This is a genomic window from Hahella sp. CCB-MM4, assembly GCF_002260525.1.
Classification (GTDB): Bacteria; Pseudomonadota; Gammaproteobacteria; order Pseudomonadales; family Oleiphilaceae; genus Hahella.
In genome coordinates this window covers 1-230,686 of sequence record NZ_MRYI01000002.1, presented here as the reverse complement: position 1 = coordinate 230,686, position 230,686 = coordinate 1, and the positions used below count along the sequence as shown (strand labels likewise).

General features: G+C 49.9%; 211 protein-coding genes and 1 pseudogene (1 of these 212 cut by a window edge). 108 read left to right on the top strand and 104 right to left on the bottom strand.

Annotated features, from left to right (window positions below; genetic code table 11):
- Positions 1-1,121: the 3' portion of a phosphomannomutase gene (locus BTA51_RS04620; RefSeq protein ID WP_094706248.1), read on the top strand. Its footprint begins 226 nt before the window's first position; only the last 1,121 of its 1,347 coding nucleotides appear in the window; its start codon lies off the left edge, out of view; the stop codon is at positions 1,119-1,121.
- 124 nt (positions 1,122-1,245) lie between these two features.
- Here the strand turns inward: BTA51_RS04620 and BTA51_RS04615 are convergent, their stop codons facing one another.
- Complete coding sequence (locus BTA51_RS04615) at positions 1,246-1,551, bottom strand: DUF2845 domain-containing protein (protein WP_246840925.1); 306 nt, start codon at positions 1,549-1,551, stop codon at positions 1,246-1,248.
- Positions 1,515-1,853: a hypothetical protein gene (locus tag BTA51_RS04610; protein ID WP_094706246.1), complete on the bottom strand. Its 339-nt coding sequence runs from the start codon at positions 1,851-1,853 to the stop codon at positions 1,515-1,517. Before BTA51_RS04610 ends, BTA51_RS04615 begins: the two co-directional genes overlap by 37 nt.
- Positions 1,854-2,217: 364 nt before the next feature.
- On the opposite strand from BTA51_RS04610, the gene BTA51_RS04600 reads away from it, so the two are divergent.
- Entirely contained in the window at positions 2,218-2,646 is a 429-nt protein-coding gene (locus BTA51_RS04600; protein WP_246840924.1) for a hypothetical protein, read from the top strand.
- Positions 2,647-2,757: 111 nt separating this feature from the next.
- On the top strand, positions 2,758-3,186 hold the full coding sequence (locus BTA51_RS04595; RefSeq protein ID WP_305794048.1) for a cytochrome c5 family protein: 429 nt from the start codon (positions 2,758-2,760) through the stop codon (positions 3,184-3,186).
- 113 nt (positions 3,187-3,299) lie between these two features.
- Here the strand turns inward: BTA51_RS04595 and rep are convergent, their stop codons facing one another.
- On the bottom strand, positions 3,300-5,327 hold the full coding sequence (gene rep, locus BTA51_RS04590) for a DNA helicase Rep (protein ID WP_094706243.1): 2,028 nt from the start codon (positions 5,325-5,327) through the stop codon (positions 3,300-3,302).
- Positions 5,328-5,590: 263 nt separating this feature from the next.
- On the opposite strand from rep, the gene BTA51_RS04585 reads away from it, so the two are divergent.
- The 4 genes from BTA51_RS04585 to rmf all read left to right on the top strand — a co-directional run bounded on the left by BTA51_RS04585 (position 5,591) and on the right by rmf (position 12,201).
- Positions 5,591-7,357, top strand: a complete 1,767-nt coding sequence (locus BTA51_RS04585; protein WP_094706242.1) for a bifunctional diguanylate cyclase/phosphodiesterase — start codon at positions 5,591-5,593, stop codon at positions 7,355-7,357.
- Positions 7,358-7,605: 248 nt separating this feature from the next.
- Positions 7,606-9,936, top strand: a complete 2,331-nt coding sequence (locus tag BTA51_RS04580; RefSeq protein WP_094706241.1) for a Tex family protein — start codon at positions 7,606-7,608, stop codon at positions 9,934-9,936.
- Positions 9,937-10,106: 170 nt separating this feature from the next.
- Positions 10,107-11,699 (top strand): glutamate--cysteine ligase, encoded by a 1,593-nt coding sequence (gene gshA, locus BTA51_RS04575; protein WP_094706240.1) that lies wholly within the window; start codon positions 10,107-10,109, stop codon positions 11,697-11,699.
- Positions 11,700-12,000: 301 nt separating this feature from the next.
- Positions 12,001-12,201: a ribosome modulation factor gene (gene rmf / locus BTA51_RS04570; protein WP_094706239.1), complete on the top strand. Its 201-nt coding sequence runs from the start codon at positions 12,001-12,003 to the stop codon at positions 12,199-12,201.
- An 81-nt stretch (positions 12,202-12,282) separates the two neighbouring features.
- On the opposite strand, the gene BTA51_RS04565 is transcribed toward rmf, so the two are convergent.
- A complete protein-coding gene (locus BTA51_RS04565; protein ID WP_246840923.1) occupies positions 12,283-12,732 on the bottom strand; it encodes a flagellar basal body-associated protein FliL in 450 nt (149 codons plus the stop codon).
- Positions 12,733-12,861: 129 nt separating this feature from the next.
- On the opposite strand from BTA51_RS04565, the gene BTA51_RS04560 reads away from it, so the two are divergent.
- From BTA51_RS04560 to BTA51_RS04550, 3 genes are all read left to right on the top strand, one after another.
- Positions 12,862-13,365, top strand: coding sequence for a disulfide bond formation protein B (locus BTA51_RS04560; RefSeq protein ID WP_168188055.1), 504 nt, complete (start codon positions 12,862-12,864; stop codon positions 13,363-13,365).
- 369 nt (positions 13,366-13,734) lie between these two features.
- On the top strand, positions 13,735-14,208 hold the full coding sequence (rsd, locus tag BTA51_RS04555; protein WP_094706237.1) for a sigma D regulator: 474 nt from the start codon (positions 13,735-13,737) through the stop codon (positions 14,206-14,208).
- A 351-nt stretch (positions 14,209-14,559) separates the two neighbouring features.
- Complete coding sequence (locus tag BTA51_RS04550) at positions 14,560-15,510, top strand: WD40 repeat domain-containing protein (RefSeq protein ID WP_246840922.1); 951 nt, start codon at positions 14,560-14,562, stop codon at positions 15,508-15,510.
- 26 nt (positions 15,511-15,536) lie between these two features.
- Here the strand turns inward: BTA51_RS04550 and BTA51_RS04545 are convergent, their stop codons facing one another.
- Both BTA51_RS04545 and BTA51_RS04540 read right to left on the bottom strand, forming a co-directional pair.
- Positions 15,537-16,196, bottom strand: a complete 660-nt coding sequence (locus BTA51_RS04545) for a glutathione S-transferase family protein (protein ID WP_094706235.1) — start codon at positions 16,194-16,196, stop codon at positions 15,537-15,539.
- A gap of 39 nt (positions 16,197-16,235) precedes the next feature.
- Entirely contained in the window at positions 16,236-16,844 is a 609-nt protein-coding gene (locus tag BTA51_RS04540; protein WP_094706234.1) for a glutathione S-transferase family protein, read from the bottom strand.
- 150 nt (positions 16,845-16,994) lie between these two features.
- On the opposite strand from BTA51_RS04540, the gene BTA51_RS04535 reads away from it, so the two are divergent.
- From BTA51_RS04535 to BTA51_RS04505, 7 genes are all read left to right on the top strand, one after another.
- Positions 16,995-17,594: a TetR/AcrR family transcriptional regulator gene (locus tag BTA51_RS04535; RefSeq protein ID WP_094706233.1), complete on the top strand. Its 600-nt coding sequence runs from the start codon at positions 16,995-16,997 to the stop codon at positions 17,592-17,594.
- Between the two features lie 188 nt (positions 17,595-17,782).
- Positions 17,783-18,295, top strand: a complete 513-nt coding sequence (locus BTA51_RS04530) for a glycine zipper 2TM domain-containing protein (protein WP_246840921.1) — start codon at positions 17,783-17,785, stop codon at positions 18,293-18,295.
- A 23-nt stretch (positions 18,296-18,318) separates the two neighbouring features.
- On the top strand, positions 18,319-18,651 hold the full coding sequence (locus BTA51_RS04525) for a PepSY domain-containing protein (RefSeq protein WP_094706231.1): 333 nt from the start codon (positions 18,319-18,321) through the stop codon (positions 18,649-18,651).
- 102 nt (positions 18,652-18,753) lie between these two features.
- Complete coding sequence (locus BTA51_RS04520; RefSeq protein WP_094706715.1) at positions 18,754-19,443, top strand: response regulator transcription factor; 690 nt, start codon at positions 18,754-18,756, stop codon at positions 19,441-19,443.
- 3 nt (positions 19,444-19,446) lie between these two features.
- The gene (locus tag BTA51_RS04515) at positions 19,447-20,814 is read left to right on the top strand and encodes an ATP-binding protein (RefSeq protein ID WP_094706230.1); all 1,368 of its coding nucleotides are present in this window, start codon (positions 19,447-19,449) and stop codon (positions 20,812-20,814) included.
- A gap of 173 nt (positions 20,815-20,987) precedes the next feature.
- Positions 20,988-21,458 (top strand): Dps family protein, encoded by a 471-nt coding sequence (locus tag BTA51_RS04510; protein WP_094706229.1) that lies wholly within the window; start codon positions 20,988-20,990, stop codon positions 21,456-21,458.
- A 226-nt stretch (positions 21,459-21,684) separates the two neighbouring features.
- Positions 21,685-23,319 (top strand): alpha-amylase family protein, encoded by a 1,635-nt coding sequence (locus BTA51_RS04505; RefSeq protein WP_094706228.1) that lies wholly within the window; start codon positions 21,685-21,687, stop codon positions 23,317-23,319.
- A gap of 48 nt (positions 23,320-23,367) precedes the next feature.
- Here BTA51_RS04505 and speA read toward each other — a convergent pair whose 3' ends face one another.
- Positions 23,368-25,284, bottom strand: coding sequence for a biosynthetic arginine decarboxylase (gene speA, locus BTA51_RS04500; protein ID WP_094706227.1), 1,917 nt, complete (start codon positions 25,282-25,284; stop codon positions 23,368-23,370).
- Positions 25,285-25,630: 346 nt separating this feature from the next.
- Here speA and speE point away from each other — a divergent pair, with 346 nt between their 5' ends.
- From speE to BTA51_RS04475, 5 genes are all read left to right on the top strand, one after another.
- Positions 25,631-26,494 carry a polyamine aminopropyltransferase gene (gene speE, locus BTA51_RS04495; RefSeq protein WP_094706226.1) on the top strand — a complete coding sequence of 288 codons (864 nt, stop codon included), beginning with the start codon at positions 25,631-25,633 and terminating at the stop codon, positions 26,492-26,494.
- 228 nt (positions 26,495-26,722) lie between these two features.
- Positions 26,723-27,283, top strand: a complete 561-nt coding sequence (fabA, locus tag BTA51_RS04490; protein ID WP_210404768.1) for a 3-hydroxyacyl-[acyl-carrier-protein] dehydratase FabA — start codon at positions 26,723-26,725, stop codon at positions 27,281-27,283.
- A gap of 30 nt (positions 27,284-27,313) precedes the next feature.
- Complete coding sequence (gene fabB / locus BTA51_RS04485; RefSeq protein ID WP_094706225.1) at positions 27,314-28,531, top strand: beta-ketoacyl-ACP synthase I; 1,218 nt, start codon at positions 27,314-27,316, stop codon at positions 28,529-28,531.
- A gap of 273 nt (positions 28,532-28,804) precedes the next feature.
- Entirely contained in the window at positions 28,805-29,743 is a 939-nt protein-coding gene (locus BTA51_RS04480) for a hypothetical protein (RefSeq protein WP_094706224.1), read from the top strand.
- Between the two features lie 25 nt (positions 29,744-29,768).
- Entirely contained in the window at positions 29,769-30,365 is a 597-nt protein-coding gene (locus BTA51_RS04475; protein ID WP_246840920.1) for a murein L,D-transpeptidase family protein, read from the top strand.
- Positions 30,366-30,399: 34 nt separating this feature from the next.
- Here the strand turns inward: BTA51_RS04475 and BTA51_RS04470 are convergent, their stop codons facing one another.
- From BTA51_RS04470 to glnK, 3 genes are all read right to left on the bottom strand, one after another.
- Positions 30,400-30,651 (bottom strand): SemiSWEET transporter, encoded by a 252-nt coding sequence (locus BTA51_RS04470; RefSeq protein WP_210404767.1) that lies wholly within the window; start codon positions 30,649-30,651, stop codon positions 30,400-30,402.
- 244 nt (positions 30,652-30,895) lie between these two features.
- A complete protein-coding gene (locus BTA51_RS04465; RefSeq protein WP_094706221.1) occupies positions 30,896-32,182 on the bottom strand; it encodes an ammonium transporter in 1,287 nt (428 codons plus the stop codon).
- 51 nt (positions 32,183-32,233) lie between these two features.
- Positions 32,234-32,572, bottom strand: a complete 339-nt coding sequence (gene glnK, locus BTA51_RS04460) for a P-II family nitrogen regulator (protein ID WP_020405902.1) — start codon at positions 32,570-32,572, stop codon at positions 32,234-32,236.
- Between the two features lie 368 nt (positions 32,573-32,940).
- On the opposite strand from glnK, the gene BTA51_RS04455 reads away from it, so the two are divergent.
- Positions 32,941-33,213: an accessory factor UbiK family protein gene (locus BTA51_RS04455; RefSeq protein ID WP_094706220.1), complete on the top strand. Its 273-nt coding sequence runs from the start codon at positions 32,941-32,943 to the stop codon at positions 33,211-33,213.
- Positions 33,214-33,290: 77 nt separating this feature from the next.
- Positions 33,291-34,841: a YifB family Mg chelatase-like AAA ATPase gene (locus tag BTA51_RS04450; protein WP_094706219.1), complete on the top strand. Its 1,551-nt coding sequence runs from the start codon at positions 33,291-33,293 to the stop codon at positions 34,839-34,841.
- 247 nt (positions 34,842-35,088) lie between these two features.
- Here the strand turns inward: BTA51_RS04450 and BTA51_RS04445 are convergent, their stop codons facing one another.
- Positions 35,089-35,934: a hypothetical protein gene (locus tag BTA51_RS04445; RefSeq protein WP_094706218.1), complete on the bottom strand. Its 846-nt coding sequence runs from the start codon at positions 35,932-35,934 to the stop codon at positions 35,089-35,091.
- A 433-nt stretch (positions 35,935-36,367) separates the two neighbouring features.
- Here BTA51_RS04445 and trmB point away from each other — a divergent pair, with 433 nt between their 5' ends.
- Both trmB and BTA51_RS04435 read left to right on the top strand, forming a co-directional pair.
- A complete protein-coding gene (gene trmB / locus BTA51_RS04440) occupies positions 36,368-37,057 on the top strand; it encodes a tRNA (guanosine(46)-N7)-methyltransferase TrmB (RefSeq protein ID WP_094706217.1) in 690 nt (229 codons plus the stop codon).
- A gap of 114 nt (positions 37,058-37,171) precedes the next feature.
- The gene (locus BTA51_RS04435) at positions 37,172-38,038 is read left to right on the top strand and encodes an N-acyl homoserine lactonase family protein (protein ID WP_094706216.1); all 867 of its coding nucleotides are present in this window, start codon (positions 37,172-37,174) and stop codon (positions 38,036-38,038) included.
- Between the two features lie 22 nt (positions 38,039-38,060).
- On the opposite strand, the gene BTA51_RS04430 is transcribed toward BTA51_RS04435, so the two are convergent.
- From BTA51_RS04430 to BTA51_RS04390, 9 genes are all read right to left on the bottom strand, one after another.
- The gene (locus BTA51_RS04430) at positions 38,061-39,320 is read right to left on the bottom strand and encodes a glycine betaine/L-proline ABC transporter ATP-binding protein (protein ID WP_210404766.1); all 1,260 of its coding nucleotides are present in this window, start codon (positions 39,318-39,320) and stop codon (positions 38,061-38,063) included.
- A 53-nt stretch (positions 39,321-39,373) separates the two neighbouring features.
- Positions 39,374-40,267, bottom strand: coding sequence for a proline/glycine betaine ABC transporter permease (locus BTA51_RS04425; protein WP_094706214.1), 894 nt, complete (start codon positions 40,265-40,267; stop codon positions 39,374-39,376).
- Positions 40,268-40,322: 55 nt separating this feature from the next.
- Positions 40,323-41,390, bottom strand: coding sequence for an ABC transporter substrate-binding protein (locus BTA51_RS04420; RefSeq protein ID WP_246840919.1), 1,068 nt, complete (start codon positions 41,388-41,390; stop codon positions 40,323-40,325).
- 319 nt (positions 41,391-41,709) lie between these two features.
- Positions 41,710-42,246, bottom strand: a complete 537-nt coding sequence (locus tag BTA51_RS04415; protein ID WP_094706213.1) for a hypothetical protein — start codon at positions 42,244-42,246, stop codon at positions 41,710-41,712.
- A gap of 143 nt (positions 42,247-42,389) precedes the next feature.
- On the bottom strand, positions 42,390-43,535 hold the full coding sequence (gene hemW / locus BTA51_RS04410; protein ID WP_094706212.1) for a radical SAM family heme chaperone HemW: 1,146 nt from the start codon (positions 43,533-43,535) through the stop codon (positions 42,390-42,392).
- A gap of 12 nt (positions 43,536-43,547) precedes the next feature.
- Complete coding sequence (locus BTA51_RS04405; RefSeq protein WP_094706211.1) at positions 43,548-44,147, bottom strand: XTP/dITP diphosphatase; 600 nt, start codon at positions 44,145-44,147, stop codon at positions 43,548-43,550.
- Positions 44,148-44,194: 47 nt separating this feature from the next.
- Positions 44,195-44,683, bottom strand: a complete 489-nt coding sequence (locus BTA51_RS04400; RefSeq protein WP_246840918.1) for a DUF4426 domain-containing protein — start codon at positions 44,681-44,683, stop codon at positions 44,195-44,197.
- A complete protein-coding gene (gene metW, locus BTA51_RS04395; RefSeq protein WP_094706210.1) occupies positions 44,670-45,263 on the bottom strand; it encodes a methionine biosynthesis protein MetW in 594 nt (197 codons plus the stop codon). The genes BTA51_RS04400 and metW overlap by 14 nt, the downstream gene beginning before the upstream one ends.
- Complete coding sequence (locus BTA51_RS04390; RefSeq protein ID WP_094706209.1) at positions 45,253-46,410, bottom strand: homoserine O-acetyltransferase; 1,158 nt, start codon at positions 46,408-46,410, stop codon at positions 45,253-45,255. Before BTA51_RS04390 ends, metW begins: the two co-directional genes overlap by 11 nt.
- 367 nt (positions 46,411-46,777) lie before the next feature.
- Between BTA51_RS04390 and BTA51_RS04385 the strand changes: the two genes are divergently transcribed.
- Complete coding sequence (locus BTA51_RS04385) at positions 46,778-47,770, top strand: carbohydrate porin (RefSeq protein WP_094706208.1); 993 nt, start codon at positions 46,778-46,780, stop codon at positions 47,768-47,770.
- A 148-nt stretch (positions 47,771-47,918) separates the two neighbouring features.
- On the opposite strand, the gene BTA51_RS04380 is transcribed toward BTA51_RS04385, so the two are convergent.
- The 5 genes from BTA51_RS04380 to BTA51_RS04360 all read right to left on the bottom strand — a co-directional run bounded on the left by BTA51_RS04380 (position 47,919) and on the right by BTA51_RS04360 (position 54,319).
- Complete coding sequence (locus BTA51_RS04380; RefSeq protein ID WP_094706207.1) at positions 47,919-48,788, bottom strand: helix-turn-helix domain-containing protein; 870 nt, start codon at positions 48,786-48,788, stop codon at positions 47,919-47,921.
- Positions 48,789-49,761: 973 nt separating this feature from the next.
- Entirely contained in the window at positions 49,762-51,723 is a 1,962-nt protein-coding gene (locus BTA51_RS04375; protein WP_094706206.1) for a dynamin family protein, read from the bottom strand.
- A 303-nt stretch (positions 51,724-52,026) separates the two neighbouring features.
- Positions 52,027-52,581 (bottom strand): YggT family protein, encoded by a 555-nt coding sequence (locus BTA51_RS04370; protein ID WP_094706205.1) that lies wholly within the window; start codon positions 52,579-52,581, stop codon positions 52,027-52,029.
- A 144-nt stretch (positions 52,582-52,725) separates the two neighbouring features.
- Positions 52,726-53,553 carry a pyrroline-5-carboxylate reductase gene (gene proC, locus BTA51_RS04365; RefSeq protein ID WP_094706204.1) on the bottom strand — a complete coding sequence of 276 codons (828 nt, stop codon included), beginning with the start codon at positions 53,551-53,553 and terminating at the stop codon, positions 52,726-52,728.
- A 70-nt stretch (positions 53,554-53,623) separates the two neighbouring features.
- Positions 53,624-54,319, bottom strand: coding sequence for a YggS family pyridoxal phosphate-dependent enzyme (locus tag BTA51_RS04360; RefSeq protein ID WP_094706203.1), 696 nt, complete (start codon positions 54,317-54,319; stop codon positions 53,624-53,626).
- Positions 54,320-54,666: 347 nt separating this feature from the next.
- Here BTA51_RS04360 and BTA51_RS04355 point away from each other — a divergent pair, with 347 nt between their 5' ends.
- Entirely contained in the window at positions 54,667-55,701 is a 1,035-nt protein-coding gene (locus BTA51_RS04355; protein WP_094706202.1) for a type IV pilus twitching motility protein PilT, read from the top strand.
- 187 nt (positions 55,702-55,888) lie between these two features.
- Positions 55,889-57,016, top strand: coding sequence for a PilT/PilU family type 4a pilus ATPase (locus tag BTA51_RS04350; protein ID WP_094706201.1), 1,128 nt, complete (start codon positions 55,889-55,891; stop codon positions 57,014-57,016).
- 77 nt (positions 57,017-57,093) lie between these two features.
- On the opposite strand, the gene polA is transcribed toward BTA51_RS04350, so the two are convergent.
- Positions 57,094-59,826, bottom strand: coding sequence for a DNA polymerase I (gene polA / locus BTA51_RS04345; protein ID WP_094706200.1), 2,733 nt, complete (start codon positions 59,824-59,826; stop codon positions 57,094-57,096).
- A gap of 124 nt (positions 59,827-59,950) precedes the next feature.
- On the opposite strand from polA, the gene BTA51_RS04340 reads away from it, so the two are divergent.
- Entirely contained in the window at positions 59,951-60,223 is a 273-nt protein-coding gene (locus BTA51_RS04340) for a DUF2782 domain-containing protein (RefSeq protein WP_094706199.1), read from the top strand.
- Positions 60,224-60,274: 51 nt separating this feature from the next.
- Positions 60,275-61,255 carry a homoserine kinase gene (locus BTA51_RS04335; RefSeq protein ID WP_094706198.1) on the top strand — a complete coding sequence of 327 codons (981 nt, stop codon included), beginning with the start codon at positions 60,275-60,277 and terminating at the stop codon, positions 61,253-61,255.
- 55 nt (positions 61,256-61,310) lie between these two features.
- On the opposite strand, the gene BTA51_RS04330 is transcribed toward BTA51_RS04335, so the two are convergent.
- Positions 61,311-62,582 carry an MgtC/SapB family protein gene (locus BTA51_RS04330; protein ID WP_094706197.1) on the bottom strand — a complete coding sequence of 424 codons (1,272 nt, stop codon included), beginning with the start codon at positions 62,580-62,582 and terminating at the stop codon, positions 61,311-61,313.
- A gap of 212 nt (positions 62,583-62,794) precedes the next feature.
- Here BTA51_RS04330 and BTA51_RS04325 point away from each other — a divergent pair, with 212 nt between their 5' ends.
- A complete protein-coding gene (locus tag BTA51_RS04325; RefSeq protein ID WP_094706196.1) occupies positions 62,795-63,145 on the top strand; it encodes a hypothetical protein in 351 nt (116 codons plus the stop codon).
- 94 nt (positions 63,146-63,239) lie between these two features.
- On the opposite strand, the gene BTA51_RS04320 is transcribed toward BTA51_RS04325, so the two are convergent.
- Entirely contained in the window at positions 63,240-63,761 is a 522-nt protein-coding gene (locus tag BTA51_RS04320) for an ABC transporter ATPase (protein WP_246840917.1), read from the bottom strand.
- A gap of 205 nt (positions 63,762-63,966) precedes the next feature.
- On the opposite strand from BTA51_RS04320, the gene BTA51_RS04315 reads away from it, so the two are divergent.
- Positions 63,967-64,728, top strand: coding sequence for a sulfite exporter TauE/SafE family protein (locus tag BTA51_RS04315; RefSeq protein WP_246840916.1), 762 nt, complete (start codon positions 63,967-63,969; stop codon positions 64,726-64,728).
- Positions 64,729-64,735: 7 nt separating this feature from the next.
- Here the strand turns inward: BTA51_RS04315 and pyrE are convergent, their stop codons facing one another.
- Complete coding sequence (pyrE, locus tag BTA51_RS04310; RefSeq protein WP_094706194.1) at positions 64,736-65,383, bottom strand: orotate phosphoribosyltransferase; 648 nt, start codon at positions 65,381-65,383, stop codon at positions 64,736-64,738.
- An 81-nt stretch (positions 65,384-65,464) separates the two neighbouring features.
- Between pyrE and BTA51_RS04305 the strand changes: the two genes are divergently transcribed.
- Entirely contained in the window at positions 65,465-66,238 is a 774-nt protein-coding gene (locus tag BTA51_RS04305) for an exodeoxyribonuclease III (RefSeq protein ID WP_094706193.1), read from the top strand.
- A 110-nt stretch (positions 66,239-66,348) separates the two neighbouring features.
- Here BTA51_RS04305 and rph read toward each other — a convergent pair whose 3' ends face one another.
- Positions 66,349-67,068 (bottom strand): ribonuclease PH, encoded by a 720-nt coding sequence (gene rph, locus BTA51_RS04300; RefSeq protein ID WP_094706192.1) that lies wholly within the window; start codon positions 67,066-67,068, stop codon positions 66,349-66,351.
- Between the two features lie 251 nt (positions 67,069-67,319).
- Between rph and BTA51_RS04295 the strand changes: the two genes are divergently transcribed.
- The 6 genes from BTA51_RS04295 to BTA51_RS04270 all read left to right on the top strand — a co-directional run bounded on the left by BTA51_RS04295 (position 67,320) and on the right by BTA51_RS04270 (position 72,761).
- The gene (locus BTA51_RS04295) at positions 67,320-67,733 is read left to right on the top strand and encodes a hypothetical protein (protein ID WP_094706191.1); all 414 of its coding nucleotides are present in this window, start codon (positions 67,320-67,322) and stop codon (positions 67,731-67,733) included.
- Between the two features lie 219 nt (positions 67,734-67,952).
- Positions 67,953-68,819 carry a YicC/YloC family endoribonuclease gene (locus BTA51_RS04290; RefSeq protein WP_094706190.1) on the top strand — a complete coding sequence of 289 codons (867 nt, stop codon included), beginning with the start codon at positions 67,953-67,955 and terminating at the stop codon, positions 68,817-68,819.
- Positions 68,820-68,963: 144 nt separating this feature from the next.
- Positions 68,964-69,590: a guanylate kinase gene (gene gmk / locus BTA51_RS04285; protein ID WP_094706189.1), complete on the top strand. Its 627-nt coding sequence runs from the start codon at positions 68,964-68,966 to the stop codon at positions 69,588-69,590.
- A 70-nt stretch (positions 69,591-69,660) separates the two neighbouring features.
- Entirely contained in the window at positions 69,661-69,870 is a 210-nt protein-coding gene (gene rpoZ, locus BTA51_RS04280; RefSeq protein ID WP_094706188.1) for a DNA-directed RNA polymerase subunit omega, read from the top strand.
- Positions 69,871-70,100: 230 nt separating this feature from the next.
- Complete coding sequence (locus BTA51_RS04275) at positions 70,101-72,233, top strand: bifunctional (p)ppGpp synthetase/guanosine-3',5'-bis(diphosphate) 3'-pyrophosphohydrolase (protein ID WP_094706187.1); 2,133 nt, start codon at positions 70,101-70,103, stop codon at positions 72,231-72,233.
- Between the two features lie 141 nt (positions 72,234-72,374).
- A complete protein-coding gene (locus BTA51_RS04270) occupies positions 72,375-72,761 on the top strand; it encodes a RidA family protein (RefSeq protein WP_094706186.1) in 387 nt (128 codons plus the stop codon).
- A gap of 84 nt (positions 72,762-72,845) precedes the next feature.
- Here BTA51_RS04270 and BTA51_RS04265 read toward each other — a convergent pair whose 3' ends face one another.
- Positions 72,846-73,697: an NAD-dependent epimerase/dehydratase family protein gene (locus tag BTA51_RS04265; RefSeq protein ID WP_094706185.1), complete on the bottom strand. Its 852-nt coding sequence runs from the start codon at positions 73,695-73,697 to the stop codon at positions 72,846-72,848.
- Positions 73,698-73,920: 223 nt separating this feature from the next.
- Here BTA51_RS04265 and BTA51_RS04260 point away from each other — a divergent pair, with 223 nt between their 5' ends.
- The 4 genes from BTA51_RS04260 to BTA51_RS04245 all read left to right on the top strand — a co-directional run bounded on the left by BTA51_RS04260 (position 73,921) and on the right by BTA51_RS04245 (position 79,048).
- Complete coding sequence (locus BTA51_RS04260) at positions 73,921-74,853, top strand: hydrogen peroxide-inducible genes activator (RefSeq protein WP_094706184.1); 933 nt, start codon at positions 73,921-73,923, stop codon at positions 74,851-74,853.
- A gap of 40 nt (positions 74,854-74,893) precedes the next feature.
- Positions 74,894-76,963 carry an ATP-dependent DNA helicase RecG gene (gene recG / locus BTA51_RS04255; protein WP_094706183.1) on the top strand — a complete coding sequence of 690 codons (2,070 nt, stop codon included), beginning with the start codon at positions 74,894-74,896 and terminating at the stop codon, positions 76,961-76,963.
- 236 nt (positions 76,964-77,199) lie between these two features.
- On the top strand, positions 77,200-78,600 hold the full coding sequence (locus BTA51_RS04250) for an HDOD domain-containing protein (RefSeq protein WP_094706182.1): 1,401 nt from the start codon (positions 77,200-77,202) through the stop codon (positions 78,598-78,600).
- A 196-nt stretch (positions 78,601-78,796) separates the two neighbouring features.
- Positions 78,797-79,048: a hypothetical protein gene (locus BTA51_RS04245; RefSeq protein WP_094706181.1), complete on the top strand. Its 252-nt coding sequence runs from the start codon at positions 78,797-78,799 to the stop codon at positions 79,046-79,048.
- A gap of 113 nt (positions 79,049-79,161) precedes the next feature.
- On the opposite strand, the gene BTA51_RS04240 is transcribed toward BTA51_RS04245, so the two are convergent.
- Positions 79,162-79,620 (bottom strand): DUF2489 domain-containing protein, encoded by a 459-nt coding sequence (locus tag BTA51_RS04240; protein WP_094706180.1) that lies wholly within the window; start codon positions 79,618-79,620, stop codon positions 79,162-79,164.
- 564 nt (positions 79,621-80,184) lie between these two features.
- Between BTA51_RS04240 and egtB the strand changes: the two genes are divergently transcribed.
- The 3 genes from egtB to BTA51_RS04225 all read left to right on the top strand — a co-directional run bounded on the left by egtB (position 80,185) and on the right by BTA51_RS04225 (position 83,451).
- The gene (gene egtB, locus BTA51_RS04235; protein ID WP_094706179.1) at positions 80,185-81,456 is read left to right on the top strand and encodes an ergothioneine biosynthesis protein EgtB; all 1,272 of its coding nucleotides are present in this window, start codon (positions 80,185-80,187) and stop codon (positions 81,454-81,456) included.
- On the top strand, positions 81,449-82,405 hold the full coding sequence (egtD, locus tag BTA51_RS04230) for an L-histidine N(alpha)-methyltransferase (protein ID WP_094706178.1): 957 nt from the start codon (positions 81,449-81,451) through the stop codon (positions 82,403-82,405). The genes egtB and egtD overlap by 8 nt, the downstream gene beginning before the upstream one ends.
- 89 nt (positions 82,406-82,494) lie before the next feature.
- Complete coding sequence (locus BTA51_RS04225) at positions 82,495-83,451, top strand: peptidoglycan DD-metalloendopeptidase family protein (protein WP_168188054.1); 957 nt, start codon at positions 82,495-82,497, stop codon at positions 83,449-83,451.
- Between the two features lie 11 nt (positions 83,452-83,462).
- On the opposite strand, the gene BTA51_RS04220 is transcribed toward BTA51_RS04225, so the two are convergent.
- The 10 genes from BTA51_RS04220 to BTA51_RS04175 form a co-directional block, all read right to left on the bottom strand.
- The gene (locus BTA51_RS04220; RefSeq protein ID WP_094706176.1) at positions 83,463-84,272 is read right to left on the bottom strand and encodes an ABC transporter substrate-binding protein; all 810 of its coding nucleotides are present in this window, start codon (positions 84,270-84,272) and stop codon (positions 83,463-83,465) included.
- 676 nt (positions 84,273-84,948) lie between these two features.
- Positions 84,949-86,571: a methyl-accepting chemotaxis protein gene (locus tag BTA51_RS04215; protein ID WP_094706175.1), complete on the bottom strand. Its 1,623-nt coding sequence runs from the start codon at positions 86,569-86,571 to the stop codon at positions 84,949-84,951.
- 244 nt (positions 86,572-86,815) lie between these two features.
- Positions 86,816-87,505: a crotonase/enoyl-CoA hydratase family protein gene (locus tag BTA51_RS04210; RefSeq protein ID WP_094706174.1), complete on the bottom strand. Its 690-nt coding sequence runs from the start codon at positions 87,503-87,505 to the stop codon at positions 86,816-86,818.
- Between the two features lie 118 nt (positions 87,506-87,623).
- On the bottom strand, positions 87,624-88,673 hold the full coding sequence (locus tag BTA51_RS04205) for a LacI family DNA-binding transcriptional regulator (RefSeq protein WP_094706173.1): 1,050 nt from the start codon (positions 88,671-88,673) through the stop codon (positions 87,624-87,626).
- Between the two features lie 61 nt (positions 88,674-88,734).
- On the bottom strand, positions 88,735-89,874 hold the full coding sequence (locus BTA51_RS04200) for an ABC transporter ATP-binding protein (protein ID WP_094706172.1): 1,140 nt from the start codon (positions 89,872-89,874) through the stop codon (positions 88,735-88,737).
- A gap of 121 nt (positions 89,875-89,995) precedes the next feature.
- A complete protein-coding gene (locus BTA51_RS04195) occupies positions 89,996-91,609 on the bottom strand; it encodes an alpha-glucosidase (protein WP_094706171.1) in 1,614 nt (537 codons plus the stop codon).
- A 53-nt stretch (positions 91,610-91,662) separates the two neighbouring features.
- On the bottom strand, positions 91,663-92,529 hold the full coding sequence (locus BTA51_RS04190; protein WP_094706170.1) for a carbohydrate ABC transporter permease: 867 nt from the start codon (positions 92,527-92,529) through the stop codon (positions 91,663-91,665).
- On the bottom strand, positions 92,529-93,461 hold the full coding sequence (locus BTA51_RS04185; RefSeq protein WP_094706710.1) for a carbohydrate ABC transporter permease: 933 nt from the start codon (positions 93,459-93,461) through the stop codon (positions 92,529-92,531). The genes BTA51_RS04190 and BTA51_RS04185 overlap by 1 nt, the downstream gene beginning before the upstream one ends.
- Positions 93,462-93,580: 119 nt before the next feature.
- Positions 93,581-94,840, bottom strand: coding sequence for an ABC transporter substrate-binding protein (locus tag BTA51_RS04180; RefSeq protein ID WP_094706169.1), 1,260 nt, complete (start codon positions 94,838-94,840; stop codon positions 93,581-93,583).
- Between the two features lie 264 nt (positions 94,841-95,104).
- Positions 95,105-96,082, bottom strand: coding sequence for a hypothetical protein (locus BTA51_RS04175; RefSeq protein WP_094706168.1), 978 nt, complete (start codon positions 96,080-96,082; stop codon positions 95,105-95,107).
- Between the two features lie 239 nt (positions 96,083-96,321).
- Here BTA51_RS04175 and BTA51_RS04170 point away from each other — a divergent pair, with 239 nt between their 5' ends.
- On the top strand, positions 96,322-97,080 hold the full coding sequence (locus BTA51_RS04170) for a sterol desaturase family protein (protein ID WP_246840915.1): 759 nt from the start codon (positions 96,322-96,324) through the stop codon (positions 97,078-97,080).
- Here BTA51_RS04170 and BTA51_RS04165 read toward each other — a convergent pair.
- From BTA51_RS04165 to BTA51_RS04155, 3 genes are all read right to left on the bottom strand, one after another.
- A complete protein-coding gene (locus BTA51_RS04165) occupies positions 97,055-97,753 on the bottom strand; it encodes an SDR family NAD(P)-dependent oxidoreductase (protein WP_094706166.1) in 699 nt (232 codons plus the stop codon). The genes BTA51_RS04170 and BTA51_RS04165 overlap by 26 nt on opposite strands.
- A 34-nt stretch (positions 97,754-97,787) precedes the next feature.
- A complete protein-coding gene (locus tag BTA51_RS04160) occupies positions 97,788-98,069 on the bottom strand; it encodes a 4a-hydroxytetrahydrobiopterin dehydratase (RefSeq protein ID WP_094706165.1) in 282 nt (93 codons plus the stop codon).
- A 183-nt stretch (positions 98,070-98,252) separates the two neighbouring features.
- Entirely contained in the window at positions 98,253-99,149 is an 897-nt protein-coding gene (locus BTA51_RS04155) for a LysR family transcriptional regulator (protein WP_094706164.1), read from the bottom strand.
- Positions 99,150-99,287: 138 nt separating this feature from the next.
- Here BTA51_RS04155 and BTA51_RS04150 point away from each other — a divergent pair, with 138 nt between their 5' ends.
- The 4 genes from BTA51_RS04150 to maiA are packed head-to-tail and all read left to right on the top strand — an operon-like array spanning position 99,288 to position 103,269.
- Positions 99,288-100,490, top strand: a complete 1,203-nt coding sequence (locus tag BTA51_RS04150) for a homogentisate 1,2-dioxygenase (protein ID WP_094706163.1) — start codon at positions 99,288-99,290, stop codon at positions 100,488-100,490.
- A 26-nt stretch (positions 100,491-100,516) separates the two neighbouring features.
- On the top strand, positions 100,517-101,593 hold the full coding sequence (gene hppD / locus BTA51_RS04145) for a 4-hydroxyphenylpyruvate dioxygenase (protein ID WP_094706162.1): 1,077 nt from the start codon (positions 100,517-100,519) through the stop codon (positions 101,591-101,593).
- A gap of 28 nt (positions 101,594-101,621) precedes the next feature.
- The gene (locus tag BTA51_RS04140; protein ID WP_094706161.1) at positions 101,622-102,668 is read left to right on the top strand and encodes a fumarylacetoacetate hydrolase family protein; all 1,047 of its coding nucleotides are present in this window, start codon (positions 101,622-101,624) and stop codon (positions 102,666-102,668) included.
- Entirely contained in the window at positions 102,652-103,269 is a 618-nt protein-coding gene (gene maiA, locus BTA51_RS04135; RefSeq protein WP_094706160.1) for a maleylacetoacetate isomerase, read from the top strand. The genes BTA51_RS04140 and maiA overlap by 17 nt, the downstream gene beginning before the upstream one ends.
- Positions 103,270-103,384: 115 nt before the next feature.
- Here maiA and BTA51_RS04130 read toward each other — a convergent pair whose 3' ends face one another.
- Positions 103,385-104,458, bottom strand: a complete 1,074-nt coding sequence (locus tag BTA51_RS04130) for a glycosyltransferase family 1 protein (protein ID WP_141215535.1) — start codon at positions 104,456-104,458, stop codon at positions 103,385-103,387.
- A 90-nt stretch (positions 104,459-104,548) separates the two neighbouring features.
- Positions 104,549-105,877: an MFS transporter gene (locus BTA51_RS04125; RefSeq protein WP_094706158.1), complete on the bottom strand. Its 1,329-nt coding sequence runs from the start codon at positions 105,875-105,877 to the stop codon at positions 104,549-104,551.
- Positions 105,878-106,295: 418 nt separating this feature from the next.
- On the opposite strand from BTA51_RS04125, the gene BTA51_RS04120 reads away from it, so the two are divergent.
- Positions 106,296-107,099 carry an ABC transporter substrate-binding protein gene (locus BTA51_RS04120; protein ID WP_094706157.1) on the top strand — a complete coding sequence of 268 codons (804 nt, stop codon included), beginning with the start codon at positions 106,296-106,298 and terminating at the stop codon, positions 107,097-107,099.
- A 134-nt stretch (positions 107,100-107,233) separates the two neighbouring features.
- Here BTA51_RS04120 and BTA51_RS04115 read toward each other — a convergent pair whose 3' ends face one another.
- The 6 genes from BTA51_RS04115 to BTA51_RS04090 form a co-directional block, all read right to left on the bottom strand.
- Complete coding sequence (locus tag BTA51_RS04115) at positions 107,234-108,355, bottom strand: matrixin family metalloprotease (RefSeq protein WP_094706156.1); 1,122 nt, start codon at positions 108,353-108,355, stop codon at positions 107,234-107,236.
- Between the two features lie 36 nt (positions 108,356-108,391).
- Positions 108,392-109,249 carry a hypothetical protein gene (locus BTA51_RS04110; protein ID WP_094706155.1) on the bottom strand — a complete coding sequence of 286 codons (858 nt, stop codon included), beginning with the start codon at positions 109,247-109,249 and terminating at the stop codon, positions 108,392-108,394.
- 195 nt (positions 109,250-109,444) lie between these two features.
- Positions 109,445-111,727, bottom strand: coding sequence for a pyridoxal-dependent decarboxylase (locus BTA51_RS04105; protein ID WP_094706154.1), 2,283 nt, complete (start codon positions 111,725-111,727; stop codon positions 109,445-109,447).
- A 280-nt stretch (positions 111,728-112,007) separates the two neighbouring features.
- Positions 112,008-112,595 (bottom strand): NAD(P)H-dependent oxidoreductase, encoded by a 588-nt coding sequence (locus BTA51_RS04100; protein ID WP_094706153.1) that lies wholly within the window; start codon positions 112,593-112,595, stop codon positions 112,008-112,010.
- A gap of 129 nt (positions 112,596-112,724) precedes the next feature.
- Entirely contained in the window at positions 112,725-113,306 is a 582-nt protein-coding gene (locus BTA51_RS04095) for a pyridoxamine 5'-phosphate oxidase family protein (RefSeq protein WP_094706152.1), read from the bottom strand.
- A gap of 319 nt (positions 113,307-113,625) precedes the next feature.
- Positions 113,626-114,060 carry a VOC family protein gene (locus tag BTA51_RS04090; protein ID WP_094706151.1) on the bottom strand — a complete coding sequence of 145 codons (435 nt, stop codon included), beginning with the start codon at positions 114,058-114,060 and terminating at the stop codon, positions 113,626-113,628.
- A gap of 344 nt (positions 114,061-114,404) precedes the next feature.
- Here BTA51_RS04090 and BTA51_RS04085 point away from each other — a divergent pair, with 344 nt between their 5' ends.
- From BTA51_RS04085 to BTA51_RS04075, 3 genes are all read left to right on the top strand, one after another.
- Positions 114,405-115,271 carry a hypothetical protein gene (locus BTA51_RS04085; protein ID WP_094706150.1) on the top strand — a complete coding sequence of 289 codons (867 nt, stop codon included), beginning with the start codon at positions 114,405-114,407 and terminating at the stop codon, positions 115,269-115,271.
- Between the two features lie 97 nt (positions 115,272-115,368).
- Positions 115,369-116,181 (top strand): effector binding domain-containing protein, encoded by an 813-nt coding sequence (locus tag BTA51_RS04080; RefSeq protein ID WP_094706149.1) that lies wholly within the window; start codon positions 115,369-115,371, stop codon positions 116,179-116,181.
- Positions 116,182-116,397: 216 nt separating this feature from the next.
- Positions 116,398-117,192 carry an ABC transporter substrate-binding protein gene (locus BTA51_RS04075; protein WP_168188053.1) on the top strand — a complete coding sequence of 265 codons (795 nt, stop codon included), beginning with the start codon at positions 116,398-116,400 and terminating at the stop codon, positions 117,190-117,192.
- A 28-nt stretch (positions 117,193-117,220) separates the two neighbouring features.
- Here the strand turns inward: BTA51_RS04075 and BTA51_RS04070 are convergent, their stop codons facing one another.
- Entirely contained in the window at positions 117,221-117,916 is a 696-nt protein-coding gene (locus tag BTA51_RS04070; protein WP_094706147.1) for a hypothetical protein, read from the bottom strand.
- Complete coding sequence (locus BTA51_RS30120; RefSeq protein ID WP_168188052.1) at positions 117,913-118,167, bottom strand: YdaS family helix-turn-helix protein; 255 nt, start codon at positions 118,165-118,167, stop codon at positions 117,913-117,915. Before BTA51_RS30120 ends, BTA51_RS04070 begins: the two co-directional genes overlap by 4 nt.
- Positions 118,168-118,243: 76 nt before the next feature.
- Here BTA51_RS30120 and BTA51_RS04060 point away from each other — a divergent pair, with 76 nt between their 5' ends.
- Positions 118,244-118,894 carry a helix-turn-helix domain-containing protein gene (locus BTA51_RS04060; protein ID WP_094706146.1) on the top strand — a complete coding sequence of 217 codons (651 nt, stop codon included), beginning with the start codon at positions 118,244-118,246 and terminating at the stop codon, positions 118,892-118,894.
- Between the two features lie 71 nt (positions 118,895-118,965).
- Here the strand turns inward: BTA51_RS04060 and BTA51_RS04055 are convergent, their stop codons facing one another.
- The 5 genes from BTA51_RS04055 to BTA51_RS04035 form a co-directional block, all read right to left on the bottom strand.
- Positions 118,966-120,102, bottom strand: coding sequence for an ABC transporter permease (locus BTA51_RS04055; protein ID WP_094706145.1), 1,137 nt, complete (start codon positions 120,100-120,102; stop codon positions 118,966-118,968).
- A complete protein-coding gene (locus tag BTA51_RS04050) occupies positions 120,096-121,025 on the bottom strand; it encodes an ABC transporter ATP-binding protein (RefSeq protein WP_094706144.1) in 930 nt (309 codons plus the stop codon). Before BTA51_RS04050 ends, BTA51_RS04055 begins: the two co-directional genes overlap by 7 nt.
- Before the next feature lies 1 nt (position 121,026).
- Positions 121,027-122,016, bottom strand: a complete 990-nt coding sequence (locus BTA51_RS04045; RefSeq protein WP_094706143.1) for an HlyD family secretion protein — start codon at positions 122,014-122,016, stop codon at positions 121,027-121,029.
- A gap of 1 nt (position 122,017) precedes the next feature.
- Positions 122,018-122,671, bottom strand: coding sequence for a CerR family C-terminal domain-containing protein (locus BTA51_RS04040; RefSeq protein WP_094706142.1), 654 nt, complete (start codon positions 122,669-122,671; stop codon positions 122,018-122,020).
- Between the two features lie 244 nt (positions 122,672-122,915).
- Positions 122,916-123,821, bottom strand: coding sequence for a LysR substrate-binding domain-containing protein (locus BTA51_RS04035; RefSeq protein ID WP_094706141.1), 906 nt, complete (start codon positions 123,819-123,821; stop codon positions 122,916-122,918).
- A 120-nt stretch (positions 123,822-123,941) separates the two neighbouring features.
- Between BTA51_RS04035 and BTA51_RS04030 the strand changes: the two genes are divergently transcribed.
- The gene (locus tag BTA51_RS04030; RefSeq protein ID WP_094706140.1) at positions 123,942-124,838 is read left to right on the top strand and encodes an EamA family transporter; all 897 of its coding nucleotides are present in this window, start codon (positions 123,942-123,944) and stop codon (positions 124,836-124,838) included.
- 9 nt (positions 124,839-124,847) lie between these two features.
- Here the strand turns inward: BTA51_RS04030 and BTA51_RS04025 are convergent, their stop codons facing one another.
- From BTA51_RS04025 to BTA51_RS04015, 3 genes are all read right to left on the bottom strand, one after another.
- Positions 124,848-125,750 (bottom strand): Fpg/Nei family DNA glycosylase, encoded by a 903-nt coding sequence (locus BTA51_RS04025; RefSeq protein ID WP_094706139.1) that lies wholly within the window; start codon positions 125,748-125,750, stop codon positions 124,848-124,850.
- A 252-nt stretch (positions 125,751-126,002) separates the two neighbouring features.
- On the bottom strand, positions 126,003-126,890 hold the full coding sequence (locus BTA51_RS04020; RefSeq protein WP_141215533.1) for a sel1 repeat family protein: 888 nt from the start codon (positions 126,888-126,890) through the stop codon (positions 126,003-126,005).
- A gap of 112 nt (positions 126,891-127,002) precedes the next feature.
- A complete protein-coding gene (locus BTA51_RS04015; protein WP_094706137.1) occupies positions 127,003-127,935 on the bottom strand; it encodes an ion channel in 933 nt (310 codons plus the stop codon).
- Between the two features lie 274 nt (positions 127,936-128,209).
- Between BTA51_RS04015 and BTA51_RS04010 the strand changes: the two genes are divergently transcribed.
- The gene (locus BTA51_RS04010) at positions 128,210-129,001 is read left to right on the top strand and encodes an ABC transporter substrate-binding protein (protein ID WP_094706136.1); all 792 of its coding nucleotides are present in this window, start codon (positions 128,210-128,212) and stop codon (positions 128,999-129,001) included.
- 54 nt (positions 129,002-129,055) lie between these two features.
- Here the strand turns inward: BTA51_RS04010 and BTA51_RS04005 are convergent, their stop codons facing one another.
- The 3 genes from BTA51_RS04005 to BTA51_RS03995 all read right to left on the bottom strand — a co-directional run bounded on the left by BTA51_RS04005 (position 129,056) and on the right by BTA51_RS03995 (position 132,781).
- A complete protein-coding gene (locus BTA51_RS04005) occupies positions 129,056-129,373 on the bottom strand; it encodes a hypothetical protein (RefSeq protein WP_094706135.1) in 318 nt (105 codons plus the stop codon).
- Positions 129,374-129,507: 134 nt separating this feature from the next.
- On the bottom strand, positions 129,508-131,148 hold the full coding sequence (locus BTA51_RS04000) for a carboxypeptidase regulatory-like domain-containing protein (RefSeq protein ID WP_141215532.1): 1,641 nt from the start codon (positions 131,146-131,148) through the stop codon (positions 129,508-129,510).
- A 220-nt stretch (positions 131,149-131,368) separates the two neighbouring features.
- Positions 131,369-132,781 carry a PLP-dependent aminotransferase family protein gene (locus BTA51_RS03995; protein WP_094706133.1) on the bottom strand — a complete coding sequence of 471 codons (1,413 nt, stop codon included), beginning with the start codon at positions 132,779-132,781 and terminating at the stop codon, positions 131,369-131,371.
- 226 nt (positions 132,782-133,007) lie between these two features.
- Here BTA51_RS03995 and BTA51_RS03990 point away from each other — a divergent pair, with 226 nt between their 5' ends.
- From BTA51_RS03990 to BTA51_RS03970, 5 genes are all read left to right on the top strand, one after another.
- Complete coding sequence (locus BTA51_RS03990; protein WP_371333172.1) at positions 133,008-133,895, top strand: NAD(P)-dependent oxidoreductase; 888 nt, start codon at positions 133,008-133,010, stop codon at positions 133,893-133,895.
- 140 nt (positions 133,896-134,035) lie between these two features.
- Entirely contained in the window at positions 134,036-134,659 is a 624-nt protein-coding gene (gene pnuC / locus BTA51_RS03985; RefSeq protein WP_094706131.1) for a nicotinamide riboside transporter PnuC, read from the top strand.
- The gene (locus BTA51_RS03980; protein ID WP_094706130.1) at positions 134,646-135,674 is read left to right on the top strand and encodes an AAA family ATPase; all 1,029 of its coding nucleotides are present in this window, start codon (positions 134,646-134,648) and stop codon (positions 135,672-135,674) included. Before pnuC ends, BTA51_RS03980 begins: the two co-directional genes overlap by 14 nt.
- Positions 135,655-136,278 (top strand): Crp/Fnr family transcriptional regulator, encoded by a 624-nt coding sequence (locus BTA51_RS03975; RefSeq protein WP_094706129.1) that lies wholly within the window; start codon positions 135,655-135,657, stop codon positions 136,276-136,278. The genes BTA51_RS03980 and BTA51_RS03975 overlap by 20 nt, the downstream gene beginning before the upstream one ends.
- Positions 136,279-136,369: 91 nt before the next feature.
- Positions 136,370-137,095 (top strand): SDR family oxidoreductase, encoded by a 726-nt coding sequence (locus BTA51_RS03970; protein WP_094706128.1) that lies wholly within the window; start codon positions 136,370-136,372, stop codon positions 137,093-137,095.
- A gap of 10 nt (positions 137,096-137,105) precedes the next feature.
- On the opposite strand, the gene BTA51_RS29880 is transcribed toward BTA51_RS03970, so the two are convergent.
- The gene (locus BTA51_RS29880; RefSeq protein WP_141215531.1) at positions 137,106-137,288 is read right to left on the bottom strand and encodes a hypothetical protein; all 183 of its coding nucleotides are present in this window, start codon (positions 137,286-137,288) and stop codon (positions 137,106-137,108) included.
- 150 nt (positions 137,289-137,438) lie between these two features.
- Between BTA51_RS29880 and BTA51_RS03965 the strand changes: the two genes are divergently transcribed.
- Both BTA51_RS03965 and BTA51_RS03960 read left to right on the top strand, forming a co-directional pair.
- Positions 137,439-138,176, top strand: coding sequence for a hypothetical protein (locus tag BTA51_RS03965; protein ID WP_094706127.1), 738 nt, complete (start codon positions 137,439-137,441; stop codon positions 138,174-138,176).
- Between the two features lie 6 nt (positions 138,177-138,182).
- Positions 138,183-138,626 (top strand): hypothetical protein, encoded by a 444-nt coding sequence (locus BTA51_RS03960; RefSeq protein ID WP_094706126.1) that lies wholly within the window; start codon positions 138,183-138,185, stop codon positions 138,624-138,626.
- Positions 138,627-138,804: 178 nt separating this feature from the next.
- Here BTA51_RS03960 and BTA51_RS03955 read toward each other — a convergent pair whose 3' ends face one another.
- The 4 genes from BTA51_RS03955 to BTA51_RS03940 all read right to left on the bottom strand — a co-directional run bounded on the left by BTA51_RS03955 (position 138,805) and on the right by BTA51_RS03940 (position 142,730).
- Positions 138,805-139,470 carry a phytanoyl-CoA dioxygenase family protein gene (locus BTA51_RS03955; protein WP_094706125.1) on the bottom strand — a complete coding sequence of 222 codons (666 nt, stop codon included), beginning with the start codon at positions 139,468-139,470 and terminating at the stop codon, positions 138,805-138,807.
- Between the two features lie 40 nt (positions 139,471-139,510).
- Positions 139,511-140,020 (bottom strand): O-acetyl-ADP-ribose deacetylase, encoded by a 510-nt coding sequence (locus BTA51_RS03950; RefSeq protein WP_094706124.1) that lies wholly within the window; start codon positions 140,018-140,020, stop codon positions 139,511-139,513.
- Positions 140,021-140,125: 105 nt separating this feature from the next.
- Positions 140,126-141,559 (bottom strand): nicotinate phosphoribosyltransferase, encoded by a 1,434-nt coding sequence (locus BTA51_RS03945; protein WP_094706123.1) that lies wholly within the window; start codon positions 141,557-141,559, stop codon positions 140,126-140,128.
- A 130-nt stretch (positions 141,560-141,689) separates the two neighbouring features.
- The gene (locus BTA51_RS03940; RefSeq protein WP_094706122.1) at positions 141,690-142,730 is read right to left on the bottom strand and encodes a bifunctional nicotinamide-nucleotide adenylyltransferase/Nudix hydroxylase; all 1,041 of its coding nucleotides are present in this window, start codon (positions 142,728-142,730) and stop codon (positions 141,690-141,692) included.
- A 233-nt stretch (positions 142,731-142,963) separates the two neighbouring features.
- On the opposite strand from BTA51_RS03940, the gene BTA51_RS03935 reads away from it, so the two are divergent.
- From BTA51_RS03935 to BTA51_RS03910, 5 genes are all read left to right on the top strand, one after another.
- Positions 142,964-143,698 carry an NUDIX domain-containing protein gene (locus tag BTA51_RS03935; protein ID WP_094706121.1) on the top strand — a complete coding sequence of 245 codons (735 nt, stop codon included), beginning with the start codon at positions 142,964-142,966 and terminating at the stop codon, positions 143,696-143,698.
- A 429-nt stretch (positions 143,699-144,127) separates the two neighbouring features.
- The gene (locus tag BTA51_RS03925) at positions 144,128-146,548 is read left to right on the top strand and encodes a hypothetical protein (protein WP_168188051.1); all 2,421 of its coding nucleotides are present in this window, start codon (positions 144,128-144,130) and stop codon (positions 146,546-146,548) included.
- A 207-nt stretch (positions 146,549-146,755) separates the two neighbouring features.
- Positions 146,756-147,727 (top strand): omptin family outer membrane protease, encoded by a 972-nt coding sequence (locus BTA51_RS03920; RefSeq protein ID WP_094706118.1) that lies wholly within the window; start codon positions 146,756-146,758, stop codon positions 147,725-147,727.
- A 165-nt stretch (positions 147,728-147,892) separates the two neighbouring features.
- Positions 147,893-148,675 carry an SGNH/GDSL hydrolase family protein gene (locus BTA51_RS03915; protein WP_094706117.1) on the top strand — a complete coding sequence of 261 codons (783 nt, stop codon included), beginning with the start codon at positions 147,893-147,895 and terminating at the stop codon, positions 148,673-148,675.
- A gap of 120 nt (positions 148,676-148,795) precedes the next feature.
- A complete protein-coding gene (locus BTA51_RS03910) occupies positions 148,796-149,860 on the top strand; it encodes a hypothetical protein (protein WP_094706116.1) in 1,065 nt (354 codons plus the stop codon).
- Between the two features lie 8 nt (positions 149,861-149,868).
- On the opposite strand, the gene BTA51_RS03905 is transcribed toward BTA51_RS03910, so the two are convergent.
- Both BTA51_RS03905 and BTA51_RS30115 read right to left on the bottom strand, forming a co-directional pair.
- Positions 149,869-151,086 carry a sensor histidine kinase KdpD gene (locus BTA51_RS03905; RefSeq protein ID WP_094706115.1) on the bottom strand — a complete coding sequence of 406 codons (1,218 nt, stop codon included), beginning with the start codon at positions 151,084-151,086 and terminating at the stop codon, positions 149,869-149,871.
- A gap of 9 nt (positions 151,087-151,095) precedes the next feature.
- Positions 151,096-151,344 carry a response regulator transcription factor gene (locus BTA51_RS30115; protein ID WP_210404764.1) on the bottom strand — a complete coding sequence of 83 codons (249 nt, stop codon included), beginning with the start codon at positions 151,342-151,344 and terminating at the stop codon, positions 151,096-151,098.
- Between the two features lie 66 nt (positions 151,345-151,410).
- On the opposite strand from BTA51_RS30115, the gene BTA51_RS03895 reads away from it, so the two are divergent.
- Positions 151,411-153,363 carry a hypothetical protein gene (locus BTA51_RS03895; RefSeq protein WP_210404763.1) on the top strand — a complete coding sequence of 651 codons (1,953 nt, stop codon included), beginning with the start codon at positions 151,411-151,413 and terminating at the stop codon, positions 153,361-153,363.
- Between the two features lie 54 nt (positions 153,364-153,417).
- Here BTA51_RS03895 and BTA51_RS03890 read toward each other — a convergent pair whose 3' ends face one another.
- Positions 153,418-154,428, bottom strand: coding sequence for a LacI family DNA-binding transcriptional regulator (locus tag BTA51_RS03890; RefSeq protein WP_094706112.1), 1,011 nt, complete (start codon positions 154,426-154,428; stop codon positions 153,418-153,420).
- Positions 154,429-154,998: 570 nt separating this feature from the next.
- On the opposite strand from BTA51_RS03890, the gene BTA51_RS03885 reads away from it, so the two are divergent.
- From BTA51_RS03885 to BTA51_RS03855, 7 genes are all read left to right on the top strand, one after another.
- Complete coding sequence (locus tag BTA51_RS03885; RefSeq protein ID WP_094706111.1) at positions 154,999-155,919, top strand: ABC transporter substrate-binding protein; 921 nt, start codon at positions 154,999-155,001, stop codon at positions 155,917-155,919.
- A gap of 100 nt (positions 155,920-156,019) precedes the next feature.
- Positions 156,020-157,534: a sugar ABC transporter ATP-binding protein gene (locus BTA51_RS03880; protein WP_094706110.1), complete on the top strand. Its 1,515-nt coding sequence runs from the start codon at positions 156,020-156,022 to the stop codon at positions 157,532-157,534.
- Positions 157,518-158,504 carry an ABC transporter permease gene (locus BTA51_RS03875; RefSeq protein WP_094706109.1) on the top strand — a complete coding sequence of 329 codons (987 nt, stop codon included), beginning with the start codon at positions 157,518-157,520 and terminating at the stop codon, positions 158,502-158,504. Before BTA51_RS03880 ends, BTA51_RS03875 begins: the two co-directional genes overlap by 17 nt.
- A gap of 137 nt (positions 158,505-158,641) precedes the next feature.
- Positions 158,642-159,721 (top strand): zinc-binding dehydrogenase, encoded by a 1,080-nt coding sequence (locus tag BTA51_RS03870; protein WP_246840914.1) that lies wholly within the window; start codon positions 158,642-158,644, stop codon positions 159,719-159,721.
- Between the two features lie 11 nt (positions 159,722-159,732).
- A complete protein-coding gene (locus BTA51_RS03865; protein WP_094706108.1) occupies positions 159,733-161,268 on the top strand; it encodes an FGGY-family carbohydrate kinase in 1,536 nt (511 codons plus the stop codon).
- Between the two features lie 37 nt (positions 161,269-161,305).
- Positions 161,306-162,289, top strand: a complete 984-nt coding sequence (gene tal / locus BTA51_RS03860) for a transaldolase (protein ID WP_094706107.1) — start codon at positions 161,306-161,308, stop codon at positions 162,287-162,289.
- A gap of 73 nt (positions 162,290-162,362) precedes the next feature.
- The gene (locus BTA51_RS03855) at positions 162,363-163,094 is read left to right on the top strand and encodes an SDR family oxidoreductase (RefSeq protein ID WP_094706106.1); all 732 of its coding nucleotides are present in this window, start codon (positions 162,363-162,365) and stop codon (positions 163,092-163,094) included.
- A 67-nt stretch (positions 163,095-163,161) separates the two neighbouring features.
- On the opposite strand, the gene gntR is transcribed toward BTA51_RS03855, so the two are convergent.
- The 7 genes from gntR to BTA51_RS03820 form a co-directional block, all read right to left on the bottom strand.
- Positions 163,162-164,157, bottom strand: a complete 996-nt coding sequence (gntR, locus tag BTA51_RS03850; RefSeq protein WP_094706105.1) for a gluconate operon transcriptional repressor GntR — start codon at positions 164,155-164,157, stop codon at positions 163,162-163,164.
- Positions 164,158-164,172: 15 nt separating this feature from the next.
- The gene (locus BTA51_RS03845) at positions 164,173-164,757 is read right to left on the bottom strand and encodes a gluconokinase (protein ID WP_246840913.1); all 585 of its coding nucleotides are present in this window, start codon (positions 164,755-164,757) and stop codon (positions 164,173-164,175) included.
- A gap of 87 nt (positions 164,758-164,844) precedes the next feature.
- The gene (locus tag BTA51_RS03840; protein WP_094706104.1) at positions 164,845-166,197 is read right to left on the bottom strand and encodes a TRAP transporter large permease subunit; all 1,353 of its coding nucleotides are present in this window, start codon (positions 166,195-166,197) and stop codon (positions 164,845-164,847) included.
- Between the two features lie 11 nt (positions 166,198-166,208).
- Positions 166,209-166,757, bottom strand: a complete 549-nt coding sequence (locus BTA51_RS03835) for a TRAP transporter small permease subunit (protein WP_094706103.1) — start codon at positions 166,755-166,757, stop codon at positions 166,209-166,211.
- A gap of 119 nt (positions 166,758-166,876) precedes the next feature.
- Positions 166,877-167,890, bottom strand: a complete 1,014-nt coding sequence (locus BTA51_RS03830; RefSeq protein WP_094706102.1) for a TRAP transporter substrate-binding protein — start codon at positions 167,888-167,890, stop codon at positions 166,877-166,879.
- 242 nt (positions 167,891-168,132) lie between these two features.
- Positions 168,133-169,599, bottom strand: coding sequence for a methyl-accepting chemotaxis protein (locus BTA51_RS03825; RefSeq protein WP_094706101.1), 1,467 nt, complete (start codon positions 169,597-169,599; stop codon positions 168,133-168,135).
- Between the two features lie 449 nt (positions 169,600-170,048).
- A complete protein-coding gene (locus BTA51_RS03820) occupies positions 170,049-171,863 on the bottom strand; it encodes an amidohydrolase (RefSeq protein ID WP_246840912.1) in 1,815 nt (604 codons plus the stop codon).
- Positions 171,864-171,959: 96 nt separating this feature from the next.
- On the opposite strand from BTA51_RS03820, the gene BTA51_RS03815 reads away from it, so the two are divergent.
- The 4 genes from BTA51_RS03815 to BTA51_RS03800 all read left to right on the top strand — a co-directional run bounded on the left by BTA51_RS03815 (position 171,960) and on the right by BTA51_RS03800 (position 176,158).
- Positions 171,960-172,649, top strand: a complete 690-nt coding sequence (locus BTA51_RS03815) for a response regulator transcription factor (RefSeq protein WP_094706100.1) — start codon at positions 171,960-171,962, stop codon at positions 172,647-172,649.
- Complete coding sequence (locus BTA51_RS03810) at positions 172,639-174,003, top strand: HAMP domain-containing sensor histidine kinase (protein WP_094706099.1); 1,365 nt, start codon at positions 172,639-172,641, stop codon at positions 174,001-174,003. The genes BTA51_RS03815 and BTA51_RS03810 overlap by 11 nt, the downstream gene beginning before the upstream one ends.
- Positions 174,004-174,321: 318 nt before the next feature.
- Positions 174,322-174,831 (top strand): hypothetical protein, encoded by a 510-nt coding sequence (locus BTA51_RS03805; RefSeq protein WP_094706098.1) that lies wholly within the window; start codon positions 174,322-174,324, stop codon positions 174,829-174,831.
- A gap of 46 nt (positions 174,832-174,877) precedes the next feature.
- Positions 174,878-176,158, top strand: coding sequence for a hypothetical protein (locus BTA51_RS03800; RefSeq protein ID WP_094706097.1), 1,281 nt, complete (start codon positions 174,878-174,880; stop codon positions 176,156-176,158).
- Between the two features lie 49 nt (positions 176,159-176,207).
- Here the strand turns inward: BTA51_RS03800 and BTA51_RS03795 are convergent, their stop codons facing one another.
- The 3 genes from BTA51_RS03795 to BTA51_RS03785 all read right to left on the bottom strand — a co-directional run bounded on the left by BTA51_RS03795 (position 176,208) and on the right by BTA51_RS03785 (position 179,974).
- A complete protein-coding gene (locus BTA51_RS03795) occupies positions 176,208-177,254 on the bottom strand; it encodes a hypothetical protein (RefSeq protein WP_246840911.1) in 1,047 nt (348 codons plus the stop codon).
- Positions 177,255-177,462: 208 nt separating this feature from the next.
- Positions 177,463-178,182, bottom strand: coding sequence for a hypothetical protein (locus BTA51_RS03790; protein ID WP_141215528.1), 720 nt, complete (start codon positions 178,180-178,182; stop codon positions 177,463-177,465).
- 10 nt (positions 178,183-178,192) lie between these two features.
- Positions 178,193-179,974, bottom strand: a complete 1,782-nt coding sequence (locus tag BTA51_RS03785; protein ID WP_094706095.1) for a GMC family oxidoreductase N-terminal domain-containing protein — start codon at positions 179,972-179,974, stop codon at positions 178,193-178,195.
- 200 nt (positions 179,975-180,174) lie between these two features.
- On the opposite strand from BTA51_RS03785, the gene BTA51_RS03780 reads away from it, so the two are divergent.
- The 3 genes from BTA51_RS03780 (at position 180,175) to BTA51_RS03770 (ending at position 183,149) form a co-directional block, all read left to right on the top strand.
- Positions 180,175-181,281, top strand: coding sequence for an AraC family transcriptional regulator ligand-binding domain-containing protein (locus tag BTA51_RS03780; RefSeq protein WP_094706094.1), 1,107 nt, complete (start codon positions 180,175-180,177; stop codon positions 181,279-181,281).
- Positions 181,282-181,369: 88 nt separating this feature from the next.
- A complete protein-coding gene (locus BTA51_RS03775) occupies positions 181,370-182,419 on the top strand; it encodes a hypothetical protein (protein ID WP_094706093.1) in 1,050 nt (349 codons plus the stop codon).
- 136 nt (positions 182,420-182,555) lie between these two features.
- On the top strand, positions 182,556-183,149 hold the full coding sequence (locus tag BTA51_RS03770) for an SH3 domain-containing protein (RefSeq protein WP_168188048.1): 594 nt from the start codon (positions 182,556-182,558) through the stop codon (positions 183,147-183,149).
- Between the two features lie 70 nt (positions 183,150-183,219).
- On the opposite strand, the gene BTA51_RS03765 is transcribed toward BTA51_RS03770, so the two are convergent.
- Entirely contained in the window at positions 183,220-184,269 is a 1,050-nt protein-coding gene (locus BTA51_RS03765) for a class I fructose-bisphosphate aldolase (RefSeq protein ID WP_094706091.1), read from the bottom strand.
- A gap of 393 nt (positions 184,270-184,662) precedes the next feature.
- Between BTA51_RS03765 and BTA51_RS03760 the strand changes: the two genes are divergently transcribed.
- The 7 genes from BTA51_RS03760 to BTA51_RS03730 all read left to right on the top strand — a co-directional run bounded on the left by BTA51_RS03760 (position 184,663) and on the right by BTA51_RS03730 (position 193,167).
- Positions 184,663-186,243 carry an AAA family ATPase gene (locus tag BTA51_RS03760; RefSeq protein ID WP_094706090.1) on the top strand — a complete coding sequence of 527 codons (1,581 nt, stop codon included), beginning with the start codon at positions 184,663-184,665 and terminating at the stop codon, positions 186,241-186,243.
- 9 nt (positions 186,244-186,252) lie between these two features.
- Positions 186,253-187,272, top strand: coding sequence for a hypothetical protein (locus tag BTA51_RS03755; RefSeq protein ID WP_094706089.1), 1,020 nt, complete (start codon positions 186,253-186,255; stop codon positions 187,270-187,272).
- 2 nt (positions 187,273-187,274) lie between these two features.
- Entirely contained in the window at positions 187,275-189,047 is a 1,773-nt protein-coding gene (locus BTA51_RS03750) for a hypothetical protein (RefSeq protein WP_210404762.1), read from the top strand.
- Positions 189,044-189,634: a hypothetical protein gene (locus BTA51_RS03745; RefSeq protein WP_094706088.1), complete on the top strand. Its 591-nt coding sequence runs from the start codon at positions 189,044-189,046 to the stop codon at positions 189,632-189,634. Before BTA51_RS03750 ends, BTA51_RS03745 begins: the two co-directional genes overlap by 4 nt.
- Before the next feature lie 2 nt (positions 189,635-189,636).
- Positions 189,637-190,983 carry a hypothetical protein gene (locus BTA51_RS03740; protein ID WP_094706087.1) on the top strand — a complete coding sequence of 449 codons (1,347 nt, stop codon included), beginning with the start codon at positions 189,637-189,639 and terminating at the stop codon, positions 190,981-190,983.
- A gap of 502 nt (positions 190,984-191,485) precedes the next feature.
- Complete coding sequence (locus tag BTA51_RS03735; protein ID WP_094706086.1) at positions 191,486-192,121, top strand: hypothetical protein; 636 nt, start codon at positions 191,486-191,488, stop codon at positions 192,119-192,121.
- A gap of 437 nt (positions 192,122-192,558) precedes the next feature.
- The gene (locus BTA51_RS03730; protein WP_094706085.1) at positions 192,559-193,167 is read left to right on the top strand and encodes a hypothetical protein; all 609 of its coding nucleotides are present in this window, start codon (positions 192,559-192,561) and stop codon (positions 193,165-193,167) included.
- A gap of 131 nt (positions 193,168-193,298) precedes the next feature.
- Here BTA51_RS03730 and BTA51_RS03725 read toward each other — a convergent pair whose 3' ends face one another.
- Positions 193,299-193,607: a hypothetical protein gene (locus BTA51_RS03725; RefSeq protein WP_094706084.1), complete on the bottom strand. Its 309-nt coding sequence runs from the start codon at positions 193,605-193,607 to the stop codon at positions 193,299-193,301.
- Between the two features lie 366 nt (positions 193,608-193,973).
- Between BTA51_RS03725 and BTA51_RS30110 the strand changes: the two genes are divergently transcribed.
- Positions 193,974-194,111, top strand: coding sequence for a hypothetical protein (locus BTA51_RS30110; protein WP_168188047.1), 138 nt, complete (start codon positions 193,974-193,976; stop codon positions 194,109-194,111).
- 238 nt (positions 194,112-194,349) lie between these two features.
- On the opposite strand, the gene BTA51_RS03715 is transcribed toward BTA51_RS30110, so the two are convergent.
- Positions 194,350-194,748: a hypothetical protein gene (locus BTA51_RS03715; RefSeq protein WP_141215527.1), complete on the bottom strand. Its 399-nt coding sequence runs from the start codon at positions 194,746-194,748 to the stop codon at positions 194,350-194,352.
- 155 nt (positions 194,749-194,903) lie between these two features.
- The gene (locus BTA51_RS03710; RefSeq protein ID WP_094706081.1) at positions 194,904-195,527 is read right to left on the bottom strand and encodes a hypothetical protein; all 624 of its coding nucleotides are present in this window, start codon (positions 195,525-195,527) and stop codon (positions 194,904-194,906) included.
- A gap of 371 nt (positions 195,528-195,898) precedes the next feature.
- On the opposite strand from BTA51_RS03710, the gene BTA51_RS03705 reads away from it, so the two are divergent.
- The 3 genes from BTA51_RS03705 (at position 195,899) to BTA51_RS03695 (ending at position 200,645) form a co-directional block, all read left to right on the top strand.
- Positions 195,899-198,187, top strand: a complete 2,289-nt coding sequence (locus BTA51_RS03705; RefSeq protein ID WP_094706080.1) for a PEP/pyruvate-binding domain-containing protein — start codon at positions 195,899-195,901, stop codon at positions 198,185-198,187.
- Positions 198,144-199,547 carry a PQQ-binding-like beta-propeller repeat protein gene (locus tag BTA51_RS03700; RefSeq protein ID WP_094706079.1) on the top strand — a complete coding sequence of 468 codons (1,404 nt, stop codon included), beginning with the start codon at positions 198,144-198,146 and terminating at the stop codon, positions 199,545-199,547. The genes BTA51_RS03705 and BTA51_RS03700 overlap by 44 nt, the downstream gene beginning before the upstream one ends.
- Positions 199,548-199,757: 210 nt before the next feature.
- The gene (locus tag BTA51_RS03695; RefSeq protein WP_094706078.1) at positions 199,758-200,645 is read left to right on the top strand and encodes a MaoC/PaaZ C-terminal domain-containing protein; all 888 of its coding nucleotides are present in this window, start codon (positions 199,758-199,760) and stop codon (positions 200,643-200,645) included.
- On the opposite strand, the gene BTA51_RS03690 is transcribed toward BTA51_RS03695, so the two are convergent.
- The 5 genes from BTA51_RS03690 to BTA51_RS03670 all read right to left on the bottom strand — a co-directional run bounded on the left by BTA51_RS03690 (position 200,633) and on the right by BTA51_RS03670 (position 204,785).
- Entirely contained in the window at positions 200,633-200,983 is a 351-nt protein-coding gene (locus BTA51_RS03690; RefSeq protein ID WP_141215526.1) for a hypothetical protein, read from the bottom strand. The two genes, BTA51_RS03695 and BTA51_RS03690, sit on opposite strands and share 13 nt — an antisense overlap.
- Before the next feature lie 302 nt (positions 200,984-201,285).
- Positions 201,286-202,392, bottom strand: a complete 1,107-nt coding sequence (locus BTA51_RS03685) for a DUF2860 family protein (RefSeq protein WP_094706076.1) — start codon at positions 202,390-202,392, stop codon at positions 201,286-201,288.
- Between the two features lie 338 nt (positions 202,393-202,730).
- Positions 202,731-203,342 carry a hypothetical protein gene (locus BTA51_RS03680; protein WP_094706075.1) on the bottom strand — a complete coding sequence of 204 codons (612 nt, stop codon included), beginning with the start codon at positions 203,340-203,342 and terminating at the stop codon, positions 202,731-202,733.
- A 206-nt stretch (positions 203,343-203,548) separates the two neighbouring features.
- Positions 203,549-204,280, bottom strand: a complete 732-nt coding sequence (locus tag BTA51_RS03675; RefSeq protein ID WP_094706074.1) for a siderophore-interacting protein — start codon at positions 204,278-204,280, stop codon at positions 203,549-203,551.
- 55 nt (positions 204,281-204,335) lie between these two features.
- The gene (locus tag BTA51_RS03670) at positions 204,336-204,785 is read right to left on the bottom strand and encodes a MarR family winged helix-turn-helix transcriptional regulator (RefSeq protein ID WP_094706073.1); all 450 of its coding nucleotides are present in this window, start codon (positions 204,783-204,785) and stop codon (positions 204,336-204,338) included.
- Between the two features lie 207 nt (positions 204,786-204,992).
- Between BTA51_RS03670 and BTA51_RS03665 the strand changes: the two genes are divergently transcribed.
- The 4 genes from BTA51_RS03665 to BTA51_RS03655 all read left to right on the top strand — a co-directional run bounded on the left by BTA51_RS03665 (position 204,993) and on the right by BTA51_RS03655 (position 207,501).
- Entirely contained in the window at positions 204,993-205,703 is a 711-nt protein-coding gene (locus BTA51_RS03665; protein WP_094706072.1) for an SGNH/GDSL hydrolase family protein, read from the top strand.
- Positions 205,704-205,876: 173 nt separating this feature from the next.
- Positions 205,877-206,158, top strand: coding sequence for a hypothetical protein (locus BTA51_RS03660; RefSeq protein WP_094706071.1), 282 nt, complete (start codon positions 205,877-205,879; stop codon positions 206,156-206,158).
- Between the two features lie 152 nt (positions 206,159-206,310).
- Positions 206,311-206,442 carry a hypothetical protein gene (locus BTA51_RS30760; RefSeq protein WP_256385698.1) on the top strand — a complete coding sequence of 44 codons (132 nt, stop codon included), beginning with the start codon at positions 206,311-206,313 and terminating at the stop codon, positions 206,440-206,442.
- Positions 206,443-206,751: 309 nt separating this feature from the next.
- Positions 206,752-207,501 carry an ABC transporter substrate-binding protein gene (locus tag BTA51_RS03655; protein WP_094706070.1) on the top strand — a complete coding sequence of 250 codons (750 nt, stop codon included), beginning with the start codon at positions 206,752-206,754 and terminating at the stop codon, positions 207,499-207,501.
- 9 nt (positions 207,502-207,510) lie between these two features.
- Here BTA51_RS03655 and BTA51_RS03650 read toward each other — a convergent pair whose 3' ends face one another.
- Positions 207,511-208,302, bottom strand: a complete 792-nt coding sequence (locus BTA51_RS03650; protein WP_094706703.1) for a zinc-dependent peptidase — start codon at positions 208,300-208,302, stop codon at positions 207,511-207,513.
- A 438-nt stretch (positions 208,303-208,740) separates the two neighbouring features.
- Between BTA51_RS03650 and BTA51_RS03645 the strand changes: the two genes are divergently transcribed.
- Positions 208,741-210,132: a hypothetical protein gene (locus tag BTA51_RS03645; RefSeq protein ID WP_094706069.1), complete on the top strand. Its 1,392-nt coding sequence runs from the start codon at positions 208,741-208,743 to the stop codon at positions 210,130-210,132.
- A 54-nt stretch (positions 210,133-210,186) separates the two neighbouring features.
- Here the strand turns inward: BTA51_RS03645 and BTA51_RS03640 are convergent, their stop codons facing one another.
- The gene (locus BTA51_RS03640; RefSeq protein WP_094706068.1) at positions 210,187-211,536 is read right to left on the bottom strand and encodes an IS4 family transposase; all 1,350 of its coding nucleotides are present in this window, start codon (positions 211,534-211,536) and stop codon (positions 210,187-210,189) included.
- A gap of 234 nt (positions 211,537-211,770) precedes the next feature.
- Positions 211,771-212,619 (bottom strand): DNA ligase, encoded by an 849-nt coding sequence (locus BTA51_RS03635; protein WP_246840910.1) that lies wholly within the window; start codon positions 212,617-212,619, stop codon positions 211,771-211,773.
- 298 nt (positions 212,620-212,917) lie between these two features.
- On the opposite strand from BTA51_RS03635, the gene BTA51_RS03630 reads away from it, so the two are divergent.
- The 3 genes from BTA51_RS03630 to BTA51_RS03620 all read left to right on the top strand — a co-directional run bounded on the left by BTA51_RS03630 (position 212,918) and on the right by BTA51_RS03620 (position 216,107).
- Positions 212,918-213,910, top strand: coding sequence for an AraC family transcriptional regulator (locus BTA51_RS03630; RefSeq protein ID WP_094706067.1), 993 nt, complete (start codon positions 212,918-212,920; stop codon positions 213,908-213,910).
- A gap of 163 nt (positions 213,911-214,073) precedes the next feature.
- The gene (locus BTA51_RS03625; RefSeq protein ID WP_246840909.1) at positions 214,074-215,147 is read left to right on the top strand and encodes an NAD-dependent epimerase/dehydratase family protein; all 1,074 of its coding nucleotides are present in this window, start codon (positions 214,074-214,076) and stop codon (positions 215,145-215,147) included.
- 12 nt (positions 215,148-215,159) lie between these two features.
- Positions 215,160-216,107 carry a patatin-like phospholipase family protein gene (locus BTA51_RS03620; RefSeq protein ID WP_246840908.1) on the top strand — a complete coding sequence of 316 codons (948 nt, stop codon included), beginning with the start codon at positions 215,160-215,162 and terminating at the stop codon, positions 216,105-216,107.
- A 53-nt stretch (positions 216,108-216,160) separates the two neighbouring features.
- Here BTA51_RS03620 and BTA51_RS03615 read toward each other — a convergent pair whose 3' ends face one another.
- The 3 genes from BTA51_RS03615 to BTA51_RS03605 form a co-directional block, all read right to left on the bottom strand.
- On the bottom strand, positions 216,161-218,053 hold the full coding sequence (locus BTA51_RS03615) for a hypothetical protein (protein WP_094706065.1): 1,893 nt from the start codon (positions 218,051-218,053) through the stop codon (positions 216,161-216,163).
- Positions 218,054-218,094: 41 nt separating this feature from the next.
- Entirely contained in the window at positions 218,095-218,364 is a 270-nt protein-coding gene (locus BTA51_RS03610; protein ID WP_094706064.1) for a hypothetical protein, read from the bottom strand.
- Between the two features lie 69 nt (positions 218,365-218,433).
- Positions 218,434-219,045 (bottom strand): TetR/AcrR family transcriptional regulator, encoded by a 612-nt coding sequence (locus tag BTA51_RS03605; RefSeq protein WP_094706063.1) that lies wholly within the window; start codon positions 219,043-219,045, stop codon positions 218,434-218,436.
- A 187-nt stretch (positions 219,046-219,232) separates the two neighbouring features.
- On the opposite strand from BTA51_RS03605, the gene BTA51_RS03600 reads away from it, so the two are divergent.
- Complete coding sequence (locus tag BTA51_RS03600; protein WP_094706062.1) at positions 219,233-220,315, top strand: MBL fold metallo-hydrolase; 1,083 nt, start codon at positions 219,233-219,235, stop codon at positions 220,313-220,315.
- Between the two features lie 223 nt (positions 220,316-220,538).
- Positions 220,539-221,408 carry an N-acetylmuramoyl-L-alanine amidase gene (locus tag BTA51_RS03595; RefSeq protein ID WP_168188046.1) on the top strand — a complete coding sequence of 290 codons (870 nt, stop codon included), beginning with the start codon at positions 220,539-220,541 and terminating at the stop codon, positions 221,406-221,408.
- Between the two features lie 171 nt (positions 221,409-221,579).
- Here BTA51_RS03595 and BTA51_RS03590 read toward each other — a convergent pair whose 3' ends face one another.
- From BTA51_RS03590 to BTA51_RS03580, 3 genes are all read right to left on the bottom strand, one after another.
- On the bottom strand, positions 221,580-222,371 hold the full coding sequence (locus tag BTA51_RS03590) for a S1/P1 nuclease (RefSeq protein ID WP_094706060.1): 792 nt from the start codon (positions 222,369-222,371) through the stop codon (positions 221,580-221,582).
- Between the two features lie 65 nt (positions 222,372-222,436).
- The gene (locus BTA51_RS03585) at positions 222,437-226,336 is read right to left on the bottom strand and encodes a Dyp-type peroxidase (RefSeq protein ID WP_094706059.1); all 3,900 of its coding nucleotides are present in this window, start codon (positions 226,334-226,336) and stop codon (positions 222,437-222,439) included.
- A 51-nt stretch (positions 226,337-226,387) separates the two neighbouring features.
- On the bottom strand, positions 226,388-227,905 hold the full coding sequence (locus tag BTA51_RS03580) for a bifunctional UDP-sugar hydrolase/5'-nucleotidase (protein ID WP_094706058.1): 1,518 nt from the start codon (positions 227,903-227,905) through the stop codon (positions 226,388-226,390).
- A 299-nt stretch (positions 227,906-228,204) separates the two neighbouring features.
- Here BTA51_RS03580 and BTA51_RS30875 point away from each other — a divergent pair.
- A pseudogene (locus tag BTA51_RS30875) lies at positions 228,205-228,473 on the top strand (cyclophilin-like fold protein).
- A 64-nt stretch (positions 228,474-228,537) separates the two neighbouring features.
- On the opposite strand, the gene BTA51_RS29870 reads toward BTA51_RS30875, so the two are convergent.
- Positions 228,538-229,131: a hypothetical protein gene (locus BTA51_RS29870; RefSeq protein WP_141215525.1), complete on the bottom strand. Its 594-nt coding sequence runs from the start codon at positions 229,129-229,131 to the stop codon at positions 228,538-228,540.
- A gap of 26 nt (positions 229,132-229,157) precedes the next feature.
- Positions 229,158-230,576, bottom strand: a complete 1,419-nt coding sequence (gene dgt / locus BTA51_RS03570) for a dGTPase (protein ID WP_256385706.1) — start codon at positions 230,574-230,576, stop codon at positions 229,158-229,160.
- Between the last annotated feature and the right edge of the window lie 110 nt (positions 230,577-230,686).

Sequence of the window (230,686 nt, the reverse complement as noted above, 5' to 3'; positions counted from 1 at the left end):
CTGAACTGGTTTATTTCGCTACTTTCCATTTCGAAATGGATGGCGGAATCATGGTCACTGCCAGCCATAATCCTCAGGATTACAACGGCATGAAACTGGTCTCCAAGGGATCCCGTCCGGTAAGTTCAGATACTGGATTGAATGAAATCAAGGATCTGGTTCCAGGAGACTTTACGGATGCGGAAGTACCAGGAAAACTTCATCAGCTAGATGCTCAGCCTGACTATATCCAGCATTTGATGGGATACATCAATGTTGAAGAATTGAAGCCGCTGAAAATTGTAGTTAACGCCGGTAATGGTGGTGCTGGTCTGATTGTTGATCAGCTCGAAGGTAAATTGCCGTTTGAATTCATCAAAGTTCACCATGAACCAGACGGTTCATTCCCTCATGGGGTCCCCAACCCTCTGCTGGTCGAAAACCGTGAGAGTACCCGACAGGCACTGCTGGAGCACGGCGCGGATTTGGGGGTGGCATGGGACGGTGATTACGACCGTTGTTTCCTGTTTGACGAAACCGGCCGCTTCATTGAAGGCTATTATATTGTCGGACTGCTGGCGGAATTGTTCCTTAAGCGGGAGGCCGGTGCCAAGATCATCCATGATCCCCGATTGACATGGAACACCATCGATATGGTGAATGATGGTGGCGGTACACCAGTGCAGAGCAAGACCGGACATGCCTTTATCAAGCAAATCATGCGTGAGCAGGACGCCATATATGGCGGAGAAATGAGTGCGCACCACTATTTCCGGGATTTCGCGTACTGTGATTCCGGCATGATTCCCTGGTTGATGGTATCTAACCTGATGTCAGTTACCGGAAAAACTCTCTCCAGCCTGATCGATGAACGGATGGCGAAATATCCTGCCAGTGGTGAAATCAATCGCAAACTCGAAGATGCAGGTAAGGTACTGAAAACCATCGAAGCCGAGTATACCCCTGGCGCGGTGTCCGTAAACTTTGTCGATGGCTTGAGTGTTGAGTATGCCGATTGGCGTTTTAACCTGAGGATGTCCAACACCGAACCACTGGTTCGATTGAATGTTGAGTCCAAAGGCGATCAAGCGCTGATGGAAGCCAAGACCAAAGAATTACTGGAGCGGATAGACAGTATCTAATCCAGCTGAAAAGTAAAAAAGGGCGATCCATGGGTCGCCCTTTTTTATTGGTATTCTTTTTTGTACTGTCTTTTTTGTACTGTATAAGCCACCGCCGCTGGTGGTCTTCATGGGTTGATCCTGGCTATTTGGGAGAGCGCTTCCAGTCGATGCGAGTCACTTTTCCTCCAACAAACTCAAGGATATAGATCACGTCCCCGGATTGTTCGTAGATCCATCGCTCGATCTTATGCTCCCGCTGACGGTCTCCAACCAGTGTATAGCCGACGATACTGGTGTAGTCCGGTTTCCCGCACTTGTGATAAACCTCATACTCAAGGTCCTGGGGTTTAATAATATCCGTGCCGCATCTCATGCCCCATGACAATGACGGGAGTAACCCCAGCGTCAATATCAGGAGGCTGCGCTTACCAATTGATGTGATAGCCATGCCTGTCCTATTGCAAAAAACCAAATCAGATACAGAGAGGCTATCAATAGGTAGATGAACAGACGCTGAATTGTATTGGCTTGCCGGGTATCCGCACTCTCGATCCAACGGATGTAAAGATTGGCAGAGAAGCCGGAGATCACCAGAAAGCTTGCGGTGATGGGAATCAGCCACAGAATAGGGGCCGGGGGCTCTCCATTTTCCGTGAATTGACCAAATATCACCATTGAGCCAATCAGGACTACCAGGGCGATAAACTCCACGGTCAAAATAAGTTTTCGATAAGGCGTTAACTGCATCATTTCAGTTTCCGGGTGATAAAAAGATCAGATGTTCATACTTATTCTGGTCGTCAGTCTAACTGACAAACTCAGCGGATTATATGCGGAAAACCGGTGACGCTGAACGAAGGGAATTATCCGGGGGAGAAATCTGCCCCTCTGCTTTTGGCGTCGGGGAATGTTCGGGCCTTGTGAGCCTGAACTCAGATGCTGCGGTAACAGCGGCGCGCATTATACCCATTGGTTTGCGAATGTTCCACCCGCCTGCCTTTGATGACGGAGGTTGGTCCCTGGGATATTGATAAATAAGATAAATTCCGATTGGAAATATCAGACCTTACCACTTAAAGTGCTCTTCACATTCATAGCTTGGTTCAGACCTATCATGATTACCTATTTTTATTGGGCGGTGATTTTTCTTGTTGCCATCTCTCTGCTGTTCCTCTTCGGTAAAGCAGATAAATGGAAGTTCGGATTTATCGGAACGATTATTGTCTTATTGATCGGTTGGGGGGCCTACTACTTTCACTTTGAACAGATTTTCGTCAAGCGATATGGTGGTGTGATGTCCATTTCTGTGCCTAAAGGTCAGCATCATATTGCCGCCACGTGGAAAGACGACAACCTTTGGGTGGAAAATTATGATCCCGCCACCAACACCTGTCACTTCAATGAGTATTCCAAAGGCGCTCTGTTACAGGGCAAAGTCTCGATCAAAAACTGTAACCCTTTGATGCCCCCATCGCCTGAATCAGTGACGCCGGCGCCGGTAGAGCAGCAGGTTGATACCTCGCCCGAGGTTTCCGGCCAGTAATGACACGGCGGGGATGACCTCCGTCAAATGTCGGTGTGGCCTGCTTTTTATTTCCGCGGCAATGCCGTTATAATGCGCCACTACAAAATTTATAGCTGGTGATGAGGTAGTGTGGTGAAGACGACTCTGAAAGTGTTGTTAAGCGTTGCGGCGCTATTTGTTGCAGGGACTGTATGGTCCTTGACCCCGGCCGAGCAAAAGATTGCAGATCGTATTAAGCCGGTAGGTCAGGTCTGTGTTGACGGACAGGAATGTGAAGGTGCCCAGGCGGTAGCCTCTGCTGCAGTTTCCAGCGGTCCACGCTCTGGCGAGGAAGTATATAAAGGCAAGTGCTTTGCCTGTCATGATACCGGTGCAGCCGGTGCTCCAACGGTGGGTAATGCCGAATTGTGGGCGCCACGCATCGAACAGGGTGTGGATACTCTGATCAGTCATGCAATCAGTGGTATTCGTGGTATGCCCGCTCGTGGAACCTGTGCTGATTGTAGCGATGAGGAAATCGCAGCGACCGTTGAGTATATGGTAGGTCGTAGTCAGTAGTATTGGCTCTCATATAGGTAATATTGACGCCCTATATATCTATATATAAAGAAAAGCCGCGATTATTCGCGGCTTTTTTGTTGGTGTCGTCCCGTCCTAAATAACGCTGTTAGTTACATGGACCCATCTTCGGCAAGGTCCCTGAACAGGGCGTCCAGTGTGGCCCTTCCCTTTGCTTTATTGCGCTCTGGGCTCTGGTGGCCTACTCCCTCCCAGATCACATCTTCCTGGGGCAGTTCATCCAGAAAGCGGCTGGTGGTGGTCTCGATTTTTTCTCCAAACTGTTTTCGCTCTGCGCAGAACGTCATACATAAAGTACTTCTCGCACGGGTGATGCCGACATACATCAGTCGGCGCTCTTCTTCGATCTGGTTGGTTTCAATGCTGTTTCGGTGGGGAAGAATATCCTCTTCCAATCCCATAATGAAAACATGGGGGAACTCAAGTCCTTTGGAAGCATGCAGTGTCAGAAGGTGGACTTTGTCCTCGTCCTCTTCCTCTGCCTGTTGTTCCATCATATCCCGCAGAAGCAGTTTGGCTATAACGTCTTTCAGCGTGAGCTGTTCTTCATCCAGAGGATCGTACTCCAGCATCCGGGCTACCTGATCAATCAGTAACCACACATTCCCCATACGCCGCTCAGCCTGCTGGGGAGAAGTGCTGTTCTGTAGCAACCACTCTTCATAGTCGACCTGGGTAAACAGTTGCTTGAGTGCCGGGATCGGATCTTCGTCCTCACAGCGGCTCGTCGTGTGCAGAATGATATTGGCAAATTCCCGCAGATGCTGGAGTGCCCGGTCACGCATGACCTCTTCCAGACCCACCTCATTGATGGCACTGAACAGACTGATCTTGCGCTGATGTGCGTAATTGGAAAGCGTCTCCAGCGTTGCCGGACCAATTTCCCGTCGGGGGACATTCACGACCCGCAGGAAAGCGCTGTCGTCGTCGGGATTGGCGATCAAGCGCAGGTAAGATAGCGCATCCTTGACTTCGTTACGGGAAAAGAATGACGTGCCGCCACTGATCCGGTAAGGGATCTGGTTGGCCTGCAGCTTGATTTCCAGCAACCTGGACTGGTGATTGCCACGGTACAAAATTGCGCAGTCTTTAAAATCAACCCGCTTTTGCAGACGTAGCGCCAGGATTTCTGAGGCGATCCGCTCGGACTCTGCTTCCTCGTTGCGTACCTGAATCAGGCGAATTTCTTCGCCCATGCCAAAGTCACTCCATAGGGATTTTTCAAAGACGTGAGGGTTGTTGGCGATCAGGGTGTTCGCAGCTTTCAGAATACGGGCCGTAGACCGGTAGTTCTGTTCAAGCTTGACCAACTTCAGTGACGGAAAATCCTGCTGCAACCGGGCTAGGTTCTCAGGACGGGCTCCCCTCCAGGCATAAATGGATTGGTCGTCATCTCCTACGACAGTTAAAGCTTGTCTTTCAATCACTAACTGCCGGACGAGTTCATATTGGCTCAGGTTGGTGTCTTGATATTCATCCACCAATAGATAGCGAATTCTCTGTCGCCACTTCTGCAGAATTTGCGGTTGGTCCCTGAACAGGAGAACCGGCAACAGAATCAGGTCATCAAAATCAACGGCGTTATAGGCCTTCAGATACTGGTTATAGTGCTGGTAGACCCTGGCGGCGGTAAGCTCGTCCTGTGTAATTGCCTGGCGAATAGCCGCTTCAGGAGTCAGCATGTCGTTTTTCCAGGCGGAGAACTGAGCCTGCAATTGGTCAACATCCTCGATAGCGTCGGCAAACTCCTTGAAAATCAGATCCCGAATAATGGTTCGGGCATCTTGCTCGTCAAAAATGGAAAAGCCGGGTCGGTAGCCTAAAGCTTCATGTTCAATGCGGATGATGTTCATTCCCAGGTTATGGAATGTGGAAACGGTCAGTCCCCTGGCAGCTGGGCCGGAGACCAACTGGGTAACCCGTTCCTTCATCTCCCGTGCGGCTTTGTTGGTAAAAGTCACCGCTGCAATATGTTTGGCCTTCAGGCCGCATTCCTTAATGAGATAGGCGATTTTTCGGGTGATAACACTGGTCTTACCGCTGCCGGCACCTGCCAGTACGAGTAGTGGACCATCAATGTAATGCACGGCTTCGCGTTGCCTGGGATTCAGCTGAGCCAAAGTACAACCTGTCAGATATCAGAACGGGAAAAGAAAGAAAAACCTGTTTGGCCAGGAGTGTAGTATGATGACTCCTGAGGAAAGCGGCATTTTATCAGAGAAATTGACGAGAGTTTCATTGGGATTATTTATCGTTAGTTCATAATGATTATCCCAATGTAATAGAATCACCCCGTTTCAACGTGACCATCTATACTGTATAGCATCCACGTGTTTATTTAGATTACGGTTAACATCTCCCCGCCACCGGGATGGAGTCTGTTATGTTACGGAAGTCTAAGGCTTCTGCATTTTCCGGTTCACGACCAGGGCAGCCCTCAGGACGCCTGTCTGTGTTGTTACTGGTCAGGCAACATACGGACCTGTTGTGGATACGTAACCTGCTGGCCGGGCAGGAAGAAATGCGCCTGTATTGGTGCAACAGTGTGCCCATGATGATGGATGTCATGCGTCGTAGACAATATGACATGGTCTTATGGGAAGAACATTTGTTTGAGTCGGATCAGGCAAGCTTTCTCCGAATGATTGCTGAGTACGCTCAAGCACCGGTCATTGCTCTGGGGTCTTCCAGAGATGAATCCCATGTCCGCAAAATCATCATGAAGGGCGCTTCAGATTATCTCTGCAAGAATGAACTTACCCCAGGATTGCTTATCCGGACGATTCGCCGGGCCCGGTATCGGGAACTGGCTCGGTCCGGCAGTCAGTTGCGCGAGCAGATGGACTCTCTGACCGGCATTCTTGATCGAAATTTATTTTATGATCGCCTGCACCAGGCGATGCTGCGTGCACAGAGAGGGAATAAACAGGTCGGTCTGTTGTTTCTTAACATCGATCATTTCCGCACAGTGAATCAGGCTCTCGGGTATAAGAGCGGAGATCTGCTGATCAAAATGGTTGCCGCCCGTGTTCGGCAGGTGTTGAGACAGTGTGATGGACTGGCTCGCGTTGGCGGCGACGAATTTGCGGTGATCCTGGAGGATGTGGAGGAAGAGTTCAGTCTATCTGCGGTAGCGGATAAGCTGATTGAGGTTTTTTCCAAGCCGTTCCAGGTTTCCCATCGGGACGTTGAGCTCAATATATCAATGGGCCTGGCGAGCTACCCGGAAGAGGGGAGAAGTGTCGATGTGTTGCTGCAACATGCTAATCAGGCGATGTTTGATGCCAAGAAAGAACCTGGCAGCACCTACCGGTTTTTTGATGAAGCCCGCAATCGGGATCTGAAGCGTCGCCTGGAACTGGAAGCGGATCTTCGTCAGGCAATTCGTGGAAATCAATTAGAGGTCTACTACCAGCCTAAGATTGAAGTGAGCAGCGGTCGGATTATCGGAATGGAAGCATTGGTTCGATGGCCGCACCCGAAGTTCGGTATGCTAGCGCCGCAGACTTTTATTCCCATGGCTGAGCAGAGCAGCCTGATTATCCCGATGGGATATTGGGTGTTGCAACAGACCTGTCGGGATCTCGCAGAATTGCAGCAGCGCGGATTTGATCAACTGCAGTGTTCGGTCAATCTATCCTTCCGCCAGTTTCATGACCGCAAATTGTCAGAAACGGTTTTCCGAATTATTTATAACGCAGAAATTGATACCACCGGATTTGAATTCGAGTTGACAGAATCGGCGGTGATGTATGACCGGGAGTACACAGTGAAGTGCCTGAAGGAGCTGGCCCATATGGGGGTTAGTTTTGCCCTGGATGATTTTGGTACAGGCTATTCCTCGTTCAGCAATTTGCGATCATTACCCATTTCCAGTGTGAAAATAGATAAATCTTTCATCGAACGATTGCCAGCCAGCTCCCAGGACCAGACGCTTGTGGCGGGGATGATATCCCTGGCGCACAATCTTTCCATGCAGGTGGTGGCCGAAGGTGTGGAAACGCCTGAACAATTGGAGTTTCTGCGTCGGCATCATTGTGACTTCGCGCAAGGATATTTGATTGCCAGGCCAATGACCTTTACAGAATTTAGTGATTTTCTGGTGCATGGACGTGTGGTTACCTCTGAAGCCCGGCCCAGTGCCGGCTGATATTCTCCTGCCTGGATCAGTGTTTTCCCTCAATTGTCGCTTTCAAGTCTTCTGCTTTATGTCTGCATCGATATAATGGCTGCCTTCGGCGCAATTTAATCCCTGTCGCCACTATGGTCTCGGCGGCTATTTTTCGCCCTGGCCACTGAATTTAGCCATACAGGCTATTGAAAAAAGCAGACAGTGGATCAATTGATATAACAGCCCCTGGCGCACCATTCTGCCGGGAAGTACTCAAAAGGTTTTGAATGGATAAAATATTTAACACCATTGCCAATGAACTGAATGCAGCCTCTTCTCAAGTGAAGGCCGCAGTGGAATTGCTTGATGAAGGCGCTACGGTCCCCTTTATTTCCCGTTACCGTAAAGAGGTAACCGGCGGGCTGGATGACACTCAACTTCGTCATCTGGAAGAGCGTCTTCGCTACCTGCGTGAACTTGAGGAGCGCCGACAGTCTATCCTGGGCAGTATTGATGAGCAGGGGAAACTGACGGCAGAACTGAAGAAATCAATTCTGGAAGCCGATACCAAAAACCGGTTGGAAGATTTGTATCTTCCCTACAAACCCAAGCGTCGAACCAAAGCACAGATTGCCCGTGAAGCGGGGATTGAGCCACTGGCAGACGCCCTCTATGAAAATCCCTCCCTTGATCCAGAAGCATCTGCACAGGATTACCTCAACGCAGACGCCGGCTTCGCTGATACAAAAGCTGTATTGGAAGGGGCTCGTCACATCCTGATGGAGCGTTTTGCGGAAGATGCGGAATTGATCGGTCGCCTGCGGGAACATCTGTGGGGCCAGGGGTTGCTGAAGGTTTCGGTTGTCGAAGGTAAGGAACAGGAAGGTGCCAAGTTCAAGGACTATTTCGACTATCAGGAGCCGGTGAAGGATGTGCCTTCTCACCGTGCGCTTGCGGTATTTCGTGGCCGTACCGCTGGAATTCTCAACGTGGCACTGGGAGTTCCCGATGAACCCGAATCACGTCTTGAGCCTCACCCATGCGAAAACATGATCGCGGCACATTGTCATATCAAGGATCAGGGTCGAGCGGCTGATACATGGCTGAAAGAAGTGGTTCGCTGGACCTGGCGAGTAAAACTGCTCACCCAGATTGAAACGGATTTATTTGGCAAGCTGCGGGAAGCTGCGGAAGAAGAAGCGATTCAGGTGTTCGCCCGCAATCTCAAGGATTTGTTATTGGCTGCCCCGGCCGGGCCTCGTGCCACTATGGGACTGGACCCCGGTTTGCGAACGGGTGTGAAAGTCGCTGTCGTGGACAGCACCGGTAAAATGCTCGATCACGCTACCATTTATCCGCATGCTCCACAAAATCAATGGCAGCAGGCGATCGCTGTGCTGGGGGCTCTGTGCCAGAAACACCAGGTGCAGTTAATCAGTATCGGAAACGGTACGGCGTCCAGGGAAACAGACAAGCTGGTAGGCGATCTGATGAAGGCGGCTCCGGCATTGAAGCTGACCAAGATCATGGTGAATGAGGCGGGAGCGTCGGTATATTCCGCGTCAGAATTTGCGGCTCGTGAATTCCCTGATCTGGATGTCACCATCCGGGGAGCGGTTTCCATAGCCCGTCGATTACAGGATCCGTTGGCCGAGCTGGTTAAGATTGAGCCGAAGTCTATCGGTGTTGGTCAGTATCAGCATGATGTCAGCCAGACCCGATTGGCCAGAGCACTCGACGCTGTAGTCGAGGATTGTGTAAACGCGGTGGGAGTGGATGTTAATACGGCGTCATCCGCACTGTTGGCACGTGTTGCCGGTCTGAACTCCACTTTGGCCAGTAATATTGTCAGCTACCGGGATAGCAATGGCGCCTTCAAAACCCGGAAAGAGCTTACCAAAGTTGCCCGTCTGGGAGACAAAACCTTTGAACAGGCTGCAGGATTTCTGCGTGTCATGCAGGGTAGCAACCCGTTGGATGCTTCCGCGGTTCACCCTGAGGCCTATGGGGTGGTCGCACGTATTGCGGATAAGCAATCCCGCGATATTGGCTCCATCATAGGAGACTCAGCATTTTTGAAAGCCCTCAAAGCTGAAGAGTACGTTGACGATCACTTCGGTGTTCCGACGGTCCGGGATATTATACGGGAGCTGGATAAGCCAGGGCGCGATCCCCGGCCGGAGTTCACCTTTGCCCAATATCAGGAAGGGGTTGAGGATATTAAGGATCTGAAGCCCGGCATGGTGCTGGAAGGTGCCGTGACCAACGTGGCGAACTTTGGTGCTTTTGTTGATATCGGAGTTCACCAGGATGGGTTGGTGCATATCTCTGCGCTGTCCAACAAGTTTGTGAAAGATCCCAGGGAAGTGGTGAAGACTGGCGACATCGTCAAAGTCAAAGTCATGGAAGTGGATATCCCTCGCAAGCGGATTGGTCTGAGCATGAGACTGGACGACGAATTGCCTGCGGCTTCAGACAATGGTGCGGCAAAAGCTTCCAGACCTCAGAAGACGCAATCGGGAGGCAAGGGAAGAGGCCGATCCGATGCTGACGGCATGGGGTCCTTTGGTGCATTATTAATGCAGGCGCAAAAAAACAAGACGTCCAAGACGTCGTAAAACGAAGTTTTATCAGTAGGATTCTTTGGAGTCCGGATGAAACTTTTAATGCAGGAGCATAGTCTCAGTCTGACCGGGTGAAATTCCCGGTTTCAGGGACATGGTTTTGCTACTGGCCACGCGGGAGATCCAGGTTCACCGGGTGGCCACACTATATTCAGAGGTAACATATGAGCCAACGCCTCAGCCAGAGATTGGATAACCTGCTACAACGTCAGCCGGATGCATTGCGGGATATTCACAGGGGGGTCGAGAAGGAAGGACTGCGAGCAGACTCTGAAGGTCGAATATCGCAGACAGATCATCCACAGGCATTGGGGTCCACGTTGACCCATCCGAGTATTACCACGGATTACTCTGAAGCGTTGCTGGAGCTGATTACACCTGTTGAAAACAGCATCGACAACATGCTGACAGACCTGCGGGATACACATAAATTCGTGCAGGCAAACCTGCCGGATGGTGAAGTATTCTGGGCTGGGAGCATGCCGTGTCGGCTGGAGGGAGACCCCAGTATACGTATAGCGGAATACGGCAGCTCCAACGTTGGGACGATCAAGCATGTGTACCGAAAAGGATTGTCATATCGGTATGGCCGCATTATGCAGAGTATCGCCGGCGTACACTTCAATTTTTCGATGGGGGATACCTTCTGGGAGGCCCTTCACCAGCTTGAGGATGGGGACCAATCCCTGCAGGACTTCAAGTCTGATACCTATTTCAGTCTGATCAGGAATTTCAGGCGTTGGTCGTGGCTGCTGATGTATCTGTTCGGTGCCTCTCCGGTATTGGATAAAAGTTTTCTCAATGGACGCCAACACCAGTTGGAGGAGATGGGGCCGGATACCCTGGGACTTCCCTATGCCACTTCTCTGCGAATGAGCGGTCTTGGATATCAGAACAATGCTCAGTCGTCGCTGAAAATCTGCTTTAATCACCTTAATACTTATCTCAGTACTTTATTTGAAGCCACCCACGTTCCTTATCCGGATTATGAAAAAATCGGAATCAGGGTCGATGGAGAATACCGACAGCTGAATACCAATCTCCTGCAGATTGAGAATGAATACTATAACTCTATTCGTCCCAAGCGTGTGGCAGCGAGTGGAGAGAAGCCAATCCAGGCACTTCAGCGCCGGGGAGTGGAATATATTGAGGTCCGTTGTCTGGACTTGAATCCGTTTTCACCTATTGGTATCGAAACCGAAAAAGCCCACTTTCTTGATGTGTTTCTTCTGACTTGCTTACTTGATGAAAGCCCCATGATCACTGATGAAGAATGTGGTTTGATCGAGCAGAACTTTGCCGCAACCGTTGAACGCGGACGTGACCCTCAGTGCTATCTGACCCGGATTGAAAATAAGGACAGCCGATCCGACTATCGGCAAGTCTTGTTGCGCGACTGGGGATACGAATTGCTGGAAAAGATGGAAAAAGTCGCCGAACTCATGGTTGAGAGCCATGGCGATGAGCGTTACAAGGAAGCGCTGAAGCATGCCCATGCCACGCTGACGGATAGTCACTTAACGCCATCTGCGAAACTCCTGACGGCGATGGGGCGTGGAAGAAAAGGATATGCAGACTGGATTCTGGATATGTCACAACGCCACCATCAGCAACTTCTGGATGAGGCGCTAACACCGGAGCAAATGCAACAGGCTCAGCGCTTGTCCGAGCAATCCTGGCTTGATGAACGGGCTTTAAGGGAGGCTGATTCACAATCGTTTGAAGACTATTTGCGCCAGTACCTGACTTATTCGTAAACCAGCTCACAATTCACACTATTTCACAGCTTTGAGATTGTGAGCGGTTGAAGGAACATGATAGGTTGTTTTTTGTTGATAAAAAAAATTACAAACCGATAAACGAATTTACAGTTTTGTGAACTGTAAGACCGGAATAGGTATTTTTACGAATCCTCGTTCTGAGCGATATCGGCCTAAGTTTAAGCAGTGAAGTTGTTGCAGTGACGCCTACCTGGTGTACCTGATCTCTTTGTTGCTGCGCTTATTAAACGACTACAACCACATGGAAAAAACAGGGTAAATCCCGGGGACTGTCGCCATGGCGAACGATCTTTCCTTGAACTGGAATCTGGAGACTCTCAACAAGGCCTATCAGCAGGGATACATGGCCGGAGTGTTGGGAATGGACAGGGTAAAATGTCCTTATCGCGGTGATGTGGCGATTGCTGCCTGGGAAGCGGGCTGGGAGGACGGTCAGCAGATCGGCGGAACGGTACAGTCCATCCCAAGAACTGCCTAGATATCTACTTTTCCTGCCATGGGCCGCTAATAGGTTAAGCGGCCTTGATGTCTTTCTGAGAGAAGAGGAAGACCCTCGCTTTTACCTCTGCACCACAAAGTTGGTGAACAGAAGGTCTTCGACCATTGGGTTACCTTCTTCTTCCTGCAAAATATTTTTCAGTGTCTCTAAAGCCTCCAGGCGAAGCTTCTCCCGCCCTTGATTATTACCCATGATTTCTTCGGTCTGCTTACTGAACAGCAGGACAATGGCATTACGCAGTGCCGGCATGTGATGTTCCACGCCTTCTGCAGCAGCCCGGGAGTTTACCCTTAATGAGATATCCACTTTGGCATAGCTGAGCTTGGGGGAGGGGGGACCATAATTCAATACGAAGGAAGGTGTCATCTCGATATATTGAATCAGCTCCGGCTCACCTTCCTCTGCTGCGGAGTGCAGGGTAAACAACAGCATGATTACCAGCATCATGGTCGATGGAAGGTAGGTTCTGAATTGCATAAGGCAGGAGTCCCAGTACAGATTAAATTTCATTAATTCGAGCCTAGACAAGCACTTGCGCTACGTCAAATGGATTGTTTGCGTTCATATGATGGCCTATCCTGTTCGTCCTTACGGGGATTGTGGGTCAGCCCTGAATCATTATAGCGAGCAGGAGATATTATGCCCGGGTGGTTAACTAATCGAATGATATACGGTCTGGCGTTTGCCGTCATTGCCGGTCTGATGGGGTTTGCATTTTACCTCCAGTATGTTGAAGGGCTGGAGCCGTGCCCTCTATGTATGGCGCAGAGAATAGCCTTTGTTACTCTGGGTCTGGTGTTTCTGATCGCGTTTCTCCATGGCCCCGAAAAGGTGGGTACCATCATTTATACCTCATTGGGTGGACTGGTGGCATTGGCTGGTCTGTCACTCGCTATCCGGCAGTTATGGTTACAGAGCCTTCCTGAAGACCAGGTCCCTGCATGTGGTCCCGGGTTGGAATATATGTTGGAAGTGTTCCCCATGAGTGAAGTGATCACCATGATGCTCAAGGGAACAGGTGAATGTGCAGAAGTGCAATGGACCTTCCTTGGTGTGAGTATTCCAGGATGGACGGCACTGGCGTTTGTTGGATTTATTGCAGTTTTGCTTTTTACCTTTATGCGCAAACAAGGCAATGCCTGACAAACGTGTCAGTTTGAGGTAAGCGCTGTACTGGTATGAGGTAAACATTGCCGAAACTAAAAATTCTGCAAAAGCTTGGCCGGTTTTAGTGCCAATATGTGTTGCGGCCTTGTTTCAGGAACGCGTGTTCGCGTATAGTGGAATCCACTGATTCGTCAGTAATATTGTTGTAAGCCCACTAGGTTTAGAGTGAAGCCAGGGTCGGCAGTTTACCAGGCGGCCACCCCAGGTTTCTGGTGCTGGATAACCTGGTTTCATACTTAAAATGTTTTTGTGGGCTGGTGTCAAAGTAGTGGCTGTTTGTTTTCGTATTGCCACGTTCACACAAAAAAATAACGTCAGTAGAGCTAGGTCTGGAAAGGTGAGGTCATGCTAGATAACTGCCAGAGCGCAAAAGAAAAATGGGGTGGAGTCAGCGAGATTATCGATCGTTGGCTGCGCGAACGTCAGGATTTGATAGTTCGCTATTGTGATTTGATTGGCAGAGGGGATTTTGATGACTGCGAAGTTGCCGTCACCACTTTTCGTCAGTTTTGTCAGGTGCTTTTGGACTATGTGTCCGCTGGCCACTTCGAAGTATACGAACAACTGATTGAGGAAGCGCACGAATTCAACGACGGTGGCATTGAGCTGGCTCACAAGTTGTACCCAGAAATTCAACGCACCACCGAAGCGTCACTCGATTTTAATGATAAGTTTGATAAAACTCCGGAAGAGCTTGAAGAAATCAACGCCATGCTGCCTGAGTTGTCCAAATTGGGTGAGAAGCTGGAAGAACGGTTTGAGTTGGAAGATATGTTGATCGCCAAACTACATACCGCCCACGCCGATCAGGTTGCCTGAATCAAAGTCTTCTGAATCAGTAATGCCGCTTGAATTAATAATCTTGCTTGAATCAATATAGCAAGATCCCATGTTTCCCACGATGGCCTGCGAGATATCTGTTTCGCTGGTCTCGATGGGATTAGTGGCCCTCCCGCCTTTTGTTGCCTGCTTGGCATTGTTATGATCAGTCTTAACATAACTTATTCTTTTTTATCCTGATATTTGGTCTTATAAGGTCTGTTGGCTAAACTACACTAAGTGCTCAAGTCCAGTTTCCTGAGCTGAACCCTGTAACCTCACCGCTATGGATAAATTGTAAAAGTGACTCTCCTATTGTCTACGGCTCGTATTTTCAGAACGCGAACTGCTGTGGCCTTGTCTATTATCCTGTCGTTATTTTCTCTTACCGGTTGCGAAGCTCCCGGACCTGATAAAACGTTTGAGGTTGCTGTCCAGGGAGTGTTGAGTGCAGGAATAGCGGGTGACGCTTCTTATACAGTGATTGGTTCCATTCAGCATGGCGGCAGTCTCTGGGACGTTAATCGCTCGGAGCGTCTATATAACTGGAATCGCAAGGCAGGAGAATATACCTCTTTTCGTGCGGCAGATATTTCGGCTTCCGGTCGTGTGGCTATTACTGCTGAGGATACCAATCTGCTGGTATGGGATGTGAGTAGCGGCAGGTCGCTGAATTTCTGGCGTGCTCCGTCAAAAGTGATCTCAGTGGCCATCGGGCCGGATGGTCGTTATGCCTTGTTGGGAATGCAGAATAATCAGGCGGCCTATTTTGATATTGAGCGCGGGACAGTGTTATACGAATTTCAGCATGAAGCGGAAGTTCACGGAGTTTCGTTGAGTGAAAATGGATTGCTGGCCCTGACCGGCTCGGATGATCAAACTGCCAGACTGTGGCGGGTTGAAGATGGCGCTCCCCTGCATACCTTTACTCATGCAAACCAGGTAAGAACCGTTGCCCTGGCGGTGGATGGCAGTATGGCATTTACTTCGGCGCAGAGAGAAGATGCTGTAGTTTGGGATACAACCAGCGGAGATGCGCTGACCAAGCTGGATTACCGCTACGAAAACTTCACCAGCGCCCGCTTTTCGCCAGACAACAAGCAGTTGGTTCTGGGAACTTTCCGCGGTGATATTTATCTTGTCAGCACGTCTGATGGGACAGAGTTAGCACACTGGAAGGCAAAGTCTCGCAGCCAATGGGGTCCTGGCAGCAGTGGGGCAATCCTTGCCGTTGCTTTTACAGGGGATAAGAAAATTGTGGCAGTATCCTCCGATGGATTACTGCAAACCTTCAGCCGCTGATTTATCCCCATAATAACTCCCTTAGCCTAGCGGATGACGATGTTCTGGGCTCCTTTGACTATTGCGTCCGGGTCGGGTCTGGCAGGTATGCTGATACCTTTTTGAGCTGCTGACCTGTCCCCAATGGCCTCCAGCCAGCGTGTAAGGTTGGGGAGATCGTCGACACTGACGCCGGACCATTTGTGGGTTCTGACCCATGCCCAGTTCGCCATATCAGCAATGCTGTAGTCGTCTGCCAGATACTCGTGTTTGGCTAGGTGATTGTCGAGGACAGTGAACAGACGCTTGACCTCATGGTGATAGCGATCAATGGCCGGTTGAATCTTCTCCGGAAAATACCGATAGAACACATTGGCCTGTCCCATCATTGGGCCAATGCCTCCCATTTGAAACATCAGCCATTGGATCACCCGGGAGCGACGTTTGGCGTCCTGGGGATAAAATTTCCCAGTCTTCTCGCCCAGATAAATCAGAATAGCGCCGGACTCGAAGACCACAAAGTCATCGTTGTCCCGATCCACAATCGAGGGGATTCGGCCATTGGGATTGAGCTCCAGATACTCTGGCGTTTTTTGTTCCCCCTTGCTGAGATTGACGGGTATCACCCGATAGGGCAGTGCCATTTCCTCAAGGGCAATGCTGATTTTGTGTCCGTTGGGGGTGGGGGATGTGTATAGGTCGATCATGTATTTTCCCTTGGATTGATTTTCTTGAAGGCACAGTGCTTATGCTGAGTAGCTCGGACGGCTTCTCATTTGCTCCAGCCATCGCTGTAAATTCTTTTGCTCGGGTTGAACTCTCAGGTTGTTCACTTTGGAAAACTCCAATGCACAGAGTGTGGTGATATCAGCAATACTGTAATAATCACCGGTCATAAATTCGTTGTTCTCGAAGTGGCGTTCAAGGACGCTGAAAAACTTCTCAGCACGACTGCGGCACAGTTGTCCCCACTCAGGAATCTGTTGTTTCAGGCCTTTAAAATAGTCAGTGGTATGCTGGAAGCACATTCCGGTAGGAAGGAAAAAATAGAATTCACTGCGGCGGTTCCACATCTCGACCAGGGCTTTCTCTTCAGGAGTGCGACCGAATAACGCCGGTTCAGGTTGGATTTCTTCGAAGTAACGACAGATAGCGACGGTTTCGGAAAGATGGTGGCCATTGTCAAACTCAAGAACGGGGACAAGGCTGAAGGGATTTTTTTCTTTGAATTCCGGGGTATGGTGCTCAGCCTTCAGCAGATTGATTTCCACGTATTCCATGTCAATGCCTTTTTCTGCCAGGAAGATCCTGACCCGGCGAGGATTTGGGGCAACTCGGGTTTCATATATTTTCATTATTTTGTATCCCACTTTTTTGACTGATTGGTTAGAAATATGGAATTTATATAATTTATATAAACGATCAGTCAAGAAAAGGTTATAATCTGACCACCAAAAATGATGTGCTCGTTTATTGATCAGAAGCGATTCAATTGAGGAGTTTGAATGGGGCGTTCCATTTCATTCGATCCACAGGAAAAACTGTATCTCGCCATGAAGCTATTTTGGGAGAACGGTTATGAAGCAACTTCCATGCAGCAGCTGGTGGAGACATTGGGTATAAACAGGTTTTCGCTGTACAACTGCTACGGGGATAAGGAAGCACTGTTTCACCTGGCTCTGGATCACTATTCCAATACTGTGATCCGTCGCTTGATTGACCCCCTGCTGCAGGAAAATGCCGATATCACAGGATTAATCGGCTATCTTCAGTTGCTGCAAGGGGCCATGGCAGGTAAAGGTGGTCGTTGGGGATGTTTTGTTCAGAATGCGGGAATTGAAAGAGGTTTGCATGATGAGCGAACTCAAAAGCGGGTAGATGAATGGTACCAGCAGCTGGAAGCCCTGATCCGCAATGCATTGCAGAGAACCGGAGAAGCCGGTCAGCTGCGTGGCGGAATTCAGCCTGACCATGCGGCCCGCTATATTGTGACTGTTCTGCAGGGAATTATCGCCATGCGTCGGTCCAGTTCCGATCCCCAACGCTACGATAGTACGTTGGATTTTCTGATATCAGAGATACAGGATTGGATGGTGAGGTGGTAGAGATTTTCAGTGAATATTGAGTAGGGTTACCCTACAGAATCAAGCCTGTGTGAAGACGGCTGTTAGATTCAGCCAATATTCAGTTTACAATGGTTAAAGTTTCTCCAACCGATGCAAAAGGAGAATCGTCAATGAAAGCAATTAAACTTACCGCACTTGCTGTTTCGCTTTGTCTTTCTGTGCCAGCAATGGCGCATCATAAGCCAGGCCACACTCAAGGCCCCAAGGGTCCTCATAAAGCCGTTACTTATGCGAACGTTGTGGACGTAGAGCCAATTACCAGGACTCGTGAACAGCGTACACCCATTGAGAACTGCTGGACTGAGCAGGTTCGTCATGAAGAACATGTTCCCGGTAATGACCAAAACTATACCGGTACTATCCTTGGTGGAGTTATTGGTGGGGCTGTCGGTAACGCCGTTGGCCATAAAAAACGGAACAAGCAAGTTGGAACTGCTGTTGGTGCATTGCTTGGGGCCGCTATTGGTCATGATGTAAGCCAGCGTAATAGCAGCAATGGTTACACGAACGTTTACTACACAAACGAGCGCCAGTGCGACACCACCTACGATGTTTCATACTATGATGAGACAGTGGGATATTGGGTAACTTACCAGTATGATGGGCAAGAGTTCCGGACACGTATGGATCATGCGCCTGGTGATCGGATCCGTATTCGGGTCACGGTTGAACCTTACTAATTCAATAAACGATATCCAGATTTATGGTTAACAGACACCTTGTGATTGCCGGAATACTGATCGCTGCAATTTTCAGCACTTCAGTATTCTCTGCTCCCCGAGGGAGTGATTCCGGCAGGTTTAAACTGTGGGGAGATGCTGCGCATCAACCTATCCACACGAGAGAGCGACACCTGTTGGCAGATAACGGGGAAGGAATCTCAGCCGGTGAAGCCGCCAGAATGGTTCAGCGTCGTACCGGAGGAAAAGTTTTGCGTGTTGAGACACAGGGTGAGTTCTATAAGGTCCGGGTATTGCTGCCAAATGGTGTTGTAAAAACCTTTACGGTCAACAAAACAACTGGTGGGATGGGCTGATCTGCCAGTAACGTCCATGGGGGCGTTTCCCGGTGATCTATCTCAGAAAAATGAGATATTGGGGCACCCGATGGAATCCAATGTTGAATGGGAAAAGAATGCATGAGAATCCTGTTGGTTGAAGATGAAGCTCTGTTACGAGGCCAGTTATTGGAAGAGCTTAATCGAAAAGGATATGCCGTCGATACGGCAGAGGACGGCGAAGAGGCAACGTATTTAGGCATGGAGACCGCATACGACCTCGCAATTGTGGATATTGGATTGCCAAAGAAAGATGGTTTGGCTGTAGTGAAAGACTGGCGCGAAAAAGGACGCTCTTTTCCTATTTTGATTCTTACGGCACGGGGACATTGGCAGGATAAAGTCAACGGCCTGGAAGTAGGCGCTGATGATTACCTGGTCAAGCCGTTTCATCTGGCGGAGTTGCTGGCAAGAATGAGTGCGTTGCTGCGAAGAGCTTCCGGATTTACCAGTGCTGTGATTGAAGCAGGCCCCATTGTTCTGGATACCGCCGCAAAATCAGTTCAAGTGAATGGCAGTCCTCTTGAACTGACTGCCTATGAATATAATACGTTGGAATATTTGATACATAGAGCAGGGCAGGCCGTCTCCAAAACAGACCTGACCGAACATTTATATGCCCAGGACTATGACCGGGACAGCAATGTGATAGAAGTTTTTATCGGGCGCTTGCGTAAAAAACTCGACCCAGAAGGTGTTTTGCGCCCCATTTCCACTCTAAGGGGGCAGGGATACCGGTTTGAATTGCCGGTTAACAAATCCGGTAGCTAGTTCATGCCTCTGTCGTTGAGAGCCAGGGTCGGCCTGTTTGCCGTTGCGATTCCCTTATTCATGGTGGCCGCGGGGCTGGTGCTATATCTGGCCTATCAACAGAGTCTGGACCGCGCCAACATCGAACGCCTCACCGCTCAACTCTATAGCCTTCTTGCGGTGGCTGAACCCTCTGATGGTGCCGTCTGGCTGCCTGAATCCCTTCAGGATGAACGGTTTAATCAGGTTCAGTCCGGTCTGTTTGGTCAAGTGCGTTCCACCCAGGGCGATCTGCTTTGGCAGTCCCACTCGGCGCTAGGCATCACAGTTGAACAGCCTGGATATCCCTCCGATATCGCGCCTGGAAAAATCCGGGTTCAGGAACGGTCTGGAGTTGATGATTATCTCGTACTCTCGTTGCCCGTGAGATTTGGCGAATCCGCCAATAATCCTCTTATGGTTTTTGAAGTATGGCAGGACCAGCGCCTGGTGCGTCAGGAATCCAGAACCTTTACCACCACGCTCGCTATTGGACTTGGAGGATTGTCTCTTCTATTAATGCTGCTGATTGGTGTTCTGATCGGCTGGGTGCAAAAGCCCTTGAATCAGGTTGTGAGAGAGCTCGGAGCTGTCGAAAAAGCTGAGAGGGAGACCATTGATGAAAACTATCCCAGAGAGATTGCTGCGCTGACCAAGGCCTTGAATACTGTCCTTCATGTAGAGCGTAAGCAGCGTGAAAGATACCGCAACAGCCTTGGAGATTTGGCTCATAGTCTGAAAACACCTCTTGCAGTGATTCGGGGTGAGCTGAATAAGGGAGGCAGGCTTGAAGCAGGCTCAGTTCAACTGCTCCAAGAGCAGGTTGGGCGCATGGATGATGTCATCACATATCAACTGAAAAGGGCGAGTAGCGGCAGTACCGGCGTCTGGGCCAAGCCGGTGAAAGTGCAGCCTGTCGTAGAAAGAATTACCAGTGTTCTCGGAAAAGTCTATCAAGACCGTGGGATGTCATTGAGTCTTGATGTTGATCCACTGGCAGGCTTCCTGGGCGACGAATCTGATTTAATGGAGATTATCGGTAATCTGACAGAGAACGCCTTCAAATACGGTGACCACAGAGTATCCGTCACAGTATTTTTGAACCAGGAAGATCCTCGTCTTACATTGATTGTCAGTGACGATGGCGTCGGTATTCCCGAGCAGCGTTGGGAAGCTGTGTTGCAAAGGGGAGTGCGGCTGGACAGCCGCCCCATAGGTCAGGGGATAGGACTCTCTGTTGTGGCAGACCTTGTTGCCGGATATGACGGAAAAATCCAGCTATTGCGGGGAGAAAAGGAGTATTCCGGTGCTCGGATATGTATCCGGTTGCCTGGAGCGGCTCTGTCATCCTGACTCTCGGCCATCATGATGACTCTTCTATAGTTATTGACTATCAAAACATTTGAATTAATAAAATTCATTTTTACCTCCTGCTTTCCTACACTGGAATCAATTCAGAAGGGTGCCTTAGAAATCTAGCCAGGTACCTCATAATTCACACTCATAAGGGGAACTGGGAGGTTCATATGACTACTTCAATTAATATTGGTATCGATGAAAGCTCAAGACAGAGAATTGTTGAAGACCTGTCCGCGTTATTGGCCGATACCTACACGCTTTACCTGAAAACTCAGAACTTCCATTGGAACGTGACCGGTCCCAGGTTTCAGGAAGTACATGCTCTGACAGAGCTGCAATACACTGATTTGGCGGCCGCTATTGACCTGATTGCTGAACGAATTCGTGCTCTTGGGGAATATGCACCGGCAAGCTACTCGAAATACCGGGAATTAACTTCCATTCAGGAAGAAGAGAGCGTTCCAGCGGCAAACGAAATGCTGGCGATTCTGGCTAAGGACCAGGAAACCGTTGTCAGAACAATCCGGAAAGCATTACCCCATGCCCAGGAAGTTGCTGACGAAAGCACCGCATCGTTGCTGTCTGATCGTTTGAGTATTCATGAAAAAGCAGCCTGGATGCTGCGGAGCATGATATAGAACCTTCCTAGATGCTCTGTAAACAATATGCTGTGAGCAACTGTTTGTGAAATAGCATGCTCTCAATTATAAGTAGATGGATATCCAGCCAGTCTCATCGGGGTGAGGACTTCTCCCTCCCCCGCCTCATCCCCTGATTTTCGCTGCCCGGCCGTTGCGCTCATTTATATGTCTCCTTGATGATGGGAGCCTGAAGTACTACAAAAAATAAATTACAGAGGTTGTGATGAGGTATTTAGGTGCACTGGGTACCGCCATGGTTTGTTCTGTGTTGACGGCTTGTGGTGGAGGTGGTTCTTCCGGGAGTGGTGTTTCTGGTCAGGGTTATAGCCCCTATGCATGCAACTCTGCGTTATATGAAAAGGCTAAAGAACTTAGAATCTATCAGGTAATGACAGAAGCCTACATTGATACCGATGGCGCTGGATATGGAGTGGGATACGGAACAAGCCACCACCGGGGAGATATTCAGGGAGTAATCAATTCACTTGAGTATATTCAGAGCCTGGGGATGAATGCGATTTGGCTGACACCCGTATTCGAATCAGTTTCTTTGAGTGGCCAGGATCTGGCCGCTGACCGTCTTGATGCTACCGGTTACTTTGCAACGAATTATTTCAGTATCGATCCAAACTTCGGTTCCCTGGATGATGCCAGGGAGTTGGTAAACAAAGCCCATGACTTGGGAATGTATGTGTTCTTCGATGGCGTTTTCGGCCATTTCAAGGAAAACGCCCACAATTATGTTTCACCCAAAGGGATAAGCGTTTCCCGTAGCGGAAAGGGGCAGGCATCTACTGGGCGGGAAGCTGTCTATCCAGATGATTTGGACTTCTTTAAGGAAGTCGCTACATACTGGGTTAGCGAATTAAAGATTGATGGCTGGCGCCTGGATCAGGCCTATCAGGTTCCAACCGGGGCTTGGGGGGAGATTCGTCAGGCTGTTGAAAATACATCTGCGTCGGTGTCATATCAATTGGCCGGTGAGACGGTCAATCCTCTTGGCTACATGGTGGCGGAAATATGGGACGGCGAGTCTGGAATTGCCTCTAATGGATATGGTGAAACCTCAGCTCCCGGACTTTGTAGCGCCTTTGACTTCCCCATGCGTTACCGGATAGTCCAGGCCTTTGCCGGGGAAGAAGGTGGCTATGATATTCGCAATGCTTCAACGCTGAATGATGGATTCGCTACGCACAACGTTTATCCATCTCATGCGGTGCCCAACGGCTTTATCACTAACCATGACCTGGTAAGGTTTGGTGATCTGCTGCAAAGAGAGGGTCTGGCCGATCCGTCAGATTCCACATATTGGTCCCGGTACCAGGCAGTCTATGCATTTCTCTCGGCTTACACTGGTCCAATTACCCTTTACTATGGCGAGGAAATTGGAGACCAGGTGGACGGTTTTGACGACAAAGTGACCGGGGATTGTGTCAGTAGCGGCCTATGTGATGATCATGTTGCCAGGAGCACGGCAAAAATAGAAAGCCTTGCCAGTGAACCGGGGGCCTCTGTGTTTTCAGCCAATGCCAACCAGAAGGCATTACGGGACAGAATTTCAGGCCTGATGGCTATCCGTAAAGATCATCCAGCTCTATATCTTGGCAGTCGCAAGCACATTGTTTCCAATGAAGGGGAAGCGTTATACGTTGATTACAAAGTGGCCGGGGCAGATAAAGTACTATTTGTTGTGAATGTCACTGAAAGTAGCCGCACTCTTCTGCTTAATGTTAATAACATTGATGGAAATACATCTTTGACGGATCTGGAATCAGCAGAAGAACTCAACGCAGTAGGCAATACTCTGACCGTAGAGCTGCTGCCTCTTCAGGCGAGATTTTTGGAGGTCTCACCCTAACCGATACGGTGCAGGGTGGTTATACCACCCTGACAATGTCGGCTTTGGTCACTCTTCCAGATAAGTGTAGCCGTCCAGTCCTGCCTGGTATTCGGCGAGATAGCGGGCCTTGTTATCATCATCCAGTCCCGTTGCATTGATTTTGGCTTCAAAAGCGGTGACCAACTGCTCTGGTACAAAGTTTACGTAGCGCAGAACCTTTTCCACCGTATCACCGCTTATCTTATGTTTCAGTTCCACGTCTCCCTGTCCGTCGAAGTAGGCATCAATGGAATCCGTATCACCAAACAGGTTGTGCAGGTCTCCCAGAATTTCCTGGTATGCGCCGGTTAGGAAAAAACCTATCAGGTTGCTTTCACCGGCGCGATATTCTGGTAAGGGGAGTGTGGTTTCCACACCATAACTGTCCACGTATTGATCAATTCGGCCGTCTGAATCGCACGTGATGTCCTGAATAACGCCTCGACGACTAGGGGATTTATCCAGACCGGACAGAGGTAGAATAGGGAAGATTTGATCAATTCCCCAGATGTCAGGCAGCGACTGGAACAGTGAGAAGTTGACGAAAACCTTGTCGGCAAGCTTCTCGTTCAACTCGTCCAGAATTTCGCGATGTGCTCGGCTATCCGGTGTCAGAAGCGTTCTCAAATGCAGGCAGAGAGCTTGATACAGCTTCTCAGCCAAAGACCTTTGCTCCAGTGTCAGCACACCATGAATGAACATACCCTGAGCTTCGTGCAGGGCATGGACGCCATCATGATAAATCTCCACCAGGGAACGCTGGTTATTGCGATCCTGCACAGCCTGTAGATCTTCCAGCAGATCACGGAGCACGGCCGGTGAGTGCTCGTCCAGATCCTTGAAGTCTTCCATCGGGCTGGTGGTGATGCGTTCCTGATCAATGATATCGGTAATGAGCACAGCATGATGCGCCGTCAGCGCACGGCCGGATTCGGTAATGACATTTGGATGGGGAATGCCGGTACGATCACATTCCTCTTTCAGGGTTCTGAGAACGTTATAGGCGTATTCATTGAGGCTGTAATTCATCGAACAGGCGCCGCGTGAGCGTGTTCCGTCATAGTCGATTCCCAAGCCTCCGCCGACATCAACGATTTGAATGTCAGCACCCATGCGGCGCAATTCACCATAGAATCGGGCACACTCACGTAGGCCGGTCTGGATATCACGAATATTGGCGATTTGAGAACCGAGGTGGAAATGGAGTAGTTGCAGGCAGTCCTGCATCTTCCTGGCCTCCAGTACCTGCATGACTTCAATCACCTGGGAGGATGACAGGCCGAATTTGGATTTCTCACCCCCGGTATTTTGCCAGTTACCTTTTCCTATCGACGAAAGACGTGCTCTTATCCCAATTGTCGGTGTAATTCCTAAAGCCTTGCTTTCCTCCAGTATCAGATGCAGTTCATTGAGTTTCTCCACCACAATGAATACCCGATGCCCCATCATTTGCCCGAGTAAGGCCAAGCGAATGAACTCCCTGTCTTTGTAGCCATTGCAAACGATAGTGCCGTTTTTGGGGCTCAGTGCCAGCACTGCAATCAGTTCGGGTTTACTACCGGCTTCCAGGCCGATCTGCTGTTCGCTGCGTGCCGGTTCAGCCGCAACGATTTCTTCGACCACGCGACGTTGCTGATTGACTTTGATTGGGTAAACCGCAGTATAACGTCCGCCGTATTGCAATTGATCAGCGGCATTGTTAAATGCCTGACACAAACGGTTGACGCGGTGATGAAGAATATCCGGAAAACGGACCAACACCGGAAGGCTCAATCCACTGGCGCGAATATTGTCAGCCAGTTTTACCAGACTGACCTGAAGAGGGGAGTCGTTCCCTCTGGGCTGAATGGCGACCTCTCCTGCATCATTGACAGTAATGTAATTGTCACCCCAATGCTTGATATTGTAGGTCTTCAGTGCGTCTTTGGCATTCCATTCAGTCATTGGCAAATACCCTCTAGGGTCAGGATGTCAGATTTGCGCGTATTCTATGCGCCTATGTCTGAATTTTCTAACATTTCATGTGGCGTCAGATGCTTTTAAGTATCGGCCTAATAGTGAAATAAAAGCGTGGGGAATTCATCCGGGCCACAGATTAATTTTAGTGGACTGCAACGTGTTCAAATCAGAAAAATCAGCAATTTTTCCTAATCTGTTTAAAAACTACTTTGATCCTGTACACGTACGCTTACAATAGGCCTCCATTATCGAGAGTTGGAAAATATAGCCGCAGGCGATGACTGGGCATAATTTCGCCCAACTGTTCACCCTATTGTCCACGGAGAATACCATGAGCGAGCAGATTCCAGGTTGGTTTACCGAGATCTTTCAGGATCAGGGAACCGGGTTTTCTTTGCAGGTGAAATCCAAACTGCATGAAGAGCAGAGTGAATTTCAGAAGATTGAGATATTCGAGACGGCCACTTTCGGGCGTCTGATGGTGTTGGATGGCTGCGTTATGCTCACCGACAGAGACAATTTTCTGTACCACGAAATGATGATTCACCCTGCGCTGTTCACCCATGCCGATCCCAAGAAGGTGGTCATCGTAGGTGGGGGCGACTGCGGTGCATTGAAAGAAGTTTTGAAACATCCTGGAGTGGAAGAAGCCTGGCAGGTGGAAATCGATGAGCGTGTAACGCGGGTGTCTGAGGAATATTTCCCCAACTTGTGCACTGCCAATAATGATCCGCGGGCGAACTTTTTCTTTGGTGACGGGATTAAGTGGATTGCCGATGCTGAGCCGGAGTCCATTGATGTGATTATTGTGGACTCAACGGATCCGGTAGGACCTGCGGAAGGTCTGTTCGCCGTCGATTTCTACCGTAACTGCTTTATTGCCCTGAGAGAAGGCGGAGTGCTGGTGCAGCAAACCGAGTCTCCTTTGCTGCATACCTCCACCATTATTAAAAATGTGCATAAGGATATGCGGGAAGCTGGGTTTAACGATACTCATACTCTCCCGTTTCCTCAACCGGTATATCCAACGGGCTGGTGGAGCTGCACAATGGCCGGTAAGGGTAAGAAGCTGGATTACTTCCGTGAAGAGGATGTCAATGACAAACCTTTCGTGACTGAATATTACAACAGCGCGATTCATCATGGAGCGTTGGCTCAACCTGAATTCATGAAAAGAGAGCTTGGGCTGGACTGAAAGAGTTCTGAAGCGGGGCTGTAATGCCCCGTTTTGCTATGGAAAAGTGGCTCCTGACATAGAATAATTCTGAGTCTGTGATTTGAACCTACCTTTGTCCAATAGACCTTAAGCCTTGAATTCAATAGGATGGCAGGTAAGGTCTTTGTAAAAAAACTGTCATTAATCGCCACTAAAGTGGCGCCAGAATAATATGGAGTCAATGCCACTCCAATTGAGGTGAAACTAGTGAACACGGCCCCTGGATCTTCCGGCCCTAACATTGTGAAAAGTTCGTACACCGAGGACGAACTTAAACGTTGCGGATATGGTGAATTGTTTGGTCTCGATACGGCCAAGCTCCCCATTGATCAAATGCTGATGGTCGATCGTATCCAGCATATAGTCAGTGATGGAGGTGCTTACAACCATGGCATCATCCGGGCAGAGCTGGATATCAATCCCGACCTGTGGTTCTTCAAATGTCACTTTGTTGGTGATCCCGTAATGCCAGGATGCCTGGGATTGGATGCCATGTGGCAGTTGGTTGGTTTCTACCTGGCATGGTCCGGTCATCGTGGACTGGGGCGTGCTCTTGGTGTAGGCGAAGTGAAGTTCACCGGTCAGGTACTGCCTGAAGCGAAGCTGGTGGAATATGTTCTGGATATTAAACGTGTTATCGCCCGCAGATTGATCATGGGGATTGCTGATGCAACCATGCTGGTTGACGGCAATCCGATATACAGTGCTAAAGATTTACGAGTTGGTTTGTTTGATCCTGCCTCGATGAAAGGCGCAGAGATCAAATAAGACAGGATGGAAAACGAAAGAGGTTTCTAAATGAAACGTGCAGTGATCACCGGAATGGGCATTATCTCTTGCCTCGGTAACTCCAAAGAAGAGGTTGCGGCAGCCCTTAAGGCGGGGCGGTCCGGTATTCGTTATAACGAAAGCTATAAGGAAGCGGGTCTGCGCAGCCACGTCAGTGGTACTCCGGACATCAACCTGGAAGAAGAAATTGATCGGAAACTCCTGCGTTTCATGGGTGATGCAGCGGGTTATGCCTATTTATCCATGAAGCAGGCGATTGAAGATGCCAAGATTGACGAAGAGCTTTTAACCAGTTCCCGTACAGGAATTGTCATGGGATCTGGTGGTGCTTCCACCAGCAACGTCGTTGAGTCTGTAGACATCCTCCGTGAAAAAGGCGTCAAGCGTGTAGGGCCTTACCGAGTTACCCGCACCATGAACAGCTCTGTCAATGCCTGTCTGGCGACTTCCTTTAAAATCCGTGGTGTGAATTACTCCATTACTTCCGCCTGTGCGACTGCCGCACACTGTATTGGTCATGCCTGGGAACAAATCCAGCTTGGCAAGCAGGATGTTGTGTTTGCCGGCGGGGGCGAAGAGGAACACTGGAGTTTGGCTGTTCTGTTTGACGCCATGGGGGCGCTGTCCACCAAATATAACGACGACGCAGCTCATGCATCACGTCCATACTGCAGCACTCGCGATGGCTTTGTTATCGCCGGTGGCGGCGGTGTTGTGGTCGTCGAAGAACTTGAGCACGCTCTCAAGCGTGGCGCTCCGATTTATGCTGAGCTGGTTGGTTATGGTGCCACTTCAGACGGTGCTGACATGGTGGCTCCATCAGGTGAAGGTGCTGTGCGCTGCATGCAACAGGCATTGGCGACAGTCGATACACCGATTGATTACCTCAATACTCATGGCACAAGTACCCCTGCTGGAGACATTGTTGAGCTGAAGGCTGTGAAATCCGCATTTGGCGATAGCATCCCCAGAATCAGTTCTACCAAGGCTCTGACCGGCCACTCGCTGGGTGCTGCAGGCGTGCAGGAGGCAATCTACTGTCTGCTGATGCAACAGGGTAATTTCATTACTCCTTCCATGCATATTGAGTCTATGGACGAGGGCGCTGCTGATGCTCCTATCGTCACTGAAGCCATTACTGATGTTGATCTTAACACCGTTATGAGTAACAGCTTCGGTTTTGGTGGAACCAACGCAACCTTAGTCTTCCGTAAGTATAAAGACTAGCATCCATAGCCTCCCTGGCGCCGTATCACCAGGGAGGCTTTTCGTCTTTATTGGCGGGTCAAATAGGCCCGAATCTTGTTTCCCTTCATGTCTGTCCTGTACGCTCACAGCCTCTCGCGTGGCTACTCATCTATTGTTACTAGGTCACATTTGATAATACTTGCAATGGATAGGTCCCTCTTCGGTTGTCTATACTTAAAAAACGAGTGGCGCCAGGGAGGTTTTCGGGGCTCGAAGCCATGTTGATGATTGATATGTAGAGCGATCCTGTCTATGGCATTTGTCCTGCGTATTATTTTAGTCATGTTGGCGCTGATGCTGACCGGCGAAGCGATTGCCGGAAGAGTGATCATAAACCGGCCGTTGTCTGATAACGATGTTCGCTACCAGTATCCTGAGTTGCTGCTGCAGATGGTTCTGGATGCGACTGAATCAGAATACGGTGCCGACAGGGTGGTGCAGGCTGATCAAGTCATGCCCCGGGACACTGCATTCCTGGAGTTGGTCAAAGGTGAAGTCATTCAGGTAATGGCTGAAGCACCAAAGCCAGATTGGGAAGAGCACTTGATCCCTATTCGTATCCCCATACGTAAGGGCGTACAGGGATTTAGGGTGTTCCTTATAATGAAGGAGAATCAACACCTTCTGCGCCAGATCGGGACACTTCAGGAGTTCATTCAGCTTCCAACCGGTTCCGGGGCGCAATGGTCTACTGCCCGGGTTATGCGTGATGCCGGATTCGATGTGATTTCCAGCGACAACTACGAAGAACTCTTCGAGATGCTTGCAAATGGTCGATTCCATACATTTGGCAGGGGGGTAAACGAAGTCTATAGTGAGTTCTATCGCAATGTAACGAAGTTTCCTGAATTGAGGGTAGATGATGCTCTCATGTTATATATACCATTGCCGACATACTTTTTTGTCACGCCTAAGCGGCCGGATTTGGCGAAACGAATAGAAGCAGGGCTTATGGCCATGATAGCGGACGGTCGGTTCGATGATTTTTTCTGCCGCTATCACAGTCAGGACATAGAGGCAGCAAATATCGGGAAAAGAAAAGTTTTCTGTATCCCGAATGCTAATTTGTCTTCACAAACTCCTTTTGAGAGAAGGGAGTTCTGGACCAGTGAACGCTGTGGTCTGAATATTTCACCCATTGATTACTCCAGGGCTGGAGCTCCGAAAATCGGACAATGCACTTTTCAATAAAGAGAAAATGACGCGGTAAGTTGTAATGATAAGGATGACAAAAAGACTGACGTTGGCAACAGGGTTTTCATTAATTTTCTCAACCTTCCTTCATGCTGATTCCGGCGTAGGAGCTGATCCACAGGAATTTAGGTTGGCGTTAAATCAATCGTTCTCTGTTCCGGTTACCAAACCACTTCCGGTGAGTGAGATTCCTGTGGTGGATATGGTTTTGGTAAAGAAAAGGGATCGAACGCTTAGTCTGATCAGCAACGGAGTGCCTTTCAGAGTCTACAATATTGCTCTGGGAGATGACCCGATTGGCCACAAGCAGTTTGAAGGGGATGAGAGAACCCCGGAAGGGGCATACACTCTGGACTGGCGTAATCCTAACAGCCATTACTACAAATCGATCCATGTTTCATATCCGAACCCTGATGATATTGCTTATGCGGAATCCAGAGGGAAGGATCCTGGCGGGATGATTATGATTCATGGTTGGCCGAATGCCATGAAGGCCGGGATGTCTAAGAAACTTCTGAATGAAGACTGGACGGACGGGTGTATCGCGTTAACCAATACCGCTATGGATGAAGTGTGGCGTCTAGTGAGTGACGGGACGCCCATTGTCATAAAGCCATGACCAAGGCGTCATTCGCATCCTGAAATCGTCAGTCTCAGCCGTACCTGATTTTTAAGGTAAGTACCGTCATTGCTAACGCCAGAGTGATTACGTTGGCAATAATGATTGGCCACTCCACCAATATGACGCCATAGACCAGCCACATAGATACACCGAAGCTGAACACACTGTACATCACCAGGGATACACCCGTTGTGTCCCGGGTTTTCAGTGTCAGCAACACCTGCGGCAAAAAGGCCAGAGTGGTGCATATCGCGGCGATAGAACCTATCAACGTCGACAACATAGTCATCCTGTAAATCAAAAAGAGAAATAAATAGTCAGGGGGAGTGGTGCTAGAGGAATTCTAGTACCGGCCTATTTTAATCTAAATGCGAATGAATACTATAAGGATTTGTTGCTACTTTAAGTAACAGATTATGACATCTTTAAGTAAAAGAGTATGACACCCTGCGAATGCCGAGAGTGTGCTTTTTGGACATAAAAAAACCGCCCCGAAGGGCGGTTTTTCAAGGTATCAGGCGAAGTGATTATTCGCGAGTGAATTCTGGATAAGCTTCCATACCACACTCTGCCAGATCCACGCCTTCGTACTCTTCTTCTTCGCTGACACGGATTCCCATGACTGCTTTCAGAATGCTCCAGACGATAAGGCTGGCTACGAATACCCAGATGAAGATGGTTAATGCGCCAACCAACTGGCCAACAAAGGTGGCATCTGCGTCAGTCACAGGCACTACCATTACGCCGTAGAATCCGACTACACCGTGAACTGAAATCGCACCGACAGGATCGTCGATTTTCAGTTTATCCAGGGCAACGATAGCGAATACAACAATCACACCACCTACCAGACCGATCAGAGTGGCTGCCAGTGGTGTAGGATCTGCCGGCTCAGCCGTGATCGCTACCAGGCCAGCCAGGGCGCCGTTCAGAGCCATTGTCAGGTCTGCTTTACCAAACATGATGCGAGCAACAATTAATGCGCCGATCAGGCCACCGGCTGCAGCGGCGTTAGTGTTAACGAAAACACTGGCTACTTCGTTGGCTACGCCAATGCCAGACAGCTGCAGAGTAGAGCCACCATTGAAACCGAACCAGCCCAGCCACAGAATGAAGGTACCCAGAGTTGCCAGAGGCAGGTTCGCACCAGGGATAGCGTTTACTTGGCCGTTAGCACCGTATTTGCCTTTACGGGCACCCAGCAGGAGAACGCCTGCAAGGGCTGCAGCGGCACCGGCCATGTGTACGATACCGGAGCCGGCATAGTCGCTATAGTTCAGGGAGAACATACCGAATACTTTGTTGCCGCCCCAAGTCCAGCTACCTTCCATTGGGTAGATGAAACCGGTCATGACCACAGCGAAAGCCAGAAATGCCCAAAGCTTCATACGCTCTGCCACGGCACCGGAAACAATCGACATGGCGGTTGCTACGAATACAACCTGGAAGAAGAAGTCTGATGCACCAGAGTATTGCAGACCGGAATCTTCAGCTCCTGCGTTAAAGGCTTTGGATCCTTCAATCACACCAGCAATAGCGTCTTCAGTCATGCTTCCTACATTATCAGTGGAAGATAGGAAGTAGCCGCCGCCGTACATCAGTTCATAACCGCATACCAGGTACATGGTACAGGCAACGGCGTACAGGGCGATGTTTTTGGTCAGGATCTCTGTCGTGTTCTTGGCACGTACGAGACCTGCTTCAAGCATGGCGAAACCGGCGGCCATCCACATGACCAGGGCACCCATGACAAGGAAATAGAATGTGTCGATTGCATATTGCAATTCGAAAATAAGATTTGGATTAGTGTCCATGAAAAGCCCTCCGCACTAGGCTTAACTGTTACCCGTTGATGAAAAGTTTTTTTAGATGGCGTCGGTGCCAGTTTCGCCGGTCCGGATACGGATGGCTTGCTGAAGATCCACGACGAAAATTTTGCCGTCACCGATCTTGCCTGTGTTGGCCGCTTTAGTAATGGCTTCAACCACTTGGTCGAGCATGTCATCACCGATGGCGACTTCGATTTTTACTTTAGGAAGAAAGTCCACAACATACTCTGCACCGCGGTACAGTTCAGTGTGGCCTTTCTGGCGACCGAAACCTTTGACTTCGGTTACGGTGACGCCTTGTACGCCAATCTCGGAAAGTGCTTCACGCACGTCATCCAGCTTGAATGGCTTGATTACGGCAGTTACCAGTTTCATTTTTTTCTCCTTATACCCGCCTATTTAAATAAGACAGTTAGACGCTCAATCACGCACAGGGAAATGTGCGGAATTTGTGCATGATTAAGCATCTGTTATGCCAAAGATAAAAATTATATATAAAACAGTCTGTTATATCCTATAAATTGTACAGACATGAAGCTGAGGGCACAATTATAGCGCATGGGGGTTATTATTGATCGATTATTGTGCTTCATTGTGGAGCAAAAAAAATCACCTGCACATTTGTGGTGCATGCGAGGTCCGAGCTCACAGTTTTCCTGTTATTGAAACCATATTTTTCCCCTCTCGTTCACGCCGTGATAGACTAGCCAGCCAATACTATTTCTGTGTGGATGAGGACAGCCATGGCGGTTTCGCCCTTCGATATTCTTAATACGATTAACCAACAGGTTGGACAGTTTATTCCTGACGTAGCTAAGTCAGCCCAGGAAGATATTCATCAGCAGGCGAAAGCTGCATTAGCCAGTGTTATCAGTAAACTGGATCTGGTGACCCGGGAGGAATTTGACGTTCAGACGGAAGTGCTTCGCAGAACCCGGGAAAAACTGGAAGCTCTCGAAAAGCGCGTGACTGAATTGGAACAGAAGCTGGCGTCTGACGTATCTACGTCTGAATAACTCGGCGTCCAAGCCGGGTTATTGATTTATACCTGTAATGGAGGCGGGATGCCTCACTCTGATATCAAGGAAGATATATGTCTCTTGCAATTGTGGCCACTCGTGCCAAAGCGGGTGTGACTGCACCCACTGTCAAAGTTGAAACTCATTTATCCAATGGCCTACCGGGGCTATCCATCGTCGGGCTACCTGAAGCGGCGGTCAAGGAAAGCAAAGATCGTGTGCGCAGCGCCTTGCTCAACAGTGGGTTTGAGTTTCCGGCGCGTAGAATAACGATCAACCTGGCTCCTGCAGACCTGCCCAAAGAGGGTGGCCGTTATGATTTGGCTATTGCCGTGGGGATTCTGGCTGCTTCCGGACAAATACCGGACTCCATTCTTTCCAAATGTGAGTTTTATGGCGAACTGGCATTGTCCGGTGAAATCAGGTCGGTTTCGGGGATTTTACCTGCCGCTTTACAGTGTTTCAGGGCGGATCAGGAGGCTTTTGTTCCTGCCGGTAATGCTCGGGAAGCTGCCTTGGTGAGTGGATTAAAGGTTTATCCGGTAACCTCCCTGACGTCTCTTGTCGCTCATCTATGTGGGCAGGAAGCTCTTTCAACGTACAAATCGAAGGATAATGGGGCAGACGATCATGCTGCCGAAAATTCAGAAATTGATATGTGCGACATAAAAGGCCAGTTCCAAGCGAAGAGGGCTTTAGAAATTGCTGCCGCCGGAGGGCACAATCTGCTGATGTTCGGCCCGCCGGGGACAGGTAAAACAATGTTGGCTTCCAGACTGCCTGGGATTCTTCCCGAGTTGTCTGAAGATGAGGCGTTGGATGCGGCGGCGGTCGCATCGGTTGCCGGGCAGGATATCGATCCGTCTACATGGCGTAAGCGGCGATTCCGATCGCCTCATCACACGGCTTCAGGCGTCGCCTTGGTGGGCGGGGGATCGAATCCACGGCCGGGGGAAATATCGCTGGCCCATCATGGCGTCCTGTTCCTGGATGAGCTGCCGGAGTTTGATAGAAAGGTTCTGGAGGTTTTAAGAGAGCCAATGGAATCTGGGGAAATCGTGATCTCCCGAGCAGCCCAACAGACGACTTTCCCTGCCAGATTTCAGTTGATTGCAGCGATGAATCCATGCCCTTGTGGTTATGCGGGGCACCCTCAAATTGCCTGTCAATGTTCGGAGCAGCAGGTGCAGCGGTATCGGCAGAAAATCTCGGGCCCCCTATTGGACCGGTTTGATCTGCATATCGAGGTTCCTGCCGTTGGATTACGGGAGCTGCAGTTGCAGGGAGCGGTTGATTCGACTGTAGAAATCCGGCATCGGGTTAAAAAGGCTCGCGAAGTTGCGATCGGACGAAATGGCGGCGCAAATCAACACTTATCCGGTGCTGCTTTGGAGCGGGCCTGCTGTCTGAGTGAAGCCGATAGAATGATGCTAGAGCAGGCATTGCAAAAGCTGGGGATGTCGGCAAGGGCATACCATCGTGTGCTGCGGGTGGCGCGAACTATTGCGGACCTGGCTGGAGCCGATAACATCACGTCAGCACATTTGCTTGAATCCCTCAGTTTTAGGGCGCTGGATCGCCGACGAATGGTGGAAATGCCTGTTGCTGGACGATCAAATAATTGAAAAACATAAAAAAAGGAGTCCGAAATCGGACTCCTAAATGGGGTTTAGGAAGACAACTTCGATCGCTTCAGATCGAATTTGACGTGCCGACTTCTGTTTATTGCCCGAAAGCGAAATAAACATCTGCCGACACTTGTATTGTATAAAAAATAGTCAATTCGATCTAGGAATCCATTCCCTTGTAAGTGTGTTTTCTGTAAAACTTTGTTGAATCCCATGAACTCGGTTTACTCGATTCCATTCACCATCAGGTTCCGGTATTGATGGAGCTATTGTTGATCCAGCTCTCTAATTCAGTATCAGTGGCGCTTTTCAGGCGTTTAAATCCACTTTTAATATATTGCTTTGTCTGAAATACCAGTTGGCTGTTGTTATTAAAAAAAGTGTCAGCGGCCAAACTGCTTCCAGGAGTTTTCTGCAGCATACTCTCCTCGATGCTTTGTTCAATCATTCCCCAGGTTTCCATCATGTCGTACCAGGAATGAGTTGTAGGCAGCAGATCATCCAGATGATGCATGGCGCTTAGATGCTGGGTTGATCGGGTAAAGTAGCGACATAGAAATCCCAGCCTGTCTGCAAATGCTTTTTCCTGCAGACTTGAAGCAAGGCAGTGAGTCCCAATACCACGAATCTGGGCGGCGGTTTCCATCAGTTCCGGAAGCTCGTTAAGTGTAAGCTTGGCAATTGGCTGGTGCATCTCATCCAGATGTGAGAAAAGCGGGCTGTGAAGAAAATCCTTAAAGATTTTCAATAGTTGCTGTATCAGGTGTGTATGCAGTTCAAAGTTATGAAATGCGCTGTCCTGACGCCAATGATAATTGACGGTGAACCACTCTGCGCAAAGGCTTTCCCAAACCTCATCCGTGATCAAGTTATTACGAAGCTGTTGAACTTCCTGTAAGTCTTCGAGCACATAAGGCTTGATGGCCGCCAGACGCATTTCAAAAAAGTCGTCTCCCGCCAAAATGGCCAGGGTTGCCCCCCGATGCTGCTGCACATGGGTAATTAATTCCAGTAACTGCAGGGACAGGTCGAGGCAACGCTGACGCTCTTGGTGGCGTTCATAAGCTTGTCGAATTTTTGATAGTGCCATAATTGATATTCTTTTTTATCGAAAAGTAATCAAACCCTAAGCAGGCACAGCAAATTAAAGGCCAGAAAAGCGGCTTTGGGAGTAACATGCCATATATGGAAAGGTATGCACCAAAAAACGCTCTGGTATTGGGCAATCGCTATTGGTCGACCCTAAAAATATTAGACGACAAGGTCGCTTGTTGTGCGTTTTTTATGCTGTGAGGAAGTGCGTTTCCATAAATATGCACCAAGACGGTGCTGTAAGCGGTATGGATAGAGTAATGAGTTGTCGTACTTGTGTGCCAGAAAAGGGCAAAACTGGATAAACTGACAGCTTAAATCCCGGAAGCCTGAGCTTGAGGGGAAAAACTGCTTGTTTTTTGTTCTGGGCTTCCTATTATAGGCCCCCCTGAAAATTGTCCCGAAAACCTCTGGTAATCAGTTGAAGAGCTATGGAAGAGAATAAGGCGTTACGCAGCATCCGCAGTTTTGTCATTCGGGGAGGTCGCATGACGGCCTCCCAGCAAAAAGCTTTTGATAACCTGTGGCCCACTCAGGGTTTGACTGTCGATAACGGACTGATCAATCCTGACAACCTTTTTGGCCGTTCGGCCCCCCTGGTGCTGGAAATTGGCTTTGGTATGGGGCTGTCGCTGGCTGAAATGGCGGAGCAGGCACCGGAAATGAACTTTATTGGTGTTGAAGTTCATAAGCCTGGTATTGGCGCTCTTATGAGGGAAATCGAACTTCGTTCTTTGCAGAATCTAAGGGTCTATTGGGAAGATGCCAACCGAGTGATAGACGACTGTCTTCCTGATGGCTGTCTGGATCGGGTGCAATTATATTTCCCTGACCCTTGGCATAAAAAACGCCACAACAAACGACGCATTGTGCAGCCGGAATTTGTTCAGAGAATTCGCCGGAAATTGAAGTTGGGTGGGATATTTCATATGGCGACGGATTGGGAACCATATGCCGAGCATATGATGGAAATCATGGAAGTGGCTGATGGGTATTCCAATGATGCTGGTCCGAATCAGTATTCTCCCCGGCCGGATTACCGTCCTGTGACCAAATTTGAGAAGCGTGGTGAGCGCCTGGGTCATGGTGTATGGGATCTTCTGTACCGCAGAGTCTCCTAGATCTTGCCCGATTTGTACTCATATATCTGAAATAGTTGAAAATTATACTCTTTATGCTGTCAGTACTCGCATCTTCTGTGCGAGTATTTGTTTTTTAGCCATAGGGAGAAGACCATGAAAGGTAGGCAGAGCAGAATTGGGACTGTTGCCAGGTTGGCAACTCTTGCCGTCGCAGCATTAACATCGGCGTGCACAGGGATGATGAATACTAAAGAAGATGCCATCAAACTTTATGTATTCGACTGCGGGAATATTCTGTCCCGGGATGTCTCCATGTTTTCCCCGGGGGTTGATGAAGGGCAGTCCAAGCAATTGACTGACAGTTGTTATCTGATCAGGCACCCGAAAGGGGATATGATATGGGATACCGGTCTGAGCGACCAACTGACCCCGGAAGGTGTTGATGCCTGGGACGGTGCATTCCATCTGAGTGTTTCTCATCCTCTGCAGTCGCAGTTGAAGGAGATTGGGGTAGAGCCGGAAGAGATAGAGTATCTTGGTATCTCCCATTTTCACGGTGATCACACCGGCAATGCCAATCTATTCAATAAGGCTACACTTCTGATTCAGCAGCAAGAGTTTGATGCTGCATTCGGCCCGGATGCTAATAAATTTGGGTTCAATCCTGATTCATACAGCAACTTCGGTCAGCCCAACAGTAAAATTCTACAGGGCGACTATGATGTCTTCGGTGACGGCCGTGTCGTGATAAAACAGGCTGTAGGACATACACCGGGACATCAGGTGCTATTCCTGGATATGCCTCAGAGTGGTCCGATCCTGTTATCTGGTGACCTCTATCATTTCACCAAGAACCGGACGTATCGTCGAGTGCCTTCTTTTAACTTCAATCAGGAGCAGTCTTTCCAATCTATTGATAAGATTGAGAAGTTTGTGAAAGAGAAAGGGGCTGAGCTTTGGATACAGCATGATCTGGAACAAAACCAAAAAATAAAACACGCCCCGGAATATTATCTTTAACGCCAGTTGATCAAATCCACGATCAGGCCCCTTCAGCCGGTATATCTGTCTGAGGGGGCGGTTCATTGGTTTCCTCATTCGAAGCTTCGGGCTCGTGATGTGAAACACTCAAAATACTGGCAATGTGGCGGCGGGAAATTTCCCCCTCCAGCTCACCTTTTTCATTGACGACTGGTAGAGGAAACTCTGACTCCAGAGTATCCGGAATCACCTCTTCGATAATGGCATTGGGCGATAGCACCAGACCTGCGTTAATCACGGAAGCGTCGAGGGCGCCGTCTCCCTGCTTCTCAAGCAACTTCTCAAGGCTTTCGCGTGAAATGGAGCCTTGATAGCCCTTTTCATTGACGCAAAACGCATAGTCACTCTTCGATTGCTTCATCTGTCGAATCGCATCAGATATCAAATCCGCGGCAATCCGGCAGGAGGGAGGTTTCATTACCGTGTCCACAGTCAATGCCCGTGCCCGGTTGACGTCCCGCACAAAGGCTTCGACATAGTCGTCAGCAGGTTCCAGGAGGATGTCCTTGGGTTCTCCTACCTGTACCAGTTCACCGTCGCGCAGAATGGCAATTCTGTCTCCCAGACGTAAGGCTTCATCCAGATCGTGGGTGATAAAGATAATGGTTTTATGCAGCTTTTCCTGAAGGGCGATCAACTGGTCCTGCATTTCACTGCGAATCAGCGGATCAAGGGCGGAGAAGGCTTCGTCCATCAGGAGAATATCGGCATCGGTGCAAAGCGCTCTGGCAAGCCCAACTCGCTGTTGCTGTCCTCCTGATAGCTGGCTGGGATACTGATCTCCGTATTCCCCCAGGCCGACAGTTTGCAGCCATTGTCGGGCTTTTTCATTGCGAGACTTTTTATCGACCCCCTGGGTTTTGAGGCCAAAAGCCACGTTGTCCATTACGGTGTAGTGGGGCAGTAGCCCAAAATGCTGGAATACCATGGACATTTTCTTGCGCCTGAACTGGCGTAGATCAGCCAGTCCCAGCTTCATGATGTCCGTATCCTCAACTTTGATCTGACCTTCGGTAGGGTCGATCAGTCGATTGAAGTGGCGGATTAAGGTTGATTTTCCTGAGCCTGACAGGCCCATGATGACGAAAATCTCGCCACGGCAAATCTTGAGGTTGATATCCTTCAACCCCAGCGTGTGTCCGGTACGGTTCAGGATTTCGTCCTTGGGAACACCCTCGCGCACCAATGGCATGACTTTCTGTGGGGACTTACCGAACACCTTGTACAGGCCGGTAATTTCAATGATCGTGTTGTCTGTCATGGTCAGTCTGTTTCCAATCAGCTAATGGTTATTCAATCCGGGTGACTGCCGGATTACTGCCTCGATCCAATATGCTGCTGGGAGCGTCGCGCATAAGCCTGGGATACCCTGTCAAAGACAATGGCGAGGGCCACAATGGCGAGACCATTAAACAGGCCGAGGGTGAAGTATTGGTTGGTGATGGATTTGAGCACTGGTTGTCCAAGACCCTTAACGCCAATCATGGATGCGATAACCACCATGGCCAATGCCATCATAATGGTTTGGTTGACCCCGGCCATGATGTTGGGCATGGCAAGCGGAAGCTGAACATTAAACAGTCTCTGTGTGGGTGTGACCCCGTATGCATCCGCTGCTTCCAGAACTTCTCTGTCCACCAGCCTGATACCCAGATTCGTTAGTCTGATGACGGGAGGAATAGCATAAATGACAACAGCGATGACACCTGGAATCTTGCCGATACCCAACAGCATCACCACGGGAATCAAATATACGAAAGCAGGCATGGTTTGCATGATGTCGAGAATGGGGGTGAAGATCATTTGTACTCTGTCAGACCGGGCCATGGCAATGCCGATGGGGATACCAAGCGAGATTGCGAGGAGTGTGCAGACAGTAATGATGCTTAGTGTCCGCATTGTGTCTTCCCACATGCCGAAATAACCGATCAAGAGAAAGGATATAACCACACTGATGGTCAGTTTCCAGGAGCGGGCGGCAAAATGGGAAATGCCGGCAAGAATGAGGATGATGAGCCACCATGGGGTAGCCAGTAGTAGCTTTTCGAACCAGACAAGAAAGCTCAGAAGAGGATCAAACCAGGATTCGATGGTGTCTCCGTAAGCGCGGGAGAAGCCGCGGTATGCTTCATCGAGGGTTTGGCGAATGCTTAGTAGGGTTTCCCGGTCCAGATGGGGGACGTCGGTCAGCCAGGATTTTTCAGCCATGTTGTACTCCGGGGAAATAGGGCTGACCGGCAGTCAGCCCCTTACAATGAACAACTTACGGGTTGGCTATGGCCGTCTTGATCTTACTGGCGGCATCCGCACTTACCCATTGGCTCCATTTATCTTCATTATTTTTAATAAAATACTCTGCTGCATAGGATCCATCTGCTTGATTTTCCTCCATCCAGGCCAGAAATCCATTCATTTCTTCATTGGTGAAAGAGCGCTTGGTGAGATATTCATACGCCTGAGGGGCCTTGGAAGCAAAACTCTCGGTCGTGACGGTATGTACTGGGCTGGGTGGATACATTGTCACTTTGGGATCAATACAGCCTTCTTTTGAGGTGCAGGAAATATATTCGTCCGGATCAACCCCTGAGCCAAAATCCACTTTCACCATTTTATATTTGCCCAGAACTGCTGTCGGTGCCCAGTAGTATCCGAACCAGGGTTCCTTGCTTTCATAAGCCTTGGCAATTGAACCTGCCAGAGCGGCACCTGAACCAGGGTCTACCAGGTCAAACCCGGCATCAGTCAGATGTAGTGCTCTAAACAGATTGCTGGACGTGATCTGGCAGTTCCAACCGGCAGGGCAGCCCATAAACATGGACTTGTCTGGATCTTCCGGGTGTTTGAACATTTTGGCTTTGGCTATTACGCCCTGGATTGTGGCCAGGCTGGGGTCTTCCTCCACCAGGTAAGATGGCACCCAGAAGCCTTCTTCTCCGCCATCGGACAATGATTTACCCGCATAGCGCAGGCGTTTTTCTTCCACGCCGCGATCGATGGCTTCTTTCAGTGAGTTGCTCCACATTTCCGGGGCAATATCGGGTTCGCCTTTTTCAATCATTGAGGTGCCGGTAGGCATTGTGTCGCCTGGGACTAACTCGGCATCACATCCATAGCCCTGCTTCAGAATGAATTGGTCAATATGGGCGATTAAGGTGGCGCTGTTCCAGTTCATGTCAGCAATGGTGACACGGCCACAAGATGAAGAGTCGGAAACCTGCTCCTTGGCGGTGGAAGTTGTGTCGCTGGCGGATTGCGCAGGTTGTTCATTGTCCTGTCCACAGGCCGTCAACATGATAATACTGGCAGTGAGGCAAAGGTGTTGTACTTTCACAGAGCGGTATCCTTAGTTATTTACAAAAAGCTATTTATAAAAGTTATTTACAAATATGAAGGTGTTATTTTGTTAGAACTATAAATAATCCGCAGGCAGTCTGCAAAAATAGGCAGGGTAAAACAATGGGAGCTTTTAAAAAGATACAAAGTAAACGAGGGTTTTGAGTAGAGGTGTCTGCCAGGCAGACAATTAGAATTGGAAGGTTTCGATAGGGAAAAGCGGTGGCTGGTATGATACCTGCCACCGGTCCGTTGTCACTCTTGAACGAAAGGATGTTCAGTTGAGCGAAAGAAGGTTCAGTTGAGCGAAAGAAGGTTCAGGACTTTCCTTGAGAGGCCGCCGGAACAGTCTGGACACGCTCCCAAAGCCATACCAGCACTTGAGACCCCAGGAAGGCCCAGCCAGTGAACAGAAGCAGGAACTTGAGGCTGGCGAAGTAGTAGGCCGCAGCGGTGAGCTGGGGGTAAACATATCCGGCCAGGATGCCTGTCAGTGCCAGGTTTTCGACCACATCACAGAACCCGGCAATAACAAAGCCGACAGTGAAGAGTTGCCTGAGATCACTTCTGGATTTAAGGGTTAAAAGCGTAAACAACGCGGAGTAGGCCAAGAGGAAAGGGAAATCCAGTACCAGGCTCCATGCAGCCCAGTGACGACCTTCGGAGCCCCAGGACTCAAGGATATTTTGGGTCTGAGGAATGTGTTTGGCCAGTTCAAAACTGACAATTCCAACCGGTGCGTCCGGTGTAATAAGGAATTGATCTATCCAGAAGAGAGTCATGCCAAGCATGACGGTTGCAAATGCGGCTATCCAAAGATATCGCGAGGATGTCGTCGGGTCGGGGTCGTCCATAGTCTCACTGTCTATTTTTAAACAAGTGGATATTTAATACTCAGTCCGGGGGCTTTGGCAAGCATTGAATTCAGTTGAGATTAAGTGGAGGTCCATTAAGCGAGGTATGTGGCCATACATTGGCATATGGCTGCATTCATTGGCTACATAAAATGCTGCAGTACTTCGTTCAGATACAGATATCCCTGCTCTGTGCACTGTAGTCGGCTTTGGTGGATTAACCCTCTTTCTCGCAGCTCACTCAATGAAGAAGAAATGCATTCAAGTGGCAGGCCGGTGCGTTGCTCGAAGAGGGCCGGATCAACACCCTGTTTCAAGCGCAGCGCATTCATCAGGAATTCAAAGGGCAGATCTTCCTCCGCGATAAATTCCTCTCCCGCCCGGTAATGGTCAAGGCGGGCCAGATAGTGCTGTGGCAGGCGGGTTTTCCAGTAACGTCGAATGCTGCGCTCTTCCAGATGTGTAGACTTGCCATGAGCGCCGGCTCCTACGGCAATGTAGTCACCGAATTGCCAGTAGTTGAGGTTGTGGCGGGCTTGCCTGTCTGGGCGGGCATATGCCGATACTTCATATTGTTCGTAACCGGCACTCATCAGCGTTTCTATTCCGCGCTGGTGCATGCTCCATAGAGCGTCATCCTCCGGCAATTTTGGCGGATGACGGTAAAACTCTGTATTGGGCTCAATGGTCAGTTGATACCAGGATATGTGTTCCGGGTTGAGGTTAATGGCTGTATGTATGTCTTCCAGGGCCTGCTCTGTAGTCTGATTGGGAAGCCCAAACATGAGGTCGAGATTCAGATTGTCGAATCCGGCCTGACGAGCTTTGTGAATCGCTTCGCTGGCCTCGGTACTGCTATGGATGCGACCCAGCGTGTGCAAGTGCTGTGGCTGAAAGCTCTGTATGCCAATGGACAGCCTGTTGACGCCAGCTTCGCGGAGTCCTGTGAATTTCCCGGAATCGACAGTTCCCGGATTGGCTTCAAGCGTGATTTCAATATCGTCAGAGAATCCGATGTGTTGTCGCGCGTGATCAATAACCCCGGCAATGGCTTTCGGGTCCATCAGACTGGGAGTGCCCCCTCCAAAGAAAATTGAGGTCAATGGACGTAGGGTGTGGCTTTGAATCAGGCGGTCGATCTCCTGATCCATGTCCCGCAGCAAGGCCTCAAGATAAGCTTGTTCCGGTACTCCCTCGCGAGCCTGGTGGGAATTGAAATCGCAATAGGGGCATTTGCGAACGCACCAGGGGATATGGACGTAAAGAGAAAGCGATGGCAACTGAATCATAAGAGGGGGGAGTTACTTTTGTCTCTCCTGCAAAATCTGCAGAAGTTTGGTGACGGCCCGGCCGCGGTGGCTAAGTTGGTTCTTTCGTTCCGGACCAAGCTCTGCTGAAGCACATTGCTCTTCAGCGACCCAGAATAAGGGGTCGTAGCCGAATCCACCTTCGCCCGCCGGTTGAGTCAGTATATGTCCGTGCCAGTGGCCCTGGCAGATAATCGGGTCCGGGTCTTCGGCATGCTGCATCCATACCAGTGTACAGTGAAAATGAGCGGTACGTTGCTCGTGTGGTATACCGTCCAGGGCTTGAAGCAACTTGAGGTTGTTGTTCTGATCCGAGGCATCTTCTCCTGCATAGCGCGCAGAATAGATGCCGGGAGCTCCTTTCAGGGCGTCTACAACCAGACCTGAATCGTCAGCCAGCGCGGGGAGTCCTGTAACATTGCAGGCATGGCGCGCTTTGATCAGGGCGTTCTCTACAAAGGTGAGCCCGGTTTCGGGTACGGCTTCCACGTTGAGAGAGCCTTGTGAAACCACCTGCCATTGGAAAGGCTCAAGCAGGCGATTGAATTCCTTGATTTTGCCCGCGTTGTTGCTGGCCAGAACTATTTTTTCCATAGCGATTTTCGTTTGGATCAGTATGTTATTCGTTAAGTTAAAGTGGGTTATTCTGGATAAATGGCCTGACTGAAGCGCAGAGAGAATGGGCCTTGTTCAGGATCTGCCTGGACCTCAAGCTCAAACACCATGTTTTCGCCTTCGCTATACCAGAATTGGGCAATTTGATAGACCGCCGAGCCCTCGCTGATGCGGGAAAATTCCAACTCGCGTTGTTGCTGAACCATATTGCGGACGTGCCCTCTTACAAAAGCAGAAATCGCCCGGGTGGTTCCATCGGCCTGCTTCTTAAGTACGGATACATTCAGGAAGCCGGTGCTTTTACTGCGGGCCAGGTTATATTGTTTGGCGATGGCTGGGTCCAGAACAGTGGTTGGAAGTGCAATATAGTGCACCTCATAGTCGCCGAAGACCTGTTTTTGTTCAGCGTTGGCAAAAGTGACAAACAGGCTGAGAAGAATAAAGATAAGCGAATTGGTCAATGCTCTCATATGAATCACCGGTTCGTTGTCTTTTAGGTGTTTACCTAGTGACATGATATATCGCTACCTGGCCAAGGAAATTCGGCCAGACCTTATTGAACCAACGCTGACGATGCTCATTGTCTACTACGGTCCGCTTCAATATATGGATGTTTTTCTGGTAGCAGAGAGCCTCAAAATCCTTGAACGTACACAAGTGGATATTGGGGGTGTTGTACCAGGTGTAGGGCAGCGTCTTGGAAACCGGCATACGACCGTTTTGCAGCAGGTAGAAACGCAAACGCCAGTATCCGAAATTAGGGAAGGTGATAATGCACTCTTTACCTATACGAAGCATTTCCTCGAGCATGATGTCCGGGTGACGGACTGCCTGGAGTGCCTGGGTCATTACCACCACATCAAAACTTTTGTCTTTGATGTTGGATAGGTCTTTGACGTCAAGATCCTGCTCGATGACGCTAACACCCTTGCGCAGGCATTCCGTAATATTATTACTATCGATTTCCAGGCCGTAACCCTGCACCTTTTTATGTTCGCTCAGGTAGGCCAGCAAAGTGCCGTCTCCACACCCCAGATCAAGCACATGACTCTCTGGGCGTATCCATTCACGGATTATCTCTAGATCAGCCCGCAATTTTGTTTTCCTCCGCAATCCGGTTCATGTAAGCGCTGAAAACGTCCATATAGCGAGGTGTCGGTATTAAAAAGGCATCATGACCGTAGGGGGCATCGATTTCCGTGTAACTGACCGGCTTTTTGGCCTCAAGCAAAGCGTTCACCAGTTCTTCCGAGCGTTCCGGGGAGAATCGCCAGTCAGTGGTGAAAGAGGCCACAAAGAAGCGGCATTTGGCGGCTTCGAGTGCTTTGGCCAAGCTACCATTGTGCTTGCTCGCCGGATCAAAATAGTCGAGCACTCTGGTCATTAATAGATAGGTGTTGGCGTCAAAGTTCTTGGAAAACCGTTCCCCCTGGTAATGCAGATAGCTTTCTATCTCGAACTCCACATCCAGCAGTCCGAACTTGAAGGCCTGATTGCGCAGGTCTCTGCCAAACTTTTCTCCCATGGAGGCGTCCGACAAATAGGTGATATGTCCAACCATCCTTGCCAGCATTAACCCCTTGCTGGGGTAAGTGTTGTGCTCGTAATAACGACCGTCATGAAATTCCGGATCAGACGTAATGGCCTTTCTTGCTACTTCATTAAAAGCAATGTTCTGGGTTGTCAGCTTGGGAGTTGAGGCGATGATCAGTGCATTTTGAATGCGATCCGGAAACTGGGTCGACCATTGCAAGGCCTGCATTCCCCCCAGGCTTCCACCAATCACGGCAGCCCAGGTCTCGATGCCCAGGTAATCGGCAAGTCTGGCCTGGCTTTCCACCCAGTCGGAGACGGTGATGACCGGGAAGTCCGGGCCGTAAGGGTTTCCTGTGGCCGGATTGATGCTATTGGGGCCAGTGGAACCGTTACAACCTCCAAGGTTGTTGAGCGATACCACAAAAAATCGGTTGGTATCGACAGGCTTTCCAGGACCGATGCAAGTGTCCCACCAGCCTGGTTTGCGGTCATCCATGCTGTGATAACCGGCGGCGTGATGGTGTCCGCTTAACGCGTGGCATACGAGGACAGCATTGGAGCGATCGGCATTCAGTTCGCCATAGGTCTCATATACCAGTTGGTAACTGTCAATCTGCTTGCCGCATTCTAGGCGCAACGGCTCGTCAAACACCGCCTGTTCCGGTGTGACGATACCGACCGAATCCGGTGGAATGGTCTCAGGCATTGTGGCTTGGGAGTCCTGTTAAAAGCGTGTGTGAACCGCGCAGTCTATAAACCCCTTCGTTTTTGCGCAAGAAGTATTGTTTGCGGGTGGGAGCGGGTCCGAATAACACTCTTCGTGATGGAATGATTTTGAATGTTGTAAATATAACGAAAATCAAAATCTTACTATCCCGTAAAAATGGGTGTGTAAAACAGAATAAAAACTTATTATTTCGTAATATTTACTAAATATCACGTAAGTCAGCGCAGCGTTTCCTTCCTACCATGGATGTGTTCCTTAGCGTTCTGTATTGGTCCATGAAGTGGTCTCTCCTTCTGGGTCAAAAACGCCGATACACCATGAAAACAACAATAGGAAAACTGCAAGTATGATTACTAAGACTCCTTCTAAATCACTCCCTTTTTTGGCTCTCTCTCTGGCATTAGGGGTGTCGCAGGCAAACGCTGAATTTGGTATTGGTGCCAATATCGAGCTTGATACTGATGTCATTGACAGTAAAGCTGGCGACACGACTTATGAGCAGGGTGGAAGGATCGAGGTCAATGTCACCGGTAAAAAAGAGCTGAATGGATACTTTGTCGAGGGTAAAGGTTCCGGATTATTGAAGAAAGACGGAACGGCTGCGACTGATGATATGTGGATCAAATTCGGTAACGATACCTGGGATCTTCAGGCGGGACGTTTCGAGGCGATTAACCTGTTCCCTCTGGGTAAAGATACGGTGGTTTCTCACGCTGGTGAGGACGGTGGTGCAGTCGTTTATCAAGCCAATAAGGTTCGTGGCCGCGCCGGTGATAACGGTGGTCAGTTCGCGTTGCGGGTACGTCCCAGCAGTATGATTTCTCTTGAACTGGATACCATCTGGGGAGATGCGGACGAAGACGGGGATAACCAGGAAACCTTCTCTGGCCTCCGTCCAAGTGTGACTTTCTCTGGTGATAGCTTCAGCATTTCTGCAGGTTATGAAAAGCTCCAATATGAATTTGCAGATACAACTGCGGACCCTAAAGAAGTGGACCAGTCCGGTTTCGGCGTAACGGGGAACATAAGTGCTGGTGGTGCGAGCATCAACCTGAATGCTGCAATGGGTTCCGATGATATCAGCAAATCAGACGTTACCACCTTTGGTGCCAATGTGACCTACGGAAACTTTGGTCTGGGTGCTGTCCATTCAGAAACCGATGTTGATGGTGTTGATGACGACCCAACGGTCACCACGGTCTACATCGCGTACACGCTGCCGTTGTTCGATATTGACAACGCATCAGTGACCTTCGCCGGCTCTACTTCATCAGCTGACAATGTAGGCGACGATGACGAGCTGAACCAGTTCCGTACCCGCTTCAACTACACTTTCTGATTTTCACCTAAATTTGTTTTCAGGCACATGGAAGCGCCTGCCGGCAGGTAAGCCGAACCAAGCCTGTGCTTGATCTTCCGACGTTGTGTGATTGCGCCACCTTAATCAGGGTGGCGCTTTTTTGTGCCCGCTATCTATCTGCTGCCAGTCAGGTCTGCTCAAGAAGAGAATGCTGTTTCCGATATTGCAGAGGGGATTCCCTGTAATACTTGCTGAATACTTCATAGAAACGGGTAATTGAGGTAAAGCCGCTATCAAAGGCGATGTTGGTGACTTGGTCCCGGGTGTGTAGAAGCAGTCTTCTGGCGTGGTTGACTCTCAGGCTGGTGAGGTATTCCAGCAACGACATGCCCACAGATTTTTTGAATACATTCATGGCGAAGTTTCGATGTAGTCCTACGGACTCGGCTATGTCGTTGATCGTAATGGGCTGACGATAATTTCTGATAATGAACTCCACCATGTTGTGACTGTGAACGAGGTGTCGGCACAGTGACTTGCTATGGCCTTGTGCCGCTTCTGAGTAGGGCGTGTCAACCAAAAGTCTGCGCAGCATCAATCCTATCTCGTCAATGACAAGTTCCTGCAATCGGTCATCTTTGCATGCCAGTTCCTGAGCCCAGCGCTCGGCAGTCGATAGGTGTACCAGGTTTGAAATATCTGAGATATAGGGAGTGGTTCGAATCAGGAATTGCCTGAATAGCTCGTTGTCCGGCAGACAGGGGAGAGTGAAAAGGGGGATGCGCAGCTGTAGGGACAGTGCATCGCCGGAAATGGAATGCAGCCAATGTGGGTGCAACGCCGAGAAGCAGGCAATAGAGCCGGCAGTCAGGAGAATATCTTCATCCGCGTAAGTAACCTCGAGTTGTCCAACTAGCAGGATATTGAGTTCCAGATGACTGTGCTGATGTGAGTAATGCATTTCTTCAGGGCTACCAAAATAGAACTCTATTCTTTCACATGAGGTGCCGGGAGATACCTTTGCATATGGATCGTCTTGGGTGGACTGCCTACTCATTATGGAATTCCAGGTTGGGTTAGTCGTATGACCGAAACCATTGGGCCTGCCTGGCCTGGATATGCCTGTTTACTTCACTACCGAAACGGTTGATGCCTGTGCGCGGTAAAAAAGTCTAGGGAGACTTGCGGTCTCAAGTGTACGAAGCATTGTGCCTGTCCATGGGGCGGTAAATGCTTGGGATTTATGAAAAGTCAGGGGGAGTGGAGATGTCGGGAGGATAACTTGGTGCAATGAGATGGTTGTAGGGCAGAAAGAATGGAAGGTGGTGGTGTCAAATTATGCATGGTCTGTCTTCTCAATCATGTTGTTATTTTAATAGGTTCCAAAATGAACCATTGAGTGATCTTTAAAATAAGATATTGTGTCAAAATAATCAATAAAGAATAAAATCGATCACAAATATGGGTCTATTATTTTCGAATATGATCGATTTAAGCCACGCCTGCTGCGAAAATATCAATTAAAAAGATGGACATCCTTGTCGTAACGAGAGCGGTTTTGTCCAATTTCCCTGGACGGGTGTGTCGCTCAGACATGAGAGCAAAAATGGCAGAAATTCTGAGTATTCTGGATGGCCGGCAAGCTCTTAATAGCGGTTTTAACAAACGTGGATGATGCGTCGTACATGCCAGCAGGTCTCGATCATTTTGTTATTTTCTTGAGTCTAGAAATGAACTTTCGATTTTTGTGAATTGTGGAATTTTTATTCTATAAAATCAATGAATAGATATATCGATTTACTATTAAAAGGAAATATATATTCCTTCTGGTGTGTGGAGGAGTGCAAGAAAGAGAGGGAGAACGCAGATAATGTGCCAATAAACAGATAGATGGATGAAGTGTATGTGTCATCGGATGTGAGGTGGAGTGTCAAATTTTTTCTGCTGGTTTTGAGGACTTCAAAGTAACGTCAGCAGGAAGTGAGGGAAAGCACCGTTTTGGCGGTGCTTTTTCATGTCGAGCCGGTGGCTTATCCCAGCATGCTGGGGAGATTGACCACTTTCTGTCGCAGCATTTGCGGCGGTGGACGGCGTAACTTACGCTGGATATTTTCCGCTTCGGTGATCTGTGCGTGAATCTCACCCATCAGACCCTGCAGTTTGCGAGTCTGCGAACGGGTGTCCTTCGCGTTGGCAGCCAGCTCCTTGAGACGACGGATCTGATGCTCAAGCAACTGTTTCTGCTCAATCGTGTGTTGCAGGATTGGCAGTAAGGCTTCCTGCGGCCAGCGCTCGGTCTCTGCCTCGATTTCTGAGTAGATACGCTTGGCTTCACTGACCAGAACGGTAAAGAACCGTTTTACCACGATGGTTTGTTCAGTCATCAACGTACGTGGGTTGCGTCGGAAGCTCTCCGCCCGTTTTTTCAGGTTCTCCAACTCCCGAACCTGGCGACTGATATTAAAGGTAATCGGTCGTAGATGGCGGGATTTTGGATCATTGGAATAACGTTCGTAGATCGAACTGACCATTTTTTGTGCCAATCGGGCTTCGTGATTCAAATTGCTCAGGTCATTCTCAATGGACTGGAAAAAACCAGCCATGGCGCGACCCATACCAATCGTCGTCCAGCTGTTGATCAATTCTTGACGCGTCTGCTTGGCATGCCCCTCGAAATGCTCGATAGCCACCAAGCGCTGAAGGATCATTGCCTGGGACTTCATCAGCCTCCGGCTGGAACGCAGGGTAAACAATTTCTTGTAATAGAAGTTGTAATCATCCTGGGTTTTTTCTGTCAGATTGCGCAGGAAGTCAGAGCTGACCCCCTTCTGTTCACATTCTTCAAGACGTTCCTCGTAGTTCTGCAAGCGACCCTGCAGGATGGCCTGGCTATTTTGCAGCATGCCCAGTACATCGTTGACCAATGTCTGGGTAATCAGGCGCTCTTTTTGGGTAAGAATCTGGTTGGACAGCAAGTCTTCCAGCTTATCGAGCTGAGACTTGTGCAGTCGCTCATCGTCGCCTTTAATGCGTCCGATCAGTGCCTGTTTGGCTGACAGCAATAATACGTCCTTGGGTTCCAGCCCCAATTGCTCCGCGGTTTTGCCTCTGACTTGGGCAATCGCCTGCTCTGTGTGTTCCTCGCCCTGGATGTCGTCCCAGAGAATGTCAATCTTGTTGAGAACAGCAAAGCGTCCGGCCCGATGATCTGCATTATCGGTAAATATATGTTCCCGCCAGATTTCCATGTCGCTGGCAGTAACACCGGTGTCCACCCCAAGCATAAAAATGACGGCGTGGGCGTTGGGAATCATGCTGACGGTAAGTTCCGGTTCCGAGCCCAGGGCATTCAGGCCCGGTGTATCAAGAATTCGTAAGCCTTGTTGCAGAAGTGGATTTTCCAGGCTGATAAGGGCGTGTCGCCAAGCGGGGATGATTACCATGCCGCTTTGAGCAGGATCACGCTCCAGTGCGGATAGTTCGAAGCCAAGAGCCCGAGCTTCCTCGAAGGGGACAGATTTGGTTCTGGCAACTTGGTCCAGAGACTTGCGCATTGCCTCCGGAGAGCTCATATCCAGCGGAAAAATAATCCAGTCGTTCAGTGAGCGTTTGAGGTCGGCCAGGGATTTTTCTTCCTGACGGGTTTCTATGGGAAGTACTTTCAGGTAGCTCCCGCCGGCATGATCATAGAACAGCTCAGTCGGACACATGGTGGTGCGACCGGCCTGCGAAGGCAGCATCCGTTGTCCGAACTCGGCAAAAAACAATGCATTGATCAATTCGGTTTTCCCACGGGAAAACTCACCGACAAATGCAATGGTCAGAGTATCTTCATGGAGCAGCTGAATACTGCGCTGGAGCTTTAGCTCCAAGTCATCCGAGGACAACTGGTTGGTGCGAAGCCAACTTTGATAGTGGGCGATTTCCCGAATCAGTGATTTCTTCCACTGCTGGTAAGCTTCGACTTGATGACTTAATCCGCCGCCTTTCATCCCGGTTCTCACTTCTTACGGTTAAGACCTTAATTATAGGTAATTTTCTGGAGCCCGTAGCCGAGTTTAAGGCTTGGTTCCAACTATCCCTAGTACCGACAGGAGTCGAAATAAAACCTTATCACGCCATAAAAATCAATATATTAAGCCTGAAATATAGAAATAAATGGAATGTAATCTTTTGTTGAGAAAGATGTATTTTTGTAGAAGTGTGAACTTGATAGAGCGGGCTGTTTCGTGGCAGAGGAGGCAGATTTTCGACTTTCCGCAGATCGCGGTGAACACGATCTGCGGAGCGCTTCATTAATGAATGACCATGCTTTGCAGATGGCTGATCACAATGTTGATGGCATTGATTACCAGAAATACCAGAATAGGAGAGAGGTCCAGCCCGCCAAGGTTTGGCAGAATCTTCCGAAAGGGCCTCATGACCGGCTCAGTCAGTTGGTACAGCAGTTGCGCTGCAGGATGATAACTGCCCGGGGCAATCCAGCTCAGAACAATCACCGCAATAATGGCCCAGAAGTATACCTGGACGGTTAAATCCAGAACCTTCAGTAAGGCGAGCGGTAACAACAGTGTCAGAGGAATGCCAGATCCCCGCAGGGCTAAAAGAAGAACATAGGTTAACAGTTGTAGCAGAATCGCCAGTACCAAAGAGGCAATATCCAATCCTCCCATGCCAGGGATAATGCGACGCAAAGGGATGACAAATGGATTGGTCGCCTTCACCACAAACTGGGATATGGGATTGTAAAAGTCCGCCCGGGACAGTTGTAACAGGAAACGCAGTATCACAATCGTTATATAGAACGATGCCAATATCTGAATTGTGGAGATAGCAATCTGACTCAACATAGTGAATGAATTCCGTTAACCTCTGGTCGAGGTCATAATGGTGGCTATAAGTCTGAATTTCCAGTGTTTATCAAAACAGTGACAGTAATAACCGCGATTTGGCGGCGGTTATTACTCGTTTTGATCAGGCATTCGGGACAGGATTCAGGCGGGTGGCTCTTCACCTGCGAGTTCATAGGATCTTGACCAGGCGTCACCGATGGCTGCCGCTACAACCTCTGCCAGTTTTTCCTGCTCAAATCGTGATACCGCCCTTTCTGTTGTGCCCCCAGGAGACATTACCCGCCGCTTTAACTGTTCCGGAGACTCTTCGCTACGGGATGCCAGCTCGGCCGCGCCGCGCATGGTTTGGATGGCCAGGGCTCTTGCGTCAGCTGCATTCAGGCCCAGCCCGATGGCGGCTTTTTCCATCGCTTCGATAAACATAAAGCAGTAGGCCGGTCCGCTGCCGGAGAGTGCCGTGACCGTATGCAGGTCAGATTCGGCAGGGACCCAGGCGACAAGGCCCACGGATTCGAACAGACTGGCGGCCAGATTTTTTTGCTCCGGGCTGACCCGGCTGTTGGCGAATAAGCCGCTGGCGCCGATATGAACCAGTGCAGGAGTGTTAGGCATGCAACGTACCACCGGGAGATCTCCTCCCAGCCATTCCTCAATTTGGGCAATGGTAACTCCTGCCGCAATTGACACAATCAGAGGTTTGCGTGCCTGGACACTATCCCGTATACCCTCACAGGCTGCTTTCAGCACTTGGGGTTTGGTGCAAAGGAGCAATACATCGGTATGGTCAATAAAAGCATTATTGTCCAGGCTGGTGTTGATCGGGTATTCAGCCTTCAGTGAGTCCAACTCCCCACTGTTTGGCGCGCAGGCTGAGATGGACGATGCTTGATAACCGTTAGCGATCAGGCCACCCAGAATCGCCCTGGCCATGTTGCCCGCTCCGATAAAATTCAAATGTGCTGTTGCCATGGAAAACCTCTTTTGCTGGTGCCGCCCGCATTGGATTGCCGACAGACAGGTGAATTTTGATGGTTAGGATTTAGCGTCCGCTGTAGTCCCTTTCCCCGAAGATGGCGGTGCCTATCCTGACGATCGTAGACCCTTCTGCGATAGCTACTTCCATGTCTTGACTCATTCCCATTGATAAGGTGTCGATCGTATTGTGTCGGGATTTCAGATCCTCGGCGACGGCGGCGACTTTTCTAAAGCTTTCCGCCAGAGTGCTTTGGTCGTGAGAAGGGTTGGGAATGCACATCAGACCCCGCAGGCATAGTCGCGGGAGTTTCGCGATATCGGCAGCCAGGGATTTGACTTCGTCCAGCGGAACGCCGGATTTGCTGTCTTCCTCGTCAATATTGACCTGAATGCACACATTTAAAAGTGGCATGTTTTCAGGTCTTTGCTCTGACAGCCGGGTAGCAATTTTCAAACGGTCCACGGTGTGTATCCAGTGAAAATGTTCTGCTACCTGGCGGGTTTTATTGGATTGCAGCGGGCCGATAAAATGCCATTGGATAGAAAGATCAGACAGCTCCTGAATTTTTTGCAGAGCTTCCTGCAGGTAATTCTCTCCGAAATCTCTCAGTCCGGCAGCGTAAGCTGCTCGAATGGCCTCGGAAGGCTTGGTTTTGCTCACTGCCAGCAGGGCGACTTCCCCTGCTTGTCGGCCGGCTGATTTTGTTGCATTTTGTATTCTGAGGCTTACGGAATTTATGTTGTCTGCTATGCTGATCATATATGCGTATCAATAGCTTAGGAACGGAGAGCGGATATCGTCCTAAACCCACCGATTCCCTGAGTTATTTAGAGTATAGTTTCCAGCATTTCGATTATCGTAGAGCCGTTATCGCCAACTTAATCTGTCGTTGTATGGCATTCCCGTTGCGCCGGTGTTGTGACCGATAAGCATGGTGAAGCAGGCCATCTGCGCCCGGATAGACCTAGATAGGCAAGATGCTGAATACTGGACGCGCTGATTGTAACTAACCTGCCTGCAAAATAAAGGGGCTGGCCATAATCCCTGGCTGCAAATGTTCCTAAGGCGGGTGGAAGAATTGAGAAGAACCATATACGGGGACCACTATGGATATTACCGAGTTGCTCGCGTTTTCTGCTAAGCAGGGCGCTTCCGACTTGCACCTTTCCGCCGGCTTGCCGCCCATGATTCGGGTGGATGGCGATGTCAGACGTATCAACCTCCCTCCCATGGAACACAAAGAAGTCCATGCTTTGATTTACGACATCATGAATGACAAGCAGCGGAAGGACTTCGAAGAGTTCCTGGAAACAGACTTTTCCTTTGAGGTACCCGGTGTTGCTCGTTTCCGTGTAAACGCATTTAACCATAACCGGGGTGCCGGTGCGGTATTCCGGACAATCCCCTCCAAGGTGCTGACAATGGAGGACCTGGGGATGGGGCAGGTGTTTAAGGACATCGCCCTGAAGCCGCGTGGCCTGATTCTGGTAACCGGGCCTACGGGTTCCGGTAAAAGTACCACGTTGGCTGCGATGATGGATTTTATCAACGATAGCCGGTACGACCATATCCTGACTATTGAGGACCCCATCGAATTTGTTCACGAAAGTAAGAAGTGTCTGGTGAACCAGCGGGAAGTCCACCGCGATACGCTCGGTTTCAGTGAAGCTCTGCGTTCAGCCCTGCGGGAAGACCCGGATATTATCCTGGTCGGTGAGATGCGGGACCTTGAAACCATCCGCTTGGCATTGACGGCGGCAGAGACCGGTCACTTGGTATTCGGGACTCTGCACACCACCTCAGCGGCCAAAACCATTGACCGGGTGGTTGACGTGTTCCCGGCAGAAGAGAAGTCTATGGTGCGTTCCATGCTTTCCGAGTCTCTGCAGGCGGTTGTTTCCCAAACCCTGCTGAAGAAAGTGGGTGGGGGCCGGGTGGCGGCTCATGAAATCATGATCGGGACGCCGGCAATTCGTAACCTGATTCGGGAAGATAAAGTTGCGCAGATGTATTCCTCTATCCAAACGGGTGCCAACATCGGAATGCAGACATTGGATCAATGTCTGAGCACCCTGTTATCGAAAGGACTGATTAGTCGGGATGCAGCACGCGAAAAAGCAAAAATGCCGGAAAACTTTTAATATATGATGACGTCAGCGCGTTATCGGAGCTCAAGCAAAAGCTATATCTGACGGATTTGTTTGGGTCTGTGGACGTCATACAATGAAATGATGTCACGGGATAGATTGCAGAGGGTGGGTAACAGCGAAGTTATGCGGGATGCGCAGATTCGGTGCATGCTGCAGAAGATAGCCATCGGGTGAAACTATGGATTTTGACAAATTACTGAAAATAATGGTGGAAAAAGGGGCCTCTGACCTGTTTATAACAGCCGGGGTTCCACCGAGCATCAAGGTTCACGGGAAAATGATCCCGATTACCAAGTCGCCCCTGTCTCCTGAGCAGACTCGAGAAACGGTCTACTCCATCATGACGGAGAAACAGCGTTCTGAATTCGAAGTGGCACATGAGTGTAACTTTGCTATCAGTGCCCGGGGGATCGGGCGTTTCCGGGTCAGCGCATTTTTCCAGCGTAACCTCTGCGGTATGGTGTTGCGTCGAATCGAGACGAATATCCCCAAACTGGATGATCTGAAGCTTCCTGAGGTTATCAAGAAGTTATCGATGACCAAGCGCGGGCTGATTATTTTCGTCGGGGCCACCGGTACTGGTAAGTCAACGTCGTTGGCGGCCATGATCGGTCACCGTAACCGCAATAGCAAAGGGCACATCATTTCTATTGAGGACCCGATAGAATACATCCACCAGCATCAGGGCTGTATTATCACTCAGCGGGAGGTTGGGTTGGATACGGAAAGCTTTGAGATAGCATTGAAGAACACTCTGCGTCAGGCGCCTGATGTCATCATGATCGGGGAGGTGAGAAGCCGCGATACCATGGAGCATGCGGTCACCTTTGCTGAAACCGGACACCTGTGTCTTGCCACATTGCACGCCAATAATGCGAACCAGGCTCTGGACCGGATTATCAACTTCTATCCCCCTGAACAGCATAACCAGGTGTGGATGGATCTGTCGCTAAACTTGAAGGCAATTGTCGCCCAGCAGTTGGTACCAACCCCTGACGGTAAGGGGCGCCGGGCTATCGTGGAAATCCTGATTAACTCTCCGCTGGCATCGGACTTGATTCGTAAGGCTGAAGTACACAAGCTGAAGGAACTGATGACGAAATCCGGTGAAATCGGGATGCAGACCTTCGATCAGGCGTTGTACAGAGCCTACTCCGCAGGTGAGATCACTTATGAAGACGCATTGGCACATGCTGATTCGGCGAACGACCTGCGTCTGATGATCAAGCTGGGGGCAGATGCCAATACCCAGAAGCTTCAGGGAGCTGCGGATTCCTTGAGTCTTAGTGACGACGAAGGCTATTAAATAAGAAATCTACCAAGAACAAAGGGGCGTTCAAGACGCCCCTTTTTTATGTCTACTGTATTCCTACAGGGAAAGTGCTAATGCGCCTCATCCCAGTTATTTCCGATACCTGCCTCCACCAGCAATGGAACATCCAGGTCCGCGGCTGAGGACATGATTTCCTCAAGGCGTTTGGCCACCTCGCCGGCGGCATCTTCTTTGACTTCCAGAATCAGTTCGTCATGCACCTGCATGATCATGGTGGCGTCCGGCTTTTCTTTCATTAACCACTCGTCAACTTTGATCATGGCGCGCTTGATGATGTCCGCCGCGGTTCCCTGCATGGGAGCGTTGATGGCAGTGCGTTCTGCGGCCTGCTGCAGACCTTTGTGCTTGGCGTTGATGTCGGGCAGGTATAAGCGGCGACCGAAGTGAGTTTCCACATACCCGTTGTCGTGAGCTTCAGTACGTATACGGTTCATGTAGTTCAATACGCCGGGGTAGCGCTCGAAGTACTTATCGATATAACCCTGTGCAACTCCTCGCTCCACATTGATCTGGCGGGCAAGTCCAAATGCCGACATGCCGTAGATCAATCCAAAGTTGATGGCTTTGGCGCTGCGGCGCTGGTCAGACGTGACCTCATCCAGGTCCACGTTGAATACTTCGGCTGCCGTAGCTTTATGCACGTCCAGGCCTTCAGAGAAAGCCTTCAATAAACCTTTGTCGCCGCTGAGATGGGCCATGATGCGCAGTTCAATCTGGCTGTAATCTGCGGAAATCAGCTTATAGCCGGGTGGCGCTATAAAAGCTTGCCTGATGCGTCGTCCTTGTTCGTTGCGTACAGGGATGTTCTGGAGGTTGGGTTCCGTGGAGGATAAACGGCCCGTGGCGGCAACCGCCTGATGATAGGAGGTATGCACCCGTCCGGTTCGTGGGTTGATCATCTCCGGCAGGCGGTCGGTGTAAGTGGATTTCAGCTTGGAAAGACCGCGATATTCCAGAAGAACCTTCGGAAGTTCATAGCGCTCTGCCAGTTCCTGCAACACTGGTTCTGCGGTAGAAGGCTGTCCCTTCGGGGTCTTTTTAATGACGTCAAATCCCAGTTTGTCATAAAAGATTGCCTGCAACTGTTTGGGGGAGCCCAGGTTAAAACGTTCTCCTGCCAAGTCGTAGGCTTGCTCTTCCAGCTCAAGCATGCGCTCTGCCAGTTCCTGGCTGTGGACTTTCAGGCGTTGGCTATCAATCAGTGCACCGTAGTGTTCCATGCGGATAAGGACTGGAACCAAGGGCAATTCGATATCCCGGTAGACTTGCTCCAGGCGCCCTGTTTTTGCCAGTTGCGGATAGATCTTCTCATGCAGCTGCAGTGTAACATCTGCATCTTCTGCCGCATAAGGGCCTGCCTGGTCCAGATGGATCTGGTTGAAGGTCAGCTGTTTGCTGCCTTTGCCGGCAATATCTTCAAAGTGAACGGTTTCATGATCCAGGTATTTCAGGGCCAGAGTATCCATATCGTGGCGATTGGCCACGGAATTGAGGACATAGGATTCCAGCATCGTGTCATGCTCGATGCCCTGCAGCTCGATATCATAGTTTTTCAGGACGTGAGCATCATATTTAAGGTTCTGTCCGACCTTTTTAACGTTGGGGTCGGTAAGAAGTGGGCGCAACTGTTCCAAAACCCATTCCCGTGACAGCTGCTCCGGAGCATCCATGTAATCATGGGCCACAGGGACATATGCGGCCTTTCCGGGTTCGATGGAAAAGCTGACCCCCACGATTTCTGCTTCCATGTAATTGAGGCTGGTAGTTTCGGTGTCAAAGGCAAACAGGGGGGCGGCCTTCAAACGAGTCATCCACTCGCTGAAATCAGCTTCTGTGAGAACTATCTGATAGTCAGTTTCCACAGGTTCCCTGGCTGGCCGGTCATTAGTATTTTCAGGAGGATCGGCCTCTGGCGCTTTTCCGGATTCCAGTTCCCTTATCCAGCCTTTGAATTCATATTCTTTATACAATGCCAACAGTGACGCAACGTCTGTATCGGTTGGTTGAATGTCTTCGAGATTTTCCGATAACTCCACATCCAGTTTGATGGTGGCAAGCTCCTTGGATAGCGGAAGTTGCTCCAGGCTATTGCGAAGGTTTTCACCGATTTTCCCTTTTACTGTATCCGCCTTTTCCATAATGGTGGGCAGCGGGCCGATTTCGTTAAGCCATTTTACAGCGGTTTTGGGGCCACACTTGGGGACGCCTGGAATGTTGTCCACGGTGTCACCGATCAGGGCCAGATAATCGATTATCAGTTCCGGCGGTACGCCGAATTTCTCGATGACACCTTGGCGGTCCATGAAGGTTTCCGTCATGGTGTTGATCAACGAGACATGGTCGCTGACCAGCTGGGCCATATCTTTGTCACCCGTGGATATGATTGTGTCCAAACCCTTGTCTGTCGCTTCCTGGGCCAATGTTCCGATGACATCATCGGCTTCAACACCTTCCACTACCAGGAGGGGCAGACCCATGGCACGAATGATTTCGTGAATCGGAGCTATCTGGCAGGCCAGGTCTTCCGGCATCGGCGGGCGGTTGGCTTTGTAGTCGGGAAACATCTCATGGCGGAAGTTTTTCCCTTTGGCATCAAAAACCACAACAACTTTGCTGTTCGGGTAGTCCTGCTGCAGCCTGCGCAACATACTGACAACGCCACGAATGGCCCCGGTCGGATGGGATTTGCTGGAAGTCAGTTTGGGCAGTGCATGGTAAGCACGAAACAAATAGGAGGAACCATCCACCAGAATGATGGGCGTGGGCGAAGTGTCTTTACTCATAGAGGGTACTGGTTTCTAATGTCAGAAGATAATGTGAGATGGTTCGGCCTGTTTAATGATTCTCGTTTAGTGAATATCGTGTTGAACAGCAACTGCCGGACCAAGGCTGTGAGGAAGATTACCAATGTCGTTTGTGATTCGTAAAGTTTGTATTGTTCTGATTTTGGCGTTGTTGGGCACAGGAGTGTCGTGGGCAGAAGAGGAGGCGGATATCAAGATACGCTATGGTGAGGACAAGACCGTATACGAATATCGGGTGAATGGTCAATTGGTGGAAATCAAGGTTGTGCCCAAGATCGGTCCGGCTTACTATCTCGTCCCCGCCGATGGCGGCGAATTTGAGCGCTCTGACACGTCTAGCGTGGTGGTTCCCAGTTGGAAAATTCTGGAGTGGTAGCCCCTCTTGAATGGTGTGAGTGAATTATTGGTTTGATTCAAAAAGGTTGGTATGGCGGTTTTTACCAAGGTCAGTGAGGAACAGCTGCAGTCACTGTTGGAGAAATATTTTGTAGGTCCTGAAGTCCGTCTGTTTGAGGGGATTTCTGCAGGCATAGAAAACACCAACTATTTCGTGGATGTGCAGACTGAAGCCGGTATCAGCCGCTGGGTGCTGACCCTGTTCGAGATGGTCAGCCCGGAAGAACTCCCTATCTTTGTTTCCCTGACGCAGCAACTTGCCGCGGCTGGGGTGCCTGTTCCTGCAGCATTGGCAGATCGTGAGGGGAAATCCATTCAGACGGTTGCCGGGAAGAAGTGCATTTTGGTGCCTAGAGTATCCGGTCGTCAGTTGGAGAGCCCATCAGAGGAACAATGCCATCGAGTCGGACAATTGATCGCAGAGTTACATCTGGCCGCTGAGAATATTGGCGAGTACCGTGCGGTGGTGCGCGATCAGGGTTGGTTGGAAAATCATCAGCGCGCACTGGAAGCACATCTTGAGTCTGATGATGCTGCGTTACTGAAGAGTGAAATTCAGTTTCAGCATGATCAACAGGCTGAATGGGGCGATGCTCCCAAAGGCTGGATACACGGCGACTTGTTTGTCGACAATATATTGTTCGATCACGAAAAGGTCAGCGGCATCATCGATTTCTATCATGCTTGCCATGACTACTGGTTGATGGACCTGGCTGTGGCATGTAATGACTGGTGTTACGAGTTGGGAAAAGGTTACGACACTGAAAGACTGAAAGCATTTGTGTCCGGCTACGATTCGAAGCGACCTCTTACCGCAGGAGAAAAGGCTCAGTGGTCCAGCGCGTTAAGGCTGGCAGCTTTGAGATTCTGGATATCCCGGTTGATCAGTTTGCATGGAGGCGGTTATCAAAGTCAGGCGGAACAGGGAGAGGTCTTTAAGAATCCCGATGAAATGAAGGAAAAGCTGCTCGCTGCCCGAGCACAGGTTTTTCCTGCCATTACCAAGAACTAGTGGACCTGCCAAATAGCTGGATCCAGGTTTGCCTTGCGGATTCAGCTAACCGGATTTAGCTAAACACAACCGTGATAACGCCGGATAGGGCCACGATTATCATGGCGCCCAACACCCTACCCCCCAATCCGGTTTTACCGAGACTCCAGGCCAAGCCTCCTTTCACCAGCGAGTTGACGATTGCGGCGATCAGAATGCCCCACGCCGCTGTAGAGGTCGTTATTCCTTCTGCTGCCTTGCTCATTCGTGCCAGAGACAGGCTGATGGCATCAACATCTGTAATTCCTGATAGTGCTGAGAGGATATAAATCCCCTGGTCCCCAAAGGCTTCTCTTAGCGCATGGGATAGCAAGACGATAATGAGCAGGATAATACCGAACAAAAGTGCGGATGAGAGTTCCAGCGGATTTTGCTTCAAGGTGGGCTGGGCAACACTCACCTGATTCTGGCGACTCCAAAAAACAAACGCCGGCACATAGGTGCAGACTCCCATGACTGCCAGAGGGGAGAGAAGCGCCCAGGCCAGAGGCGGATTAACGATATAGAGGATGAACCAGAGCCGGGGAAACATCGTTCCGCACGCGATCAGAATGCCGGCGGCCAGCAGTCGGTTTAACTCAGGATTCTCACGAGCCAGCTTGGAAAAGTGCAGAGTCAATGCTGTTGAAGAGCTTAGGCCGGCAAACAATCCTGTCAGCAGTACGCCACGAGTTGCCCCGCCAATTTTAATGGCAAAATATCCTGCAAAAGAGATACTGCTGACCAGCACAACCATCCACCAGATTTCGTAGGGGTTGATTGCCCCCCAGGGACCATACCCTTCATTGGGCAGGATGGGGAGCATGACCAATGTCATTACCAGCAGCTTAAGGCCTGCGTCCAGTTCTTCGTCACGAATCTTTTTCAGCAGGCCGTGCATCTCTGCTTTCATGTCCAGCAAAAAGGTGGTCACGACGGCACAAACGGCTGCCACAGTAAAGTACTCCAGCATAGCCAGAGCACCGAAGACAAACGTTAATTGGCTGGCCATCAGGCTGGTGATGCTCATGTCCAGTCTTGTTCGTTGGCTGGTGATATAGGCGGATACCAAAACAATGGTGAGGCACAGGTAGCTGACCCCGAGCATCCAGAAACCGATGAGCTGGCCAAGCCAGGTACTGATGGCTCCAAGCAAAGCTATCAGAGTGTAGGTTCTGACGCCGGCAACCCGGTAACCCGGATCCAATTCACGTTTCACCCAGCCGCGTTGAACGCCGACCATCAGCCCTAGCAGGCTGGCAATAAAGAAATGAGGTAAAGGGCTATAGGAGTTCAGAAACTCTGGCATGGGCGATTTCCGATGGTTGGTCGGCAAGTTGTTGCATGCGGTGGTACTGAGAATATTTTCTCATTGAATCAACGGAGGTCCCGGCCTTCTGTGCCGCTGCATTCTCTTTGCCTTTAGTATGATTATTCTAATTTTAGTACGTATTGTAAGCCGATGAAAAAGCAAGAGCCGTTACGGTTCAAAGTCACCATTGACCATGGTAGGAGACCAAAATGAGCAAATTGAAATCTTATCAAGAACAACTTCAGCAAGCTGTTGAAAAAGGCATCAAAAGTTTCGAAGAACAACATCGGGCTCTGGCTGCCAAGCCATTTGACTATGCGGAAAAGCTGGAAGAAGAGGCCAAGACATTTTCCGTTAAGTCCGTCCGTGAAATTCACGATAAAGCATTGGATACGGTATACACCAAGTTGAACGAGTGGAACAAACTGCTCAACGACTACACTTCTGATCTGGTTAGCAAATTTGAACCGGAAGAGAAAAAAGCACCGGCTAAGAAAAAGCCTGCAGCTAAAAAAGCGCCTGCCAAGACGGCAGCTAAAGCAGCCGAAGCTGCAGCCTGATTCAATCGGGGCTGATAAAGAGCGCCGAAAGGCGCTCTTTTTTTATGCCTCTTATCACGGAGGTTAAAATGAGTAACGTTTGGAGAGTTGACGTCTAGTTTCTGTGAAGTTGTTTCATCAGATATTCCAAGCGTTCAATTTGCTCGTCGAAGTCCTCGACTATATCGTTCCGATCCTTTTGATGGCTCTGAATTTCATTCTCCATGGTGCTTTTCTGCTCGCTTAGGCGTTCAATTTCGTGGAGAATCTGCTCGGGAACCTTTTTGCCTGCCCGCTCTGCGTCAGCTGCACGGGATTCCAGGTCGACAATTTTTTTGTCATTGGCTTCGATTTTTTTGCGCTTGAGATTGATGAGGGCATCCAGTTCCTGGAGTCTGCGGTCCCGTGCCCGCCTGGCGTCACCAGGGTGGCTATACAATCTCAGCAGGGTGCGGTCCGCTTCTTCCTGCTGTCGGGCCAGTTCTTCCTGACGAGCTTTTTCTTTCTTCAGGCGTTCCTGCTCAGCAATCTGTTCCGGTGTCAGGGCGGGAGGAACATCTTTCACCACTCGACCGAAGGTGTCCACAATCTGGTATCCCTTGCGGGCATATTCGGGGGGGATTGAATTGCCAAGCACGATGACTCCGTTGTCATCACGGTAGCGATAGAGCAAGGATTTTGCGTCAGCCAGTTCGGAGAGGCATAAAACGCAGGTGAACAGGCTTGCAAGAGAAATTGTTTTTATAGTGGAAAATAACTTCATGGTATCAAAAGGCCAATATGAGAACTTCAATCTGGCCAGATGTTGAGTCGTCCAAAATAGTATGAGCCAGCTTTTTTTCATGTATCTAATGTTATTCGTTATTTCCCTGATTGCCAACGGACTTTCGGCGCTTGCCGGTGGTGGGGCCGGATTGTTGCAGCTTCCGGCCCTCATCTTTCTCGGGCTCGGATTTGCTCCAGCGCTTGCCACACATAAGATCGCCAGCGTTGCATTGGGGGTGGGTGCCACCTACCGTCATCTTCGCGAAAAGAAAATATCGTTAAAATTCTCATTCTATATGTTAGCCGCTGGATTGCCAGGGGTGGTTCTGGGCGCCAATGTCATTCTAAAGGTCCCTGATCATTGGGCTCAAGCCGTATTGGGAGGTTTTACCTTAGGGTTGGGGTTGTACTCCATGTTTTCTCCCAGGCTTGGGATGGAAGACCGACCCCGACAGCTGGGGGTTCCGGGTTATCTGGTTGGCGGACTCGGACTATTTTTGATTGGTGGTCTCAATGGTTCAATAACCTCTGGTACAGGGCTGTTTGTCACGATATGGTTAGTAGCCTGGTTTGGGCTGAGCTACCAGTTGGCGGTGGCCTATACACTGATTCTGGTAGGAATGTTCTGGAATGGTACCGGAGCGTTGGTGTTGGCAATGCAGGCGCCAGTGAAGTGGGACTGGCTGCCGGTATTGGTCTTGGGGGCTCTGGCAGGGGGCTATATTGGCGCCCATTGGTCAATTGCCAAAGGTAACAAACTGGTTAAGCGATGTTTTGAAGTGTTGACCATAGTGGTCGGATTGAGTTTACTGTGGCGGGCTTTGAGCCTGCCACAGTAATGCAGGTTCAGACTTTGATACCGTACTGATTGCGATATTCAGCAACTTGTTCATAGTACTGGGCCAGTTCGGAATCTGTCTTAAGAAACTCTAGAACTTGATCCAGCTGGATAATGGCTTGTACAGGAATCTGGTATTGTTGCTCTATTTCCTGTATGGCGGACAGTTCTTTCTGACCACGCTCCTGACGGTCCAATGCTATCAGGACGCCGGCGGGTTCGGCCCCTTCGGCTTTAATGATATCGATGACCTCGCGGATTGCTGTGCCGGCGGTGATAACGTCGTCGACAATCAGCACCTTGCCCTGTAATGGTGCGCCAACAATGGAGCCACCCTCGCCATGGGTTTTGGCTTCTTTGCGGTTAAAGGCGTAAGGAATATCGCTTTGGTGTTTGTCAGCCATAGCCACGGCCAGCGCGGAAACTAGGGGGATACCCTTATAGGCAGGGCCGAACAACAGATCATACTCGATTTGACTGTTGATCAGGGCCTCGGCATAAAAATTGCCAAGCTGGGCTAATGCCATTGACGTGTTAAACAGGCCTGCATTGAAGAAATACGGACTCTGCCGGCCGGACTTCAGGGTGAACTGACCGAATTTCAGGACTTTCCGGTCAATGGCGAATTGGATAAAAGATTTTTGATAAGTAAGCATTAGAGTCTCGATTGCCCCTGAGTTCTTTTGCACGAAATACGAATTAGGTATGATACACGCAAATTTTTATAGGTAACATCTATGAGGGTAGTAACAATCAGCGTAAACGGGCTCAAGCGCGCCGCTGCCGAAGGTTTCTTCGAGTGGATGCAGGAGCTGGACGCTGACGTAGTGTGCGTTCAGGATCATCGAATGCGAGTCTACGAGTTGGACGAACCGGAGTTTCGGCCGGAGGGCTATGAAGCCTATTTTCTCGATGCAGCGGAACTGGCCGACGGCGGTGTAGGAATTTATACCCGCCAGATTCCCAAGGCGATTATGATGGGTTTTGCCTATGCGCCGGCGGACATGAATGGTGCATTTTTGCAGGCTGACTTTGAAGCGGTCAGTGTGGCCTCGGTGATGGTGCCCTGTGCACTGATGGATGAGTCCAAGCAGCAGGAGAAAGAGGACTTCCTGGAAGCATTTGGTAATCACTTGAAGAAAACTCTGCGTAAGCGTCGCCAGTTTTTATTCTGTGGTAATTTTCAGACTGCTCATCTGGTGACGGATGCCAGCAGCCGTTATCACAAGCTGGAAGTCTCCGGGTTTTTGCCGCAGGAGCGTGGCTGGTTTGATGAAGTGTTCGATGAGATGGGCTATATCGATGCCTTCCGCCGAATGAATAAAGAGAAGAACCAGTATACCTGGTGGCCGGAAGCTGCCGAGGGCTGGCGCAAGCACGCAGGTTGGCGGACGGATTACCAAATCGCTACTGCCGGATTGAAAGGCGCTATCAAGAGAGCCTGGATTGATACGGAAACCCGCTTCTCCGATCACGCTCCATTGATCGTGGATTATGATATTGAGTATTGAGGACATGGTAAGCCTGGAATTCAGTCAGAATTGCGGAATACAGTCCAAAATGAAAAAGGGCAGCGGAAGCTGCCCTTTTTTGCCTTTGCCCTCAGGTCTCCCTGTAGGATCTATTCACCTTTAATGGCGTTTTCCTGAATCGCAAAAATTTCCTGCATCCCCTCTTTGGCCAAGTTCAACATGGCGCTGAGTTCAGATTCGCTGAACGGCGCACCTTCTGCGGTGCCCTGAATTTCGATAAATCCGGTTTCATCGGTCATGATAACGTTCATGTCGGTTTCTGCTTTTGAGTCCTCGGCATAGTCGAGATCCAAAACCGGAGTGCCTTCAAATACACCAACAGAGATTGCTGCCACCTTGTGCTGCAAGGGATCTTGTTTAATCAGGCCTTTTTGCATTTGTCCCTGAATCGCCAAAGCCAGGGCTACATAGCCGCCGGTGATTGAGGCTGTGCGTGTTCCGCCGTCTGCCTGAATTACGTCGCAATCAACGGTGATGGAAATGTCCGGCATTTTTTTCAGGTCCAGGGCTGCTCTCAGGGAACGGCCGATCAGGCGCTGGATTTCCACTGTTCTACCCTGTTGCTTGCCTCGAGCTGACTCCCGCTGGTTACGAGTTCCTGTCGCACGGGGCAACATGCCGTATTCCGCTGTCACCCATCCCTGGTCTTCGCCCCTTAAGAATCGAGGTACGCCTGTCTCCACGGATGCTGTGCAGATGACCTTGGTGTCTCCGAACTCTATCAGCACAGAACCTTCCGCATGCTTGGTGTAATTCCGGGTGATGCGTATCTCTCTCAGCTGGTTTGGGAGGCGTCCACTGGGTCTCATAAATTTATCTCAACAGTTGGGTGACTGGATTCAGGTGGTTTTCCACCCGTCATACAAAGGGCCAAAATTGTAACATGATCCAGTGCATGTCGACATGAGTTCCGTGCAGTCCAGACAATTGAAACCCATGGGACTTCACCTCTCTTTTTGATTCCAGATTGAGTGTAATGATTAGTCATTGCATACAGACGTTGATAGCGTGACAATCAGGTTGCTTATTTTAATGCCTCAATGTTTTACTGGAGGTTTAAATGCCCGTTATTCGAATCAAATCCTTGCCTCTAGCACAGGATACCGATATTGCACGTGTGCTGGAGGGCATTAGCAAAGAGTTTGCAGAAACTGTCGCTGTCAGTGTGGATCAGGTATATCTCAGCTGGGAGTACTGGTCCCCTGGACATTATGCTCACCAGGGAAGGGCGGCAGGTCTTCAGGAAAATGAAAGTCATCCCATTCAAGTGGAAATGATTACGGCGGATGTGTTCAGTCAGTCGCGCGTTGAATTGATGCTGGGAGCGATCGCCCAGGCGATCAGTCGGCGAACTCATGTCCCAATGGATAACATCTTTATCATCCGACAGGTAGTCTCTTCAGGAAATGTGTTTGAACAGGGAAAGGTCGAATTTTGGGATGTATCATCCGATGGAGACTACAATCACAGTTAGCTGTGGGAGCCTGCAGAAGGTTATGGCAGCTCGCGGGTAATTTATAGATGCCTGCGGGCGGTTGCAGGTGACTGCGGATTATCGGAAGCGCTTGTAGAAAAATAATCTGTTTGTGTGTCGGCTGCAGGTTGACAGTCTCCGGTTTCCATTATTAAGTTGGCATCAATTTGCGGCGTTGCAGCCGTTGTCGTTAAACACAGGAACAAAGGTGGAGAAATTATGATTCGCAGTATGACAGCATATGCCCGGCAGGATGCCCGAGGCGAGTGGGGAACTCTGACCTGGGAACTGCGTTCTGTGAATCACCGCTACCTCGAGCCGGTATTCCGAATCCCTGAAGCTTTAAGGGATATTGAACCTGCGCTGAGGGATCGTCTCAGACATTATGTGCAGCGCGGAAAGTTGGAATGCCAGCTGAAGTTCCAGCCGGAAGCCCAGGGTAGCGGCAGCTTTAGTGTGAATGTGGAGTTGGCGGCGGAGCTTAACCACGCGGTCAATCAGATTAACCGGTTATTGGATAATCCAGCCCATATTAATGCCTTTGATTTTATCAACTGGCCTGGGGTTATGGTCAGTGAGGAAACAGATCTGGAACCGGTGAAGGAAGAAGCTGTCAACCTGTTCAATCAGGCTCTCTCGCAGTTGGTTGATACTCGCGAACGGGAAGGTGGACGAATTCATCCCATGTTGGATGATCGCCTGAACAGCATTGCGGGGATTGTCGAAAAGGTGAGAGAGAAAATGCCTCACATTCTGGAGCGTCAGAATGAAGCGCTGAAATCCCGCTTTGAAGAACTTCAACTGGACGTGGACCCCACCAGACTTGAGCAGGAGCTGGTGATGGTGTCACAAAAGGCGGACGTGGCGGAGGAACTCGATCGTCTGGAAGCCCACGTTCATGAGGTCAAGGATGTGTTGACCAAAAAAGAGCCTGTTGGCCGACGCCTGGATTTTCTTATGCAGGAGCTGAATCGGGAGGCGAATACGCTTTCCTCTAAATCCCTGGTGACAGAAACCACCCAGTTTGCTGTGGAGTTGAAAGTTCTGATCGAGCAAATGCGGGAACAGGTCCAGAACATCGAATAATGCTGCAGATAGGAATGGATCAATAGTTGGCGCGCACAAATCCTGTTTAAACGCTATAATGCGCGCCCTTTAGCAGTAGCGGTCTCGGGAGCTGAGATCGTCAAAGCGCGTAGTGTTTAGGAATTTACAGGAAGACTGATTATCATGGCGAAAGGCCGATTGTTTATAATTTCCGCCCCTTCCGGCGCAGGCAAGACCAGTCTGGTGGCTGCGCTGTTGAAGCAGGATGACCAACTCAAAGTGTCTGTCTCTCACACCACTCGCCCGATGCGTCCGGGGGAAGAAAATGGTGTGAACTACTTCTTCGTTTCCAGGGAAGAGTTTCTTGAAGGTGTAGAAAAACAGGGGTTTCTTGAGCATGCGGAAGTGTTTGGAAATTTCTATGGCACCTCCCAGCAATGGGTCGATCAGGCGATTGAGCAGGGGATAGACGTTATCCTCGAAATCGATTGGCAGGGTGCCCAGCAAGTAAGACGCCTGCGACCTGAAGCCCGATCTATTTTTATTCTCCCGCCGTCTCTGGAAGCGCTAAAGCAAAGGCTGGAAGGCCGTGGACAGGATGCTGCCGACGTCATTGCTCGTCGATTGCAGGAAGCGGCAGAAGAAATCTCTCACTATGGTGAATTCAACTATCTGGTGGTGAATGATGACTTCGATCAGGCGCTGAAAGACCTGCAATCCATATTCTGCGCTGAACGGCTGACACTTGAAGCTCAGAGTGTTCGTCACGCAGCACAATTGAGCAAAATGTTGTCAACTGTGTCCGAGTAGCATAAACTACGCGGTCCTTCAGGTGGGTGAAGCCCACTCCTCCTAAGATTTACATGAAAAGTGGTGTGTTATGGCACGTGTAACCGTTGAAGATTGTCTGGAAAATGTAGCTAACCGTTTTGAACTGGTTATGGTGGCGACCAAGCGCGCTCGCCAGATTGCCACTGAAGGTAAAGATCCAAAAGTGGAATGGGAAAACGACAAGCCTACAGTTGTCGCCCTGCGCGAGATCGCCGAAGGCTTGGTCACCCCGCAATTGCTGGATAACGAAGAAGAATAATTCCCCATCGGTTCGGTGGTTGTAGTCCGTTTTTCGGACTCATCTGTGGCATCGAGCTGTTTCCGGGCGATGGATCATCGCCCGGATAGACATTTCCAATCAGTCGCCACATCTCTTTGCCCTTGAATTTTCGGGCTTTATCTTTATATTGAAAGTTATAAGTGTCTGCTCCCCATATTGGGGCAGTTGAGACATCGTTGTGTACCAGATTGTAACTTTGCGGGAATTGTGTGCCGACCATAGATGCGCTTGCGGAACGACTAAAACACTATCTTGATGACGGCCATATCAATATAGTCAAGCGTGCATTTTATTATGCTGAGCAAGCCCATGAGGGGCAGTATCGGCAAAGTGGCGAACCTTACATTACCCATCCCCTGGCCGTTGCCAATGTGCTGGCTGATCTGCAATTGGATCACCAGTGTCTGTCCGCAGCTATGCTGCATGATGTCATTGAAGATACAGGAATTCCCAAAGACGCTATTTCCAGTCAGTTTGGTGAGTCAATTGCCGAGCTGGTGGACGGTGTCAGTAAGCTGACGCAGATTGAATTCAAATCCAAGGCGGAAGCCCAGGCGGAAAACTTCCAGAAAATGACGTTGGCCATGGCCAAGGATATCCGGGTCATTCTGGTTAAGCTGGCTGACCGGCTACACAACATGAGAACGCTGGGGCCGCTGCGTCCTGATAAGCGACGACGCATCGCGACAGAAACTCTCGATATATATGCCCCGATAGCCAATCGACTCGGTATCCACACCATATGCATTGAGCTTGAGGATCTGGGGTTTCAGGCCATGTTTCCGATGCGTGCCCGCTATATTCAGGAGGCCGTCCGGAAACTTCGTGGTTCCCACTATGAAGTCATTGAAGAAATCCGCCACAAGCTCGAAGCTCGTATGAAGGAGCGCGGCATTCCTGGCAGGATTTTGGGAAGGGAGAAGCATCTTCACAGTATTTATCAGAAGATGAAAGCAAAGCGACGCTCCTTTCACGATATTATGGATGTTTACGCTTTCCGGATTATTACTGACTCAGTGGATAGCTGTTACCGGCTCCTCGGGTTGGTGCATGGTGAATACAAACCGGTACCGGGGCGCTTTAAGGATTATATTGCCCTGCCCAAAGCCAATGGCTATCAGTCCATCCACACCACATTGTTCGGTTCCCATGTCAATATAGAAATCCAGATACGTACCGAGGAGATGGACCGGGTGGCCAATACCGGGATCGCTGCACATTGGCTCTATAAAGAAGACGATTCCAAGATCGGCAAGTCGCAGCATATCCGGGCGCAGAAATGGGTTAAAGACCTGATGGAGATGCGGGAGCGTGCAGATGACTCCCTGGAATTTATCGAGCATGTGAAGTTCGATCTGTTTCCCGATGAAATATACGTCTTCACACCTAAAGGGCGTATTCTCGAACTACCCGGCGGGGCCACGCCTGTAGATTTTGCGTACGCCATTCACACTGATATCGGCAATTCCACGGTTGCCTGTCGAATCAATAAGCATCTGGCTTCATTAAGTGTACCTCTGAAAAGTGGCCAGACCGTGGAAATTATTACCGCGCCCGGAGCCAAGCCTAATCCCGCGTGGTTGAATTTTATTGCGACCGGGAAAGCGAAAAGTAATATCCGTCACTTCCTCAAGCAACAGCAGCAGACCGAAGCTCGAGCTTTGGGTAAACGGTTGTTGAAGAAGAACCTACAGACTTTCGGCAAGCGTCTTGATGAGATCAGTGACCAGCAGGTCGAAAATGTGCTGAAGCACAATCAAGCGCCAAGCCTGGAAAGGCTGCTGGAGGAAATTGGTTTGGGAAGCCGGATGGCGTATATCGTGGCACGTCAGTTGGTGTTTGATAGTGAGCACATCGATCAGGAAGACGCTGCACAATTCGATGAGGTTACATCCAAGCCTTCATTAATGATCGAAGGGGCGGATGGGCAGGTCCTCACACTGGCTCACTGCTGTAAACCGATTCCTGGTGATCCTATTGTTGGTCTGTTTAATCGTGGCAGCGGAGTGATGATTCACTCGGAAACCTGCGATAAGGTCAAAAAGCACCTGAATGACCCGGAACATTGTGTTCACCTGAGTTGGGCAAAAAATATCACCGATGAGTTTTCTGTGGCTCTGCGGGTTGAAGTTGAGCGCCAGCGTGGTGTGATAGCTGAAATTGCCAGTGCCGTGACTCTGGCTGACGGCAATATTGAAAAGATCAATGTTGAGGAGCAAAACGCCAAACTCAGCGTTGTCAGCCTGATCATCAAAGTGCAGGGAAGAAATCATCTGGCCCGAGTCATGCGCCGTCTGCGTCATCTGTTGGTGGTGACATCAATCTCACGTGTACGCCATTAGTATCCACGCTCTCAGTCCGATAAGTGACCATTGAACCCTATCAAGTTCGAAAGTGACGTATTCGGACTAGTCAGTTCCTGATTCAGGCTCGATAATAAAAGACAGTTGAATTACCACTGGACGATCAAGTCGAGGAATCTGATGACAAACAAATCCATTATCCAAACTGAAGATGCACCCAAAGCCATAGGAACCTATTCCCAGGCGGTCAAGGTCGGCTCTACTGTCTACCTATCAGGCCAGATTCCATTGGTGCCGGAAACCATGGAGCTGGTGGGCGGGGATTTCTCCGCACAAACCCGGCAGGTGTTTGATAACCTTCGCGCAGTGTGCCGTGCAGCTGGCGGCGATCTGAATGATATCGTCAAGCTGAATATCTTTATGACGGACCTCAGCAACTTTGCTACCGTTAATGAAATCATGGCGACTTATTTCCAGGAGCCGTTTCCTGCTCGTGCAGCCATTGGGGTGGCAGCGTTGCCGAAAGGCGCTGAAATTGAAATGGATGCGGTGATGGTAGCTTCCTGAGGTGCCGTGACGGTTGAATGCCAGGCCGGAATTATTTCCGGCCTTTTGCTTTTTAAGCTATTTAATATCGATCCGCGCGATACCTTATACCTTAGTTATTCTGGCGATCATCTCACCATAGCCGGCTCGGAAGTCCGGGTAAGTAAACTTGAACCCAGACTCCCTCAAGCGTTGGTTGCTGCATTGTTTGCTGCCTGTCCGTCGTGGGGTGGCGGTGTGTTCTTGAATTGGTTGGCAGGGAGTATGAGTCCTAACCCAGGCCACCACATCATGCATGCGGACAGGCTCGTTGTCTGAGGCCAGATAGCAGTCTGCCAGTTCCCCCTCTTTATCATTTGCTAACAGGAGCAGGTGAACCAGTACGTTGGCGGCATCTTCCTCGTGGATTCGATTGGTGTATCCACTGGGGCCTTGGTCACTTTTCTCACCATTGATAATTTGTTGAAGAAGCCTGGCTCTATGCCCTCCGTAAATGCCCGAAAAGCGAATACTGGTTGTCGGGAAGGGTTGTTGCTTCAGCCAGGTTTCGGCCTCAACCAGAATTTTGCCGGAAAAACTGTCCGGAGCCGTTACGCTGTCCTCATCAACTACCTCATCTGCATCCTGTCCATACACACTGGTCGATGATACAAACAGAAAGTGTTTTGGCGGGTTGTTCCGGTAGTGATCGGTCACTCGCTTTAGAGCCTCCAGGTATGTCTGACGATAATGCTTTTCATCAATTTGCCCTGGGGTCAGACAAAAGAGAATCAGGTCTGGGGTGTCCGGGAGTGCCGAGAGGGAATCGCTTCTTAGATCCAGGGCCAGGTGCTGGCCTCCAGCGAACTTGTGCGGAGAGCGTGAGACGGCAGTAATGCGGAACCGATCGTGCAAAGCATGTGCGACTTTTTGATTCAGGTGTCCGTATCCAAGTAAAAGAAGGTGGGGTTGGTGCATTGCGTCACTCTCCAATCAGGCATATCCTAGTCATTAACTATGAACTTGGTGTAGTTTCATTTGAGTAAACTATAAGGTCAACCGATTGTTGTGGGTTGGCTAAAGTTGTTCATCACCCCTGCTTTTGGATCTCAATACATCTCAGCGGTTTGTTGCCGCTCGCAATTATTTCCGCAGAGCAGGGATGGAAAAATCTAATGACAGGATATGAAGGTGCAAGTCCATGACTTTGACTGAATTGCGCTACATAGTCACATTGGCGGAAGAAAAGCATTTTGGCCGGGCTGCTGAGCGTTGTTATGTCAGCCAGCCAACGCTGAGTGTCGCAGTGAAGAAGCTCGAGGATGAGCTGGGAATTACTCTGTTTGAGCGCAGTAAGAGCCATATCACCGTCACTGATACCGGACGCCGGGTCGTTGACCAGGCGCAACGAGTTTTGGATCAGGTCGGAGTGATCAAGGATATTGCCCAGGCCGGCAAGGACCAGCTTTCTACTCCTTTAAGGGTGGGGGCGATATATACCATTGGTCCTTATCTGTTTCCCCATTTGCTGCCGGAGCTACATCGCGCTGCTCCGGGAATGCCGTTGTATATCGAAGAGAACTATACTTCGGTTCTGCGAGAAAAACTCCGTCACTCGGAGTTGGACGCGATCATTGTCGCATTACCCTTTAATGAGCCGGAAGTGGTGACTCTTCCCCTTTACGATGAGCCATTTGTCGTGCTGATGCCGCAGGATCATCCTCTGACCCAATACGATGAAGTCCGCAGTGAGCAGATTCCGTTAAAGGAAATGCTGATGTTGGGTCCAGGCCATTGTTTCAGGGATCAGGTTCTGGAAGCCTGTCCTGAGTGGATGGATAAGCTGGGTAGGGATAGTCGGTCTGATCGTCCTCACACGCTGATTACTGAGGGAAGTTCTCTGGAGACGATTCGTCATATGGTCGCGTCAGGGCTTGGCGTTACCGTATTGCCTCGTTCTGCCGTCAGAGAGGATCGGTATGTGAGCGGACTGCTGACCACTCGTCCATTTGCGAGTCCGGCGCCGTTTCGAACGGTCGGACTGGCCTGGCGTGTGACGTTTCCCCGTCCCAAAGCCATTGATATGTTGGCCTTGGCTGCAGGCCAATGCAGGGTTCTGGAAAAGGCCGGTTAATACCACTACTGACATTCCTATATAGATCTGCGACCAAGACGTGCTTGACCAGCAACCTATCACACAATTGAAAGGTGTCGGCCCGGCTTTGGCTGAAAAGCTGGGGCGGCTGCACCTGCACAGTATTCAGGATCTCCTGTTTCATCTCCCTCTGCGCTATGAGGACCGCACTCGCGTGACTCCTATTTGCCAGCTGAGGACCGGATTGCCTGCACAGATTGAAGGCGTGGTCGTGGATAGCCGGTTGGAAATGGGACGCAAGAGGAGTTTTCTGGTTCGTCTGAGGGACGACGAAGGGGAAATCGGACTCCGTTACTACTATTTCACTGCCCAGCAAAAATCACGTTTTACGGCTGGCCGCCGTTTTCGTGTATTCGGTGAGGCCCGCATGGGGCGAAGTGGCCTGGAAATGTATCACCCGGAGACGGAGTTGCTGGATGTCACCAAACCGATGGAGGCCGCCAGCCATCTGACTCCGGTTTACCCCACTACAGAAGGCCTGCAGCAAAAACGTCTCAGAGAGTTGTGCCAGCAGGCGTTGACCTGGCTGGACCGGGAACCTGTCAAGGATTGGCTGCCTGTGGAAGTTCGGCAGAAATGGCAGATGCCCGAGTTGAATCAGGCGCTTAGATATCTGCATCAGCCGCCGGTCGATGCCAATGTGATGGCGTTGTCAGATGGTCGTCACCCCTGTCAGCAGCGATTGGTGGCAGAGGAGTTACTGGCACATCACCTTAGCCTGATGCTATTGAGGCAACGGATTCAACAGCACCGGGCGCCGGCATTGAAGAATGATGCGGGACTTATCGCCCGGTTCCGGAAAAGTTTGCCCTTCGAACTGACCGGGGCACAAAAGAGAGTGGTCGAGGAAGTGCAACAAGACCTCAGTGCCCAGATTCCTATGCTACGTCTTGTGCAGGGAGATGTCGGTTCAGGAAAAACTGTCGTGGCGACCTGTGCCGCCTTAATGGCTGTGGCAAATCAGTATCAGGCGGCATTAATGGCCCCCACTGAAATCCTGGCGGAGCAGCATTACCGAAATCTCAGTCAGTGGTTAACGCCGTTGGGTCTGAAAGTCGTCTGGCTCAGTGGAAAGCTGAAACAAAGTGAGCGTAATGCAACTCTGTCGGAGATGCAGAGTGGCACCGCTAACGTAGTGGTCGGGACGCATGCCCTGTTTCAGGAAGACGTGTCATTTGGACGATTAGGGTTAGTGATCGTTGATGAGCAGCACCGTTTTGGGGTTCACCAGCGACTCGCCCTGCGGGGAAAAGGCGAACGACTTGGAGTCGTGCCGCATCAGTTGATCATGACGGCCACCCCGATACCAAGGACACTGGCCATGAGTGCGTATGCGGATCTGGATACCTCGGTCATTGACGAGCTACCCCCAGGGCGTACCCCGGTGGTCACCGCAGTCGTCCCGGATAGTAAGCGGGATGAGGTTGTCCAACGTGTGGAGCAGGTCTGCAGGAAAGGCATGCAGGCTTATTGGGTATGCACGCTGATCGAGGAATCTGAACTGCTTCAGTGCCAGGCGGCGGAAGCAACGACTGAGCAGCTGAAAGCAAAGCTACCCGGTCTCACTGTTGGGCTGGTCCATGGTCGGATGAAGCCCTCTGAAAAAGCCCAGGTGATGGAGGCTTTTAAAAACAATGAAATACAGCTGTTAGTAGCGACAACGGTGATTGAGGTTGGGGTGGATGTCCCTAATGCCAGCCTGATGATCATTGAAAACCCGGAGCGACTGGGACTGGCACAGCTACATCAGTTAAGAGGTCGGGTCGGCAGGGGCCAGAATGAAAGCTACTGTGTGCTGCTCTACCACCCACCGCTTTCCCAGGCAGGAAAAGCGAGGTTGCAGGTGCTTCGGGAGAGCAATGATGGTTTTGTCATTGCGGAAAGAGATCTTGAAATCAGGGGGCCTGGCGAAGTTCTGGGAACCCGCCAGACCGGCTTGATTCAGTTTAGGATTGCGGATTTGCAGCGTGACCAGCAATGGCTTATGAAGGTCAGGGAAATTTCAACTCAGGTTATGCAACATCAGGACGCTGTCAGTGCTCTGATTGCCCGGTGGATTGGACAGAGGGTTGATTACGGGAAAGTATGACAAAGCTCCTGGTGGAAATATAAGGGACACATAGTCTTACAAAAATTAAGCGAACTGCATCTGCATAGTCAGTGTTTCCTGCTAAGCTAAATGAAAAGGCACACAATTAATTGGGAATTTAGCGCCAGAAGTGATTCGTATGCTGGTAGATGGTAAAAGTAAACCACCGCAGTAGGGCATCATTCTTGCGTTAGAGTGTGGCTGATAACGAAACATGATACGAGGTCTACGACTGAATGAGCGTTCCTTCTGCTGTTGTCCAGATATTGCAGGATCATACTGCAAAACAGGATTCCCTGGCTGAAGATGTTGAGAGAGTCGTTGAAGTGTCTGCCAATGGAGCCCCTAAAGATTCACGCGTAAGAGCCGTGCTATTGACCGATGACCGCGGAAGGTTACAGGTTGTATTGCCGGAGAAAGCCATTCTGGACCTGGATGCTTTAAACCAGAAACTGGGGAGAAAGCTAAGGGCGCTGGAAAAGGCGGAAGTCGACGCGGTAAAACAGCAGGCTCACTGGCAGGAAATTCCAGCGCTACCGGAGTTGACCGGGTTCCCGGTCGTACTGGATCAACGCTTGAAAGGCCTTGAGGAGATTTTTGTACCTTCGACCACCAGCGGTCGTTATCTTTCCATGAGCCGTCGCCTGTTTGAAGCGGTGATGGGGCAGACTGAGGTTCTCGAGATAGGCGTCAGCCTGCCGGACCTGTTGGTAAACCATGACAACAGTCACCACGACCTTGATCAGATACACGCGGCTATCAAGAGTTTTACCGGCCTGCGCATCTGCCAAAGACTGGAAGACACTCTGGAACTACCTCCCCTTCCTGAAACGGCCCAGCGAATTATCAAGCTTCGGGTTGATCCCAATGCCGGTATCTCTGAATTGGCAGACATCGTTGAAACAGATCCCAGCCTTGCCGCTCAAGTAGTAAGTTGGGCAAGCTCGTCTTTCTATGCTGCACCCGGAAAAGTTCGCTCGGTTCACGATGCAATTGTCCGGGTATTGGGGTTTGATCTGGTGATGAATCTGGCAATGGGGCTGGCCTTGGGGCGCACCCTGGATGTTCCTGAGGAAAGTCCGGATGGGTTTACGCCCTATTGGGAGCAGTCCGTATGGACGGCCACTCTATGTGGAGCGTTGGCTACGGCCATTCCAAAGGAGAAGAGGCCTGAGTTTGGTCTGGCTTATCTGACAGGTTTGCTGCATAACTTTGGATATCTGGTGCTCGCACATGTATTTCCGCCGCATTTCTCACTTATTTGCCGGTATGCTGAAGTCAATCAACACGTGGATGTGGAAAACTGTGAGCAGCACCTGCTGGGAGTGACCAGGGAGCAGATTGGTAGCCAATTGATGTATTCCTGGAATATGCCGGATGAGGTTGTGACAGGGATTCGTTTCCAGAAAAATCCCTACTATTCCGGGGAAAACTCCCAGTACAGCGCACTGTTGTATGTGACCACCCAATTATTACGCAGCAGGGGCATTGGTGATGGGCCTGCTCAGCCTATTCCCCAGTCAGCTTGGGAATTGCTGCATCTCTCACCCGAAGGTGCTGAGGAAGTCATGCAGGAACTGTTAGGGTTGTCTGAGGAAATGAAAATACTGGCAACAAGCCTGTCCCAGCCCCGTTAGCCTTCTAAGCCGGGTGTTCAGCATTGCGCGCCCGGTCCCTCAAAATCCACCGGAAAATCCGGTGCTTTTCTGAATTTGGTCGTATTCGTCAGCTTAAAAGTAACGTGATGTAAAATTATTTTGCGACATGGTTCTCATTTTTATCAGTTTGTGTCTATAGTTTATTTAACAGCCTGAAGACACAGGAGGAGCTGTGATGGCAGCCATGATTTTTAGTCAAGCCAGCATATATCACTTACAGCAACTCGAACTCCAATACAGGCGCCGTTGCGGGCAGAGATTTCGGCTGTCAGATGAAAATGCCCGGTTTGAATTGATTAATAAGACTTCGGCTTCTACCGATAAGATTATTCAGAAATACTATCGTCGGTTTGCCCATGAGCTGGAACCGGAGCTGGAAAACGAATTGATCGCCAGAGGGGTAATCACTCCACAAAACTGGCACTGAGTGTTAATTGATAAACCTGAAAACCCCAGACCCTTCGTTTTGTTGTGACCCGTCTTAGCCCCACGCCGATGGGGCTTTTTTTAGTCTAAGAGTAAGAAAAAGGAAAACCAGCTCTAGTGGAATTGATGTTCCAGCAGTGCTTTGGATGCGGTCAAGATTTCCACTTTATGGTCGTTCTCCAGTTGCCAGCGCTGTCTGTCGAGCTTGAACAGAAAACGCTTATCCACTTCTTTGCGGGCTTCGTGGGTGGGCATATGCTGGGTCTGGCTGTACAGATGGTTGAAAACGGCAAAGCGCTCATCCTCATGCAGCTCCGGGGCGACTGAATCCAGTAAGACCTTTACCCTGATACAGCCCTCCGAAAGTTCGACCTGACCAGCCAGCATCGCCCTGGCAATGACCTGGATGCTCTCAATGGCACTGTTGCGGTGATCCTGATAACGGGCCTGTTGTTCCTGTTCCTGCAATCTGTGAAATGACAATTTCTGATGTTGCCGACGGATAAACCACAGTAGCCAGAGAATGGCAGCCAAGCCGGCTAGTATGAATATCCATTGGGTAGTGGTGGACATAACGGGTAATTAAACCTGGTATCAGTATCTAGGGTGCAAAATAGAAAGAGTTGAGGTCGGTTATTGTAACGTCAATAAGGCAGTCTGTCTCTCTCCTGACATGGGCTGTCAGGGTCCTATGCTATGGTTTGCAGGAACCGTTGATAAACACCCTTGCTATCTTTGGGTGGCGAAAGATCTGTAAATCCCTCGTGCTCACTGACTGGTTTGTCTGTGTATTTTCACTCTGGCTGAAGAGACCTCGGGGAGTTTTAGTATATGTCGCTATGCCGGTAAGTAGAACTATGTCGGTAAGTAGAACTATGTCGGTAAGTAAAGCCATGCGGATAAGTAAAGCCATGCGAGTAAATAGAGCTATGCCGGTTAGGAGAAAAGTGAAACTTCGGGAACTTTCCGGGTCGTATTTCTGTCATACAGATTTGCCAGCATATCGGTGATGTGAACAACAGCAAGCAAAAACCTTTAGAGTCTGCTATGGTTACCAAGATCTACTGAACAGGATGTGTCAGCGGATTCTTCCCATGCAGTACCAATAAGGATAACCCACACATAGGATTTTGAGTGATGGTGACTGCACAAGAGCACCTTTTATCCCTATATCAGCAAGTTCGCTCAACAACTATTGGTCTCACCGATGGTCTGACAGCTGAAGACATGCTGTTGCAATCCATGGAAGATGCCAGCCCTGCCAAATGGCACCTTGGACACACTACCTGGTTTTTTGAAGCGCTTGTGCTGGATGCCTATCAGCCGGGTTATCAGCGATTTAACGACCAGTTTCACTACTTATTCAATTCCTACTATGAATCTCTCGGCCAGAGACACCCGCGCCCCCATCGTGGAATGTTAAGCCGTCCATCATTGGAGCAGGTGATGAAGTTCCGGCTGCATGTGGATGAGGCCATGTTGTCACTGCTGCAAAGCAAAGAATTGCCCAACGAATGCTGGCAGCGCCTGGAGTTGGGCCTGCATCATGAAATGCAGCATCAGGAATTACTCATTACGGACCAGCTTCACGCCTTCAGTTTCCACCATTTTCATCCGATTTGGAAAACGCTGTTGCATCAGCCGCCTGTTACGTCCGAAGCCGCGCCCCATAGCTGGGTAGCCCAGGCGGGGGGGCTGGTCCCTGTGGGATTGTCAGCAGAACGTCGTATCGGCGACTTTGCTTATGATTGTGAAACGCCCATACATCAGCAATACCTGCGGCCCTATTGCCTTGCCTCAAGGCCTGTAACTAATGGGGAGTGGCTGGAATTCATGACTGATGGCGGCTACCGCGATCCCCAGTGGTGGCTTTCCGACGGTTGGGCTTGTGTCAACAGGGAAGGGTGGCAAGCCCCGCTCTACTGGCAGAACAAAGATGACGAATGGTTCCGCTACACTCCTCACGGACTGTTACCCCTGGATCCGGATGAGAGCGTATGCCATGTCAGCTACTTTGAGGCCGATGCCTATGCACGTTGGGCCGGAGCCCGGCTTCCAACGGAATTTGAATGGGAAGTCGCTGCCCGTAATTATCCAATCGAAGGACGATGTATGGAGCAGGGGCTTTGGTTTCCCGGAAAGCCCCTGCCTGGTTCCGATACCGCCCTGCAGCATCTATACGGCAATGTATGGGAATGGACTCAGAGCCCCTATCTGGCCTTTCCAGGCTTCGAGCCGTTGCAAGGTGCTTTGGGCGAATACAACGGGAAATTCATGTGTGGCCAGTTTGTATTGAAAGGAGGTGCGTTTACGTCTCCTGAACAGTTGTTGCGGGCGAGCTATCGAAACTTTTTCTATCCCCACCAACGCTGGCAGGCGACAGGGGTAAGGTTGGCAAGATATGAATGAAATAATGCTGTCAGAAGAGAGCTTCACACCGGAGCAGGCGTTTTATCAGGATGTGGTAGAGGGATTGTCAGATTCCCCCAAGCGGTTACCGAGTAAATACTTTTATGATCACCGGGGGTCAGAGTTATTCGAGCAGATTTGTGAGCTGGAAGAATATTATCTGACCCGTGCGGAGTTAAGCATGCTGGATCGGGTTGCCCGCGATATTGCCGGTTCCCTCCCGCAAATTTCCCGCATTGTTGAGTTTGGCAGTGGCAACTGCGAAAAAGTTCAATATCTCTTGGATCGGCACCGTGGTGTTCGCCGTTATCTACCGATTGATGTATCCGAAAGTTTCCTTCTATATCACGCAGATCGATTGATGCAGCGCTATCAGGGCCTGGAAGTTGAACCTGTCGTAGGAGATTTTAATTTTCCGATCCGACTGGAGGATACTGAAGGGGGCAGCCTGGGATTTTTCCCGGGTTCCACCATCGGCAATCTTGATCGCTGGGAAGCGATTCGCTTTCTGCGAAATGCGGCTGAGAGTCTCGGACCCAAAAGCTACTTTCTGGTCGGGGTGGATACACTGAAAGATCAGGACATTTTGCTGGCAGCATATGATGATGGTCAGGGGGTGACCCGTGACTTCAACTTGAATCTGTTGCGACGTCTGGAACAGGAATTGGGAGCAAAAATTGATATTGACCAATTTGAGCATGAAGCCCGATTCAACGAGGAACACAGCAGGATCGAAATGCATCTTCGCAGCCGGTGCAATCAAAATATCAGAATAAATGGAGATACGTTTTCTCTGGCGAAGGGAGAAACCATCCATACTGAGAATTCGCATAAATACACCGTCGAGAACTTCCAGATGCTGGCTTGCCTGGGGGGATGGGAGCCCCGTCAGGTATGGCTTGCAGATCGTGGGATGTTCAGCATTCATTTGTTGAAGAGAATGGATTGATTTTTCCTGTTCAGTGCGGTTTGCAGTAAAGCCGTCCGTCCCGCTATGATGCCCGGATGATCTGGTGTTGGTTGTCTGGGATACCTTTAGTGATTAAGGAATTTTGCCGTTTTCTATTTGCAAGATGGAATGACCGGCCCACAAGGGCCGGCTTTATGGTGTTTGTGCTGGCGTCAGGCGTGTCACTGCCGCTAAATGCTCAGACCATTTATAAATACCAGTCGGCAGACGGTAGCTGGCATTTCTCAGACAAGCCCCCTGCATCGAAAGCTGACGGAAAAACCCAGCAACTGGAATTAACCTCAGAAAAGCCCACCATCGATGCACCTCAGGTGAAAATGGTGTCTCAGGATGGCCACAAGAATATTGTGGCAACCAACCCTTGGGCAGGGCCGGTGGAAATGCTGGTGGAAATTCGTACGGATCAGTATGACTACCTGAGGCACACGCTACCGGCAGATTCGACGGAAACCCTGTTGGAAGTTCCGCAGAATCAAACGGTGGATCTTGATTTTTACTATGTGCCGGGAGAGCCTCTCGACAGCATCCCCAAGCCACAAGAATATTCTCCCCCTTTCGCTCCGGGTAAAACCTATGGCATCAGTCAGGGGTTTAACGGGCAGTTCTCACACAATGAGCAGCCTAATCTTTACGCGTTGGATATCGCCATGCCTCTGGGGTCGGATATTCATGCGGCACGCGGCGGTATTGTTATGGCGGTGAAGGATCAATACGTGATTGGTAGCGCCAGCTATGCCTATTTCTACGATAAAGCCAATTACGTCAATATATTGCATGATGATGGGACGACCGCTATCTATGCCCATATCCTGCAAGGTAGTGTTAAGGTTAAAGTGGGTGATCGGGTGTCCCGGGGGCAGCTATTGGCGCGTTCAGGGAATAGCGGGTTTTCTACCGGTCCGCATTTGCATTTTGCGGTAAGAATGAACAGCAATGGCCATTTGAAGTCCGTCCCGTTCCAGGTAGTGGACGAAAAAGGAGGGGCATTCCCTCTGAACTCCGGGGATTTTCTGGTCGGTTGGTAAGCCTTAGGGAGCTAATCGACCCGCGGCAACGCAGCCTGTTCCTTCCAGATATTGGTGTACTTCTTTACCAGATTTTGCGGCACGTTGCTCTCAACCAGCTCGGAGATTTTGTTATCCAGGAATGACCTGAATTCAGGTGAATTGCATTTACTTGCCTTGGACAACGTAAAATATAAGCCCTCTGAACTGATAGGTTCGTCGAGGGCCACAATGTCTTCTCCAACCCCCATGGCTTCAGCTATCGCAATACCCTGATAAAGTTCGTATATGACGTAATCTGTCCTGCCGAGCATCAGACGCTCGAAGGCAAACTCTATCGATCTCACTTCCTCAATGACCAGATTCCGTTTGGAGTATAAGTCGAACTCCTGTCCGAAACTGTTATTGATCAGGGTGTCCCCCAGGTGACCTTTCAGGTTAGCCCAGGTTTCGAGCTCAAATTCATGGCCTTTCTTGACGAAAATGACGTTAGGCATGTACATCATCGGCGGCATAACATAGTCCATCCAGGTTTGCCGTTCGTCAGTAATAAAAGCGCCGGTCAGCATGTCTATTCTGCCGACTCTTGCCTCCGCCTGAGAACGGGACCAGGGGCCAACATAAAGAGAGTTCACCTTGATACCCTCATCGGCCACCGCCATTTCCAATAGTTCAACAGCTGCACCTATCAGCTTGTCGGGGTTCCGCCGGTCATGCCAAAGCAAGGGAGGGTATTCGGGATTTCCGGTAACATTCAATTGAGAGCAAAAGCTGGCGGCAGTTGATGCGCCGGAAAAGAGCATCCAGAGGATGGCTATGAAGGTGCACGTGATCTTTTTCATTACAGCTATCTCGGCTGGTTGTCGTTGTTTAAGCAGCCTGGATCCGGGCCTATAACAGCTTTAAGTTCCTCCTTATAAATAAAGCTAAAATCCTGTCATTTATCCAGCTCTATGCTGGAATTTTCACAAACTGAAGGTAAACGCCGTGTTTTTTGCTAGTGGTGTGTCAATACTGTCATTTTTTTTTACTGGTTAGGCTAGTTGCCTGTACGATGTTAAATTTATAGAGAGTCTCGTTTTTAAGGTATAACCATATGATATTTATAGATTATTTCTACGGTTATACCATCTAATAGCAATGTGAAGACTTGGTAATACGTCGGAATTCTTTACAGAACAGTAAAATATGTGTCGTCTATAGGCCTTTTTTCCTATTTTCGCGTCTGCCAAATGTTAATTTGATGTTTTAGTGTTTTGTATTTAAAGGGAAAAATATTTTTGGCATCGTGATTGCTACGTTATAGATATTCGAGCTTCCATCGGTTCTGTCACAGACGGGTGCTATGTAGAGACGAAGTCGAGGCGACGGGATCGAAGATTCCCCAGGTGGGAATCAAATTGTGGCCAAACAGCCACAATGAACTGGAAAACAGTTAAATTCATTGGCGGTGAATACCCCTCTTGGCTTAGGCCAAGAGGGTCTTTTTTTATCTGGGCTTTGAAAAACGTCTGCAGTTTACTGAAAACGCGCTGCCAGTGCTTTTGCATCATTCGATAACTGCGTAAGTGATAACACTTTTTCTCTTGCTGAGCCGGATCCCCTGGCTGCCTCTTCAATCAGCTCACTGATCTCCTGCAGATTACGGGCAATTTCCTCCGATACAGACAATTGCTCTTCTGCAGCAGTAGCCACTTCACCATTCATACCTGACATTTGGGTAATCGCCTGACTGATCGCGCCAAGCTTCTCATTTGCCTGGTTGAAGTATTGGCTGCATTCCTCAGAAATTTGCTGGCTTGTCTGCATGACACTGACCGTATTACGGGCACCGGTCTGTACGTTATCGATAATCTTTTCGATCTCTTCCGTGGAGAGCTGGGTCTTTTGTGCGAGGCTGCGGACTTCATCGGCCACCACCGCAAACCCGCGCCCCTGTTCCCCGGCCCGGGCGGCTTCTATGGCGGCATTTAATGCCAACAGGTTGGTTTGTTCTGCGATACCACGAATGACATTCAGTACAGTGCCCACATTTTCGGTGTCTGCCGCCAGGTCCTCGACTGTTTTTGCGCTGTTTTCCACCTGGCGGGCAAGGTTTTGCATCGCCTCATTGGCTTTGTTCATTGCCTCCATCCCATCTTTGGCGATAGAGTCCGTCTCATGGGCAACGTCCGCGGCGCGATTGGCGTTTTCCACCACCTGCTGGGCAGAAGCCGTCATCTCTTGCATGGCGGTTGCGACCTGGGTGGTCCGGCTGTTGGATTCATTGGAACACTGAGTGATGTCATCAGTGGTTCTGCTGATGATCGTAATATTTTCTCCCAGGCTGGTGGATGTCAGGGTGAGGTTACGTGACACATCCCCCATGAATTCAACGAGTCTTTTCAGCGCTTTCTCCAAGGCTCCCAGTTCATCCTGACGTTGTGATTCGGGAACCTCTACCAGGTAGCCTTGCCCTAGTTTGTGTGATGCCTGAATGAGATCTTTCGTGGGTTTGACGATTCGAACATTGGTCAACAATAAGGTAATCAGAGCTGACAGAATGATCGCAATGCCGAGCGAAAGACTGGCGATAGTAATCGCCTGGCTAAGGGCTGCGTTGCTCGAAACAATATTGTTGTTCGACTTCTCGACATAAACTTCTGCCGCATCCTGCAGGGTCTGGGTGGGTTCCCGGTCAATCCCGGCAACAGCCTTGTCTCCGACCTTGGGATCGAAGTTCGCATTGACAAAGTCGTTGTATCCTTTGCGGTAAGCCTGCCCCATGGACTGGTGTGAACTCTGGAACTTCACCAGCAGGGATTTGACATCAGGATCCTTCACTTGAGGCAGGGTTTCGTTCAGATTCTTCTGGATGCTTTGTTCCCGTTCTACAAAGCGTCCCCAGTATTTTTCTCTCTGTCCGGAATCAAACCCTCTGATCAGAACATTTTTCCACTCCTGAACCTGGATTTTAAAGTCGACCACCATGTTGCTGATTTTCCGTTCAAGGTAGATATCCTTCTGGACCGTCTCATTGAACTGGTTAATTTCAGAACTGGTGGTGAGAATCAAATACAGAGAAGCTCCTGCGGTCAATATGGAGCCAATGAGAATCGCGACAATCAGTTGGTAGAGGAGGCTGTTACGGATGAAACTCATTAGGCACTCCTAAAGTGACATTGTGTAGGGATGTCTTATAACTCATAGCACATTGCTGGTTAATATCCAGACAATCAGATTAAGAAGTAGGCAGTCCTGGAATGCTTTACCGAGAAGAGCGGGCCTCTTGGCCGCTTAGGAGACGTGATCTGTCAGACTTTATATGGAGGCCGTGCGGTGTGTGCATCGTTTTGTTGTCCACTTAGGGTAGGTGGTCACCCTAGGTGGACTGTCGAAGGGGGGATTACAAAGATCCTGTGCGATCTTTTTCAATGGCCTCATCAAGAAATTCAAGGAAGTCTGCCCGGGATTTCAATTTCGTATTGCCATGGGCAGTCATATCGAGCTTGGCCAGTTGAGCCGCCAGTCCCTGGGCTTGTGCGGCAAGTTGTTCTTCAGGAACGACCATGTCCAGAAAGCCTGCGGTGACAGCGGTTTTCGGATCGAACATTTCGGCGCACAGTACCGAGCGATTGAAGTAACTGGCCGGTAGACGGCCTCTGGCTAGTTCGATACCTGCATAGTGCATGGTCATTCCGATCGCCACTTCGTTCAGGCCGATTTTGTACGGCCCTTCGACGCCAATACGAACATCTGCCGAAAGCAGGAGAAAAGCTCCCTTGGCGACTGCGTGGCCACTGCAGGCGGCTATCACCGGCGTGGGGAATGCCAGTAACCGGCGGGACAGCTGGGAACCCTCTGTTACCAGGGCCATCGCAGCATCGTTACCCGACTGCATGACTTTGAGGTCATAGCCGCCTGAGAATATTCCCGCCTGTCCAGTCATGACAACAACGGCCTTGGCCTGTTCCGCCTGATCAAGGGCCTGGTGAAATTCTGCAATCAGCTCATGGGAAATCGCATTGACCTTGCCGTTATTCAGCGTGATGGTGGCAACCTGGCCTTCTAAATGAAAGTGCAATAGTTGAAACATGGATGATGTTCCTGATCTTTATAATAAGAGAGTCGCATGATAGCAGAATAATTCGGGACAACATTATGGTCGTCGCTGTCAATTATTCCGAATCCAGAGCCACTTCGTCATTAGTCGATCAGGGACAACTTTCCCCGATAATCAGCTCACTGGTCAGGACAATGTCCTGTTGTGGGCGCATTCCGAGAAATATTTCGGCTGCTTTGCGGCCTTTCTCCACGCTGTGCTGGTGTACGGTGGTTAAGGACGGGTGCATGGTTGTCGCGGCCGGAATGCCGTCAAACCCCACAATTTTAATATCCTCTGGAACCCGTAAGCCCATGCGCTGAGCGGCCTGTACTGCTGCAATCGCAATACGGTCACTCATGCATAGCAGCAACTCCGGGCGGGGGCTGATTGACAGGGCTTCCCGTGCAGCCTGGTAGGCATAGTGATGAACATTTTCCGGAATGTGCCAGATGTCGTGGCTGTCCAATGTAATGTCACATTCATTGGCGGCTTCCTGGTAGCCCCGTAAACGTTCCTTGGACACGGGAGTGACTTCTGAAAAATCATCGTTATCCCTCAGCCGGGTCACTTGATGATTGTTCAGCATTCGCAGACCCAGAATAGCGACCCGTTTGGGGGCATGTCTGAATGCGTGAATAGCAGATGCTTTAGCGCCGCTGAAGTTGTCTACCAGTACCGAGGTAATGCCTTCAAATTTACAGTCCACGGTAACAACATTGCGTGTGGGAAGGCGTAGCTGCCGGTCTGATTGGTATTGCAGGCCGTAGATGATGAGACCATCGCCAAAAAAACCGATACGCGGAGTATTCTGGTTCGGCAGTAGATGGTCGTGAGACAGTAGCAGCATGCTGTGGTGCTGCTTGTCGAGTACCTCGGCAATACCTTCCAGGAACTGATTGGCTACCGGATCAGTCACGCTGTAGCTCAAACGATCTGCCAATACGACTCCGACGGTTCCAGTGCGCCCGGTTCGCAGACTTCTGGCGGCTGCATTGGGCCCGTGGTAGCCCATTTCCCGACAAGCTTTGAGAATCCTTTCCCGCAGCTCGACTGAGAGTTGGTCGGGGCGGCTGAATGCGTTGGAAATGGTGGCGGTGGACACTTCCAACCGGGCTGCCACGTCTTTTAATGTCAGGACATTTCGATTTCTGCTGTTCAATGCTTGGCCTTGTTGTTTTTCTGCAGGTTAAATCTCATCCGTAGGGAATGCTGGCGCCTGATCAGCTTTGGGCTGCCATTGATTTTTCGACCTCGGTACGGACCAGTGCCATACCTTCGGAATCGAATACATGCACATGTGCCGGATCAATATCCAACAGGACGCGTTCTCCCTCAATAAAGCGGCTTGGAACCGGCAAACGGGCCAGAAATGGCTCCTCCATGGAATCATCTCCGGCATAAACAAAGGATTCGTTACCCAGATATTCTATGTTACGAACAGGCAGACCCTGTACTTCTGTTGAATTGTCTGGACCTTTGCCGGCCGCAATAAAATTGAGGTGCTCGGGGCGAATCCCCAGCTGAACCTGATCACCGTTCTGCAATTTGCTGCTGTCGACGCTGACGGTCAGCTCACCCGCATGAGGAAGAACAATCGTTGTCTGGCCACTGCCTGTGGCAACGACTTTAGCTGGAAGCAGATTCATCTTGGGAGACCCGATAAAGGTGGCAACAAAAGTTGTCGCAGGAGTCTCGTAGAGTTCAAAAGGTGTGCCCACCTGTTCAACCCGCCCTCCATTGAGAACCACAATCTTGTCCGCCAGAGTCATGGCTTCGACTTGGTCGTGGGTAACGTAGATCATGGTGGATGCGAGCCGTTCGTGGAGTTTTTTGATCTCCGCCCGCATCTGAACTCTTAAAGCCGCGTCCAGATTCGACAGGGGTTCATCAAACAGCAGAATGCTCGGCTCTCTGGCCATTGCTCGACCCATTGCCACCCGCTGGCGCTGGCCTCCGGATAACTGCTTGGGTTTGCGTTTAAGCAGTTTTTCCAGTTGCAGAATTCGGGCAGTGCTCATCACCCGCTCCTCAATGGTATCCTTGCTTTCCCTGTTAAGTTCCAGGCCAAAAGCGATGTTTTCATAGACCGTCATGTGAGGGTAAAGGGCATAAGACTGGAAAACCATCCCAATGCCCCTTTCTTTGGGAGTAAGGGCGTTAACAACGTGGTTATCAATCAGGATGTCACCATCAGTGGCGTCCTCCAGTCCGGCAATCAATCGCAGCAGCGTAGACTTACCGCACCCGGAAGGTCCGACAAATACGACAAATTCGCCGTCCGCAATTGCCAGGTCGACAGACTTGATAATATCCACCTGCCCAAAGGATTTTTTCACTTTTTCCAGAGTAACGCTCGCCATGAGTGAATCTCCTGTATTTATTTTTGTCGGTTGTTCATCTTAGTTGTCAACGCCTTAAATGACGGCCGTCAATGCCTCTGTTGCTTGACGGCCTTTCTGTCATATCAAGCCAACTCGCATTTCAAGCCAACTCGCCGAAGAATACCTGATAGGGTGGTAATATCAGGCGATTCCCCTGAAGTTGCGATTCAAAGCCAGGTTCTTCGAAAACCTGTTTTATCGCGGTGCTCAGTTCAATTTCCTGTGTTTTTCCGGTCAGGTTGACTGCGACGACCATGCTTTGCTGGTCATGGGTTCTGATGTAGGCAACGGTATCCCCGGTGTCTTGTAGCAACTCCAGGTCTCCCTTGACCAAGGCCGGCTGCTGCTGCCGCCATTGAATCAGTTTGCGCATCCGGCTGAGAATCGAATCTGCTGATTTGTCCTGCTCAGATACCGCATAGGCCAGATGAACGTCATTTACCGGTAACCAGGGCTCCACGGTAGAAAATCCCCCTTGGGATTCGCTGGTCCAGACCATGGGAGTACGGCACCCGTCACGGCCCTTGAATTCAGGCCAGAAATTGAGTCCGTAGGGGTCCTGCAGCCGCTCATAAGGCACTTCGGCTTCCGGCAGACCAAGCTCTTCGCCCTGGTAAATACAAACGCTTCCGCGCATGGATAACAGTAGCGCCATGGCTGCCAGCGGGAATTTCTGCGGATTCTCGTTGCCTCCCCAGCGGGTGGCAACTCTGGGAACATCATGATTGCTGAGAGCCCAACATGGCCAGCCATCTTCAATACCGGCTTCCATGTTGCCAATGACATTACGAATGTGGTCTGTTGAGTGTTCTGTGTGTAGCAGGTCAAAGCTGTAGGCCATGTGCAAGCGGTTCTGAGAAGTATATTCCCGCATGCGTGCTACAGGGTCCGCATCACCGATTTCGCCGACCGTGGTGGTTCCCGGATATTCATCAAGCAATGCCCGAAGGTCTTGCAGAAACTCCAGATTTTCCGGCTGGCTGATATCGTATTGGTGGGTTTGATAGGTATAAGGGTTCTCGGAATTTACACCCGGGTTGTGGGTATCCAGAGGAGCCGCCTGGGGGTTATTTTCCAGGCCCTTGCTGTGGTAGTAGAAGTTCACCACGTCAAGACGGAAACCATCAACGCCGAGGTCCAGCCAGAAGCGAAGCGCGTCAAGTGAAGCTTTGCGGACTTCCGGATTATGGAAGTTCAGGTCCGGCTGTTCTGTCAGAAAATTATGCAGGTAATACTGGCGTCTGCGGCCGTCCCATTGCCAGGCCGGTCCACCGAAAATAGAAACCCAGTTATTGGGGAGCGAACCATCCGGCGCGGGGTCTGCCCAAACGTACCAGTCTGCTTTCGGATTGGTTCTGTCCATTCGGCTTTCCTGGAACCAGGGGTGTTGATCAGAGCTGTGGCTGATCACCTGGTCAATGATGACTTTCAGCCCCAATTCATGGGCCCGGTTCAGCATGGTTTTGAAATCATCCAAGGTGCCGAACATGGGGTCAACGTTGCAGTAATCAGCCACGTCATAACCAAAGTCTTTCATCGGTGAGGTGAAAAATGGCGACAGCCAGATCGCGTCTACTCCCAGCGAGGCGATATGTTCCAGCTTGGAGGTGATACCTGGCAGATCGCCAATACCATCACCATTGCTGTCCATATAGCTGCGGGGATAGATCTGATAGATCAGGCCGCCTTTCCACCACTCGGGGTTTTGTGTCATGTAACTCTCCAGAATAAAAAGTGCTGTTGCATCGTTTAAACGTTTCTTATGTTTTAGCCCTTTACGGCGCCGGCGGTGAGGCCGGATACAATCCTGCGCTGGAATATCAGCACCAGTACAACCAGCGGAACTGTCACAATGACTGAAGCCGCCATGATGATGCCCCAGGGAAGCTCATAGGCGGAGCCGCCACTGATCAGGGCAATCGCAACAGGAACCGTGCGCTGGTCGTCGGTCAGGGTAAATGTCAGGGCAAACAGAAATTCGTTCCAGGCGGCAATAAATGCCAATAGGCCGGTCGTCGCCATGGCTGGCCACAGCAGTGGCATGAATACTTTAAAAATGGTCACCCATGGAGTTGCGCCATCCACGATCGCGGCTTCTTCCAGTTCTTTGGGTAACTGACGCATGAAAGTCGTTAATACCCAGACGGTGAAAGGCAGCGTGAATATCGTGTAGGAGAACACCAGACCTAACGGGTTGTTATAGATATTCAGCGCCCGGATAACTTCAAACAATCCGGATAGAACAGCCACCTGGGGAAACATGGAGACTCCCAGGACAATGGCCAGGATCGGGCCACGTCCCTTGAACTCCACCCGGCCAAGGGCATAAGCCGCAGTCAGGCCAAACAGGATGGATATGGCTACCACCATGGTGGATATGAGTACCGAGTTGCCAATGCTGCTGACGAATGACGACTGGCTCATTACCGCCTGATAGTTTTCCCAGTTGAAATGGTCTATCCAGTAGCTCACCTCAAACAATTCACTGCTGCTCTGCATGGAAGTGACAATGGCGTAGTAAAACGGAAATACCGAAAACAGTACGATCGCAATGACCAATGCATAGAAGGCAATTCGGCCTGCAATATATTTCAGTCGTTTCAGACGTAACTGTTGTGGAGTCAGAACCTGCATCATTCACCTCCCAGATGTTTACGGCCGATATATAGATAGGCGATTGTGATCAGTGCAATGATCAGGAACAGCAGTGTTGATGCGGCAGAACCGTAGCCCACATCCTGGAATTCAACCAGTTGCTGGCGTGCATACACTGACATGGACATGGTTTCCGAACTGTTGGAGGTAAGCACATAAATCAGATCGAAAACCCGCAGGGCGTCCAGTGCACGGAAGATAACTGCGACCATGACGGCAGGGGTGATCAACGGCAGAGTCACTTTGAAAAAGACTTTCACCGGATGAATGCCATCCACCTTGGCTGCCTCATAACAGTCTGACGGCAACATCTGTAATGAGGCCAGAATCAGAAGCGCCATAAATGGGGTGGTCTTCCAGATGTCGACCATTATGACTGCCCACATCGACAAATCGGGGTCTGCAGTCCAGGCCAATGGGGTGTCAATAAATCCGATAGAAAGCAACAGATGGTTGATGATGCCGAACTGATCGTGCAGCATCCAACTCCACATCTTGGCAGAGACAATTGTCGGGATGGCCCAAGGGACAAGAATTGCAGCCCGGACGATCCCGCGACCCACGAAATTTGCGTTCAGGGTCAGGGCGATAATCGTGCCCAGAACCAGTTCTGCAGATACGGTAATGACGGTGAAATATAGGGTATTCCAAACGGCGCCCCACCATTCGCTATCTGCCAGAAGTCCGTACCATTCGCCGTCTTCATAAGCCAGATAATTATCGAAGCCGATCCACTGCATGCTGGTGAGATCTGAGAAGCTGGCATTGGTAAACCCAAACCAGATCGTTCTCAACAGCGGCCAACCGGCAACCAACGCCAGCAAAATCAACATGGGGGTAATAAATGTCCAGGCAGCCCGGACTCGGCTTTTACTTAAATTGCCCCTGCGCGATTCTGTCAGCGAGGGCATGGAGGCGATGGATTGGGAAGTGGAGTCAGCCATACCTTTCACCGTTCTGTTGCTTGTGTGTTCATAAAGTTTCCGAAAAATCACATTAGGGGCGCTGCATTGAGCGCCCCGGTGGCGGATTAGCGAACCAGCCTTTTAAGCTGTTTCTCCAGTGATTTTAGGGCAGATTGGCTATTGCCGTTGCCGGAAAGTACACCATGAACGGAGTTGAAGAAGGCGTTGCTGACCCGACCGTATTTGTCGCCGGTGGGGGTTGATGGACGTGCCACGCCATTGGCAAAGGTGTCATAAAGACTGCCGAAGAACGGTGTTGCTTCGAGTACTTCTTGATCTTTGTACAGTGCCATAATAGTCGGGTTGTAGGAACCAACAATGGCCCGGCGCTTCTGTTCCTCGTAGCCGGTCAGGTAGGCTACCAGGTCTGCGGCAATATCCGGATTTTTGCTGTAGCGTGAAACCGCCAGCTGCCAGCCACCCAGAGTGCCTGCGTGTTGACCTTTTTCACCACCTTTGGGCAGAGCGACCACTCCAACTTTATCTTTGATCGGGCTATCGTCAGCTTGAGACAGTGCCCAGGCGTAAGGCCAGTTGCGCATGAACACGGAATTTCCGGACTGGAATACGCCGCGCGCCTCTTCTTCGGTGTAGTTCAACACGCCGGCAGGGGAAATCGTGCCGATCCAGCCTTTGGCGGTATCCAGTGCTTTGGCGGCCTGAGGATTGTTGATCGTCACCTTGCCATTCGGGTCGATAATGGTGCCGCCGTCATAGCTGTAGATCCATTCCAGCGCATCGCAGGTAAGCCCTTCGTAGGCCCGGCCCTGCCACACATAACCCCACATCTGTTCATTACCGGCCTGGCGCTCCTTGGCCTGGACGTCGTTGGCAATGTCGGTCAGTTGTTCCCAGGTAGTAGGGGCTTCATAGCCGTATTTTTTCAGCAGGTCCTTGCGGTAGTACAGTACGCCCGCATCGGTAAACCAAGGCATAGCGACCAGACGACCGTTGACGGTGTTGTTTTGGACCAACGACGGAAAGTGGTCTTTCTCTGCGCCATTGGTGTGGCTTTTTAGGTCCAATAAATGCTTTTCCAGCATTCCGGGCCATACCACGTCAATCTGCATGACATCGATATCGGTGGATTGGGCAGAGAGAATTTGTTGATAGAGGGAGAGTCTTTCAGTAGAGGAATTGGGAGTGGATACCAACTTTACCTCATGACCGGTTTTCTTCGACCAGGCTTCTACGCCGTCCCGGCAGACATCCAGCTCCGTTCCCACAGCACCACAGGAAATGGTGACGGTGGCTGCTTGTATAGAGGTGCCGAGCAGCAGGGAGGAAGCGAGAACGGCGAATCGACTTAATTGATTAAGCTTCATAGTGATCTACCTTGTTTTTATTTTATCAACAGACCATAAAGTCTGACTTTTACTTATCTTTAACGATTAAGAAAGTAGATCATATCAAAGGCGGTTCAGTTTTCAATCAGCCGGAAATCTTAATTCTTTCTTATCAAAATTAGACTAAAGTCGTAGTCCTGGTAAGAGGGATGGTCGTGAGAAGGGCAAGTTCCTTTGACACGGCAGCGTCCATGGCAGGGAGATCAAAGACTGGAGCCCAGGGACCGGGATGAAGGCCGAGAGTTAAGTCTTTGAACGTTTGTCCTGTGGAGCTGGTGGGCTGTTTTTGTCCTGATCCATATCAATGTCTCTCCAGCCCACATTCCAGGGTGTTGAAAGCCAGATCTTGAATCGCTTGACCAGTCCCTTGGGGCGAGCCTGTGAATGGGTGAGAGGCGCTGTGGCTTTATGATCCTTGGATTGTGGAGGGCTCTGCGGTTGCCCCATTGCCGGGGTGTTGCCGGATTCTTCCACAATCGGGTGAGGCAGGGGAGTTGACTCACTGGTCTGATTGGCAACCGTGTTGAGCTGGAAATCTTCCACAGGTGTCGGTAGCTCGTTAATGCTTTTGCCTGCCTGGATATGCTCAATGTTTTCCTTCAAAGCTTCATCCATGGCAGCCAAAATCTGCTTTTGTGTCTCAGAGCATAGGCTTCCATGAATGATGCGCTGTATTTCCACCCGCATAGATTGAATCTGGTCCCGTACACGGGTTCGACAATTGCGCTCCTTGCTCGAAACTGTCGTGATATTGGCTTTGATTTTTTCTACGGGAATGTTGAGCTTGAGTGGAGGTAATTCAATGTGGCGGCGCCCAATGAGAACGCGAAGGGCGATATTCGTGTGTGCTATGCGCTGAAAGTCACGTATTTGCTGACTAAAGTTTTCCAAAACCTCATCGCTGCTTTGGGGATTTGCAAGTTGAGGTATCGCATCGCTGATTTCACTTTGTGCTCGGAGCAGCTTTTTGTCTAATCCTGCCAAGCGGACTTTGACTTCGGCATCTGACAAGTTGCGTATCTTGCGTCCGAGGTGGTCAAAAAGCTGCATTGCGCTAATGGGCAGAGGCGTGTCACTCTGGCCAAGATGCAGCATTGCTTCGTAGCCCAGACGCAACCGCTCCAGTGAGCCGGATATATTTACCACCCGTATCAATGCGCGGCGCTTACGTTCCAGGAGGCTTAGTTCCTGGGTGAGAGTAGGTGTTTGATCTTGAGTCATTATTCTATATTAGACGACATCCTGTTCGGTATTCTACTGATTTGAATCAACTGGAATTTTTTCAAGTCTGGCAGGTCCAACATTGAGTAATTGAATGACTGAAAAATAACAAAGGATTTTTCCGATGAGGATAGATTTAATGCTTGTGAGAGACGTTGAGCGTTATTGATATGTCAGAATTTCTGGTAACACACGAGGTCTTGCTCAGGGGAAGTTCCTTTCTATTGGTGTTTTTGCTCATGGGAGTCATTGAATGGGGGCTTCCAAGGCGTCAACGCCAATACCCGAGGCGGGTTCGCTGGCCTTCTAACCTGGCGATTGTGGTACTGAACTCGGTGGCATTGCGACTACTGTTTCCATTGGCAGCGATGGGGGCTTCCCTACAGGCGGAAAAAGCCGGCTGGGGATTGCTCAATAAGCTGGCCCTGTCGGATTGGGCCTCGGTCATACTGGCATTTCTAACGTTGGACTTTGCTATCTATCTGCAGCACCGGTTGTTTCACCGGGTACCGATGTTGTGGAAATTGCATCGAATGCACCATGCAGATCCTGAAATTGATGTATCGACCGGGATCCGCTTCCACCCAATTGAAATCATATTGTCGATGGCCATCAAAATGCTGGTGGTTTGGCTGATCGGAGCGCCTCCCATGTCGGTTTTACTGTTTGAGATAGTGCTGAATGCAACCTCCCTGTTCAATCATTCCAATGTCCGACTGCCAGAGCGAGTCGATGCAAAATTGCGCTGGATGCTGGTGACGCCCGATTATCATCGGGTGCACCATTCGCGAATACGTCAGGAAACAGACAGCAACTTCGGTTTTAACCTGCCGTGGTGGGATAGGTTATTCGGAACCTACCTGCCTCAACCCGAACTTGGACATCTTGAAATGCAAATTGGCGTGATCGGGTTATCCGACAAGCGGGAGGAATTGGGGCTGGGCCATATGCTGACCCAGCCTTTTCGTCAGATCAGCTCAGACCGGTCACCGGAATAAGCGCTCCGTGTACGGCCTTGGCCGCGTCGGATGCCAAAAAGCCAATGACCGCGGCCAGATCGCCCGGTGCGACCCAACGGTCGTAATCCGCATCCGGCATGGCATGTCGGTTGTCAGGAGTGTCAATAATCGTGGGCAGGACGGCATTCACATTGATGCCTTTAGTGCGAACCTCCATGGCCAGTGCTTCAGTAAATCTCATCAGCGCGGACTTACTGGCGCAGTATGCTCCCATTTGTGCCATCCCATGGTGGGCGGCATTAGCGCCAACGGTTATGACCTTTCCGGACTTCTGCTGAAGCATACCGGGAATAACTTCTTTGCACGTATTCAAAACGGTTTTAACGTTCAGGTCATTCAGGCGTTCCCATTGCTCCATGGGCGTTTCATATACCGTGCAGCCCATGTCAAAGCCACCGGCGACACAGACGAGTACATCAATCCGGCCGTTTTCTGCCAGAACCTCCGTAACGGACTGCTTTACTTCCTCTGCATTCAACAGGTCACAGGCTTTTTTGGAAACAGAGTCACCGGGAAACTGTTTATCCAACGATTCTTTTGAGCGGCCAAACGCGATCACCCGAGCTGACTGCTCTTCGAAATGGCGAACTACTGCAGGCCCCAATCCCCCTGTTGCACCAGTCACCAGTACAACCTTTCCAGAAAAATTCATAGTGTGTCCTTTGCTATTCAGTATCGGCTAAATTTTAATGCTGGTGGATGCGGTCCATGGCTTCGGCAAGCTTGATGTCGTTCTGCGTAAGGCCGCCGGTGTCATGGGTGGTCAATGTGGTTTCCACCCGATTGTAGACATTAAACCATTCCGGATGATGATTGGCGGCTTCGGCCTCATAGGATACGCGTACCATAAAGCTCATAGCATCGCGGAAATCGGCGAATTTAAAGGTTTTGTGTATTGATTTACGGTCCTCTGACAGCTGCCATCCTGAAGCTGCGAGAGGTGCGGGTATTTCCGTAAGATTAGTCATATCACCCTCCTGCTCGTTGTTGTTATGCGGCGGGCATCCGCATGGGAAGTCCACACGAATGCCGTTTGTGGTCGATCAGGTTTACAGACAATTGTCTGACGATTTGATCAACTCTGTCTGACTATTTAATCAGGTCTGTCTGACTATTTAATCAGTAATGTATGAGGGGATGTCAATGTCTGTTTATCCTTCAAATTGCTGAAAGGCCTTTCCGACCAGTTCAGCAATAATACCTCCAGCTTTCCCCAACGGGGGTTCATTACGATAGACCAGCATGGGGGTGAAGGATACCCGCGAGCCGGGTCGGTAGTTCAGTTCGACCAGGCTGCCCTCGGCCAGCTCCTTTCTGACCTGGAATACCGGCATCCAGCCAAATCCAAGTCCCATTTCTATCGCCGTTTTCTTCGCTGAAAAACTGTGCATATAGAATACTCGGTCTCCCCCAAACTGCAGGGAATCAGGCCTCTGGACAGATTGCTCGCTGGTGTCGTTGATGGTGAGTTCGACATGATCGTGCAACTGGTCCAACTCAATGTTTTTTTCAGTGGCAAGAGGGTGACTGCTGGCAGCAACCAACACCAGGCTGACCGGAGTTAACGGGACGGCGGTCAAAGAAGGGTGAGGGTCAAAATCTTTGGCCAGCATAATGTCAGCATTGTCTTTTTCAAAACGCATCTGTACGCCGCCCAGTGCTTCAACTTTGACTTGAATTCTGGTGGGAATATCCCGGTCTGCCAATGCTTTCAGAGCGCCCATGATGGGGACCATCGGCAAAGCGCCGTCTATGACCAGTTCCAGTCGGGGCTCCCAGCCTTCCGTGTAGCGCTCGGCAAGACTTTCGATGCGCCCGGCCAGCTGCAGCATGCGGCGAGCCTCGGTCCATAGAGCTTGTCCTTTTGGGGTAAGGGTCGCGCGGTACTGGCTGCGGTCAAATATATCAATATTCAGTTGTTCTTCCAGTTTCCGGATCTGATAGCTCACGGCTGACTGGGCTTTGTGCAGCCGGTTAGCGGCTTTGGCAAAACTTCCTTCCTGAATGATGGTGTCCAAGACCCTTAGGGCTTCCATATCCACTTTCATCGGCTTACCTGTATGTCTCCATTGTACGAATATTTATATCTAAATTTTAGATTGTGATGATGCAAATATTATTCTTTTTTTAGTTAAAGAACGGCGGACAATAGTGGTATCGACTAGCTTTCAGACGAGGCCTCACTCATGCCCTTTTACGTCAAACAAGGTGATTTGCCTGCCAAGCACCATGTGACTTTCTACAAAGATACCAGGCACCCTGGCGTCCAGGCTGGGCAGGAAGAAGAATTGTATCGGGAGGAACTGGTTTCCACCCATGGCTTTGCCAATGTATACAGTACCAAGTATCACCACAACATGCCGACCAAAAGTCCCTCTGTGGAGAGGGTTGAAATCGAGCATGGTGCTCTTTGGCAAGACAGTCTAGTACAGAATTACAAACTTGACAGTCGAAAAGCCGACCGTTCAGGAAACTTTTACAACGCGCGTAACCGTCTGTTCTATAACCAGGACCTTTCTATCCATACCGCTCGGGTCACCGAACCCACGGATCAGTTCTACCGTAATGCCTATGCGGATGAAATAATTTTTGTGCACGAAGGTGAAGGGGAACTGCTGTCCGAATACGGCCGTCTGGAAGTTCGCAAATGGGATTATCTGGTGATTCCCAGAGGTACGATTTATCAACTGAACTTCAATAACTATGACAATGTGCGGCTGTTTGTGGTGGAAGCCTTTTCCATGGTGGAAATTCCCAAGCACTATCGCAATGAGTACGGCCAGCTGTCGGAAACCGCGCCCTATTGTGAGCGTGATATCCGGACTCCCGAACTGCAGGATGCGATCGTAGAGCAGGGTGATTTCCAGGTGATCAGTAAGTATCGGGATCACTACCAGGCACACCAGCTGCAATGGCATCCCTTTGACCTTGTTGGCTGGGACGGCTACCTGTACCCATGGGCATTCAATATCCAGGACTTTCAGCCGATTGTCGGGAAAATCCACCTACCGCCCAGCATTCACCAGGTATTTGGTGGACGCGGATTTGTTCTTTGTAACTTTGTACCCCGTTTATACGACTTCCATCCTGATGCCATACCTGCGCCTTACTACCACTCCAATGTGGATAGCGATGAGGTGCTGTATTACGTCGACGGCGACTTTATGAGCCGGACCGGCATCGAGGCCGGTTATATCACCTTGCACCAGGGAGGTGTTCCCCATGGACCCCAGCCGGGGAAAACCGAAGCCTCAATCGGCAAGCAGGAAACCTATGAGTATGCGGTGATGGTGGACACCTTTGCACCGCTGCAACTCACCGAACATGTCAAAAACACCATGGCTGGAGATTATCACCAGTCATGGATCGAACCTGAATCCAAAAAATAAGAAAGACCCGAAGCGGAGGAGAAATCATGAACACTAAATTTACACCGGATCGACAGCATGCCGGAGACGCAGAGAATAACCCGCTGGGTCTTCGTGGTATTGAATTTACCGAATTTGCCACCCCTGACAGCGACTTCATGGAAAAAGTATTCCTGGATTTCGGACTGTCCAAACTGAAGAAGTTTAAGGGCAAGGATATCGTGTATTTCAATCAGAACGATATTCACTTCCTGATGAACAACGAGCGTAAAGGTTTCTCCCGTGGGTTTGCAGAGCGTCACGGCCCAGCGATTTGTTCCATGGGATGGCGTGTAGATGATGCTCATTATGCCTATGAGCAGGCAGTTGAGCGTGGAGCTAAACCTGCTGAAGATGCAGATAAGGATTTACCTTATCCTGCGATCTATGGAATCGGCGACAGCCTGATTTACTTCATCGATCACTTTGGGGACAAAGGCTCAATCTACGAAGAAGACTTTGAAGACCTGGCTGAGCCTGCCGTTGTGCCTGAAAAAGGCTTCTTGAATGTCGACCACCTGACCAATAACGTTTATAAGGGCACCATGGAAAAATGGGCCAACTTTTATAAGAACGTTTTTGGTTTCACTGAAGTTCGTTATTTCGATATCCGTGGTAAGAAGACCGCACTGATTTCCTACGCATTGAAGTCCCCGGACGGCAGTTTCTGTATTCCGATCAACGAAGGGAAAGATAATAAGAATAACCAGATCGATGAGTACCTGGACGAATATAACGGCCCAGGTGTGCAGCACCTGGCTTTCGCTTCCAGGGATCTGTTGGGTTCACTGGACGCCATGAAAGGGACCAGTATTCAAACCCTGGATATCAATGATGACTACTACGATCAGGTGTTTGACAGAGTTCCCGGTGTCACTGAGGACCATGCCCGCATTCAGGAGCATCAGGTTCTGGTTGATGGCGACGAGAAAGGTTACCTGCTGCAGATTTTTACCAAGAACCTGTTCGGGCCTATATTTATAGAGCTTATCCAGCGTAAAGAGCATCACGGGTTTGGTGAAGGGAATTTCCAGGCATTATTCGAGTCTATCGAACGGGATCAGCAAGCCCGTGGAGTGATCTGATGTCTGACACGTACATTGGAGGTCCACTATGAAGCTTGCCAGTCTCAAACAGGGGCGCGATGGTCGATTGATCATCGTTTCCCGCGATTTAAGTCAAGCGGTGGAAGTCCCGCATATTGCAAGAACTCTGCAAGATGCTTTGGACAGGTGGTCTGAGACAGAGCCGAAACTGCAATCGGTATATAAAAAGCTTAACCTGCACTCATCTGAATTGGCCGGAGTTTTCGAATTCCGTCCAGAAGACTGTGCTTCTCCGTTGCCGCGTGCATACCAGTGGGCGGACGGAAGCGCCTACGTCAATCATGTTGAGTTGGTTCGGAAAGCCCGCAACAGTGAAATGCCCCCGAGTTTCTGGACCGATCCGCTGATGTACCAGGGAGGTTCAGACAGCTTTATCGGACCCTGTGACGACATACCGTTGGGTTCGGAGGAATGGGGCATTGATTTTGAAGCGGAAATTGCCGTCGTGACGGATGATGTTCCCATGGGGGTTTCCGAGGAGCAGGCGCCCGAGCATATTCAGTTGCTGATGCTGGTGAATGATGTGTCCTTGCGTGGCTTGATTCCGGGAGAACTGGCGAAGGGCTTCGGCTTCTTCCAGTCCAAACCTTCCAGTAGTTTCTCCCCTGTGGCGATAACCCCGGATGAATTGGGAGCCGCCTGGGAAGGTAGTAAGGTTCACCTGCCACTAAACGTGGATTATAACCGGCAGCCTTTCGGGCGCGCTAATGCCGGCCAGGATATGACCTTCAGTTTTGCCCGTCTGGTTGCACACGCGGCCATGACCCGCCCGTTATCCGCCGGGGCTATCATCGGCTCGGGTACGGTATCGAATAAACAGAATACGGAACATGGATCGGCTATTGCTGACGGTGGTGTTGGGTACTCCTGTATTGCCGAAGTTCGTATGATCGAAACGATTAACACAGGCTCTCCGAAAACCACGTTTATGCACTTTGGTGATCAGGTGAAAATCGAAATGCTGGATGCGGATGGTCAGTCCATCTTCGGTGCCATTGAACAGACAGTGGTGGAATATACCGGAAAAGCGATCAGTCATGATGATATTGTTTGATTACTGGCGCTCCTCTGCTGCCTATAGAGTTCGTATCGCGCTGAATATCAAAGGTCTGTCCTATGATCTGGTTCCGGTGGATCTGCGGCTGGGGGAGCAAAGTCAGGAAACTCACTTGCAGCGCCAGCCTCAAGGGCTGGTGCCTGCCTTAGAGATTGCGGAAGGAGAGTATCTGACCCAGTCGCTGGCGATTCTGGAGTGGCTCGAGGAAACCTGTCCACAACCGGCAATGCTGCCGCAGGATCCGGTATTGAAGGCAAAGACCCGTAGTTTGATGTATCAGGTCGCAGCCGATATTCATCCCCTGAACAATCTCCGGGTGCTGAAATATCTCACCGGGACGATGGGGCTATCGGAAGACCAGAAAACACAGTGGTACCATCATTGGATAACCCAGGGCTTTTCTGCTCTGGAACGTCAGTTGTCCAGCGGACCCTACTGTATGGGAGACAAATTAACCTATGCGGATGTGTGCCTGATTCCCCAGGTATACAATGCCTATCGGTTTGAAGTCCCCATGGAGGCTTTTCCACACATCAAAGCCGTCTATGATCACTGCCTGACGCTATCGCCGTTCGTAGAGGCATCCCCAGAAAGATAATCCATTGGGGTTATCTAAATCCATATAGGTTGGGGCAGACCTGCGTGTCTGCCCAATTCCCGGTCTTTCCTGACAGCTCTGTATTTGAAGGCAGGGCGCACACACAGGTGCGCCCCTACGAAAGATGTGGGGTTGTTTCCGCCAGAATGTCATCCACGCCGGTCATCTCTGGTGCTTCTTTTGATATTCGACATTCCACAAGTTCCAGGACATCTGTCAGGAAATTACCACGGGCTAATTGTTCCGGGGAAATTTCCCGGCAGAGGCCGTAACTTTCAAGAAATGACACCAGGTAAGGTTCCTCCGGCCAATCCTTGCGACTGAGATAGAGTACTGGTTTGGCATGTAGTGCCGCTTCCACGAATGTACCGTAACCAGGTTTGGTGATGATGGCGTCACAGCTTGCTACTACGTCAATAAACTCCAGCCCCAATTGCTCTAAGGAGATAAATCCCGGATGCTCCGGAGGTTCCGGTGTGGTTATCAACCAGCATACTCCCTCCTGTGCAGGCCAATCTGTGTAGGGGATGTCATATGGAATGCCTCCCATGGAAACCAGAACAAATTTTGTTCCCGGTGAGCGGCCGGTGAGTTGAGAAAGAGGGAGCCTGTGCCCGGTTCTTCCGATAGGGCCAACTGCTTTGACATTATTCAGTTCCGCCATGGGTAGCCCCGGGGTAACTCGCAGAAAGTTCCTGGCCTTGTTATAGCAGGTGATTAGATGCCGGGAGATTTCGTCCTCATGATCCAGTTGGTGGCAGTAATGCTGGAATAAAGCGGCCCAGTTTAAGGAGCAGAAATGTAGGCAGGGTATGCCAAGGGCATGAGCTGCGTCGGATAGAAGGTAGCTGTTATTCGTCAGGATGAGATCCGGCTGTGCAAGTCTTAGTGTCTCAATCGTTTCGCCAACCACGGTCTCCCAGTTATCCAACTGATTCCGGTAGGCCTGATAGGTCTTCACTGCGTCTACGGTGACAGCATCATGCATCAGCAACCCCAAGTCGGCAGCTTGTTCGACGTGGGTGAAATCCGGCTCGATCCACATCTTCAGTACCTCGTTCGGAGAGGCGCTTTGAAGGCTGAACTTGACGTCCGGGAAACGTCTAGCCAGTGAATTGATCACGGGGGCAACTTGGGCGATGTGACCAAATCCGTGAGACGATACCGCGCAGTATATATGCCTTTTCATCGATGGTGGTTCAACCTCTAACCAGGGCGGTTTGTCGTGGCAGATACCCGGACCAGCCTTTTTGATTATGCAATATTGAACCCTGCATCTTCAGACCGCGGTCATGTTGGTGGCGATTGGTATCTGCGATACGCCTGCCGGTTTTTTCTCGCCGGGATAGGCCAGACAATAACATACCAAAACGGATAACGCGGCTAGCAGGGAAAGAATCAGGAGTGCTGTCGTCATCCCTGTCAGACCGACCAGGCTCGAAATGATGATAGCTCCCAGGCTTCCTCCCAGGGTACCGAGAGTATTCCAGATACTGAATACCTTTCCACTGTTTGTGGTACTAATATCTGTCTGGATGGCGGCCGTCAAAGGGATATGGACAATGCTGGCGGATACACCGATCAGCGCCGCGGCAATCAGACTGATGTAGGTCGCAAATTCACCTTCCCCTTTATTGAAGCACAATCCTAGAATCACCAATACCAGAAGTCCATCTCCCAGGAATGACCAACGCAGTGAGCGGGTGACAGCAAGACGGGCGATGACCAGGGAACTGATGAATTCTCCCAGACCCGTGGCGATAATGAGAGTGCTATAGAAATTTGCCGGAAGATTCAGAGTTTCAACCGTGTATAGCGGTAACCCGACCTGGGTCATACCTCTCCAGACCAGCGAGTATGCTAAAAAGCACAATACCCTGACCAGCAGAGGACGTTGTTGGGCCAGCTCGGCAATACCAGAGAGAATGTCCGCCAGAATCGGACCGGACACACTGTGATTGGACAATTCTGACGTCATACGACGAATCATGAACAGTACCAGTCCGGCGACTGCAAATACTCCTGCGCACAGTAAATATCCGTAGGCGGGGAATAGCGCAATGTTGTCCATTAACCCGGCCAGGAATGCGCCGATAAAAAATGAAGGCCATAGCACACTCTGAGTCATGCCGTTAGCCAGATACAGGTCTGAACTGGCAACGAATCCGGGCATGATGGCTTTTCCGGCGGGTTTGGAAAAGGCGGAAGTCAATGTGACCAGAGATGCGAGCAATGTCAGGTTCACCAGCGTGAGCAGGCTGCACCAGCTGAGCACACCGACCAGAGCAATGCCCAGGGTCCGAACGAGATCGCACAACTGCATGATTTTGCGTCGGTCATATTGGTCGGCGATGACACCGCCGTACAGTCCCATGAGTCCCCGGGGTAGCGCAATGCAGGAGACGATCAGCCCCAGCTGAGTGGCGGAGGCATCCAGCTTCAGGGCGCTGAACGTGACGAGAAGACCGAAGATTCCGTCTCCCAGATTAATCAGTATTTGATTGGTGAGATAAGCCGTGAAGCTACGGTTTCTCAACAGAGTCCAGTAACCTGATGATGGTGTGGATGAATAAGATATCTCACTGGCGCACGGCACAGTCTTGCCCATGTAAAATCCCTCTTATTATTTTTGGAGACAAGCTGCCGGTCCGGTAAGACACACATTGATGCTCTCAAATGAGCCTTGATTGGCAATGCGATATGATCGCCACGATTCCAATTCGATTTGCTCTTTATGGCCGCCGGCTGCGTACAGACTTGCGGTTATCAAACTAGGCTAAATGTTGCGTTGCTTTTGTCCAGTTGGTATTGACACCTATCAAAAGAAAAAGGAACGGATAGAGAAGGTATTGCTGTAGCCAATACCAATAATTGCCTCGGTCAGAGGAAGGGTTAAATGAACCAATTGGATTCATGTAGTAGGGGTCAAAATGTGTTGCAAAATGATTTATTGTCATTTTTTCTACATTCTCATTGGAATGTGATCTAGTCTTAAGGAACAGGACTCACCTCAGTTGAGGTTGAAGATGGTTTCACTCCCCAAGATCAGAGTTATTCTGGGTATTGTTTTTTTCTCGTCCCTGGTCTGTGCCGAAGATCTGCCTTCTCCTGTCCGTATCTGTGATGATGTCAGCGAATGGCCTCCATTTATCTATTATGTACGTGAAAAGGGCAAAAAGAGTGCTGAACTCCAAGGAGTTGCCTATGAGGTTGTCGAGCGTGCTTTTTCACAGTATCACTTGCCGTTTGATATTCAATTAATGCCATGGAAGCGTTGTTTGCAGGCAGTGAAGAAAGCCGATATTCACATGCTGCTGGTTGCCACGCTGAACGAGGAGCGAGAAAAGTCTTATTGGCTATCGGAAGTATATGGACAGACCACTCCCTACTACTTCTATATGGAAAATCACCTGCCTCAACCGGTAATTAACCGCCGGTCGGATTTGGCCCGCTACCGGGTGGGAGGCATACTCGGGTACAACTATTCCTACTATGGCCTGGATGATAAAAAGGTCGAAAATCAAGGTATATACAACTACCGCCACCTCCTGGCCAGATTGAAGTCCGGGCAGATCGACCTGTTTGTTGAAAACTATGAGATTCTTGCCGGTTTCAGGGCAATCGGGGAGAGCTATCTGCAGACACCTAATCTCTCCTATCGCCCAATTCCGGGAATGCCGGCCACGGATATCTATATGATGTTTACTAAATCCGAACAAGGGTGGTTATTGAGGGAACTGATTGATTCTGTGATTCTGGAAATGAAGCAGAGTGGCGAGTTGGAACGTACTTTCCGGGCTTATTTTAGTGATAAGAATAACCATCAGTGATAAATGGCACATAGGGAACGTTCGGTCGGTGATAAATGGAAGATAGGGAATCTTAGGTCGGTGACAAGTTGGGAATCTACAAGAAAGCTGCCGCCTGATGAGGATGCTTTTCATAGGCGGCAGCGATTTCGTGATTAGGGTTGAATGGGAGTTACTTCAATTTTAGGTGTCAGAATCAGACAGCTGAATGACCAATTCACATAGATGGGAATATAGGTCGCATTGTTCCACTCATTGTTTTCCGTTAACGAGCCATTGGCATCAATGATCGCGCCCAGCCAGTAGGGAGTGTTGCAATTGAGGCTGGATGGGATGGTGACATCATAGGTCGATGTGTAGACATTATCCGGAGACAGTCCCAGATTGCGTGTGGCCAGCAGGGTGTCAAAAGTGGATATGAAGTCATTGGAGGAGGCGACGTAACTGACATCCTCATATTGATAGCTATTGCCGTTGTTTTCGTAGGTCAGTTCCATGCGTACAGACTGTCCCCTGACGACGTTGTAGCGCCGCTCGCCACCGACGATTGAATAACTTAGCTCAGCTCCGGTTGAAGGGTTCAGTAACCGGGTTTTACCATGGGCACTGTAGGCTCCGCTGGCACCTGTCCATTTCCAGTGAACGATACCAAGATCTTCATCGGAACCCGCTCCGTACAGGTAGACGGAACCATCACTGGCATCTTCCCCAAAGTAGGCTCTGGAAGTGCTGCCGTTGGTGTGGATATGGTTCCAGTCCTGTCCCATGATGTTGTATTCATCCGCTTCATGGCCAAGCCCGATTGCGTGACCCAACTCATGTAATAACGTGGTTTGGAAAGGACGACCAGACCCGCCATAGTTAAAGTTGGTGGTCTTGAGAGTCGAGGTGGTCCAGGTCACGGAACTGTCCATGCGGATATCGGCTTCAGTCAGGTTACAGGATCCGTTCCACCAATAGTTGGTCACCGCAGGTGGGCTGATATTCTCAATCCATACCTCGCTACGGCCGTTCCCCAGGGAGGGTGCTGTGGATGTATAGATAATATAGAAGGTAAAACCCGCTGCATTATCGTTGAGTCGGGCAATAGCTTCTTCCAGGGCTGTACGGTATCCGCTGCCTGAGGGAAAGCTGCCGGTATAGGCATAGATAAATCGAGCTTTGGAACTCCAGGATACATCGCCGGAACCGCAGCTTGTGGTGGTGTAAGCACTAACATGGGTGGAAGCCGCCACTAATATGCTGAGAGCGGCCATGACACGAAATAACCTCTTCATAACGAATCTCCTCTATTCTTTATCGGGGCGTCTGGCCTATTGATCCTTCAGTACAGGATTGCCGCCATTGTGTTGAATGGCTTCAAGTTCAGCCGGATCTTCGTTGGTCGGGGCTTGTGCCTGTGATTTGGGTTCCGGTAACGCGACCGGTCTGGCTTGCGGTGCGGTAATCGGAGCAGTCATGTCCAGGTTTCGTACTTGCTTGCTCATACCATAGGGATCGCGGGCATTGGCTTTGAAGATATGTTCGCGCACCAGGCCACTGATGTTTCCTGCCTGAAGTTGAATACCCGCCATGGCTTTGGATGTCGAGGCTTCACCGTCGCCTTCCTGAACCAGTTTTCGATTGATATTGCGTTGAAACTTGCGCTCACCAATCTGATAGGTGTTCACTTCGTCCAGGTTTTCGGATCTTCCGAGTACCATACCTCCTTTACGGTCCTGAAGAACTGCCTGGCCATACTCGTTATAGATGGCACCATGGATGACTCTCAGGCGTCCATTGGAACATTCGACCAGTGGGCACTCAGAACGACCGTTATCCTGAACAAACAGGATGTCTTCATCCCCCATATCAAAGGATGGAGCGGATGTGTTCATCATGATTTCACCGCTTTTGGTCATTCCTCCCAGGAAACGCAGGGTGAGCGTTGATTCGGAATATTGTCCGAACAGCACCTCTTCAATGGCATAGGTAACGAATGTGAAAGGCAGAGGTTTCTGCTCTCCTTTGCCTTCAGATTCCCGGTAATCAATACCGACCACTCTGCCTTTGAATACCAGATCCGACTGTGCCGCCATTCCTCCGACATCGAGACGATTGGATGTTTGATGCGCCAAGGCCGGCCAGGCCAGGCACACAGTGATCAGAGTTATTATGAATCTCACCATCATGGTGTCCTCCTTTTGAGATTGGTACCGGATCAACCTGATCCAGTAGCGATCAGCCTAAGGAAGAATGACGGATAGTGAAGCTGACAATTTAACGGGATTTTTGTTAAAAATTACCAATTCCCCAAAAAGAAAAACCGGCGTCGGCCGGTTTTTCAGATACTGCTGGTTACAAGCAGCTGATCAGCTGCGGGAACGCTATTTCGGCGTGCAAAGCTGGTTTACTTCCTTGCGGAGTTTGGGAAGGAATATGTCCGTAAAGAAGTTGAACATTCCCATCTGGTCATACTCGTGAGTGTAGATTGCCCATGGATCAAGTATGACTGAGCGAATACAGGGAATCGCATCCACCTTCTCGCCGTTTTCGTACAAGCGGTCTGCCAGAGCATTCATGAAATCATCCCCGTAATCATCCCTGTTGAACGTGGTCATGGAAACGAAGACCTGATCCGGCGATACCTTATGTCCCGGCAGTACGCTGAGCCGCTCAAATAAGTCATTGTTCAGAGTCAGTGTGCGTTCTGGTGAACGATCATTCTTGTCCACGAAAACGTAATCCACGATGTTCTGGTCTCCGGAGATATTGCGCAAGAATGACGTGACCTCCCGATGGTTAAGCAGATCCAACTTTGTTACCTGACGATTCCAGAGCACCTCTGCGATGGCTTTGCGCTGGGAATCCTGCTCTTTTGTTAGCGGCGTCAGCAGTGCCAGATCAAACAGGTCATCCGGGAACGCCAGATCCAGCGTCGCCAGATAGAGGTAGAACAGTTTTGAGTTCAACATACTCTGATTGATGATGTGTCCGTAACCACGCTGATCCGGGCGAATGGTCTGGTGACTGAGGTAAACAGCGGTTGCTGCAGCTCCTGGTTTGGAGCCTTCAATGCCGGATTCCCCGATGTTACGTGTGTTGATACCGCCATCATCCGTTTCAGAACTGATATAGGGAGCACTGAAACTCAGCAGGTTAATGATTTTTTCATTGCGGTAAGTCAGGCTTCCGGCAGGATAAGGGATATAGCCCATTTTATGGGGGTCTATGGTGACGCTGTCACATTGATGGATCTGCGACATGCTTTCAAATACAGAAGAGCGGAACCAGGAGAGGCTGTTATCAAACAAACCACCGGGTATGCCTGTCTGCGGTTTGTCACCCATGTCGAACGGTTTGCGGATACAGGCCAGGAAATATCCACCCCAAGCCGCATCGGTATGCACGGAATATTCGAAGGGTTCTGATTGCCTGCGGAAATCCTCCCGGATCGCCAAAAGTTTTTCGACCGGATCAACCGCCCCTTCCTCGGTGGAGCCGACCACGGCCACATTCATCAGTATGGGCTTTTTATGTTGTTTACAGGTGTTCAGGACGCTTTGCAGTAAGTCAGTTTTTACCCGTCCTTCAGCATCCACATAGACATTCAATACCGCGTCTTCGCCAATCACGTTAATGTCGATGAGTTGCTGTTCCGTCAGGCCTTTTTGACCACCGCCCATCCCTAGGAGGGAAGCGGATTTGACCCAGGAATAGTGTTTGGTGGAAGGCACGATGATTGCCGGGGCTTTGATATTTTCTGCCGCCAGGTACTTCTGCTGGAAGAAGCTCATGCCCTTGGCATTCAGGGAGTAGGCATCTCCAAGGGTTTTCCAAACCTCCGCTTCATCAGTATTCTGGTCTTTCAGCAATTCGGCCATTTTTGCCGGAAGCATCAGGGCGTCATCTTGTTTCATGTTCAGAAGTTGCCAGGCGCTGGCCTGATAGAATGGCTGACCGTTTGGCAGTGTGAGACGGTCGCGAATAGAAGCATACTCCTGGCCGTCCTCCAGGGAGTATTTAATCCCCAGGGGCATGTACTTCAGTTCGCGTGCAGCCCAGACACTTTCAATATTGGCCACTGTGCCGTCGCAGGTGATATGAGACCAGGACCGGGGTTCTTCATACTCATTTTCATCGTCCAATGGACGTACCTTGAATCCCGCCATCTGTGAAATATCGTTGGCGGCGATAATTTCCAGCAATGTTGTGGCTGGTGATGCCTGAGGAGTCACATTGTTCTGGTTTTGCAGCATGCCGGATATGTAGCCGATGATCGAGGGAAGAGTGATATCCCACGTCATGTGCCCCTGATAGCGAAGGCTGGAAAACGGTACGGAATATTCGGTGAGTATATCAAGCAGCCCGTCACTTTTTCTTTCTACATCCTGGATGGCCTGTAGATATGGCTCGGATTTTTTAACGTTCTCTGTGATGTAGCCGGGATCCTCTGGGAAAAGTTCTTTGCGGCCATCCAGTGTACGTTCCACTACTGTGCTGAGTAGCTTTTTAACAATTTCCCGATTCTCGCCTTTTGTTCCCATGAACCAACCGGCAATGGAGGTATCGTCATGTAATGGAGCGGCGAGTAACTTTTGCTTTAAGTGGGATTGAACTTTGTTGAATATATCGCGTGAGACAAATTTCTTTTTGGAAGTCATGTCCATTGACTTATCTCCGTAAAATTAGATCGGTTTTTATTGGATGTGATTCGCGATAAGGTGGGGTGTTTCAGATCAGAAACAGGCGTGATAAATACAGCAGAAACGGTCCCATTTGAGACTGCAATCGCTCAGGTCACAGCATAAACGAGGGAAGTTGAGATTAGCAAGGCAATAATCGTCTTGAGAGTCTTTAGTGACAAAGGCTCAGCGTGATGGGCGATGATATGAAGCGTTAGAGGTCTGTGCAATTTATCTATAGTGAAAACGAATTCTTGAGCATGAATTACCGGGCGGCCGCTGCGAGTTTGGCAATGTTCTTTTTTATCTGTCTGCACTTAACGCCGCTGATTCCTTCAACCAATCCGATAACTGTACTCTTGACCGGTTTGATACCGCAAAATCGCAGAATATTTCGTTCCAGGCTTTTAAGACTGTGAGAACCATAAAACAATCGGTAGAAGAATGCCGGCATTCCCATAGTCACGATAATACGTGCCGATTTACCCTTTAATTTTCCTTTGGGAAAACCTCCCTCTGATGAATTCTCCAAAGCGAATCCGGGGCGTAACACCTGCTCCAGAAATCCTTTGACCAATGCGGGCATCGAACCGAGCCAGAGAGGGTAAACCAGTACCAAATGATCAGCGTCCCTGATCAAGCTTTGTGCCACTTCAATATCTTTCATCACAGGCCCCGAATTCCAGTCTTCCTTGGAACGGAGAATGGGAAACTCCAGATTGGCAACATGGATGGTTGAAACAGTATGTCCGGCGGATTCTGCAGCTCTAGCGTAAGTATCCCCCAGCATGTGATCGAAATGCCCTCCTTTGGGATCAGGGTGGCCCTGGATGATGACGATATTCTTGGTCATTTGTTGTTCTCTGGTGATTGGCGTTTACCCTCCGTGGATTCATTATCCTAGTGGGCTTAGCCGTCAGAGTGTTGATTTGTGTCAACATGGCAATGGATTTTGATGTAGCGCCCAAGGGGCCGGTGTTTCCTACGGAGCGACAAGTGAGAGCTGCCATTCTCCCCTGGACTCGTCAAAATGAAAGACTTTGGCTTCAGCAAAATCGCCCGGCAGTACCTCATAAAATGCGATTCGCGTTATCGAACTGAATTTATATCCGATAAAGCTTGAAGGCATGAACTGCTCAGCTTTTTTGGGGAGGGCATCCCGTTGCTGTCTCAAGTCATGCAGTGAATCAATAGGCGATCCGGAGATCGCGCCGAAGACCAGATAATGTTTACGAAAATCATCGCTATATTTCAGCCAGTCCTCCCGGAGTTCGTTTTCCGATAACAGAGACAGCTTTCCTTCGAGACTGATCGATCTCAGACGACATTGAAGAGGATAAGTCAACGACACCTGATGATTGTGCTCTATATCGGAAATCTTGCGGCTACCGGGAGACGTATGGAATTTCGGGATACCCTCTGAATCCAGCATGGTGCCGATCACCCTTGAGCGAGGGCTTCCAGTCGAGGAGGTTGTGCTGAGTACGGCGCCGAGAGGAAATTGATTCGGCGTTTCCTTTTCCTGCATCAACCAGTGTTTCATTAATTTAATCGGATCTTGCATGGGTAACTCCTTGTTGGTGTCTCTGTTCTGAGAGTATCTATGTCCTCAGGATATCTATGTTCACTGGGTATCTATGTCCGCAAGATAACTATGTCCTCAGTTATCTATGCTCTGATCGATAGGATTGAAGTAGGGGGAAATAGACACTGGTGAACCCACAAACTAACCAATGAAGTTCAATCATACTGTGATGCTGTCAGGCAGAAAAGGTAACGAGCCGTCTTGGTGGCGTGAATTACAAGGATGCCCGGAGTGATGGAGTGATATCGCCGGAGTAAAAGGCTCCGGCGATAATCATTTTGATGGGAAACAGTAAGGGCTACATTGCCCGGCTGTAGTTGATCATCCAGGGAATCCCGAAACGATCGCTAAACATGGCAAAGCGATTGGCCCAGAAGGTTTCCCCTATAGGCATGATGATTTCACCTCCATCGCTGAGCGCTGTATAGAGGCGTTCGGCTTCCTCGGTGCTGTCGACCTGAATGGCCACATGCAAACCTTGTGGCTTTCCATATTGGCCCGGCATGGCATCGGAGCCCATCAGCAGGTCATTACCGGTATCCAGACAAATATGCATGATTTTGTCTTTGCAGGCTTCCATGTCCATATTGCCGCAACCTTCTTCTCCCGCTCCGTCTTTGGGCATGTCGCCAAAGGTCATCGAGCCTGTGATTGTGCCGCTAAATACCTCTGCGTAAAATGTGAAAGCTTCTTTGCAGTTACCATTAAAAACCAGATATGAATTAAGTCTCATGGATCTATCTCCTTAGCACGAGGCCTGAGGTTGTTGGTGGTTAACTCGGTTTCTCTTATTCATGATGAGCCTCCATGAATGACGGGCTCTATGAACGATGAGCTCCATAAATGAAGAACTCCGTAAATGAAGAACCCATCATGGATGAACCGCTCAAAATTCATTCGCGTGAACATTGATCATCAGCTTGTCGATTGAGAATGCTGCCAATCGACATTGAAGGGCAATATTTTTTTAATGGCTGGTCAGAACCCCGCGGGTAACTGGCTTCGTAAGGCATTTTTTTAGTTTGCAGTAGGGGCCGGTCGTTATGTCTGTCGGGCTCGATTTAAGGAACAGGAATCATGAAAAAACTCATTCCGGTCATATCGCTTGGTATGGTAATGAGCGTACAGGCAAATCCGGATGTTGCATCCAGGGAATACAAGTTGATGCTGCAATCTCAGCAGTTTACCTACGGTGCGGAGGCTTCCAATGTTTCCAGCTTTTTGCAACAGGCTGAAGCAGCCATCGAATCGGCAATCAGCCGGGATGTTATTGGAAGTGAATATCTGGCAAAGGTTCGGGACGTGAAGTTCTTTGACACCCCAGGAAGCTGTGAGCTTGACCGCCTGGGCTATGCATTCCGTGAAAGGGTTGAGAATGGGGAGTCGGAAGTCACATTGAAGTTCCGTAGTCCTGATCGCTATATCGCTGATTTTGAGGATCTGTCCGCTTCCGGATCGCAGGCAGAAACTAAATTGGAAGAGGATATCGGCATTAGTCCGGATTCAGGGTTTAAGGTGATATACGGCCATTCAACCACTATCCCCAACACCCGCAACATTAACGAGATGAAGGACATTAACAGCCTGTTCCCGGGGTTTGATCAGGAATATGGCTTCAACAATAGCCTGGATCTGGCGGTAGTGGGTGACCTCAATATTCACGAACGGGTCTATAAAGGCCGCGTGATAGACCTTGGCCAATTTGATGCGGAGATCTCGGTTACCCTTTGGTACAAAGGCGCACCGACAGGAACAGAGCATCCGCTCGTGGCTGAAGTCTCTTTCAAGTATGAGGATAGTTCGGCCGATTACACCCAGAAGGTGGTCAGTCGGGCCAAGCTGGCCTTTGAGGCGTTGCAGGAACTAGGAACCTGGACTGATCCGGAGTCGAAAACCAAAACCCGTTTTGTGTACGAATATGCTGCGGATTTCTGTGGAAACTAACCCGGCATTCTTTCCAGGATGAGGCTTGACCTTCCCCTTGGGGTAACCTTCAAGCTTGTATCCAGTGCCTGGAAATGTTGATCCGATAGGAGTGGCTATGATTACCATTGGGCAGATGGCTCGGTTATTTGGCATTTCCACCAAAACCCTTCGCCATTATGAGGCCATCGGGGTGTTTCTCCCCACCTGTTACGGTCAGGAAAACGGCTATCGTTACTATGATCAACGGCAGGTTTCGCAACTTCAGCGTATTCTGTGGCTGCGAAATCTGGGGGTGTCGCTGGATAGCATCAAGTCTCTCCAATGTGACGGTGGACTGGAAAGCGAAAGAGAAATACTGGGAATATTGGAAGGTCATGCCAGACAGCTGGCGGATGAAATGGCCATCAAACAACGGGCACTGACTGAAATCCATGCTTATTTGTGGCAACAATCCAAGGAGAACAGAACAATGCCTAAACCCAGGATTTTAGAAAAACCTGCATTCACCGTTATTGGGATGGTCTACAGCAGTGCCGATGAAAGCGACACTATCCCTGCGTTGTGGGGACGCTATCTGCCGCGAGAAAGTGAGATCGAAGGTGCCGTTGAGCCCGGTGTATCCTATGGGCTTTGCCTGTCGGCGGAAGGTGGTGAGTTTCGCTATGTGGCTGGTATTGAGGTTAAATCCGGATCACCGGTCCCGGAAGGAATGATTTCTGTTGACGTTGCGCCTCACCGGTATGCGGTATTGACCCATACGGGCCCGGTCATGGAACTAGTCAATACCTTCAGGGAAGCCTGTACGCGAGTGTTGCCGGAGAATGGCCTGGAGCATAACGGACAAGTTGACTTCGAGCTTTATGATCATCGCTTCAAAGGCCCGGAAAATCCCCAATCTGAAGTGGATATTTATCTTTCTATCACTTGATTGCCGGGAATAAATAAGGCGGCCGTATGGCCGCCTGCTTAAAGTGTCTTCAATCTCAGCTTTCAATCTCTCCTTTCAATATTAGCTTTTAACAATAGCTTTCAATTTCCTCCCGCAACTGAGATCGCCCCAGAGTCCAATTTCGGACTATGATTAAAACAATAAGGCCACTCAGGAAGATGAGCCCCGGTATTTTGTTCCATGGGAGGCAATCTGATGAACCGTGTTCGATACTGCTGCCAGTTACTGATCATTGTCGCGTGCAGTCAGGCTCTGGCAGCGGAGTGTAAGCGAGTGGTCTTCTCGGCTCATCCCAATTACCCTCCATACCACTGGGCTGAAGGCGATCAGATTGTTGGTGCCAGTGTCGATGTTGCCAAAATTATTCTCGATGAATTGGGAATGCCCTATGAATCCCGGTTTGTCGGACCCTGGAAACGTGTGCTGCTCAATGCGGAAAAAGGTGAAATTGATCTGGTTCTGGCTCTCAAGGATGTCCCGGACAGGCGCCAGTATCTTGAGTTTACCCGTTCGCCGTTCTACGAAAATCCAGTGGCCGTGTTTGTGCCTAAGGGGCATGAGTTCGAATTCAAGCAATGGAGTGATCTGAAGGGCAGGCACGGCACACTGAATTTGGGGGATCGCCACGGCGAGGACTTTGATCTGTACGTTGAAAATGAACTCGATGTACTTCGGGTGGCCGGCCTGGAAGGGAACTTCAATGCGTTGGTTAATGAGCGTTCAAGCTATTTCATTACCGGGCTTTATACCGGGCGCGCCTATCTGGAAACCTCCGGGCTAAAATCAAAAGTCTCCATCCTCCCGAACCCTGTCAGCACAGGGGTTATTCACTTTGCATTTTCAGGCAAGTCCCCCTGTCTCTCCCTGATGAGTTATTTTGATAAACGGCTCGAAGAGCTCAGGCTTTCTGGCGAAACCGGTCAGTTACTTGAGCAGAATATCGAGAGGTGGAGACTCTATTTCAGTCCGCCTCTTCTGCAAGAAGAATAGCCTGCCGGTCGAGCGCAGTGAGCCGGCCCTAAGGTGACCGGTTGGCTTTGGGCGTCCGTCTATCCTCTGGATGCTTTTCTCCAATGAAATACTTCACTTTCATATGTCGGGTTTTTGGGGCTGGGCGACGAAGCCGTGCTAAAAGCTGCTGGAGTTGCTGCTGGTTATGCTGCACCGTCAGCATGGCCATCCAATTGGCTGTCAGGGTGATCACCGCATCGCTGGCAATGTCAGTAACGTCTTCGTGGTACATGGCTGACAGCCCCAAACCGAGAATGATCGCCATCAGGCTGAGAAAACCGGCAGTTTGTATCGTCAGCCCCGAAAGGTTGTATACCCAGAACAGGTAGAGCAAAAGCAGGGGGATCAGCGATTCGTGATTCCAGGCTCCCAACAGTGCAATCAGGCTAGCCAGTAAACCGGTTGTCGTGATCATGACCAGGTCCGTGTTCGGATAAAATGCCTGACGCGATGCGACGGCATAGATGGAAGCAATCAGAAACATCAATGCCGCAAACAGCAGGAACCAGGTGGTGTCCTGATAGGCACTGCCGGCGGGCAGGGTTAACGCCACATATCCGGTGCACGACAATGGCATCAGGAGTGAATTGCCGATAGACCCGCGGGCTCTGGTGTCGGAAAGCTGCTCACTGTCGACAGAGGGCTGGGGTGGATGTTCTCCGGTTGTCCGGAATGGATCCCGGGGAGTCATATGAAGAGTCATTTGGACGGAGCTCCTTGTTCGTCCCGGGATCGCTCACCGAAAATGTCCGGACGCAGGTCATGACGGGTGACTTTGCCCCCGGTGGCCTGCTCTGTTGTTTCGATGGCTTCCAGTGTACAGGGGTGCCTGCGAATTCCATTGGCCCACGCCCTCACGGAGACTTCGCTGACACCGTGGCGCTTCGCCAGCTCCGTACGGACGCGCATCCGTTCACTGCGGGAAAATGTTTGAATATAGTCTGCCAGCTTCATGGAGAGTTCCTGCTCACATATTGGCTTTAGCGGGTGGTACAAATAGTATCCTGGATCGTAGCTTAGGATACAAAATGTGTCATTGCAAGAAGTGATACACAACGTATCATTTAGCACCATGAACTTAATATGGATCGAAAGAATCCGGGACCGCATGCAGGCGACCGGAATAACCCAAAATGACCTGGCCAGAGCATTGGGATGCACTCGCGGGGCGGTTGGGCATTATCTGGCGGGGCGGCGTAAACCGAGTCTGGACCAGCTGGAAATCATGGCAAAGACTCTGTCAGTGAGCCCGGCCTGGCTGCAATATGATATTGGTCCCATGGATGTACAGGAGTCTCCCGGCAGTTACACGGTCGAGCCGATGGTATTTCCACTGTCGGGTGATGTGATTACCGGTCCGCTGGACAAGCCAGTTGATGACGAAGACGGTGTCAGCATTCCTGCTGATTGCTATGCCCTGGTGGTAAAAGGAGCGGAACTGTCTCCACGCATGTATGAAGGGGATGTCCTGCTCATAAGTCCCAAAGTGGTTCCTACCCCGGGCAGCCATGTATATGTCCGCTATCGTTCCGGTGAGGCTATGGTGCTGACGCTGGTCAGCCAGGGAGAAAAAGAAGTGGTGCTGGAACCGCTGCTCACCAAACAAAGCCGCATGGTGCGGCAGCGGGAGGATATTGAAAGCATGCACAGCGTTGTGGCTGTTGTGTATCGGAACAACTAGTTCGGACCGAAGTGCTGTTCAGTCAGCGTCTGATGATAGCGCTGTTAGTCCGGCCTCTGACGATATCGCACTTAATCCAGGGTCTGTCTATATCGCCTTAATCCCACCGACATCACTACCAACGTAAATATCAGCAACGGCCACAGATGCTCCCAGGCCAAAGTAAAATCGTTGCCTTTGAGCAATAGCCCGCGGATGAAGCGCAGGAAATGTGTCAGTGGAAGGATGCTGCCCAGGATCTGGGCCCATTCCGGCATGCCACGGAATGGGAACATAAATCCGGACAGCAGGATCGACGGCAGGAAAAAGAAGAATGACATCTGCATGGCCTGTGCCTGATTGCGGGCAACGCTCGACAGAGTGATGCCCACTGTCAGGTTGGCGATGATAAAGACCAGAACACCGCCCAGCAGCAGTAACCCAGACCCAAGCATCGGGACCATGAATACCCATTTGGCCGCGGATAAGATCACCGCCACCTGAACATAGCCGATCACGATATAGGGGGCGATTTTCCCGATCATTACTTCAAGTGGCCGTACCGGCATGGCCAGCAGATTCTCCATCGTTCCCCGCTCATGCTCACGGGTAATGGCCAGCGCGGTCATCATAATCATCGTCATAGTCAGAATGACGCCCATCAGTCCGGGCACGATGTTGTATTGGGTGATACCCTCCGGGTTATAGCGTCGGTGAATATTGATCTGAAAAGCAGTGTCAGTCCCGGCCAGTTTTGCCAGTTCTCCTGTCAGATCATGTCGCAAGGCCGTTTTCTGCACTTCCTTCACGGCGGCCAGGGCATTGGATGTCGCGGCCGGGTCTGTGGCGTCTGCCTGCAGCAATAAGGAAGGTTGCTCGCCCCTTAATAGCTGACGGGTAAAGTGTGGTGGGATGTTAAGGACAAATTGCACTGCCCCTTCCGCCAGCAGGTTGTTGGCTTCACGCTCCGAACTGGTCAGGGAAACAATGTTGAAATAGCCGGTGTGAATCAGTGCCTGAACGATGCTCCGAGTGTATGTGGTGGACTCCGCACTGCGGACAGCCATTGGGAGTTTCTTGGGATCGGAGTTAATGGCAAACCCGAACAGGGTGAGCTGGATCAGTGGGATGCCGATCATCATGGCAAAGGTAAGCCGGTCCCGTCTTAACTGGACAAATTCCTTCAGGACGATGGCCCACAGGCGCCTGGGTGAAAATGAGATTACCATCGTTTCTCCTCCGAGCTGTGCATCAGCCGGATAAAAACATCCTCCAGCCTGGGAGTAGTCCGCTCCATATGGATATCATCACGTTGATCATAGGAGGCCAGAGCCTGTTCCAATGCTTTGGAATCTGTTCCCGATACGTATAGGGTATTGCCGAAAGGCACCACTTGTTGGGCAGCTGAGACATCCCGCAGCTCATCGGCCAACTGGTGAACATCTTCACTATCGATCATCCAGGTGGTCAGCCCGGAATCATCCACCAGGGATTTGGGCGAGCCTTCTCCCACCAGACTGCCGTAGGCAATGTAGGCCAGACGATTACAGCGTTCCGCTTCATCCATGTAATGGGTCGAGACGAGGACGGTAATACCGAGACCTGAAAGCCGGTGTATTTCATCCCAGAAATCCCGCCGTGCCTGAGGGTCCACACCGGCCGTCGGCTCATCCAGCAGTAGCAGCTTGGGTTGATGCAGCATGCAGGCTGCCAGAGCCAAACGCTGTTTCCAGCCGCCGGATAAATCGCCTGCCAGCTGGTTCTGACGGTGTTCCAGGCCGAGTTGCACCAATGCCTCATCAACCACCTGGCGGCGATTCTTCATGTTGTATACCCGCGCCACGAAATCAAGGTTCTCGCGAATCGTCAGGTCCTCGTAGAAGCTGAACCGCTGGGTCATGTACCCTACCTGGCGTTTAATGGTTCGGGATTCTTTACGAATATCGTACCCCAGGCATTTGCCTTCCCCGTCGTCGGCGGTTAACAAGCCGCATAACAGGCGGATCGTGGTCGTTTTGCCACTGCCATTTGGTCCCAGGAAACCAAAAATATCTCCCTTGTAAACGGTCAGGTTGACCTTATCCACGGCCACTTTGTCGCCGAAGGATTTGGATAGGCCTTTGACTTCGATAATGGCTTCACGCTGATTCATGTTATTGCTCGCCGTTTTCCGAAATCTGTTCTGCCAGGGTATTGCTACCGAACACATCCACGGGTTGGCCCGGGTGTAGCTTGGCTGCAGTCTCCACGGTTGGCCAGGCCTCTACCAGGTAAACGAACTTGTCACGATTTTCGCGGCTGTAGATAAACGGCGGGGTATATTCTGCTGTCGGACTGATATAGCGAACAGTGGCGATGAATGGTTCGTCACAGTTATCACATTGGATCTTTACCTGAGAGCCGGCACGAATATTGGTCAGCGCGGTTTCCGGAACATAAAAGCGGATTTTGATCCGGCTGGGCGGCAGCAGGGCCACAACCGGTTGACCGGCAGCGACAAATTCACCGGGTCGGTATAGCACCTGTTGGACCAAACCTGAGGATGGCGCAGTCTGTTGCTTCTCACTCATTTGCCAAGTTGCCTGGTTCAATTCTGCCTGTGCAGCTCCCACTCTGGCTTTGGCGGCTTCCAGCTGGTCAGGGCGGGCGGCCAGTTTCGCCGTTTCCAGTTGCGCAGCGATTTCCTGAACCCTCTGTCGGTTGCTCTCATCGGTTGTTTGCGCTTCGTCCAGAGTTGAGCGACTGGTGAGATTGTTGGCATACAACTCTCTTGCCCGCTTGAGCTGCTTGGCGGATAAGGCGGCTGCGGCTTTGGCCTGTTCGTATTGGGCCTCAATCACTTCAATTTCCTGGGGGCGCTTGCCCTTTTCCAGGTCTGCCAATTCAGCTTTGGCACTTTCCAGTTGCGCCATGGCCTTGTGAAGAATGGCCCGTTGGGGCTCTTCATCCAGGACAAAGAGGCTGCTGGCAGCATCGACCTGATCACCTTCCTGTACCGAGATGGATTCCAGTCGTCCTTCTACGGGGGCGGCGACGAAGATGGAATCTCCTTCAATGTAGCCCTGCCAGCCATCGTTTTCCGGTGCTGAGCAGGCGTAAAGGAAAATGGATGTTACCAACAAAAGCGGATATCGGTATTTCATTTCAGGAGCCCTCCAGTGGCTGCATGGCCTGTAGCCCTGCAAGCGAAAATGTAGCGATATGGTCGGCAATCTGGTCTATGGATTGCTCTGAACTGTACACGTCCTGTGGCAGTAACCGGGAAATCAAGGGGCGGGCAAACAGGTACACAATGCATTGTCCGAATACGCTTAAGACCGCTTGTTGAACCTGCTCCTGGCTGATATCAGGGCTGACTATTTCCCGTATGACGGATGCGGCGGTCATGAATTGTGGTCGGCTGACCCGATTGACCAGATCATCCAGTGCCTGAGTCGGGTGACTCAATTCCCTGGTCATGAGTTGCGCCAGCACGGAAGGGGTATCCGGGGAAATAAACCTGCGCAGCAGATTTCTGACCAGAAATCGAAACCGTTGTTCCGGCGACAGGTGACTGCTATCCGAAGAGAGCAGGGGGAACCGTTCAATCGTGGTCTGTGCGACCGATTCCAGTACGGCGTAATACAGTCCCTTTTTGCTGCCGAAATGGTAGTTGATCGCAGACAGGTTGGTCCCCGCATTTTCAGCAATATCGCGGATTCGGGCAATCTGAAAGCCTTGTTCTGCGAAGATCTTGCTGGCTGACTGCAATAGCGCTCTGCGGGTAGGTTCACTGGCGCTGGATTCGACCATTCTCATAAAATTAGAAAACCTGTTTGAAAAAGCTTTTCTAATCGTAACGCCCGGGTGTCCCACATTCAATGACGTGCGTGAACGATGTGAATTTATTTGATCCAGGGCAAGGTTCTATTTAACTCAGAGCAAGTTTCTATTTGGGTCTGAGAGAAGGCTCTATTTGACCCGGAGTGAGGATCTATTTGGCCTGGTGTGAGGATCTATCTGGCCCGGAGTGGGGTTCCATATGACCTGGAGAAAGGCCGTTCTATAGTCCGCAGAGAATCAGCGCATTGATCAGCCAGCTTAGCCCGGGGTCGGCCTGTTGAGTCCGTCGACGCAGAATCTTGACGTTGTAACGTCCCATGTCGAAAGGTGTAGGGCATTGTTGCAGCTCGGAATGCTGGCAGAGAACTCTGGCGGCGTGTTCCGGAATGGTGGACAGGCTGCTGATTTCGTTTAAGAAGTAGGGGAGTGAGGAAAAATGGGTGAGGGAGGTATGGACATGGCGGGTACGATTCAGTTTTTTCATATGCAGGTCCACTTCCCCGGAGGTGCCGGAAAAGCTGATTCGGATATGGGGAATCCGGAGAAATTCGTCCAGGTCAATCGGGTATTTGATTCCCCATTTGCGGGAGTTATACACGCAAGCGTACCCGGATTCGCCCAGTGGGGTTTCCTCTAACCAGGGGCGGGACAACTCTCCGGCGATCACCGCCAACTCTATTTGTCCGGATTCCAGCATCTGCTCAACCCGGTGCCTGTTTGTCTGTCGGTATATCAAAGAAACGCCAGGGGCTTGCTCGGCCAGTTTCTTGGATAACCGTGGGGCGATGGCCAGTTCAAAGTCGTCTGACATTCCGATGAAGAACTGTCGGTCGGATAGAGCTGGGTTGAATTCAATGGTCTGGGTCAGACTCTGGTGTAACTGAACAATGCTTTGTTCTACGGCAGGCTGAATGGCAATGGCCCGGGATGTGGGCTCCATGGTTCCCTGCATGCGGATAAACAGTGGGTCCTGACATAACTCTCTGAGTCTGGTCAACGCCGCACTGGTTGCTGACTGACTCAGTGCAAGCTTGTCAGCGGCTTTGCTGACACTGCGTTCACTCCAAATCGCCAGGAAGACAACGGCCAGGTTATAGTCGATTTTTTTAATATCTATAAAGTTCATAATGACTATCTAAAACATTTGTTTGATAGATGCTGATGGAGGTTAGCACAATATCCAGGTTCTTATCATCGGCGCGTGACTCTCTTATGTCTGAGTAGCGCGATATTGTGGGAGAAAACCATGGCCCTAAAGCATGTGGCGTTGGCCTTACTGGTCTGTATTATCTGGGGAACCAATTTCACCGTGATCAAAATTGGTCTGGAGGAAATGCCCCCGCTGTTCTTTTCGGCAATGAGATTTGCCATGGTGGCTCTCCTGGCGGTCTGGTTTGTTCCATTTCCACGGCAGCACATCAAGAGCCTTATCGGGGTCGGCGTGATCCTTGGGATAGTGAAGTTTTCGTTGTTATTCGGTGGCATGAGTCTGGGAGTGGGAGCAGGAGTGTCCTCCCTGCTGTTGCAAGCACAGGTGTTTTTTACGGTGATTCTTTGTCTGCTGGTGTTAGGAGAAAAAGTTTCGTTCATCCAATGGCTGGGGATTTTTATGGGTGGGGCAGGACTGTGGCTATTTGCGGTGAATGATGGCTCTGTCGGCTCATGGACAGGCAGTGTGTTGATCTTATTGGCGGCCTTTTGCTGGGCGATATCCAATCTGATTATGAAGCGCATGGGAAAAGTGGAGCTTCTGGGGTTCATGGTTTGGGTTTGTGCCATTCCCCCCATTCCTTTGCTGGTTTTATCTTACGTCTTTGAGTCGCCGGATATTGCGGGAACGCTGACACGACTTTCGCTGACGGGTTGGGGAACCATCCTGTATGTTTCGTTCATTTCGACGTTGCTCGCATATGCCTTATGGGGAATGTTGCTCAGCCGGTATGCGGCAATCCAGGTCACTCCCTTTGCGCTGCTTATTCCTGTGGTGGGCATACTGGTTTCCAGCCTGTGGCTGGGAGAGCGCCTGAGTATTATCCAGATGGGGGGCGCTGCACTGACGCTTCTCGGCCTTTTACTGTGTGTTATCAGAGTCAGGCCTGTTATTTCGAGTGTTATTGGATTGTTTGCTGCGAGTAGAACCTGATATTTATCGTCAGTTCTTTCCGGTGAGCTTTTCCAGTTCGTCAACGGTTCTGGGCCAGTCTTTTTTCAATAGTCTGGACAAGGCTCTATCCGCCAGGACCCGACCTTCGGTTTGGCAGGTGGGACAGTAATTGGTCTCATTCGTGGCATAACGAATGCGCTGAATAGCGGTGCCACAAACCGGGCACGGTTGGCCGTAACGCCCGTGAGCCGCCATGTCCGGACGAAAAGCCGTGACCTTTTCCGGAATGCGGTCTCCATAATGTGTTCTTAACCTGTCTGTCCACAGGACGAGAGTCGATTGACAGGCATCATATAAGCGCTTTACTTCATCTGGACTCAGTTTCTGAGTCATCGCAATAGGTGACAGTTCTGCTGCATGTAGAATTTCATCTGAGTAGGCATTACCGATACCGCTGAATATGTGTGGATCGGTTAGTGCTCGCTTGAGGGTGTGGTTTGAATGTGCAAGGCGCTGTGAAAACTCGTCCTGCGTGCAGTTCAGAACATTCAGTCCTCCCGGATCTAATGACAATAGCTGCGCATTGCCTTTGATCAGGTGCAGTGATGCCCGTTTCTTCGTCCCGGCCTCTGTAAGATAGAGAAAACCGTTGTCAAAATGCAGAATTATCAGGGCGCTTTTACCCGGTGATTTTGCTCCTGTGGCTTTCCAATGGAAACGACCTGCCACCATCAGATGAAACACCATCCACAGATCATTATCGAATCCGATCACGATTCGTTTTCCGATGCGTTGAATCTTCTTCACCACCATGTTGAGAAATTCTTCCCTTGGTGGCTCAGCGGTGCGCAAAAGAAAAGGGTTATTGATCTTTATCTCGGTCAGGGCATGGCCTTTCAGGCGTTGCTCCAGAGCTTCAATGTATACAGTGATATCGGGATATTCCGGCATGATCGTAGAACCTGTCGGGAGGGGGTGGAAAGTGACGTAGAGCGTAACCCAACAAAGTGTGCCCGATAAATAACGCTATAAGCAACTGATACCCGGGACGAAAGGCGTTGTATTCTACGACTCCTTCTCCCTCCGCACATCCGCTCTGCCGATGACAGTCAATCGGATGCCAATGGCATTGGCCTCGAAGGGAAAAGGCATATTGGTTCAGCAAATTGAAATGCTGTTATTTCCCAGTAAGTTGAAATGCGGTTATATCGATGTCGCATCACTTTGGATGCCACATCGATGGAAGTAGAGTTTGCTGAATGGTGAGGTTCCCGGTTCAAAATGCCATGGCGATTGGCTCTGGTAGGTCAGTAGACGACATTCAAAGGAGGGAACCAGTCTTTTGAGCATCGGGTTATGCCTTACATCTTCTTTCAGTTTGCCAAGTGCTTTGAGTTGTATTGTTAAGGCTTCTTTGTATTGACCGTTAGCCGCCAAAACTGCCGCCTGGGTGTCCCAAACATTGGCCTGATTTGATTCATCCACGTCTTCGAGGATGCTGGGTAAAAGTTCCATGGCAAGCCGGCTGTCTCGGAACTCCTCATCCGGGTGGACCGCCAACCACCAGACATACATATGATTTGAGTCTGGCGTGTCATCAATATTCATTGCCCGCTCTAACAGCAGCTTTGATAGTTTCAGATTTTTTTCAACGCCCTTGCCGACACTGTAGCTCATTGCCAGTAGACGGAGTGAGGGAGGGTATTCCGAGTAGCGTTCTCCTCTCAGGATCGTTGTTGCGTCAGCGTCGTTTTCAGTTAGATCGTCGAATAGCATGATACGGGCTTGGACTTGAGGGACGAAATAGTCCAGGTACTGGCCGTCACCATAATCCAATGAGCTGGCAACGTTGTAATAGTGTTTGGCCTTTTCAATATCGATGGGAATCTGCCCGTCCGTAAGATATAGGAAGCTGGCCATGATTGCCGCGGTTTTGCTTCCATCCGCAGCGGCTTCCTCCAGAATAGGAAGTGCTTCTAAAGCCTTGTTGTCTTTAACCAGTTCGATCCCTTTCCCTGTTTTAGTGGTGGCGCAGCCTGTGAACAGGAGGCTGAATACGACTGGAAGCAATAGCTTTCCTGCTAATTTCATGAGGTCCCCAATACTCAAATTAATGACAAACAGTGGCGACTATATCGTGTGCGGGCAAGTGTATCCAGTCGGGGGGAATTTGTTATCATTTAACGGGGCAGGCAGCCAATCACTATCGGGTCATCTTCTTAACAAAGACAACGACAAATAACGCCAGGGTGAAACTTCCGATAAACGCCTCCAGGGCGGCGAATCCCCTGGCGATACCTATTGGAGCCAAGTCTCCATATCCCAGCGTCGTGAAAGTGACGACACTGAAGTACAGACTGCTGAGGAATGCGTGGACATTTTCCCGGATCGAGAGGTGAGTTTTGAACCCCAACGACTCCCCGCTGAATGATAAACCGGCAAAGAAGTACAGGGTGGCGAATGACAGTATCACGAGTAGAGAAAATATAATGACCCGCAGGGGTTGTTCTCCATAACCACAGAATAAATCGACGATCTTTGAGATCAGTCTTTTAAAGGAAATGTATGGAAGCTGCATGCGACGCATGATCATTTCTTTTTGAAAGAAGCGGCCGGCATTTTCAAATAGACCCTGATCCTCGCAGACTTTGCGAAGGTGTCGATAGACCTCCTCCGCCTGCTCATAGAGATCCATTGCCGCCTCATGGGTTTCAGCTTCGCGGGCCTGTTGTTCCTGTAATATCTCTTCTCCCCATTCCACCTGCTCTATTTTGGCGTGCTTGAATTTGGTTCCGAGCAGGTTGCAGCCCTTGAGATTGGCGCAATGCAGGTTGGCGTATTCAAAGTCCGCCTTCATCAGAGAGGAACCCGAGAAATCGAGTTTGAAACAGTGGGCATTTTTCAGGTTGGCACGATACAGATCGGAGTCAATTAACTGATAACCCTGACGGGCGTTAGGTCTTACCAGATTAATCCCTTCAAGATTGGCTCGGGGAAGTATAAATCCGACCATGGGGTTTCCGGTCTGAGCCCGGCATTCCAACGCCTCACGCAGGTCAGTCAGGGAGCAGGCATTTCCTGACTGCCAGAGAGCATCGTTGGTGTCACTATCGACTATGTGGCTGGGGTCGGACATATCTCACACCTCCGTATTCAGAATAGCCCAACTTTGGCTTATCGGATCATCGGGGCAAAGTAGGAGGATGTGCGAGTTCTTTGACTGGAGTGCCTATCCGGGTCGCAGGCAGGTGTCATTATTGAAGACTATAATTTGTAGTGTCATTGCATTATTTCTGGAGAGGCGTGGCCACTTTGGTTATCTGAGGGCATTAGTTGTTAATTGAGGGTGCTCGTTGTTAATAGAGAGTACTAGCTGTTAATGGCGGGCACTGTGGGCTTTGGGGGGAGATATGCGATTCCTGATGTTAAGTCTGTTAATGCTCTCAATTTCATGTTCAGAAGCAAAAACGCTGTTGGTTGGGCTTGAAGAAGCCAATAATCTGCCTTTTGAGTATGTTGATAACGCAGGTCATTTAACCGGATTCCATGTGGAGCTGGTTAAGTCGGTGGCCTCCCGGCTTGAATGGGAAGTGGAATTCCGGCGAATGTCCTGGCCTTTGGTCATCAAAATGCTGGAGAGCGGTGAACTGGATGCCGCGACATATGTGGCCAGATCCCCCGAAAGAGAAACATTTGCGCTGTTTCTTCCCGATAATATTCTGCATGTTTCCCATAGCACTATTTTTATCAAAGCGGAGCGGGTCAATGAAATCCATTATGAGCCGCCATTGGAAGATTTTGTGTCCCGCTGGCGGGTGGCCATCCCTGCCGGGTATTACATGAATGATAAAACCAGTGAGTTGCTCCAAAAGGGGATGCCTCTGGAGGAGCGAACGGTCACATTGGCCCAATTATTCGTGATGCTGTTAGGGGGCCGCTATGATGCAATATTTGGTGGTACCAATGCATTGAAGCGGAATAGGATCGGGATTCCTGATATTGAGGAGAAGGTCATTCCTCTGGAGGGAGCGATTTTCCCAAGCAAACAGATGTATATTGCTTTCAGTCTGCGAGTAAAGAGCCCATTGGCTGAAGAGTTTGCCAGAGAGTATCGGGAATACCGTCAGTTGCCTGAGTACAGGGAGCTGGCCGAAAAATTTGAAATGCTGGAATGGTTGCCGACTGAGTCTGAATTTCAATAAGCTCCGGATTAACTGTATTGGGAGTCGTATCCGGAGCTGCTCGGAAAATGGGGGTTAATTCAGGATATCGATAATTTCCCTGGTTTTCTCTATCACCTGAATGGTCTTGTCTGCAGTCTCAATGGTGACGGTGCCGGTACTTTCGTCTCTGTCAACGACTTCGCCTTGCTCATAAACCACCGGGTCGAGAATAGCGCCTTTGTTCAGCTTTTTTTCCCATCCCGGAGGTAGTGCTTTCCCTCTGGACTGTTGCTTTTCCAGGCCGGGTGGCAGGGACTTCTCTTCACTTTTATTGTTTTTGGCCATGGCCACTCCTGGGATGACTGCAGTGCAGAAAGTGAATACCACCAGGGATTTTAAAAGATTCTTCATACCGTAACGCTCAAAGTTGTCATTTGGTAATTTGGGATTAATTGGCCAAATGTAGCAGCGTTAGAGGCAATTCGAAACAGGAAAACTGTTGTAAATAGGTTACCAGGGTTCCGCTCGGAACCCTGGTTAGTAGTCTATTTCGCGTAGTACTTGTTTTTAACCTTGTCGGTGGCTGTTCTACGCTGAGCTGGGCTTAAAGCCATTGGTGCAGCAGCAACCTGCGGGTTGCAGGAGGTTCCATCGATGAGTTTATGGGTCCACTGCAATGAAACGTTCTGCTGGTCGTCCACGTCGACTTTAAATACTGACCAATTCTTGGTCAGGTTTTCAAAATCGCTAGGTAAGGCGATGGCGTGGGAGATATCAAAGATCTTGGTCTCACCATTCCACTTCACTTTGACCCTGGCTTCTGTTCTGTCCCAACGGGTATCTCCGGTGTAGTAATCAATATAGTATTCATAGCAGCCGGGGAGAGAGAAAGTGGTGGCCGTTAATACTTCCGGACCAAAGCCATCTGTATCATCCACATCCAGGTTGGCCAGGAATCCATCGGAAGAGAGCTTACGATTGTTGAAATACACTTCGCCTGCCGGTGTTACCAGATGGGTATCCAGATCAGGAGGCAGTTCACCCCAGGTCAATTCTACTTCCAGGGCTGCCGGTATCAGAGTGACGTCATCTACGGTACCGTTAGTGGACTCCCATTCCAGTGCGGCGGTCAAGCCATTACTGAAGAAATAAAGTGCCAGGTTTGAGTTGATCCGGACGGGGATGCTGTAGAAGCCGTTGGCGTCTGTCACGGCCTGAGTCTGGCCAATATAATCGGTTCCCTCGGAGCGGACTTCTACGCCGGCCACGGGGTTGCCAAACTGGTCCAGCACACGACCGTTCAGGGTGGTGGTTTTCAGTGGCTGGTCAGCATTCCAGGTACTGAAATGTGATACTTCGCCGACGTAGACAAGTTCGCCAGTATCCGCATCTGTCATCAGACTGGCAGTACCTTCTTCAACCCAATATCCGGTTTTAGGATCAAAGTAATAGAGCGGAATTTCCGTCGGCGCATTTGTTTCTGTGTAAAGAGAGGCTACCGGGATTCTGATGACAGCCGTTTGGCCGCCGGCGAGATTCAGTTCTTCCCCTTCTGCATTGCTTAAATTGACCGAAACAGCCCCGAATGATTCCAGATAATCACTTTCGCCGTTCACCGGTTGGGTTTGATAATCCCCTGGCATCAGGCTGCTGTCGCTGGATGGGTCAATGACTGTAATAGCCGCCTTGGCAGTTCCCTCTGCCAGATTACCTTGGGAATCCACCAATGAATTGGCTGTGAGTTCCAGATAGGCGAAGTTGGTATCCGGGTCTCTTAGTACGGTATTGGCCGCAGTATCAAACTCGTCTGAGAAATGAACCGGCAGGAGTTCGATATCAATATCGCTTAACGTTTGGTCTTCTCCAATATTCACCAGAACGCTGTATTCCCCATATCCCTCTGCTATGGCGCGAGCAACCACCCGGTTGCCGGATATTGGTTTTTTAACCGTATAGTTGCCCTGGGCATCGGATTCCGCGAGTGATTGATTGTCTTCGAGAGTGAGGCTGATGCGAGCCCCTTCGATAGGCTCTCCGGTGTAGTAATTGGTGACGGATCCAGAGACGGTGGCTGAAGTGCCGGATGAAGAATCGCTGGACGAATCAGAACTGCTGCAACCGTTTATCAGGAGCAAAGCGCTGATAAACGTCAGCCAAACAAACAGATGACGTGGTTGAGGTTTCACGAGTAGTTCCTTGTGTTTTAATTTTTTATGCAAGAAAACTAATGCGATTTTTTGTTACCTAACCCGTCATGTTGTTTTATCTTTTTTGGCAAGTAGGCGGGAAAGCAGATAGATAAGAAAAATAGATAGGTAAGAGAGATTGATAATAAGGAACCATAGATAGGTAAGAAAATAGATAACAGGCCCGCTTTTGAAGTGGCTGAGCCTGACCGTATCCCTGTTAGAATTGCAGGTAGCCGCTCTTTCCGGTTTTCAGTAGCGTGGCCAGTTCTCTGAGGCCCTCCCGGAAAGATCCCTCGTCTGCTATGGCCATCAATGAAAGCCGAATGGCGTTGTTTTGCCTGGGTTCAACATTCAACTGACCGGGCTCGGTATTGAATTGATTGAGGTCGACGCTGAACTGATTGAGATCAACACTGAAATAAGAGCCACTGCTCACCAGTAAGCCTCTTTCTTTCGCCGTGAGGGTAAACTGGTCTGCCTGCCAGTTACCCGGAAGGGAAAGCCAGATGTGGAAGCTCGTTTTCTGCGCACTTAAGGTGTAAGGAGACAAGGCATGTCTTGCAATCTCCTGCCTGTGACGGGCGATATCCCTTTGCTTATTTGCCATTTCGATTGCCGTACCGGACATGATCAAATGGCTGGCGACTTCAAACATCAGAGGCGAAGCCAGCCAGACTGTGGCCCGAATAAAGGAAGCAAGCCGGGATACCTGGTTCTGCGGAGCTTTGATATAACCGCACCGTAACCCTGGGCTGATCGCCTTTGACAGACTGCTGATGTAGAAACTTTTCTCGGGAATGAGGTCTGTCACGGGAGTGACGGGGGACTCATTCAGAAATCCGTAGATGTCGTCTTCCACCAGCCACAACGGGTGTCGCTGGATGACACTGGCCAGGGTTCTGCGTCTGTCTTCCGACATGGTGGCGCCGGTTGGATTCTGGTGGGAAGGGATAATGATCACCATTGCAGGTTGGTATTCCCGACATACTTCATTCAGGGACTCCGGCAGCATCCCATATTCATCCATCGCAACAGCCACCGGCTGACGCCCCAGAAAACTGGCAATAGACAGTATTCCCGGATAGGTCTGTGCTTCTAACGCGATTCGATCTCCCGGTTTTGTATAAAGCTCGATTAACGTGGAGAGGGCGTGCTGTGCGCCGTTGGTCAGAAGCGTTTGTTCTGCCGAGCCGGTCCGGAGTCCAAATTTCTGCATCCACGCGAAGCCTGCCTCACGATGAGCACTAAAACCTGTGTCTTCTGTGTATCCATAGAGTCCGGGATTGGATAATTGGTCGAAGCTGTTTTTCAGTTGAGTATGAAGAGATTCTAGATGGTCCGCATAACAGGGCTGCAAAATGGAAAAATTCCACTCGTTATCAGCGAAGTGAGACTGTATTACCTGCTTGAGCTGAGACCGGTCCCTGACAAAGCTTCCCCGTCCGACAAAGGATTCAATTCTGCCATTTTCAGCCAACACTTTATAAGCCTTGGCGATCGTCACGGGCGTGGTGTTGAATTCGTCAGCGAGAGCCCGGTGGGTGGGGAGTTTGCTCCCTACAGCGTAATGACCTATATCAATCAATGACTCAATTCGACGGGCAATCTCAAGGTATTTAGCTTCGCTCACAACAAGACTTTATCCTTATATTTGGCTGATATAGGGGCTCATTTGGATGATGTAGGGGATTGTACCCGGAGTAAAGAGGCTGCGCCATGGTATTGTGGGCAGAGGTCGAATTTGCTTGGTTTGTACTAAGACCTATATCAAAAAACAAATTGAAATATGTCAATTTGACGAGTAAGCTTTTCCACCTTACTGATTTGTGATCCTACAGGTTGAGAAAAGGAGCGGAGTGATGACAGCACTGAAAACGGCATTTATCGGGTTGGGTGTGATGGGGTATCCCATGGCAGGGCATCTCGCAGGTAAGGGGTATGCTGTCTCTGTCTACAATCGAACCCTGGAAAAGGCCCAACGCTGGGTCTCTGACTATCAGGGTTTCGCCGCCGAGACACCCGCGGCAGCAGCCAAGGATGCAGACGTCGTTTTTGTCTGTGTTGGAAATGATCAGGATGTACGGAGTGTGGTCTATGGTGAAACCGGGATTCTCGGGAGTCTGAAGCCGGGAGCCATTCTTGTGGACCATACGACAACTTCCGCGCATCTGGCCGTTGAACTCAAAGATGCCTGTGCCGAGGTAGGCGCTTTTTTTATTGATGCTCCGGTATCCGGAGGTCAGGCTGGCGCTGAGAATGGTTGCCTGACGGTGATGTGTGGAGGAGAGGAAGAGCCATTTCAGAGAGCTAAGCCGGTGATGGACAGTTATGCCAAGCAGGTTCAACTGTTAGGGGAAAACGGTCAGGGTCAGCGTTGCAAGATGGTGAACCAGATCTGCATCGCCGGTATTCTTCAGGGGCTGAGTGAGGCGCTGATATTGGCAGAAAAAGCCGGGTTGTCTATTCCCGCCGTGGTGGACACTCTTCAGCATGGTGCGGCTGGATCCTGGCAGATGGTCAATCGTATGGAAACGATGTTTCAGGATAAGTTCGATTTTGGTTTTGCGATTGACTGGATGCGCAAAGATCTGGGCATATGCCTGGAAGAAGCACAGTCTCACGGGGTCAGGCTGCCTTTAACAGAAGACGTGGATCGACAATATGAATCCCTTCAACAGCAGGGCATGGGGCGTATGGATACTTCAGTGCTGGTCAGAGCTGTAAAAAAGTCTGCTAATGATTGAGGCTCTTGGCACAAGGATGCCTGCGGAAAGCGACTAATTGGTCGCAGTCGGCATGGATCGCTATTGGAGGTTTCCCCTGATGCTCGACAGGTGTTATAAACGCAGCGAGAACAATAGCACCTGAGAGCATCAGTCAAATTATGGAGTCTTTTATTGCCGGCTTCTTTGGAAGCAGTCCGATTGAAATCATCGCCAGTATCGCTGGTTTTATCTGCGTTTATCTGATCATTAAGCGTAACATCTGGTGCTGGCCTGTGGGGCTGCTGCAGGTGTCGCTGTATATCATCGTTTTCTATGATGCCAAGCTATACTCAGATGTTGCTTTGCATGGCATCTACGTCGTTATGCAGATATACGGTTGGTGGTACTGGCTGCAGGGACAGGATCAGGATCACGACATTATTGTGCTTCCCAGTACCACAACAGCCATTTTGGTTTGGGTCGTTGTTGCTGTCTTGGGCAGCTTTGGATTGGGTTATGTCATGTCTACCTATACGGATGCTGCTTTGCCTTATCCCGATGCCTATACCACAGTGGCCAGTCTGGTGGCGCAATGGCTGCTGTCCCGGCGCTTCCTGGTTAACTGGGTATTCTGGATTACCGTCGATGTAGTGGCGATCGGCGTCTACTGGCAAAAGGGTCTTTATCCGACGGTGTTACTCTATTCGGCCTTTTTGATCATGGCCACTACCGGATTTTTCGTATGGATGCGCCGATTCCAGGCGCAGCGCCAGATACTCAGGCCCGACTATGCAGAAGGCTAACAACCGGGAAGGGTGGAAAGTCGGTTTCACTCTGGGCAAGTTTGCCCCACTTCACAAGGGGCACCAGTATCTTATTGAGCAGGCTTTGGAGCAGGTGGATCATCTGATCCTGATGATCTATGGATGCCCTGACCTCATCGATGTTTCTCTGGAGCGCCGAGCAGGGTGGATCCAGGCCCTTTATCCTCAGATTGAAATCATCCTGGCACCGGATGGACCGATGGAGATAGGCGATACCCCAGAAATTCATCGTATGCATGAGGACTATATCGGGCATCGACTGGCGGGGCGAAGCATCACTCATTTTTTCTCCAGCGAATTCTATGGAGATCATATCAGTCGTTTCCTTAACGCCGTGGATTGCCGTGTGGATGAAGCGCGGGCCATGGTTCCTGTATCCGCGACCATGATTCGAAATGATCCTTTTGCTAACCGCCAATGGTTGCACCCACTGGTGTATAAAGATCTGATTAAAAAGGTGGTGTTTCTTGGTGCACCGTCCACGGGGAAAACGACCCTGGCCAGCGAACTGGCCGCAAGACTGAATACATGCTGGATGCCGGAGTATGGGCGAGAATACTGGGAGCAACATCAGGTAGACCGACGCCTGACGCCTTTTCAGTTGCTGGAAATTGCAGAGGGCCATCTTGTTAGGGAAGAGGGCTTGCTGGAAGACAGTAATGGATTTCTCTTTGTGGATACAAATGCGCTAACCACCTGGCACTTTGCCCGTTATTACCATGGCAATGCCCTGCCGGAGCTGGAACGTATGGCAGAACAATCGACAGACCGATATGACATTGTCTTTCTATGTGGCGATGACATTCCCTATGATGACTCCTGGGATCGTTCAGGAGAGGTAAACCGCGCGCAATTTCAGACGGAAATTGAGAAAGAGCTGATTAAAAGGAAGGTTCAATATACCTTGTTGACCGGAAGCCTGGAGGATCGCGTCCGTCAGGTGTTAGAAAAGCTGGGAGTCAACAATAGCGGTCATGAAGCCGATGATGAGTGATGAAGAAGACGTCTTTCTGGTGCTGCGCAGGGTGCTAGAGACGATGGCTCCCCTGAAGGAGAAAGACTGGCTTGAGATGCGGCCTCATCTGCGCAAGGAAGCTTACGGTAAAGGTGAAGTGGTATTGGAGGCAGGACAACTGGCCGGGCGATTCTGGTTTGTCGCGCAGGGGCTGATGCGTAATGTCTACACGACCCCTGATGGCCGGGAGTTTAACAAATCCTTTATTGATGCCCCAGGTTTCTGTGGGGCGATGACGGAGTTGGTTCACGGCATGCCCAGCCGGTTTTCCATACAGGCCCTTGAACCTACGATCGCCTTGAGCATTCCAATTAAATGGTATCGGGAAGCCTGCGACACCAATGTGACCTTTGACCGACTGGCCCGGGCTCAAGCCCAGTATCTGGCGCTGAAGAAAGAAGACCGTGAAGCGGAATTGTTATTGGATGACGCTACGACCCGGTATCAGCAGTTTCAAAAAGAATACCCCTCGCTTGAACAACGCATTCCCGCCTACCACATTGCTGCCTATATGGGCATTACCGAGGTTGCATTGTCCCGTCTGAAGCGAAAGCTCAAATCGCAGGAATCAGGAGAATCTTAACCTGGGTTAAGGATCTCATCGCATCGTCCTGCCAAGATGGCTCTGAATTCATTTGTGAGATTCGAAGTCTGAAATCAACGGGGCGCAGAGTATGAAAGGGCATGTGATTTTATTAACCGGTGCCAACCGGGGAATCGGCAGGGCGCTGTTGGAGCAACTGGTGGCTGATAACCAGGTGATTGCCTTGGGGCGAAACGAAGCTGAAATGCTCCAACTGCAGGAAGCCTATCCGCAAATTCATATTCAGGTGGCAGACCTGGCCAATAATCATGATGTACAGAAAGTGATCCGGCATATTCACAGTGAGTGGCCGGACCTTGATATGCTGATCAACAATGCCGGTATTCAGAATGTCATCGACTTCACGTCGAATGTTGATCAGGAGCAGATCCAACAGGAGTTTGCGATCAACTTTCACGGCCCTGTGGAGCTGATCAGAGGGCTCCTGCCGGTGTTAAGGCAGCAGCAAAGCAGCCATATCATTAATGTGACGTCGGTATTGGCACTGGCACCAAAACACAGCGCTCCCGTTTATTGCGCAAGTAAGGCTGCCCTACGGCACTTCACTCAGGCGCTTCGTTACCAGCTTAGAAATACATCTGTAAAAGTCGTTGAAGTGCTCCCGCCGCTCACCCGTACCGCGCTTCATAAAAGTGCTGTTCCACAAGTGGCGGTTGAGGCGGATTGGGTCGTGCAACAGATGATTAAAAGTATTGACCGCGGTAAGCAGGAAATCAGTATTGGCAAAGCCTACGTGGGGATGTGGTTGCACCGGATTATGCCGGGAATGCTGGCGAGTATGCTTATCAAGCAATAGACAACGCCGATCAGGCCCAGTGAATACCTTCGGGGAGTCTGTAATCACTATACTCAACATGCAATATGCGTCGGTTAGTGGGGGCGATAGCTTTACTTGAGGCATGCAGCAGGTGTGGTCGCATGACCAGGATAGAACCTTCTATTGCTTCGCAGGACACGGATATATGTTCCCGGCAGAATTTGCCGATCATTTCCTGGGTTAAAACTCCATATCGATGACTGCCCGGACTTGCCCTAATTCAATACGTCCAAGTAGTAGACTGTTTGGTTGACTTGTCTTAGCAAGCCTCCATCTTTAGCATTGTTTTCAGCGTAATATCCACGAATAACAAGGAGGTAAAATGCAAACTCGTCTAATTTATTGGGGAGGGGCCAGGGAAATAGAGCCTAATGGGAGAAGGAAGCTTAGTGGCGAAAGAGATAATAGCGCATTTCGCTTTGGTGCCTTAAATATTAAAAAGTCCTACGAGCAACTCGGCGATTCTTCCTTTATTAAGGTTAGTAAGATTGATTCAGCTAAAGCAATAGTCGATGAGATAGATAGTCTCCCTGATCGATCGCTAGAATCATTGGATATCGTTAGCCACGGGAGTCCTCTATCTTTAAATTTTTCTAAAAAAGCATATAGAAGTTGTGGCTTCTATGTAGGGTTTTTAGGCAGACTGGCAATGTCACAATATTACTCGGATGAGGGAGGTGACTATGAATTTTCGGATGAGGCAAGAAGCATATCAGATATTAATTTTAAGAAGTTCACCGTCGATTCCAGAGTCCAATTTCACGGTTGTTTAACTGCGGCAAGCTGGTTTCAAAGGCGTAGTGGTGAACGCATATTTCCGGTGGTTATTGATAATATCGTCGAAGAGCTCTCAGAGCAGCTACACAGCGCAGGATGCGTCAATAGTGTAGTGATTGGGCACACAACCTATGGTAATCCAAATATTAACGGAGAAGGAAAAACTAAAATTGCGGATCAGGACTATCGCCATGGTAGCAGAGTTGTTTACAGAAACGGTGAAGTAATATTAAGAACATCTCAGAGAGGCTATCTGCGTAACACCATAATTGAAGGTTTATAGTTAGTGATGAGCACAGGTACTAAAAAGAAATATTGGCATAGTTTGCTGATGTTCATCATCTTGCTGATAGTTTCCGCTTTGATATTGGTTAATGTCATACGTCCGTATTTGCTGCAGCAAAAGAGCTCAACTCAGGTGACATTGGTCGCTCGTTGGTTAAGTGATGAAGACTGCGGAGAAGTGTGTGTTCCTATGGTGGTTGAATCTGTAAGGTCCACTCAGTTTGAGCACTATATAGGAAAAACGGTTCATCCTTATGGCTATCCAGATCTTGAGAACTTCCTATTCTCGGCTGAGAAAGAGGGGAAGCCCCAGTTTTGCATTTCTGGTTATTTGCACAAATATCAGAAAGGTGTATTGCGCTGGTTCGTTGTCGGAGCAAATGGGTTTCCACTGGAGGTGACCTCAATCGTAGCTCTAAAGCCAAGTGAAGCATGTCTTGAAAATTGATTTAGTTCATCTTCTCTGCCGAGAAGTCGGGTAAAAGTCAGTTAGTAGCTTTCTAGTGCTAGCCACTAAAATAATGGAGTACTTCGCTAAGTAGAATGGGGTAGGTTATTTTTACATGGTGAGAAACTTGAGTGATTCTATCAATGGGATGGTCGAACTAACATCGCCGCCAGTAAAATCAGGCCCAGGAGACACCCTCGGGTAGCCGATAGTCACTGTATTCCACGTGTAGAACGCGCCGATGGCCAGGATTTATCGCTTTACTTGAAGCATGTAACAGGTGTGGGCGCATCACCAGAATTGAACCCTCGTCTGCTTCGCAGGAAATTGGATTGTGTTGTTTGCTGATGTCGTTGGTCATTTCCTGAGTCAGGATGCCGTATTGATGACTGCCGGGAATAACCTTCAGGCAGCCATTGGACTCGTCTGTAGCATCTAGATGTATTCTAAACGTGACCATCTGATTGAGAACGGAAGCGGGTGGCTGCACATGATGAGTGTTATCTTTGATGCTCCACGGCCCCCATTCCTTTAATTCAAATCGCTGAGAGACGGCAACCGTTTTATCCTGGTGCCAGGATACCAGCCAGTTGTTCTCCGGGGTTTTGTCGAAAAGAATGACGCGCACAACGGAAGCTTTTTCTGTTAGATACGCTTTTGCCAATGTAGGTAGTATGGGTGAGTTTATCAGGGCTCTGATAGAAGCGAATCGTTTCTCTGCGTTACGGATACCTCCACGAATGGGAGCGACAGCAGAGAGTGCTAATTCCTGCTTAATAGTCTCGATAATCTCGCTGGAAACGGCATTCTCCAGAAGTTCGTATCCATTTTTATAAAAGGTCATTCTCTAAACTGAATCCGAAAAATGCTTAAGTTAATTTTGCTTAATTATTGAGCGCCTTCTGGTAAGTGATGAGGTCTCTTTCGGAGAAACAGCAAAATACGATTTCTCTCAATGTATTGTGCTCACTCAAAAAGTCGAAGACGGTTTCAATTGCAACCTTTGTCGCCAGCTCAATCGGATAGCCATATATACCGGTGCTGATGCAGGGAAAAGCGATACTCTGGATACCTTGCTCAATTGCGATTTCCAATGAACGCCGGTAACAGGAGGCCAGTAAGTTCTTCTCCCCATTGTCACCGCCCCGCCAGACGGGCCCAACAGTATGGATTATATATTTGGCAGGCAGGTGATAACCTTTGGTGAATTTGGCTTCTCCTACGCGGCACCCGCCAAGCAAGCGGCATTCATGCACCAGGTCCGGGCCAGCGGCTCGGTGAATGGCCCCGTCAACCCCTCCGCCTCCCAGAAGCGAGGAGTTGGCGGCGTTAACTATGGCGTCGACTTGTAGTTTCGTGATGTCGCTTTGCAGCGCATGAACATTAGCGGTCATACGGTTAATACCAAGTTATTAGCTACTTATTAGAGAGTATTTTCTCTTTCCAAGTGAGATAATCCCCACGCTTGTGGGGATTATCTTCAATATGACTAATGCGAATTATGCATACTCTACAGCATCATCTGTTAGCTCTTCACTTTGCAGGATGCCGGCGGCTCTTTGTCTAATTTCTTCAAATTCATAGTCCTTTAACAACTCCCCATTCCTGAATACTGGGACCAGCAGATTCTCTCTTTGTCCAAGATCCTCCCTGCGAATTGTCTTTATCTCGCCGGCCATGCCACGCACTACAGCCAGACGACCTTTCTTGGAGCGCTTGCCCTGATCTGTAACAGGATCTTTATATACATCTCTCCACAGTCCGGCCACCTTCGCCGCAGAGGCCTTCATGGCAAACTTCATGGTGTCGCGGTTGATCTTCTGGAGCAGCTCGCCACCCATGCCAAAGGCGATATTGTCGGCGCTCTGCTTACGCTGTTTCATGGCTTCCAGAATAGCTTCGATGGTTTGTTGTGAAATACCATCGCCTTGGATGACGCGGATACAGCCAGGTAGTACCCGATAACCCCTGTCGTTAACCTCAAAGCCAAATTTCCTCATCAGGCGCTCGATGGTTTCCGTGACAATGGTGACAGGGTCACCGCTGTCAGGCCGCACGATGAGGGTGCCACCGGTAGCTTCGACTTTGGTTTTCAGTTCTTCTCCCCAGATATTGTCGATGGCGTTCCAGAGATCGTAGGAGTCGCTGACCACGGCCACCAATTTTCCTGGGCCGCTGAACTGATCCAGCATGTTGGCATAGGCCTCGGTTTCGTTGTCACGCCCCCAACTGGTGATGGTGCTGTGCTCAGCGGCCGGTATTGAGAAGCCGGCCATTTCGGCACCATAGTAGCGACGGGCCGCCAGGACACCGCTGAGTGTATCGGTACCGAGGAAATTCACCAAGTGAGCGGCCCCACCTACTGCAGCGGCTTCTTCTGTAGTAGCTCCCCGAGCCCCGAAATCGTGTAACTTGAATCCGAGGCTATCACTGTTATCGGCGGTTTCATCCAGATAACGCTGAATGATCTGGCGGCAATTCCAGGAGACGGTCGCCACGGTGGTAGGGTACCAGACAGCTCTTAACAAAGCCGTCTCCACGTAGCTGGTTAACCAGGCACAGTTAGGATCAGTATTGATCACCTGAACCAGGGCATTTTTTACCGGTACTACCGCCCCTTCCGGGATCGCTTCAATCTCAATGGGCAGGTAACCGTTGTGTTTTTCGACTATATAACGCCAACCTGCTTCATTGAACGGTACCCCGTGAGCCTGAAGGATAACTTTGGCTTCATCAACATCTTCCATGGTAATGGGAGAGGTCAGATATTCCTTGATAAACATCTGCAATCCGAAGAATACGGCATCCTTAAACTGCCCACCACGGGCTTCAATATAACTGGAGACCTGAGTGGTCATCGGTGGGTATTGCAGGTAGTGAGACGCTTTATAAGAGTCGACGTTTAAAATGATGTTGCGATTTGTTCTGGTCATGACGGAAATCCTCCTGTCATCGGTTTTAAGAGGAAAGGGTCTGTCCCTTTCCGTTTATATTCGTTGGCCCATTTATTTTCTCTGAGCCGTGTACATTCTTGGGGGGGCTTGCTTGGGGTTCCATTAACCCTTATTGCATCCCGGTCAGTTCCTGGATGATGAAGTAGTGATCTTCAAAAATCTGGTTTGGATCCAGGTCTGCCAGGGGAACCCAGTGTGCATGGCGGGCATCGTCGCCGCCTTTCACTTTGGGAAGTTCTTTGTTGGGTTCCAGTTCAATGTAGAACGCATGGGTAATGGTGCGTCCGCGAGCAGAACGGTGTGGGTCATCAAAGACTTGTTGCCCTTTAATTGAGCCCTTCAATACCGGTCCTGGAACCTTTAGCCGGGTTTCTTCACGCAATTCTCTCAGGCAGGCGTCGACCAGTTTTTCATCCTGATCAACAAATCCTCCGGGTAATGCCAGGAGCCCTTTACCTGGGCGGGCTTTACGTTCCACCATCAACACATGCCCGCTTTGGATGACGACCGCATCTACGGTGACAAATGTCGGCGAGTAGGGGGCTGCACTCCAGGCTTGTTTGTATTTGGCGACAAATTTATGCTCTGACTTGATGTCGCTGTATGCTTCAGTCGATTCGAACTCATTTAACCACTGATTTACGTTATTCGGCAGAAAACGCTCAACATTGTCTTTACCACCATTGAACACCGCTTCCCGGATAGGGGTTGCACTGAGGCTTTCGTAATTGTCGACATTGATGGCTCCCCATTGAGGGAACAGGTTCAGGTAATAGGAACTATTGTCCTTGCTATGGCCGATGAGGCCAATCATTGGACGGTTATGTGGCGTAGCGTGGTGGGCCGTAACGAGGCCGTTGACGGTAGCCTGTACATTTCTGACCCAGCATTCATCGTTGTAAACGATGTCCATCAATGGAGCGACATGGATACGGGAACGGTCTGCTTCTGGCAACGCCCCTTTGATCATGGCTTCGCGTTCTGCGACCGTCCAGGGATTACGTACTGATCGTGGCTGGTGCGCTGAACCGCAGAGAATAATCATTTGATCAGCCTGTTTCAGGCCTGCTTCGATAACAGCAAGATGCCCTTTGTGAAATGGCTGGAAACGTCCGATGAAAACGAGAAAGTCGTATGGTTTTTTATCCATGTCAGCAAACCCCTTGCTGTTGAGATTGAAACCCGGTCTTTCCAGGTTTGTTCAATGTCTGGCTAACGGGATGAATCCCATCCGCAGTGTTAGCTTGAGCAAATAGTGGCTTAAAGCCACTTATGTGTCAACCTATAAAATAAAGAAATTTCAGGATTGGGGAAAATCGTGATTCACCGAAGATATGATAAAGTGGCGCTTTGCCACTAATAACGATGCATACGGAAGCGAATATGGCTGACTATGACACTGAAGAAGAATTCCTGAAGCACTACAACGTCCGTCAATATGACCTCCCCCTTGCGACAGTTGATATGGCGATATTTACCGTTCAGGATCAGCAGCTTCAGGTTCTGCTGGTAAAGCGGGCACTGCATCCGGCCAAGGGGCAATGGGCATTACCTGGTGGATTCATTGATATGAAGAAGGACCAGAGCCTGTCAGATACGGCCTATCGTAAGCTGAAAGAGAAAACGGGGGTGGATACTCCCTACCTGGAGCAGGTAGCTACCTTCGGTAATGCATCGAGGGATCCCCGGGGGTGGTCTTTGACGGTGTCCTATTTTGCTCTGATTTCCAGTGATCAGACGACACTGAGCATGGACAGCCGGTCTGAAGAGGTGGCGTGGGTGCCGGTCACGCAGGTGGGTGAACTGGAGCTGGCATTTGATCACGAGCAGATACTGCAGGCATGTCACGAGCGACTCAGGGCCAAAGTTCAATACACCTCAGTGCCAGTCAATCTGATGCCGGAAGTGTTTACCCTGGTTGAATTGCAAAAAACCTTTGAGATTATTCTGGGTTCACCCATAGAAAAGAAATCTTTTCGTCGACGCATTGCGGATGCGGATATTCTGGAGGAAACCGGCGAGATGAAATCGGGTCCAAGCCGACCGGCTAAGCTGTATAGGGTAAAAAACAAGGGTGAAAACTATTTCTTTACCCGTTTGATGGAGGGAGCACGGTAGCCTCGCCTCAGAATGTGTTATGGGCTGCCATGTATTATTAATAATCAGGCTAAAAAAAACCTTCTTATTACTTCACTAAAAAATAAATAATATCAATAAGGTAGTAGCCTTTGGCTAAAGCTGTGTTACGTCCATGATATAGACTGACACACTCTTTAACCTAAGTGTCTGATTAAATTTCATACTATGTCGCAAACAAAACAACCTGATTCAATTTTTAGCGTACCCAATTTACTGAGTCGAATTAGAGGGTTACCAACGCTATAAAGCTTTTCGATAAAAAGTGTCCGTTTCTCGACAGAGACATCCCCTGATCTTACTTCTAGAGTTACCGCACATGTCCCGGCTGGCAGTCCCAGCATAGGAAATGGCCTAACAGGCCAACTTTCATAAAAACATTCTCTACTTAATAGAGGGGAAGCAATCATCATGGTAATCGATGCGTCTCTGTTTAAACCAACACTTCTCTCTGTCGCTATTTCCAGCATACTTTTAACGGCTTGTGGAGGCGGCGGAGGGAGCAGTAGCTCTACCAGTACCTCGACCACGAGCACGGCCTCTTCCTATGCGTTACCTGAACAATTGGAAATTGTGTCTTCCGGAGAAGATAGCGGGAGCGAATCTGCCCAGCTATCCCGTTCAATGAGCAGTACGGCGAGATCCATGTCGGTGGCAAGGGCCTTTAGCGATGCGGGTACTGACTATCAAAATGCAGAGCAGCATGTTCACACCTGGATGGAAGCACTTGAGCCGGTGGAATTGGTAAATACCATTCTTTGCTTTACGGGTCAGATGAATGCAGATGAGATGATCGGGCAAGGGGCTTATACGGCTCTGATTGATATGGATGAATGCGAATCCGGTGACGCTGACTCGTCGTCTCAATCCGGTGGACAGTCTTCAACGGGAGGAAATACAACCAATTACGTTGAGGCCTATATTGTTTCATCGAAGGACACCTCTACGGGTAATGTCATTGTGCATGCCTGGGTGCCGGAAATGGATGTGGGGGAAGGCGAGCCCACGTTGCTGAAAATGAAAGGCGTGATTAAGTCCGGTGCCACCGAAGAAGATCCTTTTGGCTCTTTCGTTTTGAATTGGGAGATGAAAGATCCGACCAATCCGGATGGTGAAGCTTTTGGATGGGGAGAGTTGGCCACAGTTGAAACTCTGAGCGGTTTTATCGGTTTCACCCTTTATGACTATGGTGAATATGGCGGCGAAGGCGGTAGCGGAACTTATCTGGCCCGGGCCAGCGTTGTGATGCGTGATGATCGTTCCGATGGTGTTGCGCTGACGGCCTTTGAAGATTCTGGAGACTTTGTCGATCGCAATATGGCGTTTGCCGTATCCTTTAACAGCAATAACGTGTTGCTGCAGCAGGCGTCTTCCCTGAGTGAGTTGCCCTTCCGTAACGGCGGTAGCAACAGTGAGGGGGCCTGTCTTGCCAAAGATGACTTCAAGGAAGCTGTCTGGCGTTACGGCATGTTTAATAAGGCCACTGGCGAAGAGATTCAACTCAACGGCGGATTTCCCATTCGCTACGACAGCGATAGCGACGGTAATGTGGACTCCTTTGGTTATGCCAGCTATTGGGGAATCTGGACTGAAGAGGATGGAGCGCTGGACACTGGAGATACCGTCGTCCGGGAATCCCGGGGCGAAGGGGGAACCAATGAAAGTTACACTGTCGTAGAAACCCAGGGCCGCCTGATCAAGAAAGAGATTGAAACGCTTGCGCTCAGCGATGCCTCCGGAATTGATTTCTACTATTGGGATGATTCACTGTTTGATACTGAATTTGACCAGTGGGTAGTGCGCTATGTGGAAGGTCAGTTTATGAAAGTGGCCGGATTGAACTGGGGAGAGCAGGGGCCTCAACGTACAAACCTGGATACTCCTGTCGCCATTACTCTGGAAGTCGGTCACCCATTGTTTATGTATTCCGACCAGCTGGGAGGTGGCGTCCAATACAAACAGGGAGCCAGTGCCCTATCTTTCTATAAAGAAACCATCATGAACGGATCGGAGGCAGAATTCAGCGGTGGTTCGCTGGATCTTGTCTGTCTGGATCGTTGTATCAAAACCGGGCTGACCGTGGATGATTTATCGACCTTCGATGGTGGATATGAAGTGACGGCAGAAACCATGGCGGATGCCTACGATTACAGCATCAGCAATACCGGTGTGAATATGATGTCACTCACGTCGGGCGGTAGTGTTGTCAGTTTCCCGGATGGTTTGCCGGAAGACTCACCTAATGCCTGGGGGATTCAAAGTGGCCCTATGGTGACTGCGGCGGTGGCTGGAACACTGTCAGACCCCTTTGAAGTATACGATGCCGAGCAGGTTGATACTTTCTATGTGTGGGAGACCGGTCCCAACGATTGGAACAAAACCACCATGCTGGTCGATTCCGAGGGTGATGCTGTTACCTTCGACAAGCCGATTGAATTTTCCTACACCCATAGTGAGGCCAACCACCGGGATGGGTCGGCTTTTACCTATGCGGAAGTTGGTCCACAGACCTTTATGCTCCAGTATAACGGCCCTGGTGATCTGCACGGCATTCCGTTCGTCCAGATTGGCGGTGAGGAATCCGATCGCTGGTACCCGGTATTTAATCTGAAGGACGGAACCGTCATTGGGCCTGAAGGGCAATATGTGGTCAAAGCGCTGGATATCGAGCGTAAGATGAATGAAGACTCCGATGGTTGCGGCTCGCTGGTCGTTAATGAACCCGCCGCTCCTGTTCCATCTGATGTTTCGGTTAACCTGGATGATTTGGGGGTGGTGCCTGAAGTCGATGGCGGACCCTCCTATGTCGGTGGCGAGGCGACGGACTCATGAGGTTGCATTAAACCTATCGACAGCTCTGAAAGGCGAATTCTTGAATAGAAAGGGTGGGGATAAACCTCACCCTTTTTTATTAGGTGTTCTCAAATGCCCCTCAACTGGTCTATAACAGTATAAGGACTGACGCGAAATAGTTGTCCGGATCCAGTCAGGTTCCGGGTTCGCCATTGTTTTGCAGATGAAACTCAAAGGGGGCATGGAGTGTCTGAAAATCTGACTATTGATTCTGGTTGTCTGGAAAAACCATGGAGGCTCTGCTGGTTAATTGTCTTGGTAGTGGCCTCTACCCATCTTAGAGCAGAATATGAGGGGCATCTGGATGCCTACATGAACCTGGGATATGGCAGTGGGCAGTTGGACTGGAATATCGCGGATTCTGACGGGCACCCCAATGTTCTTTCCGAGCTGATCTTCAATGCCGATGATGTGGTGATTCTCGAACTGGGAGGGCGCCTGTTTATCGACAGCGGTCCTCTTAAGCATGTCTTTGGGGAAATGCGGGGATGGGCTGGCATGATTGAGGATGGTACCTCAGAAGACCGGGATTGGAATTCCGACAACCGGGAGGATCTTTATAGTTTTTCCCGCTCTGAGCTGTATGGACATAAGCTCAAAAAGTTCTCTTTGGCATTGGGCTACAGACTGCCCTTGAACGACATGCTGACTCTTTCGCCGATGGTCGGGTATGCCTATTCTTCTCAAAGCATGCAGGTGAGAAATGGTTTTCAGTTAGTGTCCGAATCTCCAAGCACGGCGGATTTGGGGCCATTCGACGATCTGGACAGCAGCTATAACGCTGAGTGGTGGAGTTTTTGGGTAGGAGGGGAAGTGGTGTTCAGTTTCGCCGAACAGCACGATATCCTGCTCCGTGTTGAGCTCCATGCTGCTGATTACGAAGCAAAGGCCAACTGGAATCTCAGGAATGATTTGGCGCATCCCGTCAGCTTCCGTCATGACATGGATGACCAGAAAGGCTATCTGATAGGTATACGGTACCGCTACCCGATTTATCAATCTCTGTCGATTACCGCCGGAATTGAGTATGAGAAGTTGGAAGGGGATGATGGTACTGACACTATTTTTCTTTCCGACAGCACGACAATTGTCTCCCCTCTGAATGAGGTTAACTGGGAGTTGACCCGATTTAATGTCGGTGCTAATTACCGCTTCTAAGCCCCATTAATTGTTGAATCCTTTTGAAGTAGGGCTGGTTTAAGGGAATGAACAAAGTTTAATTAACGTTGTTTATTTTGTTAACCAGTCATCAGTTATCGCGTGAGGGCTTTTGTTAAAGTCTTGCCGCAGTCCATTAACAATTACAAAAAAAAGGAAACGACAATGAAACACTTCTCTGTGCACTTCAGGCACTCGCTGCCTTCCTTTGGCCTTAAAACCGTATTAAAAGCATCATTGGCATTGCTGCTCGCAGCTGCAATGACCGGCTGTGGCGGTGTTGGGAGTCTGGCCAGTAATCCCCGTGTAACCGATGCGGATAACAATCAGGTCGTCACTGTTGGTGACTCAATCTTTGCCTTGTCAGGTGAACTGCAGGACTTTCTGGAAGAGTATGCCGGTCAGACTTTCCGTCGTTACACCATTTCCGGGGCGGAACTCACCGGAGGTATCATCGCCACTTCCATTGCAGATCAATACGAGATTGCCCGTTCGGATAACAGCGACATCGAAACGATCGTCATGGATGCCGGCGGTAATGACATCCTGATTCCTGCCATCATGCTGGATCCCTATGACTGTAAGACTCAGTGGTATGAGTTCGGTAAGTTGAGCAGCACCTGCAAAAACTTCATCAATGATCTGTACGTGGACGCGGTCAATCTGCTCAACGATATGCATGCAGACGGCGTGGATAACGTCATTTACCTGGGATACTACTACACCAAAAACGGCTTGTTCCTGTTGGATAGCATGGAAGAGGCAGTGGATTACGGGGATGGAAAACTGGCTCAGGCCTGCAGCTATTCCTCAGCCAACTGTCAGTTCGTAGATCCTCGCTCATCGATCAATGACAGCGATATTATCTTTGACGGTATTCATCCCAACACAGGTGGTTCCAGAAAGCTGGCGAATCTGATCTGGCCGAAATTACAGCCGCTGCTGTAATCCATGAGCCGCTGTAATTCATAAGAAGTATATATGAGCAAAGCTGAGTTTCAGACGGTAGTGAACCTGTCGTCTGATTCCAGCTTATCCCTGAGTTTCAAATAATTATAAAGAGCTGTTATGAAGCGTGCTTTCGTTGTTGTTACGGCCGTGTTGACATGTGCCATGGCGGGAGCGGTTTACTGGGTGAACAAACCTGTCGGTAGTAACCTGGATGAATCTGTATCCCTCGATACCCGTTCATCAGGAGTCGCTGACATGCCAGGGACCGGTGTTGTTGAAAATAATATTGCTGCGGGGGCGCCTGGGGCTTTTGCTGGCCAGGGTATCGAGTCCTATATCGACGCGATGGCGATGGAACTGCTTGAGACGTATGGAGACACCATTCAAAACCGGCGTACGCAAGCTAAATTGCTGGCAGTGCGGGATCAAGTTCTTGGACTGTATCCCGTGGAAGGGGAGGCCGTTTTTGCCAGAATTCTGGCATTGGCTTTTCCTGGTTATGCTGATCAGATTCTGGAAACCATCAATTTAATGGCGGGCTATGAGAATTGGTTGGCGGAAAATCAACTCGCCCTGAGTGAAATGTCCTTTCTGGAAAGAGAAGGAGCAATCTGGCACAAACGTCGGCAGATGTTTGGAGAGGATGCTGAACTCATCTGGGCCGAGGAAAAGCAGGCGTGGGCGCAGAAGCAGCAGAAGATCCAGCAAGTGATCATGACTTTGGATCAATCTGATGCCAACTCCCTGGATGAAACGCTGTTTCAGTTGCAGAGTGCTCTGAACGATACCTACGGCAACGGCGTCGAAAGGCTGGCCATGGATAACGGTGTGATTGCCCAGGTGTACTTCGGATTCGAATCCGTTCAGGGCAAGCTTCGGGGGATGTCTCCGGATCAGCGACAGTTAGAAATCAATCAACTGCGGAAGCAGTTGGGATATTCCGATGAGCAGATTCAGCGGCTTGAGGAGCGAGACCTGAAACGCAATCAGCGCTGGGATAACGGTCTTGCCTATATGGCAGAGCGCAATGCGTTAACCACCAGATTGAGTGGCCCTGAACTGGAGCGGGAGCTCGACCAGTTGAGACTTCGCTATTTCAAGCATGAGGCAAAAACCATTGCGCTGGAAGAAAAGGATGGCTTTTACCGTTATGAAAGACCTCGCCTTTATGGGAGGAATTAGTTGTTTGCTCACATTGTGAGAGATGGCTGCCTGATGGGTAAAAATAACGTAAACAGAGTTCCTGATTCCGGACGATCGGGGGATTTTTCTGAGGACTGGACTTCCACATTTCCCTGCAGTTTGTCTATGAATGCTTTCATGATGGACATTCCGTATCCGGAACCTGTTTCTGCTTCTGTTCCCGCTCGGGATGAGTTTTCTTCAACGGAAAACAGTTTCTCGACAAGTGATTGAGACATTCCGACCCCGTAGTCTCTTATCATTACCTTTGCATAGTCCTGATGCTGCTCAGCGGTAATGTCTATAGAGCCGCCGCGGTATGAGAACTTGATGGCGTTGGAAATAATGTTACCCATTATCTGATTATTAAAGGCGATTGGATCTACGAATATCATCAAATCTTTATGCTGTTCAAAATCATAGTTCAGATGAATACTCTTTTTGTCCAGACTCGCTTGCATGATAAAGCAAAGGTTGTGAATGCATTCGTTTAACGGGTAGGGCCTGGGGGTAATGGACAGATTGCCGGCTTCAACCGAATACATGTTGCGTACGCTCTGGGATATTTCCACCATGGTGTTGCAGGCTTTTTCAACAATGTCGACCGACATTTCGCGAGAGTCTTCCTGCTTGCTGCGAAGGCCCGTTGAGGCCATGGAAATCAGTGAGATTGGTGTGGCGATGTCATGATTGAGTACACGGAGCAGCACGCTGATATTCTTATTTTTCCTTGAGAGATCCCGTTCATGTTTCTCCAGTAACATGAGGTGAACGAGTATCAGCGTGGCCCATAACAAGACGCCTTTCCTGCCGATGATGATGCCACCGAGCATAGGCAATATTCCCAGCCAGATCAGGATATGGCTGTTAAACCCTCCGGTGAAATACGAAAAGGATCCCTGATGTACCATGCCGGCACCCAGCATGATACTGCAGACAAGTAGACCGTTGTTCGTTACGCGGAAAAGAAGCGGTGACAGCAGGTGGACCATAGAGGCTATAAAGCCAATGATGCCTGGAATTGGGGAGCTGATGGTGGCATAAGCGAGAAAGGCGTATGCCCACATCAGCGCACCTGTTGTAAGTACGGTGACCGTGTGGGAGTGGACAATCCTGAGGTCGATGTCCTGTCTTTTGATCCGGGTGGAGGCAACCAGTTGAAACAGTCGATAGTAGACTGTGATGATCGGATTACTTTTTTCGGCTTTGATGATAAGACTATTCACATTTTCAACTTACGAAAATTCAGTCAGGGTTATACCCAGCTGCGCCACCATTAGCACGGCTTCCGTGCGGTTGCGCACTCCCAGTGCTCTGAATGCTGCTGACAAATGAGCCTTCACCGTGCCTTCAGAAATCCTCAGCTCTTTGGCTATGGCCTTGTTCGACTTGCCTTGGATCACATTCAGCAGAACTTCATGCTGCCTTTCTGAAAGACTATCTACAGGGTGGTCTGTTGCCATGGGGATGCGGATATTCGACATACCCCGTGGGGGGATCATATTCTGGATGGCTGGAGGAGGGATATAAGTTCCGCCAGCCAAGATCAGTTGGAGTGCGGCGGAAGTGGAAGCTCCGATGGAAATTCCGGCAGTGATGCCGATGATCAGGTGACGATAAGCGGAACGGCTGAAGCGCCAGGTGGCGTGGTCGCTTATTTTCGGGAACCGGGGCTGCTTGAAATCGTATCGGGATACCTGATTTCGCCGGTGGCCGCAGCCATTACAGGCCTTGAGCCAATCACCGGGGCAACCGTTGAGCTGATCCGAATTGACAATGATGGGAATCAGATCGGTGAAGTTCTGGCAACAACGGTGACCTCTATCACTGGTGATTACGTTCTGACACTGCCGGAGGGGACTGATTTGTCCGGTGACCTTATCGTCAGAATCACAGGGGCGGGAGACACAGAGTTGAGGGCACAGGTAGTCGATCAGGAAGTGGATATCTCTCCTGTAACCGAGTTCGTGCTGCAAAAATTTATCGCCCAGGGCTCGGACCTGGACCATCTGACGACAACCTCCGTGGTTAAGTTGCGAGGTCAGGTCGAGGAGTTTGATCTGACCGCTGATCCTGGTGCTGATCTCTCGGATATGTTGGTCGCACTGGAGCAGGAAACCGGGGAGTTCGTAGACAGCCAGATCGATATCATTGATACAACCGGTGGGGATGCAGCTGGTTTGGTCGGAGACTATCGTTCTTCTGGCCTGAATATCAGCCTTCACGATGATGACGGACAGTACGGTATTGGAACCTTTGCGGCCGATACCTGGATTTCTGCTTTTTCCCTGGAAGACGGGGGCGCAGGAGTCGTGGAATTAACCTGGGAAGGAGAAGAAGGAGCCTGGGCAAATCTATCAGGTTCTGATTTGGCACCGCAGAACAATTCTCTTAATTATTATGTGGATATCGACGATGACACGGAGGAGGTTGAGGGCCTGCTGACAGCTGATGGTCTTCTGGCGGTAGAGTCAGAATTTGAGGAAGAAATCGATGGTGACTTTGCATGGCGCTGGCCGCCGACTTTGTTCAGGCTGCAGCGTGTGCAGGATCGAGCGCTATTTATTCTGCAGGCAGAAGAGGCGGGGGTGCGGTACCAGTCTGTTGATACTGATAACAACGGTGAGAAGGATGCCCTGGACCCTGATGAGCGGGAAGGGGATGAGGTTGGGCGTTCGATAGAAGTCTTTGCGAGAAAGCCGGTCAACATGACTGAAGCTGATCTGGTTGGCAGTTTTGGTCGAATCTACTTCGGGGTAACTCTAAATTCAAACGGCCAGGCCGAGGTTGAAACTGAAACCAACAAGTTGGAGTTTGATGGTGCTGGTGGCCTGGACTACGGGCTTGCATCAAAGAGAATGTTGTCACGCCAGTCTAATGGTGCGGTTGAGTATGATGATACCCAGTCTGAAGGTCCCTATTCTGGTATTCCTGTCGTCGTCTCATCCACTGGTGATGTGGAAAGTATTGCCGGTGAACAAACGGATGGTTACATCAATGACACTTATGACTTCTTCGCATTTGCGAGTTCAGAGGGGGAAGATGGTAGCCAAGGAAGCTTTTCTGCTGCCTATGGTGTGAAGTTACCGGTGGATAACGCGCCATCCGTGAACGGCAGGCAATACCGTGTTTTCTTTATGGGCCTGGCATTTTCAGGCACTGCAATAGATTTAAGTAATTTGCGCTTTAATAACATGCTCACCTTTTCCAGCGAGACAGTTGGGGCTCTCACTGCACGCAGTTCGACGGTCAGCAAAGCATCACTGTCCTCAAGTGTGGAGGTTGAGAATACGGATGAGTTCTCCTTGGATGCTTCGATTAGTGTGAGTGGAGACGGTAGCACGACAATGACTCTGGACGATGATCCTTCGACGCTGATGTTCAACGGATATATGAACGCTGATGGCGACTTGGGAATCTTCGTTACAACCTACGGAGAAGAGGGGCAGGATCCGGAAGAGTTGGGATTGGCTATTCTGGTGGAAGTGGATTCCGTTCAATAGCAGATCGGTACCTCCGGGGAGACGGGAGCCCGTCTAAGGGCTCCCGTCAATCCGTTAGCTTCCAGGAGCTTGCAGCACACCTCGGACTATCTTGTCCTTGCTGCGAGTGCCTGGGTGATCAATCTGGTTGAGGAGCATTTCGACCGCCATTTCCCCCAGTTGGGAAGCATCGTGATAGATGCAGGGAAACTTAAGATTGAAAATATCCGCATTGGGCAGCTCATCGATGCCGAATACAGGGATGTCGTCCATGCTCAGGTTTAATTCACTCATCGCTTTCATGATGCCAATCGTAATCATCACGTTGAAAGCAAAGATCGCATCCGGGCGGTGTCCCTCATTGAGGTAACGTTTGACCTCTTCATAGGCGGGCCCCTGAGTGTAGTCTCCATAGCGTACATCGATACTGGTCGGCTCAGGTGAGTCTTCCAGTGCCTGGTGCAGACCCTGATAACGCAGAATGGAGATCTGGGATTTCTTGGGGCCGGCGACCGCCAGAATGTTGCGATGCCCCTTGGACAGCAGGTACTGCCCGCCTCGATAACCGCTCAGATAATTGTCCAGATAGACACCACTGAAGGGGGCGGAGTTCAACTGACGGTCCACTTGCACCACTGGGATATTGGAGCGCTGCAACTGGTCCAGGTAGGCCGGTTTATAGTCTTCATCATCGGAAATGGCTGACAGGATAATGCCGTCGACCTGGTAGCTCAGCAGCGTTTCGATCGCCTTGGCTTCAATAGATTCCGTGGCATCGGTATCGAACAGCATGATGGTGTAATTGCGCTTTTTGGCTTCACGGGAAATGGTTTTGATCATCTGTCCGTAAAACGGGTTGTACAAGCTGGCAGTCACGATACCGATCAGCCCGCTTTTGCTGTTTTTCAGATTCCGGGCAAATGCATTGGGAACATAATTGAGCTCCCTGGCCACCGCCTGTATTCGTTCCAGGGTTTCCTGCTTAACCAGTTCAGGCTTGTTTAAAGCGCGGGACACGGTTGTTGTGGTCATATTGACGCGACGGGCAATGTCCGCAATGGTGGCTTTGGAATTTTTTGTTGTCATAGGCTCATATATCGCATATCAACGGTCGGCTATATAACTTTAGCCTGACGACCAAAAGTGAACGTTAACATAGGGTTCTGTTTAGCGTCAAAAATCTTGCAGGGAATGTGATGTCTTTCGATTTATTCAGAAATTTTTTCAGTGATACATGAGACGATACTGGTCCTACCAAAAAAGTAAGTTATGTTTTGTCAGCTATAATCTCTCTTCTGTAAACTGTTCTTTTAATCTATTGAAATAAAAGGAAAATATATTTTAAAATCATTGGGTTGAAAGTTCTTTCAGGGGCTTGAAAAAGAGCTTTAACTCACTCCGTGAAACAAATTTCTGGTTGCAATCAAAAAAACGAAGTGCTAAAACGACAACATGCTGAATTGATCGGCATGAGCAGATGTCAAAATGTTAACGTTAACATTTGTGAAGTCTAGCGGAGTGACAACGACTCCGTTGTAGTAGGCAGATGCTGGAAGCAAGCCTGATAACATCAGGTTTTTTTAAGGATGAAAATGTAAACGTCAACATTTCTGGTGTCAGATGTTTAATCCTCTAAAAATAACAAAGGATGAAGCTATGTTTGCCTTAAAAAACAAAGTCCTTTCCGTCGTTAGCGGCGTTGCTCTCACTCTTGGTCTAACCGGTCCTGTCCACGCTGAAAAACTCAAAATAGGTATGTCATTTCAGGAGCTTAACAATGCTTACTTCGTCACCATGAAGGAAGCGCTGGAAAGTGCCGCCAAATCCATGGGTGCGGAAGTGATCATTACCGATGCCCGCCACGATGTCTCCAAACAGATCAGCGATGTTGAAGACATGTTGCAGCGCGGAGTGGATATCCTCCTGCTGAACCCCACAGACTCTGTCGGTATACAGTCTGCGGTGATGACCGCCCATGAAGCGGGTGTGATCACCGTTGCGGTAGATGCCCAGGCAGAAGGTCCGCTGGATTCTTTCGTTGGCTCCAAAAACTACGATGCGGGTTACATGGCCGGAAAATATCTGGCTGAGCAGCTCGGCGGGAAAGGTGAGGTGGCGATTCTCGACGGTATCCCGGTCGTACCTATCCTTGAGCGTGTTCGTGGATTCAATGATGCCATGAAGGAATTCCCCAACATCAAAATCGTCGGTAAGCAGAATGGTAAGCAGGAGCGTGACATGGCGATGAATGTCACCGAGAACATGCTGCAAGCCAATCCTGGACTGGACGGTATATTCAGTGTCAATGACACTGGTGCGCTTGGTGCCTTGACAGCCATTGAAGCCAGTGGCCAGGACGTGAAGCTGGTGAGTGTGGACGGACATCCGGAAGCCATCAAGGCCATGATGAAGCCTGGTTCCAAGTTCATCGCCACTTCGGCTCAATATCCCCGCGATCAGGTCCGTCTGGGTCTGGCTGTCGCCATGGCAAAAATGTGGGGAGCCAATGTGCCGGCAACGGTACCGGTCGAGGTTACCCTGATCGACAAAGACAAGGCTGCCGGTTTCAGCTGGTAGTGGCGGTAGGCCAGGTTTATACCTACCCCATGTCATCGTACTCGGCTACTCTTATATAAAGGAGTAGCTGGGTACACGGAGTGATCACATAGGTGAGCTTATGTCCACGCTTCTCACACTAGAGCATATTTCCAAGTCATTTCCCGGTGTTAATGCGCTAACGGATATCAGCCTGCAATTGCAGGAGGGCGAAGTGCATGCGCTGTTGGGCGAGAACGGCGCCGGGAAATCCACACTGATGAAAATACTGTGTGGCATATACCGTCCGGACCAGGGCGGTATCGTTATCAAAGGCCAACCCCGTGAGTTTCATAACTATCACGATGCCATTGCCGCCGGGGTAGGCATTATCTTTCAGGAATTCAGTCTGATTCCTTACCTGAATGCGGTAGAAAATATCTTCCTCGGCCGTGAGTTGAAGAACCGTCTTGGTTTATTGGACCGTTCGGCCATGCATGTTCGGGCCAAAGAGCTGTTCGAGCGGCTAAATGTTGATATTGATCTGGAAGTGCCCGTTGATCACCTCAGCGTGGCGGAACAACAGTTCGTCGAGATAGCCAAGGCGCTGTCGTTGAATGCGAATATTCTGGTACTGGACGAACCCACGGCAACCCTGACCCCATCCGAAGCAGAACATCTGTTCCGCATTATGCGGGACCTGAAATCCCAAGGCGTGGGCATGATCTTTATTTCCCATCATATGGAGGAAATCTACGAGATCTGTGACCAGGTCACCGTGCTGAGAGACGGCTGTAAAGTCGGCGAATGTGCGGTGCAGGAAGTTGATGTCGATGATCTGGTGGAAATGATGGTCGGGCGCAAGATTGAGAGCAGTTTTCCGGTCAAGGATGCCCGTCCGGAACAACCCAGAGTCGTGATTGATGCTCGTTGCGTACAACTGCATAAGGATGCTCCTGCTAATAGTTTCCAATTATACGAAGGTGAAATTTTGGGTTTTGCCGGTCTGGTCGGCTCCGGTCGGACTGAATTGGTGCTGGGGCTGCTGGGAGCGACATCGGTGCATCAGAAAGTAGTATCCGTTGACGGTGCTCCCGCAGCACTCAAGACACCCGCAGATGCTCTTGGTCTCGGGATCGGATTGTTGCCTGAAAGCCGCAAGAAAGAAGGTCTGATCCTGCCGTTTTCCATTCGCGAGAACATCACGTTGAACAACCTGCGCAAGCATACGGGTGCTGGCGGTTTGATTGACCGGCAGAACGAAAGCGAGTCTGTAGACGAACTGATGGCGAAAGTCCGGGTGAAAGCTCCGGATGGTGAAACCCCGGTAGTAAACCTTAGCGGCGGTAACCAGCAGAAAGTGGTCATTGCCCGTTGGCTCAACCATGAATGTCGAGTGCTGATTTTTGATGAGCCCACCCGGGGGATCGATGTCGGCGCAAAAGCTGAGATATACCGGCTGATGAAGCAACTTACTGCGCTGGGAGTATCCATCATCATGATTTCCTCCGAACTTCCGGAGGTCGTGGGTGTCAGCGATCGTGTGGCTGTGTTCCGGCAGGGACGTATTGTTGCAACACTGGAAGGCGATGCCGTGAACTCAAACGAAATTATGCGATATGCAACCGGAGGTACAAGTGATGAACAATATCACTGAATCCCAGATTCAGCACAGGAGCCACACATCATTTGCGCTCCGGCTTCAAAAATGGCGTAAGTCGCCTGTGTTTTATCCCCTGATCGGCTTTGTGGTGATTTTTATCGCCATGGCCTTTGTGAACGATAACTTTCTGACATCCACTAACCTGAGCAATGTGGCTCGTCAGGTATCGATCAACGCCATTATTGCCGTGGGTATGACCTGCGCAATCCTGACCGGTGGCATTGACCTTTCTGTAGGGCCGGTGATGGCACTATCCGGGACCGTTGCTGCCGGCCTGATGGTGGCAGGCTTCCCGCCGGAAGTGGCAATACTGGGCGGTCTTTTGGTGGGTGCTTTGTTCGGAGCCGGTAATGGGGCGTTTGTGGCTTATGCCAAGATGCCGCCGATCATCGTTACCCTGGCAACCATGGGAATTGCCCGGGGACTGGCGTTGATCTATACCGGGGGGTATCCCATTTCCGGGTTGCCTCAGGGCTTCTCTATTCTCGGTCGGGGAGAGTTCCTGGGGATTCAGTTGCCGATTCTGGTGATGTTGGTTGTCTATATTCTGGCTTTTGTTCTGTTGAATCACACTGCTATAGGCCGCTACATCTACGCGATAGGCGGAAATGAAGAAGCCGCCAGGCTTAGTGGCATTCGGGTCTCCCGGTATAAAGTGTTGGTGTACACCATCAGTGGCCTGACGGCAGCACTGGCCGGAATTGTGCTGACTTCCCGACTGATGAGCGGACAGCCTAACTCTGGCATCGGGTTTGAGCTGGATGCCATCGCTGCGGTGGTGCTCGGTGGAACCGCCATTGCCGGAGGGCGCGGCGCCATCATTGGCACCCTGATCGGTGCAATGATGCTGGGTGTCCTGAATAACGGTCTGAACCTCATGGGTGTGTCTCCCTACGTTCAGAATATCATCAAAGGCGGCATTATCCTGTTGGCCATCTATATCAGCCGAAGCCGCGACAAATAACTTCTGAGAATCCATAGAGCAGCTCCCAGTCATGGGAGTTGTGGGGTTCTTTTGCTCTGCAGAAAGTGTAGATGGTTCTACAGAGAGCTCTGCAGACAAATGGATAAAACAATATAAAGCAACATCATGGAGACGAAATGATGAGCAAATTACCTGAAACCATGACGGCGGTGGTATGTCACGCGCCAAACGACTACCGGCTGGAGCAGTGCGAACGTCCAGTGGCCAAAGTCAATGAAGTGATTATCAAGATCGAAGCCTGCGGCATCTGTGGCAGCGACTGTAAGGCGAGCTCCGGTGCAGATATGTTCTGGTGCGGCGATGATCCCTGGCTGAAAGCGCCGGTGATTCCGGGCCATGAATTTTATGGCCGGGTGGCTGAACTGGGTGAAGGGGCGGCAGAACATTTTGGTGTCGCCGTTGGGGACAAGGTGATTGCGGAACAAATCGTCCCTTGCGGGAAATGCCGTTTCTGTGATTCCGGTAAATACTGGATGTGCGAGGTCCACAATATCTTCGGTTTCCAGAAAGATGTGGCTGAGGGTGGCATGGCGGAATATATGCGGATACCGGCGAATGCCCGTCTGCATAAGATTCCTGAGGCTGTGTCCCTGGAAGACTCTGCACTGATCGAGCCCATGGCTTGTGCCATTCATACCGTTAACCGGGCTGACATCCAGTTGGATGACGTGGTTGTTCTGGCAGGCCTTGGACCCTTGGGTTTGTGCATGATTCAGGTCGCCAAACTGAAAACGCCGAAGAAGTTGGTGGTCATCGATATGGTGGACGAGCGTCTGGAGCTGGCCAAATCCTTCGGTGCGGACGTGGTATTGAATCCAAAGCGCGATGATATTGATAAGGAAGTAAGAGCCATGACCGATGGTTATGGTTGTGACGTGTATATTGAGGCGACTGGCTATCCCGCGGCTGTGACCCAGGGATTGCAGATCATTCGTAAGCTGGGGCGCTTTATTGAATTCAGCGTGTTTGGGGCTGAAACCACCACAGACTGGTCAGTGATTGGTGACCGTAAGGAACTGGATATCCGCGGTGCTCATTTGGGGCCCTATACCTATCCGGTCGCTATTGACCTGTTTGAGCGTGGGCTGGTGACTTCCAAAGGCATCGTGACCCACGATTTCAACCTGAACGACTGGGAGGATGCATTCAAACTGGCATCTTCAACAGATTCAATCAAGGTCCTGCTCAAGCCCTGAGGAGTATCGCCATGGCATATGTGATTGGGGTGGATATCGGCACCCAAAGTACCAAAGCCCTGTTGATGTCCGCTGCCGGTGACATTATTGCCCAGGCTTCGGCGGCCTATCAGGTAGAACAACCCAAACCTTTATGGGCCCAGCAATGGCCGGAAGTATGGTTGGATGCGGTATACAAAACCCTGAGTCAGGTCGTCAGCCAAGCAGGAGTGGCCGCTGAGGAAATCAAGGCAGTCTGTGTCAGCAGCCTCTATGGCGGATCGGGCATCCCGGTCAACGCGGATATCAAGGCTCTGCATCCCTGTTTGATCTGGATGGATCGCCGGGCCAATGATGAAGTGGATTGGGTTCGGGAACATGTAGACCTGCAGACACTCTTTGACATCACCGGAAACGGCGTGGACAGCTATTACGGTTATACCAAAATGCTGTGGTTGAAACGCCACCTGCCGGAGATCTGGAGACAGACGAAATACCTGATTCCACCCAACAGCTATGTCAATTATCACCTGACGGGAGCGTTGGCTGTGGATCACAGCTCCGCCGGTAACATCGGCGGTGTATATGATATCCGTCAGCGCTGCTGGTCCAGGGATATGTTGGAAACCTTGGGGATTGACGCATCACTGATGCCGGAGCGATTGGTGGAATCGGGGGATATCGTGGGTGGCCTGACCACAGAAGCTGCCGATCTGACGGGGCTTTTGCCCGGTACTCCGGTGGTGGCTGGCGGCGTGGATGCGGCCATGGCGACCCTGGCGGCGGGGGTGATTGAGCCTGGAAATCACGTGGCCATGATTGGTACCAGCATGTGCTGGGGCTATATCAACAAGAGTACCGATGCCCGTAATGGGCTGATCAGTATGCCATATGTGCACAACGGTCAGCAGGATATCTACATCTTTGGCGGAGCAATTACGGCGGGGGCGTCGATCAGTTGGTTCCGTGATCAGTTCTGCGCGGAAGACAAGCAGGCTGCCCAGTTGCTGGGGAATGTGGATGTCCACGAGTTGATGGAGCTGCAGGCAGCCAAGACTCCGGCGGGGGCCGACGGGCTGATCTTTCTTCCTTATCTGATGGGAGAGCGTAGCCCGGTGTGGGATGCCAAAGCTTCTGGTGCCTATGTCGGACTGACTCTGTCCCACACCAAATCCCATTTATATCGGGCGGTATTGGAAGGTGTCTCTTTTGCACTTCGCCACAATATGGAGTGCGGAGCCAAGGGGGCGGCCAGCCTGGACCCGGAACTCATTGTTGTGGGAGGCGCTGCACACTCGGACTTGTGGATGCAGATTATTGCGGACATCACCGGCTATCCGATACTGACCATTGAGCAGGAAGTGGAAGCGCCTCTTGGAGGTGCATTGCTGGCGGCCATGGCGTGTGGTCTGGTGGCGGACGTCAGTGAAATCCGCCGTTGGTGCAAGCTGCGCAGGCGTGCCACACCTGATGAAGCCCGAAAGCAGCATTATGACCGCCTATTTGCCCAATACTGCGGTATCTATCAATCCCTGAAACCCCACATGCACGCATTGTCAGATCGTTAATCTGCCTAGGGGAAATATCTAATAAAAGAGGTTGAGGATGAACTCATTACTCGAGCAGCTCAAACAATTCAGCACGGTTGTGGCCGATACCGGAGATATCGACGCTATCCGTTGTTATGAACCGGAGGATGCGACGACCAATCCGTCGTTGATTCTAAAAGCGGTTCAGTCAGGTAAATATGACGCTCTGTTGGAGCAGATTCTTGCCGGCTTAAGCCCATCCATTCCCCGGGAACACCTGGTGGAAGAGGTGTGTGATCGCCTGATAGTGGCCATGGGCACCCGAATTCTGGAAGAAGTGCCGGGGCGTGTATCCACGGAGGTCAATGCGCGACTTTCCTTCGACCGGGAAGGCAGTCTTGCCAAGGCGCGGAAGCTGGTGCGCCTATATGAAATGGCGGGTGTCAGCCGTGACCGAATCCTGATTAAGCTGGCGGCGACCTGGGAAGGTATTCAGGCAGCGGAAATCCTGGAGTCAGAAGGCATTCAGTGTAATCTCACGCTTATTTTCAGTTTTGCCCAGGCCAGGGCCTGTGCGGAAGCCGGTGTTTATCTGATATCCCCGTTTGTCGGAAGAATTCTGGATTGGCACCGGAAAGCCCAGCCGGAGCGGAGCTTTGAACCGGCGGAAGAGCCGGGTGTATTGTCGGTGCAGCGTATCTATGAGTACTTTCGGCAGCATCAGTATCCTACCGTTGTCATGGGGGCAAGCTTCCGTAATACCGGAGAAATCCTTGCTCTGTCCGGTTGTGATCGACTCACAATCAGCCCTGCATTACTGGAAGAGTTAGCGTCGCAGCATGGGAATCTGGATAGGGTGCTGAAGCATGAGCAGAAGGTTGAGCAAAGACCTGAGCCGCTGAAGGAAGAGGAGTTTCGCTGGCAGCTCAATGAGGACGCCATGGCGACGGAAAAACTGGCCGAGGGCATCCGTGGATTTGAGCATGATCAAAGACTGCTGGAAGATATTCTGACGGATCGTATACAGGCAGCAATGCTGAGCGCCGCTCAGATTGTCTGATAGCTGTCTGCTATATGCCTGATATATGCCTTTTTCAGTGTTGTGGAAGAATCGTTGATAATAGGAAACTGCCATGCTGGATGATCTGAAACACAAAAGGATTCTCGTCACCGGGGCCACCAGTGGGATCGGTGAGGCTGTCGTCAGGGCATTACGTGATGCGGACGCACAGGTTCTTGCCGTTGGAAGAAATGTTGAAAAACTGACCCTGCTAAGAGAAATCTGTGGTTGCGATGTTCTGGAGGCGGATTTGTCCTCTCCGGAAGGGACCGAAGCGATCAGTCTGGACTCTGGTCCGTTGCACGGAGCTGTCAATTGCGCCGGATTGGCGCTGTTGCAACCATGCCTTGATCTCACCGCGGCTGCTTTCGATCGGATGATGTCCATCAATGCCCGGGCGGCCGCATTAGTCAGTCGCGAAGTCGCCAGGCGTATGATTAGTCAGGGGAGCGGTGGTGCGATTGTGAATGTTTCCAGTCAGGCGGGTCTGATCGCCCTCAAGGACCATCTTGGTTATGCCGCCTCCAAAGCCGCTATGGATGCGATTACCCGCAACCTTTGTGCTGAACTGGGGCCGCATAATATTCGCGTTAACAGTGTGAACCCGACGGTGACCATGACGCCTATGGCTAAAGTGGGCTGGAGCGACCCGGAGAAAGCCGATGCTCTGCGAAACCAGATCCCCATGCGGCGGTTTGCGGAACCGGGAGAAGTGGTCATGCCGATACTGTTTTTATTAAGTGATGCAGCGGCCATGATCTCCGGCGCAACGATTCCCATCGACGGTGGCTATACTGCGGTTTAGTTGAGATGTCTGATTAGCTGAGACGGCGATTTAGCTAAGGTTGTGGAATAACCGATATTGTGAGAAGTCAGATCGTTCCACCCGTGGAAATGGTGTAGCCGAGGTCAACTACCGGCTCAAAGCTTTGTTCTCCCTCCAGTCTTGCGAGCAATGACTCAACGGCCTTGGTGCCCATGTCATAGCGTGGAGTCATGACACTGGCCAGCTGGGGAGACATGACCTGACCCACATCGTGGCCATGAAATCCGGCAATGGCCATCTGTTCGGGAACTTTGATACCACGCCGCAGGCATTCAAAGTAGGCCCCGATGGCGACATCGTCATTGGTGCAGAATATGGCATCTGTTTGAGGTAGCTCATCCAGAATGCGGGTCATCAAGTGAGCGCCGACACTGAATGAAGAGCGGGCGGCATACTGCATCGTCTGGGGTTCCAGTCCGGCAGCCAGCATTGCATTTTGATAGCCTTCCTGGCGCTGGAGCGTGCGGGTATCCAGCCGCACTGACAGATAGACAATGTGTTGGTAACCACGTTTGATCATGGCCGAGGTCATATCCTGGGCGGCCTTTACATTATCGAACCCGATTGCCTGATGTAGGGCCGGGCTGCGACTGTCCATGATTTCCACCGTAGGAACGCCTGCAGTTTTCAGCATCTGCAGAGCGCGTTCGGTATGACGGCTCTCTGACAGAATGATCCCGTCTACATTGTAAGCGAGCAGATTGGCGAGGTTCTGTTCCTCCTGGTCCGGGCTATAGCCATAGTGTGTCAGCATCAGATGATAACCTCGGGACTCTGCAATCTGTTCAATCCCCCGAATGACATCGGAAAAGACCTGATTGGTCAGGGATGGAATGAGTACACCAATTGCGTGACTGCGGGATTTGGACAGAATATCCGGTGCCCTATTGGGAATGTAGCCGAGCTCCTGCACTGCCGCCTGAATTTTTTTGCGCAGTGGTTCAGACACCAATTCAGGTTGCCTGAGACAGCGGCTGACTGTCATCTTGGTGGCGCCAACCCGGTCGGCAATATCCTGTAAGGTGGGTCTTCTGTTTTTCACAGTGCAGTTTCTCTGTCAGTGGCTCTTGGTTGGTTGACCCGCTTGAGTGGGGTTCTCAAACTCGTCTCCCACGGTAGTTCGGCTGCCGTGGCACTTCTTGAGTGCCTTCAGACAGTCGTTGACCACGTCCTCGACGGACTGTTGAATATCGATTTCAACGGCTTCGTCGGTGGTGGGTTCAACCAGGGTTTCAAACTGACTGACCAACATCTGCCTGCCCCGGAAGTAATGTTCCTCACGTTGGCTGAGGCGCTGCATGATCGTATCAAAATCACCCTTCAAGTAAATAAAAACCAGGTTGTCATTACCATTCCGCAGGGTATTCCGATATTCCGGTTTCAGGGCGGAGCAGGCCAATACCAGGCCGGGAGTCCGATGAATCAGGTCGGCAAGATCTGCCAGCCACTGAACACGATCGCTATCTGTCAGCGGAATTCCCTGTGACATCTTGTGGACATTGTCATCGCTGTGGAAATCGTCAGCGTCAAAAAATTGCAATGACAGTTTCCTGGCCAGACACTGTCCGATGTGTGTCTTCCCTGATCCGGAAACCCCCATCACGACGATTCTTGGGTTTTCGGAGGTTGTATTTGATTCCACTATGATAATCTCCTGACAGTAGACGTGTTAAAAAGCAGATGTGTTAGAAAGTCGAAGCGTTAGAGAATGCAAAAGTGATCAACATCCTTACATCCACCACATCACTAATTCTGGGAAGGCGATAAGCAGTGCCAGAGCCGCAATCTGTAATCCGATAAACGGCAGCAGGGAGCGAAAAATCTCACCCAGGGAGATATCCTTGGGAGCAACGGACTTAAGGTAAAACGCCGCGGGTCCGAAAGGAGGGGAGAGAAACGACACCTGCATGTTCATGCAGAACACGACACCGAACCAGATCGGGTTGTAGCCGAGTTCCACCACAATGGGGACAAAGATCGGCATGGTCAGCAGGGCAACACCCACCCAATCCAGAAACATTCCCAGAACCAGCAGAATTGCCATCATCAGAAGAATCGTGGTGAGACCGTCGCTGTCACTGAAGGACAGAATGGTTTCACGCACGAAGTCGATGCCACCCATGAGGTTATAAACGCCGACCAGCGCTGTTGCGCCAATGCCGATCCAGATGATCATGCCGCAGCTGCGCAGTGTGGTGATACAGCTCTGTTTCAGCATATTGGGGTTCAGCTCGCCGCGTATCAGGGCGCTTAAGGCGATCCCCACAACCCCCAATGCCGAAGCTTCTGTGATTGAGGCAATGCCTGAGTAGATGCTTCCGAGAACGATCACGACGGTGAGTATCGGGAACAAAAGGGCCTTTGCCAGCCTGGGGGTATTTTCGTCCGGTGAGAGGTCCGAAGCGTTATTGTCCGGAGTCTTGTCAGACGTTTTATCTGAGGGAATCGGTGCCCATTCTGGATGCAGTTTGGCAATGCCCAGTACGTAAATGATGTAAAACGCTGCCAGAATCAAAGCCGGCAGAAATGCCCCTTTAAACAGATCGCCGATCGATACATTGGCCGTCAGACCGTAGATGATCAGTACGATACTCGGTGGCAGCATGGTACCCAGCGCACCGCCGGCACAGGTGGTTCCGATCGCCAAGCGGCGGTGATACCCGAGGCGAAGCATCTGCGGTAGGGCTAACAGGCCAAGCAAGACGGTTTCACCGCCAATGACGCCTGACATGGAGGCGAGAATCACCGCGACCAGAAGGGTTTGTACTGCCACGCCCCCGCGAATTTTTCGGCCGAGCTGGTTCATGGCATCAAACAGATCCCTGGCGATGCCGGAATGATCCAACAGAGCGGCCATCAACACAAACATGGGGACCGCGAGAAATACATAGCTGCCGATAAAGGTATACATCCGGCTGCTGACCAGTGGCAGTACCTGTGGTCCAAACCAGCCGAAGGCGAATACGAGGGCCACCAGCCCGGTGGCAAAAGCCAGCTGCATGCCGGTCAACAGCAGCACAATCAGCATACCCAGCATTAGCAGGCTGCCGTAGGCAATGCCGATGGAAGACAAATCAAACATCCGATCGCTCCTTAACGAGTAAACAGCTGGCGCAGGTCACGGATCAGGTGTAAAACCATCTGCAGCGCGAGAATACAGAACGCAACGAAAATCAATGTTTTCAGGTACGCGGGGAATGGGGGATTCCAGGCAGAGCCTGAGGTTTCCAGTCGCAGATCGCCCCAGGGGGCAAACAGCGCTTTCTGCATCATGAACCATGACGCGTAAATCATCATGCCGCAGAAACTCAGACCCAGCAGATGGTGCAGCAATTTGAGCCACTGACGTGCTGTCTGGCCCACGGCATCGTAGATCACCACCACGCGAACGTGGTGATCGTTGGCGTAGGCATACAGACCGCCAACCACGAACAATGCCGCGCCGATAAATGTCGCCGTTTCATGAACCCAGGTAGTGGGGGCATCAAAAACATACCGCATGATCACTTCATAAAATGAAATGGCGACGACCAGGATAAACAGCAGACTCAATTTCTGGCCCAGCCAGGAGATGCTGCGGTCAAGTAAATTGGTTGGCGCAGGACTTTGTTTCTCTTCCAACGCCTGAATGAGATCGGACATCTGCCTATGCTCCGCTAAAGCGAGTGAATGGGGAGACGAGTTGGCGGGGACATCTGAAGATCGCTCATCGCTAGATGGATGTCCCACATGGTCAATTCACATTATCTGGAGGGGAGGGACTACAGCAGTCCCTGTTGTTCCAGGTATGAGGTGACCGAGTCATACACTTTTTGTGCATTGGGAGACTGTTTGGCGAATTCTTTCCACTGACTCCGGGCGATTTCACGGAACTTCTTGCGCTCCTCATCAGACCAGTCATGGATCGTAATCTTGGGATTGGCTTGGGCTGTTTTGACGGCCTGAACATCCGCCAACTTGAGCTGAGTACTGATATCGTAAGCAAAGTCCCGGGCAGAGGTCGTCAGGATTTCCTGAATATCCGCCGGCAGTTTGTTCCACTGTTTCATGCCCATGGCAATTTCCAACAATGGTAGAGAGTGGAAGCCCGGATAGACCGGATGAGTGGCGATGTCATTCATGCCGGCTTCCTGGTTGGTGGAGAATACGGTGTAATCGGCGGCATCAATCACGCCTTTGCTCAGAGCGGTAAACACTTCTGAGCCCGGCAGATTGACCGGGGCTGCACCGGCAGCCGCGAAGACTGATTGCACCAGCCCTTCCGGCGCCCGGAGTTTGAGGCCTTTAAGATCTGCGACACCGTTCAGGGGTTTCTTCGATACAAATGCTTCCAGGCCCGTGGCTCCACCGCCCACAAATTTCACGTCGTAGGGCTTATAGAGCTCGTTCATCAGCTCATAGCCACCACCGTAATTGACGTAGGTGATCAATTGATCCGGAGAGGACCAGGCGCCAACCGTATTGCCGATCAATCCGAAAGCGGGGTCTTTCCCGGAGAAGTAACCGGTAACGGATATATGTCCGTCCAGAATGCCCATGCCCATGGCATCGAGAGTTTCCGTGTGGCTGACGACACTGCCTACCGGGAGAACTTCAATGTCTACGCGACCGCCGGTCATACGTTCGACGCGGTCCGCCCACTCCTGTTGGATTTTGAAATTCTTGACGCCGGCAGGGTCGGAAGATTGAAACTTGAATTTAAAGTCGGCTGCAGAAGCGGAAAGCGCCATGCTGAAAGACAAAACACCGGCCGCCAGGGAAATCATTTTATTCATTAACTGTCTCCGTTTTTATTTTTGAAGGAGTGGGGAATGGGAGGTTCCCCATGAGTCACTGAAATGATGCTAGTTATGTTACCGGTAACATGCAAGCCTTTTTGTTACCGGTAACGTATAGATGTACCAAGGGCTGCCCGGCAACCTGTCTTTCTGTTCAACAGTTGCCGGACGCAGGTTCTTGAAAGATCTGAAAAAGCGAACGAGAGGAATGTAGAGGGCGCGGATTTAAAAAGTATGGATCAGGCGACCTTCATCGCCTTCACCAGTTGATTCAGGGTAGTAGCCTGAGCCAGGATCGATTGGCTGCTGGTTGCCACCTGTTCCGCAATGCCTGAAGTGTCATGGGTCAGATTGCGCATTTCCTGGAGATTGTCATTCATCGTGCCGACGGTGGCGCTTTGTTCCTCCGCTGCGGTGGCAATCATGGTGTTTTTCTCCAGGATTTCCCGCATCAGGTTCTTGACCCCGTTGAGCAGTTCCACCGTATTCTGTGCGCCATCCAGGCATTTTCCGGCATCTTCCTGACCCTCCTGCATACCGTCACTGACCTGCTGCTCGAGTACCTGTATATCACCTACAATTTTTCCGATGCCTTCACTGGCGGTGTAGGCGCGGGTTGCCAGGCTCCTGACTTCATCTGCGACTACGGCAAACCCACGTCCCTGTTCGCCGGCTCTGGCGGCCTCAATGGCAGCGTTTAAAGCCAACAGGTTCGTCTGTTCAGAAATACTGGTGATTTCACCGGTGGAAGATTGGATCTTTTGGGTATCTTCGTTCAGCTGATGTGTCAGGTTGACCAGGGACTCAACCGATTGCCTTAATTTGGCAATCGCGACTTTGGAGGTTTCTGCTTCATTGACGCCCGATTGGGTCATATTGTTTGCTTCATCGGACATCCCGCGGGTTTCCTCTGCATACTGTGCCACTTGGTCAGCCGCCTCCAGCATCTGTTGCATGGCTTCTGCGACACTTTCCGTCTGTTGCGCCTGACGTCCCATCTGGTCTCGGGTCTGGGTGGAGTATTGCGACAACAGGGATACTTCCTGTTGCAGGGCATTCACGGCGTTCAAAATCTGCTGTACCGCTCGTTGATAGGTCTCCTGCATCTGGTTGAAAGCGGACGCCATCTGACCCACTTCATCCTTGCATTCAATGGGCACTCGTAATGTCAGATCGCCTTCCCGTTGTGCTTGCAGCATGACCGACTTCAGTCGGTTGACATGGCGCTCTATGAACGAGATCAGTAATTGTGAGGCAATCAGTAAAATGCACATCATGACAAAAACAATCGTTGCATAGGACGGGGCCTGTTCTTTGAACACCGACCACTGACTGGGCGAATTTGAATAAGCGACGGTGATCTGACCTTCGCCATTGCGACGATAAGCCACGATGGTGTCGGGCCGGGTATTGAACCAGCCTTTTGCTGCTTCCACCGTGACTTGAGGCATGCTGGCCGCACTGGAGGTAATAACGCGCTGCCCTGCGGTGGAGAGCATATCCTTGGGAATCTCGGAAAGGAGGAGCTGCTTGTTATCCTGACTGGCCGTGCTTAGCTCAGAAACAACTTTTTCAGAGATCAGGGCAATATTGCTGTCGTAGGAGATGACAATGGCCGACAGTACCAATGCCAGTGAAATGGCAAAGGATACGGCGTTTACCAGCCAAAACTTATATTTAAGGCCGACATTAGTGAGCCAGGACATAGAGGGTACCAATTCCGGTTACAAAGTGGATGGACTGCCGATCATTCCGGCAGGTGTCAAATTGATGACCATATTAATGTAGAGATTGGAAAATATTTTGACGCAGATCGATAAATGACCAGTTTGTTGCTTATTTCACCATCTCTGCCGTTCTGCTGAATTCAGGATCAGCCGATGCCTCATCGGATAGGAGTTTCAACGGATCCAAGAAAAAAATAACAGTACATTCATTATATTAGGCAACGTATGCGCTTCTGTCAGGCTGTTGCCCGGAATGTCATATCCATCATTAGGTGATCAAATCAGGGACTGGGGAAATCTACCACACCCAATAAATCTATAGAGCTCCGCGGGGGCGATGGGCGAAAGCTGCCATAAGGTGAAAAAAGCCTCCTGTGGAGGCTTTCGAGTCTTTTCGGGTTTATACCAGCATGTGTTTTATTGCTGGATCATTTCTGCTCGAAAATTATTTCGCCGTCAAAGATGGTTGTCAGCACCCGTGTCTGATGGATGTTCTCCGGGGCAATATCAAATAAGTTCTGATCCAGTATGACCAGGTCTGCCAGCTTTCCGGTCTCGATGGATCCGGTCAGGTTTTCCTGTCTCATACTGTAAGCGCTCTCAATGGTATAGGCTCGAATGGCCTGGACTAAAGAAAGTTCCTGTGGATGTCGGGTGACAGCATTTTGCAGTCCGATCATGGGATTAAACGGGCTGACACTCCAATCACTGCTGAGCGTTACCCTGGCGCCGTTTTCGTGCAAACTTCTGATAGGCACCATATTGTCAGCCCGTTGGGCGCCTATGAGTTCATCATTTTCAGGCCACATTGACGGTTGGGTAAACTCTCCGGCAACTTGGGCATCCGCTGTCACATTCAGCTCTGCAAATCGAGGCAGATCTTCGGAATCCACCATCTCCACATGGGTGAGCCGATGCCGACCAGACTCTGTGCCGGCGTTTTCTATGGCATTCAGAGACTCATGGACACCCCGATCCCCAATGGCATGTATTAGAAAATCGTACCCGACCGGCTCAAGCGCTGTAATGTACTTTTCAATCCGCGCCTGAGTGAAATAGTTGAGTCCGCGATTGCCGGGAATATCCAGCAGATTGATATCATAAGGCTGTTTGAGTGCGGCGGTAGTATTGTGCAGAATTCCGTCACTGTAGACCTTGATCTGATTAATATTGAGCAATCCGTCAGGATCCCGGCGATACAGCGACGTCAGTGTGTTCAGCTGTACCTGATCATCCAGTTCCGGATAGGCCCACAGAGCCAGCGAAACCCGCATGGTCAGCTCGTCGTTATCCGCCAGCCGCTGCCAGGTTTTGTGGTGATTACGCTGCCAATATCCCCTGGCGTCTACAATGGAGGTAATTCCGTGCTTGGCAAACTCCGGCATGGTGTAGTCTTTCAGGCTTTGATAGTCGCTTTCTGCGGTCAGTTGATTCGCATTCATCGCCCGTTCCATCACCCTGTCTCCGGCATTATCAATCAATATTCCGCTAAGAGACCCGTCTTCGTTCTTCATGATGATGCCCCCCTGAGGATCAGGAGAGTCAGTATCGATTTTCATTTCTTTCAACGCTTTGGAATTGACCCACATTGAATGGGACGTCTGCTCCATGATTATGACCGGGCGATCTGGCACCGCTTCATCGAGAATTTCCAAGGGAGAACGTTCTGCATCCAATAACGTATATAGTGAGTGCCCGTATCCGATTAGCCAGGATACATTCGGATGACTGCGTGCAGACTTTTGAATATCTGGAATAAAGTTCTCTGCATCTGTTTCTTCAGAATCCAATATGAAATGGTTACTGTCAGATCCGGATTCGAGTGCATGGATATGCACATCATGAAAGCCTGGCATCACCATTTTGCCCTGTAGATCCATTACTCGGGTATTGGCTCCAACAAATAACCTGGCAGAGTCGTTATCGCCCACAAAGACAACCTTGTTACCTTTGATTGCCACGGCCTCTGCCCAGGAGTTTGAGCTGTCCACCGTATAAATGGCTCCGTTGGTCAGGAGCAGATCGGCAGCTTGAACTGTTTCAGAAGCCGATTTCGCAGTGCTTGCCTGAGCCGATTCGGCTCCACCGGAATAACAGGCGGATAGCCCTGCCATCATTGCCAGCATCAACATTCCCTTGATACTGGCCCACCCAACGGAATATGGGCCAAATGAGTCTGGCGCGGTATGATGGACAGTCTTCGATTTTTTATTCAGCTTCAGGGTTAGCGGTGGAAAATTCATCAGGTTCACCTCTTGTCGGCATTGGAAATGCCCAAAGGGTAGTCCTATCAAGGTAACGGCAAGGTAACAATTGAAGCAACAGGGTACACAAACATCATGATAGTCCTACTGGCTGAAGACGAAAGTGATCTGGCAGAGCTGATCATTGAATATCTGGCTGATGAGCAAATCGATTGCGACTATGCAAGAGACGGCCAGATGGCAATGTCGTTACTTGAACAGAATGCCTATGAGGTACTGATTCTGGATGTCATGATGCCCAGGCTCAACGGCCTTGAAGTCTGTCAGGCGGCGAAACGCTATTACCCACAGATGCCCGTATTGTTTCTGACAGCTCAGGATAGTCTTGATGACAAGCTGACAGGATTCGCCAAGGGGGCTGATGATTATCTGGCCAAGCCTTTTGACTTTCCGGAACTCGCGGCCAGAATCCGGGCCCTGGCGAACAGATACCGTCCAAACACTGCAGTCTTTCAACTGGAAGATCTTCATGTCGACCTGGAGCAACGTATCGTCATCAGGAACGGCCATCAGATTCAGCTCTCCTCAATTCTTTGGGAACTCCTGATCAGACTGATGCGGCAGAGTCCTGGAGTTGTATCAAGAAGCGAGCTACAGAATGCCGTCTGGGGGGATCGAGAGGTCAGTGATGCGGTACTGAAAACCCAGCTTTACCGCCTGAGACAACAAATCAATCTGGAAAATCTGCCCCCTTTGATCCACACCATCAAAGGAGCGGGAGTGGCGTTGCGGAGTAACCACAGAAGTCAGACCCATGAAGGATAAATCCGGTATTCGATCGTTTATTGTCAGCAGATTCCTGGTCGTTCTTTGCCTGTTGTTTTTGCTCACGATTTACTTTGGTCGCTACCTTCAGGATCTGAGTCTGGACGAATCCACGGAGTACTATATGTTCACCGAGGCGGAATGGATCAGTAGTCACTACCTTCCACCGCTTCTGCCTGATTCTCAACCGGGGCTGCGCGAGTATTACTGGGGGGAGAATTATCTGCCGGATGATGTTAAAGCCATCCTCCGTCGCGAGTCCTGGAGCAAAGATCATGTGTTGCTGGTTGAGATGCCGGACCAGGTAATCTACCTATTACCTTTTGAGTCAGGCTATGAAGAGACACTATTCATTATCCACCGCTTCGCCACGAAACAGCAGTTTGATGAATACTCCACCATATACAGTCACCTGTACATCGCTCTCTATGCCTTCTTTGGGTTAGCGGTTGCTGCAGGACTCTGGATCAGTTACCGCCTCAGACAACCGATTTCAGATTTATCCGTGTGGGTTAATCGACTCCGAAGTGAAAGTGCCAATGTCGCACCACCACCATCGGCAAGTCGCTTCATCGAGACCAGCAACATTGCCAGCTCACTTATTGAATCGATACATCAACTTGAAGAGGCTAACCGGAAAGAAAAGGATTTTCTGCGAGTGCTCAGTCATGAGCTAAAAACCCCGCTGGCCATTACTTCGGGAGCGATCCAGTTACTGGATGCCAGACAAGCCATTTCCCCTGAGCAGCAGAAATACTGGGATAAACTGAAAAACGCTCAGAAAACCATGCAGACCCTGTCCCAAACCATTCTGGATCTGTGGAGAGCACTTCCCGTAACCGACACCCAGCCGGTCGATGTGACGGAACTTCTTGAGCAGGTGATTGAGGACAACCGATATTTGCAGAAACCTTCCGTCGAAGTATGTTTACAGGCGAAAGAGCACATCAAGATCCCCGTTTCGCCTTCACTGTTGAAGCTTGTATTGAATAATCTGGTACGTAACGCTCTGCAATACACGGCTGAAGGCGAGATTGTCATTCAAATTACCGGCACCCCAGCAAAGATCACCATTGCCAATCCCTGTCTGACTCAGAACACAGAGATCCACACTCTACATACGACGGACAATATACAGACAACCAGCCCCGTGCAGCCAACCAGCAACATGCAGACAAAGGATTATCAACAGACAAAAGGTTATCAGCAGACAAAAGACTATGGCTACGGGGTCGGGCTTTTCCTGGTAGAAAAAGTCTGTGAGCAAATGCATTGGTCTTTTTGTACCCGGCAGGAGAGTGAGCGCTTTTCCGTTGTCATCGAGTTTTCAGCTGAAATCCAGGCTTTCCGTTGAAACCTAAAGTCTACAGTTCAGAACTGGGCCTTCGTTAAAACCTTATGCCTTCGTTAAAACCGAGAGTGCGTTGGTGCCACCTGCTTATTTTTGAAGCACGATACCCAAGATCAACAGGCCCCCAAGCCCCGTCGGAAGTTCTGTGAAATAACGGCTGTTTTAGAAGAAAATTTTCGATTTGCTGGAAATTGTAAGGTTAATAGTGTTGCTGGATGAGGTGTAAGGGAGCAATATTGTGACCGTGGTTGCTACACCGGATCAGTTTGGTGGTGAGAGCTTGAGTAGTACTTCTGATCGGACAAAGGGAGGAATGGAATCATGTCCGAGCAACACACCGGGCCGCAAATTATTGATGGCCTTTGCCTTCTGGCTTTCGTCAGACGTTTTCCTGTTGCCTTTTACAAAGCTGTGGCAGGAATACTCTGCTGTGAGCCGACTGCGTATGGACAAAAAAGCAGCATAATCAGAATTCAGATACTGGGAAACCGGCGAGCCCGGTTTCACCTGACGGACTATCTCATGAAAGAGGCGTGCACTGGGAATTGTCCCCGTGATGCCGCTTCTTCTCCTTTCGATAAAACCTGTCGCAAGAAAGCATTGCCAGTGTGGTTGCACACCTGGCATGCCCCATGGTCACCCGCGTTCAAACGGACCTATCCAAACTGGATGAACCGGGTTCGCCATATGGTCCCGAAGCTCTTTAACGAGCAGCCCAAAAACGATCTGACCAGAATCAGTCGGGCAATATGGAGCGCCTGTCAGATGGCTAAGGAGGAGCGTGCCCTGGATACATTGAAAGTAGTGGCCCAGGAGCCGGCCTTTAATTGATGGTGGACAGATATTATCGCAACCTGAAGCCTTGCTGAGGTGGACTATGGATACACGACAAAGGAAATTGGGCCTGATTGAAACGCAGATGGCCTCAATGCATGAACTGGCTCGAGGCACTACCCAGGGCAGTGAGATGATTGCTATTCGAGGTCGCTTTCCTTATCAGGTTCTGGTGAAAGCCGCTGAATTGCTATTCCGCAAATACGCCATTCTACAGTGCGCCGTCAGTACCCATGATGGGGATTACTGGCTGGTGCAACATGGTGAATTCGATCGGATTGGCATTCGGCAGGAAGTCCTTTCCAACGTGGATAAGTGCTGGCAATACTACGAGGAAGCTATCAATGAACCCTTGGCTGCTGACTACGCGTTGTGGCGCATTCTGTTGTTAAGCAGTCCAGATGGCGCGGAACACCGGTTAATTGTGACCTGCCATCATGTCATGATCGATCCGGCCGGCTATGATGAACTTCTCCGTGATCTGCTGGGGTTCATGGATGCTTTACTGGAGGGCGAAAACCTGCTGCCCGGCCAGGTGGGCATACCCACGGCGGTTGATGAATACCTTTCCGATAAACCCAGTGAGCTGGATACTTCGGATACACCATGTCCAGTGATCAGCTACCAGCGAAACACCGAGCTGGAAAATCGTAAAACAAAAGTATCGACCATAGTGCTGGATGCCAGGGAGTATCATGCCCTTGATCTCCAATGCAGAAACAATGGGGTCAGTGTGTCTAACTATCTCGCCGGACTGTTCCTGTGTCAGGCACGTAAGGAAGGGCTGGCCGGAAAAGCCGTTGTGCTCAGGACTGCGGTGTCATTGCGTTCACGGGTGAAAAGTCAGAGAGATTACCTTAACCAGCTGGGTTGCTATCTCTCAATGGTGGATACGCCCCTGGAATTTGGTCAGGCACCAAAGCCCACGCAGATTGCCAAAACATATCAGAATACCCTGTTCCCCCGTATCTTCCATAACTGCTACCGGAAGAAAAACACTGAAACCGGGCGGATCAGGCAAGAGGTAAAATCTCTGTTGAATGCCGAGGGCTTTGTTCACGGACTGGGACTTTGTCATCGGGGGCAGATTGACGTTGATCATCAATACTGCAACTTCATGGTGACCGATTACGACGCTGTTACAAGCTCGCTTGCAGGGGATATTGCCTGTGAACTCCACATACTTCAGTTTAACGGAGGTCTCAAGTGCAGTCTGGTTTATACCTGGCCGCTGGTGAGTCATGAGCGGATTGAGGCAATGCGTCAGCAGATGCACTCTGCGATGCTGGAGTACTGCCTGGTCGAGCGTCGATTGGCAGTATAAAAGTGGTTAGCGTATCTGAATAGATTTGCTCTCTAATGAGAAAAGTTGTTCAGGTCTTGGGATTAGCGATCGGCACCCCGTGCTGGTCGCTACCCGTCAGAATTTCAAATGCCGCCCGGTGTTGAGTAGAAAACCTTTGTATAGGCTGCTCATCTTCTTCAAGAGAGATTTCTGCCTTGGCAATTTTACAATTCAGGCAAGTGTGAATACCCCCTGGTGGATTTCTGTAGTGCAGACCGACAAAATGTCTGGAAGGTGCTGTAAAGCGACCGGATAACCGCACGCCTTTGCCCTGGCAGGTAAACTGCCACTCAAACTCACCGTTTGACGGAAAGCGGTACGTTCCGTGATTGGATACCGCCTGGAACAGACTGTTGAAATGGGACTCCTGCCCCCCTAAACGCAGTACGGCTAATGTCATCCAGGGGGAGCGTAAAGGTCCCAGGTGGATACGGGCAGTGGCAACCTCTAAAAAAACGTCAGGAGCTTGATCGAAGCCACTGATCTGTCCCCAGGCATATTCGTCTGTGTGTTTGCTTCCCCAATTGTGATTTTCACTGCCCAACCAGTCCTTGATGTCTATGGTTTCACCATCCACTTCCAACTGCCCGGAAAAGCAGGCGTGAGGCACTCCTACCAGAGATTTTGCCTTGGGTAGCGGGCGGGCATAGAAGCTTTCCGGCAGTAGTAAAAGTGGTCTGGGGGTACCTTGATAAGTGAGATCCCAAGTCAGCCGATGCTGCTGACTATTTGCCTGACCCTGAAGGCTGTGCCGTTCAAGTCGGCTTTGGCCCAGGGTGAGGTCTACCGGAGTGTTGCCGATTCGGCATGCGTTGAAAGGAATATCCTCCTGCACTGCGACAATTCGATCACCGTGAAAATAGATCGCCCAGACCTCGCCGATGGCAGCCTGATCCGCGTCTTTGGGGACAAACAGGGTATAGCGAATCCAGAAAGCCTTCGGTTCAGTGGGGTGATTGGCTCGCAGGAAGTAACTTTCATAGTGTCCCTTCTGCGATTCCACATTGAACTGGCAACGGTTCCAGGTATCGTCAATTTCCTGTGATGGGGCCTGTGATGGGTCCAGCGGTTTCATCGGCATATTCATTGAGTCGGTTTCTCTCAGTTTAGTCTGGGTTGTTTATGGTTCCATAGGGCTCTATATGGTTCTCGGTGTTGTCAGACTCTCTATCGCTTTGTCGCTGTCTTTATTTCTGCATCCCACAATCTCATTTCGTTATCTCACAGGCTTGGAAGGAAAGTCACTTGCCTGACAGGTAATGGCCTTTGCGAATGTGAGATGGCTAGAACCAGATCCAGGGAAAATACACCTGCGCCAGATTGCCGAATACAATCGAGAGGAACTTGCCCGGTACCAGGAGATATCGCCACCAAGGGGTATCAAACACTTCGAACGAAGTGGTGAAATCATAAAGGTTAGCTGGATCCCACCAGGCGAACTGAAGCTGGCTGCCACAAATGTCGCTGACAGCAGATGACAGGGGTAAATCTGGAGTTTGGGTGAAGCACCCGACCAGGGTGGTCATGTCGTCTATCACATCAAAACCGCTGTCATTGCGGACGGTTTTCATCCCGATAAAGTAACTGTCGTCGGGCTTGCCGTCATCAATGTACATCCAATACACCAAGTGATAGCAGTCGTCTGCCTGACCGCAGGTTCCGATATTTCCGGGGGAGAGAATATTCAGATAACCGTACACCGGATGGCTGATGGTGCTGTCGATGACAAGTTGCCCCTGCAGTGAAGCCATATGGTTGGGGTTTTCCTTCCAGGCATCAATGTCGTCAATCGTAATGTTCAGATCCACGCGAATGTCGCGGAACAGGTTGTCGATGGTCCCGTAACCGGACATGGTTTCGCTGAAACGCAGGCCGTCGGCTTGGGTGTTAAACGTGAGCAGCCCGAGGAACAAAAGCGGAAGCAGGCGATAGAGGGAGAATGTCTTCAATATGGAGAATGATTTCTGAGCGGAGAGAACCTTCTGAATAGAGAGAACCTTCATGATCAATTCCTCAGGCATTGCCTTGAATGTTGTTTTGGATATTGTCCCGAATAAAGTGGTCAGCAATACGCTCTGCCAATATGGAAATGGTCAACATGGGATTCACTCCCACGGCACCTGGAAGTATGGCGCCGTCGCAAACATATAGACCTGCATGAACGCCGGAAGATGCCGGGTCAAATATCTGCCCTTTGTGATTGACCACACCGTTCTGGCTATCGGTTCCAATTTTGCATCCGCCCAATGGGTGGACGGTGATCAGATTGTTGCCGCCAAACCATTGTGACCGGGGATTCTGAATGTGAGAGCCATCAAAAGTGGCTGTGTGTTCTTGCATGGCCTGGCGGACAGTGTTGACGCCAGGATCATTTTTGGCGTCGGGCCAAACCACTTTGGGATTGCCCGAGGCATCCAGCTCGATCCTGCCAATGGACTGATCTTTGCCCATGCCCAGATACACCATGGAGTGATTCGCGGCACCTTGTGTCGATGTCCCCGCCAGATCCCTCAATATGCGTCTGATCTTGGGAATCGACAGTTGTGGCGCATCAAGCGCGGCGGCATAGCGGGAGGCATCTACAAGCGCCCGGGGGATGGCAGCGTCCTCGATCAGGAACTCGGCGGAGGAAGCCGGATGATATCTGGCTGCTGCTGTAATGGTGGGGCCTACCCGGTAGTCTTCAGCCAAGGGGGGATGATTACCGAATCCGAGTACGTTGGTTTTAATTTGCTGGTTGTAATTGGCCGACAGAATATCCGCATTACCGCTGAAGCATTCCCCCAAGAGAGCGGGAATGCTTAATCCTGTTTGAAGTCGGCTCCTGAGGAGCAGGCCGGTGCTGCCCAGGCTCCCGGCTGCCAGGATTACGTGGCGCGCTGTCAGGGCGAATGTCTGGAAGGAGCCGTCGCTGTTGAGAAACCGACCCGCCAACTGATATCGGCCATCTGCCCTTTTTTCCACCGTATCAACCTGTGTTTGGGTGAAGATCCGGGCCCCTTTGTGTTTGGCAATCGGCAGGTAATTGGTGTCCAGGGTGCTCTTGGCGCCCACATTGCAACCGGTGACGCAGTCTCCGCAAAGACTGCAGGTCCGTTGAACAACACCATGGTCATTTGGCTCGTTATCGAAAGCCTCGATATTGACGGCGAGATTAAGTCTGGTGCTGGTGACGGGGCTGCCCTGCTGGTGCAGGCGATCAGACGAACTATCCAGGTGCCGGGTCTTCAACAACCCTTTGGAGTCGTGGATAGCTTCAGGGTGGAATACAGATAATACCTGCCGACGATAGTTGTCGAGAATACCATCCTGATGATCCTGGCGGATCGATTCCGGCCAGTCGGAGCCTGAAAAGTAGTCTGTTTCCGGGTCGATTAACACATTCGCGTTTATCAGTGAGGTGCCGCCTAGACCAGAGCCGACCAGAACATCGACGTCTGCGCCAGGGATGTAGTCATAAAGTCCCAGGGGATGATGACTGCCTTTGAGTTCTCCCAGGACGCCCCCAAAGGTATCCGGGAACTCGCCGGGATGCCATTCTCGACCGCGTTCGAGTACTGCCAGATCGAAGTGTTCAGCCAATCGGGCGGCCATAATGGAACCACCGTATCCGCTGCCGATAATGATCACTTCCCAAGAGGGCTTGAGCTCGGATCTGGCTGAGGCAAGAGACTCTCTGGGCGGCGGCTCGATCGCCAGAGTGTCCGCTTGTGCAGACGGTGCTGTAATGGGAAGTGTGCCCAGAGCCATGGCGGTGCCGGAGCCTTTCAGAAAAGTGCGTCGATTGAGTGTCATCCCGGTTTCTCCCCGTGTTATTCAACTTATTGGTCGGGTATTTGTGGGTTTGTCGGAGGGGATCATGTCACAGGACAAAAACGGATGATTGGCAGAAATTTGTCTGAGATTGCACAAAAAGATCAAATTGAGATGGACGGCTGGTTTGACGAGGATAATTTCCCCTAAAATTTTTGCGACCGAATAATAAGAATTGGCCCATGATGAACGCTGCTTCCATATCACACTTGATCGAACCGGGAATCAACGCCGGTTATGTGAGAAGTCTGCTCGACTATCTCAAGGAGCTGGGCCTTTCGCCAGAGCAGGTCTGGCGATGGATTCCCGAACTGGGGCCTAAGCCGGACCTTGGTCCGAGAGCTGGGCAGAGAGCTGGGCCGGGATCTGAGCTGAGATACGACAATGGACAGGAATGGGTTAAAGCCCGTTTTCTGAATGAGCTATACAGTAGGGCATCTGAATGGCTGGACGACCCTCATATCGGGTTACGGTTTGGCCACCGGGCCAGTGCAGCCTCTTTTCGCATGGTCGGGTTTCTCGCCGCCAGTGCTCCTGATCTGTTATCTGCACTGAAGAGTGTTCTGCATTACCAGAGTCTTTACAGCCGCGTAGGCAAGATGGTGTTGCGTCAACAGGAGAACTATCTATCCCTCTGCTGGGATGCGATATGGCCCAGACAATGGATGGCCTACCCTGCGGTAGAGGCCTCGATTGCCGGCTGGCATCACCTTGGGCTTAACATGCTGGGGCACCGTATAAAGGCATCCCGTATTACCTTCAGACATAAGAATCGAGGACAGCTTGCGGTATACGAATCAGTATTCGATTGCCCGGTATTTTTTGAGTGTGAGCATGACGCCATATATCTGAATCCTGAGGATTTGGAGTGCCCAATGCCCCAGTACGATCCAACGGTACACGAAGCCCTGCTGGAAAAATCAGATCGTCTTCTGGCCATTCATGACGGTGAACCCATCGTTGACAGAGTGGAGCAGGTACTGGCCGTGCAAGGGAGAGGATGCCTGATGTCCATCGAAGAAGTTGCCGACACACTCTCGTTGCAGGTGGGAGAATTACGCAGGATGCTGAAGCGCAGCCAACTGGGATATCGCACGCTTTGTGACCGGGCAAAGTTCCGGGAGACCCTGGATTTCCTGGACGCACAAAGCGTGGATTTTACCGACATTGCTTTGCAGTTGGGCTTTTCGGAGCAAAGCGTGTTTACCCGTGCCTTTCGACGCTGGACAGACATGTCACCCTCAGCCTATCGCAATAAGTTAGGCCCGGTATTGTCCATACTGGGTTAACCCGATCTGGGGATCGCCCCAGTTACACATCGTCCGCACTGTCCGTAAAGTTAGGCACTTTCAATCATTCGGAAACAGAGGTGTCAACGTGAATATTCAGGGAAGTGGTGCAGCTGCAGCGGCGGCAACTCATACACGGATTTCTTCTGTACCCTCTCAAAGCAGTGCGCTGACGGCAGATAATTACAGTGAAACGGCTGGAAGAGTGGCCGGCTTAATGCAAAGTGGTCGCCAGGGCGAAGCCGTTGCTCTGTTGAATGGTGCCACTGACGGGCAGCCCCAGGCGGTTCAGGATGCCATGTACCGTATGGTGAGCAGTAAGCTGGGAGCTTCGATATCTCCAGAACCGTTTATGCTGGAGCAGGCCCAGTATGCCACTCCCGTGGAAGTGGGCAATACGATCAGGCAGATCAATGAAGCGGGAAGTAACCCTCCGTCCATGCCCAATACAGACGGCCTCAGTGATCAACAAAAGTTTATGGTGTATGCAAGTATCGTCGAAGTTCGGGGCAACCAGTCGGCGAAGGATGCGTTAGCAGACAGTGAGAGTGTTATTCTGGGTCTTCGTTCGGAAAACGACACTATGGTGAATAACGGCAAGGGCCTCTATGATGATCGCCTGGCAGTAATTGCTAAAGAAGGTGACGGAACGGTTCATGTAAAAGAGTTCACCAGGGTATCCACTGAGCCAACCGCTCAATACGACGGTAACCAGAAGAACCATACGGATCTTGGTAGATTCAGGCGTGCCGAAGGGGAGGATGTGACCAACGATGGGGTCCCCGAATTGGGCAGACTTTCCGAGGGAACCACGGAAATGATAAAAGCCAGTCACCCCAATCCTTCTTCAGCCGGTGGAACCAAGTGGGCCCTCCGTCCCTCCAGCGATGCGGTGACCAATGGCGCTAATCGGGTGGAACGTGACAGTAATCATGACCTGAAATTTGATAGCTCTGATACTAATGGCGTTACGGATTTGAACAACACATTTAAAATACACGCCGGCAGTCGCAACAATACGGATTCTGCAGGCTGTACCACCATCCACGGGGATGACTACAAGGACTTCAAGGATGCCGCAACCCGTGATGCCAATCAGGACACCTGGCAGTATGTCCTGACCAAAGTGGAACCCTAGACGATTTAATTTGGATTGGGATGAAAGCTGATCCAGCCCCTGTTTTTCTAAAGGCATATTGAAAGTGATTCGATTTAAACTCTGTTCTGTCATGCTCAGCTTGACGTTTTGTGCAGCTTGTCAGATCCCTTTGTCTGTGGCCGAAGGTTTGCCACCGGCAGGGCAAACCACCTGCGATCTGGCGGGTTGGGGCAGTGATGACAATCCGGCAGGGATCAATGTCCATGCCGGTCCTTCGGCGGACTCACCGGTGCTGGGCACCTTGCCGCCAGTAGCGCCAAATCCGGATGGATATGATTTCATTGCAGACTTCGATATCGTCGCCTCCCATAACGGCTGGCTGCAGATCCGGAATGCCAGGGATTATCCATATGGACAGCCAGAGAGAGAGACCTACTCGGGGATGGGATGGATTCATGGAAGCAAAGTGACTTTCAGGATTCAATCGGGTCTGGGTTATCAACAGCCGGACCCGCAGAGCCAAAAATTGCTTGATCTGCATGGCGACTGGTTGACGGATGTTGGGAGAGTCAATCAGGTACTTGCCTGTGAAGGTAAATGGGCATTGCTTGATTATTCTCTGGAGAGCTCAGAAGACGCCGATGAAACAGCAGAGGCTTCTCACCAGATACCGCAGGAATTATCTGGCCATACGGCATGGTTCCGGCGTGTCTGTGCGATTCAGGAAACCACCTGTGACGGGATTTACGATGAGATGAAGGCTGATTGATGTAAGCCACCTCAAGGGGAAGCCGCAAGGAATAGGGTATCGGATACTGTTACCCGATACCCGTATACGGTTAGGCAACCGTTACTTGATCCGACAGATAAACATCCTGCAAGGCATTCAACAGTTTAATGCCTTCCTCAACCGGCTTCTGGAACACTTTACGTCCGGAGATCAAACCTGCACCGCCAGCCCTTTTGTTGATGACTGCAGTACGGACAATTTCGTGGTAATCGTTGGAGCCGGAAGCCCCGCCGGAATTAATCAGTGGAGCGCGTCCCATGTAGCAGTTCGCCACTTGGTAACGTGCCAGATCAATCGGATGATCGGTGGTTAATTCGCTGTAGACCTTGTCATGGGTTTTGCCGAATCCAATGGCCTTATATCCACCGTTATTTTCCGCCAGTTTCTGTTTGACGATATCTGCGTCAATGGTCGCTGCCAGATGGTTGGCCTGCCCGGTAAGGTCGGCGGCCACATGATAGTCCACACCGTCTTTCTTGAATCCTGAATTGCGCAGATACGCCCAGAGAATCGTCACCATTCCCAGCTGATGGGCATGTTCAAATGCCTCGCTGATTTCCTGGATCTGCCGGCGACAATCGGGGCTGCCATAATAGATCGTCGCGCCGACGGCGACGGCTCCCATGTCGAAGGCCTGGTCTACGCTGGCGAACAAGGTCTGATCATAGATGGCGGGGTGAGTGAGCATTTCATTGTGATTAATCTTCACAATAAACGGAATCTTATGGGCATAACGCCTGGATACTGAGCTGAGCACTCCGAGGGTGGATGCCACGGCGTTGCATCCGCCTTCAATGGCCAGTTCCACAATCTTTTCAGGATCAAAATAAATCGGATTCGGTGCGAATGACGCGGCCCCTGAGTGTTCAACCCCCTGATCTACCGGCAGGATCGAAAGATACCCCGACCCGCTCAACCGGCCATGGTTATACATCGATTGCAGATGACGAAGTACCGCGGGTTTGCGATTTTTCATCGCCACCACCCGATCCACGAAATCCGGCCCGGGAAGGGCCAGCATGTTTTTGGGTATTCCTTTACATTGGTGAGCCAATAACGATTCAGCCTCGTCACCCAGTATTTGTTGGATGTCTGTCATGAGGTGTACCTCCCTGGTTTTTGTGTGGAAATGAGTAGTAAGGGTAGAAATACAGATTAGTCGATATAACCGGCGCCGTTAATAGGGGAAATGGAATAATTCATAGGGGGAGGGGAATAATTAGTGGGAGTAGGGAATAACTATTAGAGGGAGGGGAATAGCTAATAGAGGGAAGGGAATAACTCTCTGCCTGAATTTGTTCTATATCTTTATCATGACATCCTGCAACTTCAACATCTAAATTTTTCATTTAATTGAATAATTGTCATATTCTTGCAGATACATATCGCATGATAATCTCCGGCAGTGATGATGCCTAAATGTTCGCGGGCTCTGATAGCAGCTACATAGAGCGACTGACCGAGAGGGAAGGGAAAACAATGAGATTGATGAATGAGTAAATTTAATTTGTTTGGTCGACTGTCTGCATCACCCACCAAACCTAAAAGCCACGCAAAGGCTAAACCCTTTGATGTTGCGGATCTTTATAGTGGCCCCTTCGGTTCGGGCGATAATCAGACAACGGATCAGTCTGCTGGTTCGGACGAAAAGCTGAGGCAGGCGTATTTCTGGATTGTTAATAACGCGATTATCAGCCCTCATTACGATATTGAATATAACGATAAGCCCCCGCAACAGTTCCGGGCAGGAGACAGTCATAGCACCCTCAGCCTTCCCACCGAACAGTCGTATTCGAGTTTTATCCTGCTGCCTCTCCTGACTTTCGCCACTCAGAGTAAATGTTTGTTTATCGGTGGACCGGGTCGCGGAAAAACTGCCAGTGCCCTGCTAATGGGAATACTGGGAGGGTATACCACCAAAGAAGTCAAAAGAGCCATGCAGCACGGTCACCCTCAAATGACGGTGGCGGATTTGTTAGGGAATCCTTTACCGGCGGACCTGGCTTCTGCGCAAGCCGTTGAAGACATCCGAATCTCCTGGCGCAAGTGGCTGGGCATGCGGGTCAAAATTGTCGACGAGTACAACCGTATTCCCACCCGCACCCAGAGTGCCCTGCTGACAGTGATGGGAGACAACTACGCTGAACTGTACAATCAGGTATTTGAATGTCCCGACGCGGCCTGGTATCTGACCGCCAACGATGATGAAGGCGGCGGCACCTACCAGGTGATTGAAGCTTTGAAGGACCGGATCGATGTTGTGGTGCAGGCATTGTCTTTTAATCCGCGGTTTCTGAGTCAGTTGTTACTGCGGGTCGAAGAAGGCGTGAAACCGGAAATGATGGTGCCTCCGCAAATTATTTTTACGGAAGATGAAATCAGTAATATGTCTTCAGCCATCAGAGCTGTTGAGATTCCTGACGGGATAAGACGGAGAATCGAGTTCTTCAGCAGTCATTTTGAATTCTCCGAATATTCTGCCTCGCAATTTGAATACAAGACCAAAGACACCTCCAGGTTATCCGGTGTTAAGGCCCACACACTGGCAGCCATCGATAATGGTCGCGACAGGTTAAAGGACCTGGGCTGCCAAACGTTAAACGGCATTTCGGTGCGCTCACTGATGTCGTTGCTGCAATTTTCCAAAGCATTGGCCTACTTCCGCGGAAACGATGCGGTCGAGCTTGAAGATGTCCGTCAGGTACTGCCGTTTGTTTTCCACTCCCGTCTCTTCGCCGATTCAGACTCGCCGTTTTTTGAGTTACCTGAAAATGCTTTCTACCGTAGCGATAAGATCGGGTGGCTGCGTTTTCTATTTGATTCCTCCTGTCGGGAGTTTGACCGGCTTAACCTGGATAATGTCGATCCGGTTGAGGAACTGTCGAACGAGTTCGATGAGGGGCTTGATGGTCTGTCAGCGAAGCAGGCCAGGAAACGCTTAAATCGTATTGAGTCGGAAATATCCCAGTTGGTGGAAGGGAAGAAGATGTATGGACACATTTATGAAGATGTCGTGAAGCTCAAATATCTTCACCAGCGTTATACCAACTATCTCAAGTGGCTTGAGTCCTGAGGCGGTATTGTGAAGTCTGCAGCCCTAAAACTATTTTTCCAGGCCGAACGTGAAACCTGCAACCAGATGGTGATCAGTGTTCGACACCAGTCCCAACTGTTTGACACCAACGACCTGAACTGGTTTGTGGTCAACTGCCTGGACCCTCTCATGCTCAATCTGGATGGTCAGAGTAACCAGACTAGCTTTCCAGTGGCTCATGCGGGGTTCATTCATGGTCTGGAGCTTGTTTCTCTTAACTGGATCAAGAGCGACGATAAGCGAGATTTTGTTCTCAAAGCCTGGAATGAGTATTACCCTAAAATACTCAACATTATTCAGTTGGCGCCCCATAAGGTCTTCGCAGAAACGAGTAACCTGTTTAGCCATTTGCTGGGGTTTGGTCATGAGCGTCCATTATGCTGGTTGTCTATGATGTCGAAGGTACTCGGCGAACTGGACTCATATGAATTGTTCAAACAAGCCGGGTTTGTATGCGCCTGGATGGCGGGGTTGGCACATTTTCGTGACACCGCTCTGAATCAATTGGAAACCATGCCTGCGCCCATTGTGCGGGCATTGTTCGACTTGTCTGATGACATTGATCTTAAGAGTCATCTGGCCCGATTAAGGAATAGTCGATGGGCTAAAAAATTATCCGCCACGGAAAATGGAACACCCTCTTCATACTGCGTTGAAAGGCGCATTGGCCGTTGTGATTTGCTGGGTGGTGAGTTTCCCTTACCCCCTCAAGCATTGAATTACAGGGGGCAACTGTTGATCAAATCAGGTGAGCTGGCATGGCAGCTGCACGCCGATGCATTTGGCTCAACGCTAATCCCTTCCGATATTCGGGATCTTCAGGATGCAGCTGCGGTTGTTGATGTTCAGGTGCTTTCAGCATTTAGCAATATTGCAGGGTTACATGATGTCAGTGGTTTTTCATCGGTCGCATGTTTAACTGATACCGTTGTACTGACCTCCCAGGAGACTTTTGCGGTGATTATCCTGAGCACTCCAGAGTACATGGACGATATGGCAAGGCGTTGATCATGGAGCAGATGGATTCCCTCATATCTCAATGGCAGGATTCCTGGGAGGAAGCCCTGGCCCTATGGAGTCGCTATACCAAGCTGCGGCCACCGGACCTTTGTAAAACGCATGTTGAGGCTTCAAAGCAGGGCTTATCAGAAAGTTTTGCCATGATACGTCTCCAGGACCAACGGGTCGTGGTGGATCTGGAGGCGATTGCCAGGTATCAGTTGCAGGATTATGCGGTAGAAGTGTTGGCCCATGAAATAGGCCACCACATACTGTCACCTGCCACCATTACCGATCATGCCAAGATGATCGCCCGAATTCATGTCAATCTGCCAACCCTTGAGAATAAGGCTGGCATGGTGGCAAACCTGTATTCCGACCTGTTGATCAATAACCACCTCAAGCGGCACTTCGGTCTGCGCATCGATGAGGTCTACCAAAAGCTTAACCGTGGTCCGACGGATAGCCGGGTCTGGAAGCTGTACATGCGCATCTACGAGAATTTGTGGCAGCTCAAACAAGGCTCGTTGGGCGGCGTTTGCGATAGTGATGCAATGGAAGGGGATGCCTGGCTGGGCGCGAGGATCATTCGAGTCTATGCTGCCGATTGGCTAAAAGGAGCCTCCAGGTTCGCTGCACTTTTATTGCCTTATCTGGCGGAAGAGCGTGAACTGGCTGATCAGATCGCAAAATTGATGGATACCCAACATGCTGGTGAAGGCCAGTTCCCGAGCGGTCTTATAAGCAGAGAGTCAGGAGAGGAGGATAGAGTCCATCCCTCCCAGGATCCTGAACTTGTGGGGGAGGCCACAGGAGACGGAACCTCCCGGGAAGTTGCCTATCCTAAGGAAAGTCAGAATGCCCCTCACGGCGGCGGTCAATTTCGTGAACCATTTGAATATGGCGAAATTCTCAGATCTACGGGGCTGAACATCTCGGATCATGATATTGCCATCCGCTACTACAAAGAGCGATCAATGCCTTTGCTTGTTTCGTTTCCATCCAAAAGACAACCTACCAAAGCTGACCTGATTCCGGAAGGGACGACTCAGTGGGAGCCTGGCGAGCCCATTGAAAATATTGATTGGTTCAGCTCCATGTCCATGAGCTCAGTTGTCATACCCGGGGTGACCACCGTGCAACGTGAGTGGGGGGATTCCTATGGTGCCGAACCGGAAGTTATACCCTGTGATCTCGATCTCTATGTCGATTGTTCCGGTTCGATGCCAAACCCGCAGCAACACGTTTCCTATACCGCGCTGGCGGGAGCCATTCTATGTCTTTCCGCTCTCAGGGCCGGTTCGTCTGTTCAGGTAACCCTGTGGAGCGGCGCTCGACAGTTCAAAGTGACCAACGGATTTGTCAGGAATGAGAACCAGATCCTGAACGTATTAACGGACTACTTTGGCGGAGCGACGGCCTTTCCTATCCATGTTCTCAGAAAAACGCATATAGAAAACCGCAGAGAGCGTGATTCACATGTCGTTATATTGTCTGATGACGGTGTTACAACACTTTTTGATGAGGATGAACAAGGTAACTCCGGTTGGGATATCGCAAAGCAGGCTTTGGAAAATGCCAGGGGTGGTGGAACCATGGTATTGAATTTGGGCTGGGACTATCCTGACTCCACGCCTGAAAACTGGTATGCCAAGCATGACGCGCTATTGAAGCGTGCGGAAAAAGAACATGGCTGGTCTATTTATCCGGTGTCTTCCTGGGATGCGATGGTCGAGTTTGCCCAGGCATTCAGTCGCAAACATTATGAGGTCAGTATTCCGTGAGTGTGACTTTAAATGATGGCTCTCAAACCCGGGAAGGGCCTGACATCAACACTTTGCATCATCGGCTTACTGAATACCCGAAGGAGTGGCTGGCTTCGCCTTTGCCCGCCTATTTTATAGCGGTGGTCCATGATGCAGTCTTTGAGCACTGTACAGAGGTCTCCGCATCTGATCTGGATCCTTTTCGGAGGCCATATCAGCAGTGTGAATGGTACCGGATGAGTCTTCTCATGGCCTACTTTCTTGCGGATGAAAGTTTTGACGCCTATCAGTTTCCCCTGAATCTTCTTCTCAGGTTATTTGAAGAGACTGCCAAAGAGTTAACACAAGCCGGATCGAATAATGTCTATATCAGTGATGTTGACCGGCGAGAAGAGTTCATCAGAGTGGTTCTCAGTTCTCTAAAACTACGGCCGAAAGGTGAGACGGGTGTTCAGGCCGAAGACCGCCTGCAAGCCGTCAGTTCCCAGGAACGTCTTAAGGTCCTTAAGGCTTCCCAGGCGGCTGAAGAACGCGCGCGTGAAATACGGGAGGCGCTGGCAAGACAAAAGGCAAAAGAAGCGGCTGACAAGATGGCACGGGAATAGTTATGCAACAAGTTCCGTGGACCGATTATGAAAGAATGCCAACGCTCGATGTGGAGAGTGGTGCGCGGCTAAAGGCTCTGATTGATCAACCACATGCGCCAATCTTTAGAAACCGCTCGGGGCATCATTTAAGCGCGAGTGACCTGAAAGCGCTGGAGGGTTACACCCGCGATGAAATGGAGAGATCGGTTTCAGTGGGCGACAGCAGTCAGGATTGGCTAGAAGACTTTGTCGCCTGCTGTTTCTCTGAGGTTCCCTTCTATCGCCACTATGCGAACAGGCAATGCCCATTCCTGGAAATCCCGACAACGAGTCGAGCGGATCTGAGTCGGGACATTACCAGCTTTGTGCCTGATCAGCTGCCGACTGATGGGTTAATCGCCTACGAAACTTCCGGAACCACAGGCCATCCTTTGGTTGTCCCTTCACATCCGGTTGTCGCAGGCCGGTACAGTGTGTTCCATAAAAAGGCCCTGGCCTGGAATGGGGTTAATACAAATGGTTTCAAAAGTGATCTTGCGATCATGCTGGCAGGGTATCAGGAGAAATGTTTTACCTATGCATCCGTCTCCCCCTACCTGAATAACAAAGGCCTGGTTAAGCTCAATTTTCATCCTAATGATTGGCATCATCCTGATGACAGGCAAAATTATATCGATACCAATCAACCGGATTTAATTTCTGGCGATCCGATATCCCTCAGTGAGCTGGGTAAAATCCCATTTTCGCATCAGCCGAAGGCCATTCTGACGACCTCAATGACGTTGTTGGAAGGTTGTAGATGCCAGCTGGAGAATCGGTTTGGTTGTCCGGTGATTGATCTGTATTCCCTGAACGAAGTGGGGCCTGTCGGGTGCAGTGTTCCTGGCAAAGAGGGATTCAGACTACTGCAGTCAAAACTCCATGTAGAGGTACTGAACCCTATTGGGATACCTGTTAAGCCTGGGGAGAGAGGGGAGATTACGGTGACGGGAGGGTTTAACGATTACCTCCCTTTATTGAGATACAGAACCGGAGATTACGGCCGACTTGAGTCGGACGGCCATGACTGGTTCATCAAGGACCTGGAAGGAAGGCCGCCGGTGCAGTTCAAAACGGCTCATGGCTTATGGCTCAACAACGTCGATATCACGCATTTATTGCAACAATTTCCGCTTTCCCAATTCTCTCTCCATCAGCATGTTGATGGAAAACTCTCCATGAGAGTGTTACCGGGCGCTGAGGTTGACGGTATAAAGAACGTATTGAGCAGTAAATTCGGCTTTGCCGTGGATGTTCAGTTTATTAGCCAGGTAGATAGCGAAAAGAAAGTGATTCAATATACAAGTGATATAAGTAAGCAGTCTTAATCAGTTCCCTTGAATAGTCCGCCAATGTGGCATTTTTATCTTTAGCATCTGCGCCCTGCTGGCCACACTTGTCTGCGGTGGATTCTATATGCTTCAAGGGATGCCTATGCCCCCTGTATCGATTCCATTGTGTTGATGTTCATTGTGCTGCCGCAGTTTTTGTTGGATGCCTGTCATGAGGTGTATCTCCCTGGTTTATGGGGAATGAATGATGTGCAGATTACTTATGAATAATCGATCCGGGTGGTTTCGTTAATCCCCCAGGACAAACCTTCTGTAAAGCCGCAAGAGGCTCATGAATCCGTACTCGTCGGATCGGCTGTTTGTCATGAAGAGATTCTGATAAGCATCGATTTATTATTTTTTAACAATTGAAGTGTATGCGTGATGACGGAATTGTAGGGCGGAATGCGCTTAGTAGATCGAGAAAGATGGATTAGTACCATATGGGTACCAGGAATCGCTCAAAAGGTCTATGAGCTCACCATAAAGGAAATTGGTTATGATAAATTATTCCAACCAGCCACACCGAACTGCCACTTTTAACCCTTCACGTCTTCTGTTTGTACCCCAGGGGTATGTCGGCTTTATCTTCCAGCCCAGCAGTAACCCGGACTATGCTCGTTCAGCCCTGGCAACAACGGGAGTTGGCCCTTGTCATTGTCTTATTGTGGTAGAAAATCGGACTGACAGTGCAATGCTGGCGCATTTTGATGCGGACTTTACCGATCGCGCCTATCACACAGTTTACACCTTGATGAATCTGTTGATTGAAGGAAGTGGAGCAAGTAACCCCTATTTCAGTGCTTCCATCGCAACCTCATCTCCAAATGCCGATACTACCCGCCGAGCCCAGAATATGATTTCCATATTGAATACCTATACGCTGGACTCGCCTGTCACGCAGAGAGTGGGGGCCAGTGTTGACCACTTGTATACCCTGGACGATTGGAGTCATTACCAGACAGGTTTGGGGCCTTATCAGCAGTGGAGAAATTTTGATAACCGTGCTGGTTGGAATTATTGGGGGACTATTGGTGGTTTCAGCCCCGGTATGAGTGGCCGCAGAATTCGTAGATTGACAGCGCCTCGTTCAACCTTCCGGACATTCTCCGGGCCTGAGAGGCGCGGGCTGTAACGTCTTTTGCCTGACAATGCCCACTTTTGTTTTGGATGCAATTCACCCCAAGGGAACTCACTATCCCTAAAGGCCGAATATGTCCTGGAAACGTGGGCTCGTTATACAGACAACCTGTTGTTCTCAGCCTTTGATCTGATGGAGTCTTAAATATCCGTGACCAAACCAATGCCGGCTTTATGAGGGAATTCATAGCATTGTATTGAGTGGGTTTGAATCATTGACCCCACAAAATGTCATCGTGCATTGAGCTTTATTCTGAATATTGTATGAGTAAATATTAAATTCCAAAAAGGTGACGGTAATTAGCCTTTGATTATCGCCTATATCTATTGGTACACAGTTTTCTGTGCTAAATCGTCAATCACCTAAGTCAATTATCTGATGCGATTCCAGCATAGAAAGGACTTCATGGCTAGACAGGAAACGGAACTCATATGCAACCCATATTCGCAAATTCAAGTATCGGAACTGATTCAACCACCGTCATTAATGACGTCACCAGAACTGGCCTTAACTGCGCAACAGCAGCTGAACTGGCAAATTGTAACTTTGTACGAACGGACGGCATCTCCTTTGTCGTTCTTGGCGGTGTAAAATTTGGTTTGGCCCATGTGAGGGTTAATTCACAGGTCGCAAACCTCGATAAACTCAAGGCGCTTGTCGGCGGTAATATCGATGTGTACATGGTGGGAGGTTTCGGATTGCAGCCCGGTCCGGCAGATTCCATCATTGCAAAATATACCAGCAATAGAGGTCGGGATCTGGCTGCCGGAGTTAATCAGGTCTACGCGCATGTAAAGAAAACAAACTCATTTTTAGCCGGGCGAACTGATGCATCAGGCCATGTGACCGGGTTTGTTGCAACAGTGGGGGCCAGCAATTATCGAATCGGGACTCACTCCCTGTTAGGTTGCGTCGGTGTGCTTGTCGTTCCGCAGGGGACTGCTGTCGTTATGAAGAAGATCCACTTGTATGACGCAACGAATACTGTAGGAGCTATTGGAGCGTACAATACGAATACCCTGACAACTCAGGTATTTTGAATATCTAAAATGTCACTCATTGCCCCTTCTGCATGAAGAGGGGGCAGGGTAATTGTCGAATTGCTGCAATTCGCTTCTTCCCACTAGATGTTGATAGAGCCTCTATACCCTTCTATATCTGCAGATGATTTTCATGCAGCATAATTGAGCCAGGTATCGTCATAACCGCGCTTAGTGATGTATCCCATCACCGCATTGAATAGCTTCAACATCCAATACTCCAGATCGATGATCCCTTCAACTTCAACATTGTTAAGCTGATCCTCGACTGCCAGATCAGTTAACTCCCAGAAGGCGTCAGAGATTTTAACGGCGTCTGCTTCATTGGTAATGTCCGCACGCGATAAAATAAAATCCAGGAAGAAAGAGTCGTTCATTTTCTTCGCGTAGTGGATGGCTAATGTTTTAGCGTTTACTTGATCTTCTGAAAATTCAATCACTTGTCTCTATCTCTTAAAGTGAAAAATTAATTATAACTGATCGCTTGTCAAATAGAAGATAGGAAATTGGGGTTAGTCCTTTGTGATTTTGGGTATTTTCTAAAGTTTAAGATTTGAGCAGGAGTAAAGGGCTCAGTCAGACAACCTAATCCCAAATCGGCGCTAATCGTTAGATAGAATCTAAACTTCTACAAAGCTCTATAAGTGTTAGTTCAGAATACCTTCACATTCTTCACACCCATACAGCAAGACCTCCGATCCACATCGAGTCTCTCCAGTACCTCCAGCTCTGATTTCCCATTGGCATTCCTGATTGCTTTTTTTACCGATGCCGCGGACATAGCACGGTAGATAGGAATATTCATCATGAAGCTGTCTGGGCGAAACCTGTTGAGAGCGGTTAAAGAATTCCTGAGCCTTTTGGCTATCGAGTTGAAAGTTGGAACAAAACTCTACCTGATCGTTGTCTGTTCCGGCGGCTTGAACGTCTGTAACCTTAAATGAATCATCTTGGACTGTGTTTGCGCAGGCAGCTAATGATATGCAAATAAATAAAATGGCGATGTGTCTCATGCCGTCTCCATGTCGCAGTTCCGGATTCCGTCGGTAGTTTATGAGGACGTCAGGATGTCTACATGTGAGGTAGTGGCTCACTGACCAGCATTTCATCTTTGGAAGTACAGAGACTACCAGACAATATGTATTTAAAACTGTAGTAACGATTGTTTAATTCCCTAGTAGATCAGGGCTGTCGCAGAGAGTCTTTTAACACGGTCGTTTCTTGGCTCAGTACTTCTAACACTTCGCTTCTGCTATATGACACGATATTGCTGGTCATGGAATAGCCTGGGACGGAAGGTTGTTGGAACTGAAAATCTATCCTGTCGAAGTCGAGCTCTGCTAGGGAAATCTCTTTACCATCAGTGCTGATAAGCGATAAATCATAAAAATTCAGACTGATATAATTCGGTCCCTTCATATCAAAGTAGGTGTCGCCATCTTTGATCGTTAGAGGTATGCCGGATGAGGTATCAATCCTTTTCCCATCCTTGAAGAGGGTGGCGATGACTCTAAAAGAGTAGTTGTCGTGGTTGGCACTAACATGTTTGACGATTTCGCTGGAATTAAATCGAAATGCCAAATAGTTACCAGTGAGAGGAAGATCAAGGCTTCTCCTTCCACTGTTTGTGTAACTGGCCTTCTTCAGAGCACTGGAGGAAATCTGCACTTGAGTAGATGTACAGCCAATAAGGAGCAAGCACATTACGGCAAGACACAAACTGCAAACCTGTCTCATTAGATTGCTCCAATCGCTTTGGGATTAGTTGGGGCATTGATCATTTCTGCTCGAGCCCTCTCATACATTTTTTGGGCTCCAGAGTGTGGAAACTCCACTTCAATATTATAGGCTCCGTTTTCGCTACCAAGTTGCCCGCCAACATTCGCTATATAATCGCTGGAGTCATGAAGTGCAGAGGGCAGCGTAATTAATGCACTCAATGCATTTCCCAAAATAGGGACTGCGCCTATAGTGGAATCCCAAAAAGATTGCTTTTGATAAACATTAACCCATTTGCCGGCCACAACTTTCCCGAAGGGCCATAAGGATACGGGATCAAGTGTGATTAATTCGTCTACCGGGATGTTACTGAGGAAAAGGTCTTGGGTAAGATCCAGCGCGGCTTGGCCTCCCCAACTGTGGCCTGTTAGCCGAATGCTCTTAAATGCTTTGGATTTCCAGTTCTTTTTAATTTCTTCGAGGATTTGTTGGCGGTCTTCGTAACCTCGGTATTCGCATTGGATACCAACGGAAGTCCTCTGCCGGTAATTCCTAACGAACTTCATAATCTCGGTAGGTCCGGCACCCATCAGGGCTGATTTATCTCCGCCCCCGCCAATAAAATATTCTACTTTCGACATACAAGTCCTATTTGTATCCTTGTCGCACATGTACTAGTTATAAAGAATTTAGGCAATGTACTTGTGAGTGGATAGTCTGTCAATTAAGGCTCTGGGTGAGCCATGGTCAAGTACTGAGACGCTGCTGTTCCGAATCCTTTTCCCAGATGAACAGGGCAAACCAAATCGTTCTATGTAAGGTGATGAATTCCTGCCCAAGATCAATTTGAGCCGCTTGGAAAACGCTGTATGATGGCCTCCCAAGATCTGAAATTACTCTTTCTTTTCAATAAATTGTCACCATTTTTGTGGTGATAGAAAATGTTAAAGTTTCAGGTCTTGCTACTGAGAGTTACCGGACAACCTCATCCATACAATAAAAGGACATTATTGTGATCTATGCACTTTCCTCTCTACCGGAAGAAAAAACCGGGGTAGGCGGTAAAGCCTATATGTTGGCAATGATGACGCAGATGGGAATACGCGTTCCCGAAGGCTTCATTCTGGATGCCAGACCAGGCCAGGAAGAACTGGAAACAATCAACCGAAACCTGGGTGATAACTTTTGTGTTGCGGTGCGGAGTTCCGCTGATGGAGAAGACTCGAAAGAGCACAGCTTTGCAGGACAAAACTCCACCTTTCTGTTTATCAGAACCTGGAAAGATTTAGTCAACGCCATCAATAGCTGTTTTGATTCCATCCTTAAGGAGTCTTCGTCAACCTACCGCAAATACTTTCTGGGATCCGCCAAAGCCGTGCCTATGAACGTGGTTGTTCAGCAGATGGTGGATGCCAAACATGCAGGTGTATTCTTCAGCAAAGATCCCAGAAATAAGGAGCAGGGCTGGCTTCTGGAGTACATCAATGGGGTAGGTGAGGACCTTGTTTCTGGAAAGAAGACTCCCAAGCAGATCCGGGAGGGCTACTACTCCGAGGAGATCACGTCTGAACAGATTGAGGAAATCGTTAACGTCTCTCTTTTATTGGAAGCCAAGTTTAATCAGGATTTTGACATCGAATGGGCAATCGATGGCAACAACCAGGTACATTTGCTTCAGGCCCGGCCGATCACGGCGAAGAACTCCATTTCACAGATTAAGAAAGTCGGTCTGGAAGAGTTGGAACGTCTGAAACAGCAATACAGCAAAGACACTACTTGGGACGGCCAGATTTTCGCAGAGCTTTCTATTAATCCGAGTACTTTTTCCACTGAGTTATGGCGCGACTCCTTTAAGAAAAACGCAGCATTTGATAAAGCCCTACAAAAGATCGGCTACCTGGGCTTTCGCGATGTGAAGGACGGTGAGTCAATCCTGGATAACATATTCGGAAAGAACTACGTCAATCTCACAAAACTCGCTCCGCTTTTCTTTGGACCGATGCCATATTCCATTGAGCCACTGCCCAGGCCGCATTTGAAATTCCATATTTCGAAAATCAATTTGAAGACCCTGATTTACACGCCAAAAACTGTTTTCAATATGATTTCCACTGGGCTTAGTGTGAATACCCATCGGCGCGAATTCATTAATCTGGCCAGCAAAGATTTAGTGAGTTTTTCCACTGTCATGGACCGGCCTAATGATCTGGAGTTCTATCGTTCCTGGGGAGATGAAGAATTAAGAAGCCGATTGTTAAAGGAAATGGCTGTGTTTACCCGGGATACGATGGTGTGGCCTTTTGTTCTGATTTCGTTGACTGAAACCACTATCCAGACCCTGCAATCATTGCTCGCGGATATTTTTGACGATCATAAAGCTTCGGAGCTGATAAAACAGTGGACAGGAAATGGTGTCAGAACCGAGACCTATGAAATGGGGCGGTATTTCAAGAAGGCCTGTGCCAAGCCCGAATTGCGTGGAATGTTCCTGGAAAAATATGGCCATCGAGGGCCTGGGGAACTGGATATGGTCTCCAAACGCTGGATCGAACTGGGAGAGGATGCCTTCTATGATCTAAGTGTGGAGGAATATGAGAAAAGTAAGAACAACCATACCTTTATCGATGTCGAGAAAGAAGTCAGCCAGTTCAAGACTTTCAAGAAAACCTTGGTTTTGGAAGAGTGGAAACTCCTGAAAGAACTCTTGGAGCTCAGAGAGAAATGGAAGATGGCTATCCTGAAGCCCTTTGCCCATCTCCGCTATATCCTGATGGAGTTCGGTAGAAGATATGAGCTGTGTCCAGATGATATTTTCTGGCTTAACTCTCAGGAAATTGTCAATTTTGATCGTGCGAGCCATCTTCCTCTTATTCAACAGCGCAAGAACAAATCCAGGTTATTGAAGAACTTCAATTTCTCCTCGGTGACTTCTATTCAGGAAATTGAAAACGTTTTGAATAACCGGCAAAAAAACAGTGATAACTTTAAGGGTGAAGGAATATCACCGGGGTTGGTTAAAGGAGAAATTCTGGTCATTAACGACCCTAATAAATGGAAGAACATTCAGTGGCCGGCAAACCCGATTGTGGTGGCAGAGTCCACTGACCCCGGCTGGACGCCGATTTTTACCAAAGCCAAGGGGATTATTGTTTCAAAAGGCGGAGTGCTGTCGCATTGCGCCATCGTAGCCAGAGAAATGGGAATTCCTGCGGTAAGTGGAATTATAAATTGCCATAACATGTTCAAAGGAGGGGAAAATGTTTGGCTTGACGGAAATGATGGAACTATCCACATTATCTAATAGTTTCAGCGAGACGGCGCAATACGCCATCGTTCCAACGGTACTGCTGCCTTTGGCCTTTGTGGGGACGGCACTGAGCCTGTTTGCAACCTTTATTGCGGGTCTATTTGGCATCCGGCTAAAAGCAGAGGGAGCCAAGAAGCTCTTGGAATTATTGCTTAAGCCCAAGGTACTCTTGTCAGCTGTTGCGCTGAACTTTGTGTTTTACGCGGGATATCTGGGGTATGACCACCTTAAGAATGGGCCGGTTCCTCTGGCCATGCAGAACCTGGTTAATTCGGATACGGCATTTCATCAAGAGGCTGTGAAAGGGGATCAAGCGATATGGACTCAATCACTTCAGGATGAGGGTGTATTCGCCCGGGGAACCATTGTTAAGGACGAACTTTTCTTTGGGACGAATGAAGGCCATTTCTACGTGGCTGATGTGAATACGGGAACCCTGAAGAACAAGCTGTTCTTCGGCAAGTTCCTGTCCCCGAGCCCGACGCTTTATAAAGGTCATCTGTATTTCGGGGAAGGATTGCACCAATCTCATGGCATGGGGATCTATAAGTTCGACCCGGAGAAGAAGCAGATCGTTGCCCATTTCCGAACCAATGGACATACAGAAATTCTTCCGGTGTTCGCTGATGTTGACGGTAAAGACTATCTATTTCAGACCGCCGGAGGAGATGGTCTCTACGCCATCGACCCGAATACCATGGAAGAAATCTGGCAGTTCCAGGGTGGTCATATGGACGGTTTTGCCATGGTGTCCGGGAATTACGTTTATATCGGTACCGGCATTCCCAGAGAGGGCTTCAGTGTCACAAGGCCTTTTGCCTATAAACTCAACCTGAAAGACGGGACGGTGGTCTGGAAAAAAGAACTCCCTCTTTCAGCTTGGTATGGGCCGGTCCAGGTCAAAAATGATGTTTGTTTTATACAGGGTGAAATCCATATCGATACCCATGTTGGAGGCATCTCATGTTTTACCGGATCGGGAGACAGGGCTCACTCTCTGGTGATTGATTACCCTGTGGTTGGCAAACCTATTGTTAAGGATAACACCATTTTCTTTAATGATTTTTTTGGAAATCTGTACGCCTGGGATGCAGTTAATAATGTGTTGAGATGGGAGATTGAATCCAAAATCAAGAAAGGCTCCTATTCCTCCCTGCAATTTTATAATGACGAGGAAATCATCTACGCGAAGCTTACCGGCGGGGTGCAAATCGTCAATATGAAAACTGGCAAAGTCAGGGAAGAGGTTGACTTCACCAAGGACGAAACCATCTTTGCTGATCCTCTGGTGAATGAAGACGCTTTTTATCTGTTTGGGATGAAAGGAAACATCTTCAAGTCGGTGAAGATCTAATTATCCGGCAAGTACCAGAAATATATCAGGCAAGTTTCAGAAGATATCCGGTAAATTTTTGTGATGTCGAAGGAGCGATTCAACGCTCCTTCAGATACTATTGGTCAAAAATGACTCGTGGGGTTCTGCAGTACGAGAGGGATAACATTGTATGGAACGGTGCCAGTATTGACTCGCATCGGGATAAGCGTTTCAGCAACGGAGCGAATCATGAGTGCGATACCTTATTCTCTTATTCTTCAGCAGGGACCAATGATGAGAGCTTTCGCGCGTGTTGTGGCGCGGGAGCTAATTCCAGGGTTGAGGTCGAGTACGAACCCCGTCGAATTTGAAGTGCTTCGAAGAACTGTGAAAGCTCCGGACAATACCCTTGTTGAACGGTATATCCAATGGAGTGGGGCGGAGCACAATCTCTATCAGGATAAGCTACCGGCGCATCTGTTTGCCTACTATGGGTTACCTCTGATCACCCAATCACTGCTACGTACACGTTATCGGATCAGCTCGGCCATTAACCAAGGCTGTGATATCCGAGTCAATCGATTGCTGGAGCGGGGCAGGGATATCCATCTGCAGTTGGAAATTAAAGATATCCGTGAAGCAGAAGGACGGGCGCGGGTACATGGTCAGTTCGTGATGGGGCACAGTCCCGGGCAGGACCATCTGGTGATCGATGTCTATATCGCTTTTATCATTGGTCAATCGAGGGAGAGCAAGAAACCTGGAAGCGGAATCTCGGACTCTGATATCGAACTGGTTTCAAGTTGGGATGTTTCTGGAGATGACGGTTTATATTTTGCCTTTCTAACGGGCGATTTCAACCCTATTCATTGGGCGACGCCTGTGGCAAAGCGTTCTGTTTTCAAAGGGAAAGTGCTGCATGGATACGGCATGATGGCGAAATGTTATGAGGCAATCCAGAATCATGAGGGGCGGCTTATTAAATCTCTCCGTGTTAAGTTTCTTAAACCAGTCTTCCTTCCGAGTAAAAATAACAAGGTGTTTCGCAGTGCTGTACTGCAGACCGATGAGCGTCGTGGTTTGATATTAAAGGACGCCGGTGGACAGATGCTTATGGTCGGCGATTATGTGTCCTGAGGGGGATAGCCGATCGTGAGGGTTAGGGGCGAAGGTTTGGCATTGCTGCAAAACCTATGTCTCAGAATCATACCGCCGATTCCTCCCAAAACCATAACAAAGGGAAATACCAGGAACCAAGCCAGTAAACCACCCATTAGTCCTGTCCAGACCGTAAAATGATGGGACAGAACCCCTATCATCAGGCCTGACGACATGGCGGAGAGTAAAGAAACTACATTGGAAGTGAAGATTACCTCTACGGAGGCTCTGCTGCCATTAACCGGGTAATACCAATGTCCCAGCCACCAGCCGAAGGGAACGGCGAACAGCATGCCTGATAAAAAGCCAATATTCACAACAGGGTCTATTGATACATCTCCGACGAGGGAAAGAAAAGAAACTGGGACACAGATGGCAGCCAGGAACAAGTGAAAAATAGCACTTTCAATCCTGGCCTTTCTAATCGTGATTTGGTTGCTGTGATTTAGTCTTATGTTGCTGTTATTGAGTCTTATGTTCCTGTTATTTAGTCTAATCGTGTGCATGGCAACGTCCGGATGTTTAGTGTTGGCCTCCTGATTTGCATACCTGCTCGCCAGTCACGGGGAATACGACATCGAGAGGATACAAAAAGAGGAAGCCAAAGCTTCCCTTGAGATCAGAAACTATAGCCCATCAGAACACCAATGGAAGCTTCTTCGGAATCGTAGAAGTCAATATTGGAGTCTTCATTGCTGTAGCTGGTAAACCAACTCATATGAGTGTTTTTCCAGGCAAAGGGTTCTTTAACCGTTAATGAAATGTTGGCAGAGATTAGATCTTCCTCTCTGGTTTTTGCGAACACCGGGTGACTGGCATCGTACTGATAGCTTTCATAAGCCAAGCCTGTGGTCAGGACATATTTGCCGAACATATATGTCAGTTCAAGACCTCCGCCATAGCCACCAAAACTCTGGGCTTGACCGTCTGCATCAAGTGATGTGTAACCAATTTGCGGAGAGAGGAACACACTCTCACTCAGTGGAAGAGTGCTGCCAAGTGCCACACGATAGAAGTCTCCGGACCGTCTCAGAAGCTTGGCCTCATCTGCGGAAATACCGCCGGGCTGTCCAATGAGAGATGCGCCTGAATGCTCGTTCTCAATGTCGACTGTTCCGAATGTATATTCAATGGCGACAGGGAGTTTCAGAATATTCTCAGCAGCAAATTTGAAAGCATTAATTTCCTGATCTGTTTCTTTACGATCACTGCCGGTCAAATAGGGATCTTCCCAGACTTCTTTACCAACACCGCTGATAAAGGGGATATAGGAAAAACTCAATTGGGTTTCATTCTTGAGTCGTTGACGGACTCCCAGCTCGACCAGGCTGTCGCCAAATACGGCAGGTATTTCAGGAGAGGTAAGAAAAAGCTGTGTCTGCCGATTATCGAATGTGTAGGTTAAGTCCCCCACAATTCCAAACATCGCTGTGTTTTCTTTTTTATGTTCGGCGGAGACTGAATCAATCTCTTTGTTGTCATCTCCAACACTTGCATGAGAAGGCTCTGATTTTCCTGCCCCTATGATGACCGAGACAGTTCCTTTGAATCCCGGCTCGAAATCATCCTGTTTGGAGTTGGCTGCATAGGTCATCGGAGTGATAAGTGACATAGATGCGAGCATGAAGGGAGCCGCACGAAAAAATGGCCGGTATCGGGCAGAGTTAGAGAGATATGTCGGAATTTCCTTTGGCCAATAACCGATAAGTGGATTCTGTGGTTTCATTTTCGATCCAAGTAAATGTCATGATAAAAGTATTTCGGAATAAGATAACCGGTTACAGGTTAAGAAAGTGTTAACAAATCAGGTGTTTTTTGGGTCGCTTTGAGACGGTTTAAGACAGCCGGATCATGGCCTTTGGATAAAGCGTGAATAGTCGTAGAACGTAGAGTGAGGTTAGTGGCGGAGAGTGGTGAAGAGGGCGGACACTCAACTCTAAACCTATATTGAATGTCCTCAAAGCTTCTGAGCAGATAGAAAGAACTTCTTCTGATGAAGAGCTTTATCTTACCCCACCACTACTTCAGTACTGGTTAAACCACTTTAGTATCAGTTGAATCTGGTCAGTATTGGGTAAATCCTGCATGAAAATAATTGGTAGGTCCCAGCTTGCGATAACTTAATCCCCATAACTGCCAGGGTTGGCCAAGTCCGTGCAAAGCCAGGAAGGTCACCATGGTAGTTTGGTCTGTCGCACGATAGGCAACGGGGCTGGCAATTGTTGCTCCCTGGCCGAGTTTGTAGCGAATCTGGGCGTCCTGGCTGGAAGCCTGACGAGCTGCCTCCTGGCCTGTTCCGCGCCAGTCCACGCCAATTCTTGCCGAATTGACATGACACATCATTTGTACGCCGCCGTCACCACTGCCCAGGCCGACACTGCATCCCGTCACTGCCGGGGTCATGGCGAACAATGCATCATTGCCCAGCATGGTGCTTTTGAAGGAATCCTGGCTGTAGGGACACCAGTATACTGAAAGGCAGGGTGGTTCTGGTTTCAGGTAAAAGAAACAAACCCGGGCGCCATGGAGATTGGCCACTCCTGCGCCCTCTATGTATTTTGCGCCAACCCTGACAATTTCTGGCCTCTCATGCTGGATCCACTGCATGACAACATTGGAAGTCATGAATCTTTCCGGGTTGGCGACCAATGCTTCCGTACAATCAATATTAGCCATATTGCAAACCTCCTTTTCCTGTTTTGGTGACGTGCCGACGCCTGACAACTTTAAGGATAGCTGAATAGATTAAGGGTAGTTGAATAGAGGCGAAGTGGTAGTCTCCAAACAGCAACTATTGGAAATCAAATGGCTAATAGCGAAGAGCAAACAACGATTGTTGAAAAGCAAGTAACAGGTATCGACCAGTGAGCTATGCCTGATGTTCAGGTCAGCGCTCTTTTCAGAACTTTATGTTCTTCCTCACTGACACCCAGTTTCCAGTAACTGGAGATGTATAGGTCTCGCTTATTGAGTTCTGATTGGGTTCGGAAATGGTCTCTAAGGTTACGCATGCTGTTGAGCTCGCATGCACACCAGACAGATGGACGTCCCTCCAGCCAGGGCAATAGCCGTACCCTTTCGAGCAGTACATCGTCTTTTTTCCCCGGATGCGGATTAATCAGCCAGTGAACTTCCAGGTTGTCAGGCATCTCCAGATCCTGGATATCCTCTTCACTGATGACTTCAATCACCGCATATCCCCTGGCATCTTTCGGTAACTGTTCCAGATTGACGCTGATCGCGGGCAGGGCTGTCATATCGCCAACGATCAGAAACCAGTCGGCGTTGTTGTCCACCAGCTTTTTCGGACCGGGTCCGCCGACCATAATCTGGTCGCCGGTTTTGGCACTGATGGCCCAGGTGGATGCGGGACCACCATCTTCATGGACGACGAAATCAATGTCGATTTCATCCTGTCGTTGGGTTCGCACGGTATAGGTCCGCATGACAGGTTTTGCTGAGCCGGCATTAGGAAATATCAGTTTCACATAAGCACTTTCCTGATCTACGGGAAAGCTGGCAATACCTTGTCCACCTAAGGTGAGACGAAGCATATTGGGAGTAACTTGCTGCTTACGAAGTAACGTCAGTTCGCGTGATGTCGGTCTGGTCATATTGCGTCCTTTGGAATCAATATCTGATTCCTCCTAGATAAGTGAGAATAAACCGTTAATCTGTTTTCGGGCTCAGATTGTCTGTCATCACCTCGGCGAGCCTCATGAATTCGGTCACTTCATCAGGCTTAAGCCCCTGGGCCATACAGATGCCCGCCAGTCTTTCGGCTTCTTTGATCCTTTTCATTGTCTCCACCCCTTTGTCGGTCAGTCGCAGAATCTGGCTGCGGCGATCTTCGGGGTGTTGATGTTTCTCAATCAGGTTTTCAGCAAGCAGATCTTTAATCACTCGGGTGATTTGCGCTTTGTCCCGTTGCAGACGGGCTGCAATAATTTGGGCAGTGCAGTTTTCTCTTTTTTCTTTCTGATAGTGATTAATCACTTTTAATGACCGGATATGTGACACAGCGAGGTTAAGACCCACCTGTTGGTGACCTCGCCTCATGGCCCGCTTATAGGCGTGTAACAGACGGTGCAGTGATTCGCCAATGTTGGTATTGATCATTGAGTACTTTAGTTATTAGTTGATTGTGTCAACTATATTGACAAAAGGTTGATACTGTCAACTATTAACTTGTTATAGATTTCAAAATTAAGTTTTATCTGTGGCATTAATGACGCTTTGTTTGCCAAGCAGTAGGATGCAAACCCGAAAATTCCGTGATCTAATTCCGTCCTTTCCGAACATTCAGGAAGGAATACTGTGGATACTATGTTCTTTCAACTCGTGACCCTATGTCTGGCACCTCTCCTGATTTTCCAGGGGCGGAGGGTACGACGTGACACTCCAAAACTCCCTGAACCTGATGGAATAAGATATGGAAATCTGGGAGAAGGAAAACCGCTCAGGTTACTTATCGCGGGAGATTCTGCCGCAGCGGGCGTGGGAGTCGAGACTCAGGATCTGGCTTTAGCCGGAATGCTCTCTAGCCGGCTTTCAGAGCACTTCAAGGTGTCTTGGAAACTTGTTGCCCAGACAGGCTATACGGTGAGTGATCTCATACAGCGGCTAGAATCTGAGTCCGCTGAGAATTATGACGTTGGGTTGATATCAATCGGTGTCAACGATGTTACTGACCGGACTTCGATGAGTAACTGGGAAAAACAGGTAGACCAACTTTCAGAGCTGCTTCGACAGAAATTCTCTGTGCGGAAAGTCCTGTTTACCAGTGTTCCTCCCATGCATCTGTTTCCAGCGCTTCCCCAGCCTCTTCGCTGGTATCTTGGCTGGAGGGCAGAAATGCTTGATCGGAGCATGAAAGCTGTTCTGGGTAATCAACCCGGCGTTGAAGTCATCAAATCATTCACTGATCCTGATCCCCAATTTATGGCAACCGACGGGTTTCATCCTGGGCAACATGGATATGAGATATGGGCCTCAGTTGTAGCCCAAACGCTATTGGAAGAAGCAAGTGTTTCTTAACCGCTACGGAGAGTAATTACGGAGAGGACAGCCTACTTTAATCCTTTGCCACGATTCGCCAGATTTCCAGTCTAATAAAGCCAGAATCCTGTGCCACATTAATCCTCGTGAGACAGCTACCCGTTTGAGTCGTAGCGGGTCGTTTTTGAAAAGTAATAGGGCGAGGAATTTATATGTTTGATGCAGTATCAGGTCAGGACGGTAGCGGAATTGTATACGTGTGTGAGCTGGCGCCAGACAATCCAGAAATACCGAATACCATAAGGCTTGGCGATACCGTTGAACTGTTTATTAATGGGGAAGGGATATTTGCCATAGTGACCGATTACTTTGGTGATTCCGTTGAAGGCGTTGTCACTGAAATTCCCCGAAACTCTCCCAGTACCGGCCTCGAAATTGCTCAAGTAATCAGGTTCGGGCTCACCAATATTTCTCGCTGTTTTCAAGCGACTTAGCTCGTTCTCTTATAAAAATCAGGGCATTAGATCTTTGTCTGGATGATCAGTGCAGTGAAATGCTATGCCCTGACGTATTTTTCACTCGTTCATCGCCTATACAGGTAAGAGCGGTTAAAAAGTGAACTAAGCAATAACGAAAGGTGAAGACAATGGAACAGAGAGTACATAAGCAAATTCGAGCCATTCGCAACTATGCCAAATCCCGGAATCTGGACATGGAAATGGCGGCAATTGAGTGGTGTGCATGTGGGTTGGCGGCACGGTGGGCAGAGTACAACTAAAAATATAGGCATATGCAGAGATCTTTCTGCCAACGAAAATTTACCGGTTAAACTCAAGTCCACCCAAATCACTTAGCTTAATATCTTTTTATACCTTTAAAGCCTCCTCTTAGAATTGCTTCCTATACAACCCCCTTTATCTATCATTAGCCGGATAAACATGTTTGTTGCCTAAAGCCGACGGATGAGCCCTTTTCATCCGAAACCACCATCGCTAGTGACAAATACTTTGGACTATACTCAAAATAAGACAATTTTTTGAGCTGATTGATACCTACCTATAAGTCATTCCGAATCGTGAGGGCATATATGTTCCGCGGTAAATCGAGATCATTCGTTGCAGCAGCGTTGATCGTTTTTGCCATTGTCTTGGGTTGCCCCGCTTTCTCCTCTGGTAAGCCCCTTGTGGTAGCTGGCGATGAAGAGAAAAAGGGAAGCTATCTGGTTGAGATCACGGAAGCTGCATTTCAGCGGGTAGGCTATGAAACGGAGTTTCAATTTGTGCCTTGGTCCAGAGCATTGAATAAAAGTATCCAGGGAAAATATGATGTTTTACTGGCGGCATACTATACCGCCGAGCGTGCTGAAAAGTTGGACTATTCGGAACCGATTGGCTCAGCAGATGTCATGCTGTTAAAACGTAAAGACGAAGCGATTACTTTCCATGACTTAAATGATCTGAGGCCGTATAAGATAGGCCATATCGGTGCCTCTAAAGTCAGCCAGGAGTTTGATGAAGCAGAAAAGTCATATCTGCAGATGGAGTACGTTTACAATGCCGAGACCAACATTCGTAAACTGTTGGCGCACCGGATTGACCTGGTGGTTGAGAAAAGACAACGGGTGGATGAATTACTGAAAACGGTATTCAAAAAAGACGCCAAGAATCTCGAATATCTGTTACCCCCACTAGCCAGAAACTATTTTCACAACTGTGTTTCAAAATTACTGAAGGATCACGAGCAGATCATTCGCGACTTTAACAAAGGATTGCAGATGATTCGAGATGATGGGACGAAAGCCAAGATATTGTCCCGGCATGGAATCTATTACGATTAATTCTCAGAGCTATGTTGGGTCTTCTACCAATCGCTCACCAGGATCTTGTCTGTAAAACATTCTCAGCTGGTCATACACCGCAGGAAACTGCCTATGAAGTATGCGTGGGGAAGTAAAGAAGTACTCACTACACACAGCAAAAAATTCTGCTGGCGAAGTGGCCGCATAAGCATTGATATGTGGATGTTGGTGATGAGTCAGCTGCTGCTGTAATTGCTCGAACGCTTCGCTGAATGCCGTTGTCCATTGCTGGCGGACCATATCGGAATGCAGTGGAGGCATGCCGTTAGCACTTCCGTTAAGCATATCCAGCTTGTGGGCAAACTCATGGATGACGACATTATGGCCTGAACAGTGTCCGGAAATATCTTCGACTGCAGTATCCCAGGAGAGAATAACCGGTCCCCGTGACCAGGATTCTCCACTCAGGATATGTTCCTGATGTGTCACCAGCCCGTCGTTGCCGGCTACTTCCCTGGGGACTTTAAAGGCTTCAGGGTAGATGACAATCTCAACCCAGCCATCGTAGTAATCCAGGCCCAGTTTCAAAATTAGCAGACAGGCTTGCGCCGCTACAGCCACAGCCATATCCATTGAAACCGTTAATCCCTGCACGCCACTGAAACTCTTACGTTGTAAAAATAGCGTGCTGAGTTCTCTCAAATGAGCTCTTTCTACAGCAGTTAAACCGCGAAAAACGTCGGCTTTATGCATCAACCCATGCCAGGTTTCGTGAGGGATAGGATGATGACTGAGCGTATATCGTATACGCTGATGTTCCAACCATTTCCAGATGCTCATATTTCCCCATAAAGCGATCTCTGGCTCCACTGACATAGTGGAGCTGCAGTAAGGTTAGTCTGCCTAATACTATACGAATGTACCAACTGACAGAACCAATGTACCAACTGACAGAACCTATGTGCCAATTGCCGGAACCTATGTACCTACGGCCTGAACCAGTGTGCTAATTGCCAGAATCAATGTACCAACGGCTAGAATGGCCGGCTCCAAGTCTTCTCCGATTTACCATATGGCAAAGATTTCTGAGTCCCATGCGATTGTAAACTATTGTTATATTGGCTATTTAGTGGTCTGTTTTTTGGAATCACAACACCCTTTCACTTTAATTGAATAAGTTATCTCGTTATGATGCGCCCCTGACAAATTTCGTCAGCTAAATTTAGGATTGCAGTGGAGCTGCAGCCTGAAGCATTCATATAAAATGGAAGGGAAATAATGCTTACTCGTCGACCGTTAGTAACTCTGGCCCTGGCCAGTGCTTTATTAACAGCCTGTGGTGGAAACAATTCAGGCTCCTCAAATAACGATACCAACAACACAGTGTCAGCAACGTTTGTTGATAATGCTGTGTCAGGTCTGCAGTATTTGTGCTCAAGCACCAGTGAGAAACAGCTTACTAACAGCCAGGGCGTACTTCAGTGTGAGAAAAATGACACAGTAACGTTCTATGTTGGAAGTATCGAGCTCGGTAAAACGGTGATGACTGAGTCTACCGTATTTATCACTCCAGCGACTTTGGTTGGGGAAGACTCAAATGAGGATACCGATAGTGTTTTCAATATGGCTAAGTTCCTGATCGGCCTGGACTCTGATCAGGATACATCGAATGGTATCTCTATTGCCCCTGAGTCCTTAATCTTCGTGGGAGAAGAGCTTAACTTCGACCAGAGCGCTGAAGACTTTGCAGATTCAGCTGCTACGATCATGACGCAGCTAACACAGAATGTTGAGGACGGCCCATTTCCTCTTGCGAATGATGAGGATGCTCGTGACCACATTATTATTGGATTATATCTAAGTCATGCTGGTCTCTATGAAGGTATGGTTAACTACCCCACGGGTAACAGGAAAATCGCTCTGCTCGTGTCCAGAGAAGGTGGTGCGTATGGTACTAACAGGACATTGGCAGGCAAGTACGCAAGCTCCGGGATCAGTTCCCGTAATAGATTTGATACGGTCGGCAGGTCAAACGATATACAAGTTGATGGTTCCACGGAAACTCCCCGTCTGATCAAGACGAGCATCGTAAATGGTGTTCTCAGTGGTAGATCAATTGCGGAAGATAATGATGAGCTTGCACCGGTTATTGCAGCCATGGCCCCACCGCCTGAGGAGCCGGAAGAGTTCGAGGGAGAAGAGGGTCCGGAAGAACCTGTCCTGGATGACGGAGATGACGCGATATTGATTGAAGCTCGTCGTGTAGTGACATTTGACTCGGTGTTTGATCAGTCTGTTGTCGATAAGTTTGATGACCTCCTGCCACTGGCGATTGATTTCGGTGATAAGGGGGTGTTTGTAATTGATAGGACCTCCAAAAGAATGTCTGGTTTCCATTATGCGTCATATCCTGGCGGGACACCTCACGCAGCAGATGAGGATAATGAGTTAGAGGGCTGGGATACCAACATCGGTGAAATTATCAGTGCCCGGGATAATAAGATTCACCTGATTGCCATGTCTGTAAATGGATACCTGGTCGACATGACCATGAATATGTCAGGTGAGCAACCAGTGATGAACGCCAGTTGGAGGCACTTGTATGAGGGAGCCAAAGGGACGACATCTACCTATGAGACTGAATATGAATATGACAGCAGGCTGAAATAATAGAGTCGCTAGCTTGTAGTCAAACTAAGACGCCCCTTAATAGGGCAATGCTGTTCACTTAAGAGGAGCAGCATTGCGATCTACTGGATATCGGGTCTTTGATATCTTAACCGTCCGAGGTGTCGTAGGCCTCGGACGCCTCTCCAAAAACAGACTACTAATTCCCGATCTTAACTCTGACAAGCGCCGGCCTGTTCCAGATATCGGATTGGAAGCCGCCATCACAATTAACTGAACCGCAATATAATCACACACTGGTTTGAAGCGAATGTCAGACGGGGCTCGATCAAAGCTTACCGCCGCCATCGATGCTTCTCGCCTTATGATGTTGTAGCACAGCAACAATCCCCAAAGCTCTTGGTACACCAAATCGACTTTCTTACTTCGCAATGTCATGGCATTGTTTTGCATCGCGCTTTTGATATCCCTGAATCCGAGCTCTATCTCCCACCGCTCTTTGTAAAGCTCTGCAACCTGAGCCGCACTGAATCTCTCAACAGGTAAAGAGGTCATAACCGATTTAACACCGGACTTTGTCTTGTAAGTCACTCTTCTAACCTGCCATGTTTCCGGGAGTTTTGGGTTCTTCTTTCTCGCCTGAGGGGAAACTTTCATTTGAATCAGTTCATCGCCATCGCCATCGCCATCGCCATCGCCATAGGTTTCAACGACTTCATGTACGAGCCCTTTTCGCTCTGGTATGAGCCAATGACGGTTAGCGTCTTGCTGATTGAGTGTGAGCATGAGGTTGGCACTCCAAAAACCTTTATCAAACAAAGTAACGGAGTTGTCCGGAACGCTTGATAAGAAGCTTTCTGCGAGTGGAACTTCGCCTCGACGATAGGGGCTAATCTGAGCATTAACCATAATATGAGAGCGCACGTTCATCAGGGCGACAAGCCTCAACATGGGAAATGGTGTTTGCCGTTCAGATGATGTATTGCCCGAACCAAAATGCTCTCGAAGTTCTGGTGTATCCTGGGTGCGAAATAGCGCCCCATCTACCGCCATGACTTTCAAGCCATTCCATTCATCTTTAGGGTAACGCTCATGACCCCAGTGTGTACCTGTTTGTCGAAATAGCCATTCTACGGGATCCGAACCTAGCCGTTTCCGGGCATTGCTGACACCACTTCGAGCTAGCAGGCTGTCAGAGGCTAAGCCTTGCGCGCATATATTCAAACGTCTGGCTATTTCATGCACGGGTTCATCCCGAAACATTGCCATCCCCAAGACAAGCCAAAGTACCTGGTCTGATGGTAGTCGGCGCCTTCTAATCGTCGCGGAGGCACTCAAACGCAGTGCAGATTCAACCCATTCGACGGGGATGTTTTGAGTAAATGAGCTGAGGTCTGAGAAGTTAAAGAGGTCACTGAGGTCGAGCAGGTCTTGCTGAAAATCCATAAAGAAAATCCGATGATGTTTCCATCATCGGATTTTCTATTAAGCCCTGCACTGACTCAAACACTTAAGTGAACAGCATTGCCCTTAATAGGGGCGTTTTTTTTGCCTCACCTGCATAGAAATAACTAGGCTGGATTAAATACCATTTCTGGAATCTATATTCGCTTTTTTAGATTTATAACATCGGCAGTATGGCTCATACTGCGAGCTAGCTTTTCTTTTGCATCGATATGGTCAGATCTGCTCTTTAGTCCGAAGATAGGTGGCAAATCTCGGAATGTTACTACTGGTTTTGCCCCGATAGCGGAACGTTATCACACTGCCAATTTTAGGTGGCTGCAACCGCTCGGTTAAAGTAAATCCGCTGCCAATCCTGAATCTTATTCCAGCCTCTGTTTCAACCAGAAGTGATCCCATCATCCCTTTGTACTTGCCTTTGGCGGGAATGTATCCGACAACCTTCGCTTCAGCATCAAGCGCCTGTTTAAGCTTCTGAAGATCGCTGCTTCGTCTGGCCTGATAGAGTGAACTCCCCCTGTGAAGCATCAGCCCCTCGCCGCCTTTTGCAATTATCTCGCTCAGTTTATCTTTGAGAGCTTCCTGACTATGCACTTTAAATTGTTTAACCAGCCCAATATTTCGATTGGGTATATTTCCAAGTAAATGCTTCATGGCCTGTAGGCGAATATCAAAATTACCGAGGTGTGACGGCAGGTCAAATATCATGTATTTAACGTTCTTCCATTCGCTGTCGATGGGACTGTCTTTGCTCACGGTACTCAACAGGCGTTGGAACTCTCCACGGCCCATCCAGAGTTCCCCATCGAGAGGGGAGACTGGCAATGATCGGGTAAACCAGTCGGGGGCATGAATGGTGTTTCCATTGCGGGTGATAAATGCTTCGCCATTCCAGTAGGCCCGAATACCGTCGAGCTTTTCGCTGATCCAGTAATCCGAAAGATTGTTGGTCGCCTGGAAGTTTTCAGCAAGCATCAAGTCTGGCTTGTCTGCTGCACAAACGGCAGAGGGAAGGCAGGGGAGAGTGAGTAGCGCGAGGGCAATACCCATGCGTTTAGGCATCATAATACGTCCTTGTTATCTAAGTTCATCCATGAACCTGCATTATTGACTGAGTAGCGTGGGGTTTGAATCAGATGATGACACTTTCTTTTGTCAGAGATCTCTTACGGGGAAACATTTATTCCTGGCCAACGACCTGGCTTCTATTTGCATAACTGGCTCCTATTACATAGCTTGCTCCTATAAATAAATAGTGGCACCCATTGCATAAAAAGTGGCACATTCTGCAAGTGTCTATATAGGCGGAGTCCATTAATATTCCATTAGTGATATGAGTACTAGACACAGTTGGGGCAAGTAAATGAAGCAGGCAAGCCAGTTTGTCGTTAATCCCGGATGGAAGATTTTACTGTCGGACATGGGGGTTAATACGTCCGAGATATTGCTACATGCGGGTCTTTCTGCAGACTTGTTCTCCAGAAAAGGAGCGACGCTGAGCGTTGAGGAATATTTTGATATGTGGCAAGTGGTTGATCAGGCAGTGGGAGAACGTGAGCTGCCTTTATTGATTGGTCAGTCCATATCGGTGGAAGTTTTTGAGCCTCCTATCTTTGCCAGTTTTTGCAGCCCCAATCTCAACATTGCACTCCAGCGCCTTAGTCAATACAAACGATTGATCGGTCCCATGGTGCTGAAAGTTGATATCAGCGAATCCAGGACGTCAGCCAGTCTGGAGTGCTATCAATTTGAGGGCGAAATTCCCCATTGTATCGGTACAGCTGAGGCGGTGTTTCTGACTACCCTGGCACGAATGGCGACTCGCCAACAGATCAGGCCCCTAGAGGTGATCCTGACCCGGACACCCGACAATGTTGCCCCTTATGAAGAGTTTTTCGGTTGCCCTATTCGTCAGGGGAGCTTCAGCCAGGTGTCCTTTACCTCTCAAGATGCCGTTTACCCATTTGTTTCTGATAACCCGGTTATGTGGGAGTGCTTTGAGCCTGAGTTGAAGCGCAGGTTGTCAGAACTTGATATGGAGGCCACCCTGACTCAACAGGTTAAAAGTGTGCTGCTTGAAATGTTACCCAGTGGGATGAGTTCAATGGACAAGGTGGCAGGTCGCCTCGCAATGAGTAAGCGCACATTGCAGCGGAAGTTGAGTGATGAAGGGGAAACTTTCCAGACAGTATTGAAGAAAACCCGTGAAGAATTGGCGCAGCATTACCTGGCGAACTCCTCTATGAGCCAGAGTGAGATTTCATTTCTTCTGGGGTTTCAGGATACCAACTCATTTATCCGTGCTTACAGTAACTGGACCGGACAGCCTCCGGGTCAATATCGGAGCATGCACTAATTTCCTTACTGCACATTATGCAATATTGGCGTCTTTTGCATTGATGATGTGTCTGTCCTGCTAGTTATCGGATTGGCAGGACTGATTAAAATATCTCCAACGTTTCAATGTGTCGGGCGGTTCATGAATCGTCCGACGACCAGTGTGATAAGTAGAGATGCAAATGACGATGACGGTTAATAAAGATCTTCCGGTGATGGTAACAGGCGCAACCGGTTATGTGGCTGGCGTTCTGGTTAAGAAGCTTCTGGAGGAAGGATTGACGGTTCATGCTCCGGTGCGTGATCCCGATAATGTGTCAAAGCTCAGATACCTGAACGACCTAGCTGACAAATCACCGGGTGCGATTAAGTTCTTCAAGGCGGACTTACTTCAGCCCGGCTCATACGCAGAAGCCATGCAAGGCTGCCAGGTGGTCTTTCACACTGCATCGCCCTTCATTATCAACATTAACGATCCACAAAAAGAGCTGGTCGATCCCGCTCAGAAGGGGACCCGAAACGTTCTGGAAGAGGTTAATCGAACCGAATCCGTGAAGCGTGTGGTATTGACCAGTAGTTGTGCGGCAATCTATGGCGATAATGCTGATGTGGAGAAAACATTAAATGGTGTATTCACGGAGCATGTATGGAATACCAGCTCTTCGTTGGAACACCAGCCTTACTCTTATTCGAAAACCATGGCAGAGAAAGAAGCCTGGAAGATCAATAAAGCCCAAGATCGTTGGGATCTGGTCACAGTGAATCCCAGCTTGGTGATTGGGCCTGGAATTAACCCTTTTGCAACTTCCGAGAGTTTTAGGCTGATCAAACAATTTGGTGATGGTTCCATGAAGGCGGGGGCTCCAAGATTCGGTATAGGAGCCGTCGATGTGCGGGATCTCGCGGAAGCCCATTTCACGGCGGCTTTTACTCCGGAAGCTAAAGGCCGCTATATCATTTCCGGGCATAACACCAATATATTGGGCCTTGGGCAGGCATTGCTGGATAAATACGGTGACAGGTTCCCCATCCCCCGTAAAGTTATGCCAAAATGGCTGGTTTGGCTGGCGGCCCCTATGGTACACAAAGCCATGACCAGAAAGATTGTATCCCTCAATGTGGATAAACCCTGGATTGGTGACAACAGTAAGAGCCTGAGAGAGCTCGGAATGCATTACCGACCATTGAAAGAATCAATGAATGACTTCTTTCAACAACTGATTGATAGCGGTCAGGTGGTGAGTAAGAAGTCCTGAAGCAAGGAAAATATGATGTTAGTTAAAAGAAGTGTGGCCACGAAACTGTTGCTTGGAGTGGCTAGTATCTCTGTTTTAGTAGCCGGTTGCGCTTCACATCAACATTATAATGATTTGGTACCCATGCCTGTGGAAGAGATCAAGAAGGCACCTGATTCTAGTTTTCGCATCAGACAATCCAATGAAAGACCTGTTATCGGTATTGCTTTTGGCGGTGGTGGCGTCAGAGGTTTTATGCACCTGGGAGTGATCAAAGCGCTGGAAGAGGCAGGAATTAGAGCTCAGGTTGTGACAGGAAGTTCCGCTGGGTCAATTGCGGCAACTTTCTATGCAGCTGGAAAAAGCTACAGTGAAATGGAGCAGATTGTGGACGAAGTTAGCGAATGGGATGTTGCTGACCTCCGCTTATCCTCTAATGGTTTTGTAAAAGGTGAAGCTCTGGCTGATTGGATTAACGGAAATCTTGATCAAACGGATATTAGTGAGTTCCCCATTCCACTTGGCATCTCTGTTACCGACTTAACCGAAAGGGAAAGTAAAGTCATTCAATCCGGTAACCCCGGTCAGGCAGTTCAGATCAGTTCCAGTATTCCTGGTGCATTTATTCCGGTAACGATTGATGGGCATACATATGTAGATGGTGGCGTTTTGTCAGTGGTTCCAGTTCGCTATACCAAAGCAATGGGGGCGGACATTGTGATTGCCGTAGATATCTATTGCGGTAATCAGAGTTCAGATACCAGTAATACCGGTCGTCTTTTGTTAAATACCTTTCGTATGCAAAGTTGTAAATTGAGTGAGCCGGATCTTGCAATGGCTGATGTAGTCATTCAGCCCAGTTTTGAGCCTGAAAACCAAGGAAGTTTTGAATCCAAAGCTGAAGCTATTGAGGCAGGATATCAGGCTGCCATCAAGCAAATTGATCGGATAAAGAGCTTACAGGCTTCCTCAAAATTGTGAACTGAGGGGGCACAGCAGCTCCCTTCTCTGTTTACCGTTCTCTTATTATTGCGCTAACGCTTGCTATTCGCGGCTTGATCAGTCAACCAGTCCTTCAAGTAGCCCGGCACAATCAGCTCTTTTTTAGCTCGGGATATTCCCGTATAGAGGCGGTTGATGGTCTCCGCCAAGTGATGGCGGTCATTGTTTTGAATAGGGTCTGAACTCCGGATGATCATCACCCGGTCAAACTCCAGGTTTCTGGCGTCGTCAATTCTGCCCAGCATGTAACTCTTAGCCGGATCGCTTGAACCTGCTTTGCTGAGCGTTTCCTGGAAGTGCTTTTCTTCATAGCCGGCTTCAAAAAGTTTGTGGACCTTCATGACCACCGGGTCTGTCTGCTTCTGTACATAGTCTTCCCAGGAGGCAAAGTTTTGCAGATCCCGATGACTGGGTCTTATCCGGTATCGATAAAAGGCAATGGCATCCTCAACCAACCATTTCAAGTCTCCCAATGCTCCGGGAAGGACATTAAATGCGCTTTGATTGACCGCCAGTAACTGCATGACGCTGAGAATATGCCAACAGGAGGGGGCCAGAATGGCACAGTATTTATCCGGAACTCTGAAGCTATCGTAGTAGGTAATCTCTGTTGATTTCTCTTCAGAGCCGATAAATCTTGCCTGAGGAGTAACCGGATGGTGTTGGATGATGCCGTTATAGAGATCACTGGCATTGTCACCGGCTCTCAGGGAATGGTTCATGGTGCGGCTTCTGATGTTGGGGCTGCGCCGTTGAGTGTTGCCTGTCATCATACGGGCCTGATACCGGTCGCCCAGAGTGATGACCGCCTGAGGGCTTCTTTCCAGAATTTCAATAACCGGAGCGGGGAGGTCGTGGCTTTCATCCATGATGATATGGGTGTACCGCCGGGGAATTCTTTCGCGAAGCAGGGCAAGCCGTTTGATCCGGTGATACCCCTTGATTGGTAACTCTGGCCCCACTCTGGCACCTGTTATGGTTTCCCAAAGCTCTTCCGCCATTTGCACTATAACTGTCTGCATTCCCTGGATTTTGGGCAATACGTACTTCGGTATATGGCGCTCAAGTATCTGGGTGTCCTGCGTGTAGCAGAAGGCATTCACCGTTTTGTTGACCACCTCGGCAACCTGTTGAGGCGAGAGTTTTCCCAGAGAACGATAACCCATTTGCCTGGCGAGTTCCGGAAAGCTCAGGCTAAACTTCCTCCGCTTGCGGTCTCCGACTCTTCGTGTGGGATCGAGCAGGTTCGACTCAAGAATTTCATCTGCCAGATTGCCGAAAGTTTTGCCGGTGATATTGGATTGATTTGGAATCCTGGAAGTAAGGCCGAGTAGCTGAGGGTAGGTCATTGCCAGCAGCAGGACATTTCCCTTGTCGAGCAGTTCAGTGAGTTTGGCGACAAGGCGGGTTTTACCGGTTCCGGCATATCCCTGCACATCAACGGATTCATCCGGATCGGACATGATCTGGTTCAGAATCCGGTCCTGATCATCGGATAGATAAGTTCCTCTGTCAGTTCGGGCTGCCAGGTAAATATTGGCTTTGCGCCCTGAGGCCTGGACCTGGTGATTCCAGCGATACTCGCCGCTTTTATAAAGGAAGTTGCGCTTGGCGACCTCTTCCTGGCTCATCAGCTGAATGCTGTCACGAAGATAGGCTTTACCCGCATTAAGATCTCGCCTGGTGATTGCTCCGGACAACTGTGCACGGAATTCCCTGAGCCCTATCTGATTGGCTTCACTGATCAGTTGTGCAAGAGCTTGTTCCACCACCCTGGTCTTATTGGGGGCTGTTATCGCAGGAAGTTTCGAAATCACAATGCATGCTGCCAGCTCATGAATGGTCAGCGTTTCGATGACCTGTGCCGGTTCTGATTCCTGAAATTTCTGCAGGGTGGCTTCTGATACAGGGAGATGCAATATCATGTTAGGAGAGTCGGAACCGTGCTAAAAAATACAGGATCATGCTATTCAGTGTCGGACATTTTTAGTCCGGCCAGTACTTCCTTGAAGTCGATATCCAGCAGATAGCGGTCATTGACCGAGGTGATGGGCAATCCATCGAGATCATAAACCAAGTGTGTCGTATCCAGTGTCACAATGGCTTTGCCATTGTCTGAACGTTCCACCCGGCGGATAGAAGATGGGTGGAGTGCCATATCACTGTAGCTGACAGGAAAGCTTTCCACACTGCCGCCACGGCAATAAATCCAGGTATCTGTGCTGTCTTCAGCCATTGAATCAAACTCATGGTATCCGGTAAGCGGTGATTATAAAGCCCTAAGGGAATCACATACACCGCTTTATTATTGCTCAGTCTGATATCGTCTCAGGATCATCATAACCACTTCATCGGCAATTCTTTCCTGCGCAGCTTTATCAGGGAAGGGTTGGCCCTTGAGAAGCTGAGGCCAGAAGGCGAATGACTTGATCATCCCGATGAACTGCTCAGCAGCAAAGTCGGGGTCCTCAATGGCCAGGCCATGGGCGCTGGCCTTTCTCATCCATCGACTTAAACCGCTCTCCGTCTGGGACATCCGGGTCATCATATCCTGCGCAATTTCTGGGGCACGCAACGCCTCTGCCATCAGCATTCTGCTGGTGTCCATGAAGTCACTGTCGCTCAGTAGCTGAAGTTCTTGATGGGCGATCGATCTCAATTGTTGATCGATAGCCTGGTTCTCATCAAATGGAAACTCCATGGCCTGCTGGATTTGGGTCACCAGGCTTTGGGCGATGACAGAAAACAACGCTTCTTTACTGGAAAAGTGGTTGTACAGGGTACGTTTGGATACCTCAGCCCGCGCGGCGATACGATCCATACTGGTGTTCTGGAATCCGCTTTCTTTGAATTCCTCCTTGGCTGCAGCCAGTATGGCGACCCGCTTACGCTGGGTCAGAGTCATTTTCTCGCTCATTGAATGCCTGTTCGAATATCGTTTGTGTGCAGATTTTACACTTATCAGTTTACTTTTCACCTTTTTTGGGTAAACTGCACCGAGTAGTTTACTTTTTTTGGCTGGGCCTGGCCGTTGATTTTCGACAACCAGGCAGGCACTGACTCAATCACTGGGTCGTTAACTTAATCGTAGAGAGTGATTCGATATGAACAGCATTCAGTCACAGGGGCGTTTTCGAAACCCGATGAAGCCGGCTTCCCAGGACAGCCGGAAACGGGAAAGCCAAAAGCAGAGCCGCGGTTTCTGGCCGATTCTCAAACGCATAATGTTCGAACGAAAAGTCGACACAGTACCCACGGTGGACATGCCAGTAGTGCCTATTTCCAGAGAAATTCTGAATGGATTGCCGGACGAAGGTATTCATCTGACCCGTCTGGGCCATTCCAGCCTGTTGCTGAAAATTCATGGAGATTACTGGCTACTCGATCCAGTGTTTTCCAAACGTGCATCGCCATTCAGTTTTATTGGCCCCAAACGTTTTCATCAACCGCCGTTAAACATCGCGGAGTTGCCTCCCATCAAAGGTGTGCTGATCAGTCATAATCATTACGATCATCTGGACAAGCAGGCAGTTCGCCAGCTCAAGAGCAAGGTTGAACATTTCTACGTACCATTGGGCGTTTCCAGGGATATGCAGTCCTGGGGTATTGAGCCTGATCGTATCAGCGAATTTGATTGGTGGCAGGAAAAGACCATCGAAGGCCTGACCCTCGCTGCGACTCCGGCACATCATTTTTCCGGTCGGGGACTGAGCGACCGCAACATGAGCCTCTGGTGTTCCTGGGTGATCATCAGTGGTGATCAGCGGATATTCTTCAGTGGTGACTCCGGCTACTTTGCGGGCTTCAAGCAGATCGGTGAACGCTATGGGCCATTTGATCTGACGATGGTGGAAACCGGTGCCTACGACCACTACTGGCCGGATGTACACATGCAGCCGGAAGAGAGTCTGCAGGCACACCTGGATCTTGATGGGAAACAGATGATGCCTGTTCATAATGGTACCTTCGATCTGGCTTTCCATGCCTGGTATGAGCCCCTGGAGCGCATCAGTCAGTTGGCTATGCACCATGGAGTGGATTTGCTGACCCCACACGTGGGGGAAATCCTCACATTGGGAGCTCCATATAGCAATCGACTTTGGTGGCAAGAGCTGGTGGCCAGTGTTGAAGTCTGGAATGACAGCAATACCAGGGAAAGCGCTGAACTTCTTCCCCAAGCGGATTAAAGTTCTCCAACAGTTTTCGGTTGTCATGCTGGCGATGAATTCTGCAGCCCTTCGGTCTGGGTGAATTTTGTACAATGTTTGTGATGTATGCTTAACTGGGTAGGTGTGCCTTTGATTCGTAACAGCACTAATTCGTAACAGCACTTGAATCACCGGTTATATGCTTTGCCGTATCAAGTAATACGACCATTCTGGAAACACTTACAAGGGAATGGAAAGCAGCATGAAAATCGCAAATCATCGTTTCGTGGATTATTGGTTTGGTCGCTCCAAGGATGTAGGAGATGCGATACCTCCGCCTAGGTTCATCGTTATGCATTACACAGCAGGAGGAGATGCGGCCGGATCCAGAGACTACATGATGCTGTCGCCTACCCAGAAGCAAAAGCGTCTGGGAGCCCGCAAGCCAGTGTATGCGTCAGCGCATTTGGTGGTGGGCAGAAAGGGCGAAACCTGGCAAATCGTTCCTTTCAACTACAAAGCCCGGCACGCGGGAGTTTCTAGTTGGAAGGGAATGAATAACCTGAATCTGTATTCTATCGGTATCGAAATTGCCAACTATGGTTGGCTGGATAAACAACCCAACGGCAAGTATTCCCGACCGGGACAAACCCCTGAATTTTCTGTAGAGCAGATCATCGTTGATCAGATGCCCGGCTCAAGCCGTGAGCTTAAAGGCTGGGAAATATATCCCCAGGCACAGATCGAGCAAGTCGAACGGCTGACGCAGGCGCTTCTGGATTATTACCCTTCCATTGTCGACATAGTGAGGCATCAGGATATTTCCCCCAACCGCAAGTTTGATCCTGGCCCTGCGTTTCCAATGGAACGCATCCGTTCACTCTTACATGAACGACGTAGCCGCGGTGACGACACGGATACGGATACCCCCGCCCACCTTTATGTCACGACCACGACGCTTAACATCCGCGGAGGGGCCGGTATTGGGTTCGAGAAACTGACGTTCAGTCCGTTACCTCCAGATACCCGACTGACGGTGATTAACGAGCAGGACGATTGGAGTTTTGTCCGACTGGTCGACACCCCGGAAAACACAGGTTGGGTATATAACAAGTATCTGGCCCTGGCCTAAGGGAGTGTTCTATTTATAAAGGATGTAAAGGACGTAAAGGTTGTAATGGATGTAAAGAACGTAAAGGCAAGGCCTGTCAGGCTAATCATTTGGCTGGTGAAGGCTATCGGGCTAATCGTTTAGCCTGTGGAGGCAATAGAGCTAATCATTTAGCCGCTGAAGACTATGGAGTTAGTCAAACAGTGCGTTTAACTTTCCAGCCAGCCTGATACCCCCTTTCACCAGACAATCGTCAATCAGTTCCTTGTTTTGGTAGGCATAGTTGTAAGACAGGCTGGGAACATCAACGCCATCGTCTCCAAGGTTGTACACCTTGGGCCGCTCGGTCTTGGAGCCTTTGGCCCAATCCAGATAAGAGCTGTTCTGCCAGGCTTTGATTTGTGCTTCGCTGACATTGTCCAGAAAGCTGGCGTATTCCCGGAAACTCAATTGCTCGTTCTCAATCAGACTGCTGTCCCAGACGGAATGCAGATTGGTATATCTCCCGAACCACTTCACCTTGATCGTATTACCACCGTAGTCATCCCGGCGTCCTACATGCAGGGGCTGATGGATGTCACCAACAAAGTGAATATAGAAAGCCAACGCCTGCCACATTTCTTCCGGACTCGCTTTTTTCTCCTGAAGTACTTTTTCGAATTTCTCCAGAGCCAACAGAATATCTCCCTGCTGACTGTGCTCATAGCCATCGAATGATTCGTCGTCATCAATGGACACAAAATGCCAGGGTTTGGCGAAATCCCAGTTGGAGTCCGAGCGGATTTCATCCGGCCAGGTAGCAAGCTGCGCCAGATGTTTTCCACCGGTGATCTTGAAGATCGCCTCGCGGGCTTTCGGAGTCAGATGATTTTCAGCAATGCGGGCGACTATACGGTGACCATTGGCACCAAAGGACATTGCCGGATAGGAAGCCGTCATCGCCAAAACCAGACATATCAAGGACAGAAAGAATCGTAGGTTCATCGCTCATCTCCTGTATTCATTTCCTGTGCTCCTCATCTGTATTCCTCACCTATTAATAGGCGACACTATTCGGGAGTGGATAACGGACGACGTCTATGTTGCTGTTGGATGACCGGGAAGACTGACGTGAAGTAGTTACTCCAGCCACCGGTGCGAACCCTTAGCAGGTCATACATTTCCGGGTGGTCCGTTGCCTCACTGAAGGTGAGGGGATCGGAAACGGTGATAGTCAGAATGTTGGAAGACTCCCCTTGCGCGAATTGCCGTAACACGTCGACCAGAGCGGTGTGCGGAAAATCCTCCCGGATATTGAAGTCAGTCGGCGCACCGTCCGACATGACCCTGGCCCCTTTCCCGGCAAACCCTGAGAGGGAAGATTTAAAGACCGTTTCCTGATGGTCGACCGGCAGATCGGCAGGGCTGGGAGCGGGGCTCAAGTCTGAGGCCACCGTGGTTCCCTGGCGTCGACCATCTGCGCTGGCGCCGTTCCAGGCCCCCATCTCCACATGGTTCTCAAAGGTGCCGACACCGGGTTGAATCTGGATACCGAAGGGTTGTGATTCCGTGCCATAGGCTCTGGCCAGATCCTCCAGCCGGGCGCGGGTTTGGGGCAACGGTAGGGTAAAGGTTTTGACTGCAATGTCTGCGATGTTGGCGACAATCTCATCGCCCAAGGCATCAATCTCCGGATGCCCGCGGCCGTAACGGGGCAGGGACAGGGCGATTTCTCGCAGGCGTTTGAAGCGGTCCGCCCTGGCGGCGATTCGGGCTTCGCCGGAAAGGGAGCTGACAAACGGCTCGGTCATTTTATAGCCCCAATCACAGGCGAGGCATTCGAACAGTTCCGAAAGCGTGGTGACTGCGTCTCGTTCGTCGAACACCATCTTCTTGATGGCGTACAGAGAATTGATGGTGGAACTAAGGGCGATATAGCAGGGGCCATAGATGTTGTAGCGGGCTCCGCCACTGTAAAAATCCAGTCCCCGCTCCACGCAATCATGTACCAGGACAGAGAGCAGGGGAGAGGGACAAAAAGCGGTATTGGCCCCGAAGCTCATCAACTGTCCGTTAATGGCTTTGCGGTTCAACCATTCGAAGTGCTCTAGATACAGTGCAATCAGTTCTTCAAAAGAGCTGATTGCTCCCGCCGGTTTGGAGGTAAAGGACACCACCTGTCCGGTGAGATAATTCTCTCCGGCAGACGAATATGTTCTCCCTTTGTTTAGAGCACACTCCAAGGGCTGCAGAGTAGAGAATCCGCCTAGACTGAACCAGTTCTCACCGGGGAACTGAGGCTCGTAACAACCGTCACAGGCATAGTTCCGGGCTGATCGGAGTTCAACGGTTGAACGCCATTTGCCTTGACTGGTCTCCTCCATATCCGCTCCACCGACATTGTTGCCGCTGTGATGAAGACCGGGGACCAATAATTCGTCATTGAGCAGGATCGGGTGAGCTCCGCCGGAGAGGATCGCCGTTGCGGCTTCCTGCAAAAGATCGTCGGGTATGTCCTTGCGTGTGCGCAGAGACAGACAGGGGGCATTCAATGGCAGATGGGCAGAGGCTCTGATAAACAGTCGGGTCAGATCGTTATAGGCGGGTTTGGATTCGTCGTCATTATCCGCGATGGTACCGCCGACGGTAATCTGTTGAATCCATTGGCCAAGCGAGGCTCCCTGAGGGTAGGGACCGGAGCTGCCGCCCATGGCCAGATTGCCGAAAGGCTGATGGTCTTCCATGAATATCCGGTTCTGCTGGACCTTTTCATCCAGCTTGATATAGAAAGCATCAATAATTTCGAGGGCTTCAGTCTGGGTGATACTGTCCCCTTCAAAGTAGGGCAGGAGAATCTGATCCAGACGCCCCAAGGCGGTGGGTTCTCCGGTCAGGTGCAGACAGCTGTGAACTGAAAACAGCAGTTGAACCGCTTCCACAAAACTGCTTGGTCGATCCATCGATAACTTGCGCATTCGGGCTTCGATGATCTTCAGATTGGTAATTTCCCAGATCTGGCTGGCCCCCATTTTCTTGGCCATGGCACGGGCAAGATCTGCATAACGAATCATATGCTCGCTGACCCCTTTTAAAGAGATCATTGAAGACTGGTAGAACTCCTGTTTGTCCTTATCCGCTGTACTTTGCTGCCGTACCTTCAGGTCCTGAATCAGGGCCCCCAGCCCTTTTTCCAGCAGCAACTCATAATCCGGGATAACGTGGCCAACGCCAGACGCTTCGCTCAGATTCTGCAGGAAGCCGTCCATACGCTCCGTGTCAGTCAGGTAGCGCATCACATAACGGCCTTCACCCAGAGAGAGATTCGGCATGGCACCGACGATAATTTCCTCGGGCTGGATACGATAGGTGTCCGCACCGTTGATGATCTCGGTATTGTCGGTGAGTTCCTGGCCCGCATAAGGCACCAGGGTCCCATCGGGAAGGCGTATCCGGCGTCCGCGAAAACCGTATTCCTGGGATGCCAGTAAATGCAGGGTCAGCCGGGTCGCCCAACCTTTGCGGACCATGATGGACTCACTCATGACATCGACGGGTTTATCTTCCCCCCGATATTGATTCATGTAGAACTGGAGATCGCCCTTGATCTCCTGTTGCTTGCGGTCCACGTACCAATTGTCCTGCCAGCGCGAAAAGCTGTTTTCCAGCAGGCTGAGAATCCGGGTCGTAGGAGGATGCAGAGTGCCTTTGTCTTCATCCGGAAGCGTCGACATGCGGTATAGATAATTCTTGTGGTTGTAGAACATCAGGCCGTTGCCGGAAGCTTTATCGAAATGGCGGTCCAGCCGTGACCAGTCCACGCCCGGAAAATGGCTCCAATCGCCGTCTTCAAGGCAGCTGAAATCATTGTCGTATTTGGGTTCCACATCCAGGGCGAGGTCTTTGATGGAGGGAACATAAAAGAGCCCCCCAAGATCGGATTTCAGGTTGTTGAACAGGCGATCGTTCATAAAACCCGGGACCGGTCCGATCTGGTTGTTCATGATGTTTTCCAGAATGGGCGCGGATTTGGCAAAGCCGGCAAAATAGATTCCCCGCTCATCGGAGGCGGTGGTTCCCTTGGGTGCCGTCTTGTCGCTACTGAACAGTGCGGCCTTACCGAAAGGAAGGCCCAACCTGAGTATAGGGGTCGTATTTCCCTGTTCGTCTTCCAGACGGGCCGACTTGATATGGGATCGAGTATCCCGGTTGGGGATGATGGTGTCATCGGTTTTACGGCCGATCAGGTCTTCGATCTGATCCTCGCTCATCGCTTTGATCTGGTCCCAATTGATTAGGAAGCGTTGAGCCAGTACATAGGAAGAGCCCAAGTGATCAATATCTTCTGCACCGGTGATGGAGTGTTTGGAAATGGTGATCGGGTCGGCGGGATTATTGAGGTTTTCCGAAAAACGGCAGCCCAGCACCTTGCCGTTTTTGCCGTCTTCCTGGTCTGATTTTGAGGCCGCTGGCTGAGCCACCATGTCCGTGACCCGCGTGCCAAGGAGTTTGGTGGTCAACTGCTGAATCATTTCACAGGCTTCAGGTTTATCACTCTTGATATGAAACCAGAGGTCGCCATGGAGATTCTCAAAGGATCCGGAAGAACGCTCGAAAACCGTGGAGGTATTCGGATCTCCTTCGCTGGGAAACTGGAGTTTCATCCCCTCGGGAATGGGCAGGTCATCATCCAGGCAGAACTGCTTCCATAGTGGAAAGCTGGTGCCGACTACCGCTGATGAGTGACAGCTTCCCAGAGTGGGACTGTTATGAATGGTATGACGAAGCTCAGCCATGATGAAGGTGAGTTCCTGCCGGGTGAGGCTATCCCGTTTCAGCCAGTAAGTGGCAAAGATTGCATGCGGTGCCGGATAGACCAGGCCGCGCTGGACATATCGCCAGATATCCAACTGACGCTGCTCAGGGGACGCCTCTGCAAAGGTGGCAGGATTCAGGCTGAGTTTCTTATCCATGATCAGTCTCCTTGGGAGTTAGGGGCCTGGGGATGCCGGACTGCAGCAGGTCTACTCGGCGTAGTTGTAATCTGAGGTCACTGAGGTGGCCGATACGTCGGTCGAGGTCTCTGGGTAGGTAGATTGCAGTTCATCGATCAAGGCGAAGCGCGAATCCACTAAACCTCCACTGAGGTTCTTGATACGCGGGTTGTCCACCAGGAACTCCAGTCCGGTATCTCCCCGCTCAATCAGGAAAGATGCGATCGAAACCGCATAATTGGCTTTAGGGTCAAGAGGGATGCCTTTCACTGTCCATCCGGACTTACCTTTCTCCACATTGGCGTGGTGCAGGAATCCGCCTTTTCCTCTGTTCTGGTCGCCTGCATCCAAAGCTTTCTCCAGGATATCCCCAGGCATGCTGACCTGGGAGTACTCCCCACCGAAAGGCAATATCCGGATCACATCGTATTGGGTCACATCGCCCGGCGGCAGAATATCGTCAATGCGAATACTGCCTGCATTGAGCAGTGACAGGTCGGAGCCCGGATAAGCAGACAAAGCACTCTCCGCCACCAGCGAGGTCAGATGGGTATCGCCGCCGCGAACATTGGCTTCCAGTCCGTCCAATGGTACGTCTGTGACGGCTACCAATTGTTCCGGCTCAAAACCGTCTTCACGGAAGGCTTCAAAGGCTTTATTGACCCACGCACTGACCACCTTTTTGACCGCAGGGTCTTCCTGGAAACGGGAGTCGATAATCTGCAGATGGGAATCAATCGTGAGGGATTTTGCCCGGGTATCATAGGCAAGATTATGAATATAGACAGAGCGGGCATTGGCATCAGCTTTGGCGATGGGAGTGAAGTTAGCGCCCCTGCGCAGGTAGGCATTTTCATGTTCATGCCCTCCTAAAATCAGGTCGATTTCCGGGATTTGTTCGGCAAAGTGAACATCCTCCTGCAGATCCTGATGTGTCAGCATGATCAGCACATCAACACTGCCTTTTTCCTTCAGTTGAGTCGCGGCTTTTTGCGCGGTGCTCATCGGGTCGTTAATGGTGACGAAATCCTTGGCCAATGAACGCAACGTAATGCCGACCATTCCGATCTTGATTCCTTCAACCTCAAAGATCACAGTCTCGGAAGTATTCTTGAAGGGCAAGCCAGTGGTAGTATCCAGTACGTTACTGGAAAACACCTTGAATTGGGCTTGCTTGAGACTATCGACCAACGCCTCCCGACCATTGTCGAACTCATGATTGCCAAAGGTCATGAAATCCCACCCCATGGCATTGAACGTCGCCACCATCTGCTTGCCGTTCAGACGCTCACCATTCACCTTGGCGGTTCCGATGGCGGAAGGGCTCAGCAGATCCCCGGCAAGCAGGGTGTAGGTATTGGGGTTTTCACTTTTGAGTTGTTTGATCAACGTCTGCAGCCGGGCCAGCCCGCCATAGCGGCCGCCGTTGACAGGCGTCATCTCATAAACATCGTTGGCTTGCACCAGAGTGATATTCACCACTTTGGCACTGACGGGAAATGCAAAAACAAGTGTGCAAATAAGCCACAGAATCTTGTTCTTCGGCATGGCGCCCTCCTTGGAATGTCCCTTAAGACGCCTCTGCTACATCCTTGAGGCGCTTTTGCTTTCAGAGCTTCCTGTTTAAAGGTCAGGAGGCTCATCCATCGAATGCCATTAGTTATAGGTCAGGAATGGTGGGTGTGCAATTTTTGGGCTTTAGCCTGGCGTCGCAATTTCTCAATATCCCGCTTTGGTGGTGTGCCAAACAGGCAGCCGCTAGCATGGCTAGGACTCTCATTACCTTTAATGGCAAGCAAATAACCTCAACCCTGGATAACAGTGCCACAACCAGGGATTTCGCATGACTGCTTCCGATCACATTGACACTGAAAGACTACAACAAAACTGAAAAGATCAGCGACTTGCCAAAACGCCTATCCACCGAAGACGCACCGGAAGGCATGATCCAACTATCAGCGATATCACCTACTATGCTCCTTGGGGCAATCTGGCCATGATCTATCGCGAATTTGGGTTCTCAAGAGGACTGGTTCGGTTGGGGCGGATTGAATCGGGGATTGAGCTTCTTAAGGGGAGAGGGAGGCTTGAGGTGATGATCGATCGTGGTGGATAGCAATTGATATCCAAAATTCCATACCTAGACTGGCCAGATAAATAAAAATTTAATTGATTGAACTTTAAACGAGATCACTCATTTTACCTAATAATATAGGGTACTTTTTATAATGGTTTGTATTATTACTCCAGCGCAGTGCGGAATAACCTCCAATTAATCGATGCCCAACCCATCTATTATCAATTATCTTATTCTTTCCTGGGATATTTAGAAGTAATAGGGACCCCATGAACTTCACCCAGTCTGTTTCACTAATTAATCGATCTCCATAACAGTGATAGGATCTGCCGCTAGAGTAGACGCTGAAGTTAATATTCCAGTATTCACATAAATCTCCCAACACTGGTAAGTTTTTAATTTCATCAGATCTTCCGCCAAGATCAATCATCGGTATATGGTAAGTCACATCCTCTGAAGTTACCTTTGAATGAAATGAAAGCTCCCTGTTATTCTCAAGAGTAGAAAGGGTGTTGTTTAACCAGTGATCTGTCAAATTAGAAAGACTTATAGTTGATTCAAACCTTATTTCAGATATTGACTGAGGGATATATGAATATATGCTGTAATATAGGGTAGGGTTTATCAATTTTTTTAAACAATCCATTTCTTGTATGAATTTTATAGGGTGTCTGAATGTTTTAAGGTTATTGATCATAAAGTCTCACTTAATAGCGCTGACATTTAAGGTGAACATATTAGTCGAAATCTTTTTAAAGCATGCCCATCAGTCATTCCACTTATTTGATCTATTATTAAATGAGCCCTTGCCATCCACTCTCTTACACAGGGGGTGATGTCACGATTGCTTTCATTATTGGTATCACTGTCGTAAACTCTTATGTATTTCGAACTAAACTGTTTATAAAGAGCTTGTTCCACTGATATAGAATTACCTTTTTTGTCCTCAGAATTCAAGCTTCGTATGTCATTGAATCTATCTTTGTCACAGATCAGTAATGGCTTAAATGCATCTAACAAACCAGTTATAACTCTGTTTGCGATAATTTCATTTTCTCTTACTGCTCTAGAGTTGTAAAGATGTCTATTGGCAAGCGTTCGAAATACACTTAAAACTTCTTTTGACTCATAAGACAGTTCGACGAGTGAAGAGGTACTATTCTTGATAATGCTTGGGATGTTGTCAATGAACCTATCGGAAAGTATAGAAACTAAGCTGTTAATTACTTTGGTTCTAATTTTCAAGAAGGTCTGCAAATCGTGAAGTTTATTCTCTTTGATGCTGTTCGTGTAGGATAGTTCTTTAGATATTTCTTTGATTATTGAGGAGCCGGATGAGGCTAATTCATTATATATATTGAGGCCAGTTAATAGTCCCTTTTCTAATCCATCTTCTATATCGCTCAGACAATATGCTAAATCGTCCGCAGCCTCCATAAGATATGATAGCGGATGTCTAATATGCTTCATTTTAAGACGATCCCAGACTGACGCGATGACATGCTCGTCAGAAAAAAAATATCCTGCTTTCTTCTTAGAGGGTGCTTTACAGTCAATACCTTCAGGTGAACAATCATACTTTAAAAGTGAGGCTAGTTGGGAGGCTGTTAGGTTTAATCCATTCTCATCATGATTCCATTGTAGTTTTGAGACTATTCTAAACCCCTGTGGATTCCCATCGAACTGAGAGAAATCTTGATATAGTTTAGTAAACTCAAGCTCTTTATTTGTATCGACACTTCCAGACATTAAAGGTTTTTGGAACTCTTTCTTATTGTTCTCAAACCAATGCCTAATTACCTTTTCACCAAAATGGCCAAAGGGAGGGTTGCCAATGTCATGTAGCATACAAGCCACTTCAACAATAGTTGTGGCAGCTTCAGCGTCATCATCATTTTTGATACCTATCCTCTTAAGATTACTATCCTTGGCTTTCTCTAAAACCTCTTGTGTTAAATATCTTCCTATGTGAGCCACTTCTAAAGAGTGGGTAAGTCTAGATCTCACTGCGGCATTATCTTCGAGTGCAAACACTTGTGCTTTTTCTTGCAAACGACGAAAAGGAGCCGAGAATAATACTCTTGCTCGGTCACTATCTGCAGCTCTACTAGTGGTGGGGTATTTTCTAGGGAGACTCTGAATAACTCCCCAAATCAGTCATAATACGGCCAAGCTAACTCATCAGGAATACTTTCCATGGAACAGATGACCTTCTCCGAAGCCGAATACCAGAATAAGAAGCGTAAAACCCG

Coding starts and splice junctions, on each gene's coding strand:
- BTA51_RS04380 (WP_094706207.1), bottom strand. CDS start 48,788: ATGAGTAGGCAGTCCACCCAAGACGATCCATATGCAAAGGTATCTCCC.
- BTA51_RS04160 (WP_094706165.1), bottom strand. CDS start 98,069: ATGACTAATCTTACGGAAATACCCGCACCTCTCGCAGCTTCAGGATGG.
- BTA51_RS04055 (WP_094706145.1), bottom strand. CDS start 120,102: ATGGTAATCTCATTTTCACCCAGGCGCCTGTGGGCCATCGTCCTGAAG.
- BTA51_RS04070 (WP_094706147.1), bottom strand. CDS start 117,916: ATGACTCTTCATATGACTCCCCGGGATCCATTCCGGACAACCGGAGAA.
- BTA51_RS04385 (WP_094706208.1), top strand. CDS start 46,778: ATGATTACTAAGACTCCTTCTAAATCACTCCCTTTTTTGGCTCTCTCT.
- BTA51_RS03865 (WP_094706108.1), top strand. CDS start 159,733: ATGGCATATGTGATTGGGGTGGATATCGGCACCCAAAGTACCAAAGCC.
- BTA51_RS04265 (WP_094706185.1), bottom strand. CDS start 73,697: ATGCACCAACCCCACCTTCTTTTACTTGGATACGGACACCTGAATCAA.
- BTA51_RS04425 (WP_094706214.1), bottom strand. CDS start 40,267: ATGGCTGAAAAATCCTGGCTGACCGACGTCCCCCATCTGGACCGGGAA.
- BTA51_RS04170 (WP_246840915.1), top strand. CDS start 96,322: ATGGGAGTCATTGAATGGGGGCTTCCAAGGCGTCAACGCCAATACCCG.
- BTA51_RS03760 (WP_094706090.1), top strand. CDS start 184,663: ATGAGTAAATTTAATTTGTTTGGTCGACTGTCTGCATCACCCACCAAA.
- BTA51_RS04130 (WP_141215535.1), bottom strand. CDS start 104,458: ATGAAAAGGCATATATACTGCGCGGTATCGTCTCACGGATTTGGTCAC.
- tal (WP_094706107.1), top strand. CDS start 161,306: ATGAACTCATTACTCGAGCAGCTCAAACAATTCAGCACGGTTGTGGCC.
- gmk (WP_094706189.1), top strand. CDS start 68,964: ATGGCGAAAGGCCGATTGTTTATAATTTCCGCCCCTTCCGGCGCAGGC.
- BTA51_RS03980 (WP_094706130.1), top strand. CDS start 134,646: ATGCAGAAGGCTAACAACCGGGAAGGGTGGAAAGTCGGTTTCACTCTG.
- BTA51_RS03830 (WP_094706102.1), bottom strand. CDS start 167,890: ATGAATAAAATGATTTCCCTGGCGGCCGGTGTTTTGTCTTTCAGCATG.
- BTA51_RS04530 (WP_246840921.1), top strand. CDS start 17,783: ATGGCGCATCATAAGCCAGGCCACACTCAAGGCCCCAAGGGTCCTCAT.
- BTA51_RS03810 (WP_094706099.1), top strand. CDS start 172,639: ATGAAGGATAAATCCGGTATTCGATCGTTTATTGTCAGCAGATTCCTG.
- BTA51_RS30120 (WP_168188052.1), bottom strand. CDS start 118,167: ATGAAGCTGGCAGACTATATTCAAACATTTTCCCGCAGTGAACGGATG.
- BTA51_RS03730 (WP_094706085.1), top strand. CDS start 192,559: ATGCAACCCATATTCGCAAATTCAAGTATCGGAACTGATTCAACCACC.
- BTA51_RS04240 (WP_094706180.1), bottom strand. CDS start 79,620: ATGTCCACCACTACCCAATGGATATTCATACTAGCCGGCTTGGCTGCC.
- BTA51_RS04585 (WP_094706242.1), top strand. CDS start 5,591: ATGTTACGGAAGTCTAAGGCTTCTGCATTTTCCGGTTCACGACCAGGG.
- BTA51_RS03945 (WP_094706123.1), bottom strand. CDS start 141,559: ATGACCAGAACAAATCGCAACATCATTTTAAACGTCGACTCTTATAAA.
- pyrE (WP_094706194.1), bottom strand. CDS start 65,383: ATGCTTACTTATCAAAAATCTTTTATCCAATTCGCCATTGACCGGAAA.
- BTA51_RS03620 (WP_246840908.1), top strand. CDS start 215,160: ATGATGTTAGTTAAAAGAAGTGTGGCCACGAAACTGTTGCTTGGAGTG.
- BTA51_RS03625 (WP_246840909.1), top strand. CDS start 214,074: ATGACGATGACGGTTAATAAAGATCTTCCGGTGATGGTAACAGGCGCA.
- BTA51_RS04110 (WP_094706155.1), bottom strand. CDS start 109,249: ATGATGGTGAGATTCATAATAACTCTGATCACTGTGTGCCTGGCCTGG.
- BTA51_RS03680 (WP_094706075.1), bottom strand. CDS start 203,342: ATGGCTAATATTGATTGTACGGAAGCATTGGTCGCCAACCCGGAAAGA.
- speA (WP_094706227.1), bottom strand. CDS start 25,284: ATGACTGAATGGAATGCCAAAGACGCACTGAAGACCTACAATATCAAG.
- BTA51_RS03610 (WP_094706064.1), bottom strand. CDS start 218,364: ATGGCTGAAGACAGCACAGATACCTGGATTTATTGCCGTGGCGGCAGT.
- BTA51_RS03670 (WP_094706073.1), bottom strand. CDS start 204,785: ATGATCAATACCAACATTGGCGAATCACTGCACCGTCTGTTACACGCC.
- BTA51_RS04155 (WP_094706164.1), bottom strand. CDS start 99,149: ATGAAAGTGGATATGGAAGCCCTAAGGGTCTTGGACACCATCATTCAG.
- BTA51_RS04220 (WP_094706176.1), bottom strand. CDS start 84,272: ATGAAAAAGATCACGTGCACCTTCATAGCCATCCTCTGGATGCTCTTT.
- BTA51_RS04340 (WP_094706199.1), top strand. CDS start 59,951: ATGTCGTTTGTGATTCGTAAAGTTTGTATTGTTCTGATTTTGGCGTTG.
- BTA51_RS04030 (WP_094706140.1), top strand. CDS start 123,942: ATGGCCCTAAAGCATGTGGCGTTGGCCTTACTGGTCTGTATTATCTGG.
- BTA51_RS04445 (WP_094706218.1), bottom strand. CDS start 35,934: ATGGCACTATCAAAAATTCGACAAGCTTATGAACGCCACCAAGAGCGT.
- BTA51_RS04390 (WP_094706209.1), bottom strand. CDS start 46,410: ATGCCTGAGACCATTCCACCGGATTCGGTCGGTATCGTCACACCGGAA.
- BTA51_RS04210 (WP_094706174.1), bottom strand. CDS start 87,505: ATGTTTCAACTATTGCACTTTCATTTAGAAGGCCAGGTTGCCACCATC.
- trmB (WP_094706217.1), top strand. CDS start 36,368: ATGGAAGAGAATAAGGCGTTACGCAGCATCCGCAGTTTTGTCATTCGG.
- BTA51_RS03790 (WP_141215528.1), bottom strand. CDS start 178,182: ATGAAGGTTCTCTCTATTCAGAAGGTTCTCTCCGCTCAGAAATCATTC.
- BTA51_RS04090 (WP_094706151.1), bottom strand. CDS start 114,060: ATGAGACTTAATTCATATCTGGTTTTTAATGGTAACTGCAAAGAAGCT.
- BTA51_RS04165 (WP_094706166.1), bottom strand. CDS start 97,753: ATGAATTTTTCTGGAAAGGTTGTACTGGTGACTGGTGCAACAGGGGGA.
- BTA51_RS03580 (WP_094706058.1), bottom strand. CDS start 227,905: ATGCCGAAGAACAAGATTCTGTGGCTTATTTGCACACTTGTTTTTGCA.
- BTA51_RS03600 (WP_094706062.1), top strand. CDS start 219,233: ATGAACAGCATTCAGTCACAGGGGCGTTTTCGAAACCCGATGAAGCCG.
- BTA51_RS03825 (WP_094706101.1), bottom strand. CDS start 169,599: ATGTCCTGGCTCACTAATGTCGGCCTTAAATATAAGTTTTGGCTGGTA.
- glnK (WP_020405902.1), bottom strand. CDS start 32,572: ATGAAACTGGTAACTGCCGTAATCAAGCCATTCAAGCTGGATGACGTG.
- BTA51_RS04470 (WP_210404767.1), bottom strand. CDS start 30,651: ATGTTGTCGACGTTGATAGGTTCTATCGCCGCGATATGCACCACTCTG.
- BTA51_RS04175 (WP_094706168.1), bottom strand. CDS start 96,082: ATGACTCAAGATCAAACACCTACTCTCACCCAGGAACTAAGCCTCCTG.
- BTA51_RS03700 (WP_094706079.1), top strand. CDS start 198,144: ATGTTTGGCTTGACGGAAATGATGGAACTATCCACATTATCTAATAGT.
- BTA51_RS04355 (WP_094706202.1), top strand. CDS start 54,667: ATGGATATTACCGAGTTGCTCGCGTTTTCTGCTAAGCAGGGCGCTTCC.
- BTA51_RS03665 (WP_094706072.1), top strand. CDS start 204,993: ATGTTCTTTCAACTCGTGACCCTATGTCTGGCACCTCTCCTGATTTTC.
- BTA51_RS03780 (WP_094706094.1), top strand. CDS start 180,175: ATGATGAACGCTGCTTCCATATCACACTTGATCGAACCGGGAATCAAC.
- BTA51_RS04505 (WP_094706228.1), top strand. CDS start 21,685: ATGAGGTATTTAGGTGCACTGGGTACCGCCATGGTTTGTTCTGTGTTG.
- BTA51_RS03875 (WP_094706109.1), top strand. CDS start 157,518: ATGAACAATATCACTGAATCCCAGATTCAGCACAGGAGCCACACATCA.
- BTA51_RS03735 (WP_094706086.1), top strand. CDS start 191,486: ATGATAAATTATTCCAACCAGCCACACCGAACTGCCACTTTTAACCCT.
- BTA51_RS03685 (WP_094706076.1), bottom strand. CDS start 202,392: ATGAAACCACAGAATCCACTTATCGGTTATTGGCCAAAGGAAATTCCG.
- BTA51_RS04140 (WP_094706161.1), top strand. CDS start 101,622: ATGAAGCTTGCCAGTCTCAAACAGGGGCGCGATGGTCGATTGATCATC.
- BTA51_RS04430 (WP_210404766.1), bottom strand. CDS start 39,320: ATGACAGACAACACGATCATTGAAATTACCGGCCTGTACAAGGTGTTC.
- BTA51_RS04075 (WP_168188053.1), top strand. CDS start 116,398: ATGAACCGTGTTCGATACTGCTGCCAGTTACTGATCATTGTCGCGTGC.
- BTA51_RS04305 (WP_094706193.1), top strand. CDS start 65,465: ATGAGGGTAGTAACAATCAGCGTAAACGGGCTCAAGCGCGCCGCTGCC.
- BTA51_RS04515 (WP_094706230.1), top strand. CDS start 19,447: ATGCCTCTGTCGTTGAGAGCCAGGGTCGGCCTGTTTGCCGTTGCGATT.
- BTA51_RS30115 (WP_210404764.1), bottom strand. CDS start 151,344: ATGTCGAATATCCGCATCCCCATGGCAACAGACCACCCTGTAGATAGT.
- BTA51_RS04020 (WP_141215533.1), bottom strand. CDS start 126,890: ATGAAATTAGCAGGAAAGCTATTGCTTCCAGTCGTATTCAGCCTCCTG.
- BTA51_RS03975 (WP_094706129.1), top strand. CDS start 135,655: ATGAAGCCGATGATGAGTGATGAAGAAGACGTCTTTCTGGTGCTGCGC.
- BTA51_RS03640 (WP_094706068.1), bottom strand. CDS start 211,536: ATGGATTTTCAGCAAGACCTGCTCGACCTCAGTGACCTCTTTAACTTC.
- BTA51_RS04190 (WP_094706170.1), bottom strand. CDS start 92,529: ATGCAGGTTCTGACTCCACAACAGTTACGTCTGAAACGACTGAAATAT.
- BTA51_RS03805 (WP_094706098.1), top strand. CDS start 174,322: ATGTCCGAGCAACACACCGGGCCGCAAATTATTGATGGCCTTTGCCTT.
- BTA51_RS04150 (WP_094706163.1), top strand. CDS start 99,288: ATGCCCTTTTACGTCAAACAAGGTGATTTGCCTGCCAAGCACCATGTG.
- egtB (WP_094706179.1), top strand. CDS start 80,185: ATGGTGACTGCACAAGAGCACCTTTTATCCCTATATCAGCAAGTTCGC.
- BTA51_RS03630 (WP_094706067.1), top strand. CDS start 212,918: ATGAAGCAGGCAAGCCAGTTTGTCGTTAATCCCGGATGGAAGATTTTA.
- BTA51_RS03890 (WP_094706112.1), bottom strand. CDS start 154,428: ATGACAACAAAAAATTCCAAAGCCACCATTGCGGACATTGCCCGTCGC.
- BTA51_RS04615 (WP_246840925.1), bottom strand. CDS start 1,551: ATGGCTATCACATCAATTGGTAAGCGCAGCCTCCTGATATTGACGCTG.
- BTA51_RS04480 (WP_094706224.1), top strand. CDS start 28,805: ATGGCATTTGTCCTGCGTATTATTTTAGTCATGTTGGCGCTGATGCTG.
- BTA51_RS03815 (WP_094706100.1), top strand. CDS start 171,960: ATGATAGTCCTACTGGCTGAAGACGAAAGTGATCTGGCAGAGCTGATC.
- BTA51_RS04315 (WP_246840916.1), top strand. CDS start 63,967: ATGTATCTAATGTTATTCGTTATTTCCCTGATTGCCAACGGACTTTCG.
- BTA51_RS03955 (WP_094706125.1), bottom strand. CDS start 139,470: ATGACCTTTTATAAAAATGGATACGAACTTCTGGAGAATGCCGTTTCC.
- BTA51_RS04330 (WP_094706197.1), bottom strand. CDS start 62,582: ATGCCAGAGTTTCTGAACTCCTATAGCCCTTTACCTCATTTCTTTATT.
- rph (WP_094706192.1), bottom strand. CDS start 67,068: ATGAGACCCAGTGGACGCCTCCCAAACCAGCTGAGAGAGATACGCATC.
- BTA51_RS29880 (WP_141215531.1), bottom strand. CDS start 137,288: ATGATCGGCAAATTCTGCCGGGAACATATATCCGTGTCCTGCGAAGCA.
- BTA51_RS03740 (WP_094706087.1), top strand. CDS start 189,637: ATGCAACAAGTTCCGTGGACCGATTATGAAAGAATGCCAACGCTCGAT.
- BTA51_RS03885 (WP_094706111.1), top strand. CDS start 154,999: ATGTTTGCCTTAAAAAACAAAGTCCTTTCCGTCGTTAGCGGCGTTGCT.
- fabB (WP_094706225.1), top strand. CDS start 27,314: ATGAAACGTGCAGTGATCACCGGAATGGGCATTATCTCTTGCCTCGGT.
- BTA51_RS04545 (WP_094706235.1), bottom strand. CDS start 16,196: ATGATCGACCTATACACATCCCCCACCCCCAACGGACACAAAATCAGC.
- BTA51_RS04005 (WP_094706135.1), bottom strand. CDS start 129,373: ATGAAGAATCTTTTAAAATCCCTGGTGGTATTCACTTTCTGCACTGCA.
- BTA51_RS04435 (WP_094706216.1), top strand. CDS start 37,172: ATGAAAGGTAGGCAGAGCAGAATTGGGACTGTTGCCAGGTTGGCAACT.
- BTA51_RS03970 (WP_094706128.1), top strand. CDS start 136,370: ATGAAAGGGCATGTGATTTTATTAACCGGTGCCAACCGGGGAATCGGC.
- BTA51_RS04370 (WP_094706205.1), bottom strand. CDS start 52,581: ATGTTGAGTCAGATTGCTATCTCCACAATTCAGATATTGGCATCGTTC.
- rmf (WP_094706239.1), top strand. CDS start 12,001: ATGGCGAACGATCTTTCCTTGAACTGGAATCTGGAGACTCTCAACAAG.
- BTA51_RS04125 (WP_094706158.1), bottom strand. CDS start 105,877: ATGGGCAAGACTGTGCCGTGCGCCAGTGAGATATCTTATTCATCCACA.
- BTA51_RS03605 (WP_094706063.1), bottom strand. CDS start 219,045: ATGAGCGAGAAAATGACTCTGACCCAGCGTAAGCGGGTCGCCATACTG.
- pnuC (WP_094706131.1), top strand. CDS start 134,036: ATGGAGTCTTTTATTGCCGGCTTCTTTGGAAGCAGTCCGATTGAAATC.
- BTA51_RS04080 (WP_094706149.1), top strand. CDS start 115,369: ATGATTACCATTGGGCAGATGGCTCGGTTATTTGGCATTTCCACCAAA.
- egtD (WP_094706178.1), top strand. CDS start 81,449: ATGAATGAAATAATGCTGTCAGAAGAGAGCTTCACACCGGAGCAGGCG.
- BTA51_RS03880 (WP_094706110.1), top strand. CDS start 156,020: ATGTCCACGCTTCTCACACTAGAGCATATTTCCAAGTCATTTCCCGGT.
- BTA51_RS04560 (WP_168188055.1), top strand. CDS start 12,862: ATGCCCGGGTGGTTAACTAATCGAATGATATACGGTCTGGCGTTTGCC.
- BTA51_RS03660 (WP_094706071.1), top strand. CDS start 205,877: ATGTTTGATGCAGTATCAGGTCAGGACGGTAGCGGAATTGTATACGTG.
- BTA51_RS03915 (WP_094706117.1), top strand. CDS start 147,893: ATGAAACACTTCTCTGTGCACTTCAGGCACTCGCTGCCTTCCTTTGGC.
- BTA51_RS03800 (WP_094706097.1), top strand. CDS start 174,878: ATGGATACACGACAAAGGAAATTGGGCCTGATTGAAACGCAGATGGCC.
- BTA51_RS03785 (WP_094706095.1), bottom strand. CDS start 179,974: ATGACACTCAATCGACGCACTTTTCTGAAAGGCTCCGGCACCGCCATG.
- BTA51_RS03925 (WP_168188051.1), top strand. CDS start 144,128: ATGGTAATCGATGCGTCTCTGTTTAAACCAACACTTCTCTCTGTCGCT.
- BTA51_RS03870 (WP_246840914.1), top strand. CDS start 158,642: ATGATGAGCAAATTACCTGAAACCATGACGGCGGTGGTATGTCACGCG.
- BTA51_RS03765 (WP_094706091.1), bottom strand. CDS start 184,269: ATGACAGACATCCAACAAATACTGGGTGACGAGGCTGAATCGTTATTG.
- BTA51_RS04350 (WP_094706201.1), top strand. CDS start 55,889: ATGGATTTTGACAAATTACTGAAAATAATGGTGGAAAAAGGGGCCTCT.
- BTA51_RS03820 (WP_246840912.1), bottom strand. CDS start 171,863: ATGAATTTTCCACCGCTAACCCTGAAGCTGAATAAAAAATCGAAGACT.
- BTA51_RS03910 (WP_094706116.1), top strand. CDS start 148,796: ATGAAGCGTGCTTTCGTTGTTGTTACGGCCGTGTTGACATGTGCCATG.
- BTA51_RS03695 (WP_094706078.1), top strand. CDS start 199,758: ATGAGTGCGATACCTTATTCTCTTATTCTTCAGCAGGGACCAATGATG.
- polA (WP_094706200.1), bottom strand. CDS start 59,826: ATGAGTAAAGACACTTCGCCCACGCCCATCATTCTGGTGGATGGTTCC.
- BTA51_RS04475 (WP_246840920.1), top strand. CDS start 29,769: ATGATAAGGATGACAAAAAGACTGACGTTGGCAACAGGGTTTTCATTA.
- BTA51_RS04250 (WP_094706182.1), top strand. CDS start 77,200: ATGAGCGTTCCTTCTGCTGTTGTCCAGATATTGCAGGATCATACTGCA.
- BTA51_RS04565 (WP_246840923.1), bottom strand. CDS start 12,732: ATGAAATTTAATCTGTACTGGGACTCCTGCCTTATGCAATTCAGAACC.
- BTA51_RS04040 (WP_094706142.1), bottom strand. CDS start 122,671: ATGAGAATGGTCGAATCCAGCGCCAGTGAACCTACCCGCAGAGCGCTA.
- BTA51_RS03950 (WP_094706124.1), bottom strand. CDS start 140,020: ATGACCGCTAATGTTCATGCGCTGCAAAGCGACATCACGAAACTACAA.
- BTA51_RS03635 (WP_246840910.1), bottom strand. CDS start 212,619: ATGATGCCTAAACGCATGGGTATTGCCCTCGCGCTACTCACTCTCCCC.
- BTA51_RS04335 (WP_094706198.1), top strand. CDS start 60,275: ATGGCGGTTTTTACCAAGGTCAGTGAGGAACAGCTGCAGTCACTGTTG.
- BTA51_RS03675 (WP_094706074.1), bottom strand. CDS start 204,280: ATGACCAGACCGACATCACGCGAACTGACGTTACTTCGTAAGCAGCAA.
- BTA51_RS04185 (WP_094706710.1), bottom strand. CDS start 93,461: ATGCCCTCGCTGACAGAATCGCGCAGGGGCAATTTAAGTAAAAGCCGA.
- BTA51_RS04580 (WP_094706241.1), top strand. CDS start 7,606: ATGGATAAAATATTTAACACCATTGCCAATGAACTGAATGCAGCCTCT.
- BTA51_RS04600 (WP_246840924.1), top strand. CDS start 2,218: ATGATTACCTATTTTTATTGGGCGGTGATTTTTCTTGTTGCCATCTCT.
- BTA51_RS03650 (WP_094706703.1), bottom strand. CDS start 208,302: ATGAGCATCTGGAAATGGTTGGAACATCAGCGTATACGATATACGCTC.
- BTA51_RS04520 (WP_094706715.1), top strand. CDS start 18,754: ATGAGAATCCTGTTGGTTGAAGATGAAGCTCTGTTACGAGGCCAGTTA.
- BTA51_RS03750 (WP_210404762.1), top strand. CDS start 187,275: ATGGAGCAGATGGATTCCCTCATATCTCAATGGCAGGATTCCTGGGAG.
- rpoZ (WP_094706188.1), top strand. CDS start 69,661: ATGGCACGTGTAACCGTTGAAGATTGTCTGGAAAATGTAGCTAACCGT.
- BTA51_RS04455 (WP_094706220.1), top strand. CDS start 32,941: ATGGCGGTTTCGCCCTTCGATATTCTTAATACGATTAACCAACAGGTT.
- BTA51_RS04015 (WP_094706137.1), bottom strand. CDS start 127,935: ATGTCCGACCCCAGCCACATAGTCGATAGTGACACCAACGATGCTCTC.
- BTA51_RS03935 (WP_094706121.1), top strand. CDS start 142,964: ATGGCTGACTATGACACTGAAGAAGAATTCCTGAAGCACTACAACGTC.
- gshA (WP_094706240.1), top strand. CDS start 10,107: ATGAGCCAACGCCTCAGCCAGAGATTGGATAACCTGCTACAACGTCAG.
- BTA51_RS04045 (WP_094706143.1), bottom strand. CDS start 122,016: ATGAAATACCGATATCCGCTTTTGTTGGTAACATCCATTTTCCTTTAC.
- BTA51_RS03940 (WP_094706122.1), bottom strand. CDS start 142,730: ATGGATAAAAAACCATACGACTTTCTCGTTTTCATCGGACGTTTCCAG.
- rsd (WP_094706237.1), top strand. CDS start 13,735: ATGCTAGATAACTGCCAGAGCGCAAAAGAAAAATGGGGTGGAGTCAGC.
- BTA51_RS04610 (WP_094706246.1), bottom strand. CDS start 1,853: ATGATGCAGTTAACGCCTTATCGAAAACTTATTTTGACCGTGGAGTTT.
- hemW (WP_094706212.1), bottom strand. CDS start 43,535: ATGATTCAGTTGCCATCGCTTTCTCTTTACGTCCATATCCCCTGGTGC.
- BTA51_RS04465 (WP_094706221.1), bottom strand. CDS start 32,182: ATGGACACTAATCCAAATCTTATTTTCGAATTGCAATATGCAATCGAC.
- BTA51_RS04525 (WP_094706231.1), top strand. CDS start 18,319: ATGGTTAACAGACACCTTGTGATTGCCGGAATACTGATCGCTGCAATT.
- BTA51_RS04195 (WP_094706171.1), bottom strand. CDS start 91,609: ATGACACAAAACCCCGAGTGGTGGAAAGGCGGCCTGATCTATCAGATC.
- BTA51_RS04415 (WP_094706213.1), bottom strand. CDS start 42,246: ATGGACGACCCCGACCCGACGACATCCTCGCGATATCTTTGGATAGCC.
- BTA51_RS04375 (WP_094706206.1), bottom strand. CDS start 51,723: ATGAAAGGCGGCGGATTAAGTCATCAAGTCGAAGCTTACCAGCAGTGG.
- BTA51_RS04180 (WP_094706169.1), bottom strand. CDS start 94,840: ATGAAGCTTAATCAATTAAGTCGATTCGCCGTTCTCGCTTCCTCCCTG.
- proC (WP_094706204.1), bottom strand. CDS start 53,553: ATGGCAACAGCACATTTGAATTTTATCGGAGCGGGCAACATGGCCAGG.
- BTA51_RS03960 (WP_094706126.1), top strand. CDS start 138,183: ATGAGCACAGGTACTAAAAAGAAATATTGGCATAGTTTGCTGATGTTC.
- BTA51_RS04290 (WP_094706190.1), top strand. CDS start 67,953: ATGATTCGCAGTATGACAGCATATGCCCGGCAGGATGCCCGAGGCGAG.
- BTA51_RS04540 (WP_094706234.1), bottom strand. CDS start 16,844: ATGAAAATATATGAAACCCGAGTTGCCCCAAATCCTCGCCGGGTCAGG.
- BTA51_RS04360 (WP_094706203.1), bottom strand. CDS start 54,319: ATGATCAGCATAGCAGACAACATAAATTCCGTAAGCCTCAGAATACAA.
- BTA51_RS03965 (WP_094706127.1), top strand. CDS start 137,439: ATGCAAACTCGTCTAATTTATTGGGGAGGGGCCAGGGAAATAGAGCCT.
- BTA51_RS04215 (WP_094706175.1), bottom strand. CDS start 86,571: ATGAGTTTCATCCGTAACAGCCTCCTCTACCAACTGATTGTCGCGATT.
- BTA51_RS04010 (WP_094706136.1), top strand. CDS start 128,210: ATGCGATTCCTGATGTTAAGTCTGTTAATGCTCTCAATTTCATGTTCA.
- BTA51_RS03585 (WP_094706059.1), bottom strand. CDS start 226,336: ATGGATAAGAAACTCAGCCTGAATCCTGCCACCTTTGCAGAGGCGTCC.
- BTA51_RS04200 (WP_094706172.1), bottom strand. CDS start 89,874: ATGGCGAGCGTTACTCTGGAAAAAGTGAAAAAATCCTTTGGGCAGGTG.
- hppD (WP_094706162.1), top strand. CDS start 100,517: ATGAACACTAAATTTACACCGGATCGACAGCATGCCGGAGACGCAGAG.
- BTA51_RS04025 (WP_094706139.1), bottom strand. CDS start 125,750: ATGCCGGAATATCCCGATATCACTGTATACATTGAAGCTCTGGAGCAA.
- BTA51_RS30110 (WP_168188047.1), top strand. CDS start 193,974: ATGAAGCTGTCTGGGCGAAACCTGTTGAGAGCGGTTAAAGAATTCCTG.
- BTA51_RS03840 (WP_094706104.1), bottom strand. CDS start 166,197: ATGTTTGATTTGTCTTCCATCGGCATTGCCTACGGCAGCCTGCTAATG.
- BTA51_RS04535 (WP_094706233.1), top strand. CDS start 16,995: ATGGGGCGTTCCATTTCATTCGATCCACAGGAAAAACTGTATCTCGCC.
- BTA51_RS04260 (WP_094706184.1), top strand. CDS start 73,921: ATGACTTTGACTGAATTGCGCTACATAGTCACATTGGCGGAAGAAAAG.
- BTA51_RS04325 (WP_094706196.1), top strand. CDS start 62,795: ATGAGCAAATTGAAATCTTATCAAGAACAACTTCAGCAAGCTGTTGAA.
- BTA51_RS04095 (WP_094706152.1), bottom strand. CDS start 113,306: ATGCAAGATCCGATTAAATTAATGAAACACTGGTTGATGCAGGAAAAG.
- BTA51_RS04035 (WP_094706141.1), bottom strand. CDS start 123,821: ATGAACTTTATAGATATTAAAAAAATCGACTATAACCTGGCCGTTGTC.
- BTA51_RS04400 (WP_246840918.1), bottom strand. CDS start 44,683: ATGTCACTAGGTAAACACCTAAAAGACAACGAACCGGTGATTCATATG.
- BTA51_RS04450 (WP_094706219.1), top strand. CDS start 33,291: ATGTCTCTTGCAATTGTGGCCACTCGTGCCAAAGCGGGTGTGACTGCA.
- BTA51_RS03855 (WP_094706106.1), top strand. CDS start 162,363: ATGCTGGATGATCTGAAACACAAAAGGATTCTCGTCACCGGGGCCACC.
- BTA51_RS03795 (WP_246840911.1), bottom strand. CDS start 177,254: ATGAAACCGCTGGACCCATCACAGGCCCCATCACAGGAAATTGACGAT.
- BTA51_RS03655 (WP_094706070.1), top strand. CDS start 206,752: ATGTTCCGCGGTAAATCGAGATCATTCGTTGCAGCAGCGTTGATCGTT.
- BTA51_RS03595 (WP_168188046.1), top strand. CDS start 220,539: ATGAAAATCGCAAATCATCGTTTCGTGGATTATTGGTTTGGTCGCTCC.
- BTA51_RS04405 (WP_094706211.1), bottom strand. CDS start 44,147: ATGGAAAAAATAGTTCTGGCCAGCAACAACGCGGGCAAAATCAAGGAA.
- BTA51_RS03645 (WP_094706069.1), top strand. CDS start 208,741: ATGCTTACTCGTCGACCGTTAGTAACTCTGGCCCTGGCCAGTGCTTTA.
- BTA51_RS04510 (WP_094706229.1), top strand. CDS start 20,988: ATGACTACTTCAATTAATATTGGTATCGATGAAAGCTCAAGACAGAGA.
- BTA51_RS04050 (WP_094706144.1), bottom strand. CDS start 121,025: ATGAATCAGCGTGAAGCCATTATCGAAGTCAAAGGCCTATCCAAATCC.
- BTA51_RS03590 (WP_094706060.1), bottom strand. CDS start 222,371: ATGAACCTACGATTCTTTCTGTCCTTGATATGTCTGGTTTTGGCGATG.
- BTA51_RS04105 (WP_094706154.1), bottom strand. CDS start 111,727: ATGGACATGACTTCCAAAAAGAAATTTGTCTCACGCGATATATTCAAC.
- BTA51_RS04120 (WP_094706157.1), top strand. CDS start 106,296: ATGGTTTCACTCCCCAAGATCAGAGTTATTCTGGGTATTGTTTTTTTC.
- BTA51_RS03615 (WP_094706065.1), bottom strand. CDS start 218,053: ATGATATTGCATCTCCCTGTATCAGAAGCCACCCTGCAGAAATTTCAG.
- BTA51_RS04085 (WP_094706150.1), top strand. CDS start 114,405: ATGAAAAAACTCATTCCGGTCATATCGCTTGGTATGGTAATGAGCGTA.
- BTA51_RS30760 (WP_256385698.1), top strand. CDS start 206,311: ATGGAACAGAGAGTACATAAGCAAATTCGAGCCATTCGCAACTATGCC.
- BTA51_RS04270 (WP_094706186.1), top strand. CDS start 72,375: ATGACAAACAAATCCATTATCCAAACTGAAGATGCACCCAAAGCCATA.
- speE (WP_094706226.1), top strand. CDS start 25,631: ATGAGCGAGCAGATTCCAGGTTGGTTTACCGAGATCTTTCAGGATCAG.
- BTA51_RS04245 (WP_094706181.1), top strand. CDS start 78,797: ATGGCAGCCATGATTTTTAGTCAAGCCAGCATATATCACTTACAGCAA.
- BTA51_RS04100 (WP_094706153.1), bottom strand. CDS start 112,595: ATGACCAAGAATATCGTCATCATCCAGGGCCACCCTGATCCCAAAGGA.
- BTA51_RS03835 (WP_094706103.1), bottom strand. CDS start 166,757: ATGTCCGATCTCATTCAGGCGTTGGAAGAGAAACAAAGTCCTGCGCCA.
- BTA51_RS04115 (WP_094706156.1), bottom strand. CDS start 108,355: ATGAAGAGGTTATTTCGTGTCATGGCCGCTCTCAGCATATTAGTGGCG.
- BTA51_RS03710 (WP_094706081.1), bottom strand. CDS start 195,527: ATGTCGAAAGTAGAATATTTTATTGGCGGGGGCGGAGATAAATCAGCC.
- maiA (WP_094706160.1), top strand. CDS start 102,652: ATGATGATATTGTTTGATTACTGGCGCTCCTCTGCTGCCTATAGAGTT.
- BTA51_RS04295 (WP_094706191.1), top strand. CDS start 67,320: ATGCCCGTTATTCGAATCAAATCCTTGCCTCTAGCACAGGATACCGAT.
- BTA51_RS29870 (WP_141215525.1), bottom strand. CDS start 229,131: ATGATCAATAACCTTAAAACATTCAGACACCCTATAAAATTCATACAA.